Below are 195,286 nucleotides of genomic sequence, written 5' to 3' on the forward strand. Positions count from 1 at the left end.
TCGTTCGCTCTCCCTGGTGCCAATAATCATTGGACGATCAGCCTAGGGCGATTTCGACAGGATGCGAGAAAATCTTTTTGCGGAAGTTTGCGTCGAAACGAGCAGGCTGGCTTCGACCAAGTGTCGTCAACAACATGGAGTGACGACGATGAGTCTTTTCGAGATTGTGCTGGCGAACTGCATCCGGGCAAGAAGCCAACAGGACAAGCAGCCTCATCGGGTCGATACGGACCTGCCAACGACGCGGGCCATGATCACCAGGCTCGCTGCGGTCGCTGCCCTTTTTGCGATCTCTATCCTAGCGCTGGATACGGCCGGCGAGCGTTATGAGCGTCAGCTCGCCACCAACGCGGTTGCCGCCACACGACAGTAAGGAAAACGGCCTATTGAAAGGCCGTTTCGAAGAAGCTCCTGAGCTTGCGTGAATGCAGCGTTTCCGGCGGCATTGCCGCGAGCTTCTGGATCGCACGGATGCCGATCTGCAGGTGCTGGTTGACCTGCGTCCTGTAGAATGCAGTCGCCATGCCCGGCAGCTTCAATTCGCCATGCAGCGGTTTGTCCGATACGCAGAGCAAAGTGCCGTAGGGTACGCGGAAGCGGAAGCCGTTCGCTGCAATCGTCGCCGACTCCATGTCGAGCGCAATGGCGCGTGCCTGGGACAGGCGTCGGACCGGGCCGCGCTGGTCGCGCAACTCCCAATTCCGGTTGTCGATCGTGCCGACCGTGCCGGTGCGCATGATTCGCTTCAATTCGAAGCCTTCATAACCGGTGACCTCGGCGACCGCACCCTCCAGCGCTACCTGCACTTCCGCAAGCGCCGGAATCGGCACCCAGACGGGCAGATCGTCGTCCAGGACATGGTCTTCGCGCATATAGGCGTGTGCCAGGACATAATCGCCCAAGCGCTGGCTGTTGCGCAGACCAGCGCAATGGCCGAGCATCAGCCAGGCATGCGGACGAAGCACGGCCACGTGGTCGGTGATCGTCTTGGCGTTGGACGGGCCGACGCCGATGTTGATCATGGTGATGCCGGCATGCCCCTTCTTTTTCAGGTGGTAGGCAGGCATTTGCGGCAGGCGTGCAAGCGTAACGTCGGTCTCGGGCTGACTGGAGCCGGCATGCGTGATGATGTTGCCAGGCTCGACGAAGGCAGTATAGCCATCGCCCCCTTCTGCCATCAGCTTGCGTGCCCAGAGGCAGAATTCGTCGATGTAGAACTGGTAGTTCGTAAACAGCACGAAATTCTGGAAGTGCTGCGCGCCGGTTGCCGTGTAGTGCGCAAGACGGGCGAACGAATAGTCGATGCGCTGGGCCGTAAAGGCCGCAAGCGGCGAAGGTTCACCCGGCGGCGGGATGTATTCGCCGTTGGCGATTTCGTCGTCCGTCGTATTCAGGTCCGGCGTGTCGAAGAGATCGCGCATCGGAATGTCCAGGAAGGCTGCGGCTGATGCCTCGACATGCGCGCCCTCTCCGAAAGCAAAATGCAACGGAATAGGCGTCGTCGATTCAGAGACGACGACCGGCACGTCATGATTTTTCATCAGCAGGCCAAGCTGCTGCTTCAGATAGTGCCGGAAAAGCTGCGGCCGCGTGATCGTCGTCGTGTAGACGCCGGGAGCGGTAACATGGCCGTAGGACAGGCGGGTATCGATGTGGCCGTAACTCGTCGTCTCGATGCTCACCTGCGGATAGAAGGCGCGATAGCGCGATGTGATCGGCGCGCCCTTGGCGAGCCTGGCGAAGCTCTCAATCAGGAAGGTGGTGTTGCGCTCGTAAAGTTCCGTCAGCACGTCGACAGCCTTGACCGGATCGTCAAAGGTTTGCGGAACGAAGGGTGACGGGGACGAAATGTCGAGGGGGGAAGAGATTCGTTTGCTCATGCGCCATTATAGAGTGTTGTTTTTAACAAGCAAACGACGCGTCGGAGGGGATTGCACCGATTTGGGCGCGGCGATGTGCCGCCGCGCCGATGGACTAGCGGCTTGTCCTGCAGAATGGGCTGGTGGCGTCGAAGCAGGTGTAGTTGGCTCCGAAATGAGACTGCGCACCGCCGCCCGCATTGCGGCTGACAACTGCCGAGAAGCTGACGGCGAAGAGCGCCGCAAACAGTGTGATGATGGTGAAGCGTCTTGCCAAAATGAGCATATCCATGACTCTGCCCCGGTATCGCCTTAGCGTTGAGACAGTTTTGCCACGTTGTGGCTGAACCGGTGCTGAGATCACGGTTCATCAGGCGTTCAGGAAGCCGGGCAGCTTGAAGCGCGGCGGGCGCTGCTTATCTCTTTAGTCCCGCAAAGGAGATTTTCATGACGGCACCGATTGAGCTTTATTATTGGCCGACGCCAAATGGCTGGAAGATCAGCATCATGCTCGAGGAACTCGGCGTTCCCTACGAGGTCAAGTACATCAATATCGGCCGGGGCGAGCAATTCGCGCCGGAATTCCTGAAGATCGCCCCCAACAACCGCATGCCCGCGATCATCGATCCGGATGGTCCTGGCCGTGAACCGATCTCCGTGTTCGAGTCGGGCGCCATCCTGCAGTATCTCGGCCGCAAATTTGGGAAGTTCTATTCTGCGGACGAGCGCACACGCGTCCAGATCGAGGAGTGGCTTTTCTGGCAGGTGGGCGGATTGGGCCCGATGGCGGGTCAGGCGCATCACTTCCGCGGTTATGCGCCGGAGAAGATCGAATACGGCATCAGGCGCTATACCAATGAAGTAAACCGCCTGTACGGCGTGATGAACAAGCGGTTGGCAGAGCGCGATTATCTCGCCGGCGACTATTCGATCGCCGACATGGCCTGCATCGGCTGGGTCATTCCTTACGAGAAGCAGGGACAGGACCTCAACGAGTTTCCCAACCTCAAGCGCTGGTTCGAGACGATGATGGGGCGTCCGGCCGTGATCCGTGGCACGGCGATCGGCAAGGAAGAGCGCGAACGCAGCAACCTTGCCGAGGACAAGGAAGCACAGAAGATACTGTTCAATCAGCGCGCCCGCTGACACCCAATGCAGAAAAGCGCCCGGCGGTTTCCAGGCGCTTCTCTTTCCGGTTCGTTCTTTTTACAGGCGGGTCCAGGTCTGCGATTTGCAGAGCACGCTGAGGACGCACCCCTTCATCTTCAGCGAATTTCCGAGAAGGTTGCCCGATCCGCTGTAGGTCTTGTCGTTGGCCGGATCCGTGATCTGGCCGGTATAGGTGACGCCGCTTCCTGCAAGCGTTCCAATCTTCTTGCCGGCATACTTGCCTGACTTCAGCACGATGCAGTAGCTGCCGCCGCACGATGCAATATGGGCCGTATCGCCCGCAGCCGTCTTCCAGTTGCCGACGATCGGCTCGTCTGCAAAGGCTGCCCCGGCGGCAAGCACCAATGCGCCAGCGAGAATAAGTGTGCGGATCATTCGTTCCTCCCTAATGTCCAGGCGCGAAAATATATGACGCGAACGTAAACGTAAATGTATTTTTCGCCATTCGGGACAACGGTTTTTCATAACTCAGAAGCTTCGATATCTTCCACTTCACGCAAGGGGTAGTGATTTCGTGGTGAACGGAAGGTTGATTTTCAGATCTTAATATTCCGTAAAATTGTGTCGAAAATCCTTAATCTGCAGGGATCCCGATGTTTAACAAAAGACCAATTTTACCAAGCATTTGCACTTTGTTTGTCTCAAATTAATCATGCATTTTAGGCGTTTTTTGAAAGCCCCTTGGCATAGTGGAGCCATCAAACGAGCGGGGCAAACCCGCCGAACCGAAGGGTACTAAAGCCGCGATAGACGGCAGGTCCCAAAGGTAAAACAGGGTAAGTCGACAACAGGCTAAACAGGGACAAACCGATGGCACGCTTCGAAATGCACAATGCTGAAATGGCCACCATGGGTGGCGAGAACAACGCCGACATCTTCTGCGAAATGGGTCTGATGTATGCGACCGGCCGCGGCTGCGCCGTCGATCTAGTGGCCGCTCACAAGTGGCTGAATATCGCGGCGATCAAGGGCAACGACCGCGCCGCGGAGCTTCGCGCCGACGTTGCTGCAAGCATGGACAAGATGCAGCTCGTAGAGGCGCTACGTGCTGCTCGCGAATGGATGACGATCCACTGAGGACCGCCTGCCCGCTAACGCGCGGGCGAAACCGATAACAACCTCAAAAGAGGGGTAGGGAGGCGCTTTGGACGGACCGATGCCACGAACAGCAACCGCGACCGGCAGGAACAAGGCCGGCGCGGTTCCTTGCATTAACCCAGCGCCTTGAGCACCTGCGGCAATGCTTCCTCGAAAAGCGCCATGTCGGCCTCCGGTCCGACGCTGACGCGGATGCAGCGATTGAGCGGAGCCACACCCGGCATGCGGATGAAGACGCCGTGCTGCATCAGGCCATCGACGATGGCACGGGCATAGGTGCCGTCGCGTCCGGCATCGATCGCAACGAAATTCGTCGCGGAGGCGAGCGGAAGCAGCTCGTTGGCCTTGGCAATACCGGCGATCCGGTCACGCGCGCCGTGGATATTGGCCACCACCTCGGCGAGATAGGCCTGATCCTTGAGTGCGGCCAGCGCAGCGACCGTTGCCAGCCGGTTCATGCCGAAATGATTGCGGATCTTGTCGAAAGCGCGCGCCGTACCGGGCGTCGAAATGACGTAACCGACCCTGGCGCCGGCGAGGCCGTAGGCTTTCGAGAAGGTGCGCGTGCGCACGATGTTGGGCAGCTCGATCAGTGCGTCGGTCGAGGGCAGAGATCCTGCCGGCCCGGTTTCGCTGTAGGCCTCGTCGAGGACGAGCATGGTGGTTTCCGGCAGCGCACGAGCAAATGCGACGATGCTTTCGGCATCCCACCAGCTTCCCATGGGATTGTCCGGATTGGCGAAATAGACCAGAGGCGCGTTCCCGCGCTTGACGGCCTCAAGGAGACCGTCGAGATCCTCGCGGTCGCTCGCGTAAGGCACGGTGACGAGCCGCCCGCCGAAGCCGGTAACGTGGAAATTGAAGGTTGGATAGCCACCGAGCGATGTCACGACAGGTGCCCCCGGCTCGATCACGAGCCGTACGATCTGGCCGAGCAGTTCGTCGATGCCGCCGCCGATCGCGACAGAGTCGATTCCGACGCCGAGATGGTTGGCAAGTGCTTCCCTAAGCACGTAGTTTTCAGGATCGTTGTATTTCCATATCTCGCCAGCCTGCTCACGCATGGCGGCGAGCACCGACGGGGCAGGGCCGAAGCCATTCTCGTTGGCGCCTATGCGCGCCTTGACCTGGAGGCCGCGCTGACGTTCGATCGCTTCTGGGCCGACGAAAGGAACGGTGGAGGGAAGGGCGCTAGCAAGCGGCGTGAAGCGCGAGAAGGCGGACATGCTGGGGCAATTTCCTGGATGCTGTGAAAAATCGGACCGACAATAGGCCCTGCTGCCGCCAAGGCAAGAAACATTATTCCAGGTCCAGGCGATTTACATGCGCACGGCGCCGCGAGCCTCGATAGCTTCCACATTGCCGCTCATGAAGTCGGCGCGAACGACTCGACGCAGAACTTCGGGCTCGATCGTATTGATGAACCGGACGCCGATCCGTTCGTTGTTGCGATAGACTTCGGCGCAACCGATGCGATAGGCAAGGCCAAGAATATTGAGGTAGTAGTGCTTCGGCAGGCCTGCGGTCGATGACACGATAAACGTGGCGCCACCGCGCGAGATATCGACGATCTCCGCACTGCGAATGGAGATACCGGTGAGGCAGGGTCGCACCGCGACGATCCGGGCTGGGCGCCTTACGTTGAATTGTTCCCAACGCGTCTCGTAAACCGCGGATTTTACGGTCGCAAGGTGTGTGGCGCGAAGCATCGACATCCCGCGTGTCTCCCTTGAACCAAGGTGATCCCGGTCCTCTTCGATTGGAGCCTCACACGAATGCTTTGCGCAATTGTCAAAGAAGAAAATACAATTTTAGCGATGCGGCCTTTTTCTGCCCGCTTAGAGCCTTTCTGACTATATCGCCTTTACGCGCCGATCGCCTTGGATCGCCAAGCACCGTCATTGTCGCGAAATGTCATCGAACTCTTTGCCGGCCCGCACGTTTGCATAATTGTCGGAGACGTCCGGCGCTCCAAAATTGTAAAGCGAGGAAATCACAATGGTTGATGTCAGAGTTCCGTCGAAATCGTGGGTGGTCGTTTGCGATGGTGCCAAGGCATTGATCCTGCGGAACGCAGGCGATGTGGAATTGATGAACCTCAAGGTTGAGGAGATCTTGAGCCAGCCTAATGAACCGGACCGCGAAATAGGCACCGACAAACCGGGTCGAACCCACGCGGCCGATGGGCAGAGCGCTCGTGCTGTGGAGCAAACGGATTGGCACGAGCAGGCCGAAGCCGCGTTTCTGAAGCAGGTTGCCGCAAAGATGGATGAACTGGTGCGCGAAAAGAACGCGCGTCGGATCATTCTGGTTGCGCCGCCAAAGGCACTCGGTACGCTACGCGGCAATCTGACGGCCGATGTTCAGGCTGCGATTTCGGCTGAGGTGCCGAAGGATTATATCAATCTGCCGGTTGACCAGATAGAGCGGCATCTGGCCGCCTGACGCTATATTGTACAAGTGTGGGTTTTACCTGTGCTGCCGGTTCTCAGCCCCTGGCGCACCCCCTGCAGCATATGCGGCGTATTCGTCCAGCCTGTGATCCAATAATCCGGTTGCTCGAATGTCCACTTGTCGGCTGGCGTCGTGGCGATGTCGGTGCCGAGTGAAATCCAGTTGCGGTTGCGATCGTCGAAGCTGCGTGCCTGGTAAACGGCATGTGCAACGGTGACGGATCGGCGGATGGCAACATTGCCGCTGTCGGGGCGGCTATGGCGTATGGCGATGTGCGCCTCGCGATAGGTGAAGTCGACGCCGGCATCGCAAGTCTTGTAGCACATGCGAAAAGCGTCCTTCGGGGTCCAGACGTTGGCAAGGCGGGAAGCGATAAAGCGTGATGTCCAGCTGTCCGCGGCCATTGAGACGATGGGAAACGTCAGGACTTCGCCCCGCCAATCCGCAATGGACTGGGCTGCTTCCTGCATCAAGCGCACCCGCTCGAGGAGCGCAACGCCGTCCTTGGCCAGCAAGTATCCGGTCGGGCCGCGACTGAAGAGCGCGCGTCCCGTCGCGCGCTCCAGTGCCAGCATGCGACGGCCGATCGTAGGCGCGCTGAGGCCGGTTTGCGTTGCCGCAGCCGAGAGCCCGCCGCCGGTCGCGACATGAAAGAACAGTTGCAGATCGTCCCAACTCGCATCCTTCATGGATGAAAACCCCCTTTCTCCTGTGCGTCTACATCAAGAGCACCGGACGACTTAGCTCAGTCACTCCAGCAATAGATGGAGGCTGAAGCAATGGATCTCAACTGGGTGGCTCTCTGGAATGCGTTTCAAGTTTGTGGTCGGAAAGTTCGCCGGGATCGGTTCGCCGACCCGCTCGAAGGGCCGGAATGGCAGGACCTTCAACTGATCGTTCGGTTCATCGCCTGGCGGGCCGCAAGGCGCAGTGCCGCGAGAAGCGCCGCGCTTTCGCAGGCGAAGTGTGAGAGCGGGCCGGATCGAGGCTACGTTTCGAAGTTCAGCCTCAAGACGTGATGCAGGAATTCCGGATTGATCAACATGTTGAAGCTGATCGTCACAAGGTCGCCCTCGCGCTTGACCACCGTCGAGCCGATCTCGTCATGGATGCCGAGGATCTCGAGGAAGAAGTGGTTCGGGACCTCGAGGTTCGGATTGACCTCCAGCACCGCGCCCGCAAGCGTGATGGTGCGGATCAGGCAGCGGACCTGCGTTCCCGTGCTGAGGTGATGCCCGACGAAGATGATCTTGCCGGGGCGGTCGAGCGCAAACTCCCGGTAAGCCTGCTCGGGCTGCGGGTGCTCTGTGTCGAGGTGCATCTGAAAGGCCATGGTAGCCTCCGCTTGTTGTAGGTTTCGAGACTAGCGCAAGATTGCTGACAACTTCTGAATAATCTCCCTACAATCCGAGGCTTATGCCTGTCTGGAGAGCAGAATGCGTCATTATTGGGCAGGGATGGGCGGTCGCTGAGGTTTAGGCGCCGCTTGACAGCCCGCTGTCCTTCCAGCATATCGGGCGTGGCTCGAGGCGCCGGCCGCTCGCGGACGACAAGTCCATGGTGAAGTCCTCGACAAGACCAGTCACAGCCAATTTGGTGCAGGTGCATGCTGACTGCAGGCAATGCGAGCTCCCTTGTACAGGTCGAAATGGCATGCCTTCCGAAAGGCTGAATCCGTGACCATTGCATATCCGACAATCGAAGAACTGAAATCGCAAGCCAGACGCCTTCGCCATGCCATGGAAACACGCGGCACTGTGATCTCTCACAGCGCCGTGCTCGAACTCGTTGCCCAGCAGCACGGCGTGCGCGACTGGAATACGCTCTCCGCACTCGCCACTCGGCGGAACGACGAGCCAATCGCCGCCATCTCCGTCGGCTCCCTGGTGCACGGCCGCTATCTGAACCAGCCGTTCACCGGCAAGGTGCTCGCGCTTGCGGGGCAGCCGGGAGGCGGGCTCCACAAGATCACCATCCACTTCGACGAACCGGTGGATGTCGTGACCTTCGAGAGCTTTTCCGCCTTCCGTCAGCGAATCAATGCGCAGATCGACGGCAACGGCGTATCGCCGCGCAAGACGTCGAACGGCGTTCCGCATCTCGTGCTCGACATCCAGTGAGGCACCTAGTCTTTGCCAGGCGCGTTGCTTGCGGCTGCCGAGGCCTCCTTCAAGGCCTCAGCACATTCCCGACAGCAAACCTCGACGGTTTTCCCGCCGAGTTTCACGCTGATGGTGTCGGGGCCGAGTTCACAGTCGCAGGCGGCACATGTGGTCTTCTTCATGGGATTATCCTCCGTTTGCAGTCCCGGCTTGGGACGATGCCATCAGAGCATTCCACCCACAGGACCGCTGTCGAAATCTTTAGCGATCATGCCCGCAAGCGCGCTGCGCGCTGGAATTCCGCTGGCGTCTGGCCGAAGGCCTGCCGGAAGGACGATGCGAAATGGCTGTGGCTGGAGAAGCCAAGATCGAGCCCGAGCGCCGTCAGATCCTCATACCTGCCGAGCAGATCGAGCGCACGGGCAAGGCGCAGCCGCAACTGGTAGCGATAGAGCGGCGTCGCCTCCACTTGCTGGAAGACCTGGGTGAGATAGACCGGGGAGACGCCAACCTCTGCCGCAACATCGCTGAGCGTCCAGCGTCGCGAAAGATCGCAAGAGAGCACGAGCTTTGCGCGGTCGACGAGTTTCTGACGGCCGACGCTTGCAGCTGCGCCGTGCGAAGTCTGCTCCCCGAGCGAACGTCGCACCAACGTGAGAGCCAATGTCTCCGCCTCCAGGGTTTCGGCGGCGCCTCGATGCAGACCATGGCGAAGCAGCGCAACGAGCGCTTGCGCGCGCGGGTCGATGCGTCGCCGCTGGCGATGGAAGGAGACCGGAATGGAGGATTGCAACTGCTCTTTGGGGGCAAGTTCTGCCAACAGCGCCTCATCGATCGCAAGATCGAGGCAGGCATCCCCGCCCTCGACCGGATGGCTGATCCGATAGCCTTGCGAGGCGTTGAAGAACAGCACCTGATTGGCTTCCGCGACGGTGTCGTTACGTCCGACATGGCGCATGAAGACGCCGCGATAGGGATAAACCAAGCTGGTCTTGTGCGCGCATTCTTCATCGCTTTTGTGGCGGCACTCGCCGCTGCAGACGACATCGCGAATCGCGATCGTTTTCGTCCTCAACAGCAGGGCGCTCGAGAATTGCGACATCAGCTTCATTACCTTCTCGGACCGGGCAGGATCATCGGCCTATCCAATGCTACCACAATCATTGCGATTGCTAGACGAATGCCGGCTGTAGATATGGACATCGCTTCCGGTCTGACCACGGGAGAGGCCGATATCTTTCAGCTGTTCGTCGGAAAGCTCCAGCAGCGCATTACGATCTCGCCGTTCGGCCAGCTTGCGCACGCTCCACCGGATCAGGCCGAGAAGCGTTGCGACCAACCATGGCCCGAACGCTTGCTTTGAAAAGGACCTGTGAAGGGGCAGTGTCTCGGTCGGGTGTCGCATGACATTCCTCCATCCGTGGATGTTGATGGAGGAATTGAACCATCAGCGCCTCTGCGGCGCTGTCAGATTATTTAGCGATCGTCATCTCGCTTAGGCTTTCAGCAGCCACTCGTGTTCCGGCGCATTGTAGAACTTCCAGATGCGCTTTGGCCCAGCCATGACGTTCAGATAGTAGAGGTCATAGCCGTGGCAGGCCGCGCAAGGATGGTAGCCTTTCGGCACCAGCGTCACGTCGCCGTCCTCGAGCACCATCACTTCGTCCAGCGATCGGTCGTCGGTGTAGACGCGTTGGAAGCCGAAGCCCTGCGGCGGGTTGAGGCGGTGATAGTAGGTCTCTTCCAGGAAACTCTCGTTGGGAAGATCGTCCTGATCGTGCTTGTGCGGCGGGTAGCTCGACGTGTGCCCGCCCGGCGTGATGACTTCGACGACCAACAGCGAATGCGCCGAGGCGTCGTCTTCGGGCATAATGTTGTTGACGTGGCGCACATTGGTGCCCTTGCCACGCGTCAGTGCCGGGTGGGTGCCGGGTGGAATCGCTTTCGCCTCGTAGGTGCCGCCGCCCGGAGCAGAGCAGACCGCGAGTTCGAGGTCCGTCTCGGCCGTCACCGACCACGCGGATTCCATCGGAATATAGAGCGCATGCGGTGCACCATCGAAGGGGCTCATGCGCTCGCCCAGCGTGCCGAAATCCTTGGTGCCGGCCTTGGCCTTGCCCTTGCCGCTGACCCAGACGAGGCAAACCTCGCGTTCGCCCGTTTCTCCCGAAACGGTTTCATTGGGCCTCAACCGATGCATGTCGAAGCCGACATAGGTCCAGCCGGCATTTTCCGGCGTGACATGAGTAACGCGGCCGTGCGCGCCCGACGGTTTCACCTTGAGGTTTGGCATTCGTGGTACTCCTTGATGATCTGGCTTTCTTGTCCTCGACCCCTCCGCGTTGCGCGAGGGGTCGTGGGAGGAGCAGAAATGCAATTGGCCACACCTGTCACGGACGGCGCGCTATTCCTTGGGGAAGCCTTCGGTTTCCACCGTGTAGCCGGCGGCGGTCATGACGCGCATCAGTTCGGCGTGGCCAATCTCGGCCATTTTCTGCGGCGGAGCCCTGCGCGGATCCTGTTCGGCCTCGACGACGAACCATCCCTCGTAGCCGTGATCGGCCAGCCGCTGGACGATGGCGCCGAAATCGAGCGAGCCGTCGCCCGGCACGGTGAAAGCGCCGAGCGCCACCGCATCAAGGAAGGACTGCCGGCTGCGGTCCAACCCGTCCACCACGGGCTTGCGGATGTCCTTGACATGAACGTGGTTGATGCGGGCGTGGTGATTGCCAATGGCGCGCAACACGTCGCCGCCGGCAAAGGCCAGGTGCCCGGCATCGAGCAACAGTGGAATGCCTTGGCCGGAATTGCGCATGAAGGCGTCGAGTTCCGGCTCGGTTTCGACCACGGCGGCCATATGATGGTGATAGGAGAGCGGCATGCCCTCATCGGCACACCATTCCCCGAACTGGGTGACACGGCGCGCATAGGCCTTCATCTCGTCGTCGGAGAGGCGCGGCTTGGTCGCAAGCGGCTTGGAACGGTCGCCCTGGATGGAGCGGCCGGTTTCGCCATAGACGATGCAGGGCGCATTGACCGCTTTGAACAGCTCGATCATCGGAGCGATGCGGTCCTTGTTGGCGGCAAGTTCCTCGTCGACCAGCGTGCCCGAGAACCAGCCGCCGCAAAGCGTCACGTCGGCGGCGCGCAGAATGGGCAGCATCTCCTTGGGATCGTTGGGGAAGCGGCGGCCCTGTTCCATGCCGGTAAAGCCCGCACTGCGCGATTGGCGCAGGCATTCCTCAAGGGATACATCGTCGCTGAGCTCCGGAAGGTCGTCGTTCCACCACGCGATCGGCGACATGCCAAGTTTGGCCTTCATCAATATTCTCCTTAAACGCATTTTCCGAAGAACGGCAATCGCTCTTCCGAAAAACGACAACAATCAACTAGCTGATACGCTGGGCGGCGCGCGCTTCGACGTAGGCTTTGCGCGCCTTGTTGACCTGCTCGCGCGGGCTGACTTCGGGGACGGCAACATCCCACCAGTAGCCGCCGGCTTCCGTGGTGATCAGCGGGTCGGTGTCGATGACGAAGACCGATGTGCGGTCGTTCTTCTTCGAGTCGGCGATTGCCTTCTCGAGCTCGGCGATCGACGCGACCTTCACCGCAACGGCCCCCATGCTCTCGGCATGGCCCCGGAAATCGATCTCCGGCATCACTTCGTAGTGCGCGTCCTTCAGAAGGTTGTTGAAGTTCGCACCCCCGGTTGCCATCTGCAGGCGGTTGATGCACCCGTAGCCGCGATTGTCGAGCAGCACAATGTTGAGCTTCAGGCCGAGCATGACCGATGTCGCCAGCTCGGAATTCAGCATCATGTAGGAGCCGTCGCCGACGAGGACGAACACTTCCTTTTCGGGATGCGCCATCTTGGCGCCAAGGCCGCCGGCGATCTCGTAGCCCATGCAGGAGAAGCCGTATTCCATATGGTAGCTGCCCGGTGCGGTCGCCGGCCAGAGCTTGTGCATCTCGCCCGGCAAACCGCCCGCTGCGCAGAGGCCGATTGCCTTTTCGAGATCGATCGAGCGCGTGACCGCGCCGATCACCTGGGCGTCGGAGGGCAGGGCGGCGTTGGTGCTCGCCATCGCCTTGGCGGCTGCCTCCATCCAGACGTGCTTTTCCCGTTCGGCCTTCTCCGCCAATGCAGCCGGCGCCTTCCAGCCGGCGAGGCCGCTCGACACGGCCTTCAGGCCTTCGCGGGCGTCGGCCACCAACGTCTGGCCGTCGTGCTTTGCGGCATCGTAGGCGGCGATGTTCAGGCCGAGAATATTCAGTTTCTCGTTCTGGAAGAGCGCCCACGAACCGGTCGTGAAGTCCTGGCAGCGCGTGCCGACCGCGATGATCAGGTCCGTTTCGACGGCAATCGCATTGGCCGCCGATGTGCCTGTGACACCAACGGAGCCAAGCGCCAGCGGATGCCGCTCGTCGATCGCCGACTTTCCGGCCTGCGTGACGACGACCGGAATGCGGTGCTCCTCGGCAAAGGCGGTCAGTTCCTTGGTCGCCTGCGAGTAGAGGACGCCGCCGCCAGCGATGATGACCGGCTTTTCGGATTTCTTGATGAGCGCAATCGCATTCGCCAGCTCATCGGCATCCGGGCGCGGACGGCGCGTCGTCCAGACGCGTTCCTCAAAGAAGCTCTCTGGATAATCGAAAGCTTCCGCCTGCACGTCCTGGCAAAGAGACAGCGTAACCGGGCCGCAATCCAGTGGATCGGTCAGCACCTGCATGGCACGCTTCAGCGCCGCGATGATCTGTTCCGGTCGCGTGATCCGATCGAAATATCGCGAAACCGGGCGGAAGGCGTCGTTGGCCGACACCGTACCATCGCCAAAATCCTCGATCTGCTGCAGCACCGGATCCGGCGCGCGGTTGGCGAAGACGTCGCCCGGCAGGAAGAGAACAGGAATGCGATTGACGTGCGCGACGCCGGCAGCCGTCACCATGTTGAGTGCGCCGGGGCCAATGGAGGTGGTGCACGCCATGAATCGCTGGCGGAAACTCGCTTTGGCATATGCGATGGCCGCATGCGCCATGCCTTGCTCGTTGTGGGCGCGATAGGTCGGCAGTTCACCGCGCACCTGATAGAGCGCTTCGCCGATGCCGGCAACGTTGCCGTGCCCGAAGATCGCCCAGACGCCACCGAAGACCGGCACCTTCTTGCCGTCGACGATGGTCATCTGCTTCTTGAGAAAATGCGCAACCGCCTGCGCCATCGTCAATCGTACAGTCTTGCCCATGGGGCACCTCCCAAATGCTCTAATTAATGTAGGCCGCGGGTTTTCAACCAGGCCTCGGTCAATTGGCGGAAGCGTCCGGCCATATCGGCGATCGCCTCCTCGTCGTTCATCTTGCCGGACAGCCAGGCGCGTGCCGCATCGGCAAAAATCGTCCGCCCCACGGCAAAGCCTTTGACGGAAGGGGCCGCCAGCGTCGCCTCGAAGCCCTTCACCAGCTCGTCGGCCGGCGCTTCAAGGCCGAGCAGCACGATGCCGCGGCACCAGGGATCGTTCTTGGCGATTACGGCGTCGATCTTCTTCCAGGCAGCCGTCGAGGCCTGAGGCTCCAGCTTCCACCAATCGGGCTTGATGCCAAGCGCATAAAGCTCGTCCATCGCCGTCGAGATCGTATCGTCCGTCAACGGCCCGTTCTTGCTTGCTATGATCTCGATGAGCAGTTCGCGGCCGACCTTGCGAGCGGCCTCGAATAGCGTGCGCAGCTTTTCCTGCTGTTCGGTCTTCAGTGCTGCCGGATCATCCGGATGGTAGAAGCACAGGCACTTGATGCAATGGTCGAGCGGCCATTCCACGAGCTGCGAGCCGATGTCCTGGCTGAACTCGAAGCGCAGCGGCTTTGATCCCGGCAGTTCCACAGGGCGACCGATCCAGGCAAAGTTTTTGGTCGCCGCATCGAAGAAGGCGTCGCGCCCGAAGCGCTCATCGATCAACATTCCATAGCCAGTGCGGCCATCCGCGACACGCGCGGCGGCTTGAACGGCAAGGCGCTTGAAGGCGACAATTTTCTTGTAATCGACGCCGAGCTCGTCGCAGACGCTGGTGAGCTGCGAGCGATGGTCGATCGCAAGCGCCATGAGAAGCGGAATATCGCCCTTGCGGGTCGAGGCCCAATGGATGTGGTTGATCGCGTCGTCCTTGCGCAGCGCGCGATGCTTGCTGCCGTGCTTCAGGAAGAAATCGAGCTCGGCCCAGGTCGGATATTCCGGCGAGCAAAGCAGGCGGGAAACGGCGAAGGCGCCGCAGGCGTTGGCCCAGGTGGCGCAGGTCTTCAGCGGCTCATTTTTCAGCCAACCGCGCAAGAGGCCGGACATAAAGGCGTCGCCGGCGCCGAGCACGTTGAACACCTCGATGGGGAAACCTTCGCCGACAATGCCGTCTTCCAGATTGTCGCTGATCGGACCGTCATAGACGATGCAGCCCATGGCGCCGCGCTTGAGAACGATCGTTGCCGGCGACAGGCGGCGGATTTCCTTGAGTGCGCCGAGCACGTCATCGGCCCCGGAGGCAATCAGGATTTCTTCTTCGGTTCCGACGATCAAATCGCAGTCTGGAAGCGTTTCCTTCATCTTAGATGAGACGCGGTCAGACTTCACATAGCGCTCGAAGCCCTCGGCGTGGCCCGCAAGACCCCAGAGATTCGGCCGATAGTCGATGTCAAAGATCACCTTGCGGCCGTTGGCCTTGGCGATACGGATTGCCTTGCGCTGTGCGGCTTCGGTGTTTGGTCGGGAAAAATGCGTACCCGACACCAGCACGGCGCGCGACGATTTTATGAAGCTTTCGTCGATATCGCCTTCATCGAGCGCCATGTCGGCACAATCCGAGCGGTAGAAAATCATCGGCGAAACGCCTTCGGCCTCGACGGCGAGAAGCACCAGTGCCGTCAGGCGTTCCTTATCGGTCCTGATACCTTTCGTCTCGACCCCTTCACGCGCCGATTGCTCGATGATGAAGCGACCCATCTGCTCGTCGCCAACGCGCGTGATCAGGCCGGACTTGAGCCCGAGGCGCGCGGTGCCGATGGCAATGTTGGCGGGGCAGCCGCCGACCGACTTGGCAAAGGAGCCGATATCCTCAAGCCGCGAACCGATCTGCTGCCCGTAGAGGTCGACCGAGGAGCGGCCGATGGTGATCACGTCAAGCGACGGCTCCGGCTGCGAGCCCGGGTTCGGTTGTGCCATGATGTCCTCCCGCTAGATTTTAGCTACGGCTTGGTGCCTGCCGATTGCTAGTAATGAAACATCGGTTCCGTATTGTTGTCAATTCGGAATGTTTATTCCATTTTTCATTTCACCGATTTTGCGTGAGTTCTTTTACGCCGCCGCTCGGCAATGGCGACTGGCAGGGCCATCGCCAGTGCCATCGAGGCCGAGAGCGAGCGGAAACCGGCAAAGTCCGCCTCCGCCACCTCGAACCAGCAGGTGGCGCAAGCAGCAAGCGGCGAAAAAGCCGAATCGGTGATGGCGACGACAGGCACGCCGCGATCCGCCAGTGCTTCCGCCTGGCTCAGGCTATCGGCGGCATAGGGCGAGAAGCTTGCGGCGATTGCCGCATCGTTCTGCGTCGCGAATTGCACCATCTCCGGATCGACGCCGTTTGGTGAAGCGACGATCTGGTGCCGAATATTCAGCTTCGAGAAGGCGTAGGTCATATGCGCCGTCAGCGGATAGGAGCGCCGCTTGGCGATCAGGTAGATCGTCTCCGCGCCCGCGAGGATATCGACTGCCTTGGCAAAGGTGTCCGTTTGCACCGTGGCCGCCAGCCGATTGATCGATTGGCTTGCGGCGAAAATGAAGCCGGAAAGCAGGCTGGCATCTTCGTCCTCGCCGCTTGCCTCCTCCAGTGTTACGAGTCGCTCTTCATATGACAGCGTGCGGTCGCGCAGGCGCTCGCGAAAGATACTCTGCAGGTCCGAGAAGCCCTCGTAACCGAGATGGTGTGCGAGGCGCACGAGGGTCGACGGCTGCACGTCGGATGCCGCCGCGATGCTTGCCGTCGTGCCGAATGCAATTTCATCAGGATTGCCGAGCGCAAAAGCCGCGACCTGTGCAAGGCGCTTAGGCATGTTTGCTTTGCGTTCGATGATGATGCTGCGCAGGCTCTCGAAGTCGCGCGGAACCCTAGGGGTCGTTTTGCTGTCACTGTCCATGCATGCGGTCCATTGGACGAAATAAACATTCCATAATGATCACCATAAATGATTTTCATACGGGAACCCAATTGTTTTTATTGCCTTGAAATCCAAGAGTTTTGAACAGTTCTCAAGTTTCGTGGCGCAAGCGTACGCGGCAGGGACGCTTGTCAAAATGATCTAAATATTCCAAAAACCACTCGGCATCTGGAGGAGAAATGATGAAAGCACTGGGAATCGGCCTGATCGGCACCGGCTATATGGGCAAATGCCATGCCCTGGCGTGGAACGCGGTCAAAGCCGTCTTCGGCGACGTCGAGCGCCCGCGCCTGGTTCATCTGGCCGAAGCCAATGCCGAGCTTGCCGGGAAGCGCGCCTCCGAATTCGGTTTCGAAAAGGCGACGGCCGATTGGCGCACGCTGATCGCCGATCCCGAAGTCGATGTCGTTTCCGTCACGACGCCGAACCAGTTCCATGCCGAGATGGCGATTGCCGCGCTTGACGCGGGCAAGCATGTCTGGTGCGAGAAGCCGATGGCGCCGGTGTACGCCGATGCCGAGCGCATGCTGAAGACGGCACGGGCCTCGGGCAAGGTTGCCGTTCTCGGCTACAACTACATCCAGAATCCCGTGATGCGGCATATCAAGGCGCTGATCGAGGAAGGGGCGATCGGTGCCGTCAATCATATCCGCGTCGAGATGGACGAGGACTTCATGGCCGATCCCGATGTCTTCTTCTATTGGAAGAGCGAACTTTCTGCCGGCTACGGCGCTCTGGATGATTTCGCCGTGCATCCGCTGTCGCTGCTCTGGTATCTGTTCGGTCACGTGGAGGCTGTTATCGCGGATATGGTGAAGCCGTACGGCAGCCGACCGCTGAGGGAGGGTGGCCGCCGCGACGTCGAAAATCACGATGCGGCCAATGTTCTCATGCGCCTCGACGGGGGTATCTCTGCTGTGCTGATGGCGAACCGCGCCGCTTGGGGGCGAAAAGGTCGAATCGCGCTACAGATCTTCGGCTCGAAGGGCTCGATTGCCTACGATCAAGAGCGCATGAACGAATTCGAGCTCTACCAGGCGCAAGGCCGCGGCTCCGAACAGGGCTTCCGCAAGATACTCGCCGGTCCGGCTCACCAACCCTATGATCGGTTTATTCCGGCGCCAGGCCACGGGCTTGGCTTCAACGACCTGAAAATCATCGAATGCCGCGAATTGATCCGCGCAGTTTCCGGCGAGCCGTCGTCGATCGTGACATTCGAAGACGGTCTTAGGATAGAGAAGTCCGTTCACGCCATGGCACAGTCGTTCCACGAGCGCCGCTGGATCGAGATCGACTGAGGTCGATCAGCTTCCGGTTGACGGGGCTGGGGGTAGGGGCTAGGCCTTTGCTGGAACGCGCGAATGGATGCTGGGAGTGGGAACGTGACGGACAGATTGGTGATCATCGGCGCGGGGCAGGCGGGTTTTGCGCTGGCCGCGAAACTGCGCGCGCTCAAGGATATGCGACCCATCACCATCATCGGAGCCGAAGATGCGCTGCCCTATCAGCGGCCGCCGCTCACGAAGAAATATCTGCTCGGCGAGATGACGTTCGACCGTCTGCTGTTCCGGCCGGAACACTGGTATGCCGACAACAATGTCGAGATCAGGCTCTCCACCTGGGCTGAGCAGATCGTGCGCGACAAGAAGCAGGTCCTGCTGCAGGACGGCTCCTCGCTCGACTACGGTACTCTGGCATTGACGACCGGATCGACTCCGCGCGCGCTGCCGGCGTCGATCGGCGGAGATCTCGAAGGCGTCTATGTGGCGCGCGACAAGCGCGACGCCGATTTGCTGGCCGATGAAATGCGCCCGGGTCGTCGTGTCCTTATCATCGGCGGAGGCTATATCGGACTCGAGGCAGCTGCGGTCGCCCGCCACCGTGGTCTCGAGGTCACGGTCATCGAGATGGCCGATCGAATCCTCCAACGCGTCGCCGCCAAGGAGACGGCCGACATCATGCGGGTGATTCACGAAGCGCATGATGTCGTCATCCGAGAGAAGACAGGACTAAAACACCTCGTCGGCCGTGATAACAGGGTCATCGCCGCAGAGCTCGCAGACGGGTCTACGATCGAGGTCGATTTCGTGGTCGTCGGCATTGGCGTCGTCCCGAACGACCAGCTCGCCAAGGAGGCCGGTCTCGAGGTCGCCAACGGGATCATCGTCGACGAATTTGCCCGCACATCCGATCCGTCGATTTTTGCTGCCGGTGATTGCGCGGTCCTGCCGTGGCAAGGCGGACGCATCCGTCTCGAATCAGTGCAGAATGCCGTCGACCAGGCAGAGGCCGTTGCCGCCATCATTGCGGGCGGCAACGAAGCATATGATCCCAGGCCCTGGTTCTGGTCGGACCAGTATGATGTGAAGCTGCAGATCGCCGGCTTCAATATGGGCTATGACGAGACGGTCCTGCGCCCGGGAGCGCGCGACGGCGCGCACTCGATCTGGTATTTCAAGAACGGGTCGTTCATAGCTGTCGATGCGATCAATGACGCCAAGGCCTATGTCAGCGGCAAGAAGATGCTGGAAGCCGGGATCAATCCCGACAAGGCGATCATTGCCGATGCATCCGCCGATCTCAAGCAGCTGTTGAACTGAGTAGCCTCAGCATCAGGTGAAAAAGCCGAAAAAGCGCTTGCGTCACCTGTCGAATGACTCTATCAGGCTCCCACCGGAGAGGTGGCCGAGTGGTCGAAGGCGCTCCCCTGCTAAGGGAGTATACGTCAAAAGCGTATCGAGGGTTCGAATCCCTTCCTCTCCGCCATCACACAATTGTCCAGCCCGAAGACATAGGTAACAGAGCGTCCCTAAGACATGGGTGACAACCTCGTGCCGAACGGCTTGTCGATGGTTCTCAAGGTCCTCTGCTCCAGGTCGATATATCCGAGATCATAGTGCATGAAGCTGACGAGCCAAATGCCGTCGTCGACTTCCGTGATTCCGAGTTTCTGGCCGGCCATCACGGTCGATATGTTGATCTTCTTGCGGTAGATTCAGATGCGGCCGCAATGGGTCACCAGCGCCTCTCTGTCGTGGAAGGGGTAGTCGATCTCCGGCAGGCCCTGATAGGGGCGTGACGAAGCGACGTAGAGATCTGCCGGCACCTTCATGTTGAGCGCCTCGTGCGGCCGCTCCTGATTGAATTCGCTGACGAACGCATCGAAGCGCGCCTGTTGCTGCAGGATGTTTCTGCCGGGTGGCCTGGTCGCCTCTTTCTTCAGCGTCAAGTGCATGCGCTCATGCCGGCCATTCTCTTGCGGATGGCCCGGCCTGATGCGCTCGAGCGCGATGCCGAGCCGCAGCCACCACACCGACAGCCTCGACAGATTGTAGAGGCCGTTGGGGCTGGCGAACGGCAGGCCGTTGTCGCTGCGGATCGCGAGCGGCAGGCCACGCTCTGCAAACAGCCGCCGGAACGCCTCGAACACACCCACCTCCCTTGTCGATTCGAAGGCTTCACAGGCAAGCAGGTAGCGTGACGCCTGGTCGGTGACCGTCAGCGGGTAACAGTAGCGGCCATCGCCGAGCTTGAACTCGCCCTTGAAGTCGGCACACCACAGATCGTTCGGCAGCAATGCCTGAGACAAGGCCGTTCCCTCTGCCCGATAACGCTGTCGCTGGCGGGCATGAGCGTCCGGCCCGTGCCGGTCGAGGACGGCATGCACCGTGCTTTTCGAGGGCACACGCACGTCGCCGGCGAGCTTCCTGAGCAAAAGTTCGCGGATCTTACGCGTCCCCCAGTGCAGCTTGTCCTTCTTGCAGGAGACGATCAGGGCTTCCACCGGTGCCGGCAACCGATCCGTCAGTGCCTCCAGACCGTCGTCCTATAGCGATTGAAAGTCTTGTAGCCGGTCTTGCGCGAGATGCCGAGTGCCCGGCACACATCGCTCATCCCTTCGCCCTCGAGAAGGCGGGCGACGAAACGTAGACGTTCCTCCATCACCGAAGGCTCTCTCCACACTGTCCCTTTCGTTTGGACCTACCACCCCTGCGCTTGGCGCTCCGAATCTCGCGTCAGCAGAATCGAATTGAGAATCATCCGTACTCAGCGAACCTGATTCTGCTCCGATGGAGGGCGCAGCCCTGATGTGGGCGCCAACTCCTTGTCATCTGCATCCCCTATAAAAGACGAGAATCTGGCGAGAAACTGGTTCCAATGTGGCACGATCCACAGCGGCTGCCTGCCGTACCACGCGGGTAAACTCCCGCAAAATCAGGGCTTTCTTAACAAAGTATAAAGAAACGACAGGGGCGCATGCCGCATTTGTGACCTTTCAGCAACAGCGCATGCGGAAGGCTGTCGCAAATACCCCAAACGGGCAAGTTGGTGATTGCGTGACAGTCCCGGTCTTGTATTTTCAACTTCGGAAGCGAGGGCGGTTGATCGTCCGACTTCTTGAAACATGGGGATGGGGCAGGGAACGCTGCTCTAACGGCGAAAAACCCAGACCCGATCGAAACTTTGAATTGGAGGTCAATATGAACATCAAGAGCCTTCTTCTCGGCTCCGCTGCTGCTCTCGCAGTAGTTTCCGGTGCTCAGGCTGCTGACGCTATCGTTGCTGCTGAGCCGGAACCGGTTGAATATGTCCGCGTCTGCGACGCTTACGGCACCGGCTACTTCTACATCCCGGGCACGGAAACCTGCCTGAAGATCGAAGGTTACATCCGTTTCCAGGTTAACGCTGGCGATGACCTCTCTGGTCCGTCCAGCTGGGATGCGGTTACCCGCGGTCAGGTTCAGTTCACTGCCAAGAGCGACACCGAGTATGGTCCGCTCACCGGCGTGATCGTTCTGCAGGCCAATGCCGACAACGCTTCTGTCCAGGAAACGATCCTCGACTCGGCCTACCTCGACATCGCTGGCTTCCGCGCTGGTCTGTTCTACAGCTGGTGGGATGACGGTCTGTCTGGCGAAACCGACGTTCTGGCTTCGAACTCGACGCTGCACAACTCGATCCGTTATCAGTATGAGTCTGGCGACTTCTACGCCGGTATCTCGGTTGACGAACTCGAAGACTCCATCCACTTCGCTGAGGGTGAAAACCCCAACGACGTCGGTATTGCTGTCGGCATCGGTGGCAAGGCTGGTGCCTTCACCTACCAGGTCATCGGCGGTTACGACACCGACACGGAAGACGGCGCAATCCGCGCTATGGGTACGGTTGCCATCGGTCCGGGCACGCTTGGCCTCGCAGCAGCTTGGGCATCTGGTCCGAACGCCTACTTCGAAGAATCCGAATGGACGATCGCAGCTGAGTACGCCATCCAGGCGACCGACAAGCTGAAGATCACCCCCGGTGTTCAGTGGTTCGATAACGTCAAGAACGGCGGCTCTGCTGCAACTGTTACCGACTTCACCAACGACTCCGCTTGGAAGGCTGGCCTCACGGTTGACTACCAGATCGTAGAGAACTTCTACGCTAAGGCTTCGGTCCAGTACCTCGACGTCGAGAATCAGGACGACGTCACGACTGGCTACTTCCGTCTGCAGCGTGCATTCTAATCTGATCTGACTTCGGTCAATCAGGAGAGCCCGGCTTTCGAGCCGGGCTTTTTTTGTTTGTCATGAACGTGCTGCGATGACACACGCGGCGCGACGTCACGCCGATCGCGCCAGGAATTGAGCAATGCGCGATAAGACCGGCTCAAGATGCAGCAGCGGTGCATGCCCCTGACCCGGAGCTTCGAGCACTTGCAGTAAAGGCTGCCGAGCAGCCATCTCCGCAGTGGTCCGATTCGAAAGAAGATCGGAATGTTCCCCTCTGATGACCATCAGTGGTTTTGCAGCCAATCCATCGTAATACGACCAGAGATCGGGCAACGGCTGGTCGAAATCGATTGTCTGCAGTTGCGCGGCAATCGCCGGATCGAAGTCGGCCACCAGCCTCCCGTCGATGTCCCGATAGATTGCTGCAGCCATCTCCTGCCAGTCGCGCTCATCAAGCGCAGGAAAGTACCGGCCATGACAGGCCTTGAGAAACGCGACGGCCTCGGGCCAGTCGCGCGGCGGCGCGGCGGAATTGAGATAGTCGCGAATGCGCTTCAGGCCCTCCGCCTCAATCTTCGGCCCGATGTCGTTGAGAATGGCGCCGGCGATCAAGTCCGACCTCATTTGCGCCAGCAGATGAAGAATCAGCCCACCCCGCGACGTGCCGATGAAGATGGCGCCATCGATGCCGAAATGCTCGCAAGCCGTGATGACATCCCGCGTTTCGACGCCGAGAGTGTAGTTGGCCTTGTCGGCGTCCCAGTCGGAGTGGCCGCGTCCGCGATAGTCGAGGGTGATGACACGTCTCGGCGTCGTCGGGTCGGTCGAGAGCAACAGTGCCAGCCCGTGAAAGTCGCGCGAATTCCGGGTCAATCCCGGCAGGCAGATGACCGGCAGCCGGTTCGTGTCCTCGGTGCCACCATAGTCTCGCGCATAAAGCGTCAGTCTATCCTCAGTGAGGTAGGTTAACGCCCGGAATCGATCATCTCTTGCCTTGTCCACGCCCATCGTCCTCGTTGTGCCGAGGACAGATTAGCGAGGCCGGCAATATTCGCAAATCGCGATTAGGAGGAGCGGCCGTCGGTCAGGTCGCGGACGATGTCGCTCGGCTGGCCAAGCCGGGCCTTGTAGACTTCGTAGTTCTCCATCACGCGCTGCACATAATTGCGCGTTTCGGGGAAGGGGATCCGCTCGATCCAGTCGACGATAGCATCGATTGACTGTCCGCGTGGATCGCCATAGCGGTCGATCCACTCTGGTACTCGCTTCGGACCTGCGTTGTAGGCGATGAAGGTCATGATGTAGGAGCCGCCGAAGGCGTCGATCTGTTCGCCAAGATAGTGCGCCCCGAGTGTTGCATTGTAGCCGGCGTCTGCCGTCAGCCGGTCCTTGGAATAGGCGATGTTGTGGCGCTTGGCGACGGCCTTCGCTGTTCCCGGCAAGATTTGCAGCAGCCCGCGGGCATCTGCGGCCGAGACGGCGGCCGGATTGAAAGCACTTTCCTGGCGGGCAATCGCGTAAGCGAGCGCCTTGCCGGAGCCGGAGATGTTGGCATTCGTCGGAATAACACCAAGCGGGAACGCCAGCGCCGCTACGTCGACGCCGCGGGAGTAGGCTATCTTGCCGACCTGCAGCGACAGATGGTGGTCGTCTGAACGTTCCGCCTGCGCACTTAGAACCGCAAGTTCGCCGGGGCTCTGCAATTGTTCGGCAAGCGCCAGGTACAAGCTCTTGGCCCGCCAGCCATGGCCGGCTGCATCGAGACGGGCAATGGCCTGTACTGCTTCGCGTGACAGATAGCGCTGGCGGTCGGCCTGGGTCGGCGATGGATAACTCACATTCAATGTCTTGCGGCCAAGCTTGTCGCTCGCAAGCTGGCCGTAGAAGGTCGTCGGATAGCTGCCGGCCTTCGCGTAGAATTCGGACGCCTTTCCAGGTCCGCCGGCCTCGGCAGATCGTCCCATCCAGTACCAGGCGCGCGATACGGAAATCGGTCCATTGGAAAAGTCGAGGATCTTGCGGAAATGCGCCTGCGCCGCTGCCGGATCCTGCAGGCCGCGTAGGGCATACCAGCCGGCGTGGAACTCGGCCTCGACGATGTCGGTCGGCGTCGTTGCGGCATAGCTGGCAACGATCCTGTAGGCGGACTTGAAATCTCCCTCGTCGACGAGGCCTCGGCTGACGATCCGCTGCTCGTTCCACCACTCGCCGGCATTGACCAGTTCGTCCCGATTGCGAGGCGCCTGCTGCAGTAGCTTGGCGGCTTCAGCATAGTTATCCTGTTTTCGGAGGTATTCAATGCGCGCAAAGAGGTAGCCGGCATCGCCCTTCCACTTGCCATCGACTGCCGCAAGAAGCGCGCCGGCATTGGGCGCCTTGCTCATCACGGCAGCCCAGGCCTTGTAGAGAGATTGGGCCTGACCCATGTCGCCAAAGCGCTTGGCCTGCACCGCGCGATTGCGATACATCAGGTAGTCCATTCGCGCCTTGTGATCGGCCGATGTGAGCAGACCGGAAAACTCCGCCACAATCTTGTCTTCGGTCGGCTTGTCCAGCGTCTCGCCACGCCAGACCTTGCGAATGTATTTCGCGGCCTGGCTCTGTTTGCCGGTCGCGACAAGTGCACGGGAAAGGATTATCGCGCCCGAAGTCGTCTCCGGTGCTGTCTGCCCGAAGGCCGCCAAGACCGCGGTCGGGCCAGGGTTTTCATCGTAAAGAGCGCGTTCGGAGTAAGCCCGTAGTTTCGCGAGCCCTGGCCATCCCTGCAATTCCTGCGCCGCTGCCGCAATCTCCGTCGAGGGAATGCCCTTCTGCCCGGAGACCGCAATCGCCCATGTCAGAATGTGCCGGTCCAGTGTCCCGCGTCCCATCCGGTCGCGGGTGGAAAGCGCCTGCAGGGGATCGTTTTCCGAAAGCGCATCCAGGCCGGACTTCAAATCGCTGTTGACGGGTGCAATTGCCTGCCCGCGCGGAATCGAGCCGGTGACGATCGATTCCGGCATTGTCGTCTGCGGCACAAAACCGATCGGCTTTACATCGGGAACGGGGGTGTCCTGGTTCGGAAGCGAAGACGCGGCGCTGCTCCACGCAGCGGCGCTAAAGCCGAGGGCGGACAGGATCAGGACTGCTTTCTTCATGGGACACTCACAACGAAAACACGCCCAACCATTTGGCGGGAGCCCTCTTAACGAAAGCTTACGAAAGTCAGTAAACTTCGTTCACATTTGCTAGCGGAATTTGCCCTAAACCGATCCATGCGTGCTTGTCGCGGCGATTTCACCGCACTATGGTGCCCCACCAATATTCAAGGAATGCGGCCGAAGCGTGAATTCGGCCATGAGGAGTTCTGCATGTTTCAGGGATCCATTCCCGCTCTCGTCACTCCCTTCACTGATGCTGGACAAGTGGATGAGGCCTCGTTCGCGGCCCACGTCGACTGGCAGATCAAGGAAGGCAGCAGCGGTCTCGTTCCGGTCGGTACGACCGGCGAATCTCCGACGCTGTCGCATGCCGAGCACAAACGGGTGGTGGAACTCTGCATCGAAGCCGCAGCCAAGCGCGCACCCGTGATGGCCGGCGCTGGTTCGAACAATACGCGTGAAGCGATCGAACTTGCTCAACACGCCGAGAAGGCAGGGGCGGATGCGATCCTCGTCGTCACGCCCTACTACAACAAACCGACGCAGAAGGGATTGATCGCGCATTTTTCGGCAATCGCCGATGCCGTAAACCTGCCGATCTATATCTACAATATCCCTGGCCGCTCGGTGATCGACATGACGCCGGAAACGATGGGCGCGCTTGCCAAGGCCCACTCGAACATTGTGGGCGTCAAGGATGCAACCGGTAAGATCGAGCGCGTGTCCGAGCAGCGCCTGACGTGCGGCAAGGAGTTCAAGCAGCTGTCTGGCGAGGATGCGACCGCACTCGGCTTCAATGCCCATGGCGGTGTCGGCTGCATCTCGGTGACGGCCAACGTGGCGCCGCGGCTTTGCGCGGAGTTCCAGGCTGCCACGCTTGCCGGTGACTACGCGAAGGCGTTGGAATATCAGGATCGCCTGATGCCACTGCACAAGGCAATCTTCCTGGAGCCCGGCCTCTGCGGGGCAAAGTATGGCCTGGCAAAGCTGGGGCGGATGAGCCGAAATGTGCGTTCGCCGCTGGTTTCGACACTGGAACCCGCCACGGAAACGGCAATCGATGCCGCCATGCGCCATGCCGGCTTGCTGAACTAAGACAAGCCACTAGGCGCCTGCCTTCACAGGCGGGCGATGTTCCCTTACATAGAAGGTAAGAGAGAAGGGCGCGGCAGTCGCGCCCTCAAGTATTTGGAATGTGTGTCATGGCCCCCAAAGGCAGCGAGCGCGTGGTCAAGAAGATCGTTGCGGAAAACCGCAAGGCGCGCTTCAACTATGAGATCATCGATACCTACGAAGCCGGATTGGTGCTTAAGGGCACCGAGGTCAAGTCGCTGCGCGAGGGTAAGGCCAATATCGCGGAATCCTATGCCTCTGATGAGGATGGCGAGATCTGGCTGATCAACTCCTACTTGCCAGAATATCTGCAGGCAAACCGCTTCAACCATGAGCCGCGCCGGCGCCGCAAGCTCCTGCTTTCGGGTCGCGAGATCAATCGCCTGCGGGCGGGGATCAATCGCGAAGGCATGACCTTGGTCCCGTTGAAGATCTATTTCAACGATCGCGGTCGCGCAAAGATAGAACTGGCGCTCGCCAAGGGTAAGAAGCTGCACGACAAGCGCGAGTCGGAGAAGGAGCGCGATTGGAACAGACAGAAAAGCCGTCTGCTCAAGGACAACAGCTAGTCACCATCTGGGGCCGGCATTCCTGCCGGACACAATGGCACTCCATTGATCGGCTTAAGCTTCCAGATCGGTGGGCGTCGCGGTTTCGGTTGGCCGCGGTGGTCGCTCCGAGGGATCCCGCCCGATTTCGCTCTTCAAGGACAGAAGGTCTATGAAATGATCGGCCTGGCGACGCAGGTCGTCGGCAATCATCGGAGGTTGCGTTGCCATCGTTGAGATGACCGAGACCTTTCGGCCCTTACGCTGAAGTGCCTCAACAAGCGTCGTGAAGTCTCCGTCGCCGGAGAAGATGACGAGATGGTCGACGGTTTCCGATTGCTCCATGGCGTCGATCGCAAGCTCGATATCCATGTTGCCCTTGATCTTTCGGCGGCCCATCGAATCCGTGAATTCCTTCGCCGGTTTCGTCACGACCTTGTAGCCGTTGTAGTCCAGCCAATCGATCAGCGGGCGAATGGACGAGTACTCCTGATCCTCGATCAGCGCTGTGTAGTAGTAGGCGCGCAAGAGATAGCCGCGTTTCTGAAACGCCTTCAACAGCTTGCGGTAGTCGATATCGAAACCAAGACTTTTGGACGCAGCGTAGAGATTGGCGCCATCGATAAAAAGAGCAATTTTTTCGCGTGGATCAAACATCGCGTACCAATCCAATGTGAGCAATCTTGATGCTTCCGTCAAAATCCAATAAAACAATGGGTTATGCGGTCGCTTGGAACAATTCTTACTTTATGAACTATTCATATAAGAAAGATTTAGGGCACGATTCGCGATATTCCAAGCAACTTTTGGTGGAAATCCGCTTTCCGTTCCAAAATTTGCCGTCTTCGCCGGTTGGGGCTTCGCGCAATGAAAACTTGAATTTGTCCGGTTTTAATTGTATCGGGCGTGTTAATCCCGAGATCACGACCGTAAAGGACAGGCAATGGCCCGTGTCACCGTAGAAGACTGCATTGATAAAGTTGAGAACCGCTTCGAGCTGGTTCTGCTTGCCAGCCACCGTGCCCGGCTGATTTCCCAGGGCGCCTCGATCACCATCGATCGTGACAACGACAAGAACCCGGTTGTGGCTCTTCGCGAGATCGCCGACGAGACGCTTTCTCCGGACGATCTCAAGGAAGATCTGATCCACTCGCTGCAGAAGCATGTCGAAATCGACGAGCCCGAGCCCGATCCGGCCAGCCTCATTGCAGCTGGCGGCGTTGCTGCGGCCGATAGCGAAGAGCAGGAGGATCTGCCCGAAACGATCACCTTCGACCAGATGTCGGAAGAAGAGCTTCTGGCTGGCATCGAAGGCCTCGTGCCACCGGAAAAGAGCGACGATTACTAATCGTCAACCTTGCGCCGTTATTGCTTCGGCATATTATTGCATATCATGTGCGCCAATCCGTGATTGGCGCGCTTTTCTTTTTTAATGGAGTGGTTTCGGGATGATGCGGCAGTACGAGCTCGTGGAGCGGGTTCAGAAATACAAGCCCGACGCCAACGAAGCCCTGCTGAACAAAGCCTATGTCTATGCAATGCAAAAGCATGGACAACAGAAGCGTGCCAGCGGCGATCCCTACATCTCGCATCCGCTTGAAGTTGCTGCGATCCTGACCGACATGCACCTCGACGAGTCGACGATCGCCGTCGCGCTGCTTCACGACACCATCGAGGACACGACGGCGACGCGCGCCGAGATCGATGAACTCTTCGGCGAGGATATCGGTCGGCTGGTTGAGGGACTGACGAAGATCAAGAAACTCGATCTCGTCACCAAGAAGGCCAAGCAGGCCGAAAACCTTCGTAAGCTGCTGCTCGCCATCTCAGACGACGTGCGTGTGCTGCTCGTCAAGCTTGCAGATCGTCTGCACAACATGCGAACGCTGGATCACATGTCACCGGAAAAGCGTGCGCGCATTTCCGAGGAGACCATGGATATTTATGCGCCGCTTGCCGGACGCATGGGCATGCAGGACATGCGCGAGGAGCTGGAAGACCTCTCCTTCCGCCACATCAACCCGGAGGCCTACGAGACCGTCACTGGGCGGCTCGAGGAGCTTTCGAAGCGCAACGAAGGTCTGGTCAAGAAGATCGAGACCGAATTGGGCGATCTGCTCGTTGCGAACGGGCTGAATAGCGCCATCGTCAAGGGACGCCAGAAGAAGCCTTACTCCGTGTTCCGCAAGATGCAATCGAAGTCGCTGTCCTTCGAGCAGCTTTCGGACGTCTACGGCTTCCGCATCATCGTCGATGATATTCCAGCTTGCTACCGGGCTCTCGGTATCGTTCACACCCGCTGGCGCGTGGTTCCCGGGCGCTTCAAGGACTATATCTCGACGCCGAAGCAGAATGACTACCGTTCACTGCACACGACGATCGTCGGTCCGTCCAGCCAGCGCATCGAGCTTCAGATCCGCACCAAGCGGATGCACGAGATCGCGGAGTTCGGTATCGCCGCCCACACGCTCTACAAGGATGCCGCTTCGACCTCCGACAACGATATCCTGTCGCGTGAATCCAACGCCTATTCATGGCTGCGACACACGATCGAGGCGCTTGCCGAAGGAGACAGCCCGGAGGAGTTCCTGGAGCATACAAAGCTCGAGTTGTTCCAGGATCAGGTCTTCTGCTTCACGCCCAAGGGCAAGCTGATCGCGCTTCCGCGAGGCGCGACCCCGATCGACTTTGCCTATGCGGTTCACACCAATATCGGCGATACGACAGTCGGTGCCAAGATCAACGGTCGTATCATGCCGCTCGTGACCCGGCTGGCAAATGGCGATGAGGTCGAGATCATTCGCTCCGGCGTGCAGGTGCCGCCTGCGGCCTGGGAGGAGATTGTCGTGACGGGCAAGGCGAGGGCCGCGATCCGCCGCGCCACCCGATTGGCCATCCGTAAGCAGTATGCCGGCCTCGGCCATCGCATCCTGGAGCGCACCTTCGAGCGGGCCGGCAAGATCTTCTCGCGCGAAGCGATGAAGCCCGCGCTCCATCGGCTTGGGCAGAAGGATGTCGAAGATGCCATCGCCGCTGTCGGTCGTGGCGAAATGTCGTCGCTCGACGTGTTGCGCGCCGTTTATCCGGACCATCTGGAAGAACGCGTGACGGCCAAGCCGAGCGGTGACGACGGTTGGTTCAATGTTCGCAGTGCCTCGGGGATGATCTTCAAGATACCGGGCAAGGCGAAGTCGGGTGTCGACGGCGCGGCCGCAGACCTCAAAGCCGATATCGGTATGGATACGATGCCCATCCGCGGCATTTCGAGCAATGTCGATGTGCAGTTTGCGCCGACAGGCGCCGTACCCGGTGACCGCATCGTCGGGATCATGAATACGACGGAGAAGGGCAACGGCATTACGATCTACCCGATCCAGTCGCCGACGCTGCAGCATTTCGATGATCAGCCGGACCGATGGATCGATGTTCGCTGGGATCTCGATGAGGCCAACAAGTCGCGGTTCATGGCGCGGATCATGGTCAATGCCTTGAACGAGCCCGGTACGTTGGCAAAACTCGCACAGACCGTTGCAGGTGTCGACGTCAATATCCGCGTGTTCAACACGGTGCGCGTGGCAACCGACTTCACCGAAATGACGCTTGATGTTGAGGTGTGGGACCTTCGGCAGTTGAATCAACTGCTTGCTCAAATGAAGGATCTGGAATGCGTCGCGACGGTCCGCCGGCTTTACGAGTAGGCCGACGGAGCCGGTTGGCGAGCCATCTGCACATTTTGTGATCGTTTCGTGACGAAAATCGCACTGATACAAGGCTAGATATGCGTACGGCGCATGGCTGCGCTTATGTTAGAGCGTTGGTAATTGCTGCCGTGAGCGCCTATCTTCCAGTCATCAGGAAACGAACAGAAGATGAGGCAAAGAAATGTTTACACCGATCAAGAAGATCGCCCGCGCACTGCGCGCACCGACTGCTGAAGAACGCGAAATGGCTTACCTGAACGGCTCGTTTGACCGTATCGATCTCGAATATCGTCAGCGACAGGTTGACCGCGGTCTGTTCCGTATTCGTTAATATCGGATCTATACTTGAAGAATGGAAGGGGCGTATTGCATATCACGCCCCTGGTGAGTGTTGCAGACTGCAGCAAGCAAATAATGACTGAGATGGTTTGACGCTCTTGTCACGCCGGTGCGGGTTGCACTACATACGCGCCATGTTGTTCCGACGTCGAAAACCTGCTGGATTTCGTGAAAAAGTGCGTGAGGTGCTATGGCCTCGCAAGGGGTTCTTGCGGCCGCTGCGCTATCTCACGATGCGTGTTCTGCGCTTGACGGCATCGCCGCACGCCGTCGCCATGGGTGTGGCCGCAGGGATCTTTGTGTCCTGGACGCCCTTTATCGGCGTTCATTTTGTTATGGCCTTCGTGCTCAGCTATCTCTTCTCCGGCAATATGGTCGCCGCCGCGCTTGGTTGCGCGGCTTTCGGCAATCCGCTGACCTATCCCTTTATCTGGGGGGCGACCTGGGAGATCGGTCACCTGCTGCTCGCTCGTCAGGATACGATGCAGGGGCACTCGATCGATCTTGGTGCATTGTTCCATGAGTTGCATTTCTCCGAACTCTGGCGGCCCGTTCTCGAGCCGATGCTTATCGGCTCCATCCCGCCGGCGCTTTTGACTTCCGTCATCGTCTACTTCGGAACCTTCTACGCCGTGAAGGGCTTCCAGACGCGCCGCCGCGAGCGTCTGATGGAGCGTGCCCGCATGCGGCTGCTAGACGCAGTACAGGAAACCGTATGATTATCGGCATCGGCAGCGATCTCATCGACATCAGGCGCGTCGAGAAATCCCTCGAACGCTTTGGCGAGCGCTTCACCAATCGCTGCTTCACCGAGGTCGAGCGGGCGAAGTCCGATCGGCGTGCCAACCGTGCGGCCTCCTATGCCAAACGCTTTGCGGCCAAGGAAGCCTGCTCCAAGGCGCTTGGGACAGGCATGGCGCAAGGTGTTTTCTGGAAGGATCTCGGCGTCGTGAACCTGCCGAGTGGCAAGCCGACGATGAGGCTGACGGGCGGGGCAGCCGAGATGCTGCGGTCGATGCTGCCGGCGGGCCACAGGGCTGCCATTCATTTGACGATAACCGATGATTACCCCTTGGCCCAGGCCTTCGTCATCATAGAGGCCATGCCGGAAAGTGCCTCATCAGCGACGTAGAGTCGCTTTTAATGTTGGCGCCATTGCCGCAATCGGCCGAAGCCGCTAGAGAGAAGCAAACAAGAGTTGCGCCCTTGACGGTGCATTTAAGGAATAAGACTGCGTGTCCGAAAAAGTCGAAACCAAGCCGAACGCCCTTTGGGAAAACATCAAGGTCATCGCCCAGGCGCTGATTTTGGCGATGGTTATCCGAACCGTGTTTTTTCAGCCGTTCACCATTCCCTCCGGCTCGATGATGCCGACTTTGCTTGTGGGCGACTACATCTTCGTCAACAAGTTCGCCTATGGCTATTCGAAGTACTCGCTGCCTTTCTCGCCGAACCTGTTCAGCGGCCGTATCTTCGCGAGTGAGCCGAAGCGCGGTGACATCGTTGTCTTCCGTTTCCCGCCGAATCCCGATGTCGATTACATCAAGCGGCTGGTCGGTCTTCCCGGCGATCACATTCAGGTCACGGAAGGCGTTCTCTACGTGAACGGCAAGCCGGTTCCGAAAGTGCCGGACGGCACTTTCAATTCCGACTACGCGCAGGATCCGGGCCAGGACGTGCCGGTTTTCCGCGAGACCCTGGATAGCGGCGTCAGCTACGACACACTGGACCAGTCCCCGGTTTCCCGTGGCGACAACACGCGCGAGTTCATCGTTCCCGAAGGTCACTACTTCATGATGGGCGATAATCGCGACAATTCGCTCGACAGCCGCTTCGATGTCGGCTTCGTGCCTGCGGAGAACCTGGTCGGCCGCGCCAGCGTCATCTTCTTCTCACTCGGCAACGACACCTCGTTCCGCGAGATCTGGAAGTGGCCGACGAACATGCGTTGGGATCGTCTTTTCAAGGGCGTTGAATGAGTAAGGCGCAGACGCTCTCGGCGGCGGATCGGACAAGGCTTGAAGCCCTGATCGGTCACGAGTTCGCCGAGAAAGAGCGGCTGGACCGGGCGTTGACGCATGCCAGTGCCCGCACGCAAAAAGGCGGCAACTACGAGCGGCTGGAGTTTCTTGGCGACAGGGTGCTCGGCCTCTGCGTCGCGGAACTGCTGTTCCGCACGTTCGGCGCGGCGACAGAGGGCGAACTTTCGGTGCGTCTCAATCAGCTCGTCAGCGCCGATACCTGTGCGGAAGTCGCCGATGAGCTTGGCCTGCACCTCTTCATTCGCACCGGCGCCGACGTCAAGAAGCTGACCGGCAAGCGTATGATGAATGTGCGCGCTGATGTGGTCGAAAGCCTCATCGCGGCGATCTACCTCGACGGCGGTCTGGAAGTAGCCCGCCGGTTTATCCTGAAATTCTGGGAGAAGCGGGCAGCACGCGCCGACGGCGCGAGGCGCGACGCGAAGACCGAGTTGCAGGAATGGTCGCATGCCAAATTCGGCATCACGCCGATCTACCGGGTTGAAGAACGCACCGGACCGGATCATGATCCGCGCTTCACGGTGACGGTGGAGGTCGCCGGTGTTCAGCCCGAAACGGGCATTGAGCGCTCAAAGCGGGCGGCCGAGCAGGTCGCAGCCACACGAATGCTGGAACGCGAAGGCATTTGGCAGAAATCCTCTGCCGGAAACTGACGGGATAAATGACGAAAGAACACGATATGGCGCATGACGCCCCTGAAACTACGGGCGCGACACGATCGGGCTTCGTCGCTCTGATCGGTGCGACCAACGCCGGCAAGTCAACGCTGGTCAACCGCCTGGTCGGCGCCAAGGTCTCCATCGTCAGCCATAAGGTGCAGACGACGCGCGCCATCGTGCGCGGCATCGCGATCCACGACAATGCGCAAGTCGTGTTCATGGATACGCCCGGTATTTTCAAGCCGCGTCGGCGGCTCGACCGCGCCATGGTCACATCGGCCTGGGGCGGCGCCAAGGATGCCGACCTGATCATGTTGCTGATCGACAGCGAACGCGGTCTGCGCGGTGATGCGGAAGCCATCCTTGAGGGCCTCAAGGAGGTGCAACAGCCGAAAATCCTCGTCTTGAACAAGATCGACCGCGTCAAACGCGAAGATCTGCTGGCGCTCGCGGCAGCCGCCAACGAGAAGATTGACTTCACTCATACCTTCATGATCTCGGCCGAGAATGGCTCCGGTTGCGACGACGTCATGGACTATCTGGCAAAGACGCTGCCCGAAGGACCTTGGTACTATCCCGAAGATCAGATTTCCGATCTGCCGATGCGCCAGCTTGCGGCGGAGATTACCCGCGAGAAGCTGTTCCTGCGCCTGCATCAGGAGCTTCCCTATGCATCGCATGTCGAGACGGAGAAGTGGGAAGAGCGCAAGGACGGCTCGGTGCGGATCGAGCAGGTGATCTACGTCGAACGCGACAGCCAGAAGAAAATTGCCCTCGGCAAGGGTGGCGAAACCATCAAGGCGATCTCGTCGGCCTCCCGGCGGGAGCTCTCCGAAATCCTCGAGCAGCCGGTCCATCTTTTCCTGTTCGTGAAGGTTCGCGAAAACTGGGGCGATGACCCCGAGCGCTTCCGCGAAATGGGGTTGGATTTTCCGAAGTAGGGCCGACCCTTCTACAGCTTTGTTTCTATAGTAAAAATTGCCTCCGTGTGGAACAATCCTCGGGGTCCGGGTGTTCCTATGTGAAGCGCGCCAATCCCGGCGGCGCTCTTCCTTTGAGCACAAGGGCCTCTATGGCGACCCAGCGCCCCACTTCCTCGTTCAAAACGCCGTGCGAGCGCTGTCCGTTGCGTGCTATCGCGACGTTCAGGGCGTTCAGCAGCGAAGAGCTCGAATTCGTTTCGAAGTTCAAGAGAGGAGAGTTGGCCGTGGATGCCGGTGCCACGATCCTCGTCGAGGGCGCACATAGTGCGCACCTGTTCACCGTTCTTTCCGGCTGGGGCTTCCGCTACAAGGCACTGGAGGACGGACGCCGGCAAATCCTGAACTATGTAATGCCCGGTGATCTAATCGGTCTTCAGGGAACGATCATGGGGGAGATGCAGCATTCCGTCGAAGCGTTGTCGCCTGTGTCTCTTTGCGTCTTCGAGCGCGACAAGCTGGCGACCCTCTATAACAAGCATGCATCTCTGGCCTTCGACATCACCTGGATTGCTGCCCAAGAGGAACGCATCCTTGACGAACACCTGTTGAGCATTGGCCGTCGGACGGCGCTCGAACGGGCCGCCTACCTCATCGCCTTTCTATTTGAGCGCGGGAGGGTGTTGAAGCTCTTCAACGGCCATGCGTCGATTCCGATCACGCAGCAGCATGTGGCCGACACGTTGGGGCTTTCGATTGTTCATACCAACAAGACATTGAAAAAACTCGCCAATCGTAACCTCATCCGCTGGCAGGAGCGTGCCTGCGAGGTGCTCGATGGCGAAGGCCTGATGGCTGCTGCCGGCTGGGAGGGGCTCGGAGAAAAAGTCCGTCCCTTCATATGATACGCGTCGCCGGTATGTCTTTTCTAAATGCACATCACGCGAAGGGGACCTAAGGTCCTGCGTGCCATCTTTCTTCCTGCTTGCTTTTTATCGACGCGAAACGAAAAAGCGGCTATGCAAGCTAAGCGGTAAATGGTTGTCGGCCAATGAGCCATGGGGCGTCAGAGGTGGAAATCCGGGAAATGCAATGCCGAGCGTCTTCGATGACACTCAGCGAGGGGCGTATTGGGTATGAAGGCAAACCGTGTTCTGGTCCTTGAGGACAGTTTGATCATCGCGATGGAAGCCGAGGATATCCTTCGCCAGGTGGGCGTGGAAACGATTGGTATCGTCAGCAGCCTCGACCAGGCAATGGAGGCGACCAAGACCGAAACCTTCGATTTCGCGTTGCTGGACGTCAACCTCGGCGAAGTCATGAGCTTCGATTTCGCCCGTCATTTGGCCAACATCAACATCCCGTTTGGGTTTGTGAGCGGCTATTCGGACACGAAGGATTTTCCCGAAGACCTCCAGAATGTGCCGCTGCTCGTCAAACCGTTTGGCGAATCGGCGATGCGCGACTTCCTTCAGAAGCTCTTCCCAGCCAGCGTCTAAATGCCTCTTCATGACAGAGCACCGGTGTTGCGGTAGGATCGAATCGAAGGTTTAAGGTTCGCTTCCAATGCAGTGGCACGACCGGGCAATCATCTTGGGCGTCAAGCGCCACGGCGAGACGAGCGTTATCGCCGAGGTGATGACGCATGAGCGCGGGCGCCATCTGGGCATGGTCCGTGCCGGCCGGTCGCGGGCCATGCAACCTGTCCTTCAGCCCGGCAACGAGGTCGAGGTTACATGGCGCGCGCGTCTTGATGAGCACCTTGGAGAGTTTCGCATCGAGCCGCTGACGTTGCGGGCCGCGCGCCTGATGGAAACGGCGACTGCCGTCTATGGTGTGCAGGCCATGGGCGCGCTGCTGCGGTTTTTGCCGGAGCGAGATCCGCATCCGCATCTCTTCGAAGCGCTTGAGGTCATCCTCGACAATCTCCACAATCCGGCCGATGCGGGTGAGCTTTTTGTCCGGTTCGAACTCGCAGTTCTAAACGACCTTGGTTTCGGCCTCGATCTGACCGAATGTGCCGCCACGGGCGCGCGTTCCGACCTTGCCTATGTGTCGCCGAAGTCGGGCAGGGCGGTCAGCCGGACTGCGGGGGCTCCATGGGCGGACAAGATGCTGCTCCTGCCGTCATTCCTGAGCAGCGAGGAAAACCGCGCGGCCGATATCGACAGCCTCAACGCTGCGTTCCGCCTAACGGCATTCTTTCTCCATCGCCATGTCTATGAGCCGCGCGGAGTGGAGGCGGCGGCTGCACGCGAGGGCTTCGTTCAGGCGGCGCTGAAAGCACTGAGGGCAGCCGCCACGCCGGACGAACTGCCGGCCTGATCGATCATTTTTCATTGGTGAAAAATATCATGCAGATGAGGTGCTTTACGCGCCTCACGCGCCTGCCTATTTCGATCGCATGCAGCCCAGCGATCGGAGGAGTAGACGATGCTGACCAAGCCCAACGTGACGACCACGATAAACCTCTGGAACAACTATGAAATACCCAGATTGGGTATGGGCTGCTGGGCGATCGGCGGGCCGTTCTATGCCGGCGATACGCCGCTCGGCTGGGGCGAGGTCGATGACGACGTGTCGGTCGCCGCCATTCATCGCGCAATCGAGCTCGGTATCCGTCTCTTTGATACCGCTTCAAACTATGGGGCGGGGCATTCAGAGGAAATCCTCGGGCGCGCCATCGGCAACCGCAGTGATATTGTCATCGCGACCAAGTTCGGTTTTGCCACCGACCCCGAGACAAAGCAGGCGACCGGCGCCTTCGCCGATCCAGCCTTCATTCGTCGCTCGGCCGAGACATCGCTCCGTCGGCTGAAGAGAGATCGCCTCGATCTGCTCCAGTTTCATTTGAACGATTTTCCGCCGGAGCAGTCAGACGCGGTGTTCGACACTCTGGAGGATCTGCGCAGCGAGGGCAAGATCGACGCCTTCGGCTGGAGCACCGATTTCCCGGATCGTGCTGCACGACATGCCGAGCGTCGTGGTTTCGTTACCATCCAGCACACGATGAACGTCTTCGAGCCGGTGCCGGATATGATCTCGGTGATCGAACGGCATGGACTGATCTCGATCAATCGCGGGCCGCTCGCGATGGGGTTGCTCAGCGGAAAATTCCGCGCCGACACGAAGGTCGGCGACAAGGATGTTCGCGGCGCGAGCCTCGATTGGATGGTCTATTTCAAGGATGGGCGCATCGCGCCTGAGTTCGCGGCCCGACTGGAGGCGGTTCGCGAGCTGTTGAGGTCCGACGGTCGAACTCTCACGCAAGGGGCTCTGGCGTGGCTCTGGGCGCGCTCGCCCCGAACCTTGCCGATCCCGGGCTTCCGCACCGTCGCCCAGGTTGACGAAAACGCCGGCGCGCTGGCCAAAGGACCGCTATCGCCAGCGGTCATGATGGAAATAGACGAGGCGCTTGCCCAGGTTCGAGCCTAGTCGCGGTTACGGATCTTGAAAGCCCAGCCCTCGGGCCTCTCTTCGATGACCTTGACCGGATCGCCGACCGCTATCCGGCCGATTCCACGAGGCGTGACATTCCAGCCAAAGAGCGGGCCGGGTACGCGCCGGTCCGCCGACATCCGTATGCGGCCCATGGCTGGCATCGGGTTGGCAACGTCGCGCGATCCGGTCGATTGGTCCTGCGTCGTCATGATGCAGCGCGCACAAGGTTTGACGAGATCGAAACGAATGCCTCCGATTTCGATCGCTGCCCAACGATCTTCCTGCCAAGCTTCATCGGTATCGATGACGATGTTGGGCCGGAACCGCTCCATGCCGACACCGCCTTCGCCGTGCCTTTCGAGGTCGGCATTCAGTGCCCGTAGGGAGCCGGTCGTCGTCATTAGGATCTGGTAGCCATCGGCAAATGTAACCGGTGTGCCTTGGCCGGCCCATTCTGCGCTGGCGGAGCGCCTGGCATCCTCATCGAAAAACACCAGTTTTACGTCTCGCCCCAGCCAAGTGGAAAGTTGGTTATTCGCCACGTCATCGGCAACCGCAGCATTGACGATGGACTTCCAGATCGAAACGTCCATTCGCCTTGCGGCCATCGGGATCTGCGTGCGATGATCACCGATCGGGACGGACACTTTATCACACAGCGCGAGTTGCCCGAGCTTGCGCGCATTGCCGTGCAGGCCGGGCCGTCTCAACTCCATCTCACCATAGGTGGTGACAAGCAGATGATTGCGCGCCGGTCGCCCGGCAGCCCGAATGCATCGATCTCGGAGGACGGCAGGGCAATACCTCGGGCACTCTTGAGCGGATAGATGAAAAGATCGGCGATACGCATCAAGTGCTCCTAGATTTCGTCCATGAATGCCGCCAGGAAGTCTCGCAGCCGTTCGTCGCGTTCGGCCGCGAGCGTCCGCCCTGCTTTCGTCTGAAAGCCATCCGCCAGTTTGAACAGTTTGGTCTGGAAGTGGTCGATGACATATCGTTTGTCGTCAAGCTCTCGATAGCTGCCAGCCGGATCGAACGGGTCGTAGAGCGCTGACGACATCCGCCCACCGATATAGAAGCAACGCCCGGCGCCGACCATGCCTATCGCATCCAGCCGGTCGGCATCCTGCAGTATCTTGGCCTCCAGGGTCTCCGGCGCGACGTTGGCGGAGAAGCTGTGCGCGACGATCGCGTGCGCGACCGCTGCGATATCGTTGCCGTCCCAGCCAAGCTCGGCGAGAATAGCCGATGCCTTATCTGCCGCCAGTGCAGAGGCCCTCGATCGTATGGGGGAGTTCTTTTCCACGGCCACGCAGTCATGCAGAAGGACGGCAGCCGCAAGGATTCTTGCATCGCCACCCTCGAGAGCCTGGATTCGCATCGCGTTCTTGAAGACACGCAAGACATGCGCAAGGTCATGCGAGCCGTCGTCGCCTTCAGACGAATGCGGCACGAGCTCGGTGGCAAGATTTTCAAATGGAGCAAAGGCCTTCGTCTGGAACATGGGATCACCGCATTGGAAGAGGGTGTCCCTCCATAAACGCAGGAACCACGAGTCGCAACGAAGTCCGTGTCAGCTCGCCCTGGCGCTGGTGTGTTCCGGTGGCTGCGACAACAGGTAGGGCACGTCGACGGCAGGCCGCGGCGGACTGATGTGATACCCCTGGATCTCATCGCAGGCTTCACGCCGCAGCAGCGCCAACTGGTCGGCCGTTTCCACACCTTCCACCGTTACGCGCATGCCGAGCGCATCGCCGAGAAGGATGATGGCGCGCATGATCGCAAAGGCTTCCCGGTCTTCGACGATACCGTTGACGAACGACTTGTCGATCTTGATCTTGTCGAAGGGGAACCGCCGGAGATAGCTCAGCGATGAGTAGCCGGTGCCGAAATCGTCCATGGCGATGCGAATGCCGCTTTGTTTGAGCACGTGCAGGATGGGCAGGGCCTCATCGAGATTTTCCATCAGCACACTTTCGGTGATCTCGATTTCCAACCGGCAGGCCGCAAGCCGCGCTTGCGCCAGTGCTGCGGCGACATCGGCCGGCAGATCACTGTTCGTGAATTGAATGGCTGAAACGTTGACTGCGACCTTGATATCTTCCGGCCAGTGCACCGCATCGCGGCAGGCACGGCGCAGCACCCAGCGTCCGATGTCGACCACGAGCCCGACCTCTTCCGCAAGTGGGATAAATTCCAGCGGTGGCACCCGACCACGCGTCGGGTGGTTCCATCGCACGAGCGCCTCGAAACCGCAGATCCGCTGCTGGCCGAGATCATAGAGCGGTTGATAGTGAAGTTCGAACTCCTCGCGTTCCACGGCTTTGCGCAAATCCGCTTCGAGCGCATGCCGCGCTTCGATTTCAGCTTCCATCTCGGCGGTGAAGAAACGCTCGCCGTTGCCGCCGCTGCTCTTGGCATGCGACAGCGCGACGCCGGCATGTTTCAGCAGGACATCCGTCTCGGTTCCGTCTTGCGGACTGATGGCGATACCCATCGACACGCTGAGCTCGACGGCTTTGTCGCCGCGAAAGAACGGCTCGGAAAGTTCCCGCCGGATCTGGTCGACAAGAGCCGTGACATTCCACGGCTGCTGCCGCCCGAATTGGAGAACCGCAAATTCGTCCGAGCCAAGGCGTGCCAGCACATTGCCAGCGCCGGCCGACATGCGGATGCGCTCGGCCACCTGCCGCAGGATCTTGTCACCGGCCGAGACGCCGAGCGTGTTGTTGATCGATTTGAAGCGATCAAGATTGAGGTGCACGAGGGCAATGTGTTCGTCCGGCTTGCGGCCGGCCAGCGCGGCGTCGATGCGTTCCCTGAGGCTGATGCGGTTCGGCAGGCCTGTCAGCGGATCGTGATGAGCGAGATAGGCAATACGCTCGGCCGCTTTCCGGTCTTCGGTGATGTCGGCGTGGATGGAAATATTGCTCCCATCGGGCAGGACGGTGATAACGCTCTGGATCGTGCGGCCGTCTTCCATCACCCATTCGCGGTGACGGATGTGTCCGCCCTCCGAGGCAGCGTCACGCAAACGGGAAACCTTTTTCTCACCGCGCTCGTTGCCGCGGATCTTTGCGATCAGCGATCCCATCGAAGCGCTGGGAGAGGCCTCCTCGCTGCTGAACCCGAAGAGTTGCCGGAAGCGGATGTTGCAGACCGTCAACCGCTGCTGCGAGTCGAAGACACTCAGGCCCTGAGGCAGGTTGTCGAGAACGATCCCGAAGAGTCGCTTCTGCTGCGCGAGATCTGTCTTTGAGGCGAAGAGGCTGCCCTTCAGCGCGCCGTTTTCCTTGACGAGCAGTCGAGAACGATCCTCCGCGGCGCGCTTCTTTCCTGCCTGCAGCCGATATGTCTCGACGACAAGAGCCATCAGACGCTCGGGGTTGGCAGAGCCGTCCTCATTGACAGCGGTTGTGCACTGTTGCCGAAAAAGGGCTTCAGCGTCCATTTGCGGCAATCTCCACGTCGGGAGAGAAAGGAAGGTGTGCGGAGCCCAGTGAACCGCCTGCTAACCTGCAATTGCGACGCGGCGCGTCAAACATGAAAGGACTTTCTGAAACAATCGAAAAAATATCGTCTATACAATTTTAAACTCAACCGACAGCTGCCACCGTGGCAAAGATAATCCGTTGGTCGCATTAAAATTCTGTTGCGACGCAAATGAATATATCGCTGGCACGATATTTGGCTGCTTCAGCCGAAATGCGCGCAAATGCAGGCGATCTGGGCCCAGGCCACACGTCGCTGATGCGCCAAGATCACACTTTGTCAATCATGGTTAATGGCATGTTAACAGCTTATTGACGCAGTGCGCAAATCAGTTTAACGACCGATTAGCCTTTGATTTTCCCCATTTCGTATTGCGTACAAACATCACCGAAACGGCGGTGAATGGAGGTTTGTATGAGCCAAGTTTCATCGGTTAGTGATACCTCCTACGCGTATCTCGCGACGCTGTCGCGGCTGGACACAAATGGCGATGGCCTGCTGAGCAGGGGCGAGCGGGCGGCTGATGATAAGCCGGGCATCTTAAAGCAGTTGGGCGAAGAAGGAACGATCCAGGAATTTGCACCCAAGCTGTCTGACGGCGTGCTTGCATTCATGATGGGCACTCGCGAGAGTGGTGGCATCAATTTCTATCAGCAGCATAACGCTTCTGACGATCTGTATAAGAGCACCTACGGTCAATACGATCTCGATACCGTCGCCTGATCGCGCCGTGCGCTAAATTCGCAAGGCTGGCCCAGGGGCGGGCTTTTTCTTTGCTGCCATTTCAGGAACAGCTTCAGGCCTCGCACGTTGAAAGCAGCGATGCAAGGGAAGGAAGGTCCAATGAAAACAGTCCTCTCGATTGCCGCTCTGGCGTTCATTGCGGTCTCTTCGGCCACGTTGGCTCAGGACAAGCAAACGGCCACTGCGGACTTCGTCGGCGGTGACGGAAAGGCAAGCGGTCGGGCCACTCTGACGGCTGCAGCGAACGGCGGTGTCCTGATCGAGGTCGAAGTCACTGGATTGCCTGCGAACAAATGGGTCGCATTCCATGTCCACGAGACCGGCAATTGCGACGCGGCCGGGCATCACGAGTCGGCTGGAAAACACTTCAATCCGACCAATGCTGAGCATGGTCTGTTGTCAGCAAAGGGACCCCACGCCGGTGACATGCCCAATCAGTATGTTGACCAGGACGGCGTTCTGCGGGCGCAAATCTTTGACAGCATGGTCACCCTCGACGGCAAGACCGATGGCATCCGCGGTCGAGCGCTGATCGTTCACGCCAATTCCGATGATTATCGCAGCCAACCTGCAGGGGATGCAGGCGAGCGCCTGGCGTGCGGCGTCATCAAATAAGCTTGGCCGTGCAACGTCAGCGGTAGTAGTATCGCTCGGCATACCACTCGCTTGATGCCATGGGCTTATCCGTCGCGACCCATTGCCCGGCATTGCTTGCTTCGAGCAGATCGGCGGTGGCGTGGTCCTCCAGCCCGACAAATATGATATTGGTGTTTTCGCGCAGCAGGGGATCGATGCCGAAGCCGATGCGGCCGTCTTCTCCCGAGTACAGCAGGTTCATCCTGACATAGAAGAACTCAGCCTGGTATTCAGCGCCTTCTTCGCTGAAGGCGTGCGCGACGTCGATGACAGACTTCTGCGGCCCATCATAGACGGTGATGGCCTCGTTCAGGCCGAATGTTGCCCCATAAAGCGTGATCGAGCGCGTCGGAACCGAACTGGCCGCGCCGGTGGTCACGTCGATCTGCTGGCCGAAGAAGCTGGTTTTGACGCCATCCAGATCTCCGCGGAAGAAGTAGGAAAATCGGTCACGCGTGAGATAGATCGCTTGCCACCGAAACCGCGCATATTCGTCGGACGCACTTGTCAGGCTCTTGAGTGTCGCCAAACAGCTCACAAACGTATCGCGATAATTCTGCAGCGACATCGATCAACCTCCTCTAGAGGTTAACCGGTATCGACAGAAAACGTTCCGGCGGTCGGCTCTTCCACGTTCAGCGTAAACGGCGCGTTTCCGTCCGCGTCGGCGCCTCTTCCGATAACGCGAACCGCATCGACCAGCCGTCCCCTGCGGCCGAGCATGTCGTCACCGATTTGAACGAGGCGCGCATTGGGTGTGGCATAGGGGGAGGCAGCGCGCAGCCGGCGGACGAGCCCCATGTCCTCTTGCTCCGGCGACACGGAAAGAGCGGCAATCAAGGCGGCGGCGGGCGACCGTGACACGCCCATCCAGCAGTGGATGAGAAGAGGCGCGCCCCGATCCCAATCGCGCGTAAAATCGATGATCTCCCGCACGTGGGTTTCATCAGGCGCGACAAGGTTGCCGGTTCCCCTGAAGGCGATGTCATTCATTTTCAGGAGAAGGTGCCGGTGCGCCTGGATTACGGCAGGCCGGTGAAAGGCTTGCTCCTTCGCCATCAGGCTGATCATCTCGCGCGCGCCATGCCTGACCGCCATTTCGGCGATCCGGGAAAGGGGCGCAACAACGATCCTGGTCATGCTTTGCCGCCTCGAATGGCCTCGATTGCCTCGAAGCGCGCGCAAAAGAGGCGTTGCGCCTCGACAGCAGGCAGCGGGGTCATTACCAGCATGTCTTTGGTGATCCCACGTGGCTGGCCGAAGAACTTCTGCGCCTCCGCCGAGGTAAAGCCGGCAAGCTGCGTCGCCTCGAAATAAGCGGCGATGGTGTCGGCCTTCTTTATCCTGTCCTTGAGCTCGCGTGTTGGGTGAGGTGGCAGGCCGAAGCGAAGATGGACGGCAGCCTCCAGCCGCTTTTCGACGGCCTTGTATCCGCCGCCGACGACCGACTTGAATGGTGAAATCATGTCGCCGATCACATATTCCGGCGCATCGTGCAGCAACGCCATCAGGCATTGCTCGGCGGTCGCATCGTTGAGGCGGCGGAAAATGTCCTCAACGACAAGGCAATGCTGGGCGACGGAGAAGGCGTGATCCCCCGAGGTCTGTCCATTCCAGCGGGCGACGCGCGCAAGTCCATGTGCGATATCGCTCACCTCGACGTCGACGGGAGAGGGGTCGAGCAGATCGAGCCGGCGGCCAGAAAGCATGCGTTGCCACGCGCGCGGCGCCTTAGCAGTCACGCGCTTGCCTCGTCCGCCGTCGACGGGAATGTCAGCCCCGTCCAGGCAGGCAATTCCAGGGTAACGGATGTGTCGCCTGCCAGCAGCGGCGTGTGTGCTGCCATGGCTTCACCGGCACGGTCGATGCGAACGATCGCAAGGCCGCCTTTTCCCACGACCGAGCCGAGTGCGCCGACCGGCTTGCCCGCGGCGGTTATCTCCGTCCCCGATGACGGGAGTGCCACCTCGGCCTTCACCGTAACGACGCGGCGGCGCGCCGTTCCACGATGCTGCATGCGTGAGACGACCTCCTGGCCGACATAGCAGCCCTTCTTGAAGGAGAGGCTGCCGTTGAAATCCATCAGGACATCGTGCGGAAAGGCATCCTGCAGGGCATAATCCTGTCCGGATACTGCGATGCCGTTCGCAATGCGCAACGCATCGTAAGCATCGAGATCGTCGGTGCCGTGCTCACCCGGTTGCCGGATAAGAGTGACGCCGGCCTTGGTAAACCGACTGTCAGCCAGCCCATTGTTTGTATTTTCCCAGGAAACCGTCACGCCTTCGCCGGCAGGCGATAGGTCGATGGCAGCCCGGAGCTTATACATCGTCAGTCGCTTGATGAGGGCATCCCGCTGATGATCGTCCGTCTCAATGACGAACCCGTCGCCGTCCCGCCAGATCATGAAGTCGAAGAGGATTTTGCCCTGAGGGGTCAAGAGCGCGCCTGGCCGCGCTTCGTCGGCCGAAAGTGCGGCGATGTCTGTGGTGATCAGGTTCTGCAGGAAGGATTGAACCTCCGAGCCGCTGACCCGGATGAGCGAGCGGTTCTTCAGAAATACGGCTGGCATGGCGGCACCTGTCGCGTTCGTTATCGCTCAGAAGTATGTCTTCGTTTAAGGCTTCGCAAGCCTCAGTCGCCGGCGGTAAAGTACTTCCACTTGCCGTCGGGGGTGATGCCCAGCCGATAGAAATTATAGCCGCCGAATTCCTGCATGTCGGACAGGTCACCTGCTGTAACGATGCGTAGCAATTCGACCCGCTCGGGGGGTGTCAGCGCCTTGAGATCCTTCTCGGCGAAGTAGGGCCAGACGTACATCTCGTCAGGCGTGCCTTGGCCAACATGAACGAACCCGGTGGAAATGATGTCGAGCATGATCGCCAGGATCTCATCGCCCTCGGGATCGCCCGAAAGGTCCTTGAGTGCGCTGATTGGATCGTCGGTCGGCTCGCCGACTGTTACCTGGGTCTGGCCGGCCCCTGTGCCGAGCAGAGGCCGCAGCCGCTCGAGATCGCCCGAAGCGGCGGCTTCGACGATCTGCTCGCGCATCTTGCGAACGGGCTCGGGGACCTTGCTGATATCGTAGATGACTTCGACAGGCTTTGTGCTGTCCTGGGCGCCAGGTGTCTTGTCGTTGCCCTGGCCGGCCTGCGAGTTGACCAGCGGGTCGGGCATTGGAACGCCGGGCGCGGTTGGCGATGCTGCGGGCTTTTCGCTGCCTTGCCCCGGAGCGCTTTGTTCAGCTTGGCCCGGGGTCTTCTGCAGCTCGGAAAGTGCCAGGGCCGAGGTCCCGGTCAAAAAGCTGCTGGCGCTAAGGCCGATTGCAAGCAAAAGCGGCGCGATCGCGGGCCGCGAAGCATTGTCCCTAGCGGTATGCATGAAACTCTCTGTGATCGTTATTGCAAGGTGCGGTTCGGAGAAAACTCGCCGGCAAGCATACGCTCGCGCAAGGAATCCAGCAGCGCTTCGGCACTGTTTTCGCCATGGAGGCGAATGGTTTCACGTAGCGCATGGATGATTGCCGTATCGGCGATGATCTCGGGTTCGATTCCGTCTGCCATGCCGTCGGCCCAGGCTTCGTTATGGTACTCCAAGGCCGCCTGAGTCTTCTCATGAACGATCATGTCGTCGATGTCATTGAGGCTTGGTTCCATTGTCATTTCCTCAAACTGCATGCCTTACTGCCTAGTTAACGACCTTATCAGCCTTTTCCCAAAACGACACGGCCGGCCGTGAAAAGAGGTTAATTAACCGTTAATTTCCGAACCGTGACGTAATTTCTGTGGCGAGTGTTGCACCTTCGGCACGGTATCGCTCTTCTGCCACGATGGCGGCCGGCGTGCAATCCGTATAAACCGACGCGAAGGCGCGGTAGCCGCGATTGAAGGCCGCGGTCAACTGTTCCTTACGCTGCGGCTCGTCTTTGGCTTCTGAATCAAGCAATTGCTGCATGCGCCCTCGCCATTCGCCGCTGTCTTCCGCTTTGCACAGGGTCCTCAGGTAGTGAACTGAGCCCAGCACTTCAGCAAGCCGCGAGAGCTTGTCGTCATAGGGCACGGTGACCGCTTTTGGCGCATTCTCCTCCGGCAGTGTTGGCGTCGGGCCCTGTGCCCATGCGGGGGCGGGTCGGGCGGCGCTTACGCACAATGCAAGAGACAGGAACACGCATCGAACGGGAATCATGCACATAGTTGATACGCTGACAGTGACGGGAGCAAGGCGCATGCAGGAATTTCCACTTGCTTATTCACTGCCGGACGCCAGGCGTTCGGCGCATTCAAGCACGCTTTGAGGGGCAGGCAGTCGGCGGATCTCTTCCACGCTGAACCAGCCGAGGTCGGCAGCGTCGTCGGCGGCGATGGCGACAGTCTCGTCGTCCGCCTCGACTTGAAATACCGAAAGGAAGAAATGGCTCACGACGGTGCCGTCGGCGGAATGCGTCTTCAGATCGTATGTTGCGAAGAGCCGAGGGCCGCGTGCCTTTATGCCGGTCTCCTCCTCGAATTCCCGCAGCGCGGTTTCCGCGGGCGTCTCGCCGGGTTCGGCCCGTCCTCCCGGAAAGGCATACATGTCGGCCGACGGCGGATTGCGCCGGAGCACGAGGAGGAACCGGTCGCCGCGCTGCAGGATGGCGGAGGATGCCGCCTTCGGAGTGGAAGTCATAGGGGATCCGCGTCGATTGGTGGTGGCTGTACTTGGCGCAACCGACGTTGCGCCGGATATTGAGTTCGGCGATTCGAAGGAGCCGTGACTTGTATCATCTATGCCGCTGCAGCTGTTTTCGAGATTGCCGGTTGCTTTTTATGCTTGGCATGGCTGAAAATGACAACGTTTGCCTGGTGGCTCGCGCCAGGCATGGTGTCTCTGGCGCTGTTCGCCTGGCTTCTTGGGCTTGTGCCGAGCGAGGCCGCCGGCCGCACATGTGCCGCCTATGGCGGCATCTACATCGGTGGCGCGCGCGGCCCTCGGCGGCACTGCAACCATACTGGTCGCTCCGCGTGGCTGAGTGAGCCTTGACCATAGCGGGTCTGAGTGCAAAGACATCCCCATGTGTGGACGTTATGCGCTGACGATTTCCCCCGAAGAACTCAAGGAAATCTTGGGGATCATGGATCTCGAGGATTTTCCCGCGCGTTATAACATTTCCCCGACCCAGCCCATTCTGGTCGTCGTCAGCGATGAAACAAGGGAGAAAGGCAGCAACCTTCCCGAGCGGCGCGCGGTGCTCGTACGCTGGGGCTTTACGCCCGGCTGGGTAAAGGATCCGAAGCAATTTCCGCTCCTGATCAATGCCCGCGCCGAAACGGCGATCGGCAAGGCATCGTTTCGCGCCGCCATGCGCCATCGGCGCGTGCTCGTGCCCGCTTCCGGCTTCTATGAATGGCATCGCCCCAGCAAGGAGAGCGGCGAGAGATCTCAGGCCTATTGGATCAAGCCGCGCGGCGGCGGTGTTGTCGCGTTCGCGGGCCTGATGGAAACGTGGTCCTCCGCCGATGGTTCGGAGGTCGATACCGGCGCGATCCTGACGACCGCGGCAAACGCTGGCATCGTACCGATCCACGACCGCATGCCCGTCGTCATCAAGCCGGAGAATTTTTCGCGCTGGCTGGATTGCAAGACACAGGAGCCGCGCGACGTGGCCGATCTGATGAAACCGGTGGAAGAGGATTTCTTCGAGGCAATCCCAGTTTCCGACAAGGTCAACAAAGGTGACCAACATGGGGGCCGATCTGCAGGAAAGAGTGGCCGTCGAAAAGCCGCCGTCGCCTGAAAAGAAAAAGCCGGACGATGGCCAGCTGAGCTTCTTCTAGTCCGCTACTCCTGGCGCATCATTTCCGGAAAATCACATGATCTCCTTTTCGGCCGCGCTTGCAGGTTTCTTTCTCGGCGCCAAGCGCTGGGCCCGAAAGCCGCCGTGGCGACCTGCCTGGCCTTCACCTTCCTGAACCCGCATGTCTATCTGGACGCGGTTGTTCTGCTCGGCAGCCTGTCCGCAGCCTATAGCGGCGCGGACCCGTTTGGCCTACGGCCTCGGCGCGGCGACCTCATCATTCGTCTGGTTCTTTGGATTGGAATACGGCGCTCGCCTGCTGCAGCCAGTCTTCGCAAAACCCGCCGCCTGGCGGGTTCTGGATATCATCATCGGCGTGGTCATGGGACTACTGGCGATCAGCCTGGTCGTCCGCTTTTTGGCAGGTTCTTAGGCAGGCTTCTTGATCAGAGTCGGCTTGCTCTTGAGCATCAGGGCCGCCGCAAGGACGGCCTTCAGGCCGAGCGGGCGGTAGTTAGCGCTGAGGTCGGACTTTGCCGGCTGTTCGACGCTTGTCTTCTTCGGGGTCACAATACTCTCCTTACGTGCTGTCCCTAGACTCTTATATTTATTGCTCTTTTGCCTGTAATAGCGACAAAATAGAGGCGCCGCATATCAGGAATTATGTATCTAATGCATAATTCGCGAGGCTTGAGTCAGGCATTCTTCCGCAAGGAGAGCCGGAAAATGTCAGATGTGTCGGCCGATATCGTCTTCGCCGACGCCGGGTTCCTCGATCGTCAGCGTACCGTATTTGCGCTTCCATTTGCGGGCGCCGAAGGGCAACGTGAGGAGGTAGAGAACCGCGGTCACGACCATGACTTCCCAGGTGAAACTCGATAGCAGCGCAACGTAGAGAACGACGCCGAGCATCACCGGAAGCACCAGATCACGCCGCAGTCTGCTGCCTTCTGACTTTCCGGACCAGACAGGAAGACGGCTGATGAGGAGGAACGCGATCAGAACCGTATAGGCCGAGGAGAGATAGGCGAAGGTGCGATCCGTAGTCAGGCCGAGAAAGCCGAGATAGACTGGCAGCAGTACCAGCATCGCGCCGGCTGGCGCGGGCACGCCGACGAAATACTCCGACTGCCACGTTGCCTTGTTCTCGCGCTCGGCCATGACGTTGAAGCGGGCTAGGCGAAGACCCGCCGCAATCGAATAGATCAGGGCGGCGATCCAGCCGATCGAGCGGGCCTGATCCAGTGCAAAGACATACACGACGAGTGCCGGCGCGACGCCGAAATTCACGATGTCCGCGAGCGAATCCATTTGCGCGCCGAACTTCGACGTCGCCTTCATCAGGCGGGCAACACGGCCGTCGATCCCGTCGAGGAATGCAGCCAGGAGCACCATGCCGACCGCCAGCTCGTACCGGTTCTCGAACGCGAGGCGAATGCCGGTGAGGCCGGCACAGATCGCCAGAATCGTGATGAGGTTGGGTATGATGAGGCGAAGCGGAATCTCGCGAAGCCGCGGTCCGCGGCCCGAATCATCAGGAGGGCCGTTGGGCTCGAAGGGCGGGAAGGGCGTTTCCATGTCGCTCTCCAGTACTGTTAGCTTCGGCGGCTGACGACCGGACCCTTGACCGCGCCGAATTCGGCCAGCACGGTTTCTCCGGCAATGGCCGTCTGGCCGAGTGTCACCCGGGGCGCTGCGCTTGCCGGCAAAAACACGTCAAGGCGTGAGCCGAAACGAATGAGGCCAAAGCGCTCGCCAGCATCCAGAGGCTCGTTCTGGTTTGCCCAGCACAGGATACGTCGTGCAACAAGGCCGGCGATCTGAACGACGCCGATCTGGCCGTGCTTTGTTTCGATAACAAGGCCGTTGCGCTCGTTGTCCTCGCTTGCCTTGTCGAGTTCGGCATTCACGAAGCCGCCCGACCGGTAGTTGACGCTGACGATCCGTCCGCGCACCGGGGAGCGGTTCACGTGGCAGTTGAAGACATTCATGAACACAGAGATACGCAGCATCGGCTCGCTGCCAAGGCTCAGTTCGGCGGGCGGCACGACCATCTGGACCGATGACACCTTGCCATCGGCCGGGGAGATGACGAGATCGTCGTCCTGAGGCGTCATTCTCTCGGGATCGCGGAAGAAATAAGCGCACCAGAGCGTCAGGATCAGCCCGATCCAGAACAGCGGCTTGAAGATCCAGCCGAGGACCAGCGAGGCGACGAAGAAGGCGGCTATGAAGGGATACCCTTCCTTGTGCACCGGAACGATCGTGTTGCGTACCGTATTGAACAAGCTCATTTATACCGCGCTCCTAAAGCATGTCTCCCGAAGGCGGGAACCGGCTTCGGGCCAAAGACATGCGTGAAAACAAAGAACTAAAGCGCGACAAGCGAATCTCAAAGATCGCGCCGTGCTTGGCGTTCCTTTCTCATCGCTGGTTACAGGGAAACCGCCGCCGGGGCAATGCTGCGGCTCCTTGACCCACATCTATGACGGGCTCCTGAACAGCAAAGCAGCCCGATTGCCGACCATTCAGCTTAGCTCGCGGGCGCAAGTCTGTTGACGACGCCCATGTCGTCGCTCTCGCGGACTTGCTTCAGATGCTCTTCGGCCTGCGTTGCCTCGCGCTGGCGGTTCCACATCGAAGCATAAAGGCCATTCTTCTGGAGAAGCGCGGCGTGGGTGCCGCGCTCTGCAATCTCGCCGCTCTTCAGAACGATGATCTCGTGCGCGCCGATGACGGTGGACAGGCGGTGGGCAATGACCAGCGTCGTGCGGTTCTTGGATACGACATCGAGCGCGGTCTGGATGTCCCGCTCGGTGGTTGTGTCGAGGGCCGACGTCGCCTCGTCGAGGATCAGTATCGGTGGCGCTTTCAGGATCGTCCGCGCGATCGCAACGCGTTGTTTCTCGCCGCCCGAGAGCTTCAAGCCGCGCTCGCCGACCTTGGTCTCAAAGCCCTGTGGCAGCAGATCGATAAAGTGCGCGATCTGCGCGATCTCGGCCGCGGTTTTTACCTCGGCTTCGCTGGCGGAAGGGCGCCCATAGCGGATGTTGTAGGCGACCGTATCGTTGAAAAGGACGGTGTCTTGCGGAACCATCCCGATTACCGATCGCAAGCTTTTCTGGGTCACCGTCCTGATATCCTGACCATCGACCGTGACCGAGCCGCTCTGAATGTCATAGAAACGGTAGAGCAGACGCGACAATGTCGATTTTCCAGCGCCCGATGGTCCAACGACGGCAACGGTCTTGCCGGCAGGCACCTCGAAGGAAATGCCTTTGAGGATCGGACGGGCAGGGTCATAGGAAAAATGCACGTCCTTGAACGAGATGGCGCCTTGCTTGATGGTCAGAGGTGCGGCATCGGGCGCATCCATCACTTCAGCCTTGACTTCGAGGAGATCGAACATCTGCTCGATATCGGTCAAGCCCTGGCGGATTTCACGGTAGACGAAGCCGATGAAGTTTAGCGGGACGGAAAGCTGCAGCAGCATGGCGTTGACGAAGACGAAGTCGCCGACCGTCTGCTCGCCGCGTTGGACCGCAAGGGCCGACAGGATCAACATCACTGTCGTGCCTAGTCCGAAAATCACCCCCTGGCCGAAGTTGAGCCAGCCGAGCGAGGTCCAGACATCGGTGGCCGCCTTCTCGTAGCGTTCCATCGACCTGTCGAAGCGCCGGGCCTCCATCTCCTCGTTGCCGAAGTACTTGACCGTCTCGAAGTTGAGGAGGGAATCGATCGCCTTGGTGTTGGCGTCGGTATCGCTGTCGTTCATCGTGCGGCGGATGGCGATGCGCCAGTCGCTGGCGCGGATCGTGAACCAGATATAGGCCCAGACTGTGAACGCGGTGACGGCGAGATAGGAGAAGCCGTAGCCCCACCAGAAGATGATGGCTGTCAGCAGGAACTCGATCAGAGTCGGGACGGAGTTGAGGATCGTGAACCGCACGATGGTCTCGATCCCCTTTGTGCCGCGCTCGATCACACGCGAAAGCCCACCGGTCTTTCGTTCGAGGTGGAAGCGCAGCGACAGTTCGTGCATGTGCACGAAGGTCTTGTAGGCCAACTGCCGCACGGCATGCTGCCCGACACTGGCAAAGAGCGCGTCGCGCAACTGGTTCAGACCGAGTTGGAGCAGGCGGGTGAGATTGTAGGCGACGACCAATGCCGTTGCACCAACAAGCAGGTCCGGCACCTTGCCGGCCAGATCCATCCTCCCGTTCAGCGCATCCGTCGACCACTTGAAGAAATAGGGGACGAGCAGCAGCACGAACTTGGAAACGAGCAGGTAAACTGAGGCCCAGACGACACGCATCTTGAGATCCGGGCGACCGGTCGGCCACATATAGGGCCAGAGGTTGAACAGCGTCCGCAGGAGATTGGAATCCGAGACGGTTTTGTCGTTTGCCATGCGAATCTCCCGCCGAAAGGCGCTGATGGCGCTGCGTTGCCGACAAATTGGGAGCGGCGGAAATACCGAAAAGGCGCCTCGCCGGACATGATCGTCGTCACCGCCAGATAGGGGTTTTCGGGAGCAATACAACAAATGGACACTGCAGGAAAAGAGCGGCCGGGCATGATATCCGTCCGGCCGCTCTATTCAGAATATGATCGCCTAGAGATGCTCGCCCGAAATCCGCTTGCGGTGAAGCTCTTCCGCGTTTGGCAAGGCGTCCTTGGGAAGGCCGAAGATCTGGCCCGGCAAGATCCGATCCGGGTTTGTGATCTTGTCCTCGTTGGCGACGTAGATTGTCGTATAGCGTACGCCCGCGCCGTAGATGCGCCGCGATATCTGCCAGAGCGTGTCGCCACGGCGGATGATGACCGTCTCGTTACTTGGAGCGAGCGGTGCTTGCTCGATCGTTGTCGGTCCGCCTTGGTCTCCTGCGACCTTGGCCGCAGGTGCGTCCGGCGTGGCCGGCGTGGCCGCAGGGCCGGTCAACTGGGCGATGTCGCCGCCGAGCTTGCCCAGTGCAGTGCCGACCGATTCGGCATCCTTCGGCAGAGCCTGTAGTGTCTGCAGGGCGCCGGCGGCGGCCTGGGCCGCTGTCGAAGCCTGTTGTTTGAAGTCGGCCGTGGCATCGGCTGCCGCGCGGAATTCCATGATGGCACGCAGGGCGAACTCGTTGGCGGAGCGGGCTGCGGCGAGCTGTTCTGCTCCCGGCAATTTGCCGTCGGCGAAGAGCCCGCTGAGCAGAGAGAAGGCCTTGGCGGCATCATTCTTCAGCTTTTCGAGCGCACCTTCATCCAGTGGCACCAACCCTGCCGTATTTCCGGTCTGGAGATTGGCGCCTTGCGCGGCAACCGTCACCTGATTTCCTTCCGGGCGGTTGAAATTCACCGAGGCGCGCACGGCGACCTTGCCGGCGTCGTCGAGAACGTCGACGCGAATCTTGTGATCGCCGACGGAAAGCGGCATCACGCCATCGATCACGAAATGGCCATCGGGACCGGCTTTCGCCTTGCCGATCAGCTTGTCATCCGCATAGGCGACGACGTTTGCCGAAGGCTTCGCCGCGCCTGCGACAAAGATCTTGTCGCCTTCGATCTCGACGGCGCTGACCATAACGTCGGCAGCCGTAGCTGTGCCTGGCTGCGTGCCATCGGCTGCGGGCACGTTCGCCACATCCGTCGAGCCCGGCGTGACTTGGGCTGCAGGCTGATCAGACGGAGCGACGCCGCCATTGGAGGCAACCTGGGCGTCCGGCTTGGGCGCCGTGATGATGCGACTTGCGGTGCCGGACTTGGAAACCATAGCCAGCAGTTCGGAGCTCTTGCCATCCTTGGGAACCGATACGGTCGCGACTTCTTCCGATGTCGAGGCCTTGCCATCCTTGCCGGTGGCGCGCAGGACGAGCTGGTGATCGCCAGCGGCAAGCGGGTTTTCGAGCACGGCAGCAAAGTCGCCGGTCGGACCGACGTCGGTCGTGGTCACGACCTTGTCGCCGTCCATGATTTCAAGCCTGCTGTTCGGCTCGGCCGAGCCGGCAATGACGGTGGAGCCGTCCGGTTCGACGCGTAGCACATCGAATGTCGGGAGCTTGCTGGCACTCTCTGCCGGGGCAACCGCGGACGGTTGGCTCGCAGGCGCGCCGGCTTCCCTGGAGCCTGTCAGCGCCGCTTCAGCCATCGCAATCGCCGCTGTCGCATCGGCAGCGGTTTCCGGCAGTGCCTTGATGATGGTCAGTGCCTTCGCTGCGCCATCCTTGGCTTTGGAGGCGGCGGCGGCCGTAACCGGGTTCGTGCCATCAGGGATCGCAAGGTCTGCAAGTGCCTGAAGCGAGGTCGTCGCCTTCGACTTGGCGGCTTCGAAACCTTCCTGGGTCGGGCCCTTGCCGTCGGCAAAGAGCGCCTTAAGTTGCGAAATGGATTGGCCTGCCTCCGAAGCAAGGCGCCCGACTGTCTGGGTCGTCGCGGCATCGTCCGGGGCTGAGGGGCGCGATGTCTTCGCGGAATCGGTGACCGTCTTCTTCACTTCGGAGCCGGCCTGGTTGATTGCGTCACCAACTTTCGCGGCGTCTCCGCCGATGCGGGGCATGACGAAAAAGACCATCAACAGAATTGCGACTACAAGCACTGCAAGGGCCAGCAAGCCGGCACGGTTTCTCATCATCACGTCTCCCCAGGCGGCAATCTTGCCGGACTTCCTAAAATTGCTAGCGATTCCCGCTGCTTTGCACAAGCAGTCAAAGTAGCCAGGCAAATGTAAGACGCAGGTTTTCCGTCATTTTTCTTGACTGGAGCCAGAGAGAATAGTTGTTTGCCCGTATGACAGATCAATCTCATTCCATTCGCTCCATCTGTGTTTACTGTGGCTCGCGGCCGGGCAGCGATCCTCGCCACATGGCGGCCGGCCGTGCGCTGGGTAAGGAAATCGCCGAATATGGCCTGCGCCTCATCTATGGTGGAGGCACCAAGGGCATCATGGGGGCTGTGGCGAGCGGCGTGCTTTCGAACGGTGGTCAGGTAACCGGCATCATCCCCGAATTCCTGATCGACATGGAGGCTACGCGCCATTCCCTCGGCCAGCTCAATGAACTGATTGTAACGCCTGATATGCATACGCGCAAACATGCGATGTTCGAGCGCTCCGACGCCTTCGTAGCGCTTCCGGGCGGCATCGGTACGCTGGAGGAAATCGTCGAGATCATGACCTGGGCGCAGCTCGGCCGTCACGAGAAGCCGATGGTGTTTGCCAACGTCGGCGGCTTCTGGGATCCGATGATGGAGCTCATGCGCCACATGACCGACGAGGGTTTCGTCCATACGGCCCATCGCGTTCAGCCGCTCGTCATAGACGACATATCCGAAATCATCCCCGGCATCATGGCACAGGCGGCCGAGATCGCATCCCTGGACCGCGAGGGTGAGGACGAGGTGATCTCGAAGATGTAACGCGTTCCTAGATCAGGATGACTTTAGGCCCGATGGGCCTGAAATCTAAATGCTGCCCCGGCTCCTGCTCTAGCGCTCCCGGCTCCCCTTGAGCGTCGCCCAGCTGTAGAGGAACAAGCCCGCCCAGATCAGCGGGAAGGCGATCATGCGCGCCGTGCCGAGCGGTTCGCGGAACACGAAGATCGCGATGAGGAAGATCATCGTCGGGGCGATGTACTGCATGATGCCGATGGTCGAAAGGCGCAGCAGCTTGGCGCCATTGGCATAGATCATCAGCGGTACGGCGGTGACGATGCCGCAGCCGAGCAACAGGGCGGTGTCGGCCCAGCCGGTGCGATAGAAGTGTCCTTCGCCGCTGCCGAGCTCCAGATAGAGAACGTAGAACAGGGCCGGGACGCTGAGGATCAGCACCTCCAGGAAGAAACCCTGGTTCGGACCGAGCGGCAGCGTCTTGCGAAACAGCGCATAGAGACCCCAGGAAATCGTCAGCGTCAGCGACACCCACGGCAAGCCGCCGCTATCGAGCGCCAGCACGACGACCGCAAGGCCAGCCAACGCAATCGCTGCGATTTGAACAGGTTGCAATCGCTCTTTCAATACCACGGCGCCGAGGAAGATGCTGAACAGCGGATTGATGAAATAGCCGAGCGCCGCGTCGATCGCGTGGCCGCTGCCGATCGCCCAGACATAGGTGCCCCAATTGACAGTGATCAGGCTAGCGGTGAGCGCCGCCATGGCCAGCATCCGCGGTGATCGCAAGGCTGTGTGGATATCTTGCGTGCGGCCGAGGACGACGAGCACCAGCCCTGCCAAGGGCAAGGACCAGAGGATGCGATGAGCGATAACCTCCGCCGGCGAAATATGAGCGACGGCCTTCATGTAGATCGGTAGGAAGCCCCACAGAAGATACGCCGTCAGCGCAAAGGCGAAGCCACGTGGACTGTCTTCGTTCTTGACGATCGGAGCGCTTGCATTGGCGGACATCGAGTGTTTCCATATTTGTTCTTGTTATGGATCCGCTTAACGCAACGGACGTGAATAGGCCAATTCATTTCGGTGAATGGATGCCGGCCATCGCGACGGTGAAGACCATGGACGAAGAGGCTCTTGCGAACTGCCGAAGGGCGTTTGCCGCGCAGGTGCTTTCAAAGGAGGGCGTGCAAAGCGACGACGCGCTGTTGCGCGCCTTCGCGACGGTGCCGCGCGAGCGGTTCCTGGGGCCGCCGCCGTGGAAGATGGCGAGTTGGTGCGGCTATGTCGATGTTCCCTCGGGGGATCCCTCTGTCGTCTACCAGGATGCCCTGTTTGCGCTTCAGCATGAGCGGCATGTCAACAACGGTAGCCCGAGCTTGCATGCCAGGGGCATCCATAAGCTGGCGCTGCGCCGTGGGGAAACGGTCTGCCATGTAGGCGCCGGCAGTGGCTACTACACGGCGATCATGTCCCTGCTGGTTGGCGGCGATGGCCACGTCACTGCCGTCGAATTCAATGAGGAGCTGGCGAGGCGCGCCGAGGATAATCTGCGGGCCTATCCGAACGTTCACGTCGTCCGTGGCAACGGGGTCGAATGGCCGCGCGAGCTGACCGATGCCGTCTATGTGAACTTTGCCGTCCATTTTCCGGCCGAAGCCTGGGTGGAGCGGTTGAGTGTCGGCGGTCGACTGATCATGCCGCTGGGCGTCCCTGACGTCGATGCGGCCGGCCCGACCGGGCTTGCTTCCTACGCTGGTTTCTTCCTGTTTTGCCGCGAAGAACATGGCTACGCAGCCGAGTATCTTGGCGCGGTCGCGTTTGTCTGGGCAGAGGCCGTGGCGGGTGGCTTCGACAGCTACAGGCGGCTCGAAGCCGCCTTCAGCAGGGGCGGTATGCAGCATGTCCGTGCCCTGCGCTGGAAGACCGCACGGCAGGGCAAGGAGTGGTATTCGGAGGCCGATTGGGGCCTCGTATTCGGTATGTGACGCCTATTCGGCGGCGATCTTGCCGGCCAGTTGCCGGTTCTTCATCAGCTTATAGATCACCGAGTCCATCAGTGCCTGGAACGATGCGTCGATGATGTTCTCGGACACGCCGACCGTCCACCAGCGAACCCCGTCGCTATCGGTGGATTCGATGAGAACGCGGGTGATGGCCTCGGTGCCGCCGTTGAGGATGCGGACCTTGAAGTCGGCCAGAACCAGATCATCGATCTCGTGCTGATATTTGCCGAAGTCCTTGCGCAGCGCAAGGTCGAGCGCGTTGACCGGACCGTCGCCTTCCGCGACCGACATGATCGTCTGCCCGTCGATGACGATCTTCACGACGGCTTCCGAGACGATTTTCACGCGGCCATGGGAATCGAAGCGGCGCTCGACCATGATGCGGAAGCCCTCGACAGAGAAGAATTCCGGGATCGTGCCGAGGGTCCGCCGAGCAAGCAGCTCGAAGCTGGCATCGGCGCCCTCATAGGCATAGCCTGATGCTTCACGCTCCTTGACCAGCGCGATCAAGCGGTCGAGCTTCGGGTCGTCCTTGCCGACCTCGATGCCGCGGCGCTTTAGCGCATTGATGAAGTTCGCCTTGCCACCCTGGTCTGAGACCATGACCTTGCGGAAATTACCGACGCTTTCAGGCGTCACATGCTCGTAGGTGCGCGGATCCTTGAGCAAAGCCGAAGCATGAATGCCAGCCTTTGTCGCAAAGGCAGACGCGCCGACATAAGGCATCTGATGATCGGGCGAGCGGTTCAACAGCTCGTCGAAAGCGTGCGAGAGTCGTGTGAGATTCAACAATCGCTCGGTGTCGATCGAGGTTTCGAACCGGGATGAATAGGTTTCCTTCAGCGCCAGCGTTGGGATCAGGGTCACGAGGTTGGCATTGCCGCAGCGCTCGCCGATGCCGTTCAGCGTGCCCTGGATCTGTCGCACACCCGCCTCCACGGCGGCAAGCGAATTGGCGACCGCCTGACCGGTGTCGTTGTGCGCGTGGATGCCAAGACAGTGACCGGGAACGCCCGCCGCAATAACCGCGTGGACGATATTGCGGATTTCTGGCGGTTGCGTGCCGCCATTGGTGTCGCAGAGCACGACCCAGCGTGCGCCGGATTCATAGGCGGTCTTGGCGCAGGCGATAGCATAGGCGGGGTTTGCCTTGTAACCGTCGAAGAAATGTTCGCAGTCGACCAATGCCTCCTTGCCCGCGGCGACGGCGGCTTTGACGCTCTCAGCGATGCTTTCGAGGTTTTCCTCGTTGGTGCAGCCAAGCGCCACCTTCACGTGATAGTCCCAGCTCTTGGCGACAAAACAGATCGCGTCGCTCTCGGCCTGCAGTAGACTCGCCAGGCCCGGGTCGTTGGAGGCTGAAATACCGGCTCGCTTCGTCATTCCGAAGGCGACGAAGCGAGCTTGCGTCGTGCGCTTCTCGCTGAAGAAGGCAGTATCCGTCGGATTGGCGCCAGGATAGCCGCCTTCCACGTAGTCAAGGCCGAACTCATCAAGCATGCCTGCGATCGCAATCTTGTCCTCGACGGAGAAGTCGATGCCGGGCGTCTGCTGCCCGTCGCGCAGCGTCGTGTCGAAGAGGTAGATCTTTTCGCGTGTCATGATGGTGGTCCTGTCGGCCTTGTGGCTCGCTAATGCTTTCCGGCGAACTTGTCAGTAGCGCGGATCAGCTTGTCGAGGATGCCTGGTTCCGAATAGGCGTGTCCGGCGCCTTCGATCAGATGGAACTCTGCCCTTGGCCACGCCTTGTGCAATAGCCAGGCATACTTTGCCGGGCAGGGCATGTCGTAGCGGCCGTGCACGATGACACCGGGAATGTCATTCAGCTTATAAGCATCGCGCAGCAACTGTCCTTCGTCCATCCAACCCGCATTGACGAAGAAGTGGTTTTCGATGCGCGCGAAAGCATAGGCAAAGTCGGCCTCCTCGAACTTGCCGCTGGTCGACTTTTCCGGCAGCAGCGTGATCGTCTCGCCTTCCCAGATGCTCCAGGCTTTGGCAGCCTCTAAGGCAACGGCCCTGTCCGCGCCGGTAAGCCGGCGATTGTAGGCATGCATCATTTCATGGCGCTCTTCCGGCGGGATCGGCGCAATGAAGCGCTCCCATTTGTCGGGGAACATTTCCGACACCCCGAACTGATAGTACCAGTCGAGCTCGGCCTTGGTGAGCGTATAGATGCCGCGCACGATCAGTTCGGAAACACGCTCCGGATGCTTCTCGGCATAAGCGAGCGCCAGCGTCGAGCCCCACGAGCCACCGAAGACTTGCCACTTCTCGACGCCTGCCATCTCACGCAGCCGCTCGATGTCGCCGACAAGGTGCCAGGTCGTGTTGGCATTGAGATCGGCGTGCGGCGTGGACTTGCCGCAACCACGCTGGTCGAACAGCAATACGTCGTAGAGCGCAGGGTCGAAGAGGCGGCGGTGGCTCGGCGAAAAGCCGCCGCCAGGCCCGCCGTGCAGGAAGATCGCCGGCTTTGCACCCGGCGTGCCCGAACGCTCCCAATAGATCTTATGGCCGTCGCCGACGTCGAGGTGGCCGGAGGCATAGAGTTCGATCTCGGGGTAGAGGGTACGCAACACTTCAGTCATATTTTGACGCCTTCGGCTGGCCAGATTGCAGTATCGTGATCGGGATGCTGGAAGGAAATGATTGCCTCCTGCTGCGCGTAGTAATCCGGATCCTTGTGAATGGGTTGGTCGAAGATCGTCTCGACCCAGGGAATGCGGGTGTCGTAGTTGACCTGAATTTGCGGTGCCAGATCGCTGCGGTCGTCGAATGTTCCGATCGCCAGCTCGAGGCCGCCCGGGTGGCGGTAGGTCATCGGCGTGCCGCAATTCTTGCAGAAACCGCGCTCGATATTGACGGAGGACTGGAAATAGCTGGGCGCGCCGCGCGTCCACGCCATGCCTTCGTCAGGCGTCGTGACCAGGGCGGAGAAGAACCCGCCGAACTGCTTCTGGCACATACGGCAATGGCAGATCGAGGGACGGCCAAGCTTGCCGCTGATGCGGAATCTAACTGCGCCGCATTGGCAGCCGCCGGTTCGAATGGGTTCGCTCATTGTGACGCTCCGGTTGGCCAATGGGCCGTGTCGTGATCGGGATGCTGGTGATTGCTCGCGGCAATGGCGTTGTCGCGATCGGGCGTTTCGGGTTCCGGCTCGACGGGCAGGGCATCGAGCTCGCGAAACCAGCTCATCCTGTGTCCGATGTTCGATTGCATCACCGGCTTGACGCAATCGGGATCGTCCAATGAGCCGAGCACGATGTTGATGAAGTCGGCATCCGGAACATCGTAGAAAAGCGGCGTCCCGCAGTCCGCGCAAAAGCCGCGCCTTACGATACCGGAAGAGTGGAACCATTTGGGCTCACCGCGCGTCAGTGCAAAATCTGTTCGCTTCGCCACAGCCAGCGGCATGAAGTAGTTTCCGGCCGCCTTCTGGCACATGCGGCAGTGGCAAAGGTGCGGATAGCCGAGTTCGCCGACGGCCCGGTAGCGAACCGCGCCGCACTGGCAACCTCCGCTCAGAGCCGCAGCGGAGGTCATGGATTTCTCTCCTCAGGCCACGTCGTCGTGTCATGGTCCGGATGCTGGTAGGATACGATGTCGAGCACGAAGGGAGCAGCCTCGGCATCGTCTTCCGTCTCTCGGGCGGGCAACTCGTGCAGATGGTCGACGAAGCCGATCTTGCCTTCGGTGCCGAACTGGATGACTGGTGCAAGGGCGGACGGATCATCGAAGGCGCCTGCCGCGACTGCCATGCCATCCGGCGCCTCGTAAGTCAGCGGCGTGCCGCAATCGGCGCAGAAGCCGCGCTCGACCATGTTGGACGAACGAAAGCGCTTGCGCTCGCCGCGCGTCCATTCGAACTCGGCGCCACGCACGGAGACCAGCGGTGCGTAATAGGCACCGAACGCCTTCTGACACATGCGGCAATGACAGATGGACGTTTCCTTCAACGTGCCACGAACGCGAAAACGGATCGCCCCGCACTGGCACCCACCGGTATAGGTGGTCATCTCTTCACCTCCCACTTAGTCACCCGTTCGCCCGTGGCCGGATCCTTGCCGTCCTTCAGCTGGATGCCTTCGGCAAGCAGGGTGTCGCGTATTGTGTCGGCCTCGGCGAAGTTCTTCGCCTTGAGCAATTCGAGCCGCGCCTTCACGCGTCGGTCGATTTCGATGGCGACCGCTTCGTCGATTTCTGCCTTCTCAGGCAGGACACCGAGCAGGGTCGCGCTGGCGGCAAAAGTTGCGTGATCGCCGGACTGGGCAAGCGCATGCAACGCTTGAATGGCCGCCACCGTGTTGAGGTCGTCGGCCAAAGCGCTGAGGACAGCGGCGTCGGGCTGCGCGCCCCCTGCGTCCGCTGCCGGCCACTTGGCGAGCACCCGTTCGGCCTCCTCCAGCCGCTTGACCGAAAAGTCGATCGGCTCTCGGTAGTGGGTCATCAGCATGGCAAGACGCAGGACTTCGCCGGGCCACTGCCGGCCGCCGAACTTCTCGGTGTGTAGCAACTCGTAGATAGTGACGAAATTGCCTTCCGACTTCGACATCTTGCGGCCCTCGACCTGCAGGAAGCCGTTGTGCATCCAGACGTTCGCCATGACCTTGGTGCCATGGGCGCAACGCGACTGGGCGATCTCGTTCTCATGGTGGGGGAAGATCAGGTCGAGACCGCCGCCGTGAATGTCGAAGACCTCGCCGAGATAGCGTTCGCTCATGGCCGAGCATTCGATATGCCAGCCCGGGCGACCGCGTCCCCAAGGGCTTTCCCAGCCGGGTTCGTTGTCGCTCGAAAGCTTCCAGAGGACGAAGTCGCCCGGGTTTTTCTTGTGCGCCTCGACCGCGACGCGGGCGCCGGCCTGCTGTTCCTCGAGGTTGCGCCTGGAAAGCGCGCCGTAATCTGTCATGGATTTCGTATTGAACAGCACTTCGCCCTCCGCCTGATAGGCGTGGCTCTTGGCAATCAGCTTCTCGATGATCGCGATCATCTGGGCAATGTTGTCGGTCGCCCGCGGCTGGATCGTCGGATCAAGGCAGCCGAGGGCCTTGGCGTCTTCGAGATATTGCGTCTCGGTTCTTTCGGTGACCAAGCGGATCGCCTCGTTCAGCGGCAAGCCGGGGTGGTCGCGCAGAGCCCGCGCATTGATCTTGTCATCGACGTCGGTGATGTTGCGCGCATAGGTGACATGTTCGGCGCCATAGACATGGTTCAGCAGCCGAAACAGCACATCGAAGATGATGGCGGGACGTGCGTTGCCGATATGGGCGTAGTCATAAACAGTCGGGCCGCAAACATACATGCGCACGTTCTGCGAATCGATCGGCGCAAAAGCCACCTTTTCGCGCGTCAGCGTGTTGTAAAGCTTCAGTTCCGGCTTCTTAGTGTCTGGCGCGCCGGCCATATCTACTCTCCCAAATGCAATGATCCGAAAAATTCTACCACCGGCGGGCCGGGGCGTTTCTCATCTTGGACTTTTCAGGAGACGAAAACGGCCAGGCCAGCGAGCGCGCTAGCGAATAATCTTCCGGCAGATAATGCAGACAACCGTTTTCATGGCGGGTTTTATGGCGCGGGAACCGGGTTTGGTCAAGGGGGTGAGGAGCGGTCCGACTGACGCCCGAAGCGTAAGCGCAGGGCCTGGGGACCTCCCGCATCGCAGGGCAACAAAATTCTGCTACAACCCGCCAAAGAAAGCGAAAGAGCCCTGGTGTGAAAACACTCTGTCGAGCAATCCTCGCACTGGTGATTCTGACTGTCGCGGTCACATCGTATCTGGCATACGATCGCGCGATGGCACCGTTCACTCCTCCGACACTTGCGGACTATCCCATACAGGGCATCGACATCAGCCACCATCAGGGCGCCGTAGATTGGCGAGCCTTGGCGCGGCAGCCGAACGTTCGCTTCGCGATCATGAAGGCGACCGAGGGCGGGGATCACCGCGACACGCGCTTTGCCGAAAACTGGAAGGCTGCGAAAGATGCCGGAATCGTGCGCGGCGCCTATCACTTCTTCACATTCTGCCGGCCCGGCCGTGAACAGGCCCGTAATCTGATGGCGACCGTGCCTGTCGAAGCGGACGCATTGCCGATCGCGATCGACCTCGAATTCACCGGCAACTGTGGCAAGGTGCCGACGCTCGATGAACTGAGTGCGGAAATCAACGCATTCCTGGACGAACTGAACGGCGCTTATCCCGGCCGGCCGATCTTCTATCTGAACCAGCAATTCTTCGATCAATACCTGAAGGGAAACGAGGCACGGTTCCCCGATCACTATCTATGGCTGCGCAGCATCGGGCAGGAGCCACGGCAGAACGACTGCCGCGACTGGTCAATCTGGCAGTTCGCCGATAACGGCACGCTGAACGGCATTCAGGGACCAGTGGACCTCAACGCGCTATGTCCCTCGGAAACAGGCTTCGCTCACCTGTTGCGGGTCGCTCCGTCGAGTTGATTGTTGCCTTACTCCGGCAGGCGGTAATCGACGAGCTTGTTTTCGCGAACGATGAAGAGCTTGCCGGTCTCGGTCACGTCAGGGCCGACCAGCGGCAGGATCGCCTTGGCGACCTCGGAGGGATGCGGCAACGTCTCTGGATCTTCGCCCGGAACGGCCTGCGCGCGCATGGCGGTGCGGGTGGCGCCGGGATCGACACTGGTGATGCGAAGCGGCGTGCGCTGCGTTTCTCCGGCCCAGGTCCGGGCAAGCGCTTCGACGGCAGCCTTGGACGCGGAGTAGGGACCCCAGAAAGGACGGCACTTGTGCGCAGCGCCCGATGAGAGAATGACGGCGCGGCCGGCCTCCGAGCGCGAAAGCAGCGGATCGACCGAACGGATCAGTCGCCACGTCGCCGTGACGTTGATGTTCATCACCTTCTCGAAGGTCTTTGCCTCAATATGCCCGATCGGCGAAATCACGCCGAGTACGCCCGCATTGGCGACCAGGATGTCGAGTTTGCCCCAGCGCTCGAAGATCGAGGCGCCGAGCGCATCGATCGCGTTCATGTCGGCCAGGTCGAACGGGACAAGGGTGGCCGAGCCGCCAACGGACTTGATCGCATCGTCGAGATCCTCGAGGCCGCCGACCGTGCGAGCACAGGCAATCACATGGGCGCCGGCCTTTGCCAGTTCAAGTGCCGTGAAATAACCGATGCCGCGGGATGCGCCGGTGACGAGCGCGATCTTGCCTTCAAGGTTGATAGTCATTGTGCCCCGGTCCTGCGTCGCTGAAAAACCAAGGGGCGCAATAAGCGCCCCCTCGTCAAATGTCAAAGCCCATGGCTGTCAGCCATTGGTCGCGAGCAGGGAAACCTTGCGGCCCATCGTTTCGCCGTCCTTGTCGAGAAGGCGAGTCGGATAGTCGCCGGTGAAGTAGTGGTCGGTGAACTGCGGGCGGGCGTCGTTACGGTCCTCGCCGCCGACGGCGCGATAAAGGCCGTTGATCGACAGGAACTGCAGGGAGTCGGCGCCGATATATTTGCACATGGCCTCGAGGCTGTCGTACTGGTTGGCCAGCAACTTCTCGCGGTCCGGCGTGTCGATGCCGTAGAAGTCGGGATAGTAGATCATCGGGCTTGCGACGCGCAAATGCACTTCCCTGGCGCCGGCATCGCGGATCATCTGCACGATCTTCAGCGAGGTGGTGCCGCGCACGACCGAATCGTCGACGAGCACGACGCGCTTGCCCTCGATCATCGCCCGGTTGGCGGAGTGCTTCAGCTTGACGCCGAAGGCGCGGATCTGCTGCGTCGGCTCGATGAAGGTGCGGCCGACATAATGGTTGCGGATGATGCCGTATTCGAAGGGAATGCCGCTTTCCTGAGCGTAGCCGAGCGCTGCCGGTGTGCCGCCGTCCGGTACGGGAACGACGACGTCAGCCGCAACAGGCGCTTCCTTGGCAAGGTTGACGCCCATGTTCTTGCGCGCGACATAGACGCTGCGACCGCCGACGACAGAGTCCGGACGAGCGAAATAGACATATTCGAACAGGCAGAGGCGCTCCGGCTGGCCGTTGCCGGCCTTGCGGGCGTCGATCGAGATCGAGCCGTCCGGCTGGATTTCGCAGATGATGACTTCACCGTTCTCGACGTCGCGGACGAACTTGGCGCCGATGATGTCAAGCGCGCAGGTCTCCGAGCAGAAGATCGGCTTGCCGTCGAGCTCACCCATGACGAGCGGACGGATGCCGGTGGGATCACGCGCTGCAATCAGCTTCGTGCGCGTCATGGCGAGCATCGAATAGCCGCCTTCCATCTGGCGGATCGCGTCGATGAAGCGGTCGGCCGTGGAGCTGTAGCGTGAGCGGGCGATGAGGTGGAGAACAACTTCCGTATCGGAGGTCGACTGACAGATGGCGCCACCGGCGATCAGCTGGCGGCGAAGGGTGAGCCCGTTCGTGAAGTTGCCGTTGTGGGCGATGGCGATGCCGCCGACTTCGAGTTCCGCAAAGAGCGGCTGCACATTGCGGAGCGCCACTTCGCCGGTCGTTGAATAGCGATTGTGGCCGATGGAGATGTTGCCGGGCAGGCGGGCGAGGGTGGTCGGGTTCGTGTAGTGATCGCCGACGAGGCCCATATGCCGTTCGGAGTGGAAGCGCAAGCCATCGAAAGAGACGATGCCGGCCGCTTCCTGCCCGCGATGCTGAAGGGCGTGAAGGCCGAGCGCCGTCAACGTTGACGCATCGTCATGGCCAAGAATGCCGAAGACGCCGCATTCTTCGTGGAGCGTATCTCCATCGAATTCATCATTGAGCGTCAAGGAATGAGACTGGTTCATCGATGCGGGCCTTTGCTCTCACAAGAATGGATCGGCTTTTCCATAGCATGACGCCGTTGTCATGCGTTTTAAACGGCTGAGGCCCGGCGGAGCGGATGCCCGGCCGGACCTTTATTCACGTTCCGCTCAAATGGCAATTGCCAGGTGGCGGGTCAAGCTGTTGAACACTGCGTCAATTAGACGGCTGTTGTGCACCATTCGTAGGGGCGGGCGCGGCATCTTCGGCTGGGGCCTGATCGGATGCCGGCGCATTGCCACTCTCAGTATTGCCGCCCTGCGGCTGAATTTTGTCCATCACGCTCGCCCGCACCATCTGCGCGAATTCGGCCGGCAGTACGGACTGCAACTTGACGACCATTGAGTCCAGGAACGGTTTCGACTTGGCGTTGTTCACCCACGCCGGGCGGTGATCCGCGTCCACGAGCCAGTTCCAGAAAGCGACGGCGACGACGAGAAGAAGTATGCCCCTAGCCGCGCCGAAGAGAAAGCCCAAAGTGCGGTCCAGCGCGCCGATCCGGCTGTCGATGATGAAGTCAGCGATCTTCATGGTAATGAAGGAAATCACGATCAGCGCGATCAGGAACACGACCGCGGCCGAACCGACGATCGCGATGCGGTCGTCATCCGTGTACTTCCTCGCATAGGGAACGAGGTAGGGATAGAAATAGTATGCGGCGGCTGCAGAGCCGCCCCAGCTTGCGATCGAAAGAACTTCGCGGGAGAAGCCGCGCACCATTGCAAGTACGGCGGAGAAAAGAACGACGCCGATGACAATACCGTCGAAAATCGTAATGGGCATATAAATTCAACTCCAGGACCGCCGTTTATCTACGGCTTGGTCGCGCCTCATTGCGTGCTTCCTATAACATCACCGATGCTGGCGATGAAAGGATCAAACCTCTTCTTCCACACGTCGCAGTGCGCCTTTCGACCCGGCGATACGTGCAACCAGGTCCGGCAGGCTTTCAATCTCACTCCAGCGACCGCCGGAACCCTTCGGCAGGTCAGCTGACGCCGAGGGAAGCAGCGCGGCAGAAAAGCCCAGCTTCTCGGCTTCTTTGAGGCGCTGGGACGTATGTGAAACCGGCCGGACGGCGCCCGACAGGCTGACTTCGCCGAAATAGACACAATTGGCCGGGAGGGCAATACCGGCGAGCGAGGAAACGAGCGCCGAGGCGACGGCGAGATCGGCGGCCGGCTCGGAGATGCGGTAGCCGCCTGCGATGTTGAGATAGACGTCGTGCTGGCCGAGGCGCACCCCGCAATGGGCCTCGAGTACGGCAAGGATCATCGACAGACGCGCCGAATCCCAGCCGACGACGGCGCGGCGGGGGGTGCCGAGCGACGTCGGGGCAACGAGCGCCTGCACTTCCACCAGGATTGGACGCGTGCCCTCCATACCGGCAAAGACGGCTGCTCCCGGCGATTTCTCGTTGCGCTCGCCAAGGAAGAGTTCAGAGGGATTGGCGACCTCGCGCAGCCCCTTGTCTGACATTTCGAAGACGCCGATCTCGTCCGTCGGTCCAAAGCGGTTCTTGACGGTGCGCAGGATACGGTAGTGATGGCCGCGATCGCCTTCGAAGTAGAGAACGGCATCAACCATGTGCTCGACGACACGGGGGCCTGCGATCTGCCCGTCCTTGGTGACGTGGCCGACGAGAACCATCGCGGCGCCGGTCTGCTTGGCGAAGCGGATCATCGACTGAACGCCGGTGCGCACCTGCGTCACCGTTCCAGGCGCGGATTCAGCCAGTTCGCTCCAAAGCGTCTGGATGGAGTCGATGATCACAAGATCGGGCCGCTTGCCTTCCGCAACCGTCGCCAGAATGTCCTCGACATTGGTTTCGGCCGCCAGCAGGACATCGGTGTCGGCCGCCTTGAGGCGCTGCGCCCGCAACCGTACCTGGGCTACCGCCTCTTCACCCGAAACATAGATGATCCTATGGCCGCGACGGGAAAGCGCTGCCGCCCCCTGCATCAGCAGCGTCGACTTGCCGATACCAGGATCGCCACCGATCAGCACGGCCGAACCGCGCACGAAACCGCCGCCGAGCGCCCGGTCGAGTTCCGAGATGCCGGTGTGGATGCGCGGCGCTTCTTCAATCTCGCCAGAGAGTGCCGTCAGTGCCACCGGGCGGCCTTTTTTCGGCGTCTTGGTCGGCCCGCCGCCAATGCCGCCCATCGGGTCTTCTTCGACGATTGTATTCCACTCGCCGCAGTTATCACACTTGCCCGCCCAGCGGTTATGGACCGCACCGCAGCTCTGGCAGATGAATTGTGTCCTGGCCTTCGCCATCAATCATGCTTTCGGTTGGATGGCCGCCAGCGCGTCGCATCGAATCACTTTGATTGCTCAAATAATCATTCGCGGCACTGATCAAAACTAATGATTTCCCTATCAGGGGCTCCGGTGGCACTTGTTCTCCACTATCTTGGAGGCCACGACGATGCTGGACTATTCCCTCGCGCACTGGATCGCGTTTCTTTCCGCGGCAGTCCTGCTCAACCTGTCACCGGGTCCCGACATGGCCTTCATTCTCGGCCACACCCTCAAAAGCGGGACAAGGACCGGCTTTGCCGCACTCTTCGGCATCTGGACCGGCGCCAGCCTGCATGTGGCTATGGCGGCATTCGGTCTGTCCGCGATCCTCGCCGCCTCTGCGCTGGCGTTTTCGATCGTGAAATGGGTCGGTGCAATCTACCTCATCTGGCTCGGCCTTCAGGCCCTGCGCTCGAAAGGCGATGGCGGTCTGGTCAATGCAGCGAAGGACGTCCTGCCCTGGAGCCGCGTCTACAGACAGGGCATCCTGGTTTCGCTTCTGAACCCGAAAGTCGCGATCTTCTTCCTCGCCTTCCTGCCGCAATTTGTGGTCGACGGCGCCGGGCCGACCTGGCTGCAGCTGGCGGTCCATGGCGTGCTCATCATCGCCGTTGCCGCCTTCATCGAGCCGCCGCTCATTCTGGCGGGAGGCCGCCTTGCCGATCTCATCAAGCGCAAGAGAAGCATCGGCCTCTGGCTCGACCGCGGTCTTGGCGCGCTGCTGGTGGCGCTCGGCGTGCGACTGGCCCTGACGACGCGCTGAGGTCCTTAGTCTTCCTCGTACAGGTAGCGCCGCTCGTGGCGTAGGCCGATGCTGGTCAAGATCTCATAGCCGATCGTGCCGGCCGACCGCGCGACGTCGTCGACGAGCACGTTCTTCCCGAACAGTTCCACGTAATCGCCTGCACGCACTGCGTTTTCGGGAAGATCCGTGACGTCGAAAATTGTCAGGTCCATGGTGATGCGCCCCGCAACCGGAACCTTCCGCCCGGCCACGAAGCCCTGTCCACCCTGCGGCACGGTCTGACGCAGCGGCACGCCAGCGCTCGACTGGCTGCGCAGGTACCCGTCGGCATAGCCGGCCGACACGATGGCGAGCCTGCTGTCGCGGGTCAGTCGCGTGGCGCGGCCATAGCCGACGGATTCGCCCTCTTTCACCGTGCGAACCTGAATGATCCGCGCCTCGGCGCTCACCACCGGCCGCATCGGGTTCACCATGTTGTTGACGGCTTCGCCGCCGTAGAGCGCGATGCCGGGACGCGTGAGATCAAAGTGATAGTCGCTGCCGAGGAAGATGCCGGCCGACGCTGCAAGGCTTGAATCGATACCTTCATAGGCGGCGCTAACCTGTCGAAATGATTCAAGCTGCTGCCGGTTCATCTCCGACGAACGGTCGTCGCTGCAGGCGAGATGACTCATGACGAGCACCGGCGCAAAACTTGCCGGGCGCGAAACGTCGTCGGCAAGCGCGATCGCCTCGTCCATGGAAAGGCCCAGCCTGTTGAAGCCCGTATCGACATTGAGCGCGCAGGGGTAATCGCCGTATTCGGCAAGAACCGCCATCCAGAAGGCGAGTTGCTCTTCCGACGAGAGCACCGGCACGAGGTCGTTTTCGAAGAGCCGCCGCTCTGTGCCGGGCCAGATGCCGGAGAGGACGAAAATGCGTGCGTCCGGCACGTAGGGCCGCAGTGTCACGCCTTCATCGACGGTGGCCACGAAGAAATCACGTGCGCCGGCCATGTAGAGCGCTTCGCCGGAGTCTTCGATGCCGGTGCCATAGGCGTCCGCCTTCACGACCGCGGCGACCCGCGCCTTTGTGGAGCGTCGCGCCATGTCCTTCCAGTTTTCCGTCAACGCCGTCAGATCGACGGTCAGGCGCAGGCCGGCGGAATCGAATGGATCTTCGTCTTCGAAACTATCAATAAAATCAGTCATGGTACTTCACAAACGTGGGGAGGGTGCTTGTCGCATGGCAGTCTAGAGATCAATAAGGCAAAGTGAAAGCAAGCCAAGGAGATATCGATCTTGCGATCACTTTTGTTCAAGACGCAGGGGCGCGCCTGAAGTAGTTTGGTTCGATGGAGAATGTATCGCAAAAAGAGGCGGCCGACGCGATGCCGCTCGCAGGCATCGAACGGGCGCGCTTCTGGCGTGACCGGAGATTCCGCAACATGGAATGCCTGAGCGCAAGCTTCCTGACGCATGAGTATGCGCCTCATGCCCACGACACCTTCTCGATTGGCGCGATCGAAAGCGGCACGCAGATCGCCACGATGAAGGGCGTCCGGGAGGAGACCGGCGCAGGCGATCTCTATCTCATCGACCCAGGTGTCGTGCATGACGGCGTTCCGGGCGGCGAGGGGTATCGCTATCGAATGATCTACCCCGATGCCAAACTCTTCGTCGACATCCTCGAAGACGTGACCGGCAGGGCCTTCAACGGCACGCCGTCCTTCCCGAAGGAGCTTCTCAACGATCCCGAGATGGCGGCTGCCTTCCATTGCGCTCACCGCGTGCTGGAGAGCGGTGCCGGAGCACTGGAATCGGAGGAGGCGATGTTTCGCGTGCTCGCGGCGATCTTCCAGCGTTACGGCAGCACGATCGTCGTGCCGGTGGATACGAAGGAGCGTAGCGCCGTTGGCCGCGCTCGCGATTATCTGACCGATAATTTCGACAGCGACATTGGGCTCGATGAATTGGCTGACGTCGCGGCTTTGAGCCGCGCGCATCTCATCCGGGCGTTCCGGCGCGAGTATCACATCACCCCGCATGCCTTTTTGACCGACAAGCGGGTGCGTGAGGCGCGCAAGCTATTGCGGGCAGGGCAGGCGCCTGCCGACGTGGCGATCCAGTGTGGCTTCGCCGACCAGGCGCATTTCACCCGCCACTTTAAAGCGCGTACCGGCGTCACGCCGGGACAGTATCGCGCGGGGTGATCACTTTCGTTCAAGACGGTCGCCGTGCAGGGGCTTAACACCCTCCGAGCTTTAGCAAGTTCTGGAGGATTCAATGCCTACTCAAAGGCGACCGATCGGCGATTTTCTTGCCGGAGCGAGAGCAATCCTGCCTCTCGTCGTCGCCGTTATTCCGATCGGTCTCGTCTTCGGCGCAGTGTCGGCTACCAAAGGTCTGTCTCCTCTTGAGGCGACCCTGATGAGTGCACTGGTCTTTGCCGGTGGCTCGCAGTTCGTTGCCATGGATCTCTGGACGCACCCGGCAAGCTGGGCGGGCGTTGGCTTTGCCGCGCTCCTCGTCAATATCCGCCACATCCTGATGAGCGCGTCCCTCGGCACGAAGATGCAATCATTCTCGGGCGTGCGGAAATATGCGGCCATGCTGTTCCTGGCCGATGAGATATGGGCGATCGCCGAATTCCGGGCAGGTGTTGCGCGGCTGACGCCTTCGTGGTTTGCCGGCATCGCCATGCCGTTCTATGTGGCTTGGGTCGGCGCCACACTGATTGGCGCCTCGCTCGGCGCCTTCCTCGGCGATCCGGCTGGCCTCGGGCTCGACTTCGCCTTTCCGGCAGTTTTCCTGGTGCTGGCGATGGGATTCTGGAAGGGGCGTGAGACGGGATCGGTGCTGGCTGCGAGCGCTCTGGCGGCCGTTCTGGTTCACCAATTCGCCCCTGGCGTCTGGTACATCGCCGCCGGCGCGCTCGCCGGACTTGCCGCGGCGCTTTGGACGGGCAAGGCGAAGGCGGTCACGGCATGACCCTGGAGATACACACGCTTCTTGCGATCCTCGCCATGGCTGCTGCAACGGTCATGACGCGGATGAGCGGCCTGCTTCTCATTCGCCATGTCGAGATGACCGAGCAGACCCGAACGGCCATTGAGGCTATCCCGCCGGCGGTCCTAATGGCGGTGATCGCGCCCACCGCCTTTGCGACAGGCTGGGCCGAAACGGCTGCCTGCCTCGTGACGGCGCTCGCAGCGCGCCGCCTGCCGATGCTTGCAAGTGTTGCCGTCGGCGTGGCAACCGTTGCCGTCCTGCGCGCTGCCGGCCTGTAGATCGAATGGCGTGCTGACGAGAAAGATCTCGTCAGTGCTCTTCGTATTGGATGAATGAGGGATCGGCGAGATCCGCAAAACGCGTGAACTCCGACTGGAAGGCAAGCTTCACGGTGCCTGTCGGTCCGTGGCGCTGCTTGGCAATGATGACGTCGGCGGTGCCCTTTACCTTGTCGAACAGGGCTTCCCATTCCGGGTACTTCGGATCGGCGATATCGCGCGGTTCACTGTTCTTGACGTAATACTCCTCGCGGAACACGAACAGCACCACGTCGGCGTCCTGCTCGATCGAGCCCGATTCACGAAGGTCGGAGAGCTGTGGGCGCTTGTCGTCGCGGCTTTCCACCTGACGCGACAGCTGGGAAAGCGCGATGATCGGAACGTTCAGTTCCTTGCCGAGCGCCTTCAGGCCGGTGGTGATCTGGGTGATTTCCTGCACGCGGTTTTCGCCTGACTTGCCCGAGCCGGTCATCAGCTGGATATAGTCCACCACCAGGCAATCGAGGCCGCGCTGGCGCTTCAGTCGGCGGGCGCGAGCGGAAAGCTGGGCGATCGAGATACCACCTGTCTGGTCGATATAGAGCGGCACCTTCTGCATCATCATCGAGCAGGCGACGAGCTTTTCGAAGTCGGCATCGTTGATGTCGCCGCGGCGGATCTTCGAGGACGAGACTTCTGTCTGTTCGGAGATGATACGCGTGGCGAGCTGTTCGGACGACATTTCGAGCGAGTAGAAGCCGACCACACCGCCGTTCTTCGCCTTCATGCTGCCGTCCGCCTGCACTTCGCCCTCATAGGCGGCGGCGATGTTGTAGGCGATGTTGGTTGCAAGCGAGGTCTTGCCCATGCCCGGACGTCCGGCAAGTACGATCAAGTCGGAGCGCTGCAGGCCGCCCATCTTCGAGTCGAGCGAGTGGATGCCGGTGGAAATGCCAGAAAGGCCGCCGTCGCGTTCCTTGGCCACGGCCGCCATGTCGATCGCCAGCGCGACCGCGTCGTTGAACGCCTGGAAACCGCCGTCGTAGCGACCGTTTTCGGCGAGTTCGAACAGACGGCGCTCCGTGTCCTCGATCTGTGTCTGCGGCGGCATGTCCAGCGGTGCATCATAAGCGATGTTGACGACGTCTTCACCGATTGTGATGAGTGCGCGGCGGAGCGCCAGATCATAGATCGCCCGACCGTAGTCTTCGGCGTTGATGATGGTCACGGCTTCGCGGGCAAGCCGAGCGAGGTATTCGGAGACCGTCATGTCGCCGACCTTTTCCTCAGCCTTGAGGAAGGTCTTGATCGTCACTGGATTGGCGATCTTGCCCATACGGATGATGTCGCCGGCGACTTCGAAGATCTTGCGGTGCAGCGGTTCGTAGAGATGGATCGGCTTCAGGAAATCCGACACCCGGTAGTAGGCGTCGTTGTTCATCAGGATCGCGCCGAGAAGCGCCTGTTCGGCTTCGATATTGTTGGGGGCTTCCCGATAGTGCTGCTCCGCTGGAGCAACGGCGGCAATCTTTCGAGCGACGTCGTTCATCTTGATCCGTTCTGTCTTCTTCAGCTTCGGGTGTGGCGCGCGCAAGCGACAAAATCAAGCGCGGAAGCGAGAAGGCTTGTGTGCCGCCGTCGATACAGAAGGCCTTTGCCCGTTGTTCGACTTCTCCACAGCCGTACTTGCGGTCAGTGCAAAAATACCGAAAGTGTCACCTGCAGAACACGGCCAGAAACGACTCACTTCCATTGTCTCTTGCGTGATAGTCTAAGCCTGTCGGGGGAGACTTGCATCCAAACAGAGACGGACGGCTCTTGAAAAAGATCGGAAAACAATATAGGTAGCAAAGATATAATTAGCATGCTAACAAAATAGGACTGAAATATATGGGAAATCCCGTTCTCGGGCGCGAGCTTATCGAAGACCTTGCCGCTTTCAATCGCAAGCTCAGAGCCGTCTTCGACAAGATAGTGCGGGAGCGCAACATGACGTTGCCGCGCGCCCGTGTCTTCTTCACGCTCAACAAAAAGGACGGAATCAACCAGCGTGAACTTGCCGAACGGCTGGAGCTGGAGACGCCAACGCTCGTCAGAATTCTGGATGCGATGGAAGGGCAAGGTTTCGTCCAGCGGCGTGTGGCCGGCTCCGATCGTCGCGCCAAGGAAATCTATATCACCGAGACCGGCAAGGTCGTGGCCGGCGAGATTGATGACATCGCCGTGAAAGTGCGCGCGCAGGTCATCGCCGGTATTCCCGAAAATGATCTGAAGACTACTTTGGAAGTGATCCGGGCCATGCAAGCCAACCTGCAGGGCATTCGCGGAATTTGAGGTCCTGCCGATGAGCCTCGCCGAGACCGCCAACGACAATGTGGCGCCACGGCCCGCCGAAGAGGCGAAGCCGGACACGCAACAGACGCCGTCGCCGCCACCGGCGGCGGGCGTGCCGATGCCGGTCTGGAAAATGCCGCTCTACATGGCGGCGTCGTTCCTGCTTTTTCTGACGCAGGGCCTCGGCATGAACCTGCTGACCGCCAACATCTATCAGCTGCAGGGCTCGTTTTCCGCGACCACCACTGAAGTCTCCTGGCTCTCGGCGGCCTATATGGCACCTTATGCCAGCATGTCGATTGCACTCTTCAAGATCCGTACACAATACGGTCTTCGCCGTTTCGCTGAACTCGGCATTATCTGTTTCGTCGCTGCGGCGGTGCTCAATCTCCTTATCACGGACCTGCATTCCGCGATCGTCGTGCGCACCCTGAGCGGCATGGCCGCCGCGCCGCTCTCGACGCTCGGCTTTCTATACATGCTGGAGCCTTTCCCTCAGGAAAAAAAGCTCTCGCTCGGGATTAGCCTTGCCCTGATGTGCACGCTTTTTGCGTCGCCCGTCGCGCGCATCGTCTCGCCATCGCTGCTTCAGTTCGGCGGCTACGAGGCGCTCTACATGTTCGAGATGGGGCTCGCGCTGATCGTTTTTCCGATCATCTACTTGTTGCCGCTCACGGCACCGCCTCGGGCCAACGTCATCCAGCTGCATGACATTTTGAGCTATCTATTGCTCGCTGTCGGCTTCGGCTGTCTGGCTGTCGTGCTGACGCTCGGCCGACTTTATTGGTGGTTCGAGGCGCCGTGGATCGGCGTTCTGTTGGCCATATCGGTCGGCTCCATCGCTTTGATGCTCGTGATCGAATTGCCGCGCAGCAGTCCCCTGATCGATTTCCGCTGGCTGTTTTCGGGCGCCAATATGCGCATGGCGGGCGTCCTGCTGCTCTTCCGTTTCGTTTCTTCCGAGCAATCGTCCTCCGCCGCCAGCTTCTACCAGCAGTTGGGGTTGTTAAACGACCAGACCGTAACGCTCTATGCGGTCATCCTCCTTGCTTCCCTGGCTGGCGGGCTTTTCTGTGCATTTCTGATGACCACGCGTTACGTTGAAACCGCCCACGTATTTGCACTCGCTCTCATCGCAGGCGGCGCTTTTCTGGACAGCCAGTCGACGAGCCTGACCAGACCGCCTCAGATGTATCTGAGCCAGGCGATGGTCGCCACCGGTGCAGCGATGTTCCTGCCGCCGGTCATGGCGAAGGGCTTCAAGGCCGCGATCTCCCGCGGCATGCCGTATATCGTCAACTTCCTTGTGATCTTCGTCTTCACTCAGAGCATTGGCTCGCTGTTCGCCTCGGCGATGCTTGGAACGTTCGTGACAATCCGGGAGAAGTTCCACTCGAACGTGCTCGTCGAGCACATCCTGCTGCAGGATCCGATCGTGGCGCAGCGCATCTCACAGCTGAGCGCCGCATACGGCAAGGTGCTTGGCGACAAGATGCTGCTCAACGCTGAAGGTCTGGTGCTGCTCGCCCAGCAGGTCAGCCGCGAGGCCTATATTCTCGCATACAACGACACCTTCCTCGTCATCGGCTACTCCTCTGTCTTTGGCCTGATCGTCATTCTTCTCCATCAAGCCTGGCGCCGGCTGGCCTGGCCCAGGACAAGCCAGCCCGATGCAACCCCCGCTCAATCGTGATCTCAGGGTCCCAACATGTTGAAGCTCCTTCGGTCCCCCTCGACCGTCATCGCAGTGCTCGCCGGCATCGCCGGCGTCCTCCTCGTTCTCTATGCATGGCGCCTGCCGCCGTTCGTCACGTCAATAGAGACGACCGACAATGCTTATGTTCGAGGCTATGTCACGATCATGAGCCCGCAGGTGAGCGGCTATGTCGTCGATGTTCCCGTGAAGGACTATCAGCAGGTCAAGCAGGGCGATACGCTGGCCCAGATCGACGACCGCATCTACGCCCAGAGGCTTGCCCAGGCGCGTGCGGCGCTCGACGGGCAGAAGGCGTCGCTGGAGAATTCGCGCCAGTCGGAACTCTCGGCAAAGGCGAGCATCGCCTCCAGCCAGGCGCAGATCGATAGCGCGAACGCATCGCTGACGCGTGCGCAGCAGGCCTGGGATCGCGTCAGCAATCTCAGCAACCGCGGCATTGCATCGCAAAGTGAGACAGAAGCCGCACAGGCGACACTTGACCAGGCCAAGGCGGCGCTGAACCAGGCAAAGGCCGCGCTGGAAGTTTCCGAGCAAAACCTTGCAACGATCATCGTCAATCGCTCGCTATTGGAAGCCAATGTCTCAAGCGCGGAAGCCGCGGTGCACCTTGCGGAAATAGACCTGCAGAACACCAAGATCGTCGCGCCGCGCGACGGTCATCTCGGCGAAGTCGGCGTACGCGTCGGGCAGTATGTGACGGCGGGAACACAGCTCATGGCTGTTGTGCCAGAGGATGTTTGGGTCGTCGCGAATTTCAAGGAGACACAGCTCTATGGCATGCAGGTCGGGCAGCCGGTGACCATCACGGTCGATGCGCTTGGCAAGCAGCGCCTGAAGGGATTCATCGAGCGCTTCTCGCCCGCTGCCGGATCGGAGTTCGCGGTCATCAAGGCGGACAATGCGACTGGCAATTTCGTGAAGATCGCGCAGCGTGTCGGTGTGCGCATCGGCTTCGATGCCGACCAGCCGGCGGTAAAGGATCTGGGCCCAGGGCTCTCGGTCGTCGTCGACGTCGACAAGAACGCTCCGCCGCAGCAGAACACAGCCGCCAAATAAGCAGAAAGCCCGGCACGGGCCGGGCTTTCTTACATTTCCAGAGAGGATCTCTCGGAAAATTAGGCTTCGTCGCCTTCGAGGTCAGCTTCCGGATCGAAGAAGTCTTCCGGACGAAGAGCGTCTTCGTCAACGCCGTAGATGGCGTCAACGGAGGTGAGGGTTTCACCCTTGGACTGACGGCTTGCTTCTTCAGCCGAACGAGCAACGTTGAGCTCGACGTGGATTTCGACTTCAGCGTGGAGCTGCAGCTCAACCTTGTGCAAGCCGATCGACTTTATCGGGGTGTTCAGGTGAACCTGGTTGCGGCCGATGTTGAAGCCTTCTGCAGCGAGAATTTCAACGACGTCGCGAGCAGCGACCGAGCCGTACATCTGGCCGGTTTCGCCAGCCGAGCGGACGACGATGAACGACTTGCCGTCGAGAGCGTCAGCAACCTTCTGTGCTTCCGACTTGCGCTCGAGGTTACGAGCTTCGAGCGTTGAACGCTCGGATTCGAAACGCTTCTTGTTGGCTTCGTTGGCGCGAAGCGCCTTGCCGAGCGGCAGGAGGTAGTTGCGAGCGAAGCCGTCGCGAACCTTTACGGTTTCGCCCATCTGGCCGAGCCTGGAGATGCGTTCAAGAAGAATGACTTCCATGTTCGTGTTCCTTTCGTGTCTCTAGATTTTCGTGTCTGTCTGTTTGGGGGCATCGACATCCTTGTGCGGGGTCAGTGCGATGGCCTTGCGGGTATCGCTCAAGCCCACCACGAGGATGAAAAAGGCTGGCACCATCAGGATGAGCGATGCCAGGTAGCAGAGGATGAGCGCCGGCAGGCGCCAATCCCTGCCGCGCGTGCGAAAGTGCAGCGCGGCGAAGCCGGAAAGCAGGAAGCCGGCGCCGAAGGTGCCGACGACGGTTGCTCCGATCATCGCCGGCATGCCACCAAAGAAGGTGGCGGCAAGACCGACGAGAAAAACGAAGATCGAATTGCGGTTCATGCGCAGCGCCGAGGGGATATCCTCGCGTGGACGCAGGCCGCGGCCGGATGCGCTGACGATCCGGGTCGCGATGTAATAGGCGGCAAACAGCATGACCACCCACATGCCGCCCTGAATGGCGGGCAGCATGAGCAGAACGAGGGATTTGGTCTGCGCCGTTACCGCCGGATCGGGCGAAAACTCGGGCTGCTGCTGTGCCAGCGAGCCGAACATCACGTCCACGAGCCGATCGATGAGATCTGGGCCGTAGCCGATCATCAGTCCGACGACGATGACGGCGATCGTCACCAGGCCGCAGAGGTGCAGCAGAATGTCCGAAAGCGGATACCAGGCCATCAGATGATCGGGACCGCCGAGTTCGGAGGCCGGGCGGGCAAGGTTTGCAAGGTGGCTGAGCCAGCCGGCCGGCAGCAGCGTGACCAGCGTCATCATCAGCGCGAAGGACGGCGAGATGGCGATCGCGCCAACTGTCGCCGCGGTGACGACGGCGGAGATGGCCGCCATGTTGCCCCAGCCGAGGCCGACAAGAAGAATGGGAAGTGCGGATGCAGCATAGAGAACGGCACTGAACGACGGCTGCATGCTGGCGCCGAGCACCAGAAGTGCGGCGGTCAATCCAGCGAGCGCGCCGATGCCTAGCGTTTTTGCGTTCAGTTGCTTCACGGTCGCTGTCCTGCTTCATCGAGCAGTTAGAGGGACTTTCCTGAATCGGTTTCAGAAAGGCCTCAACATGGGTTTTAAGAGTTCCGATCCGCGCCCATCGCGAAAGGGAGAAGGGAAGGCATCGCTGCCGTCCCTCGATTTGGTCTCGTCAGCTAATTAAGCGACGACATACGGCAGCAGGCCGAGGAAACGAGCGCGCTTGATCGCCTGAGCGAGTTCGCGCTGCTTCTTCTGAGAAACAGCCGTGATACGGGAAGGAACGATCTTGCCGCGCTCGGAAATGTAGCGCTGCAGGAGACGGACGTCCTTGTAGTCGATGCGCGGAGCGTTTGCGCCGGAGAACGGGCAAGTCTTGCGACGACGATGGAACGGGCGACGGACCGGAGCGGAGGAAGCTTCAGACATTCTTAGATCTCCTTATGCACGGTCTTCGCGCGGACGGCGCGGACGATCTTCACGGTCACCGAAGCCACCTTCACGCGGCGGGCGAGGACCACGGTCGCCGAAGCCGCCTTCACGCGGGCCACGGGCGCCATCACGCGGGCCGCGGTCGTCGCGGTCGCGCTTCTGCATCATGGCAGACGGGCCTTCTTCGTGCTTTTCAACTGCGATCGTCATATAGCGCAGGACATCTTCGCTGATGCGCATCTGGCGTTCCATTTCCTGGACGGCAGCTGCCGGTGCATCGATGTCCATCAGGGCGTAGTGCGCCTTGCGGTTCTTCTTGATGCGGTAGTTGAGGGACTTGAGGCCCCAGTTCTCGATGCGCCCGACCTTGCCACCGTTAGCTTCGATGACGCCCTTGTACTGTTCTACGAGGGCATCGACCTGCTGAGCGGAAATATCCTGTCGGGCAAGGAATACATGTTCATAAAGAGCCATGACAGCTTTGCCTTTCTTGCGTTGGTTCAACCCGATATTCGGCGGCTAAGCCTCAACGACTGCTCCTGAGAGGCGGCAAGCGCCAAGCAAGAAAAGCGTTCCGAGACGGTCGAGAGCGGAGACACGGGAGGCTGGAACGCTTCCGTTCCGACGATTCTCTTGCGAAAACCGGCCCTCCGTTCAGCCACCAGCCAGAAGACCGGGTTTGCGAACAGGGCGCCTTATAAGGATTTTTGGCGGAAACGCAAGGGACAGTCAGCAATGTTGTCGCTGCGCGCTCAACGACGGAAGCCCCGCCTTGCGCAGGCCGTCGACAAAATGGTCGTAGTGGCTGGGGGCGACATAAGGTGTCAGGATCTTCCAGTAATGCTCGAGATCGGCTGGCACGTTTGTCAGGATTTCCGGGATCAGCCTCTGCGCTTCCTCCTGGCGTCCGAGTTGCCCCAGGCTGGCAAGAAGCACAACGCGATTGAAATAGGCGCGGCGGAGCGAAAGACCTCGCTCGGAGTAATGCACAGCCTCTTCGTAGTTGCCCAGGTGATAGTGCGATAGCGCAATACGGTCGAGAATGAGATAGGCCAGCGGATCGTGCGGGCTTAGCCTCGTGGCCATATAAAGGGGGTCCAGAGCTTCGACAAAGTGACCGTTGAATATCCGCGCCCAGCCGAGAGCCATATGCGCGAGGGCAAAATTGGGATTGAGGTCGATCGCCTGCTGGGCGGCCTCGATCGCCGCCGGCGCGTTATGGGCCACGAAATGCGCAAGGCACATCGCGTAGTGCGAGTAGGGGTCACGCGGGTCGAGCGTGACGGCGCGTTCCGCCTCTATTCGCAGCTCAGTGCTATCCCTGTCCACGTCGTCGCTGAAACCATGGAAGCATCGGGCGTAGAGTGAGCGGGCAAGCATCATATGGGCGCGTGCGAAATCGGGATCGAGCTCGATCGCGCGGCGGTGCCAGGCAATGGCTTCGATGAAATGCTCGACGGTATCCTGCGCGTTATGGAGCCAAGTGCCGCGCATATGGCTCTCATAAGCGTCCAGATTGTCCGTTGTCCTTATCAGCGCACGCCGGCTTTCACCAATGAGGATTTCCGGCTCGATTGCACCGACGACATTCTGCGTCAGCTCGTCCTGAATGGCGAAGATATCGGATATTTCCCTGTCGTAGCGCTGCGCCCACAGGTGAACGCCGCTTTCGGCCTCGATCAGCTGCCCGGTGACGCGGACGCGCGTCCCGGACCTGCGGACACTTCCCTCGACAAGGTAGCGGACGCCGAGATCACGTCCGATCTGCTTGACGTCGACGGCGCGCCCCTTGTAGGCGAATGAGGAGTTCTGAGCGATGACGAAAAACCAGCGGTAGAGCGAGAGCGCCGTGATGATGTCCTCGGTCAGGCCATCGGCAAAGAACTCCTGCTCCGGGTCGTCAGACATGTTGACGAAAGGCAGCACGGCGATTGAGGGCTTGTCCGGAAGTCTGAGCGGTCCACCGAGCGCGCCCGTTTCCACCGGGTCTTCCCGCCCCCAATGGACCCGATGCACTGGCACCGGGCGAGGAATGTTCTTCAGCGTGCGGTCGCCCATCGGCACGAGGGGAAAGTCCAGCTTTCCCTCGATCTGCTCGCGCAACGCGCCGGAAATGCAGATTCCGGAAGGCAGCGCTACCTCCTGCAGACGGGCTGCGACGTTCACCCCGTCGCCAAGCAGGTTCTCCCCGGAGACGACGACATCGCCGAGATTGAGCCCGAGACGGAATTCCATCCGCCGGTCCGGCGGCAGGTCGGCGTTGCGTCGATGAAGCGCGCGCTGGATCGCGACCGCAGCGCGAACGCCTTGTACGGCGCTTGGGAATTCCGCAACGACGCTGTCTCCTGCGCTGCCGAAGACCCGTCCTCCATGCTCTCGTACGAAATCGCTGATCGTAGCGGTGTAGATGCCCAGCGTCGCAAGCGCATCTTCCTCGTTGGTTGCAACGAGGCGGCTGTAGCCGGCAACGTCGCCGGCAAGGATGACTGCGAGCTTCCGTTCCACGGTATGATCGCTCCTGTGGCGCTGCCAGAGCCCCATAAACCTAGCTGAAATGCACAAAACGGAGAAGCAGAAATTGATGGCCCGGCGAAGTCACCGAAACTTGTCGTTGCAAATGCAGGCGAAAGCCGCACGGCTTCCATGCGCAGGGACGATCTGGCCAGAAAGGCCAGATCGTTGTGCGTCGGCTGACTGCCCTAGATCGGCATCGGGTACTGGCGGTGAACTTGCTCGATTTCAGCCAGAACCTCGTGTGGCAGCTTGAGGCTGACCGAACTTATGTCCGTATCGAGCTGCTTCATCGTCGTCGCGCCGATGATCACGGATGCCATGAAGCGGCGGCTCAAGCAGAATGCGAGCGCCATCGTACAAGGGTCGAGCCCGTGCCGTGCAGCGATATCGAGATAGGCCTTCGTCGGCGCTTCCTGCAAGGGCTGCAAACGGCCGCCGATGTCGCCGTTGATCGATCCGCGCGAGCCCTCCGGCTTGGCGCCGTCGACATATTTGCCGCTGAGGATGCCGCCGGCAAGCGGAGAGTAGGCGAGCAGACCGACGTCCTCATGATGCGACAACTCCGCCAGATCGAGATCGTAATGGCGGTAGAGCAGATTGTACTCGTTCTGGATCGTCGCGACGCGCGGCAGATCGAGCTGTTCGGAAAGCGTTAGATATTTTTGCGTGCCCCAGCTCGTCTCGTTGGAGAGGCCGAAGGCGCGCACCTTGCCCTCCTTCACCAGTTCGCCGATTGTCTCGAGGATTTCGATGACATTGGCGAGCGCCTTCGCGCGGTCCTGCTTGAAGGGATCGTAGTGCCAAGCCTGGCGGAAATGGAAATGCCCTCGGCTCGGCCAGTGAACCTGGTAGAGGTCGATGTAGTCCGTCTTCAGCCGCTTCAGGCTCGCCTCGATCGCCAAGCGAATGTTGTTGGCGTCGGCGCCGTCGCCGTCGCGAATATAGGAGCGGCCGGGACCCGCGACCTTGGTGGCCAGTACGATATCCTTGCGCTTGCCAGTCTTCTGGAACCAGCCGCCGATGTACTCTTCCGTCAGCCCCTGCGTCTCCACCGAAACCGGCGTGGTGGGATAAAGCTCGGCCGTGTCGAAGAAGTTGACGCCTTTGTCGACGCAATAGTCCATCTGCCCATGCGCCTCGGCCTCCGTGTTTTGCGTGCCCCAGGTCATGGTGCCGAGGCAGATTTCGGACACGGAAATATCCGTGCGGCCAAGTTTCTTGTATTTCATCGGAAAGCCTTGAAGGTGATCTGGAAAAGAAAAGGTCTGGAAGGACGGCGCAAATCTAGACCGGAATTGTGCAAGCGCAAGAGGCAAAACCGGGCTTTCTCGCAGGCGCAAAAGCCTTGGAACGCGGGCGTCCGGCACTTGACTCTCTGACAAAGAATGTCAATTGGAGGCAAAACGCTGAAAGGCCCATGTAAAAGGGACGTAGGATGACCATCGCTTTCACATTTCCGGGGCAGGGCAGCCAGGCTGTCGGCATGGGCAAGGATCTAGCCGAGAATTTCGCCGAGGCACGCGCCGTCTTCCAAGAAGTCGACGAAGCTCTGGGCGAGAAGCTCTCCGAGACCATGTTCACCGGTCCGGAAGACACGCTGACGCTGACCGCGAATGCACAGCCGGCGCTGATGGCGGTCTCGATGGCCGTCATTCGCGTCCTGGAAGCCAAGGGTGTCGATCTGGAGGCGAAGGTCTCCTACGTCGCCGGCCATTCGCTCGGCGAATACGCCGCGCTTTGCGCCGCCGGGACCTTCTCGCTTGCGGATACCGCGCGCCTGCTGCGCATTCGCGGCAATGCCATGCAGGCTGCCGTACCGGTTGGCGTCGGCGCGATGGCTGCCATCATTGGCCTCGAACATGCCGATGTCGTCGCCCTCTGCGAAGTGGCCTCAGCCGTCGGCTCCTGCCAGGTCGCCAACGACAATGGCGGCGGCCAGATCGTCATTTCGGGCGAGAAGGCAGCCGTCGAGAAGGGCGCTGCGATTGCCAGCGAAAAGGGTGCCAAGCGCGCAATCCTGCTCCCGGTCTCCGCTCCTTTCCATTCTTCGCTGATGGCGCCCGCTGCTGAAGCGATGCGTGAAGCGCTGGCTGGCGTGAAGAAGTCGAACCCGGTCGTGCCCTTGATCGCAAATGTGCGTGCCGCACCGGTGACCGACGCCGACAAGATTGCCAGGCTGCTCGTCGAGCAAGTCACGGGCCAGGTCCGCTGGCGCGAGACGGTTGAATGGTTCGCGGCCAATGGCGCGACGACCCTTTATGAGATTGGCTCCGGCAAGGTCCTGACCGGCCTCGCACGCCGCATCGACAAGACCGTGAACGGCATTGCCGTCAATACGCCCGCCGATATCGATGCGGCCGTTGCCGCTCTGATGGCCTGATTGATTTAACGATTACAAGGAACGCTTCCATGCTCGATCTTTCCGGCCGCAAGGCTCTCGTTACCGGCGCATCCGGCGGTATTGGCGAGGAAATCGCCCGTATCCTTCACAAGCAGGGCGCCATCGTCGGCCTCCACGGAACGCGAGTCGAGAAGCTCGAGGCGCTGGCGAATGATCTCGGCGATCGCGTCAAGATCTTTCCGGCGAACCTTGCAGACCGTGACGAAGTCAAAGCACTCGGAGTCAAAGCCGAGGCCGATCTCGAAGGCGTCGACATCCTCGTCAACAATGCCGGCATCACGAAGGACGGCCTGTTTGTTCGTATGAGCGATGAAGACTGGGATAACGTCATCGAAGTGAACCTGACGGCGATGTTCCGCCTGACGCGCGAGCTGACGCATCCGATGATGCGGCGCCGTTATGGCCGCATCATCAACATCACCTCGGTCGTTGGCGTTACCGGCAACCCCGGTCAGGCGAACTACTGCGCCTCCAAGGCAGGCATGATCGGCTTCACCAAGTCGCTGGCTCAGGAGATTGCAACCCGCAACGTCACTGTCAACTGCGTGGCGCCGGGCTTCATCGAGTCCGCCATGACCGGCAAGCTGAACGACAAGCAGAAGGAAGCGATCATGGGAGCGATCCCGATGAAGCGCATGGGCACGGGCGCCGAAGTTGCCTCCGCCGTTGCCTATCTCGCCTCGTCGGAAGCTGCGTATATGACTGGCCAGACGCTGCACGTAAACGGCGGCATGGCCATGATCTGAAACGGGAAACTGCCTTCCGGGCAGATTTTCCCCGCAATAGCGTGTTGACCAACCCGATGGGGTTGATTTTCTGGCTTTGCGGCAGACTTAAACCGTGTTAAGCGGGCCATGACTGTCAACAGTCTCCCGAGAAAGCAGACGGACCGGCGGGCTTTTGTGCAAGCCTGGGACATTTCTGGTAGCCGGGGTCAAAGAGTTTGCCGAGGTGGCTTCAAGGGGCGCCGCAGGCTGAAACAGGGTAGGGATGTCACAAGGCATTCTGATCAGGACATAAGGTCGAGGAAACCGACATGAGCGATATCGCAGAACGCGTAAAGAAAATTGTTATTGATCATCTTGGCGTCGATGCCGACAAGGTTGTTGAAAGCGCCAGCTTTATCGACGATCTGGGCGCAGACTCGCTCGATACCGTCGAACTGGTCATGGCGTTCGAAGAAGAATTCGGCGTTGAGATTCCGGATGACGCTGCTGACTCGATCCTGACGGTCGGCGATGCCGTAAAGTTTATCGAAAAGGCTCAGGCTTAATCCTGAGCATTTAAAAAAGGGCGGACCCGGAGTCCGCCCTTTTTTAGTTCTGGCATGGTTCTCCAAGAACACAAAAAGGCGGGGAATGCGGTCGATGAGACGGGTCGTTATAACAGGTACCGGTATGGTATCGCCCTTGGGATGCGGAACGGAAGTGACGTGGTCTCGCTTGCTTGCGGGTCACAACGGCGCCCGCCTGGTCACTGAATTCGAAATCGACGACCTCCCCGCAAAGATCGCCTGCCGCATTCCGGTTGGTGACGGCAGCGACGGCACCTTCAATGTCGACGACTGGATGGAGCCCAAGGAACAGCGCAAGGTCGATCCCTTCATCATCTATGGCATGGCAGCCGCCGACATGGCGCTGAACGATGCGAACTGGCATCCGCAGACGGACGAAGAGCAGGTCTCGACGGGCGTGCTGATCGGTTCCGGCATTGGTGGCATTGAAGGTATTGTCGAAGCCGGCTATACGCTGCGCGACAAGGGCCCGCGCCGTATTTCTCCATTCTTCATTCCCGGCCGTCTGATCAACCTCGTATCCGGCCAAGTATCGATCCGTCACAAGCTGCGTGGGCCGAACCACTCGGTGGTCACGGCATGCTCGACCGGCGCGCACGCGATCGGCGACGCAGCCCGTCTCATCGCATTCGGCGATGCCGACGTCATGGTCGCGGGGGGCACGGAGTCCCCGGTCAGCCGCATCTCACTGGCCGGCTTCGCCGCCTGCAAGGCGCTGTCCACCCAGCATAACGACAATCCGACCAAGGCATCGCGTCCATACGATAAGGACCGCGACGGCTTCGTCATGGGTGAGGGCGCCGGCATCGTCGTTCTCGAAGAACTGGAACACGCCCAGGCGCGTGGCGCCAAGATCTATGCCGAGGTCGTGGGCTATGGTCTTTCCGGTGACGCCTATCACATCACCGCCCCGTCAGAGGACGGCGAAGGCGCGCAGCGTTGCATGACGATGGCGTTGAAACGCGCCGGCTTGACGCCCGCGGATATCGACTACATCAACGCGCATGGCACATCGACGATGGCCGATACGATCGAACTCGGTGCCGTCGAGCGCCTGGTCGGCAATGCGGCCTCCAAGATCTCGATGTCGTCGACGAAGTCTGCGACGGGCCACCTGCTCGGTGCGGCCGGCGCGATCGAGGCGATCTTTGCAACGCTTGCCATCCGCGATAGTGTTGCGCCTCCGACGCTCAATCTCGACAATCCTGAGCGCGAGAGCGCAATCGATCTCGTTCCGCACAAGGCGCGCCAGCGGGAAATCAACGTCGCGTTGTCGAATTCCTTCGGATTCGGCGGTACGAATGCATCGTTGGTGCTGCGCCGCTACGTCGCTTGAGTGCAGGCGTTGACGTCCTGACAGTGGGGCTGCACCACGCGCGGCGTGGCCCTACCTGCATTTTGCCGCATTGCTTAGCAAGAAGCGGGACTTGAGGCCAAGTTAGAGGATTGCCGGTGAGCGATACGAACCACAGCAACGGGACGATCGGCGAGGAAAGCCAGCAGACGCAGAGCGGGCCGATTATTCCCAAGTCGCCGAGCGAGGCGCTTCGGCCGGAACGCGTGCCCGAGCCACCGAAGCGCTCGAAGAAGGCGCGCAGCCAGGTTATCATTTTCCTGAACTTCCTGATGACGCTGGTCGTGCTCGGCTGCGCGGCCGCCGTCTTCCTTTTCTATTACGCGATCTCTGCCTACCAGAATCCCGGTCCGCTGGAGACAAATACGAATTTCATCGTGCGAAGCGGCGCCGGCGTTGCCGAGATCGCCGCAAGCCTCGAACGCAACAACATCGTGTCGGACGCACGTATCTTCCGTTATCTCACCACGACGCATCTTGACGACGGCGAGAGCCTCAAGGCGGGCGAGTACGAAATCAAGGCGCATGCTTCCATGAACGACATCATGGAACTGCTGAAATCCGGAAAGTCGATCCTGTATTCCGTCGCGTTTCCGGAAGGCCTCACAGTCCGCCAGATGTTCAATCGTCTGAACGAGGATAGCGTGCTGGAAGGCGACCTGCCGACCGTCGTGCCTGCCGAAGGAAGCCTGCGTCCGGATACCTACAAGTTCTCGCGCGGCACGAAGCGGGCCGAGATCATCGAGCAGATGGCTGCGGCACAGCAGAAGCTCGTCGACCAGGTTTGGGATAAGCGCGACCCGTCGCTGCAGCTCAAGTCAAAGGACGAACTGATCATCCTTGCTTCGATCGTCGAAAAGGAGACCGGCGTTCCGGACGAGCGTGCCCATGTGGCTTCCGTATTTCTCAACCGGCTGGACAAGGGGATGCGCCTCCAGTCCGATCCGACGATCATTTACGGGCTGTTCGGCGGCGATGGAAAGCCGGCGGATCGCCCGATCTATCAATCAGACCTTAAGAAGGAAACGCCCTTCAACACTTATGTAGTCAAGGGCCTTCCCCCGACGCCGATCGCCAATCCGGGCCGAGACGCACTGGAGGCTGTCGCCAATCCCTGGAAGACGCAGGATCTTTATTTCGTTGCCGACGGTTCCGGCGGGCATGTCTTCGCAGCCACGCTCGAGGAGCACAATGCCAACGTCAAACGCTGGCGTCAGCTGGAAGCGGCCAAGGGTGCCGACCCCAATATTGTCGTTGACGGACAGCCTGAAAGCCAGACGCAGTCGGATGCGCCTGCCGCGCCGGCTGCCCAGAAGAAAAAGAAAACGAACTGATTTTCGGAGGCTTGCATGGCTTTGCAGTCCATGACCGGTTTTGCACGGTGTGAAGGCACGAGTGGCCGCTGGCGCTGGGCGTGGGAACTGCGGTCGGTCAACGGCAAGGGCTTGGATCTGCGCTTGCGCCTCCCGCCAGGGCTGGAGCGCATGGAAAATGATGTTCGCCGCCTTGCCGGCGAGCGCTTCAGCCGCGGCAATATGCAGGCGTCGCTTTCCGTCTCTGCCGGCGAGAGCCGCATTGAAACCGTCCTCAATCAGGAAGCGCTCTCCGCCGTGCTCGCCTTGCGTGACCAGCTTGGCGGCATCATCGATCCCGCGCCATTGCAGTTGGATACTTTGCTCGCCATCCCCGGCATCATTGAATTCCGTGAGACCGAAGACGGCGATGAAGCGATCGCAGCGCGCGATGCCGACATTGTCGAAGGCCTGATCACGGCCCTTGCCGACTTGCGTCAGATGCGCGAACTGGAGGGTGCCGCATTGTCGCGTGTCCTTCTGGACCACATCGCCACGATCGAAGGATTGACGCAGACCATCGACCGTGACCCCTCCCGATCTCCGCAAGAGATTGCTGGCCGACTGGCTGCGCAAGTCGCCTTGCTGATGGATGGTTCGGGAAAGCTGGATCGCGACAGGCTACATGCGGAAGCCGCGTTGTTGGCCACCAGGGCGGATCTTCGCGAAGAGATCGACCGCCTGAAGGCGCATGTGGTTGCCGCCCGCGACCTGCTCAGCAAGGGCGGTCCCGTCGGGCGGAAGCTCGATTTCCTTGCACAGGAATTTAACCGCGAATCGAATACCATCTGCGCGAAGTCGAATGTCGCTGCGGTCACGGCCGCCGGCATCGAGCTGAAAGTCGCTATCGACCAGTTCCGCGAGCAGGTCCAGAATCTGGAGTAGACCAATGAAGCCGGCGAAAACCGCGCCCATCCCGATAGCCCGCCGCGGTCTCATGCTCGTCATCTCGTCGCCATCGGGCGCCGGGAAGTCGACGATCGCTCGCACCCTGCTGGAAACGGACAAGCAGATCGGTTTGTCCGTCAGTGTGACCACACGCCAGCGCCGGCCAAGCGAGATTGAGGGCATCCACTATCATTTTAAGTCGGTCCGCGAATTCGAACGGCTGCGCGATGCCGACGAATTGCTGGAGTGGGCCGAGGTGCACGGCAATTTCTATGGCACGCCGCGGGAGCCCGTCGAGCAGGCGATGGCAGACGGCCGCGACATGCTGTTCGATATTGATTGGCAGGGCGCACAGCAGCTTCAGGACAAGATGTCCGCCGATGTCGTGTCCATCTTTGTTCTGCCGCCGACGATGACGGAGCTTCAGTCCCGCCTGCATCGCCGGGCCGAGGACACGGAGGAGGTCATCGCGACGCGTCTCGCCAATTCGCGCTCGGAGATCGGGCATTGGCGGGAGTACGACTACGTCATTGTCAATGACGATTTGAACGCTGCTTTCGAGGCGGTGCAATCGATCGTTCGTTCCGAACGGCTACGCCGCGACCGGCGCCACGGCATGTTTGATTTCGTCACAAAGCTGCTTGAGGAAACGCCGGCTCTTTAAAGGCTGTTGGCAAGCAGGCAGAACTCGGCGACCGACAGCGTCTCGGCCCGCCGTTGCGGGTCAATGCCCGCCTTGTTGAGCAAGGCCTCGCCGCCGAGGGGCTTGAGGCTCTGGCGCAGCATCTTGCGACGCTGGCCGAAGGCCGCGTGGGTGACCTTTTCCAGATCAGCGATAGAGCAGGGGATCGGGTTCTCATTCGGGGTCAGATGAACGACCGTCGACGTCACTTTCGGTGGCGGCGTGAAGGCCTGCGGCGACACATCAAACGCCATATGCACGTTCGTGCGCCATCCGCAAAGCACGCCAAGACGTCCATAGTGATCATCCTCTTCGGTCGCGACGATGCGCTCGCCGACTTCCTTCTGGAACATCAGCGTCAGCGATTGCCAGAAGGGAGGCCACTTTCTCGGCAGGATCCAATTGACCAGCAGCTGGGTGCCCACATTGTAGGGCAGGTTGGCGATGATCTTCACCGGACCTTCTGGGGGCAGAGCTTCGAAGTCCGTCTTCAATGCGTCGCCTTCAATGACCTCAAGCCGTCCCGGATAGTGGTCTGCAATTTCGGCGAGGGCCGGTAGACAGCGAGAATCACGCTCGACGGCGATCACTTTCTTTGCGCCGAGCGCCAGAATGGCGCGCGTCAGGCCCCCAGGGCCCGGGCCGACTTCGAAAACCGTGACGTCCTCCAGCGAGCCGGCCGTTCGCGCAACCTTTTGCGTCAGGTTGAGATCGAGCAGAAAATTCTGGCCGAGCGCCTTCCGTGCATCAAGGCCATGACGTTGAATGACATCGCGCAGGGGCGGCAGCCCATCCAAGGCAGCCATCAAAGGCGCCCTTCCATAGTGCGTCCAAGGTGACCGGCGAGCTTCAGGGCTGCGACGAGGCTGCCTTCGCGTGCAAGTCCCTTGCCGGCAATGCCGAAGGCGGTACCATGATCGGGCGAGGTGCGCACGAAGGGCAAGCCAAGGGTGACGTTGACAGAATCGTCGAAGCCAAGCGCCTTGGCCGGTATCAGCGCCTGGTCGTGATACATGCAGATGGCGACGTCGTAACGCGCCCGAGCCTCGTCGTGAAACATGGTGTCGGCGGGCAGGGGCCCGATCGCATTGATGCCTTCGGACCTAAGGAACTGGATGGCCGGCTTGATGATCGCCTCATCCTCTTTGCCGATCGTGCCGTCTTCTCCGGCGTGCGGATTGAGACCGGCTATCGCGAGCCGCGGCTGCTCGATCCCGAAGCGACGCCTAAGGTCGGCATCAGCGATCCGGCAGGTCTCGACGATGAGTTCCGCCGTCAGCGCCTGAGGCACGTCCTTGAAGGGGATATGGATTGTGACCGGAATGGTGCGGAGCTTTGGACCGGCGAGCATCATCACCGGCATAGCTGCCTGTCCCGTCGCTCGTGCGGCGAGATCTGCCAGAAATTCGGTGTGTCCCGGGAAGGGGAAGCCGGACTCGTAAAGCACCGACTTGGCGATTGGATTGGTGACGACGCCAAGGGCTTCACCTGAAATCGTCAGCGAGACGGCTGTTTCGATCGCAGCGATCGTGGCCTTCGCTGTTGCGACGTGGGGCTCGCCCGCCACAACCCCGACGCCTGCAGCTATGGGAAGCACGGGGAGGGCATCGGCAAAGACGTCATTGGCGTTGGCACAATCGGTCTCGCGAATGGCAACCGTCAGGCCCAGCAGCTTGGCACGCAACGCCAGCACATCAGGGTCGCCAATGAACACGAACGGAGGGAGCCCGAGCTCCCTGCGCCGCATCCAAGCCAGCAATGTGATGTCGGGGCCGACACCGGCCGGATCGCCCTGGCTCAGCGCGAGCGGACGCGAGAACGAAATCGCCATCTTGCTCAGGGGCGCATGATCTGCGCCTTCTTGCGCAGCTCTTCGAGATATTTCTGGGCGTTCGGGTTTTCCGGAGGTGCGTTCTTCCCTGCCTTCGCCTTGTCGAGGTCTTCCTGGCGGAACACCATTTCCGCTGCCTGGTCGTCGGACACCTGACGCTGGCTGCAGATGGCGATATATTCCACACCCCTGTCGGTGACGCGCGTCGCTGTCGTGTTGCCCTTGGCCTGCTCGACGAGCGGCTTCCACTCTGCCGGAAGTTCGGGTGCCATAACGCGGCCGAGGTCGCGTACCGATACGTCGCGCATCGTTGCAGCAAACACCTTAGCCTGCTCGCAACCCGGATACTTCGACCGCGATGCCTCGGCTTCGCTCTTGCGCTTGCCGACGATGCCCTTCTTGCTGGCGGGGACGACGAAGATCATCTGCTGCAGAATATATTCCGTGGTTTCCGGCTTCTGCTTGTTCTCCATCATGCGGGCAACAAGGTCGGAATTCGACATACGGGCGCTCGAGCCGTAGCGCGCATTGACGAGGCGCGGCCAGCTCATCTGTACGGCAATGAAAGCCTTGAAATGAGCGACACCGACGCCGGCGCGTTCGAGAATCTGCGTCATCTGATCGGTCGTCAGCTTGTTGCCGCTCGCAAACCGCGCGAACGATGCATCGACGTCGTCCTTGGAAACCGACATGCGCACGCGCGCGATTTCCTGCTGCTTCAGTGCTTGGTCGACCAGTTGTTCTTCGGCGGCCTTCGCATCAGCCTTCTGGTGCTGCAGCCGGAGGAATGCCTGGCGCTTGGCGACATCACCGCTGGTTATGGCCGTGCCGTTGACGACCACTCTGACTTCGCTTGCTGCAAAAACTGATCCTGTCTGCGGTGAGGCAAACGCTGCCAGCATTGCGAAAGCCGCGCCGGCAATCATCGCTTTGACGGTTCTTTTGGCGCCAATCATCTATCGACCCTTCCCATTGACGCCGCGCACTTATGTCGCGGCGCGCATACCTTCTCGAGACAAACGGGCGTTGCCGCTGTAAATTGGAAATTCAGCATATGCCCTAGATATCAACTGGCGACAATGTCCTGCATAGTCTTACGGCGAAAGAAAGGCCCTTTCTTCCGCCGTACTACTGAACTCTCCGTCAATTCTGGTAGATGGTCGTGTTGGTATCCACCGCGCCGCCGAGGTTGATGTCGCCCAGCGTGCGGAAGGTCAACCTGGCGCCAATACTCCAGTCGCTGGCGGTTTCGGCGCTGGTATCACGCTTTTCGCTATATGCGATCGTAAAGATCGTGCATTCGTCCTCATAGGTCAGGCCGAATGTTTTCCTCACGATGCTGTTGTCCTGAAGATCCCAGGCTATGCCGCCAAATACCGACCAATAATCCTTGAATTTAACAGTTCCCTTGGCCTGGATCTCATCGTTGTCCTCCGCAAAGCCATACGCCGGCTGCGCTGCGACATGCGTGTAGATCAGCTGGCTTTGGAAGTTGTCGTTCTGGAAGCCGGCTGTCAAATCGCCGCGACGGAAACCGAGGTTCTTTTCGTCGAGCCGATAGGAGGCTGCGAGGGCGAGGCCCTGCGGCGTTTCAATGCCGCCGAGACCGACGAAGTCGGACACGTCGCTCTCCAGACCGGAGTCCGCGCCGACATTCACCAGATCTGCTGTGTCGAAGGAATTCTGGCCGCCGAGCTGGTAGGACTGGCCGAATATGCCGTGCAGCTTGTAACCATTGTCGAACGTGCCAGTGTACTGGAAGCCGACGTTGGCGCGCGTGCCACCCTCGATGCGGTCGTAACCGGCGAACTTGTCACGTTCGAAAAGATTGGTCGCGTCGAACACAAAGCTCTGCGCGTCCTCGTTCGGAAGACCGCCGGCAAGGCGTTCGTCGGGCCGCGCATAGATTTGAACGATGGGCTCGAACAGGTGCGTGCTGTTTGCGGTCGTGCCAAGGATGGGATAGCGCATTTCCAACCCGGCGGTAAACATCGAACGCGTCGCCGCATTGCTGTCGTCGTAGTTGCCGTCATAGACAAACGTGCCAGAGGTCGGCGGCGGTGTCATGTTCAACGCCAAGGCATCACCGCGCGCAGCGAGCAGCGGCGTGATCAGGAAACCCTCAGGCGTCACAAACGTCCGCTTCCATTCCAGTTCGCCCGTCAGACGGGACGTCTGGCCGTCAAGACCACGGAACCGGTCGAATCCTGCGACGCTGTAGAAGTCGTCGTGAGTGCGCGACAGGTTCGTGAAGTTGACATCGGCAGAGAGTTCCCCTCCGGCGAGCGGCTGCGGCGCCACGAAGTGATAGTCCATCACCGGATAGACGATTGCCTGCTGCTTCTCGGCGACGTCGTTTGGATCGGCGTTCTGCACGTCGAAATAGAACGAGCGCAGATCGAAGTAATTCCGCTTGCCGAGACCGGTCAGGTAGACCTGGTTTGTCTTTGTCGAGTAGTCCAGTCCTTTCAGACTATATGTGCGAGAGAAGTTGTTGTCGCTCTGCGCCATGACGTCCCAGCCGAACGCCCAGCGAGGGTTGATCTGGAAATCTCCCTTCGACGCTACAACGCCGCGGAAGTCATTTTCGGCATCACTCGTGCCGGCCGTGAAGGTCTCCGGGCTGAGCTGATTGATACCAGCCATGCGCAACGTGTGCGTGCCGTTTTCAAATCTCTGACGATATTCTGCGTCGAGCAGAAAGCCTTGCGTCGTATAACCTGTGCCCGTGACCGTTAGGTCGCTGCTCGGCGAAATAACATAGTAATACGGGACGGACAGGCCGAAGCCGAGATTTTGAGCGGTGACAAAACTAGGAAACAGGAAGCCGGACTTCCGCTTCACGGTGTTGTCGGGAACTTCGATCCACGGTACGTAGGCAAGCGGATGACCAAGGAGCTCAAAGCGCGCCTTTTCGAGGCGAATCGTATGCTTGACGCCGTCCTGGATAACCCGTTCAGCCTTGACCTGCCAGAAGGGAGGCCGTTCCGGTTTCTCGGCGCAAGGCAAACACGCAGTATAGACACCCTTGTTCAGGATCATTTGCGTGCCGCCAACACGCTCACCGGTTTCGGCGACCAGGCGCGTATTGTCGGCGGTTTCGATTCTCAGCGCGTTGACGAAGCCGTTGCCGAAGTCGTCAGTGACGTCAAGCTTGTCGGCGTACATGCGATTGCCGTCGGGGCTAACGAGCTCGACGTTGCCAAGCGCCATCAGGCGCCCGGTCTGCTGATTATACTCGACGCGCTGCGACACCATCTTGTAGCCGGCGTAGTTGATCTGCACGCCGCCAATGGCCGAAACGATCTGCGCGTCCTTGTTATAGACGAGCTCGTTTGCCGACAGAATCAGCTTTTCGTCGCCGGATACGTTCGGCTTCATATTTTGCAGGGCATCCTGTGCGAAAGCAGCAGGAAGGCCGTTGGAATAGGTAGACAGAGCCGCGCCTACGAACAGGGCAACCAACCGTTTACTAAGAGTCTTGCGGTCGCCTGCCGCCACTAGCCATCCTCCTGATGAAGCAGAATTGTTGCACCCAAAGCCAAGGCGACGGTGACCGGAATCCACGTCGCCACGAAAGGCGGGACAACCCCACTGCTTCCGAATGCTTTTACAAGCACGGTGACCACATAAAGCACGAAGCCTGACAGGATTCCACCCAGAATCACCGACCTCGATTGGTTGAACCGGCTAAATTTTAGAGACACTGTTGCAGCAATGAGAGTCATGGCAACAAGCAGCAGTGGCTGGGACAACAATGAATGAAATTGCGTCTCGAGAGCCTTGGTCGGAATCCCAAAGGATTTCGCTGCGTCAATTCGGCTCGAAAGATCAAAAAATCCAATAGTTTCAGGGGCTGTTAGCCTCTGCTGGACGAAATCCTGTTTCAAATTGGTGCGGACTCGCACCTCATCCTTGCGTGCCGCGACTTCGCCCGGACGGCGCTCCACAACATTCTTAAGAAGCCAGTAACCATCTTCCAATTTTGCCGACGCGGCGTCCTGTCTCAGGATGATGTGGTCGGTCGAATCGAAATGCACGAATACCGCATCCATAAGCAGCGTGCCGTTCTCCAGAACCGTATGCGCTCCTATGATCGCATCGTCCCCGCTGCTGATCTGGCGAAGCCACGGAACCTGCGGCGCGGCATTCGTCGCCGAGCCTTCTCCGCGCCAGTTGCTCTCGACGATGGCGGCCTGACGTTGCCCCCATGCTGCCAGCGGATTGAGGACCGTCATGACCAGGACGCCGAGCAAAAAGGCGCCGGCAAGGAAGGGCGACATAAACTGCCAAACCGAGATGCCGGCAGCGCGCGTCACGACCAGTTCGTATTTTCTGTTGAGGCCGATCAAAACCGTCATGCCCACAAAGAGGGCAATGAAGGGAACGGTCTGCTGCATAATGAGCGGCAGGCGCACGGCCGTCATCACGAGGCCGCCTGTCACGGTGTAGCCGGGAAGGCCGGAGAGGCGGCCAGCCGTCTCGCTGAAATCCACGAGGTAGACGATGCCGATCACACCGAGAAAGAACCACATTGTGGTCAGCAGATAACGACGGAAGAAATAGCGGCCGAGCGTCCCGAAGATCATGCGCTACCTCCCGCGGAGGGTCCTGCCGACCGCCCGAAGCGACGCAACAGTCTTTGCCAAGATGCGGCGATGTGGTCGCTCATTGCGGACACGACCGACAGGCGCTTGTGATGCGACAGAGACGCGATTGCGAGGAGGCTGGCGATCACGGGAATCGCATAGAGGACACCAATATACTCGGGATCAGTGTCGATCTGATTAGCGGCGTAGAATGACGCCCAACGAATCGCGAATGCAAAGATGAGCGCCGCCACCATCGGATGCAGCCGCGCTTCGCGATGGGAGCGCGCATCACCGGCAATCGCCAGCGAAATCAGCGCAAACACCATCGGCAGAACCCAATCCGTCAGACGGCGGTGCAATTCGGCACGATAACTGCCGGGCTTGGCGACGTAGTCCTTGTCGTTCGGATCCGGATTGAGCAAAAACGGAAGCTCGCGGTCGGATGCACGAAGCGTTGCCTGACCGCGGTTCTGCGTCAGATCGGACAGGTCGAAGGAGTAGGAATCGAAGCGGATGACGGAGACTTCGCCGGTCTGCGTTTTGCGGTGAACCTCGCCATCATGCATGATGAGCGACGTGCCCTTCTCGTCAACAGCGCCTTCCCGTGCGTAGTAGATGAGCTCGAACGCAGGGTCACGCTCGTCGACGACGAACAAGCCCTTAAGCACACGCCCCGCCAGCCGCTCCGATATCTGCACATAAAGACCGGTATCGATGCGGCGGAAGTTCTTCTCCTCAATAACCGTGGAGAGCAGATCCGCGTAAGCCGCAGCCACCATCTGTCGAACGCCGGTCTTGGCCTTCGGCTCGACGACGTTGTCCACCAGAAAGGAAAAGACGCTGATAACCGCGGCGAGGATAAGAATCGGGCGCAGGATGATGCCGCGCTTGGCTCCGGCCGCATCGATGACGGTCAGCTCCGAATCGTTGTTCATCGTCGTCAGCGTCTGCGTGACACCAATAACAAGTGCGAACGGCAGCACGATCGGAATGATCGATGGAAGGATCAGCGTCGCCAGCTTGGCAAACGACCCCATCGACTGGCCGCTGTCGGTTACCAGATTGACGCGCTGCAGAACCTGAGTCGTCCAAATGATCGCGAGCACCGGCAACAGGGCAACGAGAAACATCTGGCCAACACGCCGGAGTATATATGTTTCAAGCAGTTTCATTCACGCCCTTGAACGCCATTTGCGAACCGATGCCGCTATGCAGCGAAATCCATCTACGCTCTTTGGTTGGCTTTTGCGACAAGCCAGCGTCGAAAATTCATTCAAATTTCAGATTTTTTTTTGCCCTGTGGCGAATCGGTGAGAGCGAGAAGACCTGCGAAGATAACAATGGACGAAAGCCATCCGAGGATCACGTCGGAAAGATAGTGCGCGCCGAAAGCAACCCGCATGGCGGGTGCCAGAAACGAGACCGCGGAAAGGGGGAGGGCAAGGGCGGAACGCGCTGGCTGCGGTATCAGGAAAATGAGACAGAAGACCCAGCCGGCGCCCGCCGCTTCGCCGGAAACGAAGGAGCAGTTCGACATGCATTTTCCGGCCATGGAGCCTGCGTGCACGAAGTCGAGGTGGCCGCCGAAATCGAGAGTCTGCCAAGGCCGCGGTCTGCCCCAGTGTGCCTTGAGGAGGACATTCACCAGGATCACCGGGCCGATGATCAGCGAGCCGAGAGCGACCTTGAATGCGCGCGCGCGTGCGACATTGAAGGTGGTTCCACAGTGCCAATAGCACACCGCTAGTTTCCACAGCATCATGGGGGCGATGAGATATGGCAGCCGGAAAAAGAGAATCCTCAGCAGCCCGAGGTAGGTTTCTTGCCGGTAGGGAAAATACCCGCAGGTTCCGCCAACAGTGGCTGCGGCCTTGCAGGCTTCCTGCACAAAAAAGTGTTTAGATGCGTAGATATCGATCTGGGGAAAGGCATTGAACAGCAAAAGCAGCAGCCACCAGAGACAGAGCAGACCGATAAATGCACGGGCGGGAGCGTCGTTCGATGCAGCGAAACGCCAAGTTGCTCGCGCCCTCGATAATCCTAATGTCGAAATCACCATGCAATTCCTGTGGACTCAATTCCACCAGAGGAATATGCGCCAATGATGACATCCCTTTAACGAGTTCGCGGCTAGTCAAGCAGCCACATCGTCGGGCCGAAGACTTGTCTTCGGGGGTGAAACCCGAAATGATCGGGTGGAGCGGATTTAGGAAAATCCCACTGGAGAAGATATGTCAGCCAAGTTCGATATTTCATTTGAGACGTCCGCCGATATCGTCGGTGGCTACGCGATTCTGCTGCAGGCAGGCGGAGCCGATCTTGCCGCCGGAGCCAAGGTCGCTGACCCCGCTGGCGTGATCGCCAGAGCCGCAAAGATCGCCGGCTTCTCCGCCAAGCCGACGACCGTATTGGATCTCGTCGCTCCCGAAGGTTCAACTGCCGAGCGGCTTATTGTTGTCGGCCTCGGCAAGCCGGAGGAACTCACCGCTCACGATTGGCTGAAGGCCGGTGGGGTCGCTGCGTCCAAGATCAAGAAGGCTGAAAAGGTCGCGATCTTCGTCGATGCGCCGGGTGCCGGCGTTGGCGCCAAAGAGGCGGCGGATTTTGCGCTTGGAATGCTATTGCGTGCCTACAGCTTCGACACTTACAAGACCAAAAAGAAGGACGAGGACGGCAATAACCGGAATGGACGGGTGGCGGTGACGATCGTTATCGCCAATGCGACCGATGCCGCCGAGGCCTTCAGGGTCTCCGAAGCTGTCGCCGCAGGGGTCAATCTGGCTCGCGATCTCGTGAATGAGCCGCCGAATGTTCTGGGTCCTGTGGAGTTCGCAGCCAAGGCAAGCGACCTGGAAAAGCTCGGCGTTGAGGTTGAAATCCTCACCGAGAAGGAGATGCAGAAGCTTGGTATGGGTGCGCTGCTAGGCGTGGCGCAAGGCTCCGTCAGGCCTCCGCGACTGGCAGTCATGCAGTGGAAAGGCGGCAAGAGCGGCGAAAGCCCGATCGCCTTCATTGGCAAGGGCGTCGTTTTTGACACCGGTGGCATCTCGATCAAGCCCGCTGCCGGCATGGAGGAAATGAAAGGCGACATGGGTGGCGCTGCGGCCGTCACCGGCCTGATGCATGTCCTCGCGGCGCGCAAGGCGGCCGTGAACGCCGTGGGCATCATCGGCCTCGTCGAGAACATGCCCGACGGAAACGCCCAGCGCCCCGGCGACATCGTCACCTCCATGTCTGGCCAGACGATCGAGGTCATCAATACCGATGCCGAGGGCCGGCTCGTGCTGTGTGATGCGCTCTGGTATTGCAACGACCGCTTCAAGCCCAAATTCATGATCAATTTGGCAACCTTGACGGGCGCGATTCTTGTTGCGCTCGGCAACGTCCATGCCGGTCTGTTCTCGAATGATGACGCGCTCTCTGAACAACTGACTGCGGCTGGACTGACGACGAGCGAGAAGCTCTGGCGCATGCCGCTCGGTAAAGAATATGACAAGCTGATCGACAGCAAGTTCGCTGACATGAAGAACACCGGCGGCCGCCATGCGGGCTCGATCACCGCGGCTCATTTCCTGAAACGGTTTGTGCAGGACACGCCTTGGGCGCACCTCGACATCGCGGGAACAGCAATGGGCTCACCGCAGGACGAGATCAATCAGTCCTGGGGTTCCGGCTACGGTGTGCGCCTGCTTGATGAGCTGGTGCGTGCCAACTACGAGTCATGACGGAAGTCCTGTTCTATCATCTGACGGAATCCAAGCTGGAGGACGCCCTTCCGCCGCTGCTCGAAAAAAGCGTCGAGCGCGGCTGGCGGGTTGCCGTGCAGCTCAAGGATGCGGCGCGGCGCGACCTGCTTGATCAGCATCTGTGGACATTTCGGGAGGATAGCTTCCTGCCGCATGGCACCGATGAGGGGGACTTCGCAGTAAGTCAGCCGGTTCTCCTCACCGTTTCCGAAGGGAATGCCAACGCCGCGACAGTTCGGTTTATCGTCGATGGTGCAGAGCCACCGCCGGTCGAAACCTATCAGCGGATCGTTTTCATGTTCGATGGTTACGACCAGGAGCAGCTGGAAGGTGCCCGCGCGCAATGGAAGAAGCTGAAAGGTGAGGGGCACAGCCTGACATACTGGCAGCAAACACCCGAGGGGCGATGGGAGAAGAAGGCTTGAACTCTACTGGCCCAGGCCGGAAGCTACCACGACCTCGTCGATGAAAGCCTGCTTTGCCCTGGTATATTGCGCGCGGCTTTCTGCATGCTCGCCGGCCAAGCCAACCTTCAGTTGCTCGTAGGCACGTGCGAGCCGCGCATCGCCGCGCAGGGCGTCGCGAAAGGCGATCATCCGCTTCCAGTTGTCACCGCGATACTCCACGACATGGACCAGATGGGTGCGGCTTTCATTTTTGATGCCGCGGCCGAAAATATGGTCATCAGGAACGATGTTGTCACCGGCATAGTCATAGCCGATTGCTTCCATCGGGCCGATGCAGCACAAGCCATCGTCCAAATGCTTGACACCGACAAGTATGTCGATGATCGGCTTCGCCTTGATGCCAGGAATGGCAGTACTGCCGACGTGCTGAATACTGATCGCGATGTCTCCGAGCGCCTGTCGGATGGCGTGTGCCTCGTTGGCATAGGCTTGTTGCCACAGGGTATTGGGTTCGGCGAGAGAAACCGTCATGTTCTTCAACCCAAGACCGTAAGACGCATCGTCTCGCATGCCGAACCTCCGTGACAGACCGTGAGCCCTTCACAATATTAGGAGGTTCGGCACGTTTCTATCAATCGTGAAACGCGTCGACGAATTTGCGCTTGCCGAGCATGAAGGCATCGGCAACATGGCGAAGAGGCGCGAGATCGACGTCGGATTTGCCGGCTTTGACGATTTCGGCGAAGCGACGGTAGAGCGCTGGGTATTCCTCTTCCGGCGCCGAGAATTTCAGTTCGCCATTGATCGACAGCTTGGATCCGCCTTCGGCAAGCTGCACATGGCCGGCTTCGGTTTCCGCGAGGATGTCCCAGCTCTGCTTGCCCGTCTGTCGCCAGTCGAACTCGGCATGAACAGGTACGTCTTCAGCGTTCTTGAAATGCAGATCGGCAGCAATCGGTGCGTCGCGATTTTCCGGAAATTCGAGCGTTGCGCCCGTCAGGAAGATTGCTTTCGGCAGAATGTGAGTGACGATTGAAAGGGCGTTGATTCCCGGATCGAAAACGCCGAGCCCACCGGCCTGCCAGATCCAGTCCTGGTTCGGATGCCAATGGCGAACGTCTTCCTTCCAGATGACGTGAACGCTCTTGATCGTCGTCGAGGCGAGGAAGGACTTCGTGGCTTCGACGGCCGCTGCATAGCGCGAATGCCAGCTCGCAAACAGTGAAACGCCCTTGCTTGCCGCGAGACTTTCAAGATCGGCCACTTCGCTCAGCGTTGCGCCCGGAGGTTTTTCGAGGAAGACGTGCTTGCCGGCGGAAAGCGCCTTGTGGGCGGCTTCGTAGCGATACTGCGGCGGCATGCACAGCGAAACGGCATCGACCGCCGGGACTGCATCGAGCATTGCATCGATCGTGGTGAAGCTCTGGATGCCTTCGACGGTGCCGTGACGGCTCGCCGTTGCAACGAGCTCGAAGTCGGGATTTTTGGCGATCGAGGGAAGGTGCTGGTCGCGGACGATCTTGCCGACGCCGACGATGGCGAGGTTGATAGGTGACATGCTGGTGGCTCGCGTTCGGTGTTTCGCTCAAAAGTATGATTTATTTTGCGCCTGTTTTAACAGAAAGAAACCGGCGGGCAAGCGTCGATGGGCCCCATCAGAGAGACGCCATCTCGGCGGGCGCTGTCGGCTTCTCGAACTGCAGCGTTACGACCTTATACCCCTCGGCCTCGAGCGTTGAAAGAAGCGTCGGCAGCATTGTCGCGGTGCGATTGTGGATGTCGTGCATGAGAATGATGCCGCGGCCGCGCCTGTGCAGCAGGTCCATCGTCCGCTTGGTTATGGTCGCAGGCGATGTGTTGAGGTAGTCCTTGCTGTCCACATCCACATCCATCACGACCATGTCGCGCATTGCAACGGCGGCGCGAAGCTTGTGGCTGTCGGCAAGGTATGGAAAGCGAAAAAAGTTGACGTCGACACCGGTCGCCTTGGTGACGGCTGCCGCGCCGCGCGTGATCTCTTTCATCGCCATGTCGAAGGCCAGCGTCGCCAGATTGTCGTGCCGATAAGTGTGGCTTCCGATCGTGTTGCCTTCCATGGCGACCTTGCGAGCAAGCTCCGGATGCAGTTCCGCCATTTCGCCGACCATCATGAAAGCGCCCTTGACGCCAAACTGGTCCAGTGTCGCGAGCACGCGGTCCGTCCGGCCAGGAATGGGGCCGTCATCGAAGCTGAGGATGACCTCCTTATCCTGCAAGTGCAGGTCGTGACCCGAAGCGACCGTCAGTGTTCGGCCGGCGAGGTGATGGGGGCGCGTGTCGTGAGACATTTGGGTTAGACGACCTTCCGTTTCCGCGATCTGGCTGCCTTCCTGTGCGACGATGGAGGAGGTCTTGATCGTCGTGTCTGGCGAAGGCGCAGGCCGCTTGGTGGTTTGGCAGCCGGCCAGGGCCACGCTCAAGATGAGACTGGAAAGGAAGGCGAAGCGATGCATGAAAGGGGCTCAACAAATCAGTCATGAATGTTGAGACAACCTTGATGATTATGGTTAACGATCGGTTTCGATCGCCCCGAGATTGCCGAATAGTGCTTAATCCGACAAGCTTCCGCCGGCGGCTGTGGCTATCCCGCCATGGCTTCTTCGTATTCCGACGAAAGCTCCAGCCACTGCTCTTCAGCAGCCGCGAGCTTTGCGGCGGCTTCGCCGCGCTGCTTGGCTTTTTCGGCAGCTTTCGCGGGCGCCTTTTCATAGAGCAGCGGATCTGCAAGTTCTGCATCAAGCGCCTGAATCAGTTTCTCCAGCTTGCCGGTCAAGGATTCGATTTCGTTGATCTTTTTCTTGAGCGGCGCAAGCGACGCGCGTTTCTCGGCATTCAGCTTGCGCTGGTCCGCCTTCGAGGCGAACTCTTCAGCGAGTTGAGGCTTTTCATCTTTCTTTTTGCCCGACGCGACGACGAGGTCGCGATACTCGTCCATATCGCCTTCGAAAGTCGTCACGGTACCATTGTTGACGAGCCACAATCGATCGACCGTCGCCTCGATGAGATGGCGATCGTGCGAGATCAGGATGACGGCACCCTCGTAGTCATTGAGCGCTTCGATGAGTGCCCGCCGGCTGTCGATGTCGAGGTGGTTCGTCGGCTCGTCGAGAATCAGCAGATTCGGCGCGTGGAAGGCAGCGAGACCCATCAGCAAGCGGGCCTTCTCGCCACCGGAGAGATCCTTTGCCGCGGTGGACATCTTTTCGGTTGCAAGGCCCATCTGGGCGACGCGCGCTCGCACCTTCGCTTCCGGCGCGTCCGGCATCAAGCGGCGCACATGCTCGACGGGTGACTGGTCGGGGATCAGATCCTCGAGTTGATGCTGCGCGAAGAAGCCGATCTTCAGGGTCGGCGCGAGCTTGACTTCTCCCGCCTCTGCTAACAGGCGACCGGAAATGAATTTCGCGAACGTGGATTTGCCGTTGCCGTTAGAGCCGAGCAGTGCGATGCGATCGTCGTTGTCGATGCGCAGGTTCAGGCCTCTCAAGATCGGCTTGCCGGGCTCATAGCCGACCGCGCCGCCGCTGATGGCAACGATCGGGGAGGCCGGCTGCTTTTCCGGCTCCGGGAAGGTGATCGGCTGGACGTGATCCTCGATGACGGCGGCCACCGTGCCCATGCGCTCCAGCGCCTTGACGCGGCTCTGCGCCTGGCGCGCCTTTGAAGCCTTTGCCTTGAAGCGGTCGATGAAGCTCTGCAAGTGTTTGCGCGCAACCTCGTTCTTTGCCCGTGCCTTGGTCTGCAACTCGTCAGCCTCGGCCTTTTGCCGTTCGAACTGGTCGTATCCGCCGCGATAGAAGGTGAGCTTCTTCTGGTCGAGATGAACGATCGAATTGACGGCGTTGTTCAGCAGGTCCCGGTCGTGGCTGATGATGATGACCGTATGCGGATAACGGCGCACATAGTCCTCGAGCCACAAAGTGCCTTCGAGGTCGAGATAGTTGGTCGGTTCGTCGAGGAGCAGCAGGTCGGGCTCGGAGAATAGGACGGCCGCGAGGGCGACGCGCATCCGCCAGCCGCCAGAGAAGGACGAGGCCGATCGCGACTGCGCTTCCTGATCGAAGCCGAGGCCCGCGAGGATGCTGGCGGCACGCGCTTCCGCGGAATGCGCGTCGATATCGACCAGTCGCATCTGGATTTCGGCGATGCGGTGCGGATCTGTGGCATTTTCCGCCTCCACCAGCAAGGCCGAGCGCTCCTTGTCGGCTGCCAGTACGATTTCAATCAGCGCGTCTTCCGTTCCCGGTGCTTCCTGCGCCACCTGACCGATGCGAGCATTTTTCGGGATCGATACCGAACCGCTTTCCGAAGCCAAATCGCCGGTGATGACCCGAAAAAGCGTGGACTTGCCCGCACCGTTGCGGCCAACCAGTCCGGCCTTTGCGCCGGCCGGCAGCGAAACGCTGGCGTGATCGAGAAGCAGGCGGCCGGCAACACGTGCGGAAATATCGGAAATCGTGATCATGCGCCGGGTTTTGGCGGAACTCTTGCCCGAAGGCAAGGGCGGCGGCGAAGCCGGATGGCGCGATATGGTGGAAAGTTACATCGCCGCCGTAATCTTTTACCAAGTGGCGTGTGCTGAAGGAAATTGCGCGCCGTGATTGCTTCGGCGATAAGCCCGTGCGATACCGGCACGGTTTGGCATTCATGTCCCGCAACGCCATATTCTCGTGGTGGTCGCGCGTTGAAGTCGCCGTACTGGGGCGGATGAAAGCCTGAGCCTGGCGCTCAGCGCCCGAAGGCTTGCACGGGCTGGCGCCGGTTTGATTGGGCCGCGTGCAGTGCGACGCGCGCATTCGCCTGCAGCTGCGATGCCGTCGCTGCGTCAGCGCTCAATGCAATCCCGAGCGAAATCGTAAGCTTGGCAGGCGCGGTGTTGTCAGAGGTCGCAAAAGCCAGGTGATCTTCCACGGAGGCGCGCAGCCGATCGGCAATCGCCAGGGCCTCCTGCATACCGACATTGGCAAACAGAAACGCGAATTCATGGCCATCAGTCCGCGCAACAAGATCGTTTTTCTTGATCGACTTGCGAAAGAGATCCGCAAGTTTCTTCAGCAACCGGGTGCCGACCTGCGTGCCGTAGCGGGTACTGACTGCCTTGAAGTCGTCGACATCGACCATGATCAGGGCATTGCCCGAGGCGCCTTCCTCGCGATCATAGAGATCTGCGATTGCCTTGTTGAGCGCGATGCGGTTGGGAATCCCGGTGAGCTTGTCGGTGGCCGACGCGCAATGAGCGGCTGCAATGCCAAGCTCAATTGTTTCCAGGCGCTCGACGTCGCTCCTCAGCCGGGCCTCGATATCCTTTTCCGAAGCCAACACGGTGGAGAGAGAGGTCGATAGATACTCCATCTCGCTCATGAACGAGCAGAGGCTCTGCTCCAGATTGCCTGCGATGGATTGCAATGCTGTTTCTGCAGCGCGTACGAATGCCTGCTTTTGGCGTAGGCTTTCCGAAAGCCGCTCCGCTGCTTCCCGCAGCAACTTGCTAGTCTCGCCATGAGAGACTTCGCTGGCGAGACCGCAATGGCTGACAAGCCGGTACTTCAGGCCCAGCCCGTCGAGAGACGCTTGCCGCGGGCTCGGGCCGAGCGCCGCGATATCCTGCGCCAGGCCGGCGTTCTGGCCGATGATCGCCTCGTGCAAAAGCTCATAGTTGCGAGGCAGGCCGGCGATCGCAAGCCTTGCCATATGCTGCGCGATCCGCTGGATATCCGTCGGGGCAGCCGGACGTGGTGCGGCTTCGCGTTGTACCTGTGAGTTCGGCGCAGTTCGCATGACGATCCCCTCGTTCCGACGATATGACCGGCGGTTGGTTCTCTATGCAACTATCGCGCTTAAGATAGCTTAAATTCTGCGCTTGTAGTTGAAGTCGCGGCGCGAAACGGTGAAATGCAGTTAATGCATAGTATCCATTGCGCATTTACTGTCGCGAAGAACAGCGGAACTTGATCGAGACGAATGCGATGCCGTCCGATGGGAAGGTCGTCGTCTGGACAGCAGACCTGCGCGCGTCTGCTCTGCGGCGACAGGCAATCGTTTCGTGACAGCGGCGTGAAATTGCCGATGCCCACTTGTTTTCGGGCTATCAGGCGGGTAAACACCGCCCACTTTTCCCACGGAATAAAGGATTTTGACCAATGGCGATTGAACGCACCTTCTCGATGATCAAGCCGGACGCAACGAAGCGCAACCTGACGGGCGCGATCACCAAGATTCTCGAAGACGCCGGCCTGCGCGTCGTCGCTTCCAAGCGCGTCTGGATGAGCAAGCGCGAAGCCGAAGGCTTCTACGCCGTTCACAAGGATCGCGCGTTCTTCGGTGAACTCGTTGAAACCATGACCTCCGGCCCGACCATCGTCCAGGTTCTGGAAGGCGAAAACGCGATCCTCAAGAACCGCGAAGTCATGGGTGCGACCAACCCGGCCAACGCTGACGAAGGCACGATCCGCAAGACACACGCCCTGTCGATCGGCGAAAACTCGGTTCACGGCTCGGACGCCCCGGAAACCGCTGCTCAGGAAATCAAGTACTGGTTCTCCGACACTGAAATCGTCGGCTGAGACAGGCTCTCAGCGAATCCGCTGAAGGTGTTGAATTGACTCTGAAAGCCGGGGCTCTGCTCCGGCTTTTTACGTTGAAGGGCAGGTCGCGGCGGAATCGTAGTCCACAGTGCCGTCCGGTTTGAAGACCTCAGGATTCTTCGTATAGAGCGGACCAACGACCAGCGGCTTGCCGGGCATGACAGACTGGTCAAGGCTCGAAATCACCTCGGTCTTCAGGCTTTGCAATGTCTCTCCCTTGGCGTCGACAAGACGAACGCTCACGGCGTAAGGCTTGTCCTTCTTGACGCAATGAATTGCAGGGCTCTGAAGCGTGATCTTGTCCCAGAACGGGTAGATCTTTTCATTCGTCACCAACACGTCGCCGCCCGCAGGGTTCTCGAATTCCGCGATGGCGACAGCGCCTTCCGGGATAGGGGCCTTCTTGTTAAGTGTCACGACATAGGTCGCGATCGCGATCCGGTAGTTGAAAACGAAGACGCGTCCGCTGACCTCGACAAACTTGTCGGTCTCTCGCTGGCATCCGCTCAGCACTGCAGTTGCAAGCAGCACGGCCATCAATATCGCTTTCATGGCGCTTCCTCCTCTTTCCTCCGGCGATAATGCCGGTTCGCCTTGGCGCGATTGCCGCACACCGCCATGTCGCACCAGGCGCGACTTCTATTTTTGCTGCGGTCGATGAAGAGCCAGCCGCAATTGCGGCAGACCTTCATACGTTCGGGGTCAGGCATCGCGATGAGCCGTAACACGGAATGCGAGGTTGCTACGTCGAGTCCGTTTGCTCCATTGGCACCATGCAGCGTGCGGGCCAGCGCCTCCAGAAGGTCGGCGAGCAGCTGATCGTCATCATCGCCTGAAACGCGAGCCCGGAAATACCTGTCCGTCGCCTCACGCAACTCCAGGAAGTTCCTTCTGTTATCTGGGGCCGGAGCAACCATGTCACCGAAGATCGCACGCTCCGCGCAGAACTCCGCTGCAGCCTGCGGAAAGGTTTCCAGTTGGGCGGGTGCTTCGAAGCGGTCGATCCGTCGCGTCTCGTCATGCCTCAGGACGACGCTGTTGGCGACATCCAGTGCCAATGCGCCTCCGGAAAAGCGGTGTGGGGTCCAGGAGAAGCTCATGATGAAAATATAACTGGTAAAATAAGTTTTGCTAGTTATGATTTCTTGCAATCGGGAGTTCTTCATGGCCTATCTGCTGCAGCAATTGGCGAACGCGGTCCCTGTGGCTGCACTCTACGCTGCGCTTGCGTTCGGCTACGCCATCGCCTTTGGGGTCACCAAGCGCGCCGATATCACCTATGGGGCGATCTTCGCCTTCTCGGGTCAGATTTTGCTGCTCTTCACCGATCTAGGCTACAACAGGCTCTGGCTGATCCTGCCGGCGGCGCTGGCACTGGGGGCTCTGTTCTCGGTTATCTATTCGATGCTGGCGGCAATCTGGATCGGGCGCTCCATCATGCTGCCGCTGGTGCGCCAGTCGTCGAATACTGTGATCGTGGCGGCACTTGGCATCACCATCGTCCTCATGGAAACGGCCAGGCTTGCATCCGACACGAAAAGCCTGTGGCTTTCGCCTTTCCTGAACAGGGCCGTCGTGTTCTGGAGCGACGGGGCGTTCAAGGTGACGCTCACGGAGATCCAACTCATCAATACCGGATTGATGTGTGCCATGATGGCGCTCGGCGTTGTCGTCATGTGGGGCACGTCCTGGGGGCGTTTGTGGCGCGCGGTTACCGACGATCCCCTAGCAGCAGAACTCTGCGGCACCAGCGCCGATCGCGTGTTCCTCATCGCCTACGCTTCGGCAGGCTTGATCGCCACGGCATGTGGCATCCTCGCCACCTTCTACTACGGCACGATGGATTTCGGCGCCGGCCTGATGTTCGGCCTCAAGGTTTTGATGGTCGCAGCTGTCGGCGGATATTCGGACCCGTTGAAGTCGGCCGCCGGGGCCGCCGGTCTCGGTGTCGCGGAGACGATGTGGAGCGCCTACGGCCCCTACCTCTGGCGCGACCTCGTGGTCTTCTCGCTGCTTGTGCTTCTTCTCGTTCTCAGCAGGAGGGAGCGGGCCATACCCTGACTATTTCCACTTGTCGCGTGCAGCGTCATCCGCGTCCCTGGCGGCAACCCATTCGCCCGTGAAGCCATCCTTGCCGTGCTCCTTCTTCCAGAAAGGAGCGGCGGTCTTCAGATAGTCCATCACGAAATTCGCACCGTCGAATGCAGCCTGCCTGTGCGGCGCTGCGGCGATGACAAGCACGATATTCCCCTGCGCGGCGATCTTGCCGTAGCGGTGGATGGCTGTCAGGCCGAGGAGCCCGAAACGTTCGATCGCAAGGCCTGCAATCCGTGTCATCTCCGCTTCGGCCATCCCCGGATAATGTTCGAGTTCAAGTGCTGCAAGCGTTCCGCCCTCGTCACGGCACAAGCCTGAGAACGTGACGATCGCGCCAACACCGTCGGTGCGGGTGCTGATCCGGTCGACTTCAGCCTGCAGGTCGAAGTCCTCGCGCTGGACGCGGATATGCGGCTGGACCTTGCTGCTCACGTCAGCCTCCGGTCATCGGCGGGAAAATACCGATCTCCCTGGCGTTGCCGATCGGCTCGTCGTGGTCGACGTGCTCCTGGTCGATCGCGACGCGAATGACATCGGGAAACTGAAGCGCGGTCTCATATTCTTCGCCCATCGTCTTCAAATGATTCAGAAGATCAGCGACGGTGACGACGGAAGCGGGCAGGGCGATGTCTTCTTCAGCCTTACCGATCCGCTCGCGCACCCAGGCGAAATAGACGAGCTTTGTCATTCTTCATCATCCACGATGTGTTTCAGGCCGGCCCGGAAATAGTCGTAGCCAGTGTAGATCGTCAGAATCGCTGCGATCCAGAGAAGACCGATGCCTGTCTTCGTCGTATAAGGGAACACTTCGTCGCCAGCAGGACCAGCGAGCAGGAACGCGATCGCGACCAGCTGCACCGTGGTCTTCCACTTGGCAATCCGGGTCACAGGCACGCTGACCTTGAGGGCCGCCAGATATTCGCGCAGGCCCGAAACCAGGATCTCGCGGCAGAGAATGGTGATCGCCGCCCAGATGGACCAGCCGGCAATCGTCTGATCCGCTGCGACCAGCAGCAGAATGGACGCGACCAGCAGCTTGTCGGCGATCGGATCGAGCATCCGGCCGATGTTCGATGTCTGATTCCAGATGCGGGCGAGATAGCCGTCGAGAAAGTCGGTAATCGACGCGATAACGAAGATCCACAGCGCCACCCATCGGGCCGTGTTGCTGATCGCCAGCTTTCCTTCGAGAAAGAAGCACAGCACGATCAGCGGCACTGCCAGAATGCGGCCGTAGGTCAGCAGGTTCGGTATATTGTATGCGCGCGATGCCATGAAACATATCTCTGAAGTGATGTGCCCGTAGATGACGGCTTTGACCGCAAAGCGTCAACATTCTTTCTGTTTTTTCGCTGCCTTTGCGTGGAATTTGCGACCGTCTCCACCTATTTCGCGGCGTCGTCGTGAAAATGGTTGTAAACCTGCTTGGCGACGGTCTCCGAAATACCCTCGACGGCCATCAGGTCGGAAAGGGCGGCGCGGGAGACCGCCTTGGCGGTTCCGAAATGCTGCAGCAGGGCGCGCTTGCGCGACGGCCCGATCCCGCCGATCTCGTCGAGCGGATTCTTGACCATCTCCTTCTTACGCCGGGCGCGATGCGAGCCGATGGCGAAGCGGTGCGCTTCGTCGCGCATGCGCTGAATGAAATAGAGGACGGGGTCGCGTGGCGGCAAGGTGAAGCTCTCGCGTCCCGGCGGGAAGAAACGCTCGCGCCCGGCGTCTCTGTCGACGCCTTTGGCCACGCCGATGGCGATCACGCTGTCGGTAATCCCCAAGTCCTCGAGGATGGCGCGCACGGCCGTCATCTGTCCCTGTCCGCCGTCGATCAGGATCACATCAGGCCAAGCGGGGAAGGGCATATCGGCTGCATCCGCCAGCGATGCCGGCTGGCTGCGGTCAGGAATTCCCTCTTCCTTGAGTAGCCGGGAAAAGCGGCGCGTCATCACCTCGCGCATCATGCCGAAGTCGTCGCCCGGCGTGATGTCGGTCGATTTGATGTTGAACTTTCGGTACTGGTTCTTCACGAAGCCTTCCGGCCCCGCGACGACCATGCCGCCGACGGCATTGGTGCCCATGATGTGGGAGTTGTCGTAGATCTCGACGCGCTGGGGCACATAGGGAAGCCCGAACGTCTCCTTGAAACCCTCGAGCAGGCGTGACTGCGAGGCCGTTTCAGCGAGCTTCCGGCCGTGCGCCTCGCGCGCGTTGGCGATCACGTGCTCGACCAGATCACGCTTCTCTCCGCGCTGTGGCACGAGGATGGACACCTTGTGTCCGGCTTTTTCGCCGAGCGCGGCCGCAAGCAGTTCGATCTCTTCTATCGTCTCCGAGAGCAGGATCTGCTTCGGCACCGGCTTGTCGTCGTAGAACTGGGCCAGGAAGGCGTTCATCACCTCGGCAGCCGACAGCTGCGGGTCGGCCTTCGGGAAATAGGCGCGGTTACCCCAGTTCTGTCCGGTGCGGAAGAAGAACACCTGGATGCAGGAGATGCCGCCTTCATGATGGATCGCAAAGACATCCGCCTCTTCCACGCCTGCCGGATTGATGCCCTGGTGGCTGGAAACATGCGAGAGCGAGGCCAAACGGTCGCGATAGACGGCGGCGCGTTCGAAGTCGAGATCGTCCGCCGCGAGGTTCATCGCCTCCGCCATATGTTCCTTGACCTTCTGGCTCTTGCCGGAAAGGAAGTCCTTGGCCTCCTGAACGAGCTCGGCGTATCCCTCGTCGCTGACCTCATGCGTGCACGGGCCGGAACAACGCTTGATCTGATAGAGAAGACAGGGGCGGGTGCGTGTTTCGAAGACGCTGTCGGTACAGGTCCGAATGAGGAAGGCGCGCTGCAGCGAGTTGATCGTACGTCCCACGGCGCCGGCTGACGCAAAGGGCCCAAAATAGTCGCCCTTGCGGGCACGGGCGCCACGGTGCTTGAAGATCGCCGGGGCGCGATGATCACCCGTGATCAGGATGTAGGGAAACGACTTGTCGTCGCGCAGCAGCACATTAAAGCGTGGCCGCAAACGTTTGATCAGATTCGCTTCCAAGAGCAGCGCTTCGGTCTCGGTGCGCGTCGTCACGAACTCCATGTTCGCCGTCAGTCGCACCATCTGGGCGATGCGGTTCGAGTGCACGCGGCCGAGCGCGTAGTTGCTAACGCGCTTCTTGAGGCTGCGGGCCTTGCCGACGTAAAGAACGTCGCCGGCCTCGTTGAACATGCGGTAGACGCCCGGGCTGTTCGGCAGCCGTTTGACGAATTCGGCAATCAGTTCGGCACCGGCGAGGCCGGTTTCGTTGACCCCGCCTTCATTCCAATCGATCGCAGCCGAAATCGGCGCAGCGGAGGCCTCACTCTCCACGTCGATATCGTCGTCGTTTTCGTCCGTTTCGTCGTAAAGAACGCCGCCGTCGGGCAGCTTTCTTGAATTCATTCCATAATCTCCGCCACATCGGGCGTCTGCCAGGCAAGATGCTGGCCGCCGTCGAGAGCAATCATTTGACCGGTGATCGAGGGCATTTCGTAGAGGAAGCGAATTGTTTTGCCGAATTCCTCGAGCTTTGGCCCTTGCTTGAGGATAAGCGCGGAAACCTGCGCTTGGAAGTCTTCTTGCGACTGCCGCTCGCTCGGCATCGAGGGACCGGGGCCGATGGCGTTGACGCGAATGCGCGGCGCGAGCGCCTGCGCCATGGTTTGTGTCGCCGTCCACAGGGCCGATTTTGATAATGTATAGGAATAGAAGCTCGGTCGTAGCGCCCAGACGCGCTGGTCGATGACGTTGACGACCAGCCCGTACGTCTCTTCGGGCAGTTGCGCCGCAAAGTTCGCCGAGAGAATCGAGGGCGCTCGGACATGGACGGCGAAATGCTCGTCCCAGGCCTTGGCATCGATATGGCGGACGGAATCTTCGTGGAAAACGGAGGCGTTATTGACGAGCAGATCGATCGGTCCAAGCGTCTCTGAGACCTTCCTTATCAGATCGCTTGTCTCGTCAATTTTCTCGAGGTCAGCTTGCACGGCGACCGCCCGAGAACCGCTTCGCCGCAGTTCCGCCGCGAAATTCTCGGCTGCCTCAATCGAACGACTGGCGTGGATCGCGACCGAAAAGCCATTCGCGGCCAGATCCTCGACTATCGCCCTGCCTATTCTTTTGGCCGCCCCGGTCACGAGTGCCGTCCGAAGTCTTTTCTCGTTCAAAATCATGCCTTTTCGCCGCGAAACTCTGTTCGCTGCTTATATAGGCTGCAGCGAAGGGCAGATAAATAGGCGTTTTGATTGCGATGCTGTGGGAATTATTGTATGTATTATTTAAGAATATATTTTCCTTAAATAAGTATCCATGATTTAACCATTCGTTATGGTTAACAAATATTCTGTTGCGGCAAAGCAACATCGAATTTCAGCCATTCAGGCGCCACAATCAAATCACAATTTGGCTCTTTCAAATCCTCAATTGGGCATCAATTTCCGTTCCGAACCGCAAGGGACATTTGTAATAGCCCGCGAATGCTTCGCTATAAGACAGTTGACGAAGGACGCGGGTCTGAAAGGAGACGAGTATGCGTACATTTATTGCTAGCCTGTTGGTTTCGACCGTTGCCCTTGGCGGGTTTTCCGCCGCTTATGCAGCTGATGCCGTTGACCAGATCCCGGAAGCTCCGGTTGCACAGAATGAACCGGTAACGCCGGCAGGCAACTGGCAGGGCTTCTACCTCGGTGGCGCCGGCACCTACAACCTCGGTGGCTTCGGCGACAAGTACAACGCTCGTGCTCTCGGCGGTCAGATCTATTCCGGTTACAACTGGCAGGCTGGCCAGATCGTTTACGGTGCCGAAGCCGACATCGGCTATTCCGGTGCTGACGGCGCCGCTGGCGGCGGCGAGGGCAAGAACGAAGTCAACGGCTCGATTCGCGGCCGTATCGGCTACGATCTGAACCCGTTCCTGCTGTATGGTACGGCCGGTCTTGCCGCCACCAAGAACAAGTTCAGCAACGCCGCCGGCTCTGACACCGACACGTCGCTCGGTTACACGGTTGGCGCGGGTGCAGAAACCTTCGTGACCAACAACATCACGGCACGTGTCGAGTACCGTTACACCAACTACGCTGACAGCGACTTCAACGTCGGTGGCGCGAACATTTCGCGCGGTTACGACGAACACAGCGTCAAGGTCGGTATCGGCGTCAAGTTCTAAGCCGAACATCGAAATACGAAAAGCCGGGCTCTCTAGCCCGGCTTTTTTTGTTTGTCAGATGAACCCTCAAGCGTCCTGCTTTGGGAAGTCAGTCGAAGCTGCAAGCTCACGCCATGCGGCGAGTTCCTTCGCGACATGTTCGTTCTTCGCTTCGATCACCGCCACGGTATCGCTGCCGAACGGCATGCGCAGCGGCGGGTTTTGCGAATGCGCCAGTGTGACCATTGCCTTCGCAAGGCGAGCAGGGTCGCCGGGCTGCTGGTGGTTATGACCGGCAGCGAATTCGCGCATCGCGCCGACAGGCGTTTCCTGGTAGTCAGCGATCGAACTCGGGCTGACGGCGAGAGAGCTCTCGTCCAGGAAGTCGGTGCGGAAGAAGCCGGGCTCGACGATCGTCACCTTGATGCCCAGCGGGGCCACTTCGGCGGCCAGCGCCTCAGACAGGCCCTCGACTGCGAACTTGGTCGAGCAATAGACCCCCCAGCCGGCATGGGACTCGTAGCCGCCGATGGACGAGATGTTGAGCACGTGCCCAAAGCGCTGGCGACGCATGTGCGGCAGCACCGCGCGGGTAACCTTCAAGAGGCCAAACACGTTCGTTGCGTAGAGCCTCTCGATCTCTTCCGTGGTCGCTTCTTCCACGGCACCACGCAGGCCGAAGCCGGCATTGTTGAGCAGCACGTCGATCCGGCCGAAGCGCTTGACGGCCGCTTCCGCTGCCTTGTGCGCAGAGGCTTCATCGGTCACATCCAATGATACGGCGAGCAGATTGCGATGATTGCCGAACTTCTCCTCAAGGCCCCTCGGGTTGCGCGCCGTCGCGACGACGGCGTCGCCGGCATCGAGGGCCTCTTGGGCGATGAGGGCGCCGAAACCACGCGATGCCCCTGTGATGAACCAAACACGCATGACGATCTCCTTTGTCCGTTGCGCTGCGATTTGCCTACGGAGTGAAGGTAGCGTATTGGCATAGTTGAGAGAATCTACGCTGTGTTTCATGGCTTACTGAGAAAAGTTCATCAATGAAGCGTGTGCGCTCCACCGATCTGGCGATCTTCCTTGCGATCGCACATCACCGAAGCTTCCGGAAGGCATCCGTCGAACTGGGTGTTACAGCCTCCGCCCTCAGCCATGCATTGAGGGCGATCGAAGAGCGGCTGGAGGTTCGCCTGGTCAACCGGACGACCCGCGGGGTGGCCTTGACCGAGGCCGGCGAGCGGCTGTTCGACCGCATCCGCCCGGCATTCCTCGACATCGACGCGGCACTTGAAGACCTCAACAGCTTTCGCGGCCAACCGTATGGCAAGCTGCGCATCAATGCGGCGCGAGCTTCCACCAAGCTTGTTCTGTTGCCCATCGTTTCCCGCTTCCTGAAGGCCTATCCCTCCGTCGAGGTCGAGATCGTCATCGACGACGCGCTCGTCGACACGGTGTCATCGGGTTTCGACGCCGGTGTAAGGTTTGGTGAAAGCGTAGCCGCCGATATGATCGCCGTGCGTATCGGTCCGCGCCATCGTTTCGCGGTGGTTGCTGCGCCAAGCTATTTCGAGAACAGGGCCAAGCCGGTGACGCCACGTGACCTGCGCGATCACGAATGCATACGCTACCGCTTTGCCGGAGGCGCGTTCTATCGATGGGAGTTCGAACGCGGCGGGATCGAACTGGAGATCGAGGTTGCAGGCCCTCTGACGTTGGGCGATCAGGACATCATCCTAGATGCCGTGCTGCACGGTTGCGGTCTCGGATATCTTTTCGAGGAGCAGGTCCAAAGTGCGGTGGCCGATGGCAGGCTGATACGCGTGCTGGAAGACTGGTGCCCCTTCTATCCGGGCTTCTTCCTCTATTATCCGAGCCGCCGGCAGTTGCCGACGGCGCTGCGCGCCTTCGTGGATTTCGTGAAGGTCGACAGAGCCCCGCCTCAGGTTTGAGGTTTCAATTCTTTGTAGGCGGCGAATTTCTTTTCGAATTCGCGGCACCAGCCGATGAGTTCTGGATGGTCGGTTTCCCACTGTCCCTTGAAACGCAGGTCGAGGTAACCGAGCGTCGCTGCGAGCGCGAAGTGGCCGCCGTGCAGCCGCTTGCCGATGTTCGGCAGGTGCACGCTGAGATGGTTCAGGCCGCTGACTGCCTTCTTCCACTGGCGGTCGATCCAGGGTTGGTGCACCTTTTCTTCGTCACGGAAGCGTCGCTCGTAGACGATTGCCAGCAGGCAATCGCAAATGCCGTCGCATAGCGCCTCGAGGATTTCCGCCTCCGTCCGTTTGCCGTTCTTGGAGGGGTAGAGCTTCTTGCCTTTCAGCCGGTGGAAATAGTGCATGATGGCGACGCTGTCGAAGATCGACAGCCCGTCGTCGGTCAGCAGCGTCGGGATTTTGCCGAGCGGATTGTTATCGACCAGGAGTGCCGGACCGGCGTTGGTATCCACCCGGATTTCAACGGCATCGAGTTCTAGGTAGCGCGCGGCCATGCGTACCTTGCTGGAATAGGGAGACGTCGGTGCGCAAAGGATCTTCATGGTCGCTTTTCCATATGGTGATGTTTCGGCGCGACTATTTCGCGCCGGCAAGAGTCGGTCAACCGTCCTTTGCCGCCTTGCTCTCGCCGCGTAGCCAGAGCGCGCGATGCGAGGCGTATCGGTCCTGTGCGAGGTGGTCCTTGAGCGCAGGAAGCAACACGTGCAGTTCGTCCTTCAGCGTAAACGGCGGATTGACGACGATCAGTCCGGAGCCGGTCAGCCCTGTGATGCCGCGGTCGCTGCGCACGCTGAGTTCGGCGCAGAGCATCTTCGAAATATCGAGGGCCTGTAGTGCCTCATGGAATTCCTTGATCGGCGCGCCCTTCTTCAGCGGATACCAAAGGCAATAGGTGCCGCCGGGGAAACGGCGGTATGCCTTCGCCAAGCCATCCACCAGCCGTTCGTATTCGCCGTCCTCCTCGAAAGGCGGATCGACGAGAACGATGCCGCGCTTTTCCTTCGGCGGCAGATGCGCGCCGAGCGACAGCCAGCCGTCAAGCTCGGTGATGCGTGCATGATGATCGCCCTCGAAGAGCCGATGCAGCCGTGCGAAATCCTCGGGATGCAGTTCCATGGCGGAAAGCCTGTCCTGCGGGCGAAACAGCATGCGCGAAAGCTTCGGAGAGCCAGGATAAAAGCGGATGCCGTCCTCCGGGTTCAACTCGCGGACGGCGGAAAGGTAAGGCTCCAGCAGTTCCGCGACCTGCGGAGCGAGGTCGGCTTCCAGCAGCTTACCGATGCCGTCGCGCCATTCGCCGGTCTTTTGGGCCTCCTCGGAGGACAAATCGTAAAGCCCTATACCCGCATGGGTATCAAGCACGCGAAAGGCCGCGTCCTTTTTCTGAAGGTAGCGGATCAGCCGCGCCAGAACGGCGTGTTTGAGCACATCGGCAAAATTGCCCGCGTGGTAGATGTGGCGGTAGTTCATTTTCGCTGATGCCCGTGATGAATTCGCCTGATCGGCGTCATTTGTGGCTTTTGGCCGGTTGCCGGTTCGAATATAGAAAACCTATGAATATTGCGACCCCCATTCACGCCAAATCCGCCAAGTCGAACCTCAGGCTCGGTCACACCGCCTGTCCGCACGACTGTCCCTCCACCTGCGCGCTGGAGGTGGAAATCAACGAGGACGGTCGCATCGGTCGTGTGCGCGGCGCAAACGACCATAGCTACACCTCAGGCGTCATCTGCGCGAAGGTTGCACGCTATGCCGAGCGTCTCTATCATCCCGACCGGCTGATGCACCCACTGCGCCGGACGGGCGCCAAGGGGGCAGGGCAGTGGCAGCAGATCTCCTGGGACGATGCGCTGGACGAAATCGCCGAAGCGTTCGTCAAAGCCGAAGCCAGGGACGGCAGCGAGGCGATCTGGCCCTATTACTACGCCGGCACGATGGGCTGGGTGCAGCGCGACTCGATCGATCGCCTGCGTCACGCCAAGCGCTACTCCGGTTTCTTCTCGTCGATTTGCACCAATCCGGCCTGGACCGGCTTCACCATGGCGACGGGGACACTGCGCGGACCTGATCCCCGCGAGATGGGCCGCACCGATTGCGTCGTGATCTGGGGCACAAACGCAGTGTCCACGCAGGTCAACGTGATGACCCACGCCATCAAGTCCCGCAAGGAGCGCGGCGCCAAGATCGTTGCCATCGATATCTATGACAATCCGACGATGAAGCAGGCCGACATGGCGCTGATCGTCAAGCCGGGCACGGACGCGGCACTTGCCTGTGCGGCAATGCATGTCGCCTTCCGCGACGGCTACGCAGATCGCGACTACATGGCCCAATATGCCGACGATCCAAGCGGCCTGGAAACGCATCTGAAAACCAAGACGCCGGAATGGGCTGCCGCCATCACTGGTCTGTCCGTCGATGAGATCGAGGCCTTCGCACGGCTTCTAGGCACGACGAAGAAGACCTATTTCCGTCTTGGCTACGGCTTTACCCGCCAGCGCAACGGCGCGGTTGCCATGCACGCAGCCGCCTCCATCGCCACCGTCCTGGGCTCCTGGCAATATGAGGGCGGCGGGGCCTTCCATTCGAACAGCGATATCTTCCGCATGAACAATGCGGAGTTGACTGGCAAGTCGATGAAGGATGCGGATATCCGCATGATCGACCAGTCGCAGATCGGCCGTGCGCTGACGGGCGATGCCGTGGCGCTGCGCCATCGCGGACCCGTAACAGCCATGCTGATCCAGAACACCAATCCTGTGAACATCGCCCCCGAGCAGCGGCTGGTCAAGCGCGGCTTTGCCCGCGACGATCTCTTCGTCGCTGTGCACGAGCAGTTCATGACGGAAACGGCCGAGATGGCCGATATCGTCATCCCGGCGACGATGTTCGTCGAGCATGACGACATCTATCGCGCCGGCGGCCAGAACCACATCCTCCTCGGTCCCAAGTTGGTCGAGCCGCCGCCGAGCGTGCGAACGAACCTGTTCGTGATCGAGGAGTTGGCAAAGCGTCTCGGCGTCGACGACCGCCCGGGCTTTGGCTTCACCGCACGCGAAATGGTCGATCGGGTTCTCGAAGCCAGCAACCTGCCAGGCTACGATCATTTCCTCGAGCACAAATGGTTCGATCGCCAGCCAGCTTTCGAGGACGCGCACTTCCTCAACGGATTCGCACATCCGGATAGTAAGTTCCATTTCCGGCCCGACTGGGTCAACGATCCCGCACCGAACAAACCGCCTGCTGCCGTTGGTGCTCTCGGCCCGCACGAGCAACTGCCGCCGTTCCCGGATCAGGTGGACGTCATCGAAGTGGCGGATGCCGAGCATCCGTTCCGCCTGGCGACGTCGCCGGCGCGCAACTTCCTGAATTCGAGCTTCTCGGAGACAAGGACTTCGCGCCAGAAGGAAGGACGACCGGAGCTGATGATGAATCCGGCTGATGCTGCCGCGGGCGGCATCGAGCATGGCGACCTGGTGCGGATCGGTAACAGCCGCGGCGACCTGCGCATCCACGTGCGCATCACCGACGAGGTTAAGCCGGGCGTACTGATCGCCGAAGGCCTCTGGCCGAATAAGGCGCATGTCGACGGTGAAGGCATCAACGTGCTGACCGGAGCCGACCCTGTCGCGCCATATGGCGGTGCGGCGATTCACGACAACAAGGTCTGGCTTCGCAGGGATGCCGCATGACGAAGTTCGAAAAGGCAAAAGTCGAGATCGTCCACGAAAAGACGCTCTCGAACGGTTGGACACGCCTCAGCGGCTACCAGATCGACTACACGGATTCCGACGGCGAGACCCATAGGCTGAAGCGCGAGGTCTACCATCGTACGCCGGCAGCAACGATCCTGCTCTACGATCCCAAGCGGGACACGGTCGTGCTGGTCCGGCAGTTCCGGCTGCCAGTCTACCTTCACGATGAGCCGGCGTGGATTATCGAGACGCCGGCGGGGCTGCTCGATGGCGACGAGCCGGAGACCGCGATTCGCCGGGAAGCCATGGAAGAGACCGGCTTCCGCGTCCGCGACGTGCGCTTCCTCTTCAAGGCTTACAGCTCGCCGGGCTCGAGCATGGAACTGCTGCATTTTTTCGCCGCATCGATCGATACGACCGATCGCGTATCGAACGGCGGTGGGCTTGCCGAGGAGCATGAGGACATCGAAGTTCTGCAAGTGCCGCTCGGCAAGGCGATAGCGATGGTCGAGCAGGGCGAGATCGCCGACGCAAAGACGATCATATTGCTGCAGTGGGCGATATTGAACCGCGAGTTGTTGAGCTAAAGCGAAATCGGCTGCAAATGTTCCGCCCCGGCAGCAAGCTTTAGCTTCGCGTCGATTACTGCGAGCGGTACAGCCTGTTTCAAAGCAAGAGCAAGATAGGCTGCATCATAGCCTGACAATTGATGCTTTCTCGCGAGCCTAATGATTGTTTGGTGATCATCGTCGAACATTGTTCGCAGGGCAAGCTTTCCAGGCGCACAAGACAGGCCAGAATATCCTCGCTGCCGATCCGGCGTTTGCGCTCAGCTACCAACAGAATATTGCGCATGTCATGCCAAGCGAGATCCGGCACAACGGCGTCATCGATCTCCAGGAGAGACAGGGCCGCTTCCGCCTCGACATTTTCCTCGTCCGGTAGCAGCCCTGCGGCAGCGATGGACGCGTCGACGACAAACGGCATCAGCTCCGCCCTTCGAGGCGCCATCGCCGAATTTCCGCCGCGCTCGCCGTGGCGCGTTCGGCGCGCTCGATACGAAGTAGACGGATAGCCTGGGCGCGCTCATTGCGGTCATCGATCTCGCTCAGCCGGGCAACAGGAACGCTGCCGCGCGAAATCTCAATCTCCGGGCCGGCCTCGACTTGGGTTAGGAGTTCCGTGGTCCACCACATGACCAACTTGTCTTTGCGTTCACACCGATGTCATGCTTCAGCGCTATGCGCTCCGCCTGTCATACTCACCCTCCCGGAGAAGACCCATGTGGCTCAGCAACTTTACTCTTGTCCTTCCAGATGAGATCGTCAGCCACGGCTCGGTGCGCGTCGAGGACGGTGTGATTGCCGACGTTCGGCCGGAGCTGGTCGCCAACGCCGCTATCGATGGCGGCGGACGTCTGTTGATGCCGGGCTTTGTCGATCTTCACGGCGACATGGTGGAGCGCGAGATTGCGCCGCGCCCGAATGCGCCGATGCCGATCGATTTCAGCATTCATGAACTGGACAAGAAGCTTGCCGCGGCAGGTGTCACGACGGCCTTTGCGGCGGTCTCCTTCGCAACAGAGAGCGTTTATGGGCATGTCCGCTCGCTCGAGACCACCTCGGCCGTCATCGAGGGCATCAATCGGCTCAAGGACAACCTGCTGATCGATCACCGCGTTCATGCGCGCTACGAGATCACCAATCTCGGCGCCGCGCCGGCCCTGGAGAAGTTGCTCGATGCCAGTCATGTTGACATGGTTTCGCTGACCGACCACACGCCGGGGCAGGGGCAGTACAACAACATCGAAAGCTACATCCTGAGCATTGCCGAACGCCGCGCCATTTCCGAGGAGATGGCCGCCGAGATGGTCACGAAGCGCATCGAGATGCGCAGCAATCCGGACATCGAGATCAAGCTGAAGCAAGTCGTCGATCTTGCCTTGAGACACAAGCTGTCGCTCGCCTCCCACGATGACGACAGTGCCGAGAAGGTCGCGCAGATGCACGATCTCGGCGTCACGATCAGCGAATTTCCGGTGACGCTTCCCGCGGCTGAAGAGGCGCGTCGTCGTGGTCTATGGACGCTGATGGGTGCTCCGAATGCCCTGCGCGGACAATCGATGTCCGGCAATCTCAGCGCACTCGACGCCGCAGCCGCCGGCCTGCTGACGGTTATCGCCGCCGATTACCATCCCGCCGCCTTCGTGCCTGGCATCTTCAAGATCGCCGATCGCACGAGCCTGCCCTATGCCGTCGCCATGGCGACGCGCAATGCTGCACGTTCGGCTGGTCTTCTGGATCGTGGCGAGATTACCGTCGGGCAGCAGGCGGATCTCGTGGTTGTCGAAGCTGGTGACGTGCACCGCATCCGCGCCACATTCCGCAAGGGCCGTTTCGTCTACAGCGATGGCACGCTGCACCAACTGCGGGCGCTTGCTGCCTGAGGCTCAGGCACCCTCGCCAATGAGGGAGATAACGCTGCTGCGTTCCGCCGGCGCTGCGGCAGCGTCGGTGCTGACGGCCTTGCCGCCCTCCATCTTCACCTTGCTCTCGGCCAAGAGCCGCAGCGCTTGCGGGTAGAGCTGGTGCTCGACGGTGAGCACGCGCGCTGCCAGGCTTTCGGCACTATCGCCTGAAAGGATCGGCACGGCGGCCTGGCCGATAACCGGTCCCTCATCCATGCCTTCGGTGACGAAGTGCACGGTGCAGCCGGCGATCCGCATACCGGCATCGATTGCCCGCTGATGGGTATGCAGGCCGGGGAAGAGCGGAAGCAGCGACGGGTGGATGTTGATCATCCGGCCCTCGTAACGCTGGATGAACACGCCGCTCAGCAGCCGCATGTATCCGGCAAGGCAGAGGATGTCGGGAGACAGCCGATCGAGCGCGGCAAAGATCGCCTCCTCGTGCGCTTCCTTGCTGGCGTAGTCCTTGCGAACGAAGGCGAATGACGGGATGCCCTCGGCTGCCGCCTTGGCAAGCCCGCCGGCATCGGCCTTGTCGGCGATGACGCCGACGATTTCTGCCGGATAGTCGGCAGCCTTGGCAGCGGCGACGAGCGCCATCATGTTGGAACCGCCGCCGGAGATGAAGACGACGGCGCGTTTGCGCGGCGTCGTCATATGGCGAGCGTACCCTGGTAGAGCGTACCGGACGCACCCTCGGCACGGGTGATCATGCGGCCCAGCTTCACGACCGTCTCGCCTTCGCCTTCGAGGGCGGCGATAACGGTTGCGACGTTCTCAGCCGAAACGACCGCGATCATGCCGATCCCGCAGTTGAAGGTGCGCAGCATTTCGTTGGCCTCGACGCCGCCTGTCTTGGCGAGCCAGGAGAAGACCGGCGGAACCTTGACGGCCGCCAGATCGATCTCGGCTGCGAGGTGTTTCGGCAGAACACGAGGGATATTCTCCGGGAAACCGCCGCCGGTGATGTGCGCCAGTGCCTTGATGGCTTTCGTTTCGCGGATCGCCTTCAGGAGTGGCTTCACATAGATGCGTGTCGGCGTCAGCAGCGCTTCGCCGAGGCTCTTATCGTCTGCGAACGGAGCCGGCGCATCGAAGGCGAGGCCCGAAATCCCGACGATCTTGCGCACAAGCGAAAAACCGTTGGAGTGAACGCCCGAGGAAGCGAGGCCGAGGATCACGTCGCCTTCGGCAATGTCGCCGGAGGGCAGCAGCTGGCCGCGCTCGGCTGCACCGACGGCAAAGCCTGCAAGATCGTAGTCGCCGGAAGAATACATGCCCGGCATTTCAGCTGTCTCGCCGCCGATCAGCGCGCAGCCTGCGTCGCGGCAGCCAGCAGCAATGCCTTCGACGATCGCCGCGCCCTGGTCGGGGTCAAGCTTGCCCGTGGCAAAATAATCAAGGAAGAACAGCGGCTCAGCGCCCTGGACGACCAGATCGTTGACGCACATGGCGACGAGGTCGATGCCGACGGTGTCGTGATAATCGGCGTCGATTGCGATCTTCAGCTTGGTGCCGACGCCGTCATTGGCGGCAACAAGGACCGGATCCGTGAACCCTGCTGCCTTGAGGTCGAACAGGCCGCCGAAGCCGCCGATCTCGCCGTCTGCACCCGGGCGGCGCGTCGAGCGCACGGCGGGCTTGATCTTCTCCACCAGAAGGTTTCCGGCATCGATGTCGACGCCTGCGTCGCTATAGGTCAGGCCGTTTTTTCCAGACTGGCTCATGCTGCTCTCCGATGGCTGTATTCGGGCGGGAAATGTCGCCGCCTCAATATGCGGGTCGCAATTGCATGACAGGGGCGTTTATGCAAGGGATTGCATGGAGAAAGCCCCAATTTCCCGCTCTTTTGACGCAGGTCATCTGGATTCTTAGCGGTGGGGTTGACCATTCTCTCACCCACATCCTATGTGCTCGAAGGTTGCATCGAGATGATGCGAAAAATCGAGACGGCCGATCAGCGGGGAATGTGATGCCACAGCAGATTAGCGGGGCAGGTCTGAAGCGCCAAGTCATCTTCTGGCTGGCCGTGCTCGCCTTCTTTATCGCCTTCCTTTTTGTCTTCAGCTCGATCCTGCTGCCATTTCTCGCGGGGATGGCGCTGGCCTATTTCCTCGATCCCATTGCTGACAGATTGGAGCGCCTCGGTCTTAGCCGCTTGATGGCAACGATCGTGATCTTGATCGCCTTCGTCGTCGTCATCGTCCTGGCCCTGATGATCCTGATACCGGTTTTGGCGAGCCAGTTCAGCGATTTTGCCGGTCGCCTGCCGGGCTACATCGATCAGTTGCAGACATTCATTACAAAGTCGCAGAATACCCTCATGCCGGACTGGGTGAGGAACCAACTCGGCACGATCAAGAACAATTTCTCTGAAATCCTCTCGCAAGGATTCGGGCTACTGACAGGGCTTTTCGGTCAGGTCTGGAGCTCCGGCCTTGCCGTCGTCAACGTCATCTCGCTGATGATCGTCACGCCCGTTGTGGCGTTCTACATGCTGCTTGATTGGGACCGCATGATCGCCAAGGTCGATCAGTACATTCCGCGCGACTACGTGGCCAATGTCCACCAGATCATGCGGGAAATCGATCAGGCCATTGCCGGCTTCATTCGGGGGCAGGGTTCGCTCTGCCTGATCTTGGGCATCTGGTATGCCGTTGGCCTGTCGCTGGTCGGCTTGAACTTCGGTCTGCTGATCGGTCTGTTCGCGGGTATGATCAGCTTCATTCCCTATGTGGGCTCGCTGGTGGGTCTCATTCTTGCCGTCGGCGTTGCCATCGTCCAGTTCTGGCCCGATTACATCTGGGTCGGCGCGGTGCTTGCCGTCTTCTTCAGCGGTCAGTTCATGGAGGGCAACATCCTGCAGCCGAAGCTGGTGGGACACAGCGTCGGGCTGCACCCTGTTTGGTTGATGTTTGCGCTCTTTGCCTTCGGCGCGTTGTTCGGCTTTGTTGGTCTGCTGGTTGCCGTGCCGGCGGCTGCCGCGGTCGGAGTGCTTGTCCGTTTTGCGCTTTCACGCTACCTTGAGAGCGATCTCTATGCCGGCGGGTCGAAGAATGGCCAGGTCGGCAAGACAAAAGCTGACCCCAAATGACTGATGTGAAAAACGCTGGTCCAAGGCGCAATGCTGTCGAACAGCTTCCCTTGGCATTTTCGCACGATGCAGCAACGGGGCGCGACGACCTGTTGATCTCCGCACGGCTCGCAGCGGCCGTGTCGATCGTCGATGCCTGGCCGCATTGGCCTTCGAGCGTCGTCATCCTCGCCGGGCCTGTCGGCTCCGGAAAATCGCATCTGGCGAACATCTGGAAAGATCATAGCGGCGCCGTCGCAATCTATCCGAAGGCGGGCGCCAACGCGGCCGTCGATGCCGCCAATGGTCCGGTGCTGTTCGAGGATGTCGACCGACGTGGCTTCGACGACAACGAACTTTTCCATGTGATCAACAGCGTGCGGGAAAACGGTCACAGTCTTCTGATGACAAGCCGCCTATGGCCGATGTCCTGGCCGGTAGAACTGCCCGATCTGCGCTCGCGCCTGAAGGCGGCGACGGTCGTCGAGATCGGCGAGCCGGACGAGGAACTGCTGTCAAAGGTCATTGTAAAGCTGTTTGCAGACCGCCAGATTTATATTGATGACAAACTGGTGCTCTATATCGTTAATCGGATGGAACGGTCGCTGAATGCGGCCCAGACGATCGTGGACAGCTTGGACCGGCTTGCCCTTTCTCGAGGCACGAAGATTACCCGAACTCTTGCCGCTGAAGTGTTGAATGAATTGGGTAATTCGGAACCGGAAGATTGACTGTCACAGTTCTGTCGTGAAACTGATATAATTCGCTTGGCGAATGAAACGGGACAATCAGACATGGATAGCGCAGTCACGGAGCATCACGAACCTACTCCGGAAACCAATGAGACTGTGCCATCGCTTGAAGAACTGCTCGCCAGCCCCGAGCGCTTCATCAACCGCGAGTTCTCATGGTTGCAGTTCAATCGCCGTGTTCTTGAGGAAACGCTGAACACCGAGCATCCGCTGCTTGAGCGAGTCCGTTTCCTGTCGATCTCTGCGGCAAACCTCGACGAATTCTTCATGGTGCGCGTTGCCGGGCTTGAGGGGCAGGTGCGCCAAAACATCGTTGTGCGCACGCCCGACGGCAAGACGCCTGCCGAGCAACTCGACGCCATCCTCCAGGAGATCGACAATCTGCAGATGGAGCAGCAGGCATCGCTTGCCGTTCTCCAGCAGTATCTCGCCAAGGAAGATATCCTGATCGTCCGTCCCGGGGCACTCAGCGACCTCGATCGCGCCTGGCTGGCGACGGAATTCGAGCAAGCGATCTTCCCAGTGTTGACGCCGCTGTCCATCGACCCGGCGCACCCGTTCCCCTTCATTCCGAACCTCGGCTTCTCGATCGGCCTGCAGCTCGTCAGCAAGAACGGTCGCGACCCGATGACGGCGCTGCTGCGCCTGCCGCCGGCGCTCGACCGGTTCGTGCGCCTGCCGGACGATCGCAACACGATCCGCTACATCACGCTCGAGGATGTTACCAACGTCTTCATTCACCGCCTCTATCCCGGCTACGAGGTGCAGGGCTCAGGTACGTTCCGGATCATCCGCGACAGCGATATCGAAGTCGAGGAAGAAGCCGAAGACCTCGTGCGCTTTTTCGAAACCGCGTTGAAGCGCCGCCGCCGCGGATCGGTGATTCGCATCGAGACCGATTCCGAGATGCCGGCGTCGTTGCGCCAGTTCGTCGTTCAGGCCCTCAGCGTTCCGGAAAATCGAGTCGCGGTCCTGCCAGGCCTGCTGGCGTTGAACACGCTGTCCGAAATCACCAAGGCGCCGCGTGAAGATCTTCGATTTCCGTCCTACAATGCGCGATTTCCCGAACGTGTCCGAGAGCACGCCGGCGACTGCTTCGCTGCCATCCGCGAAAAGGACATGGTGGTTCACCATCCCTACGAATCTTTCGACGTGGTGGTCCAGTTTCTGCTCCAGGCTGCACGCGATCCGGACGTCCTGGCGATAAAACAAACCCTCTACCGCACGTCGAACGACAGCCCGATCGTCCGTGCGCTGATCGACGCGGCCGAATCCGGCAAGTCCGTTACGGCCCTGGTGGAGCTGAAAGCCCGCTTTGACGAAGAGGCCAACATCCGCTGGGCGCGCGACCTGGAGCGCGCTGGCGTACAGGTCGTCTTCGGCTTCATCGAGTTGAAAACACACGCCAAGATGTCGCTGGTCGTCCGCCGCGAAGAGGGTAAGCTTCGCAGCTACTGCCATCTCGGCACCGGCAACTATCATCCGGTCACCGCGAAGATCTATACCGACCTGTCGTTCTTCACCTGCAATCCGGTGATCGCGCACGACATGGCGAATATCTTCAACTTCATCACTGGCTACGGCGAGCCCGAAGAGAGCATGAAACTGGCGGTTTCTCCCTACACGCTGCGCTCGCGCATCGTTCGCCACATCGAGGAAGAAATCAAGCACGCTAAGAACGGCGCGCCGGCGGCGATCTGGATGAAGATGAATTCGCTCGTCGACCCCGAGATCATCGACGCGCTTTACACGGCAAGCCGCGCCGGCGTCGAGATTGATCTTGTCATTCGAGGCATCTGCTGCCTGCGCCCACAAGTGCCCGGCCTGTCGGAGAATATCCGGGTAAAGTCGATCGTCGGACGCTTCCTGGAGCACAGCCGCATCTTCTGCTTCGGCAATGGTCACGGGCTGCCATCCGACAAGGCGCTGGTTTATATCGGCTCGGCGGACATGATGCCGCGCAACCTCGATCGCCGTGTCGAAACGCTCGTCCCACTGACCAATCCGACGGTCCACGAGCAGGTTCTCTCACAGATTATGCTCGGCAATATCATTGACAATCAGCAAAGCTACGAGATATTGCCCGACGGTACGTCCAGGCGCATGGAAGTGCGCAAGGGCGAAGAGCCGTTCAACGCGCAGCAGTACTTCATGACCAACCCCAGCCTGTCCGGCCGCGGCGAAGCCTTGAAATCCAGTGCGCCCAAGCTGATCGCCGGCCTGCTTTCCGGCCGAAACAACAAGTAATATTGGACCTGCATGGTTGAATCAGAAGCCCAGGGGCGCCTTCCAGGGATAGCCCCGGTCTCCGTGGTCGATATCGGGTCGAACTCGATCCGTGTGGTCATCTATGAAGGCATGTCCCGCTCGCCGACGATCCTTTTCAACGAAAAGGTGCTCTGTGGTCTCGGTCGAGGAATCGCACTGACCGGCAAGATGGATGAGGCGAGTGTCGGGCGGGCGCTGGCTGCCTTGCATCGGTTCAAGGCATTATCCGATCAGGCGCGCGCCGCCACCATGTTCGTGCTGGCGACGGCGGCGGCCCGCGAAGCATCGAACGGACCGGATTTTATCCACAAGGCGGAAACAATCCTTCAGCGTAAGGTCCGCGTTCTTTCCGGTGAGGAAGAGGCGAAGTTCTCCGCCCTCGGCATTGTCAGCGGCTTCTATGAGCCGGACGGTATTGCTGGCGACCTGGGCGGCGGTTCACTCGAACTGATTGACATCAAGGGCAAGGAAATCGGCAAGGGGGTCACCTTACCGCTCGGTGGCCTTCGCCTGTCGGAATATGCCGGCGGCTCGCTGGAGAAGGCCCGAACCTTTGCTCGCAAGCATGTGAGAACAATTTCCAAACTGCTGGCGAAGGGAGATGGGCGCACCTTCTATGCCGTCGGGGGCACTTGGCGAAATATTGCCAAACTGCACATGGAGATGACGCAGTATCCGCTGCACATGATGCAGGGCTACGAAGTTTCGCTCGAGGCGATGATTCAATTCCTCGATCAGGTGGAGATTGCCAAGGACTCGAAGGATCCTGCGTGGATGGCGGTCTCGAAGCATCGCCGCGCGCTGCTTCCGTTCGGTGCGGTTGCCATGAAGGAAGTCCTGAGCGCGATGAAGCCCTCTGTCATCTCGTTCTCGGGGCAGGGCGTGCGTGAAGGCTACCTCTATTCATTGCTTTCCGAGAGCGAGCGCCGCAGCGATCCGCTGCTGGCCGCCGCTGGCGAACTCGCCATTCTGCGCGCGCGTTCGCCAGAACACGCCAGAGAGCTGGCGGACTGGACAGGCCGCGTGATGCCCTATTTCGGCATCGCCGAGACGGAGGAGGAGGCGCGCTATCGCCAGGCGGCGTGCCTGCTTGCCGACATAAGCTGGCGCGCGCATCCCGATTACCGCGGCCTGCAGGCGCTGAACATCATTGCTCACTCGTCCTTTGTCGGCATCAGCCACCCCGGCCGCGCCTTCATTGCGCTGACGAACTATTACAGGTTCGAAGGGCCGTATGACGACGGTGCGACGGGCCCTCTCGCCACCATCGCCACGCCGAGATTTATCGAGCGCGCCAAGCTGCTCGGCGGCTTGCTGCGTGTCGTCTATCTCTTTTCGGCATCCATGCCCGGCGTCGTGCGCAATCTCACCTTCCAGAAATCGTCCAAACCCGATCTCGACTTGGAGTTCGTGGTTCCGGCGGAATATCACGACTTTGCCGGCGAGCGCCTCGAAGGCCGCTTGCAACAGCTTTCCAAGCTGACCAACAAGCGCTTGGCCTTCCGCTTCGAATAGCGTTCATCTGTGCATCTCAGGTGAACTGTGGCATAACTGAGCCATGGCGATACATGTCTTGGCGGTCCATCGCGACACAGTCGGGACGGAACAGGCGGCGGGCAATTCGCTTGCGGCCGCCTATTCCGTGGGGGTTCTCTGCTGGCTGCTGTCAGCCGGTGTCTATATTGCCGCGAAATGGGTCTCTTCCGAGATGCCGCCCTGGGCGCTCTGCTTCTGGCGAGTGCTGATCGCCTGGGCGATCCTGATGCCGATCGTGCGTCGGCATTTCGGCGATATGGTCGCGCTGGTGCGGGCTCGCCCCCTCGAACTGCTTGCCATCGGCGGCATGGGACTCGCGATTTGCCAGGGCATGATTTTTGTCGGTCTCGAGCATGCCGACGCCACTACCGCCGGCATTATCATCGCCCTGATCCCGATCATCACCATGATTCTTGCCCGTTTGATTCTGGCTGAGTCGATGGGAGGCTGGCAGGTAATCGGATCGATCTTGGCCTTTCTCGGGATCGTGGTCATCATCCTCAAGGGCAGCCCGGCAGCGCTGATGCGTCTCGACTTCAATCCTGGCGAACTGTGGATCGTCGCCGGCGCATTTTGTTTCAGCGTCTATACCGTCCTGCTCCGCCGGGCGAAATTCGATGTGAATCGCCTTGCACTCCTGGTGCTGCTTCTCGGCGCGGCGGTGCTGACGGCGCTGCCCTTCTATCTCTTTGAGCTTCTCTCTGACGAACGCTCGACGCTCAACAGCAGCGGGCTCGTCGCGCTCGCCTACGTCGCGATCCCCGGCGGAGCGGTTATGTATTACCTCTTCAATCGGAGCATCGAGGCTCTGGGCGCGGCGAGGGCGGGCGTGCTCCTCTACATCCAGACGATCTTTATAGCTGTGCTCGCCTATCTGATCCTCGGCGAGCAGTTGCAACCCTATCACCTCGAAGGTGCCGCGCTCATCGTCGCCGGCCTGCTGCTCATCATCCTGCTGAAGCCCAAGGCTAAGGCGCAGGCGGCAACGGTCTAAGGGTCCGTTTGGAACGTCAGTGGCGGATACGTCGGAGCAGAAGACCGCCCATGGCGACATGGATCATGGCTTCTGACACGTCGATGCGGGCCTCGTGGTCGCGGACAAGGCGCCACCATCGTGTCATCCAGGCGGCCATCCGGGCCCGACTCGCTGCTGTCCACATCAGAAGCTTGAATCATGGAACGCCTCAAACCGCCACCCCGTGTTCAAACGGTCTTCTAGGTGCCGATAGCGGCTTTCACGGGCGACAGGCTTGACGACCTAAGCGTGCCTCACCAGAACGCGGCCGAACCTGGACGGAGCGGCGGGTCGGGTTCGGACGCTCTCGCTGACGTCGGTCACTCTTTGCCGTTCGCCTTCGTAGCGTTCAGTTGAGTTCTTGGGCAAGTCCGATGAGAATCCCTTCAGGCCCACGGATGTAGCAGAGCCGATACGCGTCGTTATACTGGACTACATCGCCTACGAGCTGCGCGCCGCGCGTGCGGAGCCTTTCAAGCGTCTCGTCGATGTCGTCCACGGCGAACATGACGCGGAGGTAGCCTAGGGCGTTGACCGGGGCGTTCCGGTGATCTGCGACGACAGGCGGCGTGAGGAAGCGGGAGAGCTCGATCCGGCTGTGGCCGTCCGGTGTGCGCATCATGGCAATCTCGACACGCTGATCGCCCAGTCCAGTGACACGTCCGGCCCATTCTCCTTCGATCGTGGCCCGCCCTTCGAGCTCGAGGCCGAGTTCGCGAAAGAAATCAATCGTCCCTCCGAGGTCTTCGACGACGATTCCTACGTTGTCCATCCGTTTGAGCGCCATGTTTCCAATCTCCGATGTGTCGGTCAATCTACAAGGTGTTCACCTCGTCCAACAAAGGACGCTTGAGGTGCCCCAAACACCGACAGCCATCCACGCCCAGTTCGCTGCTTTTTACATCAGAAGCTTGAATATGGACCGCCTCAAACCGCCACCCAGTCTTCAAACGGTCTTAAGGGGCGAGGGTGAGCGAGGCCGATGGCGGTCGAGTCGCACTCCACGAAACGGCTTCTGGCATTTGCTTATCCAGCAAAAAGCCCCGCTCTTGCGAACGGGGCCTTCCTCGTGAAACGTGCAGGCTTACTTCGCGTTCAGGAGTTCGCTGACCTCAAGCAAGCTGAACTCGTTGTTGTCGGCCTTGTCGACAGCGCGACCTGCCGAGAAGGGCAGGTTGTTGTCGTTGCCGACGACGATGTGCGTGGCATCGACGCGGTCGACATTCTCGATTGTTACGAACGGCATGTCGTAGTTGCCATCCTTGCTGCCGGCCTTCTTCTTGTTGTCAGGATCCTGGATGTTCAGCAGGTCGATGTAGCCGATCTTGCGAACTGATTTGCCGACGTTGGCGTCGTTGAACTCGATCTTGTAGATGCGCTTGAGTTCGGCAGGGGCCTCGAAGCAATCCGGCTTCGGCTGCTTGGGATCGACGCAGGCCTTGTCCTTCGTGCCGGCGCCGTTGTCGCGTTCGATGACGAGTGCGGTAGTGTCGTCGAGCATGTTGAAGTCGCCGATCGAAACACCCTTTTCCTCGAACGGATAGAACCAGGTGCGGCCCGTCCAGTTCTTGGAAGCGGTATCAAACTCGATGACGCGGATGGCGGTATGGCCGTCAACCGATTCCATCTTGCCGTCGCCCTGGTAGATTGCGCCTTCGAGAAGGCCGTAGAGCTTGCTGCCGTCCTTCGAGATGGCAACACCTTCGAAGCCACCCGAGCGCTTCAGGTTGAAGACCGGCACCTTAGCGGTCGGGTTTGCCTGGACGGAGACAACCGGATTATCGGGGGACATGACCGGCTTGCCGTCGACCGTGGTCGAGATGACGTCGGTCAGGCGGCCTTCAGTATCGAACTTAAGGAGGTAGGGTCCGAATTCTTCGCCGATCCAGAAACCGTCTGCGACAGGCTGCACGGACTCGATGTCGAAATCCGATCCAGTGAGATAGCGCTTCTCGGCGCCTTCAAGCACGATCGGGAAGGGTGCCTTCTTGTCGGGGTCGGAAAGGAAGAGGTTCTTGACGACCTCGACCTTGCCGGTCTGCCAATCGAACTTCACCTGATGCAGGAAGAGCATCGCGTCGCTGGAGTTCGCCTTCGAGCCGAAGCCGTTGTCGGATAGCGTCCAGAACGTGCCGTCAGGCATGGTCTTGATGCCGGAGAAGCCTTGGATCGGCTGACCGTCGAAAGGAAGCTTCAGATCGGTGACGCGAACCCCGTCCTTGCCCGGAACGCTGCCGAGCGCTTCGGTACGCTTGCGGTCAGCGGTGGTGAATTTGCCGGAATGCTTGAGGAATTCCGGCGTATCGTCCGGAGCCGCGACGAGCGTGTTGGCCGGCAGAATGGCTTGGCCTGCGAGCTTGGCTGGAAATTCCTGCTGGTCGGCTGCAGCCGGGCAGGCGATCAAAAGAACAAATGAAACGGAAGCAAGAAGAGTATTTTTCATCGAAACCCCCAAGGATTGGAATGCGGGTCTCGATTAGCAAGGCTTTCATGTCGGCGCGTTGACGCTTGCGTGACGCTTTGGTGACGCTTTGCGGTTGTCTGCCTTGGCGAGCGCGATGACGCCGAGGGTTTGGCCGCGGCCCTTGACGGCGTGGCTTCCAAGATCCTCCGCCGACACCGCCTCCGGCATCTTGATCCGCTGCGCGAGGTCGGATGAGATGAGGACCGATCGGTTCAACGTCTTGCAGAGCGATTCGAGCCGGGACGCAGTATTCACCGTGTCACCGAAATAGGTGATCTTGTGATGGTCGACGCCGATTTCGGCTGTGATCACGGTGCCTCCGTGCAAAGCGGCGCGCAGGCGGGGGACCTGGCCATATGTCTTCAACCAGCTCTCGGCGTCCGCCTCTATCTCGCTGATGATATCGAAGATGCAGTTCACGCATCGCGCGAATTTGATCCCGCGCTCCAACGGCCAGCTGATGATCGCGGCGTCTCCGACATAGTCATCGATAGTGCCTTTGTATTTCCGCACCGGCTCGGCGAAGGCAGCAAACAGCGAGCTCAGCATCTGCTGTGCCCGAAGGTCACCATGTTTCTCGGCAAAGGCCGTCGAATCCACGAGGTCGATGAACAGGAAGACGCGTTCCTCGCTGATCGGCTTCCGGTATCGGCTGAACAGCATGCTCATGAAGATGTCGCGGCCCAGCAATTCGCGGATGCGCAGCACGAAGATAATGAGCGCGCACACGGCGAGTGCATAGAGGAAGGCATCGAAGGGCAGAACGACAGCCTCTACCCATGATGCAGGATGAATTGCGCCGAGCCACCACATGGCGAGGCCAGCAATCGCAAATCCGATGCTCATCAGAATTTCGTAGACGAAGATCTCTGCGAGAAAGAACGTCACCGTCGGCAATGCCTGCATGCGCCGGTAAAGGCCGCGCAGGATCACCTTTCGTTCGAAGGCAATGATCGGCATGCCGATGAACAGCGCAAAGGTTGCTCCGACGAAGGGATGTCCCCCATAGAACCGCATGTCATAGAGAACGCCACTCGCGGCTATGACGAGCGCGATCAATAGCCAGTTCTGGACTGGAGATATTTCCCTCATGTAGTCCTTTTCGCGGTGCCGCGTCGTCGCGGATACCTAGGGCATATAGGAAACGTCGGGTGTTTCCGAAAGGCACACTAGGTTGGTTTCCTTGATCGAATAGATCTGGAAATGACTATGCGCGCAAAAAAGTCCGCTTGATGGCGCCTAGAGCGCCACCGCCTCCACCCTCTTGCCGACGAAGCGAAGAGCGACCTGGCCCTGGATGAGCTGCAGCGCCGGCTCGCCGAAAAGCTCCCGCCGCCAGCCATGGAGCGCCGCGACTTCGGCGTTCTCGCCTTCGGCGGCGATCTTGTCGAGATCCTCGCTGTTGGCAATCACCTTCGGTGCGACGCCATGTTTTTCCGAGATCAGCTTCAACAGGACCTTCAGCAGTTCGGCGGCGGCTGCTGCGCCTTCGGGCGGCTGCGTCTGTCGTGGTGCATGCGGCATCTCGGCCTTCGGCAACGCAAGCGCTGCATTGACGGCTTCGACGACGGCGGCACCGGTGGCGGATCGCTCCCAACCCTTCGGGATCGTGCGCAGGCGACCGAGCGCTTCAGCGTCCTTCGGCTGCTGCTGGGCGATTTCGTAGATCGCGTCGTCCTTCAGCACCCGCGACCGAGGGACGTTGCGGGAGCGCGCCTCGCGCTCGCGCCAGGCAGCGACATACTTCAGGATGGCAAGCTCCTGTGGCTTGCGCAGGCGCATTTTCAGCCGCTGCCAGGCATCGTCTGGATGCATGTCGTAGGTCTCGCGGGCCTCGAGGATATCCATCTCCTCCCGAAGCCAGGACGAGCGGCCTTCGCGTTCCAGCTCGGCTTTGAGATAGAGGTAGACGTCGCGCAGATGCGTCACGTCGGCAAGAGCGTAGTCCAGCTGCTTTTCCGAAAGCGGCCGGCGGCTCCAGTCGGTGAAGCGCGAGGATTTGTCGATCTGAACGCCCTTGGTGCGGCTGACGAGCTGGTCATAGGAGACGGAGTCTCCGAAACCGCAAACCATCGCGGCAACCTGCGTATCGAAGATCGGATGCGGGATGAGACCGCCGCGGTTGTGGATGATCTCGATATCCTGGCGCGCGGCATGGAAGACCTTCAGCACGGCAGGATTGGCCATCAACTCGAAAAACGGCGTGAGGTCGAGACCCTTCGCCAACGGATCGACCAGCACTTCCGTCGTCGGGCTTGCCATCTGGATTAAGCAGAGTTCCGGCCAGAACGTGGTCTCTCGGAGAAACTCGGTGTCGATGGTAATGAATTCTGACTTGGCCAGCTCTTTGCAGGCCGCCTCCAAATCGGCGGTTGTTTCGATCATCTCAATTCATTCGCAGGATAGACATAGTTGAACCTTCCTTCTCCTTTCGGCCGGATATGTCAACTAGAACCCGCAAAGACCTGTCAAACAACTCTAACATAACTGGTCATGCCGGTCTTTTGATGCTCGATGATGTGGCAGTGCAGCAGCCAATCGCCCGGACTGTCGGCAACGAAGGCGAGCTGGACCTTTTCATCCGGTTGGACGAGATAGGTGTCGCTGATGAGTGGCATGACATTGCGCGTCGAGGACGACAGCACGGTAAAGCTCATGCCGTGCAGGTGGATGGGATGCGTATGTGGCGTCACGTTCTCGAGCTGCAGGATGTAGCTCTTGCCGAGCTTCAGTTCCGCCAGCGGCGCCGTCGGGTCAGGTGTGTCGCCCGGCCACGGCACCTTGTTGATGGCCCAGAAGCTGTAGCCGAGTGTGCCGCAGATGCTGTCGGCAGGCGCGCTTTCGGCCGTGGCGCTGAGAATGAGCGGTATCTTCTGTGCCGAGGACAGATCGGCCTTGGCGACCGGGTTTTCGCCGAGCGTGGCGAGATCGCCGACATGACGCTTCAACGATGTTCCGACAGCCCTAAGCTTGGCGATCGTCTTCGGCGTCGTGCCCCTGATGTCTTCGAGTGTCGCAATGGCGCCCTCGCTGTCCGGCATCCGCACGGCGAGATCGAGGCGCTGGCCGGGGCCGATCAGCAGCAGATCGAGCGGAAAGCGTTTCGGTACGGGATTGCCGTCGATCGCAATCACGGTTGCCTCGGCACCTTCCATCTTCAGCGAGAAGATGCGGGTGACGTCGGTCACGGCAATCCGTAGCCGGATGAGACCGCCGGCCGGCGCATCATATTGCGGCTCCCGGTGCCAGTTGGCCGTCCTGACCGTCCCGTAGGTGCCGGTCTTTGCCGCGTCGCGCGGGCGGAAGGCCGCTATGAATTGGCCGTCGCCGCCGAGACGCCAGTCGCGCAGATTGAGCACCACTTCGGCATCGAATGTCGGGTCAGCCGGATCCTCGACCACGAGGACACCCGTCATACCGTGGCCCATCTGCGTCAGAGTGTTGCAATGCGGGTGATACCAGAAGGTGCCGGCGTCCGGCGGCGTGAAGGCGTAGTCGAAGCTGTCGCCGGTATAGACGTAGGGCTGCGTCATGAACGGCACGCCGTCCATCTTGTTGGCGATTCTCAAACCGTGCCAGTGGATCGTCGTCGGCTCGTCGAGCGCGTTCGTCAGCCGAGCCGCATAGGGCTTGCCCTTCGTCATCCGCAGCACTGGTGGCATGCCGCCGTCACCCCAGGTCATGATGTCGTTCGTGACGCCGGCATCGGCAATACTGGCCGTCGTCTTCACCGCTTTCAGGATCTGCGGCTCTGGCGCTGCTTCCGCCAGCCCGAATTTCCCCGCTATCCCAACGCCCACGCCGTAGGCTCCTGCGACACTAGAGGCTTTCAGGAGATTGCGGCGAGTGAGGAGGGGCATGTAAAGGCTCCACGAGAACGATATCGTTCCTCTTTAAAGTTGACCGGGAGCTTCAGCAATATGTCGCGGGATTGCCAAACTGCCGCATGGCTGTTTGCGATCCCGCGGTTGCACCACTGCCATAAACCGCTCTCAAAGCGTAGGCTTGGTGCTCCAACCCTTGACAAATCAGACCGTCCATGCGCTTTTCCGCCCGATTTTCTTGTCGGCGCGGGAGAGCCATTGGAGCCCCTTGCCGCCGTCTTTAAGCCAAATACTGGGAATTGAGATGATGCATCGTTACCGCAGCCACACATGTGCAGCCCTCCGCAAGTCGGATGTCGGCGCCAATGTCCGGATTTCCGGCTGGGTCCACCGTGTTCGTGACCATGGCGGCGTTCTCTTTATTGACCTGCGAGACCACTACGGCATCACCCAGGTGGTCGCGGATCCGGATTCGCCCGCCTTCAAGCAGGCTGAACTGGTTCGCGGCGAGTGGGTCATTCGCATCGACGGCCTCGTCAAGGCTCGTACAGAAGACACCGTCAACAAGAACATGGCGACCGGCGAGATCGAACTTTACGCGCAGGAGATCGAGGTGCTCTCCGCTGCCAAGGAATTGCCGCTGCCGGTCTTCGGCGAACCTGACTATCCGGAAGACGTGCGCCTGAAGTACCGCTTCCTCGATCTGCGCCGCGAGACGCTGCACAAGAACATTGTCAAGCGCACGCAGGTCATTTCAGCCATGCGCCGCGAGATGGGCAATATCGGCTTCACCGAATACACGACGCCCATCCTGACGGCCTCTTCGCCGGAAGGCGCACGCGACTTCCTCGTGCCGAGCCGGATTCATCCCGGCACGTTCTACGCGCTGCCGCAGGCGCCGCAGCAGTACAAGCAACTGCTGATGGTCGCCGGTTTCGACCGCTACTTCCAGATCGCGCCGTGCTTCCGCGACGAAGACCCGCGCGCCGACCGCCTGCCGGGCGAATTCTACCAGCTCGACCTCGAAATGAGCTTCGTCGAGCAGGAAGATGTCTGGAACACGATGGAGCCGGTCATTCGCGACATCTTCGTCGAGTTCGCAGACGGCAAGCCGGTGACGGAAACGTTCCCGCGCATTCCATATGAGACCGCGATGCGCAAGTACGGCTCCGACAAGCCGGATCTGCGCAACCCGATCGAGATGCAGGCCGTCACCGAGCATTTTGACGGCTCCGGCTTCAAGGTCTTTGCCAACATGATTGCCTCGAACCCGAAGGTCGAGGTCTGGGCTATTCCGGCCAAGACCGGCGGCTCCCGCGCCTTCTGCGACCGCATGAACGCCTGGGCGCAGAGCCAGGGTCAGCCGGGCCTCGGCTACATCTTCTGGCGCAAGGAAGGGGACAAGCTCGAAGGCGCCGGTCCGCTCGCCAAGAACATCGGTGAGGAGCGCACCGACGCGATCCGCACCCAACTCGGCCTCGATGACGGTGACGCCTGCTTCTTCGTCGCTGGCGACCCTGCGAAATTCTACAAGTTCGCCGGGGAAGCCCGCACCAGGGCTGGTGAGGAACTGAACCTCGTCGATCGCGATCGCTTCGAATGCTGCTGGATCGTCGATTTCCCGTTCTACGAATGGTTGGAAGAGGAAAAGAAGATCGACTTCGCCCACAATCCGTTCTCGATGCCGCAGGGCGGCATGGAAGCGCTCAGCGGTGCCGATCCGTTGTCGATCAAGGCTTTCCAATACGACATGGTCTGCAACGGCTTCGAGATCGCTTCGGGATCGATCCGTAACCAGCTGCCGGAAGTCATGGTCAAGGCCTTTGAATTGACCGGTAAGTCGCAGGCGGAAGTCGAGGAGCAGTTCGGTGGCCTCTACCGCGCCTTCCAGTACGGCGCCCCGCCGCATGGCGGCATGGCCTTCGGCATCGATCGTATCGTCATGCTGCTCGTTGGCGCCAAGAACCTGCGCGAAATCTCGCTGTTCCCGATGAACCAGCAGGCGCAGGATCTGCTCATGGGCGCTCCGACGCCGGCGACGCCGACGCAGCTGCGCGAACTGGCGATCCGCCCGATTCCGCCGGTCAAGAAGGACTGAGCAGGTCTGTTTGAACACAAAAAGCCGGCGATCGATTTCGCCGGCTTTTTTGTTTCTAGGGCCGATCAGATCGCAGCGTAGATCGCCGAGCATCCAGGTGACGGTCAGCTCGCAAATACAAGAAACCCGGCGGGCAATTGCGCGCCGGGTTTCAAATACTCAAGCTCGGCACATCAATCGTTGGCCGAAACCTTCACGCCGAGAACCTGCGGCAGCGTGTTCGGTGCCCCCATCGCGGCCCCCATGATCATCGGGAACGGTACGGGCTTTGCCGGAGCAGCGGCAAGCGTCAAGTTCTTCGGGTCGTCGAGGAAGGTATTGACGGCCGCCGACACGGCGTTCTGTAGCTCCGGAATGTTGAGCTGCGCCAGCATGATCGGCGTCATCGCCTTCAGCGAATCCGCCATCTGCTGGCCGGAGATATTCTGCTGGCTGCCGGCGTAGTCGAGCGCGCGCTTGGTGATGGAGGCGTCGTCGAAGCGGATCTGGGCGCTTTCAAACGACAGCTGCTGCATCAGTCCGAGCATCGAGAGGCCGAGAGCCTGCTGGGCTTCTTCCTTGTTCTGGTTCGCTTCGGCCTGCTTGGCGGCTTCCTGCAGCGACTTTATGAAGGGCATGGTGTAGCCGGAGATTTTGAAGGCGAGGTTCAGCTTGCCGATATTGTTGAAGTCGAATGCGAATTCCGAAACGTCGATCGTGCCGGGTGTCAGTTCCCAAGCGCCCTTCATGGTGATGTCGCCTTGGATGTGCTGCAGCGCCAGCTTGTCGATCGCTTCCTTGCTCTGAGCGTCGCTTGCCTTGCTGAGATCGGCGTTCAGGCCCTTGAAGGCACCATCGAAATCGAAGCCGGACTCGTCTTCGCGAAGCGTCAGGTTGACGTCGCTTTCGGCAATCGAGAAGAGCTCGGCGCCGTTCTGGACGACCTTCACCGGGCCGCTGTGGGCGTTCTCGTAGAGCAGCATGGCGTCGAGCCCTTCGCCCCTCGGATCGGCAGGGATCGAAATGCCGTTAAGCGTCAGATCGGATGCCGTGAAGGTGGCGCCTTCGCTCGTGGCGCTGATGTTCGGGAAGGACGCTTCCTCGACATAATAGCCGCCGTCGTCGTCTGCTTCGACGCCCGTCATAGTGATGTCGCCGATCGACACCGCTTCGCCGCTGTTTGCCTTGAAGCTCGCCTTCTTCAGCGTCACGGTCGTGCCGTCGACATTGACACTATCGGCAACGATTGTGCCGCCCTGCTGGCTATAGGCCGCATTGATCTTCTTCAGCAGATCCTGGCCATCGAGAGCGAAGGCGGAGCCGGCGAGAGAAAGAAAGGCAACGCCCGAAAGCATCAGCCGTGTCGTCCGGTAAAAAGTCATCTGGGGTCCCCTAGTGGCGGTGCGTAGCGACGGCTCAATTCGTGGCCGATCTACTGTGGTTCAATCGCGGTTTATATTTGCGGATTTCTAAATTTGTGTTGAAGGGAAAACGAAACAACGACCAAATTCAGGCAAAGTGTCGCGGTGCACTCTTTTCCTGTCCTTCGAAGACTTCATCCACAGCCGGAATGCCCGGATTCCTTGCTCAAAAGGGTCATCTCGGCTAGTCAGGACACATGGGACAAGAGATTTTGCCGCCCTCTGGCGGAGACGACGATAGTATCCTTCCGGTCGATCTGAAGGCGGCGCTCGAAGAGCGATACCTTGCCTATGCGCTATCGACCATCATGCACCGCGCACTCCCGGATGTGCGTGATGGCTTGAAGCCGGTGCACCGCCGTATCATTCACGCCATGAGCGAAATGGGCATTCGGCCCAACTCCGCCTTCAAGAAATGCGCCCGTATCGTCGGCGACGTCATCGGTAAGTTCCATCCGCATGGCGACCAGTCGGTTTACGATGCGCTGGTGCGCCTCGCGCAGGATTTCTCGCAGCGCTATCCCGTCGTCGACGGGCAGGGCAACTTCGGCAACATCGACGGCGATAGCGCTGCCGCCTATCGATATACCGAAGCGCGCATGACCGAGGTCGCGGGTCTGCTGCTCGATGGCATCGAACAGGATGCGGTCGATTTCCGGCTAACCTACAACGAGGAAGACGAAGAGCCGGTCGTTCTGCCGGGCGCCTTCCCGAACCTGCTCGCGAACGGTTCGTCCGGTATTGCGGTCGGCATGGCAACGTCGATTCCCTCGCACAATGTCCACGAGCTATGTGATGCCGCGCTTCACCTCATCAAGCACCCCGACGCTACGGTGGAGAAACTGGTCGAGTTCATTCCCGGTCCGGACTTCCCGACTGGCGGCATTATCATCGACGGCCGTGAAAGCATCATCGAGGCCTACAAGACCGGCCGTGGCGGTTTCCGCACACGCGCCAAGTGGGAGATCGAGGATCTCGGCCGCGGCGGCTACCAGATCATCGTCACCGAAATCCCGTTTCAAGTGCAGAAGTCCCGGCTGATCGAAAAGATCGCCGAACTGCTGCTGGCGCGCAAGCTGCCCTTGCTCGAGGACATCCGGGACGAATCCGCTGAAGACGTTCGCGTCGTGCTGGTGCCGAAGAACCGCACGGTCGACCCGACGATCCTGATGGAATCCATGTTCAAGCTAACGGAGCTGGAAAGCCGCTTCCCGCTAAACATGAACGTTCTTTCGATGGGGCGCATCCCGCGCGTCATGGCTCTGAATGAGGTGCTGAAGGAATGGCTCGACCATCGGCGCGAAGTGCTGCAGCGCCGCTCGCGCTTCCGTCTGGCCGCCATTGACCGGCGCCTAGAAATCCTCGGCGGCTTGCTGATCGCTTACCTAAACATCGATGAAGTCATCCGCATCATCCGCGAAGAGGACGAGCCGAAACCGGTGATGATCGCGCGCTGGTCGCTTACCGACAATCAGGTCGAAGCGATCCTGAACATGCGATTGCGCTCGTTGCGCAAGCTCGAGGAGTTCGAGATCCGCACGGAGTTCGACGAACTCACCAAGGAGAAGGGCGAGATCGAGGCCCTGCTGGCATCGGACGAAAAGCAGTGGCAGACGGTCGCCTGGGAAATCGGCGAGGTGAAGAAGAAGTTCGCGAAAGCGACCGAGCTCGGCCGCCGCCGCACCCAGTTCGCCGAGGCACCCGAGGCCGACGAGCAGGCCATCCAGCAGGCGATGATCGAGAAAGAACCGATCACCGTGGTCGTCTCCGAAAAGGGTTGGATCCGCGCCCTGAAGGGGCACATCTCCGACACCGCGACCTTGACCTTCAAGGAAGGCGACGCGCTGAAGGTTGCCTTCCCGGCGCAGACGACCGACAAGATCCTCGTCATCACGACAGGTGGCAAGGCCTTCACCCTCGGCGGCGACAAGCTGCCTGGCGGTCGAGGCCACGGCGAACCGCTGCGCATCATGATCGACATGGAAAACGATCAGGACGTCCTGACCGCCTTTGTGCACGATCCGGCCCGCAAGCAGATGATCGTCTCGATGGCCGGCAACGGCTTCGTCGTTGCGGAAGCCGACATGGTGGCCAATACCCGCAAGGGCAAGCAGATCATGAACGTCTCCATGCCTGATGAGACGAAGCTGATCGTTCCCGTCAGCGGCGACCATGTCGCCGTCGTCGGCGAGAACCGCAAGCTGCTCGCCTTTCCACTGGCGCAGGTGCCGGAAATGGGTCGCGGCAAGGGCGTTCGCCTGCAGCGCTACAAGGATGGCGGCATCTCGGACGTGCGCTGCTTCGCGATCGCTGACGGGCTCGTCTGGGAAGACAGCGCCGGCCGCACCTTCACCAAGAACAAGGACGAGCTTGCCGAATGGCTCGCTGATCGCGCGACAGCCGGCCGCACCGTTCCGAAGGGCTTTCCGCGCAGCGGCAAGTTTGCCGGCTAAGACAAAAAAATCCTGGCCTCGCTCTTGGCGAGCGAGGCAACTCCTCTACCTCTGTCCTGTAATCACAACATGGACAGACATCATTCCGCAGGCGGACGGAATGATCGAATGTGGCGCTTCAGGCAGAACGTCATGTCCGATCACGGAGGAATGTTGATGAGTGCTTGCAATACCATCACCTTGAACGTTGCGCATAGTTTCAATGCCTCGCCCTGCGCTGTCTATGACGCATGGCTGAACCCGCAAATCGCAAAACGATTCCTCTTCGCGAGCGACGAAGGCCGCGTTATCCGCGCCGATATCGATCCGAAGGTCGGCGGCCATTTTCTCGTCATCGACCGGCGTCCGACAGGTGATGCGGTCCATTACGGCGTGTTTCTGGAATTGCGCCGGCCGCGGCGAATGGTCTTCTGCTTCTCGGCAGCGGAGCATGACCACAACGCCGATCGAATCCAGATCGACATCGAACCACTGGCCGAAGGCACGCGGTTGACACTCTCACACGAAATGTGCGCCGAATGGGGGCAGTTCGAGGAGCAGACGCGACAGGGCTGGGTTCATGTGATGCAAGGGCTTGAACGCGAGCTCGAGGCGATGCAGGTGGTCAATGCGCCAGAGATTGTCGCCCAGGCTGCCTCCGAACCATCCAAAGCGAGTGCGCCATAATCGCAAAGACCAGGATCGCGCCGCCGGTGAGCGTCATCGTCGGGGGCGTTTCCGCGAAGACCAGCCAGATCCAGATCGGAGCCAGGACGGTTTCGAGCAGATAGAACATGCCGACTTCGGGCGCTGAAAGATAGCGTGGTCCCGTGGCGAGGCACCAAAAGGCAACCGGCATCAGAAGTGCGCCATTGAGGATGATCCAGGCCGGATGTTCTATGGCGAGCCCGCTCGGCAATGCCTTGGCAAAGCCGAGGATGGCGGGAAGGGCGGCGGCAAGCAGAGGCACGAAGCCCATGTCCCGGCGTGATGCCCGGCCGACCGTAATCGCCGATGCAAGGATAAAGGCGCTGAGCAGCGCCATGGCATCACCAAAGACATGGCCGCTGGCCAATCCATCATGCACGATCAAGCCGACACCCAACACCATCACCGCCATGGTGACGAGAGTGGATATCAAAGGGCGTTCCTTGAGGAACACCCATGATAGAAGCGCTCCGAACATCGGATTGAACGCGACGATGAAGACCACGTTGGCTGTTGCCGTATTGAAGACGGCAAGCAGGAAGGTCAGCGTCGAACAGCCATAGAGCAGTCCCGCCGCAAGGCCGTGCCTGCCGGGCACGAGCACCGGCCACGTGCCTTTGACGTATCTGGTAAGGCAGATCACCAGCAGCGCGACGGCAACCGTCGTGAGGCTGCGCATGCCGAGGATCGACCACATGTCTCCGTGTGCAAGGCGTACCAGCGGAATGTCCATGGAAAGAGCCAGGCCGCCGATCGCCGTCAGCAGCAGACCCTTCCGATGATCGGAAAGGGCAGGGAGGGGCATTTAGTAGCGTGTGCTTTCGGGCCTTGTGGAGGGATCGAAACGTTCCCAGCCGCGCGAAGTCAGGTGCTCCTGTGGCTGGAATCGAGTCTTGTAGTCCATTTTCCGCGACCCTTGAACCCAGTAGCCCAGGTAGACGTGCGGAAGACCCAAAGCCTTTGTGCGCTTGATGTGATCAAGAATCATAAACGTGCCAAGGGAACGTCGATCCATGTCAGGATTGAAGTAGGAATAGACCATGGACAGGCCATCGCTCATCGTATCTGTGAGAGCGGCGGCCAGCAGCTCACCCGTCGGGCGCTCTTCGAGGCCAGCGCCTTCCTTTCGCAGCCGATACTCGATGATCTTGGTGTTCACATGTGTATCCTCGACCATGATGGCATAGTCGAGCACGGTCATGTCGGACATTCCGCCCTGTTGGTGGCGAAAGTCGAGATAGCGTCGGAATAGCGAATATTGCTCGCTGGAGGGCTGAGCGGGGAATTCGGTGGAGATGATATCGGCATTCGTCGCCAGCACCCGCTTCATCGATTTCGTCGGCAGGAACTCCTGCGCGAGGATACGGACGGAAATGCAGGCACGGCAGGCCTCGCAGGCCGGTCGATAGGCAATGTTCTGCGACCGGCGAAAGCCGCCTTGTGTCAGGATATCGTTCATCTCCGCTGCGCGGGGGCCAACGAGATGTGTAAAGACCTTGCGTTCCATCTCGTGGGCCAGATAAGGGCACGCAGCCGGAGCAGTCAGATAAAACTGCGGTGATGGCGTCGTCTGCGTATTCATCTGTTGCGGAGATTTCCTTCGGTTCGTTGCTTGTCTGACAGGATGACTTAAGAATGAAAAACGTCAACAGCGGGGCCAGTCTTCTGCCCCATGTCGCGCGTTATACTTTTGGATATGGCGCCGAAAGGCCCCCGGCAAAGGCCAGGAGCAGCGTTTATTTTAGCCTGTAGCGGCCCTGATCAGGCGGTGCGTACCGTGACGGTGCCCACCAGAAAATCGTGGATCAACCGGCTGCGCTCGGTGAACAGGCCGACCAGCAGAATCAGCGGCGTCAGAACGGAGTTCAGGATCCAGAAAAGCGCCAGGTGAACGATGGCGGTCAGAAAGTCCATCCGCTGCCCATCGACACGCACGATCGCAATCCCCATTGCGCGCATGCCCAGAGAGGCTTGATTGGGGCCGCCCACCGTAAAACCGAAATAGAGGCCCGCGACGATCAGGAACAGCGCCGGATAAAGAAAGAATCCAAGCCCCAGTGTGACGATCGACAAGAAGAAAAGCACGACTGCTGCCGGGATGCAGAGCAGCAGGACGATCACGTAGTCGAGGATGAATGCGAAGACACGACGGCTCAGCGTGCCGCTATAGGCGCGCCAGTCGTCCGGTGCAGCATAAAGCGGGTTGGGAGTGAGCGTCATCGTTGCGGTCTCCTTTCGAGAAAACGATGCCGCTGATATGGTATCGCTTCCCGCAAATGCAATATTGGGCGCAATCAGCGCTTGGTGAGGATCCTCGCCACCTCGACCGCAAAATAGGTGAGGATGCCATCGCAGCCCGCACGCTTGAATGACAGCAGGGTTTCAAGCATCGCGCGCTCGCCGTCGATCCAGCCATTCATCGCGGCAGCCTTGATCTGTGTGTACTCACCGGAAACCTGATAGGCGAAGGTCGGCAGACCGAAGGCCTCCTTCATGCGCCAGCAGATGTCGAGATAGGGCAGTCCTGGCTTGACCATCAGCATGTCGGCGCCTTCCTCCACGTCAAGCGCGGCGTCGCGGATCGCTTCGGTGCCGTTTGCCGGATCGATGTAATAGGTCTTCTTGTCGCCCTTGAGCAGTCCGCCGGTCGAGATCGCCTCGCGGTAGGGGCCGTAGAAAGCCGAGGCAAATTTTGTGGCATAGCTCATGATGCCGACGTTCTGATGCCCTGCGGCATCGAGCGCGCGGCGGATGGCACCGATTCTGCCGTCCATCATCTCCGAGGGGGAAATGATGTCCGATCCGGCATCGGCCTGGATCACGGCTGCGCGCGCGACCTGATCGACCGTCTCGTCGTTGACGATCTCGCCCTGTCGCAGGATCCCGTCATGGCCATGGCTCGTGAAAGGATCGAGCGCCACATCCGTGATTACGCCGATGCCGGGCACGGCCTTCTTGATCGCGGTCGTTGCCTGGTTGATCAAGTTGTTGGCTTCGAGACTGTTCGAGCCGGTTTCGTCGCGCAGTTCCATCTCGATATTGGGGAAGGTCGCGATCGCCGGGATGCCGAGGTCAGCCGCTTCTTTCGCGGCTTCGACGAGCTTGTCAACGCTCATGCGGTTGACGCCAGGCATCGCCGGTATCGGCTCGACGATGCCGGTGCCCGGCACGACGAAAACCGGCCAGATGAGATCGTCGACCGTCAGGCGGTTTTCCTGCACGAGGCGGCGTGTCCAATCGGCCTTGCGGTTGCGGCGCATGCGCCGGTGGCCGGTGATTTCATCGACGAGGTGGGTCTTGTCCTGCATGGTCGTTCCAGCTTTTTGCCATTCCAATTGTCGAAGCGCTCATTATCATGGCGTCGCCGAAATCCAAACCGGACGATTGGCCGCAATCGATGAGGCGCTGGCGAAGTCGCAACCACAACCCTATTGTTTGAGACATGGACGCTGATTCTCCGACGATACCGAAACGGACGCTGACCAGCGTTCTCTTCATCCTGTTCCTGCGGCTTGTCGCCATTTCCTGCTTCTGGTTCGGATTGCAGTATTGGGCGATGCTGGTCGGCTATTCGCTTGTGGGGGCAGGGCGCTTCGATCTGCTCAGCCTTCCCTGGAAGGTCGCAAGCACCTGCCTTGCCGTTCTCTTCCCTGTCGCGTCTCTCGGGCTATGGCTTGCCGTGTCCTGGGGACCGGTTATCTGGGTGCTCGCGGCAGGCGGACAGATCATCATGTACGGCTTCATGCCGGAGATTTTCGGGGGCAACCGGCTGATCGTTCTGCTGCATTTTGCGGTAGCCCTGGTCTACCTGGGATTCCGTGCCGCCCTCTGGTACGAGAAGCGCAAGCGGCGCCAGCAGGTAAGCGTTGATTTACCCTGATACAATGCGGGTTTCCGGTAAGGCACTGTTAAGCCTGCGGTTTAAGTAGAATTTTATTTGTATTCGATAGGGTCTGTCTCAAGGCGGGAAGAAAACCAACACCGCCAAACAAACAGTGAGGCAGTCATCATGAACACGAAAATCAAGCCGCAGGCGGTATCGAACTTCCGTGACCAGCAGGAACAGGGCATCCGTGATCTTTACATGGAATCCCTTCATCTTGTTGAACGTCTTCACCGCCGTCTTCTCGACGTCATCAAGGATGAGTTCGACCGTCAGGGTCGCAGCGACGTCAACGCCGTCCAGGCGCTTCTTCTCTTCAATATCGGCAACTCCGAGCTGACCGCCGGCGAACTTCGCTCTCGCGGTTACTATCTCGGCTCTAACGTCTCCTACAACGTCAAGAAGCTGGTCGACCTCGGCTTCATCAACCATCAGCGCTCGCGCATCGACCGTCGCTCGGTCCGCATCAGCCTGACGGAAACGGGCCAGGACATCGCCGAAACCGTCGCCAAGCTCTATGAACGCCATATCGGCTCGATCGACAAGGTCGGCGGCATCGGCACCGACGAATTCACGCAGATGAACAAGCTGCTCACCCGCCTGGACCGCTTCTGGAACGACCAGATCCTCTATCGCCTGTAATCTTTTAAGCCAACGTCCCTGCTGGCTTAATGGACCTCCAAGGCACGAAAGGGCGCAACGGTATTCCGTGGCGCTCGTTTCGCCGTTTGCTGCGCCTCGTTGCGGGGGCTACATATTCCGTCGCCGACTTGATAATGACTTCCGCACGAATCTAGGGTTTTTCGCGTGAGCCAGGAGTTGCAGGTCATGACGTCAGCTGTATTGGCTGCAAGTGGTGGGGTGAAGCAGGTCATCTGCATAAGCTGGGGAACCAAGTACGGCGCCCCCTTCATCAACCGTCTCTACGCCATGGTGAAGCGCAACATTACGCCGCCCTTCACTTTCACTTGCTTTACCGACGACCGCGCCGGCTTGAATCCAGAAATCCTCTGCGAGGACCTGCCGCCGCTGGATGTCGAGAACATGCCGGTGAGGACGAAGGGCATCTGGCCCAAGGGGCGGCTTTGGGGTCCGAAGCTTGGAAGTTTGAGCGGCCCGGTTCTGTTCCTGGACCTCGATCTGGTGATTGTCGGCTCTCTCGACTCGTTCTTCGAGGTTGGCGAACCGGATGACGTCATCCTGTCGCGCAACCAGACGACGCCGTTCGAACGCCTCGGGCAGACCTCTCTCTTCCGCTTCCCGGTCGGCAAGCTTGTTCCGTTGCAGGAGACGTTCCGCGCCGATCCGCAGGGCGTGGCTGACAAGTACGAATTCGAACAGCGCTTCGTGACACGAAATGCGCCCGGTGGCGCAACGTTCTTTCCCCGCCGCTGGGTCCTGCACTTCAGGCAGGATTGCCGCTGGCCTTTCCCTCTGAATTATTTCCTGACACCGCGCCTTCCCGCGAACGCCCGGGTGATCCTCTTTCCACGCGATTTTCATCCGCAGTTCGCGGTCGAAGGGCGCTTCGGTCTGAAGGGGCGTGCCGCGCCGCCGCTTGATCACATCTCGCATATGTTCGATCCCGAGCGCAGGAGAAACAAGTCGCTGTTTCGTTATCTGCGCCATTATATCCGCCCAACGCCATGGGTGGCCGACCACTGGCGCGAGTAATCCGGACCCCGTCGGCGATTTCGTGACATCTTTGCAACGCATGGCAGGCAAGCATAATCGCCTGTATTCAAGCCGTTTTTTAGCCGCTATTAACCGCCACATTCTGAGGATCGGTATGGTTTTTCGCGCATCGCCCGCCACCGACGGTTGAGCGTGGTGCAGGGCGACACGAATTGGCCATATTAGCATGTCAGCGGAAATACACGGCAAATGGCGCTTCCCAATTGAGGTCCGATAACCTCGCGCTCCCTGCTTGCGATCACGTGATCGCCGGCAGAGAGATTGTGCGATGCGCCGTGGCGACGGGTTGATAGAGATTTGCGTTCTCGCAGGGATAGCGAAGGCCGCCGGTCTTACAAGCAGCGGCAATTTAGTGGTTGGGATGAATGTCGAAGAAAATCGGAATTGAAGCTTTCTCTCGTCGCGCGTTTCTGACGTCTGCGGCAATGGTTGGCGCGGGCGCCCTGGCAGCCCCCGCATTCGCGCAATCGGCCATCGATTCGCTCATCAATGCTCCGCAGCGCGGCGATTGGGACGACCAGTTCGATGCGAAGGCTGCATCCCGCACGGCGACAGCCGTCGTTTCGAACACGCCGATTCTCGGGCCGCAGTCGGTGCCGAGCATCCAGCAGGCGATCGCCCAGTATCAGCAGATCGCTTCCGCGGGCGGCTGGCCGGAAGTGAGCCCAAGCCAGCAGCGTCTGCAGATCGGTGTGACTGATCCGGCCGTCCAGAGCCTTCGTCAGCGCCTGATTATCACCGGCGACCTGCCACGCGAAGCGGGCATTTCCAGCGCATTCGACTCTTATGTCGACGGCGCCGTCAAGCGCTTCCAGGCGCGCCACGGCCTTCCGGCTGACGGTGTCATCGGCGAGTTCACCTTGAAGGCCATGAACATTCCGGCTGACGTTCGTCTGCAGCAACTCAACACCAACCTCATCCGCATTCAGACGTTCCCGGAAGAACTGGGACGCCGCCATGTGATGGTCAACATTCCGGCGGCTTATGTCGAGGCGGTCGAAGACGGCAGCGTTGCCACGCGCCATGCAGCCGTCGTCGGCCGCATCAGCCGTCCCACGCATCTCGTCAACTCGAAGATCTACGAGGTCATCCTCAATCCGTACTGGACGGCACCGCGTTCGATCGTCGAAAAGGACATCGTGCCGCTGATGCGCAAGGATCCGACCTACCTCGAGAAGAATGCCATTCGCCTGATTGACGGCAAGGGCAATGAGGTGGCGCCGGAAACGGTCGACTGGAATGCCGAGAAGGCGCCAAACCTGATGTTCCGTCAGGACCCAGGCAAGACCAACGCGATGGCCTCCACGAAGATCAATTTCTACAACAAGAACGGCGAGTACATGCATGACACGCCGCAGCAGGGCCTTTTCAACAAGCTCATGCGCTTTGAGTCCTCCGGTTGTGTCCGCGTTCAGAATGTTCGCGACCTGACGACGTGGTTGCTTCGCGAGACCTCGCCGTGGTCGCGCCAGCAGATGGAGCAGGTCATCACGACCCGCGTCAACACGCCGATCAAACTCGCTGAAGAAGTGCCGGTTTACTTCGTTTACATCTCAGCCTGGGGCATGCCCGATGGCGTCGTGCAGTTCCGCGACGATATCTACCAGCTCGATGGCAATGCCGAGCTCGCGCTCGACACGACGGCGGGCACCGAGCAGCCGGTTCAGTAGCTTCATGCATTTGAATTGTGAAACCGCGCTGGGAGGCGCGGTTTTTTTGTGTTTCCGTCCCTCTGCTGGATTCCTGTGATAAGCACAGTGAGGTAGAGGTGAGCTAGGCGCGGTCTTTGTTGCGCGTAGATTGCCTAGCAAATGTCGTTCTTCGTATTGCCCTTGACAGGGCGGGACGCTAATACCTTCGCGCATTCCAGTTGAGGAGCCCGCCGATGACAAATGCTTCCACCCAGACCTTCTTCAATCGTTCGCTTGCCGATACCGATCCGGACATCTTCGGCGCGATCGAAAAGGAGCTCGGTCGCCAGCGGCATGAGATCGAGCTCATCGCCTCCGAAAACATCGTGTCTCGTGCGGTGCTGGAAGCCCAGGGCTCCATCATGACGAACAAGTATGCCGAGGGATATCCGGGCAAGCGCTATTACGGCGGCTGCCAGTTCGTCGACATTGCCGAAGAACTGGCGATCGAACGCGCCAAGAAGCTCTTCGGCGTCAACTTCGCCAACGTTCAGCCGAACTCGGGTTCGCAGATGAACCAGGCCGTGTTCCTCGCGTTGCTGCAGCCGGGCGACACCTTCATGGGCCTCGACCTCAACTCGGGCGGTCACCTGACGCATGGCTCGCCGGTCAACATGTCCGGCAAGTGGTTCAACGTCGTCTCCTACGGCGTCCGCGAAGGCGACAACCTGCTCGACATGGACGAGGTCGCCCGCAAGGCGCAAGAGCACAAGCCGAAGCTCATCATCGCCGGCGGCACTGCTTATTCCCGTATCTGGGACTGGAAGCGCTTCCGCGAGATCGCTGACTCCGTTGGCGCGTACCTCATGGTTGATATGGCTCACATCGCCGGTCTCGTTGCAGGTGGCCAGCATCCGTCGCCGTTCCCGCATTGCCACGTTGCCACGACCACGACCCACAAGTCGCTGCGCGGCCCGCGCGGTGGTGTGATCCTGACCAACGACGAGGATCTGGCGAAGAAGTTCAACTCGGCCGTCTTCCCGGGTCTCCAGGGCGGTCCGCTGATGCACATCATCGCAGCCAAGGCCGTTGCCTTCGGCGAAGCGCTTCAGCCTGAGTTCAAGGACTATGCGGCCCAGATCGTCAAGAACGCCAGGGCGCTTGCCGAAACGCTGATCGCCGGTGGCCTCGACGTCGTCTCCGGCGGCACCGACAACCACCTGATGCTCGTCGACCTTCGCAAGAAGAATGCGACCGGCAAGCGGGCGGAAGCCGCACTTGGCCGCGCCTACGTCACCTGCAACAAGAACGGCATTCCGTTCGATCCTGAAAAGCCCTTCGTTACCTCGGGCGTCCGTCTCGGCGCACCGGCCGGCACGACGCGCGGCTTCAAGGAAGCGGAATTCAAGGAAATCGGCAACCTCATCGTCGAGGTTCTCGATGGCCTGAAGGTCGCCAACTCCGACGAAGGCAACGCCGCCGTCGAAGCCGCAGTACGTGGCAAGGTGATGAACCTCACCAACCGCTTCCCAATGTACGACTACATCGTCTAAGGATAGCGCATGCGCTGCCCATTCTGCGGATCGGAAGACACACAGGTCAAGGATTCACGCCCGGCGGAGGACAACACGTCCATCCGCCGGAGGCGTATCTGTCCCGACTGTGGCGGTCGCTTCACGACCTTTGAGCGCGTGCAGTTGCGGGAACTGATGGTGTCGAAGAAGACTGGCCGCAAGGTACCGTTCGATCGCGACAAGTTGGTGCGTTCTTTCGAGATCGCGTTGCGCAAACGCCCCGTCGACCGCGACCGAATCGAGCGCGCGGTCTCCGGTATAGTTCGACGGCTCGAAAGCTCCGGCGAAGTCGAGATCAGCTCCGAGCAGATCGGCCTGCAAGTGCTCGAGGCGCTAAAGAGCCTCGATGATGTCGGCTTCGTTCGCTACGCCTCGGTCTATCGGGACTTCTCGCACGCCGAGGATTTCGAGAAAGTCATTTCCGAGATCAACGCAAAGATCGCTCGCGATCCCCTGGACAACTAGCCCATGAGCGCTTCGGATGACGACGCGCGTTTCATGCAAGAGGCGATCCGCCTGGGTCTCCTGCATCTCGGCCAGACATTCACCAATCCGTCGGTCGGCTGCGTCATCGTGCTTGACGGGCAGATCGTCGGCCGTGGAGTGACGGCAGTTGGCGGGCGACCGCATGCCGAGCCGCAGGCATTGGCCGAAGCCGGCGAATTGGCGCGGGGGGCCACTGCCTACGTGACGCTGGAACCCTGCTCGCATTACGGCAAGACGCCGCCCTGCGCCGAGGCGCTGATTGCCTATGGCGTCGGTCGCGTCGTCATCAGCGTGACCGATCCGGACCCGCGTGTTTCGGGTAGGGGTATTGCCAGATTGCGCGATGCCGGGATCGAGGTCGAGTCCGGGATTCTCGAAGATGAAGGCAAGCGCTCGCTCGCTGCCTATCTCACGCGGCAGACGAAGAACCGGCCCTATGTGACTCTCAAGCTTGCGGTTTCCGCCGATGGCATGATCGGGAAAAAGGGCGAGGGGCAGATCGCAATCACCGGTCCTGCCGCACGCGCTGAGGTCCAGAAGCTGCGCGCTGAAACCGATGCGATTCTGGTTGGGATCGGCACGGCTATCGCCGACGATCCCTTGCTGACGGTTCGCACGCCTGGCCTTGAGACGCGATCGCCGATCCGCGTCGTGCTGGACGAAAATCTGTCCTTGCCGTTAGACAGCAGGCTGGTGACCACCGCAAGGGAGGTGCCGGTCATCGTCGTCGCAACCGAGCCGCCCCACTTCGACAACAGCGGGGACGAGGCTTTCCTCGCACGTCGCGCAGCGCTGGATCGGGCAGGTGTCGAAATCGTCCAATGCAATCCCAACCGCCTGGACGAGCTGCTGCCCGCACTCGCATCGCGCGGCATTTCCTCGCTTGTCGTAGAAGGTGGCCAGCGGACGGCGAAGCTCTTCCTTGATGCCGGATACGTCGATCGCATTCTCTTCTACCGGGGACCGGTCGTGATCGGGCAGGACGGTATTGAATCGCCGGTGACGACGACCGATATGCCATCGGGCTTCCTGCACAAGGGCACCTTCATGTTTGGCGACGATCGCCTGGACGAGTACGAAAGAGAGCTTTGATGTTTACCGGAATTGTTACCGACGTCGGCACGATCGAATCCGTTTCCCCGTTGAAGGAAGGCATCAAGCTGCGTGTCGCCACTGCCTATGATCCGGCGACGATCGACATGGGCGCCTCGATCTCCCACTCCGGCATCTGCCTGACGGTGACCGGCTTGCCTAGCGACGGCAGCAACGGCTGCTGGTTCGAGGTTGAAGCCTGGGAGGAAGCGCTGCGTTTGACGACCGTCGGGACGTGGAAGGAAGGAAGCCGCATCAATCTCGAGCGCTCTCTGAAGATCGGCGATGAGCTCGGCGGTCACATCGTTTCCGGGCATGTCGACGGCAAAGCCGAGATCCTCTCCGTCACCGAAGAGGGCGATGCGACGCGCTTTCGCCTGCGGGCGCCCGAGCATCTCGCCAAGTTCGTCGCACCCAAAGGCTCTATAGCCCTCGACGGCACATCGCTCACCGTCAACGCGGTTGATGGCACCGATTTCGACGTGCTGCTGATCCGTCATACGCTCGAGGTCACGACCTGGGGCGAGCGCAAGGCCGGAGATTTCGTCAATTTCGAAGTCGACACCATGGCGCGGTACGCCGCTAGGTTGGCTGAGTTCCCGACCGCGAAAGCAGAATGACCTCTCCATTGTAGTTGCATCGCTGGATTTCGCGGAAGCCGAGCTTACGTGCGAGGCGCAGCGAAGCGTCGTTCCCCGGGTCGATGATGCAGGTCATGGGTTTGGAGGGGAAGCGTTTTTCCGCCCAGGCGATCAGCGCGGTCAGCGCTTCGCAGGCGTAGCCGCGGCCTTGCGCGCAGGGCATGATACCCCAACCCGTTTCCAAGGTGCCTTCCGTGGAGACCGGATGCATGTCCCGCTTCATGTCAAGAAAGCCTGCTTCCCCGATGAAGCGTCCTGACTGCTTTTCCTCGATCGCCAGAAACCCAAAACCCATGTGATGCCACATGCCGGCGACGCGAAGCAGGCGTGCCCAGGCCTGCTCGCGGGTGCAGGGCACACCCCCGATGAAGCGCACCACCGCTTCGTCGCTCCACATCGTCTGGTAGTCCTCGAAATCGTCGACGGTATGCGGCCGCAGCAACAGCCGCTCGGTCTCGATGGTCAAAATGCTAGTCATTTCGAAATGCTCTCCTGAGTGGGCATCATGCACCGGGCTCCCCATCCCAATAATCCAGGTTGCTGCTTTCGCTGCCGATGAAGCGAAAGCGGTTCATTTGCGCTCCGTCGCGATTGGTCTTGGCAAGAAATTTGCCGGAATCCGGATATTCGACAATCTCGGTCTTCGCCATTGTCGAGATGCCGAGGTAAATGAGAGGCGTCGAACCTGTGTTGATGATCTGGTGGGCGGTCTCTTGTCCCCCGGCTGGCGCACCAAGCGTGTCGCCCTTCCGGATTGGATAGCGGTCAGGACCGAAACGATACTCGCCGGTGCCTTCAATAACGAAGAACAGTTCATCCTCCACATGATGGTTGTGGAACGGACAGCTCGATTTGCCGGGCGGCACTTCATTATAGCTTATGCCAAGACCGGCGAGACCGAGAAGCGACCCGAACGAGACATCTGCGCTCTCGTACAGATCTCCTTGCTTCCAATGCTCAAGCTTCACATCGGCGACGTTGATCACTGGCTTCGATACGCTGGACATTTGCTCCTCCTGTTTCCGGGGAGGAGGCACCATCCTGCGGAAAAATACAACCGCAAAGCATAATATCGGGCGACAGCCTTCTGCTGCCGCCCTTGCTTTTATCGATAGTAGACGGTGATACCGCCATCCGCGGCCTGGTCGGCATTGACGATGTTACCCAACAAGACGCCTCTGGCGTTGAGTTGATGCACAAGAGGCTTGTTGACGGCAATGGCGGCGCGGATCATTTGGATGTCGTTCAGGCTGCGTGCGGCAAAGGACTTGGGGTCACCGATACTTCCCGAGCCGCCGTGATCGTACACCTGCCGAACATCGAGATTGCCGCCTCTGAAGCTGCGCAGCGTTCGTTCGATGCCCGACGGGGTATTCCTATCGAGACTTTCCGCACGGTCGGCGCCTGCAAAGGCGAGAGTGGCGACTGCGGAGGCGATGGCGGCAACGCGATTCATGGGAGTATCCTTTCATCTGCTCTGACGATCGGTTGTCGGCAGTGGATCGTCAGCGTTACGCAGGTGAAATTGGTGTCGGGATGATCCGCCTTCAACTGATAAGTATCTGGGTTTTAGTTACAAATTGTTCATGCGGATCGCCCTTCATTTGCCATCTTCGAGGCGCCGGGAAGCTGTCGCGGCAAGGCGATGCGAGGATCGTCCACCCTGCCTTTGCCGTGATTCCAAGATTTCGCATCCAATCCATGTTCGGAATTTGCTTGCCATTCGGGTCGCGGCGTGTTTTGACCGCGGCCTGCCGAATGGCGAAGTCCTCTAGCTACCCAAGGTGAAGCATGGCGCGAGAAACCGCTCCCCACATTCTGATCGTTGAAGCACGCTTCTACGACGACATGGCCGATGCCTTGCTTGAAGGCGCGACTTTCGCGTTGAAAGAGGCCGGCGCGACCTACGAGGTCGTCACCGTTCCCGGCGCTCTCGAAATTCCGGCGGCGATTGCCATGGCGCTCGACGGAGCAGATAATGACGGTACGCAGTACGACGGGTACGTCGCACTTGGCATGGTTATCCGTGGCGAGACGTATCATTTCGACATCGTGTCGAATGAATCCTCGCGTGCGCTGATGGATCTGGCAGTGAGCGAGTCCATTGCCATTGGCAATGGTATTCTGACGGTGGAAAATGACGATCAGGCATGGGCTCGTGCCCGCCGTTCGGACAAGGACAAGGGCGGTTTTGCCGCCCGCGCAGCTCTCACGATGATCGAGCTGAAGAAGAGATTGGGTGCATAACGAATGAGCAACGAAAACTCGGAGCGTCCCGTCAAGACCGCGAACCAGCGAGGCGCTGCGCGCCTGGCTGCCGTTCAGGCGCTCTACCAGATGGATATTGGCGGCACCGGCGTCCTGGAAATCGTCGCCGAGTACGAGGCGCATCGCCTCGGCCAGGAACTCGACGGCGAGACCTATCTGAAGGCCGACCCCTCCTGGTTTCGCTCCATCGTCTCCGGGGTCGTGCGAGAACAGCGTCGACTCGATCCGCTGATCGCGTCCGCTCTTCAGGACGACTGGGCGCTGTCGCGTCTCGATAGCACGGTTCGCGCGATCCTGCGTGCCGGCGTGTTCGAGATCCTCGATCGCAAGGATGTTCCCGTCGCGGTCATCGTGACGGAATACGTCGAGATCGCCCAGGCCTTCTTTAGCGAAGATGAGCCGAAGCTCGTTAATGCGGTGCTTGACCGCATCGCGAAGCAGGTTCGCGGCGAAGCCAAGAAGTAGCGTTCTGCCGGGGCTGTGGCCCCGACCTCCAGAAACTCCCGGTTCCCATTGTGCTGCAAGGGCTTTTGGCGTTTGCGGGCTTGACGCGCCGTTTTCCTCCACGCAATCTCCTCGCGGCGTTGCAGCATTTCTGTGGGAGGAAATCGAGTCGGCGTATTCGCAGCCGGAGAGGGAGTGAACTCCGGCTCTTTTGGAGGAAAGAGCGAAATGAGCATTCTTTTATGGGTAATAGCATGCGGTCTGCTCTCGGTGGTCTATGCCATCTGGGCGACCCGGTCGGTGCTTGCCGCTGATCAGGGTAACAAGCGCATGCAGGAAATTGCAGGCTATATTCGTGAAGGTGCGCAGGCCTACCTGATGCGCCAGTATAAGACGATCGCAATCGTCGGCATCGTCGTTTTCATTGCAGCCTGGCTGCTGCTCTCCGGCATCGCTGCAATCGGCTTCCTCATTGGCGCGGTTCTTTCGGGCGCCGCTGGCTTCATCGGCATGCACGTCTCGGTGCGCGCCAACGTGCGCACGGCGCAGGCAGCGTCTCAAAGCTTGTCGGCGGGACTTGAGATCGCATTCAAGTCGGGCGCGATCACCGGGCTTCTGGTCGCTGGTCTCGCCTTGCTCGGCGTGTCCGTCTACTACTACGTCCTGACCGTCATTCTTGGGCACGAGGGAAGCTCCCGCGAGGTCATCGATTCACTTGTCGCGCTTGGTTTCGGTGCGTCGCTGATTTCGATCTTCGCCCGTCTGGGCGGCGGCATCTTCACCAAGGGCGCCGACGTCGGCGGCGATCTTGTCGGCAAGGTTGAAGCGGGCATCCCGGAAGATGATCCGCGCAACCCTGCCACGATCGCTGATAACGTCGGCGACAACGTCGGCGATTGCGCAGGCATGGCCGCGGATCTCTTCGAAACTTACGCCGTATCCGTCGTTGCAACGATGGTTCTCGCAGCGATCTTCTTCGCCGGCGCGCCCATCCTGCAATTGGCAATGGTCTATCCGCTTGCCATCTGCGGCGCCTGCATCATTACCTCGATCATAGGCACCTTCTTCGTCAAGCTCGGCAGCAACGGGTCGATTATGGGCGCCCTATATAAGGGTCTGGTCGTGACCGGCCTGCTGTCAATCGTCGGTCTCGGCGCTGCTACGTCCCTGACCATCGGGTGGGGAAGCGTCGGAACCGTCGGCGGCAGGGACATCACCGGCACACAGCTGTTTCTCTGCGGTATCGTCGGTCTGATCGTGACAGCGCTGATCGTCGTCATTACCGAGTACTATACAGGCACCAACAAGCGCCCGGTCAACTCGATCGCCCAGGCGTCGGTGACCGGTCATGGAACCAACGTCATCCAGGGGCTGGCAGTTTCGCTCGAGTCGACGGCGTTGCCGGCCATTGTCATCGTCGGCGGCATTCTTGCCACTTATCAGTTGGGTGGTCTTTTCGGTACCGGCATTGCGGTTACCGCGATGCTCGGCATTGCCGGCATGATCGTGGCTCTGGATGCCTTCGGTCCAGTAACGGACAATGCCGGTGGTATTGCCGAGATGTCCCATCTGCCGCCTGAAGTTCGCAAGTCGACCGACGCGCTTGATGCCGTGGGAAACACGACGAAGGCGGTCACCAAAGGGTACGCGATTGGGTCGGCGGGCCTCGGAGCACTCGTGCTCTTTGCTGCCTATTCGTACGATCTCAAATATTTCGTGGCGAACGGGGACAAGTACCCTTACTTTGCGGGAATTGGTGAGATCTCGTTCGACCTCTCGAATCCCTACGTAGTGGCGGGGCTGATCTTCGGCGGTCTGATTCCGTATCTCTTCGGCGGCATTGCCATGACTGCCGTCGGTCGTGCGGCCGGCGCGATCGTCGAGGAGGTTCGCCGCCAGTTCAAAGAGAAGCCGGGCATCATGCAGGGGACGGAGCGGCCGGACTATGGCAGGGCGGTCGACTTGCTGACGAAGGCAGCCATTCGAGAAATGATCATACCGTCCTTGCTGCCGGTGTTGGCACCGGTCGTCGTGTACTTCGGCGTTCTTGCCATCTCCGGTTCGAAGGCTTCGGCCTTTGCGGCGCTGGGCGCCTCCTTGCTCGGTGTGATCATCAACGGTCTCTTCGTCGCCATCTCGATGACATCGGGGGGCGGCGCCTGGGATAACGCCAAGAAATCCTTCGAGGACGGCTTCGTCGACAAGGACGGCGTTCGCCACATGAAGGGATCCGATGCGCACAAGGCCTCGGTGACTGGCGACACGGTCGGCGACCCCTACAAGGACACGGCCGGTCCGGCCGTCAATCCGGCGATCAAGATCACCAACATCGTCGCGCTTCTTCTTCTTGCCGTTCTGGCCTGAGGCTAAACGCGAACACTAAAAAACCCGCCGTCTCGCACCAGACGGCGGGTTTTTCTTTGAGAATTCTACCGGCGTTAGCGCAAGCTGGCCGGGTTCTGCGGCGAGGCCGGCTGAGAGGTGCCGCCCCCGAAGAGGCCCTTGGCAGCGTTCGCGGCACTGCCGCCAGACAGAAGCTGCTGCAGGAAGGTGAAGTCCTTGCCGCCTGTCGGGGTGACGCGGGTAATCGTATCGAAAACCTTGCCGTCCTTGAGGGTGTAGTTCGCGCGACGCGTAACGATGCCGTCCTTGTCGAAATAGATCGCCAGAACGCTCTGGTCGACGACCTTCAGTTTCTGGAAGGCCATGGAGCGCTCGCGGCGCTGTGAGATGTAATAGAAGACTTCACCATCGAACGTCGCCGTCGTCGACGGCGTGCCCAGGGATAGGAGAACCTGCTCGCGGCTCGATCCTTCCGGGACAAGGTTCAACGATTGCTCGTCGGCGACATACCCGCCATTAAGCACGGTTCCTGTCTGGCAGCCCGAAAGTCCGGCGGAGGCGATCATGATGGCAATGGCGGCATTGCTGAGGAATTTTTTGTCAGACTTGAAATACCGTTTCGTCAACGACATCTACTCCCTAAAATTATGAATGGCAGCCACCGGCCTCAGATCGCTGATGCAAAACCATTGTGGCCATTCCGGGGTCAGACCTCCCGTTGGCTCGTGCGGACAGATGGGGTGCTGTCCCGAAAGTGGCCACCTTCGGCATTGCAATTCGCGCCTGCTTCGGTAAACCAGCTTTCGAAATCATGCAACAAGGCCGGACGCCGCTTGGCGTCAAGAATGAGGTCTTTCCGGAAAAAACGATGATCTTCGGGCTCTTTGGCAAGAAAAACAACAATCAGGCAATCGTTGATCGGCAATATCAGACATTAACGTCGGCCGCGCGGATGCCCGAATTCTACGAGCGCTTGAATGTCCCGGATACGGTCATGGGGCGCTTCGAAATGCTCTCGGCGGTGATGATCCTCTTCTTCCGGCGCACGCGAACGTCCGGGACAAGCGGTCAGGAAATCGCACAGGAAATCGTCGACGCCTTCTTCGAGGATATCGACTACTCCATCCGGGAACTGGGGATCGGCGACAACACCGTTCCGAAGCGCATGAAGAAGCTGGCCGGCATGTTCTATGGCCGTCTTGAGGCCTATTCCAAGGCGATGGACATCAGGGATGCCGAAGGGCTTGCCACCGCACTCGTTCGCAACATTCATCCCAAGACGAATGAGCCGGTCGATATGCGCGGTCTCGCGAGCTGGATGTTTGCGGCTGAGGATTATCTTTTGTCTCAGTCGGAAGACGTCATCGCGACCGGCTCCGCGACGCTCCCAAAGGTTGCCTGAGGAGAAGACGATGAAGAACAAGAGAGATGACGTGCCATTCTCCTACCTCGTAAATGTCGGTCATATATCGGCCAATCCTGTCGAGGTGCATCTGGAGGCCGATAAGCGGGAGTTGGCGGCGCTCGCCGAGCGTTGGAATGTCCTTTCGGTCGACAGCCTCAAAGCCGAACTCCAGATCGCTCGGTGGAAGCGCGACGGCATCCGTCTGAAGGGCAGGGTTCAAGCAAATATTGTCCAATCCTGCGTCGTCACCCTCGATTCGGTCCCATCCGCGATCGACGAGACCTTCGAGCAGATCTTCGTGCCTGAAAATTCGAAGCTTGCACGCCGACCAGCCAACGATGCGGGCGAAATGGTGCTCGATCCCGACGGTCCGGACCTTCCTGAAAGCTTTAGCGGCGATACGATCGACGCAGGTGAGGTGGTCACGGAATTTGCAGCGCTTGCGATCGATCCCTATCCGCGCAAGCCCGGTGTGGAGTTCGGCGGTCACATGGAAGACCTCGGAGAGGACGATAAAAAGCCGTCCGCCTTCGCCGTGTTGAAGGATTGGAAAAAGGACTGAACCCCGTTGGGGATTTGACACAATTCAGTTGTAAGCGACGGGAAAACCGGTATTTTGGCCGAAATTTCGCCCGCCGGAGGCGAAAAATAAGGATCAGGGACGCGTGATCAGAATTTCTATCGACCTCATGGGTGGCGACTTTGGTCCCCAGGTTGTCATCCCCGGCGCTGCCAAGGCACTGGAAAGACATCCCGATATTTCCTTCGTGATGTATGGTTTGAAGGAACAGTGCGAGCCGGTTCTCGACAGGTTTCCGAAGCTCAAGGAAAAGAGCGTTTTTCACGATTGCGAACTCGCCGTCCGCATGGATGAGAAGCCGAGCCAGGCGCTTCGCCGCGGTCGCTATGTCTCCACCATGTGGCGGACGATCGAAGCGGTGAAGACGAAGGAAGCCGACGTTGCCATATCTGCTGGCAACACCGGCGCCCTCATGGCGATGGCCAAGTTCTGTTTGCGGACGATGGCCAATATCGAGCGGCCTGCGATCGCCGCTATCTGGCCGACGCTGAAGGGCGAGAGCATCGTGCTTGATGTCGGCGCGACGATCGGGGCGGATTCACAGCAGTTGATGGATTTCGCCCTCATGGGTGGGGCAATGGCACGCGCGCTGTTTGAGATCGAACGTCCGACGATCGGCTTGCTGAACGTCGGTGTCGAAGAGATCAAGGGGCAGGAAGAGGTGAAGGAAGCGGGGCGCCTGCTCCGCGAGGCCAACATCGACTCGCTCGAGTACTATGGCTTCGTCGAGGGAAACGATCTCGGCAAGGGAACCGTCGATGTCGTCGTGACCGAAGGCTTCTCCGGCAATATTGCGTTGAAGACGGCCGAAGGGACGGCGCGCCAGATCGGCGAATATCTGCGCGCTGCAATGTCGCGCACGCTGCTTGCCAAGATCGGCTACTTCTTCGCGAAAGGCGCGTTCGACATGCTGCGCGAAAAGATGGATCCGAGCCGTGTGAACGGCGGTGTCTTCCTGGGCCTCAACGGCGGTGTCATCAAGAGCCATGGTGGCGCTAACGCCGAAGGCATCGCTGCTGCCATCGAGGTCGGCTATGACATGGCCAAGAATGGCCTCAATCAGAAAATAGAAAACGATCTTCAAAAGTATCATGCCAAGCGGCAGCCCCCGATCGGGCCGGAAGCCGCATGAGCGACGGGGTTTAAGCAATATGATCCGTTCAGTTGTTCGCGGGTTCGGAGCCGCACTTCCGAAACGCGTTATGACCAACCGCGACATGGAAGATGTCGTGGACACATCAGACGAATGGATTGTCCAGCGCACGGGCATTCGCCAGCGCTACATTGCCGGCGAGGGCGAGACGACATCGTCGCTCGGCGAAGCGGCAGCGCGTGCTGCGCTCGACAGGGCCGGACTGACGCCGGCCGATATCGACCTCATCATCTGCGCCACCTCGACGCCGGATAACACCTTTCCGGCGACTGCCGTCAATATTCAGAATCGCCTCGGCATGAGCCATGGCTTTGCCTTCGACGTGCAGGCGGTTTGCACGGGCTTCGTCTATGCTGTGACGACGGCCGACGCGTATATCCGCGGCGGCCTTGCCAAGCGCGTGCTGGTGATTGGCGCCGAGACTTTCTCGCGCATCCTCGACTGGAACGATCGCACAACATGCGTACTCTTCGGTGACGGTGCAGGCGCGATTGTGCTCGAAGCTGCGGAAGGCGAGGGCACGACTGCCGATCGCGGCGTACTGACGGCGCATCTGCGCTCCGATGGCTCCCACAAGGACAAGCTCTATGTGGACGGTGGCCCCTCGACGACGGGCACTGTCGGCAAGCTGCGTATGGAAGGCCGGGAAGTCTTCAAATATGCCGTCGGTATGATCACCGATGTCATTCAGGCTGGCTTCGACGCAACCGGGACGACTGCGGATGATCTCGACTGGCTGGTGCCGCATCAAGCCAATCGGCGTATCATTGATGGCTCCGCCAAGAAGTTGCATATCTCTCCTGAGAAAGTAGTCATTACGGTTGATCTTCATGGCAACACGTCTGCCGCCTCGATTCCGCTCGCGCTGGCAACGGCAGCCGGCGATGGCCGGATCAAGGAAGGCGATCTGGTGATGCTGGAGGCGATGGGCGGCGGCTTCACCTGGGGCGCAGCACTCCTGCGCTGGTAACCCGAAAATCCAAAAAACTACCGACGAACAAGAGCTTGACCGTGAGGCGCAAGACAAATACTCTTTGTTCGCTTTCATAATATAATTGGCAAATGGGCGGGGAAACCATGACCGGAAAGACAGTGACGCGAGCAGACCTGGCGGAATCGGTTTTTCGCAAGGTCGGTCTTTCGAGAACCGAATCTGCCGAACTCGTGGAAACTGTCATTGACGAGATTTGTAACGCGATCGTCCGCGGCGAGACCGTCAAGCTCTCGTCCTTTGCGACCTTCCAGGTGCGAGACAAGAACGAGCGCATCGGACGTAACCCCAAGACGGGCGAGGAAGTACCGATCTCTCCCCGACGTGTCATGACCTTTAAGGCGTCGAATGTCTTGAAGACTCGGATTCTCAAGGCGCACACCCTGCGCAAGACCAAGCAGAAGACCGCCAATCCGGCCTCCTGACCGGACCCAAAAGGGAGAATCGTTCTCTCGTTCGGCGACAACAACTATAATCTTCCCTGAACGATCTGTGCGGTATTCAAGACGTGACTTGAATTCACGGCGTCAAACCGTTGAAATATGATGAGTCGCGGCTCGGTTCTGGCGTTCGTGAGATACAGCTGCGTCCTATCAGCCGAACAGACGCGCGGCACGCCCCGAGACCGCGTAGGGAGTAAGGATGTTGGATAAGAGCCCCGATGCTTTCCGCACCATCAGCGAGGTGGCGGATGACCTAGACCTTCCACAGCATGTCCTACGCTTCTGGGAAACGCGATTTCCTCAGATCAAGCCGATGAAGCGCGGCGGCGGCCGCCGCTATTACAGGCCCGAGGATATCGATCTCCTGAAGGGCATTCGCCACCTGCTCTATGATCACGGCTACACGATCAAGGGCGTGCAGAAGCTTCTGAAGACCAATGGCAACAAGTTTGTCATCTCGATAGGACATGGCGATCTTGCCAGTGTCCAGGCGCTGACGGGCGGCCCGCAGGATGACACCAACACGGCCGAACCGCGGGTCGGAATGTCCGACGAGGATCAGGTGGTCGGGCGCGCGAAACCGCCGATTACCCGCCGCTTCTTCAATTTCGGCGGTGGCGACGAAGAATCTCCCGAGATTTCGATCGGCAAGTCGAGCGTCGGCAAGGAGGATCGGGCGCTGCTGCAGGAAGCACTCTACGATCTCCTGGAGTGCAAACGCTTGCTGGACCAGGTTCGCTGACCAACTTGTTCGCCTTCGGGTGATATAGGCAAGCACCGTTCCTTCATTCGATCGGAGAAGACGCCATCGGCTGGCGATGGGGAATTCGATACAACTTACCAAGGAAGCCCTCGTGACTGCGTCTCATTCCGTTCCCGGCAAACTTTATGACGCCTTCCTCTTCGATATGGACGGCACGCTCTTGAATTCCATTGCCGTGGTCGAACGCGTCTGGAGCGAGTGGGCAGTGCGCCATGGATTGGAGCCGGAGGTTTTCCTCAAGACGATTCACGGCATTCGCGCCAGCGATGTCATTCGCCAGCTGGCGCTGCCGGGCGTCGATCCTCAGCATGAGGCGAGGCAATTGTTGAAAGAGGAGATGGAGGATGTCGAAGGCATCGTCCCGATCCCGGGAGCGATTGATTTCCTAAACAGCATTCCGCAGGCAAAGTGGGCGATCGTAACCTCGGCACCGATCGAACTCGCCAGAACCCGAATGGCGGCGGCGGGAATTCCGACGCCGGTCGCGATGGTGAGCGGCGAAGACGTGGCGGCTGGAAAGCCTAGCCCGGAATGCTACCTGCTGGGTGCCAAGCGCCTCGGAGTCGATCCGACGAAATGCCTGGTGTTCGAAGATGCCGTTGCCGGAATCCTCGCGGGCGAAGCGGCGGGCGCAGATGTGACGGTCATTACCGAAACACATACGACGCCGTTCGCGACGCCGCATTTTTCGATCCCCGACTACCGGGGCTGGCGTGTTGAGATCAGCCCCGACGGCCGCGTTGCGCTCGCCAAATAGCGCGGGCTAGTGCTTGCGTTGTTGCTGGGCTTGCTTCTTCATGCGCTCGTAGGCAGCAAGCATCTTTGCCTTGACCGAGCCCAGCGTCCCCAATTCATGCCCGCAGGTGAAGCAGATAAGGATATCGGTGTCGAGCGGCTCGGGACGCTCGAATTTCATTCGTGTGTTCCTGCATTTCGGGCAGGGGATCTCGATCTGCATGTTCTTATCCAAAGTCTCGCGTTTTGCAGGTCTCTTATTCGCGTAGCGCGGATCGAGCAAGCATTTTTGAGTTCCTAGCCAACAGCGACATGTGACGTGCTACTGGCAAGCAAAGAAAGTCGAGTAGCCTCCGATCACAGCTACTCCCGCGTATCGCAGGTTAGGTCGAAGCAAATTCGTGTTGTGACCCGGGGAACTCCTCCAGCCAGCAAAAAGCTGCTGCGGAGTCGTATATCCAACGCCGACATTTTCTGAACACACCACGCTGAGCCCCGCAGCTCTGGCTTGAGCCGATCTCTGGCGAAAGCCATCATGGTTGATGGCTCTCCGTGTTGCTTGGTACCGGCAGTGTTGGCGAGCCAACGCTTTCAAAGTGCCATTTGCGGCGAGGGGAGATAGGCCGCGGCTCGCCCTATAAGAATTAATGAGAGCCAGTGTCTGGGAGCCAAAATCGCTTGTCGTCGTTGGCGGTTGGGCTGCACTTGCACATGCTGAACTGAGAATCGCAATTGCTGTTGTCCGTAGCATTTTCATGGTCGGATTTCTCATCTTGGCAACGATTCGCCTTTGGCGGGCCTGCCCAAGCAGAAACAAAGCAAGCGATCCAGGCAACCATAAACGAGGCATTGCGCCACAGTTATCGATATCGAGCGGAAATGTGAGCTACAAAGAGCCAGGCCAGCTGGAGTGATGCGGTCAGGAGGCACCCGAAGGACGAGCCTCAGCTGACGACGCCGTTCTGCCGGCACATGTCGTTGAGGTTTGATCGTGCGGTGCCCTGGGCGGTCAGGGTGAACGAAAAGGCGGTTCTCCCGGCCGCAATCGTGTTTTTCAAAACGCCAGCGAAGGGCTCACCGCCAGTAAAGGCCCCAGCTTTGTTCTTGGAGTTTACTATGCCGCAAACATAGACGATCCCTGGTTGTCTCTGTGCTGCCATCATGTTTCCGAACGTCGCACTGGCGGGATCTTTAAGGAACCTTCGAATTCCATTCTGAACGGCAGAAATCTCGCCCATCGAAAGCGTGTACGGGATCGTTTGGTCTCGCTGAGTGATGCCTGTGCAAGAACTGAGCATCAATATGCCGGCAATCACGATTTTCTTCATGTCGTCCCCCAAGAGCATCGCCGAATTACATGGTATGTCCCCGGCAAAATTCGCCTTAAGTAGTTGCTAACGCAAGCCCGTATTTCGACGTATATCGATATGTAGCGCGAGCCGGGATTCCAAGACTCCGTTGCGTCTCAGAAATTTTTGGCTCACTTGGCCCATCGCAAAGCCATCGCGTTGCGACAAGCGAATGGCGTTCGCTCACTCGACTTGTTGTGAGATGCATGGCCTCCCCGAACGCAGCGGGAACCCTTAGCGGCCGAAGCGCGCTTTTCCACTCGTCGGTCCTTTTTTATTCTCTCCTGTCGATTTCCTCTTGCGCCCCAAATCCCAAAATACTAACAGGATCAGGCCGTTTCGGCAGGTCGGGGCGTAGCGCAGCCCGGTAGCGCACTTGACTGGGGGTCAAGGGGTCGCTGGTTCGAATCCAGTCGCCCCGACCATTCACAAAGTAACCTTCGGCACCCCCAGCAGCCCGAAGGTCACCACTCCTGCTCGATGGTCACTTGTTGAACAATCAGCTGATGGTTTGCCTGTTGAGGCCTCAACGGAAATACCGCGGTTAGAAATTTGTCTTCGCAACTCGAATAAACTATTAGTGTCCTGTAATATACGTCCCGCGAATATTGGTGGATGACGCATGGCAGACCGCGAAACGAGGGAAACATGCCGGGAAGCGCTATCGGAGCCCTTTGGGGCTCTGGTCGAGAAGGCCGTGTCGTCGGGCTGGCCGGAGCACGAAATCGCGCTGGCGTTGACCGAACTGGCCGAGGCCTATGTCGTCAAGGTCAGCGCAAGGATCATCATTGAGGGCTCGCTCCAGTCGCAGCTTACCTCGGAGCGGCTGAAGAACTGACGCCGGATGTGCGCATTAAGCCGGCTCGGTACGCACCGTTCACATAAATGTTTCTGTCGGAAATGTTCGGTTGATAAATGGTCGGCTCGGGCGCATAGTGGCCGCAATGTCGGCTATGGATGGGCGGTCGACGACAATGCTTTCCGGTGTTGATAGCCCTTGATGGGACCTTTGGCGTCATGCTCAAATCCCCAGTTCTTCCGCGTGACCTGCCGCTTTTCTCGGACGATCTCGATCTTCTGTCCGGGGTGCTTGACGATGTCTGCAAGGACAGGGGGCTCGAGCGGAACACCTCGGCCGCCGAGACCATCGGTGCGCTCCTGATCCAGCTTTACCGACAGGGTGTCAGGGACCGGAGCAAGCTCGCGGCTCTTGCAAAGGCCTATTTGTAATCCCGGAGCTCTAAGAACGCCGACGAGCTAGTCGTCGTTTGCTGCGTTGAGGTTTTCTGGGCGGATACCTTATCGATCCCGGTACGCGCTCGTAGCCTGACGCCCGGTCCGCCTTCGTCGTGATTGCCGCTGCCGATGAAGATGATGCCCGCCGCTTCAAGCGCTTGCTTTACGGCGAGCAGCGCGTGCGGCTGGCCTTCCTGCTCGTCGCGCTCCATCGTTTCGATAGTGGCAGCGGGCAGACCGGATGCGGCTGCCAGTTGCTCGATGCTCATTCCGGTCATCGCGCGGGCGCCGCGCATCTGTGTTGCTGTGATCATGAATCAAAGACTAGCGCGCCGGTGCTCATTCGCAAGGCCGATGTGGGGCACTTGCGCCGCATGATTGCGTATGTGGCGCTGTTCCAGCGCGGCGCAGCCCCAGACGACGCCGAAAAGCAAGTAGACATGCCGCCAGTGGTCGATGTCGATGACGTTGCCGATCGCGGCATGGCCAAGCACTCCGATCCAGGCAATCATCAGATAGGGTTGCCAGGGACGATCCTTGAGGAGATTCCTGAACCCGAGATAGATCGTCCAGCAAAGCATCGTGATATAGCTGACAAAGCCGAGCCAGCCGTAGCTCGTCAGCGATTTCAGCCAGATGTTGTGCTCATCCTCGGGGAACATCGTGCCGAAGACCAGCGGACCGATTCCGAGCGGCCGCTCCATCATCATCGTGAAGCCGATGCGGTGGCGATCGAAACGGCCGAGATGCTCGCCGTCATATTGCTGCACGAGCTGGGCACGCGCCGAAAAGAGCGCACTGACTTTCGGGAACTGCAATGCAACGACCAGTGACGCAACCAGCAACATGACCGCCGCAAGCGACAAGATCAGGATACGCAGGCGAAACGCGCCGCTGCGCTCCTTGAGCAGCATGCAGAAGATCAAAAGGACAATGCCGAGAAGAAAGAGGCCCCAGGCCGCGCGCGAGAAAGACAGAAACACGCCAAGCGCCAAAATCAGCAGCGCAAAGGCCTTGATCGGCGCAGCTCTCAAACTGCCGACAAGAATGCCATGGACGAGATAGATGGACGGCGGGACCAGGAATGGGCCAAATACGTTCGGGTCCTGGAAGGCACCCTTGGCGCGATCATAGAGCGTGAAAACCTCCGCTCCCGGGAAGGCGTGAAAATAGCCAAGGATCCCAAGCAGCGAGGTGATGACAGCGGCGAATGCCCAGGCATCGAAGATGAGCGGCAGTCGCCGATGGCTTTCCTCGATGATCGCCGCGTAGAAGATGGCCGTAAGTGCGAGGAAGGTCGAGACGGCGACGTACATCGGCGCGGTTCCGAGATCCTTCATTTGCGTCAGCGAGAGCATTCCGCCGACGTTGAAGGCAAGCAGCAGGGCAAGAAGCGGCGCGGTGAAGCGCGAGATCCTGAGGCCCAGGATGAACCAGATGCCGAGGAGGGCTGCCATCCAAAGCTCGTAGGGTGCCGGCTCGTCGATGACGAAGCCGGAGAGAAAGACCCCAAAGGCGACCATCGCCGACCCAATCAAGCGCAGCGTCGCCCGCTGTGGCTGGGCAACCCGCAGATGTGTCGCCTCGACCGCACTCAATAGGCGTTTTCCGTGTTGAACAACCGGAAGGGCGTCAGGAACAGGATCCTCAGATCGAACCAGAGCGACCAGTTCTCGATGTAGTAGAGGTCGTAGGCCGTCCGGAACTTGATCTTGTCGTCGTGATCGACTTCTCCTCGCCAGCCGTTGATCTGCGCCCAGCCAGTCACACCGGGCTTCACGCGATGGCGGGCGAAATAACCTTCCACGACATCACCAAAGGCCCGGTCCCGCGCCTGGGCAAGAATGGCATGCGGACGCGGCCCGACCAGCGACAGGTCGCCCTTCAAGACGTTGAAAAGTTGTGGCAATTCGTCGATCGAACTTTTGCGGATGAAGCGTCCGACAGGTGTGACGCGAGGATCCGCTTTGGTGACGGCGGCCCGCCCCGTGGGGTCGCCCTTGTCGGCGTACATCGAGCGAAACTTGAAGATGTTGATGATCTCGTTGTTGAAGCCATGGCGGTTCTGCATGAAGAACACCGGCCCCTTCGAGGTCAACTTTATGGCGATCGCTGTTGCCAGCATGACCGGCCAGAGAAGCGCCAGACAAAGCAGCGTAAAGACGATGTCGAAGCAGCGCTTGGCGACCGAGTCCCAGTCCCGGATCGGCTTGTTGAAGATATCGAGCATCGGCACAGACCCGATGCGCGAATAGGCGCGCGGGCGAAATCGCAGTCGATTTGCGTGAGCGGCCAGGCGGATATCGACCGGCAGGACCCAGAGCTTCTTCAACAGCTGCAGGATGCGGGCCTCCGCGCTTAGCGGAAGCGAAATGATCAGCATGTCGATGCGGGTGATGCGGACGAATTCGACGAGTTCGGCGACCGTTCCGAGCTTCGGATAGCCGGCGACCATGATCGGCGACCGTTTCTCGCCACGGTCATCGAAGATGCCGCAGATCCGGATGTCGTTGTCGGCCTGCTGTTCGAGGACACGGATCAGATTCTTGGCCGGTTCTCCGCCACCGACGATCACCGCACGGCGCTCCATGATACCGTTGCGCGACCAGTTGCGGATGGCGTAGGCGATCAGGAAGCGCGCGGCGAGCAGGAAGATTGCCCCAGGAGCGAACCAGGCAAGGTAGGCCTGCGCCTGTCCCAACCCGACATTGCCGGAGAGCGCGCTTCCGGCAATGACGATCAGGAAGACCGATGCCCACACCGCAAAGACGCGTGGCAGCAGACGCATACGGGCGCGGAGCGCTGGGATGGAGTAGGTGTCGGCCGTCTGGAGCGCACAAACGAGGAGAACCGCAACAAAAGCGGCAGTGATCCCGCGGCCCGAAAGTGTCTCCGCCCCATTCCCAGGCCAGAGAGAAAACGCGAGCAGCCCGATCAGAAACTGCGATGCAAATTCGAACAGGCGGAACTGGCCGATGATGATGGCCGGTGAGCGGTTTCCAGCGATGAATTGCTCGGCGATCTGACGGGCATAGGTGTTGATCGGCTCCGGGTGAACCTCTTCGTCCGCCTCTTCGGCGCGTCGATTGATGTCCGAAACCTGCTTGCGCAGCGCCTCCAGGTCAAACTGATCGCTTTTCTCTGCCTTGTTCATGAGGCTACCGCCGCTGGTTATCGGAACGGCAATAGCAGAAAGGCCCTAAGAAACTTTTACGAAGCAACCGCAATAGCTTGCTTGGATTGGGGATCCAGGAGGTCGTGGTACAATTTCAGGACATCGTTGGCCATGATCGAGGCCGAAAAGACCGACTTGACCTTTTCCATCGGCGGCATTGCCGCATCGTGCCAGCCCGAGATGCGGATTGCATCGGCCATCACACGCGCGAGATCGTCGGAATCTTCGGGGTTGACGAGGGCAGGGCTATCTCTGCCCAATACCTCGGGAATTCCGCCGACGCGGGTCGCGATGATGGTCTTGCCGGCGCCGAGGCCCTCGAGCACGATGTAGGGCATGGCTTCGGCCCGCGACGGCACGACGAGGTTCTGGGACATGGCGAAAGCCTGCTGAACGCGCATTGCCGGTAGCATGCTGATCCGCTTGCCGAGGCCACGCTCGATCATCATCTCGCGGTACCTGTCGCGGTCTGGCCCGTCGCCGATCATCACAGCCGAAAGCGGGCGTCCGAGAATGCGCTCCGCTTTCGCGAAGGCCTCCACAAAGAGATCGGGACCCTTAAGGTCCCGCAGCATGCCGACATAGATGTAGTGGACAGCATCCGAACGGGTCGGGATGAGCTCGAAGTCTCGTTCGGCGATCCCATTGTAGATCAGCCGCGTTTCCGTCTGCGGTCGCCCGACCTTCTTGGTGTAGGCATCACGCTCGTATTCGCAGATGAAGACGAGCGCGTCCGTGAAGTATTCCTGCAAGCGCTCCATGCGGAGCACGAATTGCCCCGTGAGCGACCTGCGCGAATAATGCAGGCTTCCGCCGTGCGCAGTGTAGAGGCGGGCTACGCGATACCTGTTCACCCGCAGGGCTGAGCCGGCAAGCCGCGCGAGCACACCGCCTTTGGCGCCGTGACCGTGCAGCACATCCGGCCGCAAACTTTTAATGTTCTTGTACGTATCCCAGATCACTCCGATGTCGGAGAGGCTGACATGCCGCCGCATGGGCATGCGCGTCAATCCCATCGACAGAAAGGGACGAATGTCGTCGAACAGCCGGTCCTCATGCTCGCCGCCCGTTGAACTGTCGCAAAGAATGCCGACCTCATGCCCAGCCTTGCTGTGTTCCAGCACCAGATCGCGGACATGGCGGAAGATTCCGCCGACCGGTGACCTGAAGCAATGGAGGATGCGGAGGGGGCGCTGTTCGGTCATCGAGGATCAGAACAGTCGTTCGCGCACGTAGATGGTGTCGCCGGCGATGATCGCCGAAGAGATGTTGACGCGGCCGGTGATCACTTGCCCATTGATCTTGCGGGTCACGTCGACGGCTCCTTGATTGGCGCGCGGGGTAAAGCCGCCGGCAACGGCAACGGCGTTCTGCACCGTCATTCCGGGAACGTAGGCGTATTGGCCGGACTGGCCGACTTCGCCCATAACGAAGATCGAGCGGTAGCGGTCGACATCGATCGTCACATCTGGATCCCGCAGGTAGCCTTGCCGGAGTTTCTGGGCGATCTGGCCCGACAGCTGCTGCAGCGTCCGTCCGCGAGCCGGGACCTGGCCAACCAGGGGGAAGGCAATGTAGCCAGCCTGGTCGATCGTATAGGTGTTGGTCATGCTCGGTTGGTCAAATACGGTAATGCGCAGCCGGTCGCCGCTGTCCAGCGAATAGGGCTGGATCGTCGCCTGATTGAAGGCCTGAGGGGCGGGCTTATAGCTATTGCAGCCGCTCACGACCGCGGTCATGGCGGCGAGGCTCAGAGCCATCAGGAACTTGGGCTGTGCGAAAGGCATCGCGTCTGCTCATAGGAAAACGAATTAGGTCTCAGCCGTTATCAATCCGTTAGGGTTAATGGTCGGTAAAAACCGCCGATTTTTTTGGCTTCGGCCAGCGACGTGCCGCCGGAATGCCGGAGCAGACATTAACCGTTGGGTTACTATAGTCATTTACCCTCGCGGCCACGTTTGTTCTTGGAGTACAAGCATGTCCGGCGTATCGGGTAATCAGGATGTGGACATAGATCTTGGACAATTGGTCCGCGCCGTTTGGGCACGCCGGCTGAAGGTCCTGGCAATCACCGCGTTGGGGGCAGGGGTCGCCTTCACGGGCGCCAAGATGATCTCCCCCAAGTACCGCAGTGAAACGCGCATCCTGATCGAGCCGCGCGCTCCTGCCTTCGCCAATGCGCAGGTGAATGATACCAACGCGGGCCCGTTGCTGGACGAGCTCAATATTGCGAGCCAGGTGCAGCTACTGCAGTCCGCAGACCTCATCAAGCAGGTCATCAACGGCCAGAAGCTTTACGATTTGCCGGAGTTCGATGCGGCCGCCAACGGCTCCGCTCTCACCGATATCCTGGTGGCCCTTCACCTCAAGAAAAATCCATATGAAAATCCCCCCGAAGAGCGCGTGATCGACGCCTTCACGGAGCGGCTTCAGGTCTATCAGGTGCCCGGATCGCGCGTGATCGGTATTACCTTCACCTCGAAGGATCCGAAGCTCGCGGCAACGATTCCGAATGCGATGGCCGCTGTCTACCTCGCTACACAAAGCGGCGCCAAGCTGGATTCGAATTCGGAGGCGACACGTTGGCTGGAGCCGGAAATCGAAAATCTTCGCCAGAAGGTGAATGACGCCGAGCAGAAGGTGGCGGAATACCGTGCCGAGCACGGATTGCTGCCAACCAATGGTGGCGCGAATTTCCCGACGCAGCAATTGAACGACATTTCGGCAGAGCTTACCCGCGTCCGAGGAGAGCGAGCCAATGCTGATGCGCGCGCGCAGTCCGTGCGCAATGCCCTCTCTGCCGGCGAGGCATCCGATACACTGCAGGACATCATGTCGTCGCAGTCGATCCAGCGGCTGAAGAGCACGGAGTCAGGCCTGCAGTCGCAGATCTCCGACCTGCAGACCTCATTGCTCAATAGCCATCCGCGGCTGAAGAGCCTGCGAGCGCAGCTTTCGGACATCAAGGTTCAGATTCGCCGGGAGACGCAGAAGATCCTGGCAAGCATCGAAAACGAAGCGAAGGTCTCTGCGGTTCGCCAAAAGGAATTGGAACAGCAGGCCGACACACTGAAGGCCAACAGTGCGAAAGCCGGCGAAGACGAGGTCGGTCTCAATGCCCTGACGCGCGAAGCCACGGCACAGCGGCAACTCCTGGAAACCTATCTCTCTCGTTACCGCGAGGCGGCGTCGCGCGCCGACAAGAACTCAAGCCCGGCCGACGCCCGCATTGTGTCGAAGGCCATACAGCCCGTTGATCCCTATTTCCCGAAGGTTCTGCCAATCGTCATCGTCGCTGCCTTAGCGACCTTCATCATGTCATCGATTGTGATCATGCTCGCCGAACTCTTCAGCGGTCGAGCACTCCGCCCCATCGAGCCGCCCGAGGAGGAGATGGCGCGTGAAGAAGCAGAGGAACCTCACGCGACAACTGCCGGCTCCGCCAAGCGAGCGGCTACGCCGAGCCTGCTCGCCACCCCCGCAGACGAGGAGCCGGTTGCCCAGCTAGTCGAGGAAGAAAATGCCGTCGAAACGAACGAGTTCTCGATAGCATCTGTCTCGGATTACCTTCGCGGCAGCAGGGCGCCACTGGCGATTGCCATTTCGCCGACCGGCGATGATGGATCGGTGGCAACCGTATCGCTTGTGCGCAAGTTGGCCGAGGATGGCTCGCGGGTCATCCTGGTCGACATGACGGGCTCGGGGCTGCCGAGCGACCTCATGGCCGAGGATCGCAACATGCTCGGCATAACCGATTTACTCTGCGGGGATGCGGCCTTCGGCGATACGATCCATGGCGACAGCCGCTCCGACGCGCACTTCATTGCGCAGGGCATCAGCGATCCGCGGCGGGCGATGCGCGGTGCCGATCGATTGTCACTGCTGCTGGACGCTCTTGTCTCGGCCTATGACCTGGTGATCGTGGAATGCGGCGCTGCCGACGTGGCCGGCGTTTCGCGCCTGACGCAGAGCAAGGACGTCGAAATCATCCTCTCCATGCCTGAGATCGTCGAGCAGGAGTTCGTGACGGCTATGACCGAGTTCGAAGCGGCCGGCTACGAGCGTGTCGTGCTGATGTCCGATAGCGACGAGCCCCTTGAGAGCCCGATCTCTCGGCATGCAGCGTGATCAAACGCCGATCACCCGGTGTATGCGCTGGGCCAGGTGGTAGATCTTCGGGCGAGACTTAGCGAAGGCTTTGCCTCGTGTGATTGCCCGATGGACGAGGCCGCCCACTCTGCCGCGTAACGAAAGCGGCAGAACAACGTCATAGTGCTCGGTTTCTACAGGCGCCCAGGAGCGTTTGTATCTTTGGTCGCCGAGGCCGAAGTCGAACAGGTCGACGCCCTTACCATGCTGCCCGGCGATCATCTGCCAGAACAGGAATTCGCCAGGGCTCGTCTCCGCCGCCAAGCTCTCATCGATTGCGCTGAATTGGCAGATGATGTGGTCGCCCTTGCGAGAAATGCCAGCAAGGGCCGCGATATGACCATCGTACGCACCCTTCAGGCGGATCGCGTGCATTTCCAGCCCCACGGTCTTGCTGTCGGGGTCGCGAATGTCGAGTGCGCCGTGAAGGAAAGCCTTGGTCTGTGGGTCTTCAAACACATCCGGCAGTCCGAGCGCGCTCAATCGTTCGCCCTTCTGTTCGAAGAATCGATCAAGCAGCCGGTGTTGCTCACCTGACGTTCCGCTAGAAATGTAGTCGAACCCGCCGAGCGCTTCCAGGCGTCTCAGCTGCGTTCGGAACTTCTTGCGCCGGCCCTTTGCATTCACTTGTTGGAGTGTCGACTCCATGTTTGCTAGGAGCGGAAGATGGTAGGCGTGGTTCTGGTTCTTGACCATCGGCAGCAGCGCCAGAGGACTGTGGCATCCGCGCCATTCCAAGGGTATGTTCTGCAGCAACAGAAGGTCGGCGCTTCCAACCAGAGCGCGGCGCAGCAGCTCCGCGAATTTCGCTGGCTCGAGATTCGTGGCCAGTTCGATGAAGCGCGCTGTGAAAAGGCCCGTGTTGATGTTGCTGTGATCGGCACCGACAAATCTGGCAGTGCGGAAGCCGTGAAACCTGTTTATCTCTATTGGCAGAATGAATGCGGTCTCTTCGCCAAGCCTGCCCCAGACGATCGACAATGGGTTTCCATGGGCCTTGGCCCAGGATACGCACCAGTCGTAGCCTTGGTGCAGGGAATTCAGATCGTCACGATCGAGTTCACGCCAGATCTCTTCCAGCGGCTCCAAGCTATGCAAGACGACGATGTCGAGTTCGGCCACCGCAAGCTGCGCGTTCAGCGCCCGCAATTCGGAAACTCCCGCGTTGGATTCTATCGAATGGTGCGCTTTGTGTGCGATAGGAAGCTTCTGCGCCTGCACGGTTTTTCTCCGGTCTGACTTGCCAGCGCGGAGAATAGCGGAGTGGAGCATCCATTTCGTTTATGAGCCGCGACGCACAGTGGTTTCCGTCGATCACGGTTATCCTGTCGTTAACGGATTACTGCTGCTTCGGCCCAGCCATCCATTTGATGATGACCATGGCGGGAAGCACCCACAGTAGTCCTGTCAGGAAAAAGTAGAGGAGTTGCCCCCACCATGGAGCGTTGCCGAGCGTTGCAACGGCGATCGTGTTTGCAAGCAGCGCGTAGGCGAACACGAGCACGACGATCAGGATCGTACCGATGAATTTGCGGAGGCGGACAGGCATCAAATATCTTTCGCACTGGTGTTTGAACTGCCGCGACGGCATGCCGCAAAGGTTCGGGGCTTGTTTTGCATGAGCCGCTCAGGCAAATCAACTGCCGGACGTAAGGAGCAGTCATGGCGATCGCGAACTTGAGCACTGAACAGCAGATCCTGCGTGAGATACGCCGACAGGACGGCAATCGCCGGGCTGTTCGCATCTGGCTGGGCTTTGTGCTCCTGGCGCTCTTCTGTCTCGTAATCGTCGGCGGTGCCACCAGACTCACGAATTCGGGCCTGTCGATCACCGAGTGGAAGCCGATCCACGGGGTGATTCCGCCTCTGAGTGCCGCGCAATGGGACGAGGAATTCAAGCTCTACCAACGCATTCCCGAGTATCAGCAAATAAATGACGGAATGACCATCGACGAGTTCAAGGGCATCTTTTGGTGGGAGTGGGCCCACCGTCTGATTGCACGTGGCATTGGTGTCATCTTCGCGCTGCCGTTGCTCTATTTCTGGATAACGGGAAGGGTGGAAAGACGGCTGCGCTGGCCCCTCTTCGGAATTCTGATGCTGGGTGGACTGCAGGGCGCGATCGGCTGGTGGATGGTCTCTTCGGGGCTCTCGGTGCGAACCGACGTGAGCCAGTATCGGTTGGCAACGCACCTTGTCATGGCCTGTCTCATCTTCGCGTCCTGCATGTGGATCATGCGGGGGCTTTCGCCTCACTCCGACGATCCCGCGCCCACGCAAGGCTCGCATGTCTGGGCCGCTGCGATAGCAGTGTTTGCGCTTTTCCAGATCTACCTCGGGGCGCTCGTCGCCGGCCTCGACGCCGGCTTTACCTACAATACCTGGCCGTTGATGGATGGCGCGGTCGTGCCCTCCGATCTGCTGATCCAGCAACCGGCCTGGATCAATTTCTTCGAGAACCCGAAGACGGTACAGTTCGTCCATCGGCTGGGTGCCTACACGCTTTTTGCGCTCACGCTGATCAACATGATCATTGCCATTACCGCAGCGCCGTCGACGACACATGCTCGGCGGGCCGTCGTTCTGTTCGTGTTGGTGACTGTCCAGGCGGCAATTGGAATCGCTACTTTGTTGCTGCAGGTCCCGCTTCATTGGGCCCTGCTGCATCAGGCCGGAGCTCTGGTGATCCTTGGCTTTGCGATCGCCAATTGGCGGGGTTTTCATGGAGCGTACCCGCGCGAGACCATGATTGCCGAGCAGGATTGAGCTCGACAACGCCGACGTTCAAAAATCGTCAGTTCGCTGTCGAAACCGAGCCATCTCAAACGTCCTTGAAGGAGCGCGATGGAACGGGAGATGACGATGCGACGACTCAGCGTATTTCTGAGCATTTCTCTTGATGGATACTTTGCCGATTTGAACGGCGATATGAGTTGGGCTCACCGGGACGATCCCGAGTTCAATGCTTTCGTTGCCGGCAATGCGAGCGCCGGCGGTGAGCTCCTCATGGGACGAAGAACCTACGACCTCATGGCTTCCTATTGGCCGACTGCGATGGCAAAGGAACGCGACCCGATTGTGGCGGACGGAATGAACAGTCTGCCGAAGATCGTGTTCTCGCGAACGATGAGCGAGGCCGGCTGGATCAATACGCGGCTGATTCGCGAAAACCCCGCGCAAGCCGTAGACGCCCTCAAGCGGGCAGAGGGCAAGGATATGGTTGTCCTTGGCAGCGGCAGTATCGTTGCACAGCTTGTGGAAGCCGGCCTGGTCGATGTGTTTCAGTTTGTTGTCGTGCCGATAGCGCTCGGGGCGGGTCAATCCGTGTTTGCCGGTATCCGCGAGCGATTGGCACTCACCCTCACGCATAGTCGAGCATTTGCCAAAGGCAATGTGGTCCTGACCTATGCTCCTTCGCAATAGCGGAGCCAACGCATTGACCTCATCAGCGGCGTAAAAAAACCGGCTGCGTCACCGCAGCCGGATCCTGTTACTTATCGCCGAATATCAATCTCAGAAAAAACCGCGGCGCTGCCACCAGCCAGCTTTCTTGGGCTTGCCGTCGCCCTCGCTCTCGGCGGCATCGCTGCGCGTCGACTTCACGGTCGGTTCGGACGAGGAGATGTTCGACTCCCTGTTGGCGCGGACAGGCTTTGCGTCTTCGGGGGCCGGTGTCGCGAGGTCTGCGGCTGCCGCCTCAGCTTCAGCTTCTACGGCCGGGACGACGTCTGCCGCTGCCTCTTCCACGACAGGCTCCTCGATCGGCGATGCCTTGCGGCTACGACGTGCGCGCTTCGGCTTCACGTCTTCCATCACAGTAGCACCGGTCTCGACGGCTGCCATCGCCGGCTGAGCTTCGACTGCTTCTTCGGCGGCAGCTTCGATCGCCTCGACAGTGGTCACTTCTGTCTCGCCATCTTCGGCGCCGTCACTTGCCAGTTCGGCTTCGGATGCCTCCTGCTCGCCGCCTTCCTCGCGGTTGCGGCGGCCGCCGCGCTTGCCACGACGGCGGCGCTTGCGGCGCTGGGTCTCATCACCTTCGTCACGCGTTTCCGAGGTGGCAGCAACGCTTTCGTCGCCTTCATCCTCGTCATCACTGTCGGTCTGGTCGCCTTCCTCAGCGTCGGCAGAGCTGCTGTCGGCGGCTACCGGCTCGCCGTTGCCATTGCGGCCCCGACGACGACGGCGGCGCTTGCGCTTGCGGCCTTCTCCATCGCTTTCGGCGCTCTGTGCCGGACGTTCGGAAGCAGCCGGCTTGGCCTCCAGTTCCTCTTCTTCCTCCTCGTCGACTTCGACCACGATATCGTCGTCTTCGTCATCGGGGATGGCAGCAAAGTTGAACAGGCTTTCGATCTTGACTGGATTCTCGACCGGCTCGCCGCGGTCGATCGCAAAGTGCTGTGAGCCGACGGCGCCGTCTGCGTCGATAATGATCGCGACACCGAAGCGGGCTTCGTAGTCGAGGATCGTCTGGCGCTTGTGGTTGAGCAGGTACAGCGCAATATCAGGCGTCGTGCGAACCGTGATGTTGTGCGTGGTGTTCTTGAGCAGGTACTCCTCGATGCCGCGCAGGACGTGCAGGGCAACGGAGGACTGCGAACGCACGTGGCCGGTGCCGCCGCAATGCGAGCAGACCTGGGTTGTCGATTCAAGAACGGAAGCGCGGATGCGCTGGCGCGACATTTCGAGCAGGCCGAAATGCGAGATGCGGCCGACCTGGATGCGGGCACGGTCGTTCTTCAGGCATTCCTTCAGCTTCTTCTCGACGGCGCGGTTGTTGCGCTTCTCTTCCATGTCGATGAAGTCGATGACGATGAGGCCGGCAAGGTCGCGCAGGCGAAGCTGGCGGGCCACTTCATCGGCGGCCTCGAGGTTCGTCTGCAGCGCGGTGTCCTCGATCGAGTGCTCGCGGGTCGAACGGCCGGAGTTGACGTCGATCGAAACCAGCGCTTCCGTCTGGTTCATGATCAGGTAGCCGCCGGACTTCAAGGTCACCTGCGGCTGCAGCATGCGGTCGAGCTGAGCTTCGATGCCGGAGCGCGAGAAGATCGGGTGAATGTCGCGGTAGGGCTGGACCACCTTGGCATGGCTCGGCATCAGCATCTTCATGAAGTCTTTCGCTTCACGATAGCCTTCCTCGCCCGAGACGATGATCTCGCCGATGTCCTTGTTGTAGAGGTCGCGGATCGAGCGCTTGATGAGCGAGCCTTCCTCGTAGACGAGGCAGGGAGCGGTCGACTGCAGCGTCAGCGTGCGCACATTCTCCCACAAGCGCATTAGGTATTCGAAGTCTCGCTTGACCTCGACCTTGGTCCGGTTTGCACCGGCCGTGCGCAAGATGACACCCATGCCCTGCGGCACTTCGAGCATCCGCGCGATTTCCTTCAGGCGCTTGCGGTCCTGCGGATTGGTGATCTTGCGGGAAATGCCGCCGCCACGCGCCGTGTTCGGCATGAGGACGGAATAACGGCCGGCCAGCGAAAGATAGGTGGTCAGGGCCGCGCCCTTATTGCCGCGCTCTTCTTTTGCCACCTGCACCAGCAGGATCTGGCGGCGCTTGATGACTTCCTGGATGCGATACTGCTTGCGCGGCTTGCGCTGGACGCGATCGGGAACTTCCTCCATGGCGTCTTCAGCGCCAACGGATTCGATCACTTCCTCTTCGTGGTCGTGATCGTCGTCATCGTCGTCGTCGCTGCGGCGGCGGGCGTCGACCTCTTCGGAGATTGAGTCCGTCTCGACCATCGCTGCCATCTCGTTGCCCGGCGAGCCTTCGTCATCGTTGTCGACCGTGGCTTCGCGGGCAACCTCATCGCTTGCCGGCACTTCGGCAGCCGGCGCTGCCTTCTTGCGGCTGCGGCGTGGCTTTGCCTTCTTGGCAGGTGCTTCCTCGGCAACCTCCGCAACGGCCTCGACCATCTCGGTTACCGCAGCAGTTTCTACCTCTGGCGCGGCTTCCGCTATAGGCACTTCGACACCGACGTCCGGCTGCTCTTGAGTGGAGAGATCGACCGGTGCCGTCTCGACATGTTCGACGTCGTCGTCGCGGCGATGCTCCTCGGCTTCGGCGCGAAGCAGGGCCTGACGATCGGCAAGCGGGATCTGATAGTAGTCGGGGTGAATTTCGGCAAAGGCCAGGAAGCCATGCCGGTTGCCGCCGTAGTCAACGAAAGCGGCCTGCAGCGAGGGTTCGACCCTCGTTACCTTCGCGAGATAGATATTGCCGCGAATCTGCTTCTTGTGCTGCGACTCGAAGTCAAATTCTTCTATGCGGTTTCCGCGAACGACTACAACGCGCGTCTCTTCCTCGTGAGACGCGTCGATAAGCATCTTGTCTGCCATGTAAGCTGTGCTCCTCGGCGCGGCCGAACGTCGGCATCCCCTTGTGTCAATGAGACAGAAGAGGTGCGGCTCGTCATTGCAGCGCCGGATAATGAAAGTCGCGATTGGTGCGGTGTGGAAGGCAGCAGCCAGACAGCAGCGGGGGAGATGTTCTCCCGGGGCCTGTAGACTTCAGATAAAACCTGCTGCGACACCATCAAAGACCAAGCGAGATCGACAAAACTAAGACCTTGTTCAGGTCCGATGAGTTTGCTCTCTCTGTAAAGAGCGGTTGGTGGCTATCCACCGATGAAGTTCCCGCATACGCCGGAAAATTCAGGATCCAATTTCGAGTGGAAACACATATGACGGCGGACGATTGCCGGTTGTGGCGCCAGTTCCTTAGCGGTTTGGCTGCCGTGCAGGCGACTCTATCCCGTCAGCACTTCTACCCTAAAAATCCTTGTATGTTTTCTCTGTCACAATAGCAAGGGAAAAGCCAAATGTGCCATAATATTGATGGATTTTGGAAGGCATACAAAATCGGGGATTAAGGGCGCCGATTCGGCTCCGCGGCCGCGGACGGCGCCGACACCGGCAATTTCGCGTTTACCGGGAGAACTTGATCGGGATGTTATTTAAGGTGTGGCGGTCGATTGTTTAAGAGGGTACGACCCGCGACGGTGATATCCGGATGGCGGAGGACGAAGGTTGCGGGTGCGTTCGTCGCTGCTGTGGCGGCGATGGGTTTTGCATTTCTTCCGGATGTGAGAGCAGATGATGTGGTGAAGGTCGAGCCGTTGCTCGCCTATGGTGCCCGCATCGTCGGCGACGATGCCCGCACCCGCATCGTCATCGATTTCGATCGGGCACCGGACTTTTCGATCCATTACATTGCCAATCCCGAGCGCGTTGTCATCGATCTCCCGGTGACGGCGTTCGGATTCCCAGCCGGCGACCTTTCGGCGCGGGGGCTTTTCAAGGACATCCGTTACGGCAAGATGGATGAGGACAGCGCCCGTATCGTGCTGACGGCCAAGAAACCGGTGAAGATGGAAGTCGCCAAGGTTCAGGCAGATGAGGGCGGCAAGGGGCATCGTCTCATCCTTGATGCCGCAATGACGGACAAGGACAGGTTCGCGGAACTGGTCAAGGCCCAGTCATGGAACGATCCTTCCTCTCAGCAGACGACCAGCGCCATCCCCGCGCCGGAGAGGCCGGCCAACGGCGATTTCATCATCGCCGTCGATGCCGGTCACGGCGGGATCGACACGGGCGCGATCGGCGTCGATACCAAGACGCAAGAGAAGGACGTAACGCTCGCTTTTGCCAAGGCGCTTGCCGATCGTCTCAACCGCGAGTCCGGCATCAAAGCATTTCTGACGCGAAAGGACGACTCGTTCCTGTCGCTTTCCGAGCGTGTGGAGATTGCCCGTCAGAACAATGCAGGTCTGTTCATTTCGATGCATGCCGACACATTGAAGCAGAAGGATATTCGCGGCGCGACAGTCTACACGATCTCCGACAGGGCCTCGGATAAGCTCGCCGCCGATCTGGCTGACCGCGAAAACCTTTCCGACCAGATTGCCGGCAAGGAGACCGTGGCCGAGCCTCCCGAAGTCGCGGACATTCTGCTCGACCTAACACGCCGCGAAACGCAGGCTTTCTCGATTTCGCTGGCAGAGAGCGTGCTCGCGTCCTTCAAGGATCAGGTGGGGACAATCAACAACCCGCATCGCCATGCCGGCTTCCGCGTTCTTCAGGCGCCGGATGTGCCGTCTATCCTGTTGGAACTGGGCTTTCTTTCGAACAGGGAGGACGAAAAACTCCTGCTCGACGAGGCATGGCGGGCAAGGATGGCGGACCTGCTGACGGAAGCGGTAAAGCACTATCGCACGGCGATGGTTGCAAATGGTGGCTGATTTCAGCCGTGGCCCAGATGTGACACTCGGTCGGGTAACACAATCGCAATGTGGGAATAGCGGTTCAAGGCCCTATTTTACTCACATTCACGCCGTTACTCAGCCTTGTGTTTCCATAGGTGAAACGGAATCGGCTTGTGGCGAAAACGCTCATGGAGTAAGTCGCCCAACGTGCAAGATGCCCCGATCCATGCGATTGTTATGCTCGCGCCGATCGATGATTGAGATACCGGTAGCTTAAATATGATTAGACTTCTTGGATATTTCTTCGGAGTGGCTTGCGTCCTGTTCTTGGGCGTGGCGGCTGTTGTTGCCATTTACCTGGCGACCGTCACGAAGGATCTTCCGGACTATGCAGTGCTGAGCAGCTACGAGCCGCCGGTGACGACCCGCGTGCATGCAGGCAACGGTGCGCTGATGGCGGAGTACGCCAAGGAGCGCAGACTTTTCCTGCCGATCCAAGCTGTTCCCGATCGCGTTAAGGCTGCATTCCTGTCTGCCGAAGACAAGAACTTCTATCAGCATCCCGGCATCGACGTTACCGGCTTTGCGCGTGCAGTCGTCGCTTACCTGACCGGCGGCCCGACGCAGGGTGGGTCGACGATCACGCAGCAGGTCGCCAAGAACTTCCTGCTTTCCAGCGAACAGACGATGGAGCGCAAGGCGAAGGAAGCGATCCTCTCCTTCCGTATCGAGCAGGCATACAGCAAGGACAAGATCCTTGAGCTGTACCTGAACGAGATCTTCTTCGGACTAAACTCCTATGGTATCGCGAGCGCCTCGCTCACCTATTTCAACAAGTCGGTGAATGAACTGACGATCGCCGACGCGGCCTACCTAGCCTCCCTGCCGAAGGGCCCGGCCAACTATCATCCCTTCCGTCATCCCGAAGCAGCGGTCACCCGCCGCAATTGGGTCATCGATCGCATGGTCGAGAATGGCTATGTCAGCCAGTCCGATGGCGCCGAGGCAAAGAAGCAGCCGCTTGGCGTAACTGGCCGAAGCAGCGGTCCCTCGCTCTTTGCGTCCGGTTATTTTGCCGAGGCAGTCCGTCGCCAGCTGATCGAGCAGTACGGCGAGAAGATGCTTTATGAAGGCGGCCTGTCCGTTCGTACCTCCTTCGATCCCGAGCTTCAGGTCTTCGCGCGCAAGGCGCTGCAGGACGGCCTGACCACCTATGACGAACGCCGCGGCTTCCACGGCCCGATCAAGCAGATCGACACGACGGCTGACTGGGGCAAGGCGCTGGCCGATATTCCTGCGTTGATCGACGTGTCCGAATGGCGATTGGCGGTCGTGCTGGCCGTATCCGACGATAGCGTCGACATCGGACTGCAGCCGCCGAAGGATGGCGCCGGCAAGATCCCTGCTGAGCGCGAGCGGGGTGTCATCGAGGCCAAGAACATGCAGTGGGCGTATCGCTCGGCTGCCGGCCGGAAGACGGCAAAGTCGCCAGACGGCGTCCTGTCCGCCGGCGATGTCGTCTACGTCGAGCGGCTGGGTGACGAAGGTTCGAGTTCCTACCGGCTTCGTCAGCCGCCGAAGGTCGAGGGCGGTCTGGTGGCGATGGATCCGAAGACCGGTCGCGTTCTCGCGATGGTCGGCGGCTTCTCCTACGCGCAGTCGGAGTTCAACCGCGCGACCCAGGCGATGCGCCAGCCTGGATCGTCCTTCAAGCCGTTCGTCTACGCGGCGGCCATGGACAATGGCTATACGCCGGCTTCGGTTGTGAGCGACGATCCGCTCTCGATCCAGACCGGCAATGGCCAGGTATGGGCGCCGGACAACTATGAAGGCGAGGGCGGTGGCGCCAACACGCTTCGCTTCGCCATCGAGCACTCGCGCAACCGGATGACCGTGCGCCTTGCGAACGACCTCGGCATGAACGTTGTTGCCGAGTATGCCGAGCGCTTCGGTATATACGATCACATGATGCCGGTTCTCGCCATGTCGCTGGGTTCCGGGGAGACCACAGTGCTGCGCATGGTGTCGGCCTATTCGGTCATCGCCAACGGCGGCAAGCAGATCAAGCCGACGCTGGTCGACCGGATCCAGGACCGCTACGGCCGCACCATCTTCAAGCATGAGGAGCGCGTCTGTGAGGGCTGCAATGCCAGCGACTGGCAGAACCAGGACGAGCCCAACGTCGTCGACAATCGCGAAACCGTTCTTGATCCGATGACCTCCTACCAGATCACTTCGATGCTGCAGGGCGTCGTCCAGCGTGGCACCGCTGCTGGCAAGATCGATCTCGGTGAGCGCGATGTGGCCGGCAAGACCGGCACGACGAACGACGAGAAGGATGCGTGGTTCGTGGGCTTCACGCCGGATCTCGTCGCCGGTCTCTATATCGGCTTCGATTCGCCTTCAACGCTCGGCCGCGGTGGCACGGGTGGCTCGCTGTCGGCGCCGGTCTTCAACGAATTCATGCAGGCTGCCGTCAAGGACATGCCGGCGTCCAAATTTGTCATTCCCGCTGGGATGAACCTCATTCCGATTGACCGCAAGACCGGCATGGCGGCAGCGCAAGGTGATCCGAACACGATCATCGAAGCTTTCAAGCCGGGCACTGGTCCCGCCGACAGCTTCTCGGTCATCGGTATGGACAACACCATGGCGCCCGAGGAGATTTTGAAGACCTCGCCGCAGGCCAACCAGGCCGTTCAGTCCGGCGCCGGCGGGCTCTACTAACCCTTCCCCCGAACAGTTGTGGCGGCTGCGGCTCTTTACATCCGCAGCCGCCACAATTATTTGACGGGCAACTTTCGAAGCAACGCAAAGAAGCAGGAAAATGCGAGCGGAAATCCAGAACGTGGTCGATGAAACCAAGCAGGCTATCACCCTGCTGAGGAGGCATCTTTGACTGGGACCAGGCGGTAAGACGACTGGACTGGTTGAACAACAAGGCAGAGGATCCGAACCTCTGGAATGATGCCTCCGAGGCGCAGAAGCTGATGCGCGAGCGCCAGCAGCTCGACGACGGCATCAATGGTGTGCGGCAGCTGGAGCAGCAGCTGAACGACAATGTCGAGCTCATCGAAATGGGCGAGGAAGAGGGCGACGAAGGCGTCGTCAAGGAGGCTGAGGACGCCCTGAAGGGTCTGAAGACCGAGGCCGCGCGCCGCCAGGTCGAAGCGATGCTTTCCGGCGAAGCCGACAGCAATGACACGTATCTCGAAGTCCACTCCGGCGCCGGCGGCACGGAAAGTCAGGACTGGGCCAACATGCTTCTGCGCATGTATACCCGCTGGGCGGAACGTCAGCGCTTCAAGGTGGAGCTCCTCGAAGTCCATGATGGCGAAGAAGCCGGCATCAAGTCTGCGACCCTGCTGGTCAAGGGCCAGAACGCCTATGGCTGGCTGAAGACGGAATCGGGCGTTCATCGCCTGGTTCGCATCTCGCCCTACGACAGCAATGCGCGCCGTCACACATCCTTCTCGTCGATCTGGGTCTATCCCGTCATCGACGATTCGATCCAGATCGACATCAACGAAAGCGATTGCCGCATCGATACGTACCGCTCGTCGGGTGCCGGCGGCCAGCACGTCAACACGACAGACTCCGCGGTACGTATCACGCATATTCCCTCGGGCATCGTGGTACAGTGCCAGCAGGAACGCTCGCAGCACAAGAATCGCGCCAAGGCGTGGGACATGCTGCGTGCCCGCATGTACGAAGCCGAGCTGAAAAAGCGGGAAGACGCCGCAAACGCCGAAGCCGCCTCCAAGTCGGACATCGGCTGGGGCCACCAGATCCGCTCCTACGTTCTGCAGCCCTATCAGCTGGTCAAGGATCTACGGACGGGTGTGGCGAGCACGGCGCCTGGCGATGTTCTGGACGGCGAACTCAACGAGTTCATGGAAGCAGCTCTTGCCCACCGCATCAGCGGCAAGCCGGACGCCGTCGTCGACGACATCGACTAACTGCTCTCAAGTTTGAATTTGGAGGAGGCCCCGAACGGGCCTCTTCGGTTCACTCGGGAGCCCCTTGAAGAGGGAACCCGTCAGCGTCAAAAGCGATGGGACGCGGCTAGTTGCTTGCTTTGCCGACGGTAACCTCTCCAAACTCATCGATCACGACAGTCCAGGTCTCCGATTCCACGTCCGGGTCGGTCTTCAAATAGATCATTGCAAAGAGCCCCGGCTCCTTGAGCATGCCGGAGGAGTTTTCGGGCCTGATGTCGGTGACATAGGGCCTGAGATCGTTGAGTTCCTGCAACTCCACCGTCGAGGCGATGGCTGGTCCGCCGTCGCCCTGCTCGATCTGTTGCAGATAGATCTTGGCCGTGCGGTCTGCTTGCCTGACAGCAAACAATTTGTAGTAGCCGTGGCGCGGTTTTGCCGGAGCGGCAGCCGGCGTCGCGGTCTGAGCGGCTGAAGGTGCGCGTTGGACGCCAGGCGTCGTGCCGTCGTCTTCCCAGTAGCCCGTGCTCGTCGCGAATATGATCGAAGCCGGCAGGACTGGGTCTTCTGCCGCAGCGGTCCGAGCGCAGAGTGCGGGCACGGCGAGCAGCAATGCACAAAGCGTCGTTCGTCGCAGGTTCATCTCTCAGTCCTCAAACTGCTCGGCAAGAATACGATCGGACCATGATCGATCGGGATCGGAGAGAATGCGCGCCGTGGTATGTTCCGATTGAGCGATGCGAATATGAAGCACCGATTTCACTTCCGTGTTGTCGGCAACCGCGTTGACCGGACGTTTCTCCGCCTCGAGAATATGAATATCGACTGTCACCTTGTTGGGCAGTAGCGCGCCGCGCCAACGCCGCGGCCGGAACGCACTGACCGGAGTCATCGCCAGCAGCGGTGCGTCAAGCGGCAGGATCGGTCCGTGGGCGGAGAGGTTATAGGCCGTCGAACCCGCGGGCGTCGCCACCATCAGGCCGTCGCAGATGAGTTCGTCGAGCCGGACGACGCCGTCCACCTCGACACGCAGCTTGGCGGCCTGGTAGGATTGCCGGAACAACGACACTTCGTTGATGGCAAGGGCTGTCAAATTCGTGCCGTCCGAATTCGCCGTTGTCATCTGCAACGGGTGAAATGCGTTTTCGACGGCCGCGCAGATTCGATCCTGCAGGTTCTCCGTTCGGTAGTCGTTCATGAGGAAGCCGACAGAGCCGCGATTCATGCCGTAGACAAGCTTGCCGGAATTCATCGTGCCGTGCAGCGTCTGCAGCATGAACCCGTCGCCACCAAGGGCGACGATGACGTCGGCATCATCAGGGGGCACGTCGCCATAAATGCGAATCAGCTCTTCCCGCGCCGCCAGCGCCTCGGTTGCAGAGGAGGCAAGGAAGGAAAGCGTCTGAAATGAACGGCCCATGTAATTCCTTTGTCGTATTCAACGAACGATAACATAGTCTTGGCGTCTAGGCGCCAATAAAAGCCGATTCTGTCAAGTGCATCTGCGGCGCTGGACGGAGCCAACGTCAAGTCGAAGAGTCGCATTCACGCGACCAGCTAGCTCGCCTCGGTTCACACCGTCGGCGCAACAGCCCCCAAGTCAATGCTATAGGAAGTTCTGAGTAGAAGGAGAAGGATGGTGCCCCCGGCAGGGTTCGAACCCGCGACCCCCTGATTACAAATCAGGTGCTCTACCAACTGAGCTACAAGGGCGATGCCTGCCAAGTACCAGATTCTGCCGTCCTGTAAAGCAGAAATCGGCGCGATCTTGATTTCTTTGGTGCCACCTGACCGCCGGAGATTGGCGAACGCAACGAGATCGCGGCGGCGGGGTTCGCAAGCCTAATTCTGAGCAGTCTGCCGCACGCTCGCTTGCAAGGCGTCGCCGGTCTTCCCGGCGCCTGATGGTGACATCATTGTGATGGTCAGCACGGAGGCAACCATGAAAACAATGACGGCGATCATCAGCCGCACGTTTCTCTCCTTCAAAATCGTGCGAGGCAAACGCACGGGGCGCCGATCTTCTGTTCCCCGGGCAATCGCTGAGCGTTTACGGCATTGGCGTTGGGATGGGGCGTTCAGGGGCAGGCGCAAGCGGAGAGGGTTCGTGCGTTGGCTGTGACTTGTCGATCCAAGCGATGCTAAGAATGATGGCGACGAATACAGCGACGAAGAGAGTGCCGACAACGAGGGAGCGGATGGCCATATGGGATACCTTCCTCCTGTTCGAGTGCGGGACAGCTATAGAAAACGGCAGCGTCAAAAGCGAGGCGAATTCGTTTTTTTTCTGATCATCAGCAATGGCTTGCGGCCTTCCTCGTTGCTTTTCCCGAAGTTGCCGTGGGCCGCAGTCGAATGAAACGGATGCTCAGTTGGCGCTCATCAGTACGAGCCAGAGGCCCTCAATGTGGACGATCGAAGGATCGAGCCTTGCAATGGCTGTCGAGCAGTCTCCGGCCGGTGACAGGGCGAAATTGCTATTGGCGTTTGCCGCGTCGCTCAGCCCGCAAACTGGCAAAAAAGTGCCCCCGATCGAAGAACGAAGGGGATCGCGGCATTGCCTCTGTTGCCACGATCCGCCGCTGATCACATCATACTTTCAGATGCAGCCTCGCCGCATAGAGAGCGATCGCCGCCGCGTTGGACACGTTCAAAGACTTGATGGCACCCGGCATGTCGAGCCTTGCAAGTGCGCTGACGGTTTCGCGCGTCTTCTGCCGCAGCCCCTTGCCCTCGGAGCCCAGCACTAGCGCCACCTTGTCACCTGAGAATGTGCTCTCGAGCGGAGCCGGGCCTTCCGAATCAAGACCAATCGTGAAGAAGCCGAGTTTGTGCAGTTCGCCAAGCGCGTCTGACAGATTGGTGATCTGAATATAAGGAATGAGTTCCAGGGCACCGGAGGCTGATTTTGCCAGCACGCCTGATTCGGTCGGGCTGTGGCGCTGCGTGGTGATGACAGCACCGGCATTGAAGGCAACGGCGGAACGCATGATTGCGCCGACATTGTGCGGATCGGTCACCTGGTCGAGCACGAGAAGCAGCGGACTGCCTTTCAGTGCTTCCAGCCGTCGAACGGGCAAGGGTCGCGTTTCGAGCATCACACCCTGATGGATCGCGTCGGGACCGAGGACCTTGTCGATATCCTGCGGAGAAACGGTCTCGACCGGAATGCCGAGCGTATCCGCATCGATCTCGAGACGGGCAAGCGCATTTTGAGTCACCGACAGCTTGACGTTCTTGCGCTCCTTGTTGTCGAGCGCAGCACGAACCGTATGCAGGCCGTAAAGATAGACCTGATCAGGCGCGAGTGCCGGAGGTTTCCAGTCCTCGGCGCCGCGCCGGCGCTTCTGTGGTGTGGGTGTCGGAATCTCGCCGCGCTCGCGCTTGCTGTCGCGATGCGCGCGGCGCAAGTTTGCATAATGTGTGTCCTTGGCGGACTTGTCGTCGGTGGGCTTGCCACCGGGTTTGTTGTCTTTGCTCATGCGGCTTTATAGCGAGGGCGCTTCTTTCCGCATAGGATTTCTTTCAGGAGCCCGGCTTTCCGCTGCCGATGAAATTTTTCACATTTTTTCCATCGTCATCGTGTTGACATGGGGAAATCGTCCGGTCATATACGCGGCGCAGACCGAGGGGCGGCAACGCTTCGAAAGTCTGACGAGCTTGGTCTCACGATCCGGACGAAAAGACTGGAGAGATGCCCGAGTGGTTAAAGGGGACGGACTGTAAATCCGTTGGCTCAGCCTACGTTGGTTCAAATCCAACTCTCTCCACCATTCGTCATTGGATCGGATACCACCCCGCGGGTATAGCTCAATGGTAGAGCAGCAGCCTTCCAAGCTGAATACGCGGGTTCGATTCCCGCTACCCGCTCCAAATGTCCGAAAGTCCGGTCTTCACCTAGCCTTTTTACACGGCCTGCGCTGCTTCTGCGTGGCTGCTAGCCCCACAAGAGCACAAGAGGCGAGGCGAGCGCGATAATGCCGGCGATCATCCACCTCGTCTGTCCGTAGGCACTGAGGTCTTCCCTCGAAAGCCAGGTGCGCACGGCAATGAAGCCGATTGCGATGATCGCGCTGTAGAGCAGGGCGCGCAGCAGGATCGACCAGCCGCCCCCGAAAAGCCCGATGGCGATGCCGAAGCCGGTCAGGGCACCGAGAATGCCATATCCGACATCGAACATCAAAGTGGTGGTGGCCGAAAGCGGCGTCAGCATCTTCGGGAAGGCGATCGCGAATGCCGCGGTGAGCAGCCATATGGCGACAATCGCCTGCAGCGTCGACGAGTTGACAATGGATGTCGCCAGAGCCGGAAGGCGCTCGGGCGAGGACAGGCGCACAAGCTGCGCGACCCAGTCGATCGCGGCGGCAAGAATCCACAATATGAATGCACAGGCGGCAAAGATCAGAAAGTTGCCTGCGGATCGCTTTGCAATTTCCTTCGGTTCCATTGCGGTGTCTCCGAGTGCTTGCGCGTGAGAGCAGCAAATGAAGTAGTATCATATCCTTGGCCGGTCGCGCGCGTTCTTCGGGAATATATCTTCGCTGTTATTTGCAGCGCAGGTTGCCGATTGGATGCTTGCTGCCCATATGCGTGCCCAGGCCAGGAATCGGGCTAGGAATACCGTCCGCAATTAGGTCTTGCGCAATTTCCCCGAAAGCCTTAAACGGCGGCACTAAACCGGTTCGCCGGGGTCATCCATTTCGTTCACAGGAAGCATTCAAATGGCAAAGAGTAAGTTTGAGCGCAACAAGCCGCACGTTAACATCGGCACGATCGGCCACGTTGACCACGGCAAGACGTCTCTGACGGCAGCGATCACGAAGTATTTCGGCGAGTTCAAGGCGTACGACCAGATCGACGCTGCGCCGGAAGAAAAGGCCCGCGGCATCACCATTTCGACGGCCCACGTCGAATACGAGACCCCAGCCCGCCACTATGCTCACGTTGACTGCCCCGGCCACGCCGACTACGTCAAGAACATGATCACCGGTGCGGCGCAGATGGACGGCGCGATCCTGGTTTGCTCGGCTGCTGACGGCCCGATGCCGCAGACCCGCGAGCACATCCTGCTGGCTCGCCAGGTCGGCGTTCCTGCGATTGTCGTGTTCCTCAACAAGGTCGACCAGGTTGACGACGCCGAGCTTCTCGAACTCGTCGAGCTCGAAGTGCGCGAACTGCTGTCGTCCTACGACTTCCCGGGCGACGACATTCCGGTCATCAAGGGCTCGGCTCTTGCTGCTCTGGAAGACTCGGACAAGAAGATCGGCGAAGACGCGATCCGCGAGCTGATGGCAGCCGTTGACGCCTACATCCCGACGCCTGAGCGTCCGATCGACCAGCCATTCCTGATGCCGATCGAAGACGTGTTCTCGATCTCGGGCCGTGGTACGGTTGTGACCGGCCGCGTCGAGCGTGGCATCGTCAAGGTTGGCGAAGAAGTCGAAATCGTCGGCATTCGCCCGACCTCGAAGACGACGGTGACCGGCGTTGAAATGTTCCGCAAGCTGCTCGATCAGGGCCAGGCTGGCGACAACATCGGCGCTCTGGTTCGCGGTGTGAACCGTGACGGCGTCGAGCGTGGTCAGATCCTGTGCAAGCCGGGCTCTGTCAAGCCACACAAGAAGTTCAAGGCCGAAGCCTACATCCTGACGAAGGAAGAAGGCGGCCGTCATACGCCGTTCTTCACGAACTACCGTCCGCAGTTCTACTTCCGCACGACGGACGTGACGGGCATCGTCACCCTGCCGGAAGGCACGGAAATGGTTATGCCTGGCGACAACGTCACGGTTGACGTCGAGCTGATCGTTCCGATCGCGATGGAAGAAAAGCTGCGCTTCGCGATCCGCGAAGGCGGCCGTACCGTCGGCGCAGGCATCGTTGCTTCCATCGTCGAGTAAGCTT

192 protein-coding genes, 5 tRNA genes and 11 pseudogenes (1 of these 208 cut by a window edge) are annotated in these 195,286 nt (G+C 60.0%); 94 read left to right on the forward strand and 114 right to left on the reverse strand.

Annotation, left to right across the window (positions count from 1 at the left end):
- Nucleotide 1, reverse strand: a 1-nt sliver of a protein-coding gene (locus BSG20_RS05900; protein ID WP_072372286.1) for a YciI family protein. It extends 359 nt beyond the left edge of the window; only 1 of the gene's 360 nt is visible here; the start codon is cut by the window's left edge — 1 of its three bases falls inside, at nt 1; its stop codon lies off the left edge, out of view.
- Between the two features lie 147 nt (nt 2–148).
- On the opposite strand from BSG20_RS05900, the gene BSG20_RS05905 reads away from it, so the two are divergent.
- The gene (locus BSG20_RS05905; RefSeq protein WP_072372657.1) at nt 149–373 is read left to right on the forward strand and encodes a hypothetical protein; all 225 of its coding nucleotides are present in this window, start codon (nt 149–151) and stop codon (nt 371–373) included.
- Between the two features lie 10 nt (nt 374–383).
- Here BSG20_RS05905 and amn read toward each other — a convergent pair whose 3' ends face one another.
- Together amn and BSG20_RS36330 are read right to left on the reverse strand one after the other, a co-directional pair.
- Nucleotides 384–1,880 (reverse strand): AMP nucleosidase, encoded by a 1,497-nt coding sequence (amn, locus tag BSG20_RS05910; RefSeq protein ID WP_072372288.1) that lies wholly within the window; start codon nt 1,878–1,880, stop codon nt 384–386.
- A 94-nt stretch (nt 1,881–1,974) separates the two neighbouring features.
- A complete protein-coding gene (locus tag BSG20_RS36330) occupies nt 1,975–2,151 on the reverse strand; it encodes a hypothetical protein (protein WP_167371543.1) in 177 nt (58 codons plus the stop codon).
- A gap of 155 nt (nt 2,152–2,306) precedes the next feature.
- Between BSG20_RS36330 and BSG20_RS05915 the strand changes: the two genes are divergently transcribed.
- The gene (locus BSG20_RS05915; RefSeq protein ID WP_072372290.1) at nt 2,307–3,005 is read left to right on the forward strand and encodes a glutathione S-transferase N-terminal domain-containing protein; all 699 of its coding nucleotides are present in this window, start codon (nt 2,307–2,309) and stop codon (nt 3,003–3,005) included.
- A 60-nt stretch (nt 3,006–3,065) separates the two neighbouring features.
- On the opposite strand, the gene BSG20_RS05920 is transcribed toward BSG20_RS05915, so the two are convergent.
- On the reverse strand, nt 3,066–3,404 hold the full coding sequence (locus tag BSG20_RS05920) for a DUF2147 domain-containing protein (RefSeq protein WP_072372292.1): 339 nt from the start codon (nt 3,402–3,404) through the stop codon (nt 3,066–3,068).
- 435 nt (nt 3,405–3,839) lie between these two features.
- Here BSG20_RS05920 and BSG20_RS05925 point away from each other — a divergent pair, with 435 nt between their 5' ends.
- Nucleotides 3,840–4,106: a sel1 repeat family protein gene (locus BSG20_RS05925; RefSeq protein WP_024313720.1), complete on the forward strand. Its 267-nt coding sequence runs from the start codon at nt 3,840–3,842 to the stop codon at nt 4,104–4,106.
- 134 nt (nt 4,107–4,240) lie between these two features.
- Here BSG20_RS05925 and BSG20_RS05930 read toward each other — a convergent pair whose 3' ends face one another.
- Together BSG20_RS05930 and BSG20_RS05935 are read right to left on the reverse strand one after the other, a co-directional pair.
- Entirely contained in the window at nt 4,241–5,353 is a 1,113-nt protein-coding gene (locus tag BSG20_RS05930; protein ID WP_072372294.1) for a pyridoxal phosphate-dependent aminotransferase, read from the reverse strand.
- Between the two features lie 93 nt (nt 5,354–5,446).
- Nucleotides 5,447–5,842, reverse strand: coding sequence for a pilus assembly protein PilZ (locus BSG20_RS05935; protein WP_072372296.1), 396 nt, complete (start codon nt 5,840–5,842; stop codon nt 5,447–5,449).
- A gap of 283 nt (nt 5,843–6,125) precedes the next feature.
- Between BSG20_RS05935 and BSG20_RS05940 the strand changes: the two genes are divergently transcribed.
- A complete protein-coding gene (locus BSG20_RS05940; protein ID WP_072372298.1) occupies nt 6,126–6,572 on the forward strand; it encodes a baeRF12 domain-containing protein in 447 nt (148 codons plus the stop codon).
- Between the two features lie 65 nt (nt 6,573–6,637).
- On the opposite strand, the pseudogene BSG20_RS05945 reads toward BSG20_RS05940, so the two are convergent.
- A pseudogene (locus BSG20_RS05945) lies at nt 6,638–7,270 on the reverse strand (LysR family transcriptional regulator); the annotation flags it as partial.
- A 299-nt stretch (nt 7,271–7,569) separates the two neighbouring features.
- Entirely contained in the window at nt 7,570–7,902 is a 333-nt protein-coding gene (locus BSG20_RS05955; RefSeq protein WP_024313714.1) for a hypothetical protein, read from the reverse strand.
- 355 nt (nt 7,903–8,257) lie between these two features.
- On the opposite strand from BSG20_RS05955, the gene BSG20_RS05960 reads away from it, so the two are divergent.
- Nucleotides 8,258–8,701, forward strand: coding sequence for a glyoxalase superfamily protein (locus tag BSG20_RS05960; RefSeq protein WP_072372660.1), 444 nt, complete (start codon nt 8,258–8,260; stop codon nt 8,699–8,701).
- 5 nt (nt 8,702–8,706) lie between these two features.
- Here the strand turns inward: BSG20_RS05960 and BSG20_RS36335 are convergent, their stop codons facing one another.
- From BSG20_RS36335 to BSG20_RS05995, 8 genes and pseudogenes are all read right to left on the reverse strand, one after another.
- Nucleotides 8,707–8,865: a hypothetical protein gene (locus BSG20_RS36335; RefSeq protein ID WP_167371544.1), complete on the reverse strand. Its 159-nt coding sequence runs from the start codon at nt 8,863–8,865 to the stop codon at nt 8,707–8,709.
- An 86-nt stretch (nt 8,866–8,951) separates the two neighbouring features.
- Complete coding sequence (locus tag BSG20_RS05965) at nt 8,952–9,785, reverse strand: helix-turn-helix transcriptional regulator (protein WP_072372663.1); 834 nt, start codon at nt 9,783–9,785, stop codon at nt 8,952–8,954.
- Between the two features lie 39 nt (nt 9,786–9,824).
- A pseudogene (locus BSG20_RS38785) lies at nt 9,825–9,995 on the reverse strand (DUF1127 domain-containing protein); the annotation flags it as partial.
- A gap of 183 nt (nt 9,996–10,178) precedes the next feature.
- A complete protein-coding gene (gene iolB / locus BSG20_RS05975) occupies nt 10,179–10,976 on the reverse strand; it encodes a 5-deoxy-glucuronate isomerase (protein WP_072372302.1) in 798 nt (265 codons plus the stop codon).
- Between the two features lie 111 nt (nt 10,977–11,087).
- On the reverse strand, nt 11,088–12,005 hold the full coding sequence (iolE, locus tag BSG20_RS05980; protein ID WP_072372304.1) for a myo-inosose-2 dehydratase: 918 nt from the start codon (nt 12,003–12,005) through the stop codon (nt 11,088–11,090).
- Between the two features lie 67 nt (nt 12,006–12,072).
- Nucleotides 12,073–13,923, reverse strand: coding sequence for a 3D-(3,5/4)-trihydroxycyclohexane-1,2-dione acylhydrolase (decyclizing) (iolD, locus tag BSG20_RS05985; RefSeq protein ID WP_072372306.1), 1,851 nt, complete (start codon nt 13,921–13,923; stop codon nt 12,073–12,075).
- A 23-nt stretch (nt 13,924–13,946) separates the two neighbouring features.
- On the reverse strand, nt 13,947–15,881 hold the full coding sequence (locus tag BSG20_RS05990) for a bifunctional 5-dehydro-2-deoxygluconokinase/5-dehydro-2-deoxyphosphogluconate aldolase (protein WP_072372308.1): 1,935 nt from the start codon (nt 15,879–15,881) through the stop codon (nt 13,947–13,949).
- 104 nt (nt 15,882–15,985) lie between these two features.
- Nucleotides 15,986–16,849, reverse strand: coding sequence for a MurR/RpiR family transcriptional regulator (locus BSG20_RS05995; protein WP_072372310.1), 864 nt, complete (start codon nt 16,847–16,849; stop codon nt 15,986–15,988).
- Between the two features lie 203 nt (nt 16,850–17,052).
- Here BSG20_RS05995 and BSG20_RS06000 point away from each other — a divergent pair, with 203 nt between their 5' ends.
- The 3 genes from BSG20_RS06000 (at nt 17,053) to BSG20_RS06010 (ending at nt 19,636) form a co-directional block, all read left to right on the forward strand.
- Entirely contained in the window at nt 17,053–18,168 is a 1,116-nt protein-coding gene (locus BSG20_RS06000) for a Gfo/Idh/MocA family protein (protein ID WP_072372666.1), read from the forward strand.
- Nucleotides 18,169–18,252: 84 nt separating this feature from the next.
- Nucleotides 18,253–19,470, forward strand: a complete 1,218-nt coding sequence (locus tag BSG20_RS06005; RefSeq protein WP_072372669.1) for an NAD(P)/FAD-dependent oxidoreductase — start codon at nt 18,253–18,255, stop codon at nt 19,468–19,470.
- 75 nt (nt 19,471–19,545) lie between these two features.
- Nucleotides 19,546–19,636, forward strand: a tRNA-Ser gene (locus tag BSG20_RS06010).
- 43 nt (nt 19,637–19,679) lie between these two features.
- Here BSG20_RS06010 and BSG20_RS06015 read toward each other — a convergent pair.
- Nucleotides 19,680–20,812, reverse strand: a pseudogene (locus BSG20_RS06015) (integrase core domain-containing protein).
- 539 nt (nt 20,813–21,351) lie between these two features.
- Here BSG20_RS06015 and BSG20_RS06020 point away from each other — a divergent pair.
- Nucleotides 21,352–22,377: a porin gene (locus tag BSG20_RS06020; protein ID WP_072372312.1), complete on the forward strand. Its 1,026-nt coding sequence runs from the start codon at nt 21,352–21,354 to the stop codon at nt 22,375–22,377.
- A 96-nt stretch (nt 22,378–22,473) separates the two neighbouring features.
- Here BSG20_RS06020 and BSG20_RS06025 read toward each other — a convergent pair whose 3' ends face one another.
- On the reverse strand, nt 22,474–23,364 hold the full coding sequence (locus tag BSG20_RS06025; RefSeq protein ID WP_244541265.1) for an alpha/beta fold hydrolase: 891 nt from the start codon (nt 23,362–23,364) through the stop codon (nt 22,474–22,476).
- A gap of 62 nt (nt 23,365–23,426) precedes the next feature.
- Nucleotides 23,427–25,499: a transglycosylase SLT domain-containing protein gene (locus tag BSG20_RS06030; protein WP_072372316.1), complete on the reverse strand. Its 2,073-nt coding sequence runs from the start codon at nt 25,497–25,499 to the stop codon at nt 23,427–23,429.
- 213 nt (nt 25,500–25,712) lie between these two features.
- Here BSG20_RS06030 and dapA point away from each other — a divergent pair, with 213 nt between their 5' ends.
- Together dapA and smpB are read left to right on the forward strand one after the other, a co-directional pair.
- The gene (dapA, locus tag BSG20_RS06035; RefSeq protein WP_072372318.1) at nt 25,713–26,597 is read left to right on the forward strand and encodes a 4-hydroxy-tetrahydrodipicolinate synthase; all 885 of its coding nucleotides are present in this window, start codon (nt 25,713–25,715) and stop codon (nt 26,595–26,597) included.
- Nucleotides 26,598–26,704: 107 nt separating this feature from the next.
- Complete coding sequence (gene smpB / locus BSG20_RS06040) at nt 26,705–27,184, forward strand: SsrA-binding protein SmpB (protein ID WP_072372320.1); 480 nt, start codon at nt 26,705–26,707, stop codon at nt 27,182–27,184.
- Nucleotides 27,185–27,238: 54 nt separating this feature from the next.
- Here smpB and BSG20_RS06045 read toward each other — a convergent pair whose 3' ends face one another.
- Nucleotides 27,239–27,820, reverse strand: a complete 582-nt coding sequence (locus BSG20_RS06045; protein ID WP_024313696.1) for a LabA-like NYN domain-containing protein — start codon at nt 27,818–27,820, stop codon at nt 27,239–27,241.
- A gap of 286 nt (nt 27,821–28,106) precedes the next feature.
- Here BSG20_RS06045 and rpoZ point away from each other — a divergent pair, with 286 nt between their 5' ends.
- The 12 genes from rpoZ to BSG20_RS06105 all read left to right on the forward strand — a co-directional run bounded on the left by rpoZ (nt 28,107) and on the right by BSG20_RS06105 (nt 38,259).
- Nucleotides 28,107–28,511, forward strand: coding sequence for a DNA-directed RNA polymerase subunit omega (gene rpoZ, locus BSG20_RS06050; RefSeq protein WP_016553376.1), 405 nt, complete (start codon nt 28,107–28,109; stop codon nt 28,509–28,511).
- A gap of 100 nt (nt 28,512–28,611) precedes the next feature.
- Entirely contained in the window at nt 28,612–30,861 is a 2,250-nt protein-coding gene (locus BSG20_RS06055; RefSeq protein ID WP_072372322.1) for a RelA/SpoT family protein, read from the forward strand.
- A gap of 184 nt (nt 30,862–31,045) precedes the next feature.
- A complete protein-coding gene (locus BSG20_RS06060) occupies nt 31,046–31,195 on the forward strand; it encodes a DUF3563 family protein (RefSeq protein WP_065814341.1) in 150 nt (49 codons plus the stop codon).
- Between the two features lie 142 nt (nt 31,196–31,337).
- Nucleotides 31,338–31,922, forward strand: coding sequence for a DUF2062 domain-containing protein (locus tag BSG20_RS06065; RefSeq protein WP_072372324.1), 585 nt, complete (start codon nt 31,338–31,340; stop codon nt 31,920–31,922).
- On the forward strand, nt 31,919–32,335 hold the full coding sequence (gene acpS, locus BSG20_RS06070; RefSeq protein WP_072372326.1) for a holo-ACP synthase: 417 nt from the start codon (nt 31,919–31,921) through the stop codon (nt 32,333–32,335). The genes BSG20_RS06065 and acpS overlap by 4 nt, the downstream gene beginning before the upstream one ends.
- 103 nt (nt 32,336–32,438) lie before the next feature.
- Entirely contained in the window at nt 32,439–33,182 is a 744-nt protein-coding gene (gene lepB, locus BSG20_RS06075; RefSeq protein ID WP_072372328.1) for a signal peptidase I, read from the forward strand.
- On the forward strand, nt 33,179–33,898 hold the full coding sequence (gene rnc / locus BSG20_RS06080) for a ribonuclease III (RefSeq protein WP_024313691.1): 720 nt from the start codon (nt 33,179–33,181) through the stop codon (nt 33,896–33,898). The genes lepB and rnc overlap by 4 nt, the downstream gene beginning before the upstream one ends.
- Before the next feature lie 8 nt (nt 33,899–33,906).
- On the forward strand, nt 33,907–34,845 hold the full coding sequence (gene era / locus BSG20_RS06085; protein ID WP_072372330.1) for a GTPase Era: 939 nt from the start codon (nt 33,907–33,909) through the stop codon (nt 34,843–34,845).
- A 131-nt stretch (nt 34,846–34,976) separates the two neighbouring features.
- On the forward strand, nt 34,977–35,729 hold the full coding sequence (locus BSG20_RS06090) for a Crp/Fnr family transcriptional regulator (protein ID WP_072372332.1): 753 nt from the start codon (nt 34,977–34,979) through the stop codon (nt 35,727–35,729).
- Between the two features lie 231 nt (nt 35,730–35,960).
- Nucleotides 35,961–36,323 carry a response regulator gene (locus tag BSG20_RS06095; RefSeq protein ID WP_024313688.1) on the forward strand — a complete coding sequence of 121 codons (363 nt, stop codon included), beginning with the start codon at nt 35,961–35,963 and terminating at the stop codon, nt 36,321–36,323.
- A 67-nt stretch (nt 36,324–36,390) separates the two neighbouring features.
- Entirely contained in the window at nt 36,391–37,149 is a 759-nt protein-coding gene (recO, locus tag BSG20_RS06100) for a DNA repair protein RecO (RefSeq protein ID WP_072372334.1), read from the forward strand.
- Between the two features lie 108 nt (nt 37,150–37,257).
- Entirely contained in the window at nt 37,258–38,259 is a 1,002-nt protein-coding gene (locus BSG20_RS06105) for an aldo/keto reductase (RefSeq protein ID WP_072372336.1), read from the forward strand.
- Here the strand turns inward: BSG20_RS06105 and BSG20_RS06110 are convergent.
- Nucleotides 38,256–38,867: pseudogene (locus BSG20_RS06110) on the reverse strand (MOSC domain-containing protein); the annotation flags it as partial. The gene BSG20_RS06105 and the pseudogene BSG20_RS06110 sit on opposite strands and share 4 nt — an antisense overlap.
- 9 nt (nt 38,868–38,876) lie before the next feature.
- Between BSG20_RS06110 and BSG20_RS38790 the strand changes: the two are divergent.
- Nucleotides 38,877–38,955 (forward strand): annotated as a pseudogene (locus BSG20_RS38790) (hypothetical protein); the annotation flags it as partial.
- Nucleotides 38,956–39,004: 49 nt separating this feature from the next.
- Here the strand turns inward: BSG20_RS38790 and BSG20_RS06115 are convergent.
- The 3 genes and pseudogenes from BSG20_RS06115 to BSG20_RS06125 form a co-directional block, all read right to left on the reverse strand.
- Nucleotides 39,005–39,115, reverse strand: a pseudogene (locus BSG20_RS06115) (MOSC N-terminal beta barrel domain-containing protein); the annotation flags it as partial.
- A gap of 9 nt (nt 39,116–39,124) precedes the next feature.
- Nucleotides 39,125–39,769: an HD domain-containing protein gene (locus tag BSG20_RS06120; protein WP_072372338.1), complete on the reverse strand. Its 645-nt coding sequence runs from the start codon at nt 39,767–39,769 to the stop codon at nt 39,125–39,127.
- Between the two features lie 69 nt (nt 39,770–39,838).
- Complete coding sequence (locus tag BSG20_RS06125) at nt 39,839–41,716, reverse strand: putative bifunctional diguanylate cyclase/phosphodiesterase (RefSeq protein WP_072372340.1); 1,878 nt, start codon at nt 41,714–41,716, stop codon at nt 39,839–39,841.
- Nucleotides 41,717–42,171: 455 nt separating this feature from the next.
- Here BSG20_RS06125 and BSG20_RS06130 point away from each other — a divergent pair, with 455 nt between their 5' ends.
- Nucleotides 42,172–42,480, forward strand: a complete 309-nt coding sequence (locus BSG20_RS06130) for a hypothetical protein (protein ID WP_072372342.1) — start codon at nt 42,172–42,174, stop codon at nt 42,478–42,480.
- 120 nt (nt 42,481–42,600) lie between these two features.
- Entirely contained in the window at nt 42,601–43,116 is a 516-nt protein-coding gene (locus BSG20_RS06135; RefSeq protein ID WP_072372344.1) for a superoxide dismutase family protein, read from the forward strand.
- Nucleotides 43,117–43,132: 16 nt separating this feature from the next.
- Here the strand turns inward: BSG20_RS06135 and BSG20_RS06140 are convergent, their stop codons facing one another.
- The 8 genes from BSG20_RS06140 to BSG20_RS06175 all read right to left on the reverse strand — a co-directional run bounded on the left by BSG20_RS06140 (nt 43,133) and on the right by BSG20_RS06175 (nt 47,802).
- The gene (locus BSG20_RS06140; protein ID WP_072372346.1) at nt 43,133–43,705 is read right to left on the reverse strand and encodes a hypothetical protein; all 573 of its coding nucleotides are present in this window, start codon (nt 43,703–43,705) and stop codon (nt 43,133–43,135) included.
- Nucleotides 43,706–43,725: 20 nt separating this feature from the next.
- Nucleotides 43,726–44,277, reverse strand: a complete 552-nt coding sequence (locus BSG20_RS06145; protein WP_072372348.1) for a tyrosine phosphatase family protein — start codon at nt 44,275–44,277, stop codon at nt 43,726–43,728.
- Nucleotides 44,274–44,846: a YfbR-like 5'-deoxynucleotidase gene (locus tag BSG20_RS06150; protein WP_177309818.1), complete on the reverse strand. Its 573-nt coding sequence runs from the start codon at nt 44,844–44,846 to the stop codon at nt 44,274–44,276. The genes BSG20_RS06145 and BSG20_RS06150 overlap by 4 nt, the downstream gene beginning before the upstream one ends.
- Before the next feature lie 29 nt (nt 44,847–44,875).
- Nucleotides 44,876–45,709 (reverse strand): CAF17-like 4Fe-4S cluster assembly/insertion protein YgfZ, encoded by an 834-nt coding sequence (gene ygfZ / locus BSG20_RS06155; RefSeq protein WP_072372352.1) that lies wholly within the window; start codon nt 45,707–45,709, stop codon nt 44,876–44,878.
- A 62-nt stretch (nt 45,710–45,771) separates the two neighbouring features.
- Nucleotides 45,772–46,518, reverse strand: coding sequence for a hypothetical protein (locus tag BSG20_RS06160; RefSeq protein WP_072372354.1), 747 nt, complete (start codon nt 46,516–46,518; stop codon nt 45,772–45,774).
- Between the two features lie 17 nt (nt 46,519–46,535).
- Nucleotides 46,536–46,793, reverse strand: a complete 258-nt coding sequence (locus BSG20_RS06165; RefSeq protein WP_018857413.1) for a hypothetical protein — start codon at nt 46,791–46,793, stop codon at nt 46,536–46,538.
- 100 nt (nt 46,794–46,893) lie between these two features.
- Nucleotides 46,894–47,364 carry a TIGR02301 family protein gene (locus BSG20_RS06170; protein WP_072372356.1) on the reverse strand — a complete coding sequence of 157 codons (471 nt, stop codon included), beginning with the start codon at nt 47,362–47,364 and terminating at the stop codon, nt 46,894–46,896.
- Nucleotides 47,365–47,382: 18 nt separating this feature from the next.
- A complete protein-coding gene (locus tag BSG20_RS06175; RefSeq protein WP_072372357.1) occupies nt 47,383–47,802 on the reverse strand; it encodes an NUDIX hydrolase in 420 nt (139 codons plus the stop codon).
- Nucleotides 47,803–47,886: 84 nt separating this feature from the next.
- Between BSG20_RS06175 and BSG20_RS06180 the strand changes: the two are divergent.
- From BSG20_RS06180 to BSG20_RS06190, 3 pseudogenes are all read left to right on the forward strand, one after another.
- Nucleotides 47,887–48,145 (forward strand): annotated as a pseudogene (locus tag BSG20_RS06180) (YnfA family protein).
- Between the two features lie 42 nt (nt 48,146–48,187).
- A pseudogene (locus BSG20_RS06185) lies at nt 48,188–48,950 on the forward strand (SOS response-associated peptidase).
- Between the two features lie 83 nt (nt 48,951–49,033).
- Nucleotides 49,034–49,343 (forward strand): annotated as a pseudogene (locus BSG20_RS06190) (LysE/ArgO family amino acid transporter); the annotation flags it as partial.
- Here BSG20_RS06190 and BSG20_RS36340 read toward each other — a convergent pair.
- The 5 genes from BSG20_RS36340 to BSG20_RS06210 all read right to left on the reverse strand — a co-directional run bounded on the left by BSG20_RS36340 (nt 49,340) and on the right by BSG20_RS06210 (nt 55,523).
- Nucleotides 49,340–49,480 (reverse strand): hypothetical protein, encoded by a 141-nt coding sequence (locus BSG20_RS36340; protein WP_167371545.1) that lies wholly within the window; start codon nt 49,478–49,480, stop codon nt 49,340–49,342. The pseudogene BSG20_RS06190 and the gene BSG20_RS36340 sit on opposite strands and share 4 nt — an antisense overlap.
- Before the next feature lie 159 nt (nt 49,481–49,639).
- Nucleotides 49,640–50,488, reverse strand: a complete 849-nt coding sequence (gene pssA, locus BSG20_RS06195; protein WP_024316439.1) for a CDP-diacylglycerol--serine O-phosphatidyltransferase — start codon at nt 50,486–50,488, stop codon at nt 49,640–49,642.
- Between the two features lie 17 nt (nt 50,489–50,505).
- Nucleotides 50,506–51,204: a phosphatidylserine decarboxylase gene (locus BSG20_RS06200; protein ID WP_072372361.1), complete on the reverse strand. Its 699-nt coding sequence runs from the start codon at nt 51,202–51,204 to the stop codon at nt 50,506–50,508.
- 239 nt (nt 51,205–51,443) lie between these two features.
- Entirely contained in the window at nt 51,444–53,321 is a 1,878-nt protein-coding gene (locus tag BSG20_RS06205; RefSeq protein WP_072372363.1) for an ABCB family ABC transporter ATP-binding protein/permease, read from the reverse strand.
- 204 nt (nt 53,322–53,525) lie between these two features.
- A complete protein-coding gene (locus tag BSG20_RS06210; protein ID WP_072372366.1) occupies nt 53,526–55,523 on the reverse strand; it encodes a LysM peptidoglycan-binding domain-containing protein in 1,998 nt (665 codons plus the stop codon).
- Nucleotides 55,524–55,678: 155 nt separating this feature from the next.
- Here BSG20_RS06210 and BSG20_RS06215 point away from each other — a divergent pair, with 155 nt between their 5' ends.
- Entirely contained in the window at nt 55,679–56,305 is a 627-nt protein-coding gene (locus tag BSG20_RS06215) for an LOG family protein (RefSeq protein ID WP_024316443.1), read from the forward strand.
- A 69-nt stretch (nt 56,306–56,374) separates the two neighbouring features.
- Here BSG20_RS06215 and rarD read toward each other — a convergent pair whose 3' ends face one another.
- Nucleotides 56,375–57,289, reverse strand: a complete 915-nt coding sequence (gene rarD / locus BSG20_RS06220; RefSeq protein ID WP_072372369.1) for an EamA family transporter RarD — start codon at nt 57,287–57,289, stop codon at nt 56,375–56,377.
- 80 nt (nt 57,290–57,369) lie between these two features.
- On the opposite strand from rarD, the gene BSG20_RS06225 reads away from it, so the two are divergent.
- Entirely contained in the window at nt 57,370–58,263 is an 894-nt protein-coding gene (locus BSG20_RS06225) for a protein-L-isoaspartate O-methyltransferase family protein (protein ID WP_370874172.1), read from the forward strand.
- A 3-nt stretch (nt 58,264–58,266) separates the two neighbouring features.
- On the opposite strand, the gene cimA is transcribed toward BSG20_RS06225, so the two are convergent.
- From cimA to cysS, 6 genes are read right to left on the reverse strand one after another with little or no spacing between them, the layout of a single operon-like run.
- A complete protein-coding gene (cimA, locus tag BSG20_RS06230) occupies nt 58,267–59,883 on the reverse strand; it encodes a citramalate synthase (RefSeq protein WP_072372371.1) in 1,617 nt (538 codons plus the stop codon).
- A 29-nt stretch (nt 59,884–59,912) separates the two neighbouring features.
- On the reverse strand, nt 59,913–60,872 hold the full coding sequence (gene pip / locus BSG20_RS06235; RefSeq protein WP_072372374.1) for a prolyl aminopeptidase: 960 nt from the start codon (nt 60,870–60,872) through the stop codon (nt 59,913–59,915).
- Nucleotides 60,869–61,345, reverse strand: coding sequence for a GFA family protein (locus BSG20_RS06240; protein ID WP_072372377.1), 477 nt, complete (start codon nt 61,343–61,345; stop codon nt 60,869–60,871). The genes pip and BSG20_RS06240 overlap by 4 nt, the downstream gene beginning before the upstream one ends.
- Nucleotides 61,342–61,830, reverse strand: coding sequence for a GFA family protein (locus tag BSG20_RS06245; protein ID WP_072372380.1), 489 nt, complete (start codon nt 61,828–61,830; stop codon nt 61,342–61,344). The genes BSG20_RS06240 and BSG20_RS06245 overlap by 4 nt, the downstream gene beginning before the upstream one ends.
- On the reverse strand, nt 61,827–62,303 hold the full coding sequence (locus BSG20_RS06250; protein WP_072372383.1) for a GFA family protein: 477 nt from the start codon (nt 62,301–62,303) through the stop codon (nt 61,827–61,829). Before BSG20_RS06250 ends, BSG20_RS06245 begins: the two co-directional genes overlap by 4 nt.
- Complete coding sequence (gene cysS, locus BSG20_RS06255; RefSeq protein ID WP_072372386.1) at nt 62,300–63,691, reverse strand: cysteine--tRNA ligase; 1,392 nt, start codon at nt 63,689–63,691, stop codon at nt 62,300–62,302. The genes BSG20_RS06250 and cysS overlap by 4 nt, the downstream gene beginning before the upstream one ends.
- A 308-nt stretch (nt 63,692–63,999) precedes the next feature.
- Here cysS and BSG20_RS06260 point away from each other — a divergent pair, with 308 nt between their 5' ends.
- Nucleotides 64,000–64,746 carry a glycoside hydrolase family 25 protein gene (locus tag BSG20_RS06260; protein WP_072372389.1) on the forward strand — a complete coding sequence of 249 codons (747 nt, stop codon included), beginning with the start codon at nt 64,000–64,002 and terminating at the stop codon, nt 64,744–64,746.
- A gap of 8 nt (nt 64,747–64,754) precedes the next feature.
- On the opposite strand, the gene BSG20_RS06265 is transcribed toward BSG20_RS06260, so the two are convergent.
- From BSG20_RS06265 to radA, 4 genes are all read right to left on the reverse strand, one after another.
- On the reverse strand, nt 64,755–65,495 hold the full coding sequence (locus BSG20_RS06265; RefSeq protein ID WP_072372391.1) for an SDR family NAD(P)-dependent oxidoreductase: 741 nt from the start codon (nt 65,493–65,495) through the stop codon (nt 64,755–64,757).
- A 78-nt stretch (nt 65,496–65,573) separates the two neighbouring features.
- Nucleotides 65,574–67,064 (reverse strand): amidophosphoribosyltransferase, encoded by a 1,491-nt coding sequence (purF, locus tag BSG20_RS06270; RefSeq protein WP_072372394.1) that lies wholly within the window; start codon nt 67,062–67,064, stop codon nt 65,574–65,576.
- 172 nt (nt 67,065–67,236) lie between these two features.
- Nucleotides 67,237–67,863, reverse strand: coding sequence for a CvpA family protein (locus tag BSG20_RS06275; RefSeq protein ID WP_072372397.1), 627 nt, complete (start codon nt 67,861–67,863; stop codon nt 67,237–67,239).
- A 93-nt stretch (nt 67,864–67,956) separates the two neighbouring features.
- A complete protein-coding gene (radA, locus tag BSG20_RS06280; protein WP_072372400.1) occupies nt 67,957–69,360 on the reverse strand; it encodes a DNA repair protein RadA in 1,404 nt (467 codons plus the stop codon).
- 151 nt (nt 69,361–69,511) lie between these two features.
- Here radA and BSG20_RS06285 point away from each other — a divergent pair, with 151 nt between their 5' ends.
- Nucleotides 69,512–70,147 (forward strand): LysE family translocator, encoded by a 636-nt coding sequence (locus BSG20_RS06285; RefSeq protein WP_072372403.1) that lies wholly within the window; start codon nt 69,512–69,514, stop codon nt 70,145–70,147.
- A 5-nt stretch (nt 70,148–70,152) separates the two neighbouring features.
- Here the strand turns inward: BSG20_RS06285 and alr are convergent, their stop codons facing one another.
- Nucleotides 70,153–71,319: an alanine racemase gene (gene alr, locus BSG20_RS06290; RefSeq protein WP_072372405.1), complete on the reverse strand. Its 1,167-nt coding sequence runs from the start codon at nt 71,317–71,319 to the stop codon at nt 70,153–70,155.
- 179 nt (nt 71,320–71,498) lie between these two features.
- Here alr and BSG20_RS06295 point away from each other — a divergent pair, with 179 nt between their 5' ends.
- The 3 genes from BSG20_RS06295 (at nt 71,499) to BSG20_RS06305 (ending at nt 73,397) form a co-directional block, all read left to right on the forward strand.
- Nucleotides 71,499–72,320: an AraC family transcriptional regulator gene (locus BSG20_RS06295; RefSeq protein ID WP_072372674.1), complete on the forward strand. Its 822-nt coding sequence runs from the start codon at nt 71,499–71,501 to the stop codon at nt 72,318–72,320.
- Nucleotides 72,321–72,393: 73 nt separating this feature from the next.
- Entirely contained in the window at nt 72,394–73,098 is a 705-nt protein-coding gene (locus tag BSG20_RS06300; protein ID WP_072372409.1) for an AzlC family ABC transporter permease, read from the forward strand.
- Nucleotides 73,095–73,397 carry an AzlD family protein gene (locus BSG20_RS06305; RefSeq protein WP_072372412.1) on the forward strand — a complete coding sequence of 101 codons (303 nt, stop codon included), beginning with the start codon at nt 73,095–73,097 and terminating at the stop codon, nt 73,395–73,397. The genes BSG20_RS06300 and BSG20_RS06305 overlap by 4 nt, the downstream gene beginning before the upstream one ends.
- 31 nt (nt 73,398–73,428) lie before the next feature.
- Here BSG20_RS06305 and BSG20_RS06310 read toward each other — a convergent pair whose 3' ends face one another.
- The gene (locus BSG20_RS06310; RefSeq protein ID WP_024316461.1) at nt 73,429–74,925 is read right to left on the reverse strand and encodes a replicative DNA helicase; all 1,497 of its coding nucleotides are present in this window, start codon (nt 74,923–74,925) and stop codon (nt 73,429–73,431) included.
- A 341-nt stretch (nt 74,926–75,266) separates the two neighbouring features.
- Here BSG20_RS06310 and BSG20_RS06315 point away from each other — a divergent pair, with 341 nt between their 5' ends.
- Genes BSG20_RS06315 through BSG20_RS06325 form a run of 3 tightly spaced genes read left to right on the forward strand, consistent with a single transcriptional unit; the run spans nt 75,267 to nt 78,483 of the window.
- On the forward strand, nt 75,267–75,710 hold the full coding sequence (locus tag BSG20_RS06315) for a MarR family winged helix-turn-helix transcriptional regulator (protein ID WP_007800909.1): 444 nt from the start codon (nt 75,267–75,269) through the stop codon (nt 75,708–75,710).
- 10 nt (nt 75,711–75,720) lie between these two features.
- Nucleotides 75,721–77,403, forward strand: coding sequence for an MFS transporter (locus BSG20_RS06320; RefSeq protein WP_072372414.1), 1,683 nt, complete (start codon nt 75,721–75,723; stop codon nt 77,401–77,403).
- A 15-nt stretch (nt 77,404–77,418) separates the two neighbouring features.
- Nucleotides 77,419–78,483 (forward strand): HlyD family secretion protein, encoded by a 1,065-nt coding sequence (locus BSG20_RS06325; RefSeq protein WP_072372416.1) that lies wholly within the window; start codon nt 77,419–77,421, stop codon nt 78,481–78,483.
- A gap of 59 nt (nt 78,484–78,542) precedes the next feature.
- Here the strand turns inward: BSG20_RS06325 and rplI are convergent, their stop codons facing one another.
- The 6 genes from rplI to BSG20_RS06355 form a co-directional block, all read right to left on the reverse strand.
- A complete protein-coding gene (gene rplI, locus BSG20_RS06330) occupies nt 78,543–79,118 on the reverse strand; it encodes a 50S ribosomal protein L9 (RefSeq protein WP_072372418.1) in 576 nt (191 codons plus the stop codon).
- A gap of 21 nt (nt 79,119–79,139) precedes the next feature.
- Nucleotides 79,140–80,123: a YybS family protein gene (locus BSG20_RS06335; protein WP_047520252.1), complete on the reverse strand. Its 984-nt coding sequence runs from the start codon at nt 80,121–80,123 to the stop codon at nt 79,140–79,142.
- Nucleotides 80,124–80,279: 156 nt separating this feature from the next.
- A complete protein-coding gene (rpsR, locus tag BSG20_RS06340; RefSeq protein WP_004680498.1) occupies nt 80,280–80,528 on the reverse strand; it encodes a 30S ribosomal protein S18 in 249 nt (82 codons plus the stop codon).
- A 12-nt stretch (nt 80,529–80,540) separates the two neighbouring features.
- Entirely contained in the window at nt 80,541–81,005 is a 465-nt protein-coding gene (gene rpsF, locus BSG20_RS06345; RefSeq protein ID WP_072372677.1) for a 30S ribosomal protein S6, read from the reverse strand.
- 255 nt (nt 81,006–81,260) lie between these two features.
- The gene (locus tag BSG20_RS06350) at nt 81,261–83,036 is read right to left on the reverse strand and encodes an adenylate/guanylate cyclase domain-containing protein (protein ID WP_072372420.1); all 1,776 of its coding nucleotides are present in this window, start codon (nt 83,034–83,036) and stop codon (nt 81,261–81,263) included.
- A gap of 194 nt (nt 83,037–83,230) precedes the next feature.
- Entirely contained in the window at nt 83,231–84,274 is a 1,044-nt protein-coding gene (locus BSG20_RS06355; RefSeq protein ID WP_072372422.1) for an aldo/keto reductase, read from the reverse strand.
- A gap of 206 nt (nt 84,275–84,480) precedes the next feature.
- On the opposite strand from BSG20_RS06355, the gene fabD reads away from it, so the two are divergent.
- The 7 genes from fabD to gmk all read left to right on the forward strand — a co-directional run bounded on the left by fabD (nt 84,481) and on the right by gmk (nt 90,998).
- Nucleotides 84,481–85,425 (forward strand): ACP S-malonyltransferase, encoded by a 945-nt coding sequence (fabD, locus tag BSG20_RS06360; RefSeq protein ID WP_072372424.1) that lies wholly within the window; start codon nt 84,481–84,483, stop codon nt 85,423–85,425.
- Between the two features lie 29 nt (nt 85,426–85,454).
- The gene (fabG, locus tag BSG20_RS06365) at nt 85,455–86,192 is read left to right on the forward strand and encodes a 3-oxoacyl-[acyl-carrier-protein] reductase (protein ID WP_037134586.1); all 738 of its coding nucleotides are present in this window, start codon (nt 85,455–85,457) and stop codon (nt 86,190–86,192) included.
- A gap of 290 nt (nt 86,193–86,482) precedes the next feature.
- Nucleotides 86,483–86,719 carry an acyl carrier protein gene (locus tag BSG20_RS06370; RefSeq protein WP_003547058.1) on the forward strand — a complete coding sequence of 79 codons (237 nt, stop codon included), beginning with the start codon at nt 86,483–86,485 and terminating at the stop codon, nt 86,717–86,719.
- A gap of 94 nt (nt 86,720–86,813) precedes the next feature.
- Nucleotides 86,814–88,076: a beta-ketoacyl-ACP synthase II gene (gene fabF, locus BSG20_RS06375; RefSeq protein ID WP_072372680.1), complete on the forward strand. Its 1,263-nt coding sequence runs from the start codon at nt 86,814–86,816 to the stop codon at nt 88,074–88,076.
- A 116-nt stretch (nt 88,077–88,192) separates the two neighbouring features.
- A complete protein-coding gene (gene mltG, locus BSG20_RS06380; protein ID WP_072372425.1) occupies nt 88,193–89,428 on the forward strand; it encodes an endolytic transglycosylase MltG in 1,236 nt (411 codons plus the stop codon).
- A gap of 15 nt (nt 89,429–89,443) precedes the next feature.
- The gene (locus BSG20_RS06385; RefSeq protein ID WP_072372428.1) at nt 89,444–90,331 is read left to right on the forward strand and encodes a YicC/YloC family endoribonuclease; all 888 of its coding nucleotides are present in this window, start codon (nt 89,444–89,446) and stop codon (nt 90,329–90,331) included.
- Nucleotides 90,332–90,335: 4 nt separating this feature from the next.
- Complete coding sequence (gene gmk, locus BSG20_RS06390) at nt 90,336–90,998, forward strand: guanylate kinase (RefSeq protein WP_072372431.1); 663 nt, start codon at nt 90,336–90,338, stop codon at nt 90,996–90,998.
- Here gmk and rsmA read toward each other — a convergent pair.
- From rsmA to BSG20_RS06425, 7 genes are all read right to left on the reverse strand, one after another.
- Nucleotides 90,995–91,822, reverse strand: coding sequence for a 16S rRNA (adenine(1518)-N(6)/adenine(1519)-N(6))-dimethyltransferase RsmA (gene rsmA / locus BSG20_RS06395; RefSeq protein WP_072372434.1), 828 nt, complete (start codon nt 91,820–91,822; stop codon nt 90,995–90,997). The genes gmk and rsmA overlap by 4 nt on opposite strands.
- Nucleotides 91,822–92,847, reverse strand: a complete 1,026-nt coding sequence (gene pdxA / locus BSG20_RS06400) for a 4-hydroxythreonine-4-phosphate dehydrogenase PdxA (protein WP_072372437.1) — start codon at nt 92,845–92,847, stop codon at nt 91,822–91,824. The genes rsmA and pdxA overlap by 1 nt, the downstream gene beginning before the upstream one ends.
- A 5-nt stretch (nt 92,848–92,852) precedes the next feature.
- Nucleotides 92,853–93,803, reverse strand: coding sequence for a SurA N-terminal domain-containing protein (locus BSG20_RS06405; protein ID WP_072372440.1), 951 nt, complete (start codon nt 93,801–93,803; stop codon nt 92,853–92,855).
- 187 nt (nt 93,804–93,990) lie between these two features.
- Nucleotides 93,991–96,348, reverse strand: a complete 2,358-nt coding sequence (locus BSG20_RS06410; protein WP_072372443.1) for an LPS-assembly protein LptD — start codon at nt 96,346–96,348, stop codon at nt 93,991–93,993.
- Nucleotides 96,348–97,436: an LPS export ABC transporter permease LptG gene (lptG, locus tag BSG20_RS06415; protein ID WP_024316480.1), complete on the reverse strand. Its 1,089-nt coding sequence runs from the start codon at nt 97,434–97,436 to the stop codon at nt 96,348–96,350. The genes BSG20_RS06410 and lptG overlap by 1 nt, the downstream gene beginning before the upstream one ends.
- Nucleotides 97,433–98,611: an LPS export ABC transporter permease LptF gene (lptF, locus tag BSG20_RS06420; protein WP_072372446.1), complete on the reverse strand. Its 1,179-nt coding sequence runs from the start codon at nt 98,609–98,611 to the stop codon at nt 97,433–97,435. The genes lptG and lptF overlap by 4 nt, the downstream gene beginning before the upstream one ends.
- Before the next feature lie 101 nt (nt 98,612–98,712).
- Nucleotides 98,713–99,495: a phosphatase PAP2 family protein gene (locus BSG20_RS06425; RefSeq protein WP_244541268.1), complete on the reverse strand. Its 783-nt coding sequence runs from the start codon at nt 99,493–99,495 to the stop codon at nt 98,713–98,715.
- A gap of 175 nt (nt 99,496–99,670) precedes the next feature.
- Between BSG20_RS06425 and BSG20_RS06430 the strand changes: the two genes are divergently transcribed.
- Together BSG20_RS06430 and BSG20_RS06435 are read left to right on the forward strand one after the other, a co-directional pair.
- A complete protein-coding gene (locus tag BSG20_RS06430) occupies nt 99,671–101,164 on the forward strand; it encodes a leucyl aminopeptidase (protein ID WP_072372449.1) in 1,494 nt (497 codons plus the stop codon).
- Nucleotides 101,161–101,610, forward strand: coding sequence for a DNA polymerase III subunit chi (locus tag BSG20_RS06435; protein WP_072372452.1), 450 nt, complete (start codon nt 101,161–101,163; stop codon nt 101,608–101,610). Before BSG20_RS06430 ends, BSG20_RS06435 begins: the two co-directional genes overlap by 4 nt.
- Before the next feature lie 3 nt (nt 101,611–101,613).
- Here BSG20_RS06435 and BSG20_RS06440 read toward each other — a convergent pair whose 3' ends face one another.
- The 4 genes from BSG20_RS06440 to BSG20_RS06455 all read right to left on the reverse strand — a co-directional run bounded on the left by BSG20_RS06440 (nt 101,614) and on the right by BSG20_RS06455 (nt 106,096).
- A complete protein-coding gene (locus tag BSG20_RS06440; RefSeq protein WP_072372455.1) occupies nt 101,614–102,162 on the reverse strand; it encodes a GrpB family protein in 549 nt (182 codons plus the stop codon).
- Nucleotides 102,163–102,223: 61 nt separating this feature from the next.
- Nucleotides 102,224–103,150 (reverse strand): Gfo/Idh/MocA family protein, encoded by a 927-nt coding sequence (locus BSG20_RS06445; protein ID WP_072372458.1) that lies wholly within the window; start codon nt 103,148–103,150, stop codon nt 102,224–102,226.
- Between the two features lie 97 nt (nt 103,151–103,247).
- On the reverse strand, nt 103,248–104,084 hold the full coding sequence (locus BSG20_RS06450) for a polysaccharide deacetylase family protein (RefSeq protein ID WP_072372460.1): 837 nt from the start codon (nt 104,082–104,084) through the stop codon (nt 103,248–103,250).
- A gap of 128 nt (nt 104,085–104,212) precedes the next feature.
- Nucleotides 104,213–106,096: an ABC-F family ATP-binding cassette domain-containing protein gene (locus BSG20_RS06455; RefSeq protein ID WP_072372463.1), complete on the reverse strand. Its 1,884-nt coding sequence runs from the start codon at nt 106,094–106,096 to the stop codon at nt 104,213–104,215.
- Here BSG20_RS06455 and BSG20_RS36345 point away from each other — a divergent pair.
- Complete coding sequence (locus tag BSG20_RS36345; protein ID WP_167371546.1) at nt 106,095–106,232, forward strand: hypothetical protein; 138 nt, start codon at nt 106,095–106,097, stop codon at nt 106,230–106,232. The two genes, BSG20_RS06455 and BSG20_RS36345, sit on opposite strands and share 2 nt — an antisense overlap.
- Nucleotides 106,233–106,359: 127 nt before the next feature.
- Here BSG20_RS36345 and BSG20_RS06460 read toward each other — a convergent pair whose 3' ends face one another.
- Nucleotides 106,360–107,409, reverse strand: coding sequence for a GGDEF domain-containing protein (locus tag BSG20_RS06460; protein ID WP_177309816.1), 1,050 nt, complete (start codon nt 107,407–107,409; stop codon nt 106,360–106,362).
- A 362-nt stretch (nt 107,410–107,771) separates the two neighbouring features.
- On the opposite strand from BSG20_RS06460, the gene ndk reads away from it, so the two are divergent.
- The gene (gene ndk, locus BSG20_RS06465) at nt 107,772–108,194 is read left to right on the forward strand and encodes a nucleoside-diphosphate kinase (protein ID WP_072372466.1); all 423 of its coding nucleotides are present in this window, start codon (nt 107,772–107,774) and stop codon (nt 108,192–108,194) included.
- 69 nt (nt 108,195–108,263) lie between these two features.
- Here ndk and BSG20_RS06470 read toward each other — a convergent pair whose 3' ends face one another.
- Both BSG20_RS06470 and BSG20_RS06475 read right to left on the reverse strand, forming a co-directional pair.
- Nucleotides 108,264–108,767, reverse strand: coding sequence for a hypothetical protein (locus tag BSG20_RS06470; RefSeq protein ID WP_072372469.1), 504 nt, complete (start codon nt 108,765–108,767; stop codon nt 108,264–108,266).
- Complete coding sequence (locus BSG20_RS06475; protein WP_072372472.1) at nt 108,764–109,315, reverse strand: CGNR zinc finger domain-containing protein; 552 nt, start codon at nt 109,313–109,315, stop codon at nt 108,764–108,766. Before BSG20_RS06475 ends, BSG20_RS06470 begins: the two co-directional genes overlap by 4 nt.
- 64 nt (nt 109,316–109,379) lie before the next feature.
- Between BSG20_RS06475 and BSG20_RS06480 the strand changes: the two genes are divergently transcribed.
- The gene (locus BSG20_RS06480) at nt 109,380–110,276 is read left to right on the forward strand and encodes a branched-chain amino acid ABC transporter permease (RefSeq protein ID WP_072372689.1); all 897 of its coding nucleotides are present in this window, start codon (nt 109,380–109,382) and stop codon (nt 110,274–110,276) included.
- Here BSG20_RS06480 and BSG20_RS06485 read toward each other — a convergent pair whose 3' ends face one another.
- The 5 genes from BSG20_RS06485 to BSG20_RS06505 form a co-directional block, all read right to left on the reverse strand.
- Nucleotides 110,277–110,744, reverse strand: coding sequence for a molybdenum cofactor biosynthesis protein MoaE (locus BSG20_RS06485; RefSeq protein ID WP_072372475.1), 468 nt, complete (start codon nt 110,742–110,744; stop codon nt 110,277–110,279).
- Between the two features lies 1 nt (nt 110,745).
- Nucleotides 110,746–111,000, reverse strand: a complete 255-nt coding sequence (moaD, locus tag BSG20_RS06490) for a molybdopterin converting factor subunit 1 (protein WP_072372478.1) — start codon at nt 110,998–111,000, stop codon at nt 110,746–110,748.
- Nucleotides 110,997–111,587, reverse strand: a complete 591-nt coding sequence (gene pgsA, locus BSG20_RS06495) for a CDP-diacylglycerol--glycerol-3-phosphate 3-phosphatidyltransferase (protein ID WP_024316497.1) — start codon at nt 111,585–111,587, stop codon at nt 110,997–110,999. The genes moaD and pgsA overlap by 4 nt, the downstream gene beginning before the upstream one ends.
- A gap of 110 nt (nt 111,588–111,697) precedes the next feature.
- Nucleotides 111,698–113,737: an excinuclease ABC subunit UvrC gene (gene uvrC / locus BSG20_RS06500; RefSeq protein ID WP_072372480.1), complete on the reverse strand. Its 2,040-nt coding sequence runs from the start codon at nt 113,735–113,737 to the stop codon at nt 111,698–111,700.
- On the reverse strand, nt 113,734–114,501 hold the full coding sequence (locus BSG20_RS06505) for an SDR family oxidoreductase (protein WP_072372692.1): 768 nt from the start codon (nt 114,499–114,501) through the stop codon (nt 113,734–113,736). The genes uvrC and BSG20_RS06505 overlap by 4 nt, the downstream gene beginning before the upstream one ends.
- 362 nt (nt 114,502–114,863) lie before the next feature.
- Here BSG20_RS06505 and BSG20_RS06510 point away from each other — a divergent pair, with 362 nt between their 5' ends.
- A complete protein-coding gene (locus BSG20_RS06510) occupies nt 114,864–115,499 on the forward strand; it encodes an outer membrane protein (RefSeq protein WP_024316500.1) in 636 nt (211 codons plus the stop codon).
- A 66-nt stretch (nt 115,500–115,565) separates the two neighbouring features.
- Here the strand turns inward: BSG20_RS06510 and BSG20_RS06515 are convergent, their stop codons facing one another.
- On the reverse strand, nt 115,566–116,408 hold the full coding sequence (locus tag BSG20_RS06515) for an oxidoreductase (protein WP_072372483.1): 843 nt from the start codon (nt 116,406–116,408) through the stop codon (nt 115,566–115,568).
- A 113-nt stretch (nt 116,409–116,521) separates the two neighbouring features.
- Here BSG20_RS06515 and BSG20_RS06520 point away from each other — a divergent pair, with 113 nt between their 5' ends.
- On the forward strand, nt 116,522–117,427 hold the full coding sequence (locus BSG20_RS06520) for a LysR family transcriptional regulator (RefSeq protein WP_072372486.1): 906 nt from the start codon (nt 116,522–116,524) through the stop codon (nt 117,425–117,427).
- Here BSG20_RS06520 and BSG20_RS06525 read toward each other — a convergent pair.
- Together BSG20_RS06525 and BSG20_RS06530 are read right to left on the reverse strand one after the other, a co-directional pair.
- Nucleotides 117,418–118,014: a glutathione S-transferase gene (locus tag BSG20_RS06525; protein WP_072372489.1), complete on the reverse strand. Its 597-nt coding sequence runs from the start codon at nt 118,012–118,014 to the stop codon at nt 117,418–117,420. The genes BSG20_RS06520 and BSG20_RS06525 overlap by 10 nt on opposite strands.
- A 58-nt stretch (nt 118,015–118,072) precedes the next feature.
- Nucleotides 118,073–118,942, reverse strand: coding sequence for a 23S rRNA (adenine(2030)-N(6))-methyltransferase RlmJ (locus BSG20_RS06530; RefSeq protein ID WP_072372492.1), 870 nt, complete (start codon nt 118,940–118,942; stop codon nt 118,073–118,075).
- 83 nt (nt 118,943–119,025) lie between these two features.
- On the opposite strand from BSG20_RS06530, the gene BSG20_RS06535 reads away from it, so the two are divergent.
- Nucleotides 119,026–121,164, forward strand: coding sequence for a molybdopterin-containing oxidoreductase family protein (locus tag BSG20_RS06535; RefSeq protein WP_072372495.1), 2,139 nt, complete (start codon nt 119,026–119,028; stop codon nt 121,162–121,164).
- Entirely contained in the window at nt 121,161–121,754 is a 594-nt protein-coding gene (locus BSG20_RS06540; RefSeq protein ID WP_072372497.1) for an NUDIX domain-containing protein, read from the forward strand. The genes BSG20_RS06535 and BSG20_RS06540 overlap by 4 nt, the downstream gene beginning before the upstream one ends.
- A gap of 79 nt (nt 121,755–121,833) precedes the next feature.
- On the opposite strand, the gene BSG20_RS06545 is transcribed toward BSG20_RS06540, so the two are convergent.
- Nucleotides 121,834–122,154: a type II toxin-antitoxin system VapC family toxin gene (locus tag BSG20_RS06545; RefSeq protein ID WP_244541266.1), complete on the reverse strand. Its 321-nt coding sequence runs from the start codon at nt 122,152–122,154 to the stop codon at nt 121,834–121,836.
- Complete coding sequence (locus BSG20_RS06550; protein WP_072372500.1) at nt 122,154–122,363, reverse strand: hypothetical protein; 210 nt, start codon at nt 122,361–122,363, stop codon at nt 122,154–122,156. Before BSG20_RS06550 ends, BSG20_RS06545 begins: the two co-directional genes overlap by 1 nt.
- A gap of 86 nt (nt 122,364–122,449) precedes the next feature.
- On the opposite strand from BSG20_RS06550, the gene BSG20_RS06555 reads away from it, so the two are divergent.
- A complete protein-coding gene (locus BSG20_RS06555; RefSeq protein WP_072372502.1) occupies nt 122,450–123,613 on the forward strand; it encodes an alpha-D-ribose 1-methylphosphonate 5-triphosphate diphosphatase in 1,164 nt (387 codons plus the stop codon).
- A gap of 3 nt (nt 123,614–123,616) precedes the next feature.
- On the opposite strand, the gene purN is transcribed toward BSG20_RS06555, so the two are convergent.
- Nucleotides 123,617–124,291, reverse strand: a complete 675-nt coding sequence (gene purN, locus BSG20_RS06560; RefSeq protein WP_072372505.1) for a phosphoribosylglycinamide formyltransferase — start codon at nt 124,289–124,291, stop codon at nt 123,617–123,619.
- The gene (gene purM / locus BSG20_RS06565; protein WP_072372508.1) at nt 124,288–125,361 is read right to left on the reverse strand and encodes a phosphoribosylformylglycinamidine cyclo-ligase; all 1,074 of its coding nucleotides are present in this window, start codon (nt 125,359–125,361) and stop codon (nt 124,288–124,290) included. The genes purN and purM overlap by 4 nt, the downstream gene beginning before the upstream one ends.
- 245 nt (nt 125,362–125,606) lie before the next feature.
- On the opposite strand from purM, the gene BSG20_RS06570 reads away from it, so the two are divergent.
- From BSG20_RS06570 to BSG20_RS06590, 5 genes are all read left to right on the forward strand, one after another.
- Nucleotides 125,607–126,728, forward strand: coding sequence for an AI-2E family transporter (locus BSG20_RS06570; RefSeq protein WP_072372511.1), 1,122 nt, complete (start codon nt 125,607–125,609; stop codon nt 126,726–126,728).
- Nucleotides 126,725–127,438: a DnaA regulatory inactivator HdaA gene (gene hdaA / locus BSG20_RS06575; RefSeq protein WP_072372514.1), complete on the forward strand. Its 714-nt coding sequence runs from the start codon at nt 126,725–126,727 to the stop codon at nt 127,436–127,438. Before BSG20_RS06570 ends, hdaA begins: the two co-directional genes overlap by 4 nt.
- A 63-nt stretch (nt 127,439–127,501) precedes the next feature.
- Nucleotides 127,502–129,706, forward strand: a complete 2,205-nt coding sequence (locus BSG20_RS06580; RefSeq protein ID WP_072372516.1) for an RNA degradosome polyphosphate kinase — start codon at nt 127,502–127,504, stop codon at nt 129,704–129,706.
- Between the two features lie 12 nt (nt 129,707–129,718).
- Nucleotides 129,719–131,242: an exopolyphosphatase gene (ppx, locus tag BSG20_RS06585; RefSeq protein WP_072372519.1), complete on the forward strand. Its 1,524-nt coding sequence runs from the start codon at nt 129,719–129,721 to the stop codon at nt 131,240–131,242.
- 43 nt (nt 131,243–131,285) lie between these two features.
- Nucleotides 131,286–132,257 (forward strand): DMT family transporter, encoded by a 972-nt coding sequence (locus BSG20_RS06590; protein WP_072372522.1) that lies wholly within the window; start codon nt 131,286–131,288, stop codon nt 132,255–132,257.
- Nucleotides 132,258–132,273: 16 nt separating this feature from the next.
- Here the strand turns inward: BSG20_RS06590 and BSG20_RS35520 are convergent.
- From BSG20_RS35520 to BSG20_RS06615, 6 genes and pseudogenes are all read right to left on the reverse strand, one after another.
- Nucleotides 132,274–132,399 (reverse strand): annotated as a pseudogene (locus BSG20_RS35520) (IS5/IS1182 family transposase); the annotation flags it as partial.
- Between the two features lie 228 nt (nt 132,400–132,627).
- Complete coding sequence (locus BSG20_RS06595; RefSeq protein ID WP_072372525.1) at nt 132,628–133,065, reverse strand: VOC family protein; 438 nt, start codon at nt 133,063–133,065, stop codon at nt 132,628–132,630.
- A gap of 297 nt (nt 133,066–133,362) precedes the next feature.
- On the reverse strand, nt 133,363–134,721 hold the full coding sequence (locus tag BSG20_RS06600) for an esterase-like activity of phytase family protein (protein WP_072372528.1): 1,359 nt from the start codon (nt 134,719–134,721) through the stop codon (nt 133,363–133,365).
- Nucleotides 134,722–134,766: 45 nt separating this feature from the next.
- Complete coding sequence (locus BSG20_RS06605; protein ID WP_072372531.1) at nt 134,767–135,834, reverse strand: adenylate/guanylate cyclase domain-containing protein; 1,068 nt, start codon at nt 135,832–135,834, stop codon at nt 134,767–134,769.
- A gap of 147 nt (nt 135,835–135,981) precedes the next feature.
- Nucleotides 135,982–137,127, reverse strand: coding sequence for a ribonuclease D (rnd, locus tag BSG20_RS06610; RefSeq protein WP_072372535.1), 1,146 nt, complete (start codon nt 137,125–137,127; stop codon nt 135,982–135,984).
- An 83-nt stretch (nt 137,128–137,210) separates the two neighbouring features.
- Nucleotides 137,211–138,602 carry a multicopper oxidase family protein gene (locus BSG20_RS06615; protein ID WP_072372538.1) on the reverse strand — a complete coding sequence of 464 codons (1,392 nt, stop codon included), beginning with the start codon at nt 138,600–138,602 and terminating at the stop codon, nt 137,211–137,213.
- 271 nt (nt 138,603–138,873) lie between these two features.
- Here BSG20_RS06615 and aspS point away from each other — a divergent pair, with 271 nt between their 5' ends.
- The gene (gene aspS / locus BSG20_RS06625) at nt 138,874–140,664 is read left to right on the forward strand and encodes an aspartate--tRNA ligase (RefSeq protein ID WP_072372695.1); all 1,791 of its coding nucleotides are present in this window, start codon (nt 138,874–138,876) and stop codon (nt 140,662–140,664) included.
- Between the two features lie 173 nt (nt 140,665–140,837).
- Here aspS and BSG20_RS06630 read toward each other — a convergent pair whose 3' ends face one another.
- The gene (locus BSG20_RS06630) at nt 140,838–142,025 is read right to left on the reverse strand and encodes an AsmA family protein (RefSeq protein WP_072372544.1); all 1,188 of its coding nucleotides are present in this window, start codon (nt 142,023–142,025) and stop codon (nt 140,838–140,840) included.
- Between the two features lie 236 nt (nt 142,026–142,261).
- Between BSG20_RS06630 and parC the strand changes: the two genes are divergently transcribed.
- On the forward strand, nt 142,262–144,517 hold the full coding sequence (parC, locus tag BSG20_RS06635; RefSeq protein WP_072372547.1) for a DNA topoisomerase IV subunit A: 2,256 nt from the start codon (nt 142,262–142,264) through the stop codon (nt 144,515–144,517).
- Between the two features lie 156 nt (nt 144,518–144,673).
- Nucleotides 144,674–145,183 carry an SRPBCC family protein gene (locus BSG20_RS06640; protein WP_024316619.1) on the forward strand — a complete coding sequence of 170 codons (510 nt, stop codon included), beginning with the start codon at nt 144,674–144,676 and terminating at the stop codon, nt 145,181–145,183.
- Here the strand turns inward: BSG20_RS06640 and BSG20_RS06645 are convergent.
- The 4 genes from BSG20_RS06645 to hemB form a co-directional block, all read right to left on the reverse strand.
- Complete coding sequence (locus tag BSG20_RS06645) at nt 145,122–146,009, reverse strand: DMT family transporter (RefSeq protein ID WP_072372550.1); 888 nt, start codon at nt 146,007–146,009, stop codon at nt 145,122–145,124. The genes BSG20_RS06640 and BSG20_RS06645 overlap by 62 nt on opposite strands.
- Complete coding sequence (locus BSG20_RS06650) at nt 146,010–146,786, reverse strand: arginyltransferase (protein WP_072372553.1); 777 nt, start codon at nt 146,784–146,786, stop codon at nt 146,010–146,012. It abuts the gene before it with no gap.
- A 179-nt stretch (nt 146,787–146,965) separates the two neighbouring features.
- Nucleotides 146,966–147,424 carry an RDD family protein gene (locus BSG20_RS06655; RefSeq protein ID WP_024316616.1) on the reverse strand — a complete coding sequence of 153 codons (459 nt, stop codon included), beginning with the start codon at nt 147,422–147,424 and terminating at the stop codon, nt 146,966–146,968.
- Between the two features lie 74 nt (nt 147,425–147,498).
- On the reverse strand, nt 147,499–148,512 hold the full coding sequence (gene hemB / locus BSG20_RS06660; protein ID WP_072372556.1) for a porphobilinogen synthase: 1,014 nt from the start codon (nt 148,510–148,512) through the stop codon (nt 147,499–147,501).
- Nucleotides 148,513–148,646: 134 nt separating this feature from the next.
- Here hemB and BSG20_RS06665 point away from each other — a divergent pair, with 134 nt between their 5' ends.
- The 8 genes from BSG20_RS06665 to BSG20_RS06700 all read left to right on the forward strand — a co-directional run bounded on the left by BSG20_RS06665 (nt 148,647) and on the right by BSG20_RS06700 (nt 156,185).
- Nucleotides 148,647–149,084: a DUF6163 family protein gene (locus BSG20_RS06665; protein ID WP_024316614.1), complete on the forward strand. Its 438-nt coding sequence runs from the start codon at nt 148,647–148,649 to the stop codon at nt 149,082–149,084.
- 129 nt (nt 149,085–149,213) lie between these two features.
- A complete protein-coding gene (ldtR, locus tag BSG20_RS06670) occupies nt 149,214–149,729 on the forward strand; it encodes a transcriptional regulator LdtR (RefSeq protein ID WP_007801049.1) in 516 nt (171 codons plus the stop codon).
- A gap of 186 nt (nt 149,730–149,915) precedes the next feature.
- Entirely contained in the window at nt 149,916–150,761 is an 846-nt protein-coding gene (locus tag BSG20_RS06675; protein ID WP_072372698.1) for a glycosyl transferase, read from the forward strand.
- A gap of 386 nt (nt 150,762–151,147) precedes the next feature.
- A complete protein-coding gene (locus BSG20_RS06680) occupies nt 151,148–152,452 on the forward strand; it encodes a L,D-transpeptidase family protein (RefSeq protein ID WP_072372559.1) in 1,305 nt (434 codons plus the stop codon).
- A 215-nt stretch (nt 152,453–152,667) separates the two neighbouring features.
- Nucleotides 152,668–153,966 (forward strand): serine hydroxymethyltransferase, encoded by a 1,299-nt coding sequence (gene glyA / locus BSG20_RS06685; protein WP_072372562.1) that lies wholly within the window; start codon nt 152,668–152,670, stop codon nt 153,964–153,966.
- 9 nt (nt 153,967–153,975) lie between these two features.
- The gene (gene nrdR, locus BSG20_RS06690) at nt 153,976–154,452 is read left to right on the forward strand and encodes a transcriptional regulator NrdR (protein ID WP_007531462.1); all 477 of its coding nucleotides are present in this window, start codon (nt 153,976–153,978) and stop codon (nt 154,450–154,452) included.
- A gap of 3 nt (nt 154,453–154,455) precedes the next feature.
- Entirely contained in the window at nt 154,456–155,565 is a 1,110-nt protein-coding gene (gene ribD, locus BSG20_RS06695) for a bifunctional diaminohydroxyphosphoribosylaminopyrimidine deaminase/5-amino-6-(5-phosphoribosylamino)uracil reductase RibD (protein ID WP_072372565.1), read from the forward strand.
- Nucleotides 155,565–156,185, forward strand: a complete 621-nt coding sequence (locus BSG20_RS06700) for a riboflavin synthase (RefSeq protein ID WP_072372568.1) — start codon at nt 155,565–155,567, stop codon at nt 156,183–156,185. Before ribD ends, BSG20_RS06700 begins: the two co-directional genes overlap by 1 nt.
- Here BSG20_RS06700 and BSG20_RS06705 read toward each other — a convergent pair.
- The 3 genes from BSG20_RS06705 to BSG20_RS06715 form a co-directional block, all read right to left on the reverse strand.
- Nucleotides 156,148–156,684 (reverse strand): GNAT family N-acetyltransferase, encoded by a 537-nt coding sequence (locus BSG20_RS06705; protein WP_072372570.1) that lies wholly within the window; start codon nt 156,682–156,684, stop codon nt 156,148–156,150. The two genes, BSG20_RS06700 and BSG20_RS06705, sit on opposite strands and share 38 nt — an antisense overlap.
- Before the next feature lie 25 nt (nt 156,685–156,709).
- The gene (locus BSG20_RS06710; RefSeq protein WP_072372573.1) at nt 156,710–157,213 is read right to left on the reverse strand and encodes a cupin domain-containing protein; all 504 of its coding nucleotides are present in this window, start codon (nt 157,211–157,213) and stop codon (nt 156,710–156,712) included.
- Between the two features lie 98 nt (nt 157,214–157,311).
- Nucleotides 157,312–157,662: a hypothetical protein gene (locus tag BSG20_RS06715; protein WP_072372576.1), complete on the reverse strand. Its 351-nt coding sequence runs from the start codon at nt 157,660–157,662 to the stop codon at nt 157,312–157,314.
- A 335-nt stretch (nt 157,663–157,997) separates the two neighbouring features.
- Between BSG20_RS06715 and BSG20_RS06720 the strand changes: the two genes are divergently transcribed.
- The 3 genes from BSG20_RS06720 (at nt 157,998) to BSG20_RS06730 (ending at nt 161,282) form a co-directional block, all read left to right on the forward strand.
- Entirely contained in the window at nt 157,998–158,453 is a 456-nt protein-coding gene (locus BSG20_RS06720) for a 6,7-dimethyl-8-ribityllumazine synthase (RefSeq protein WP_024316605.1), read from the forward strand.
- Nucleotides 158,454–158,456: 3 nt separating this feature from the next.
- Nucleotides 158,457–158,939 carry a transcription antitermination factor NusB gene (gene nusB, locus BSG20_RS06725; RefSeq protein WP_024316604.1) on the forward strand — a complete coding sequence of 161 codons (483 nt, stop codon included), beginning with the start codon at nt 158,457–158,459 and terminating at the stop codon, nt 158,937–158,939.
- Nucleotides 158,940–159,146: 207 nt separating this feature from the next.
- Nucleotides 159,147–161,282 carry a sodium-translocating pyrophosphatase gene (locus BSG20_RS06730; RefSeq protein WP_072372579.1) on the forward strand — a complete coding sequence of 712 codons (2,136 nt, stop codon included), beginning with the start codon at nt 159,147–159,149 and terminating at the stop codon, nt 161,280–161,282.
- A 74-nt stretch (nt 161,283–161,356) separates the two neighbouring features.
- Here the strand turns inward: BSG20_RS06730 and BSG20_RS06735 are convergent, their stop codons facing one another.
- Nucleotides 161,357–161,893, reverse strand: a complete 537-nt coding sequence (locus BSG20_RS06735; protein ID WP_024316602.1) for an outer membrane protein assembly factor BamE — start codon at nt 161,891–161,893, stop codon at nt 161,357–161,359.
- A gap of 179 nt (nt 161,894–162,072) precedes the next feature.
- On the opposite strand from BSG20_RS06735, the gene BSG20_RS06740 reads away from it, so the two are divergent.
- From BSG20_RS06740 to BSG20_RS06770, 7 genes are all read left to right on the forward strand, one after another.
- On the forward strand, nt 162,073–162,663 hold the full coding sequence (locus BSG20_RS06740) for a ubiquinol-cytochrome C chaperone family protein (RefSeq protein WP_177309817.1): 591 nt from the start codon (nt 162,073–162,075) through the stop codon (nt 162,661–162,663).
- 10 nt (nt 162,664–162,673) lie between these two features.
- On the forward strand, nt 162,674–163,228 hold the full coding sequence (locus tag BSG20_RS06745; protein ID WP_072372584.1) for a YceD family protein: 555 nt from the start codon (nt 162,674–162,676) through the stop codon (nt 163,226–163,228).
- A 103-nt stretch (nt 163,229–163,331) separates the two neighbouring features.
- Entirely contained in the window at nt 163,332–164,378 is a 1,047-nt protein-coding gene (gene plsX / locus BSG20_RS06750) for a phosphate acyltransferase PlsX (protein ID WP_072372586.1), read from the forward strand.
- A gap of 19 nt (nt 164,379–164,397) precedes the next feature.
- Nucleotides 164,398–165,369: a beta-ketoacyl-ACP synthase III gene (locus BSG20_RS06755; RefSeq protein ID WP_024316598.1), complete on the forward strand. Its 972-nt coding sequence runs from the start codon at nt 164,398–164,400 to the stop codon at nt 165,367–165,369.
- Between the two features lie 107 nt (nt 165,370–165,476).
- Nucleotides 165,477–165,815: an integration host factor subunit alpha gene (locus BSG20_RS06760; protein ID WP_007801086.1), complete on the forward strand. Its 339-nt coding sequence runs from the start codon at nt 165,477–165,479 to the stop codon at nt 165,813–165,815.
- 217 nt (nt 165,816–166,032) lie between these two features.
- The gene (locus BSG20_RS06765) at nt 166,033–166,575 is read left to right on the forward strand and encodes a MerR family transcriptional regulator (protein ID WP_072372589.1); all 543 of its coding nucleotides are present in this window, start codon (nt 166,033–166,035) and stop codon (nt 166,573–166,575) included.
- A 112-nt stretch (nt 166,576–166,687) separates the two neighbouring features.
- Nucleotides 166,688–167,353 (forward strand): HAD family hydrolase, encoded by a 666-nt coding sequence (locus BSG20_RS06770; RefSeq protein ID WP_072372700.1) that lies wholly within the window; start codon nt 166,688–166,690, stop codon nt 167,351–167,353.
- Nucleotides 167,354–167,359: 6 nt separating this feature from the next.
- Here BSG20_RS06770 and BSG20_RS36350 read toward each other — a convergent pair whose 3' ends face one another.
- The 3 genes from BSG20_RS36350 to BSG20_RS06780 form a co-directional block, all read right to left on the reverse strand.
- On the reverse strand, nt 167,360–167,512 hold the full coding sequence (locus BSG20_RS36350; RefSeq protein WP_167371547.1) for a hypothetical protein: 153 nt from the start codon (nt 167,510–167,512) through the stop codon (nt 167,360–167,362).
- Nucleotides 167,513–167,653: 141 nt separating this feature from the next.
- Nucleotides 167,654–168,181, reverse strand: coding sequence for a CAP domain-containing protein (locus tag BSG20_RS06775; protein WP_306372225.1), 528 nt, complete (start codon nt 168,179–168,181; stop codon nt 167,654–167,656).
- A gap of 94 nt (nt 168,182–168,275) precedes the next feature.
- Nucleotides 168,276–168,659, reverse strand: coding sequence for a hypothetical protein (locus tag BSG20_RS06780; protein WP_072372703.1), 384 nt, complete (start codon nt 168,657–168,659; stop codon nt 168,276–168,278).
- A 369-nt stretch (nt 168,660–169,028) separates the two neighbouring features.
- Between BSG20_RS06780 and BSG20_RS06785 the strand changes: the two genes are divergently transcribed.
- The 3 genes from BSG20_RS06785 to BSG20_RS06795 all read left to right on the forward strand — a co-directional run bounded on the left by BSG20_RS06785 (nt 169,029) and on the right by BSG20_RS06795 (nt 169,910).
- Nucleotides 169,029–169,105 (forward strand) — tRNA-Pro (locus tag BSG20_RS06785).
- Between the two features lie 197 nt (nt 169,106–169,302).
- Nucleotides 169,303–169,518: a hypothetical protein gene (locus BSG20_RS06790; RefSeq protein ID WP_072372595.1), complete on the forward strand. Its 216-nt coding sequence runs from the start codon at nt 169,303–169,305 to the stop codon at nt 169,516–169,518.
- 179 nt (nt 169,519–169,697) lie between these two features.
- The gene (locus BSG20_RS06795) at nt 169,698–169,910 is read left to right on the forward strand and encodes a hypothetical protein (protein ID WP_072372706.1); all 213 of its coding nucleotides are present in this window, start codon (nt 169,698–169,700) and stop codon (nt 169,908–169,910) included.
- Between the two features lie 27 nt (nt 169,911–169,937).
- Here BSG20_RS06795 and BSG20_RS06800 read toward each other — a convergent pair.
- The 5 genes and pseudogenes from BSG20_RS06800 to BSG20_RS06820 form a co-directional block, all read right to left on the reverse strand.
- Nucleotides 169,938–170,230 (reverse strand): annotated as a pseudogene (locus tag BSG20_RS06800) (helix-turn-helix domain-containing protein).
- 3 nt (nt 170,231–170,233) lie between these two features.
- Nucleotides 170,234–171,514: an O-antigen ligase family protein gene (locus BSG20_RS06805; protein ID WP_072372598.1), complete on the reverse strand. Its 1,281-nt coding sequence runs from the start codon at nt 171,512–171,514 to the stop codon at nt 170,234–170,236.
- Complete coding sequence (locus BSG20_RS06810) at nt 171,511–173,070, reverse strand: undecaprenyl-phosphate glucose phosphotransferase (protein ID WP_072372601.1); 1,560 nt, start codon at nt 173,068–173,070, stop codon at nt 171,511–171,513. Before BSG20_RS06810 ends, BSG20_RS06805 begins: the two co-directional genes overlap by 4 nt.
- Nucleotides 173,071–173,126: 56 nt before the next feature.
- Entirely contained in the window at nt 173,127–174,296 is a 1,170-nt protein-coding gene (locus BSG20_RS06815) for a glycosyltransferase family 4 protein (RefSeq protein WP_072372604.1), read from the reverse strand.
- A 6-nt stretch (nt 174,297–174,302) separates the two neighbouring features.
- Nucleotides 174,303–174,878, reverse strand: a complete 576-nt coding sequence (locus tag BSG20_RS06820; RefSeq protein ID WP_072372607.1) for a polysaccharide biosynthesis/export family protein — start codon at nt 174,876–174,878, stop codon at nt 174,303–174,305.
- 190 nt (nt 174,879–175,068) lie between these two features.
- Here BSG20_RS06820 and BSG20_RS06825 point away from each other — a divergent pair, with 190 nt between their 5' ends.
- Complete coding sequence (locus tag BSG20_RS06825) at nt 175,069–177,219, forward strand: GumC family protein (RefSeq protein ID WP_072372610.1); 2,151 nt, start codon at nt 175,069–175,071, stop codon at nt 177,217–177,219.
- Here the strand turns inward: BSG20_RS06825 and BSG20_RS06830 are convergent, their stop codons facing one another.
- Together BSG20_RS06830 and BSG20_RS06835 are read right to left on the reverse strand one after the other, a co-directional pair.
- Nucleotides 177,220–178,461 carry a GNAT family N-acetyltransferase gene (locus BSG20_RS06830; protein WP_072372613.1) on the reverse strand — a complete coding sequence of 414 codons (1,242 nt, stop codon included), beginning with the start codon at nt 178,459–178,461 and terminating at the stop codon, nt 177,220–177,222.
- Between the two features lie 118 nt (nt 178,462–178,579).
- Entirely contained in the window at nt 178,580–178,789 is a 210-nt protein-coding gene (locus BSG20_RS06835) for a DUF2842 domain-containing protein (protein WP_072372616.1), read from the reverse strand.
- 113 nt (nt 178,790–178,902) lie between these two features.
- Between BSG20_RS06835 and BSG20_RS06840 the strand changes: the two genes are divergently transcribed.
- Together BSG20_RS06840 and BSG20_RS06845 are read left to right on the forward strand one after the other, a co-directional pair.
- Nucleotides 178,903–180,006: a COX15/CtaA family protein gene (locus BSG20_RS06840; RefSeq protein WP_072372619.1), complete on the forward strand. Its 1,104-nt coding sequence runs from the start codon at nt 178,903–178,905 to the stop codon at nt 180,004–180,006.
- Between the two features lie 96 nt (nt 180,007–180,102).
- Nucleotides 180,103–180,663, forward strand: a complete 561-nt coding sequence (locus tag BSG20_RS06845) for a dihydrofolate reductase family protein (RefSeq protein WP_072372709.1) — start codon at nt 180,103–180,105, stop codon at nt 180,661–180,663.
- Nucleotides 180,664–180,753: 90 nt separating this feature from the next.
- Here BSG20_RS06845 and BSG20_RS06850 read toward each other — a convergent pair whose 3' ends face one another.
- Nucleotides 180,754–183,582 carry an Rne/Rng family ribonuclease gene (locus BSG20_RS06850; RefSeq protein ID WP_072372622.1) on the reverse strand — a complete coding sequence of 943 codons (2,829 nt, stop codon included), beginning with the start codon at nt 183,580–183,582 and terminating at the stop codon, nt 180,754–180,756.
- Nucleotides 183,583–184,217: 635 nt separating this feature from the next.
- Between BSG20_RS06850 and BSG20_RS06855 the strand changes: the two genes are divergently transcribed.
- From BSG20_RS06855 to prfB, 3 genes are all read left to right on the forward strand, one after another.
- Complete coding sequence (locus tag BSG20_RS06855; protein ID WP_072372625.1) at nt 184,218–185,483, forward strand: N-acetylmuramoyl-L-alanine amidase; 1,266 nt, start codon at nt 184,218–184,220, stop codon at nt 185,481–185,483.
- A 243-nt stretch (nt 185,484–185,726) separates the two neighbouring features.
- Complete coding sequence (locus BSG20_RS06860; RefSeq protein ID WP_072372628.1) at nt 185,727–188,174, forward strand: penicillin-binding protein 1A; 2,448 nt, start codon at nt 185,727–185,729, stop codon at nt 188,172–188,174.
- A 100-nt stretch (nt 188,175–188,274) separates the two neighbouring features.
- Nucleotides 188,275–189,406, forward strand: a protein-coding gene (gene prfB / locus BSG20_RS06870) for a peptide chain release factor 2 (RefSeq protein WP_143147462.1) whose coding sequence is annotated in 2 segments (ribosomal slippage) — nt 188,275–188,343 and nt 188,345–189,406 — 1,131 coding nt in all. Because the reading frame shifts where the segments join, the coding sequence is not laid out codon by codon here.
- A gap of 106 nt (nt 189,407–189,512) precedes the next feature.
- Here prfB and BSG20_RS06875 read toward each other — a convergent pair.
- The 5 genes from BSG20_RS06875 to rlmB form a co-directional block, all read right to left on the reverse strand.
- The gene (locus tag BSG20_RS06875; RefSeq protein WP_072372636.1) at nt 189,513–190,028 is read right to left on the reverse strand and encodes a hypothetical protein; all 516 of its coding nucleotides are present in this window, start codon (nt 190,026–190,028) and stop codon (nt 189,513–189,515) included.
- Nucleotides 190,029–190,031: 3 nt separating this feature from the next.
- Entirely contained in the window at nt 190,032–190,805 is a 774-nt protein-coding gene (locus BSG20_RS06880) for an NAD kinase (RefSeq protein ID WP_072372639.1), read from the reverse strand.
- Nucleotides 190,806–191,022: 217 nt separating this feature from the next.
- Nucleotides 191,023–191,098: transfer RNA gene (locus BSG20_RS06885), tRNA-Thr, on the reverse strand.
- Nucleotides 191,099–191,227: 129 nt separating this feature from the next.
- The gene (locus BSG20_RS38355) at nt 191,228–191,359 is read right to left on the reverse strand and encodes a hypothetical protein (RefSeq protein WP_280142168.1); all 132 of its coding nucleotides are present in this window, start codon (nt 191,357–191,359) and stop codon (nt 191,228–191,230) included.
- Between the two features lie 617 nt (nt 191,360–191,976).
- Nucleotides 191,977–192,867, reverse strand: a complete 891-nt coding sequence (gene rlmB / locus BSG20_RS06895; RefSeq protein ID WP_072372645.1) for a 23S rRNA (guanosine(2251)-2'-O)-methyltransferase RlmB — start codon at nt 192,865–192,867, stop codon at nt 191,977–191,979.
- 206 nt (nt 192,868–193,073) lie between these two features.
- Between rlmB and BSG20_RS06900 the strand changes: the two genes are divergently transcribed.
- Both BSG20_RS06900 and BSG20_RS06905 read left to right on the forward strand, forming a co-directional pair.
- A tRNA-Tyr gene (locus BSG20_RS06900) sits at nt 193,074–193,158 on the forward strand.
- Between the two features lie 26 nt (nt 193,159–193,184).
- Nucleotides 193,185–193,258, forward strand: a tRNA-Gly gene (locus tag BSG20_RS06905).
- Nucleotides 193,259–193,322: 64 nt separating this feature from the next.
- Here BSG20_RS06905 and BSG20_RS06910 read toward each other — a convergent pair.
- On the reverse strand, nt 193,323–193,832 hold the full coding sequence (locus BSG20_RS06910) for a hypothetical protein (RefSeq protein WP_072372648.1): 510 nt from the start codon (nt 193,830–193,832) through the stop codon (nt 193,323–193,325).
- A gap of 274 nt (nt 193,833–194,106) precedes the next feature.
- Here BSG20_RS06910 and tuf point away from each other — a divergent pair, with 274 nt between their 5' ends.
- Entirely contained in the window at nt 194,107–195,282 is a 1,176-nt protein-coding gene (gene tuf, locus BSG20_RS06915) for an elongation factor Tu (RefSeq protein ID WP_037069361.1), read from the forward strand.
- The last annotated feature ends 4 nt before the right edge of the window (nt 195,283–195,286 follow it).

It is taken from the genome of Rhizobium tibeticum (assembly GCF_900110205.1).
In the GTDB taxonomy this organism is placed as follows: Bacteria; Pseudomonadota; Alphaproteobacteria; order Rhizobiales; family Rhizobiaceae; genus Rhizobium; species Rhizobium tibeticum.

What these genes read in the sequence shown, in the direction of transcription:
- BSG20_RS06590 (WP_072372522.1), top strand. Translation starts at nt 131,286, where the DNA reads ATGGCGATACATGTCTTGGCGGTCCATCGCGACACAGTCGGGACGGAA.
- BSG20_RS06170 (WP_072372356.1), bottom strand. Translation starts at nt 47,364, where the DNA reads ATGCGCCTTGCTCCCGTCACTGTCAGCGTATCAACTATGTGCATGATT.
- alr (WP_072372405.1), bottom strand. Translation starts at nt 71,319, where the DNA reads ATGACTGATTTTATTGATAGTTTCGAAGACGAAGATCCATTCGATTCC.
- acpS (WP_072372326.1), top strand. Translation starts at nt 31,919, where the DNA reads ATGATTATCGGCATCGGCAGCGATCTCATCGACATCAGGCGCGTCGAG.
- BSG20_RS06760 (WP_007801086.1), top strand. Translation starts at nt 165,477, where the DNA reads ATGACCGGAAAGACAGTGACGCGAGCAGACCTGGCGGAATCGGTTTTT.
- gmk (WP_072372431.1), top strand. Translation starts at nt 90,336, where the DNA reads ATGAAGCCGGCGAAAACCGCGCCCATCCCGATAGCCCGCCGCGGTCTC.
- BSG20_RS06645 (WP_072372550.1), bottom strand. Translation starts at nt 146,009, where the DNA reads ATGCCCCTCCCTGCCCTTTCCGATCATCGGAAGGGTCTGCTGCTGACG.
- amn (WP_072372288.1), bottom strand. Translation starts at nt 1,880, where the DNA reads ATGAGCAAACGAATCTCTTCCCCCCTCGACATTTCGTCCCCGTCACCC.
- iolB (WP_072372302.1), bottom strand. Translation starts at nt 10,976, where the DNA reads ATGCCAAACCTCAAGGTGAAACCGTCGGGCGCGCACGGCCGCGTTACT.
- BSG20_RS06065 (WP_072372324.1), top strand. Translation starts at nt 31,338, where the DNA reads ATGTTGTTCCGACGTCGAAAACCTGCTGGATTTCGTGAAAAAGTGCGT.
- BSG20_RS06355 (WP_072372422.1), bottom strand. Translation starts at nt 84,274, where the DNA reads ATGAAATACAAGAAACTTGGCCGCACGGATATTTCCGTGTCCGAAATC.
- radA (WP_072372400.1), bottom strand. Translation starts at nt 69,360, where the DNA reads ATGGCGAAGGCCAGGACACAATTCATCTGCCAGAGCTGCGGTGCGGTC.
- BSG20_RS06540 (WP_072372497.1), top strand. Translation starts at nt 121,161, where the DNA reads ATGACGAAGTTCGAAAAGGCAAAAGTCGAGATCGTCCACGAAAAGACG.
- BSG20_RS06440 (WP_072372455.1), bottom strand. Translation starts at nt 102,162, where the DNA reads ATGCGAGACGATGCGTCTTACGGTCTTGGGTTGAAGAACATGACGGTT.
- dapA (WP_072372318.1), top strand. Translation starts at nt 25,713, where the DNA reads ATGTTTCAGGGATCCATTCCCGCTCTCGTCACTCCCTTCACTGATGCT.
- BSG20_RS06435 (WP_072372452.1), top strand. Translation starts at nt 101,161, where the DNA reads ATGACGGAAGTCCTGTTCTATCATCTGACGGAATCCAAGCTGGAGGAC.
- BSG20_RS06030 (WP_072372316.1), bottom strand. Translation starts at nt 25,499, where the DNA reads ATGAAGAAAGCAGTCCTGATCCTGTCCGCCCTCGGCTTTAGCGCCGCT.
- rsmA (WP_072372434.1), bottom strand. Translation starts at nt 91,822, where the DNA reads ATGGCTGCCTTGGATGGGCTGCCGCCCCTGCGCGATGTCATTCAACGT.
- BSG20_RS06120 (WP_072372338.1), bottom strand. Translation starts at nt 39,769, where the DNA reads ATGTTCCAGACGAAGGCCTTTGCTCCATTTGAAAATCTTGCCACCGAG.
- BSG20_RS06325 (WP_072372416.1), top strand. Translation starts at nt 77,419, where the DNA reads ATGTTGAAGCTCCTTCGGTCCCCCTCGACCGTCATCGCAGTGCTCGCC.
- rlmB (WP_072372645.1), bottom strand. Translation starts at nt 192,867, where the DNA reads ATGAGCAAAGACAACAAACCCGGTGGCAAGCCCACCGACGACAAGTCC.
- BSG20_RS06545 (WP_244541266.1), bottom strand. Translation starts at nt 122,154, where the DNA reads ATGCCGTTTGTCGTCGACGCGTCCATCGCTGCCGCAGGGCTGCTACCG.
- BSG20_RS06265 (WP_072372391.1), bottom strand. Translation starts at nt 65,495, where the DNA reads ATGACTATCAACCTTGAAGGCAAGATCGCGCTCGTCACCGGCGCATCC.
- BSG20_RS06215 (WP_024316443.1), top strand. Translation starts at nt 55,679, where the DNA reads ATGACAGATCAATCTCATTCCATTCGCTCCATCTGTGTTTACTGTGGC.
- BSG20_RS06555 (WP_072372502.1), top strand. Translation starts at nt 122,450, where the DNA reads ATGTGGCTCAGCAACTTTACTCTTGTCCTTCCAGATGAGATCGTCAGC.
- BSG20_RS05920 (WP_072372292.1), bottom strand. Translation starts at nt 3,404, where the DNA reads ATGATCCGCACACTTATTCTCGCTGGCGCATTGGTGCTTGCCGCCGGG.
- BSG20_RS36350 (WP_167371547.1), bottom strand. Translation starts at nt 167,512, where the DNA reads ATGAAATTCGAGCGTCCCGAGCCGCTCGACACCGATATCCTTATCTGC.
- BSG20_RS06060 (WP_065814341.1), top strand. Translation starts at nt 31,046, where the DNA reads ATGTTTACACCGATCAAGAAGATCGCCCGCGCACTGCGCGCACCGACT.
- BSG20_RS06055 (WP_072372322.1), top strand. Translation starts at nt 28,612, where the DNA reads ATGATGCGGCAGTACGAGCTCGTGGAGCGGGTTCAGAAATACAAGCCC.
- BSG20_RS05995 (WP_072372310.1), bottom strand. Translation starts at nt 16,849, where the DNA reads ATGGACAGTGACAGCAAAACGACCCCTAGGGTTCCGCGCGACTTCGAG.
- BSG20_RS06880 (WP_072372639.1), bottom strand. Translation starts at nt 190,805, where the DNA reads ATGGGCCGTTCATTTCAGACGCTTTCCTTCCTTGCCTCCTCTGCAACC.
- pdxA (WP_072372437.1), bottom strand. Translation starts at nt 92,847, where the DNA reads ATGGCGATTTCGTTCTCGCGTCCGCTCGCGCTGAGCCAGGGCGATCCG.
- BSG20_RS06840 (WP_072372619.1), top strand. Translation starts at nt 178,903, where the DNA reads ATGGCGATCGCGAACTTGAGCACTGAACAGCAGATCCTGCGTGAGATA.
- BSG20_RS06705 (WP_072372570.1), bottom strand. Translation starts at nt 156,684, where the DNA reads ATGACTAGCATTTTGACCATCGAGACCGAGCGGCTGTTGCTGCGGCCG.
- BSG20_RS06765 (WP_072372589.1), top strand. Translation starts at nt 166,033, where the DNA reads ATGTTGGATAAGAGCCCCGATGCTTTCCGCACCATCAGCGAGGTGGCG.
- BSG20_RS06605 (WP_072372531.1), bottom strand. Translation starts at nt 135,834, where the DNA reads ATGAGGGAAATATCTCCAGTCCAGAACTGGCTATTGATCGCGCTCGTC.
- pssA (WP_024316439.1), bottom strand. Translation starts at nt 50,488, where the DNA reads ATGGAAACGCCCTTCCCGCCCTTCGAGCCCAACGGCCCTCCTGATGAT.
- fabG (WP_037134586.1), top strand. Translation starts at nt 85,455, where the DNA reads ATGCTCGATCTTTCCGGCCGCAAGGCTCTCGTTACCGGCGCATCCGGC.
- BSG20_RS06095 (WP_024313688.1), top strand. Translation starts at nt 35,961, where the DNA reads ATGAAGGCAAACCGTGTTCTGGTCCTTGAGGACAGTTTGATCATCGCG.
- BSG20_RS06245 (WP_072372380.1), bottom strand. Translation starts at nt 61,830, where the DNA reads ATGACCTCCGCTGCGGCTCTGAGCGGAGGTTGCCAGTGCGGCGCGGTT.
- BSG20_RS06315 (WP_007800909.1), top strand. Translation starts at nt 75,267, where the DNA reads ATGGGAAATCCCGTTCTCGGGCGCGAGCTTATCGAAGACCTTGCCGCT.
- BSG20_RS06470 (WP_072372469.1), bottom strand. Translation starts at nt 108,767, where the DNA reads ATGAAAGCGATATTGATGGCCGTGCTGCTTGCAACTGCAGTGCTGAGC.
- purM (WP_072372508.1), bottom strand. Translation starts at nt 125,361, where the DNA reads ATGAGCCAGTCTGGAAAAAACGGCCTGACCTATAGCGACGCAGGCGTC.
- BSG20_RS06000 (WP_072372666.1), top strand. Translation starts at nt 17,053, where the DNA reads ATGAAAGCACTGGGAATCGGCCTGATCGGCACCGGCTATATGGGCAAA.
- fabD (WP_072372424.1), top strand. Translation starts at nt 84,481, where the DNA reads ATGACCATCGCTTTCACATTTCCGGGGCAGGGCAGCCAGGCTGTCGGC.
- fabF (WP_072372680.1), top strand. Translation starts at nt 86,814, where the DNA reads ATGAGACGGGTCGTTATAACAGGTACCGGTATGGTATCGCCCTTGGGA.
- BSG20_RS06250 (WP_072372383.1), bottom strand. Translation starts at nt 62,303, where the DNA reads ATGACCACCTATACCGGTGGGTGCCAGTGCGGGGCGATCCGTTTTCGC.
- BSG20_RS06655 (WP_024316616.1), bottom strand. Translation starts at nt 147,424, where the DNA reads ATGACGCTCACTCCCAACCCGCTTTATGCTGCACCGGACGACTGGCGC.
- BSG20_RS06460 (WP_177309816.1), bottom strand. Translation starts at nt 107,409, where the DNA reads ATGCGAACTGCGCCGAACTCACAGGTACAACGCGAAGCCGCACCACGT.
- BSG20_RS05925 (WP_024313720.1), top strand. Translation starts at nt 3,840, where the DNA reads ATGGCACGCTTCGAAATGCACAATGCTGAAATGGCCACCATGGGTGGC.
- BSG20_RS06520 (WP_072372486.1), top strand. Translation starts at nt 116,522, where the DNA reads ATGAAGCGTGTGCGCTCCACCGATCTGGCGATCTTCCTTGCGATCGCA.
- BSG20_RS06525 (WP_072372489.1), bottom strand. Translation starts at nt 118,014, where the DNA reads ATGAAGATCCTTTGCGCACCGACGTCTCCCTATTCCAGCAAGGTACGC.
- parC (WP_072372547.1), top strand. Translation starts at nt 142,262, where the DNA reads ATGGGACAAGAGATTTTGCCGCCCTCTGGCGGAGACGACGATAGTATC.
- BSG20_RS06820 (WP_072372607.1), bottom strand. Translation starts at nt 174,878, where the DNA reads ATGCCTTTCGCACAGCCCAAGTTCCTGATGGCTCTGAGCCTCGCCGCC.
- BSG20_RS06795 (WP_072372706.1), top strand. Translation starts at nt 169,698, where the DNA reads ATGCTCAAATCCCCAGTTCTTCCGCGTGACCTGCCGCTTTTCTCGGAC.
- purF (WP_072372394.1), bottom strand. Translation starts at nt 67,064, where the DNA reads ATGAACCAGTCTCATTCCTTGACGCTCAATGATGAATTCGATGGAGAT.
- BSG20_RS05915 (WP_072372290.1), top strand. Translation starts at nt 2,307, where the DNA reads ATGACGGCACCGATTGAGCTTTATTATTGGCCGACGCCAAATGGCTGG.
- BSG20_RS06580 (WP_072372516.1), top strand. Translation starts at nt 127,502, where the DNA reads ATGGATAGCGCAGTCACGGAGCATCACGAACCTACTCCGGAAACCAAT.
- BSG20_RS06810 (WP_072372601.1), bottom strand. Translation starts at nt 173,070, where the DNA reads ATGAACAAGGCAGAGAAAAGCGATCAGTTTGACCTGGAGGCGCTGCGC.
- BSG20_RS06090 (WP_072372332.1), top strand. Translation starts at nt 34,977, where the DNA reads ATGGCGACCCAGCGCCCCACTTCCTCGTTCAAAACGCCGTGCGAGCGC.
- BSG20_RS06455 (WP_072372463.1), bottom strand. Translation starts at nt 106,096, where the DNA reads ATGATCACGATTTCCGATATTTCCGCACGTGTTGCCGGCCGCCTGCTT.
- nusB (WP_024316604.1), top strand. Translation starts at nt 158,457, where the DNA reads ATGAGCAACGAAAACTCGGAGCGTCCCGTCAAGACCGCGAACCAGCGA.
- BSG20_RS06835 (WP_072372616.1), bottom strand. Translation starts at nt 178,789, where the DNA reads ATGCCTGTCCGCCTCCGCAAATTCATCGGTACGATCCTGATCGTCGTG.
- BSG20_RS06160 (WP_072372354.1), bottom strand. Translation starts at nt 46,518, where the DNA reads ATGCATACCGCTAGGGACAATGCTTCGCGGCCCGCGATCGCGCCGCTT.
- pgsA (WP_024316497.1), bottom strand. Translation starts at nt 111,587, where the DNA reads ATGGCATCGCGCGCATACAATATACCGAACCTGCTGACCTACGGCCGC.
- cysS (WP_072372386.1), bottom strand. Translation starts at nt 63,691, where the DNA reads ATGGCCGGCGCGCCAGACACTAAGAAGCCGGAACTGAAGCTTTACAAC.
- uvrC (WP_072372480.1), bottom strand. Translation starts at nt 113,737, where the DNA reads ATGAATTCAAGAAAGCTGCCCGACGGCGGCGTTCTTTACGACGAAACG.
- BSG20_RS06860 (WP_072372628.1), top strand. Translation starts at nt 185,727, where the DNA reads ATGATTAGACTTCTTGGATATTTCTTCGGAGTGGCTTGCGTCCTGTTC.
- BSG20_RS06275 (WP_072372397.1), bottom strand. Translation starts at nt 67,863, where the DNA reads ATGCCCATTACGATTTTCGACGGTATTGTCATCGGCGTCGTTCTTTTC.
- BSG20_RS06680 (WP_072372559.1), top strand. Translation starts at nt 151,148, where the DNA reads ATGTCGAAGAAAATCGGAATTGAAGCTTTCTCTCGTCGCGCGTTTCTG.
- BSG20_RS05965 (WP_072372663.1), bottom strand. Translation starts at nt 9,785, where the DNA reads ATGTCGCAATTCTCGAGCGCCCTGCTGTTGAGGACGAAAACGATCGCG.
- BSG20_RS06150 (WP_177309818.1), bottom strand. Translation starts at nt 44,846, where the DNA reads ATGCTTTCTGGCCGCCGGCTCGATCTGCTCGACCCCTCTCCCGTCGAC.
- BSG20_RS06550 (WP_072372500.1), bottom strand. Translation starts at nt 122,363, where the DNA reads ATGTGGTGGACCACGGAACTCCTAACCCAAGTCGAGGCCGGCCCGGAG.
- moaD (WP_072372478.1), bottom strand. Translation starts at nt 111,000, where the DNA reads ATGACAAAGCTCGTCTATTTCGCCTGGGTGCGCGAGCGGATCGGTAAG.
- ribD (WP_072372565.1), top strand. Translation starts at nt 154,456, where the DNA reads ATGAGCGCTTCGGATGACGACGCGCGTTTCATGCAAGAGGCGATCCGC.
- BSG20_RS06515 (WP_072372483.1), bottom strand. Translation starts at nt 116,408, where the DNA reads ATGCGTGTTTGGTTCATCACAGGGGCATCGCGTGGTTTCGGCGCCCTC.
- BSG20_RS06715 (WP_072372576.1), bottom strand. Translation starts at nt 157,662, where the DNA reads ATGAATCGCGTTGCCGCCATCGCCTCCGCAGTCGCCACTCTCGCCTTT.
- BSG20_RS36335 (WP_167371544.1), bottom strand. Translation starts at nt 8,865, where the DNA reads ATGAAGAAGACCACATGTGCCGCCTGCGACTGTGAACTCGGCCCCGAC.
- BSG20_RS06740 (WP_177309817.1), top strand. Translation starts at nt 162,073, where the DNA reads ATGCAACAAGGCCGGACGCCGCTTGGCGTCAAGAATGAGGTCTTTCCG.
- ygfZ (WP_072372352.1), bottom strand. Translation starts at nt 45,709, where the DNA reads ATGCCAGCCGTATTTCTGAAGAACCGCTCGCTCATCCGGGTCAGCGGC.
- lptF (WP_072372446.1), bottom strand. Translation starts at nt 98,611, where the DNA reads ATGAAACTGCTTGAAACATATATACTCCGGCGTGTTGGCCAGATGTTT.
- BSG20_RS06370 (WP_003547058.1), top strand. Translation starts at nt 86,483, where the DNA reads ATGAGCGATATCGCAGAACGCGTAAAGAAAATTGTTATTGATCATCTT.
- BSG20_RS06135 (WP_072372344.1), top strand. Translation starts at nt 42,601, where the DNA reads ATGAAAACAGTCCTCTCGATTGCCGCTCTGGCGTTCATTGCGGTCTCT.
- BSG20_RS06615 (WP_072372538.1), bottom strand. Translation starts at nt 138,602, where the DNA reads ATGCCCCTCCTCACTCGCCGCAATCTCCTGAAAGCCTCTAGTGTCGCA.
- BSG20_RS06300 (WP_072372409.1), top strand. Translation starts at nt 72,394, where the DNA reads ATGCCTACTCAAAGGCGACCGATCGGCGATTTTCTTGCCGGAGCGAGA.
- iolE (WP_072372304.1), bottom strand. Translation starts at nt 12,005, where the DNA reads ATGAAGGCCAAACTTGGCATGTCGCCGATCGCGTGGTGGAACGACGAC.
- rarD (WP_072372369.1), bottom strand. Translation starts at nt 57,289, where the DNA reads ATGTCCGCCAATGCAAGCGCTCCGATCGTCAAGAACGAAGACAGTCCA.
- BSG20_RS06595 (WP_072372525.1), bottom strand. Translation starts at nt 133,065, where the DNA reads ATGGCGCTCAAACGGATGGACAACGTAGGAATCGTCGTCGAAGACCTC.
- BSG20_RS06445 (WP_072372458.1), bottom strand. Translation starts at nt 103,150, where the DNA reads ATGTCACCTATCAACCTCGCCATCGTCGGCGTCGGCAAGATCGTCCGC.
- BSG20_RS06730 (WP_072372579.1), top strand. Translation starts at nt 159,147, where the DNA reads ATGAGCATTCTTTTATGGGTAATAGCATGCGGTCTGCTCTCGGTGGTC.
- BSG20_RS06755 (WP_024316598.1), top strand. Translation starts at nt 164,398, where the DNA reads ATGATCCGTTCAGTTGTTCGCGGGTTCGGAGCCGCACTTCCGAAACGC.
- BSG20_RS06535 (WP_072372495.1), top strand. Translation starts at nt 119,026, where the DNA reads ATGAATATTGCGACCCCCATTCACGCCAAATCCGCCAAGTCGAACCTC.
- rnc (WP_024313691.1), top strand. Translation starts at nt 33,179, where the DNA reads ATGAGTAAGGCGCAGACGCTCTCGGCGGCGGATCGGACAAGGCTTGAA.
- BSG20_RS06145 (WP_072372348.1), bottom strand. Translation starts at nt 44,277, where the DNA reads ATGACCAGGATCGTTGTTGCGCCCCTTTCCCGGATCGCCGAAATGGCG.
- BSG20_RS06665 (WP_024316614.1), top strand. Translation starts at nt 148,647, where the DNA reads ATGGACGCTGATTCTCCGACGATACCGAAACGGACGCTGACCAGCGTT.
- BSG20_RS36345 (WP_167371546.1), top strand. Translation starts at nt 106,095, where the DNA reads ATGCGCCGGGTTTTGGCGGAACTCTTGCCCGAAGGCAAGGGCGGCGGC.
- BSG20_RS06130 (WP_072372342.1), top strand. Translation starts at nt 42,172, where the DNA reads ATGAGCCAAGTTTCATCGGTTAGTGATACCTCCTACGCGTATCTCGCG.
- tuf (WP_037069361.1), top strand. Translation starts at nt 194,107, where the DNA reads ATGGCAAAGAGTAAGTTTGAGCGCAACAAGCCGCACGTTAACATCGGC.
- BSG20_RS06175 (WP_072372357.1), bottom strand. Translation starts at nt 47,802, where the DNA reads ATGACTTCCACTCCGAAGGCGGCATCCTCCGCCATCCTGCAGCGCGGC.
- BSG20_RS06240 (WP_072372377.1), bottom strand. Translation starts at nt 61,345, where the DNA reads ATGAGCGAACCCATTCGAACCGGCGGCTGCCAATGCGGCGCAGTTAGA.
- aspS (WP_072372695.1), top strand. Translation starts at nt 138,874, where the DNA reads ATGCATCGTTACCGCAGCCACACATGTGCAGCCCTCCGCAAGTCGGAT.
- rpoZ (WP_016553376.1), top strand. Translation starts at nt 28,107, where the DNA reads ATGGCCCGTGTCACCGTAGAAGACTGCATTGATAAAGTTGAGAACCGC.
- BSG20_RS06480 (WP_072372689.1), top strand. Translation starts at nt 109,380, where the DNA reads ATGGCCTATCTGCTGCAGCAATTGGCGAACGCGGTCCCTGTGGCTGCA.
- BSG20_RS06205 (WP_072372363.1), bottom strand. Translation starts at nt 53,321, where the DNA reads ATGGCAAACGACAAAACCGTCTCGGATTCCAATCTCCTGCGGACGCTG.
- recO (WP_072372334.1), top strand. Translation starts at nt 36,391, where the DNA reads ATGCAGTGGCACGACCGGGCAATCATCTTGGGCGTCAAGCGCCACGGC.
- ldtR (WP_007801049.1), top strand. Translation starts at nt 149,214, where the DNA reads ATGAACACGAAAATCAAGCCGCAGGCGGTATCGAACTTCCGTGACCAG.
- BSG20_RS06630 (WP_072372544.1), bottom strand. Translation starts at nt 142,025, where the DNA reads ATGACTTTTTACCGGACGACACGGCTGATGCTTTCGGGCGTTGCCTTT.
- BSG20_RS06850 (WP_072372622.1), bottom strand. Translation starts at nt 183,582, where the DNA reads ATGGCAGACAAGATGCTTATCGACGCGTCTCACGAGGAAGAGACGCGC.
- rpsR (WP_004680498.1), bottom strand. Translation starts at nt 80,528, where the DNA reads ATGTCTGAAGCTTCCTCCGCTCCGGTCCGTCGCCCGTTCCATCGTCGT.
- BSG20_RS05990 (WP_072372308.1), bottom strand. Translation starts at nt 15,881, where the DNA reads ATGGCACAACCGAACCCGGGCTCGCAGCCGGAGCCGTCGCTTGACGTG.
- BSG20_RS06105 (WP_072372336.1), top strand. Translation starts at nt 37,258, where the DNA reads ATGCTGACCAAGCCCAACGTGACGACCACGATAAACCTCTGGAACAAC.
- BSG20_RS06775 (WP_306372225.1), bottom strand. Translation starts at nt 168,181, where the DNA reads ATGCCTCGTTTATGGTTGCCTGGATCGCTTGCTTTGTTTCTGCTTGGG.
- hemB (WP_072372556.1), bottom strand. Translation starts at nt 148,512, where the DNA reads ATGCAGGACAAGACCCACCTCGTCGATGAAATCACCGGCCACCGGCGC.
- BSG20_RS06450 (WP_072372460.1), bottom strand. Translation starts at nt 104,084, where the DNA reads ATGCATCGCTTCGCCTTCCTTTCCAGTCTCATCTTGAGCGTGGCCCTG.
- BSG20_RS06910 (WP_072372648.1), bottom strand. Translation starts at nt 193,832, where the DNA reads ATGGAACCGAAGGAAATTGCAAAGCGATCCGCAGGCAACTTTCTGATC.
- BSG20_RS06530 (WP_072372492.1), bottom strand. Translation starts at nt 118,942, where the DNA reads ATGAACTACCGCCACATCTACCACGCGGGCAATTTTGCCGATGTGCTC.
- BSG20_RS06475 (WP_072372472.1), bottom strand. Translation starts at nt 109,315, where the DNA reads ATGAGCTTCTCCTGGACCCCACACCGCTTTTCCGGAGGCGCATTGGCA.
- BSG20_RS06780 (WP_072372703.1), bottom strand. Translation starts at nt 168,659, where the DNA reads ATGAAGAAAATCGTGATTGCCGGCATATTGATGCTCAGTTCTTGCACA.
- BSG20_RS06405 (WP_072372440.1), bottom strand. Translation starts at nt 93,803, where the DNA reads ATGATTGGCGCCAAAAGAACCGTCAAAGCGATGATTGCCGGCGCGGCT.
- BSG20_RS06720 (WP_024316605.1), top strand. Translation starts at nt 157,998, where the DNA reads ATGGCGCGAGAAACCGCTCCCCACATTCTGATCGTTGAAGCACGCTTC.
- nrdR (WP_007531462.1), top strand. Translation starts at nt 153,976, where the DNA reads ATGCGCTGCCCATTCTGCGGATCGGAAGACACACAGGTCAAGGATTCA.
- iolD (WP_072372306.1), bottom strand. Translation starts at nt 13,923, where the DNA reads ATGGGCAAGACTGTACGATTGACGATGGCGCAGGCGGTTGCGCATTTT.
- BSG20_RS06210 (WP_072372366.1), bottom strand. Translation starts at nt 55,523, where the DNA reads ATGATGAGAAACCGTGCCGGCTTGCTGGCCCTTGCAGTGCTTGTAGTC.
- pip (WP_072372374.1), bottom strand. Translation starts at nt 60,872, where the DNA reads ATGACTGAAGTGTTGCGTACCCTCTACCCCGAGATCGAACTCTATGCC.
- BSG20_RS06285 (WP_072372403.1), top strand. Translation starts at nt 69,512, where the DNA reads ATGCTGGACTATTCCCTCGCGCACTGGATCGCGTTTCTTTCCGCGGCA.
- BSG20_RS06600 (WP_072372528.1), bottom strand. Translation starts at nt 134,721, where the DNA reads ATGAAAAATACTCTTCTTGCTTCCGTTTCATTTGTTCTTTTGATCGCC.
- BSG20_RS06140 (WP_072372346.1), bottom strand. Translation starts at nt 43,705, where the DNA reads ATGTCGCTGCAGAATTATCGCGATACGTTTGTGAGCTGTTTGGCGACA.
- BSG20_RS06675 (WP_072372698.1), top strand. Translation starts at nt 149,916, where the DNA reads ATGACGTCAGCTGTATTGGCTGCAAGTGGTGGGGTGAAGCAGGTCATC.
- rnd (WP_072372535.1), bottom strand. Translation starts at nt 137,127, where the DNA reads ATGATCGAAACAACCGCCGATTTGGAGGCGGCCTGCAAAGAGCTGGCC.
- rpsF (WP_072372677.1), bottom strand. Translation starts at nt 81,005, where the DNA reads ATGGCTCTTTATGAACATGTATTCCTTGCCCGACAGGATATTTCCGCT.
- BSG20_RS05930 (WP_072372294.1), bottom strand. Translation starts at nt 5,353, where the DNA reads ATGTCCGCCTTCTCGCGCTTCACGCCGCTTGCTAGCGCCCTTCCCTCC.
- cimA (WP_072372371.1), bottom strand. Translation starts at nt 59,883, where the DNA reads ATGACACGCGAAAAGATCTACCTCTTCGACACGACGCTGCGCGACGGG.
- BSG20_RS06310 (WP_024316461.1), bottom strand. Translation starts at nt 74,925, where the DNA reads ATGAACGACGTCGCTCGAAAGATTGCCGCCGTTGCTCCAGCGGAGCAG.
- purN (WP_072372505.1), bottom strand. Translation starts at nt 124,291, where the DNA reads ATGACGACGCCGCGCAAACGCGCCGTCGTCTTCATCTCCGGCGGCGGT.
- BSG20_RS36330 (WP_167371543.1), bottom strand. Translation starts at nt 2,151, where the DNA reads ATGGATATGCTCATTTTGGCAAGACGCTTCACCATCATCACACTGTTT.
- glyA (WP_072372562.1), top strand. Translation starts at nt 152,668, where the DNA reads ATGACAAATGCTTCCACCCAGACCTTCTTCAATCGTTCGCTTGCCGAT.
- BSG20_RS06430 (WP_072372449.1), top strand. Translation starts at nt 99,671, where the DNA reads ATGTCAGCCAAGTTCGATATTTCATTTGAGACGTCCGCCGATATCGTC.
- BSG20_RS05905 (WP_072372657.1), top strand. Translation starts at nt 149, where the DNA reads ATGAGTCTTTTCGAGATTGTGCTGGCGAACTGCATCCGGGCAAGAAGC.
- BSG20_RS06225 (WP_370874172.1), top strand. Translation starts at nt 57,370, where the DNA reads ATGCCGGCCATCGCGACGGTGAAGACCATGGACGAAGAGGCTCTTGCG.
- BSG20_RS06385 (WP_072372428.1), top strand. Translation starts at nt 89,444, where the DNA reads ATGGCTTTGCAGTCCATGACCGGTTTTGCACGGTGTGAAGGCACGAGT.
- BSG20_RS06570 (WP_072372511.1), top strand. Translation starts at nt 125,607, where the DNA reads ATGCCACAGCAGATTAGCGGGGCAGGTCTGAAGCGCCAAGTCATCTTC.
- era (WP_072372330.1), top strand. Translation starts at nt 33,907, where the DNA reads ATGACGAAAGAACACGATATGGCGCATGACGCCCCTGAAACTACGGGC.
- BSG20_RS06700 (WP_072372568.1), top strand. Translation starts at nt 155,565, where the DNA reads ATGTTTACCGGAATTGTTACCGACGTCGGCACGATCGAATCCGTTTCC.
- BSG20_RS05940 (WP_072372298.1), top strand. Translation starts at nt 6,126, where the DNA reads ATGGTTGATGTCAGAGTTCCGTCGAAATCGTGGGTGGTCGTTTGCGAT.
- BSG20_RS06510 (WP_024316500.1), top strand. Translation starts at nt 114,864, where the DNA reads ATGCGTACATTTATTGCTAGCCTGTTGGTTTCGACCGTTGCCCTTGGC.
- BSG20_RS06020 (WP_072372312.1), top strand. Translation starts at nt 21,352, where the DNA reads ATGAACATCAAGAGCCTTCTTCTCGGCTCCGCTGCTGCTCTCGCAGTA.
- BSG20_RS06045 (WP_024313696.1), bottom strand. Translation starts at nt 27,820, where the DNA reads ATGTTTGATCCACGCGAAAAAATTGCTCTTTTTATCGATGGCGCCAAT.
- BSG20_RS06815 (WP_072372604.1), bottom strand. Translation starts at nt 174,296, where the DNA reads ATGACCGAACAGCGCCCCCTCCGCATCCTCCATTGCTTCAGGTCACCG.
- BSG20_RS06710 (WP_072372573.1), bottom strand. Translation starts at nt 157,213, where the DNA reads ATGTCCAGCGTATCGAAGCCAGTGATCAACGTCGCCGATGTGAAGCTT.
- BSG20_RS06650 (WP_072372553.1), bottom strand. Translation starts at nt 146,786, where the DNA reads ATGAATACGCAGACGACGCCATCACCGCAGTTTTATCTGACTGCTCCG.
- BSG20_RS06735 (WP_024316602.1), bottom strand. Translation starts at nt 161,893, where the DNA reads ATGTCGTTGACGAAACGGTATTTCAAGTCTGACAAAAAATTCCTCAGC.
- BSG20_RS05935 (WP_072372296.1), bottom strand. Translation starts at nt 5,842, where the DNA reads ATGTCGATGCTTCGCGCCACACACCTTGCGACCGTAAAATCCGCGGTT.
- BSG20_RS06790 (WP_072372595.1), top strand. Translation starts at nt 169,303, where the DNA reads ATGGCAGACCGCGAAACGAGGGAAACATGCCGGGAAGCGCTATCGGAG.
- BSG20_RS06165 (WP_018857413.1), bottom strand. Translation starts at nt 46,793, where the DNA reads ATGGAACCAAGCCTCAATGACATCGACGACATGATCGTTCATGAGAAG.
- BSG20_RS06200 (WP_072372361.1), bottom strand. Translation starts at nt 51,204, where the DNA reads ATGAGCTTGTTCAATACGGTACGCAACACGATCGTTCCGGTGCACAAG.
- lptG (WP_024316480.1), bottom strand. Translation starts at nt 97,436, where the DNA reads ATGATCTTCGGGACGCTCGGCCGCTATTTCTTCCGTCGTTATCTGCTG.
- smpB (WP_072372320.1), top strand. Translation starts at nt 26,705, where the DNA reads ATGGCCCCCAAAGGCAGCGAGCGCGTGGTCAAGAAGATCGTTGCGGAA.
- ndk (WP_072372466.1), top strand. Translation starts at nt 107,772, where the DNA reads ATGGCGATTGAACGCACCTTCTCGATGATCAAGCCGGACGCAACGAAG.
- BSG20_RS05955 (WP_024313714.1), bottom strand. Translation starts at nt 7,902, where the DNA reads ATGCACCTCGACACAGAGCACCCGCAGCCCGAGCAGGCTTACCGGGAG.
- hdaA (WP_072372514.1), top strand. Translation starts at nt 126,725, where the DNA reads ATGACTGATGTGAAAAACGCTGGTCCAAGGCGCAATGCTGTCGAACAG.
- BSG20_RS06305 (WP_072372412.1), top strand. Translation starts at nt 73,095, where the DNA reads ATGACCCTGGAGATACACACGCTTCTTGCGATCCTCGCCATGGCTGCT.
- BSG20_RS06875 (WP_072372636.1), bottom strand. Translation starts at nt 190,028, where the DNA reads ATGAACCTGCGACGAACGACGCTTTGTGCATTGCTGCTCGCCGTGCCC.
- BSG20_RS06640 (WP_024316619.1), top strand. Translation starts at nt 144,674, where the DNA reads ATGAGTGCTTGCAATACCATCACCTTGAACGTTGCGCATAGTTTCAAT.
- BSG20_RS06845 (WP_072372709.1), top strand. Translation starts at nt 180,103, where the DNA reads ATGCGACGACTCAGCGTATTTCTGAGCATTTCTCTTGATGGATACTTT.
- BSG20_RS06295 (WP_072372674.1), top strand. Translation starts at nt 71,499, where the DNA reads ATGCCGCTCGCAGGCATCGAACGGGCGCGCTTCTGGCGTGACCGGAGA.
- BSG20_RS06745 (WP_072372584.1), top strand. Translation starts at nt 162,674, where the DNA reads ATGAAGAACAAGAGAGATGACGTGCCATTCTCCTACCTCGTAAATGTC.
- ppx (WP_072372519.1), top strand. Translation starts at nt 129,719, where the DNA reads ATGGTTGAATCAGAAGCCCAGGGGCGCCTTCCAGGGATAGCCCCGGTC.
- BSG20_RS06825 (WP_072372610.1), top strand. Translation starts at nt 175,069, where the DNA reads ATGTCCGGCGTATCGGGTAATCAGGATGTGGACATAGATCTTGGACAA.
- BSG20_RS06320 (WP_072372414.1), top strand. Translation starts at nt 75,721, where the DNA reads ATGAGCCTCGCCGAGACCGCCAACGACAATGTGGCGCCACGGCCCGCC.
- BSG20_RS06125 (WP_072372340.1), bottom strand. Translation starts at nt 41,716, where the DNA reads ATGGACGCTGAAGCCCTTTTTCGGCAACAGTGCACAACCGCTGTCAAT.
- rplI (WP_072372418.1), bottom strand. Translation starts at nt 79,118, where the DNA reads ATGGAAGTCATTCTTCTTGAACGCATCTCCAGGCTCGGCCAGATGGGC.